The organism is Acinetobacter sp. EKM10A, assembly GCF_011075215.1.
Classification (GTDB): domain Bacteria; phylum Pseudomonadota; class Gammaproteobacteria; order Pseudomonadales; family Moraxellaceae; genus Acinetobacter; species Acinetobacter baumannii.
Genome location: NZ_JAALLK010000002.1, coordinates 173,015 through 340,084, shown reverse-complemented (window position 1 = coordinate 340,084; position 167,070 = coordinate 173,015). Strand labels below are relative to the sequence as shown.

Sequence of the window (167,070 nt, the reverse complement as noted above, 5' to 3'; positions counted from 1 at the left end):
GCCGACTATGTAAAAAAACGCCGATTTGCTATGAAATTATGGCAAATCGGCTATGTTACATAATCAGGCACACATTATGCGAACTTTCAGACGCTAAAAAGTGCATTTAAATACAGAGAGGAAAGAAGCAAATAACATCCCTGTAATGAAGAAAAACATCGCAATAAAAATAAAAACCTTAATAGGAAAAAATTGCATTTTAAACTTAAGTACATGTGCATCATGTTTTGTCATATTCTACCAGTCCATTAGGTAAAGAATTATCCGCAAAGGTGGTGACTTGCTCTAAAATATCAAACGCTTTATTAATACTTTCTTTATCAGTCAAGTAACCACATTTCACTAAAACATCAATTGCACCAGACAACTCATTTAGATTTTTTAAACAATCCAAAGGCAATAAAGAAGTATCTATCACTTGGCTTGCTTTTTCTTCTAAATATTCAAAAACTTGTTTTGTCATATATCCCCCGTCAAAGTGTCTAGACTACGCCTTGAGACACTCAAAATTTATACAAGATTTAATTGTTTACTCGATGTGTCTCAATTCCCCTGAAGACACTTTTCTATACCGCTACGTTACATCAAAGAGACGGTTTTTTGTAGTCAAAGGGAATGATTTCAAATCGTTATAAATCCCAATTAGGGTCTCTCTCTAAGCCACGCTGTATATAGTTTTCAGCATATTGAATCGATTGTTGACGTTGCGGAATCTGCTCAACAGAATCATTTCTCAAAGCTTCTGTATTCATAGGTTCATTACGTGGTTGAGCAAAATAATTAAAAGGTCGATCACCTGCATGTTTTAAGAGTCGTCTGCAATCTGATTGAGACACATCATGCAAAATTGTACCTTGCTGGGTATATGCTACATAACGTCCATTCTGCTTCATACAACCGCTAAACACAGGCTTTGACGTAATCTCATAACTGACTTGACTAGCATCAATATCATAAGGCTTATTAGGATTGTATTTAAGCACAATACTTTGCATGTCATTTTGCTCTTTTGCCAATAATTCAGCATTTCTTTTTGTCGGATCACGTAAGTCTGCACATTGCTCAATGGTTAAACCATACTGTTTAGAACACTGCTGATCTAATAAAAGATTCTGTTCGTCAGTCTTCTGATTAGCCGTTTGACCATTCGTTTTACTATCTTTTTTGGTATCTGACGCACTTTGTTTATCCTCAAATCTTTGTGGGTTAAAAGATTTAGTATTCATTAAACCAAACACAACAAAACCAGCTATTCCTAAAATAATTGATACATAGATAAATAACTGTTTTGGTAACTTAAATTTGATACTTGAATGGTCAGACGCAGAATGATAAAGCTTTTGATATTCGTCTTTAAAATGAAAGCGATAATGATCGAAATACTTCTTATGTTTAGCATTACGATTTGCAGCAGGTTCAGGACTAGATAACCACTTATCAAATACAAAAACATTTGTATAAGGCGGTTTAGAACTAGGACGCTTTATGAAGTACATCTTATCAATCAGCTTATGAATACCTTTCTCTATTCGCGCAGGGTCCTGAGTAATTAACCAAATATCCTTGTTGAAATGACCATGAATTGTAAGGTCCTTAATCATTTGATCTTGAGAGTATTGATTACCCTTGTACTCATATGCTTTACGCATATGTACTTCATCATAAATAATAATTGAACCATCCGGAGTATCACGCCAATCGTCTGGAGCAGGTTCAACTTCAGGTATCCTCAAACCATCAATATCGCAATAAATTTGTCTTGCCGGTTTACCTTGTTCTTCTAATTTTTTATTTTCTTCAAGCATATCTAATATGGTTTTCACCATAAATTGAGTTTTGCCATTACGTGGTTGACCACATACTAAATTAATCACTTTTTCGTACCCCAACTTGCATACTTGATAATGCAACACGTAAGGCAATAGCAGATAAAACCATACTGATAGCTTGATCAAATCCACTTAGACCAACAACATACAATACGTTGCCTAATGTGCCCCAATAACTTTGAATTGTGCTTACAGCTAAAGAAAATGCTCCTTGTGTTGCACCGTATGTAAATAAAGAAAGTCCAGCACCTTTAAGTAATTTTGAGACGGCACTAGATAAAATTGTTTCTGATACTTTAGAAAGAAGACTAGCTAAACTCATAGTTAATCCTCTCCCTTAACATTAATACCCGCAACGATAAAAGCTGAAGTAATAGCACCAACAGCCAACACAGCAGGCTTAAAGAAAGTAAGAGCATCACAAACAGGTTGATAAGGTAATTCGATAGTATAAGTCTGACCCATTAAAGTAAATTGAACAGAGTCTTTTGGACAAGCATCCGAACCTGTAAGGGTTACAGTACCTGCCGATACATCTTCATCAAATTCAACTTTTTCAGGGTCTTTCTGTTCAGGATCTTCTTTCATCCATTCATCTGTTTTTTTCCAGTCGTCATACCATTTACAGACCGTAAAAGCCCATTCACAAAATACTGGAAATTCGATAGAAATAGACTGTCCACCAGTCGGATTGCCATCCACATCTTTGATAGGCTCAGATTTACCATCAGCAGTACCACCATCTGTGCGCCAAGAACGGTCATTCATAAAGGGCTTATCTGATAATGGTGGTGTTTTATATCTAGGATCGCCAAAAGGTGCAGGCTGACCGTCTGGAGTCAATGGAGCATTTTTAATTTGATAGTCCATATCATTAGCTAATTCATCTCCAACACCATTACCTGCATGGCTATATGCATCAGCTACAGATTGGTCCATTAAACCCGTATTAACTTTACTATCAACTGTTGAATCAACTGGATCATGATAACCTTCGCCCATCATTGCAGCCCCTAACAACTCAGGGGTAAGCGGAATAATTTGATCTGGTGGTGGTGGTGAATTAGGGTTATAAATCGGGTTTAGTTGACGTTGATAACCCCAGTTAAAAATCTCATTTGCATCTGTTGGAGAGCGCTTAATAATACATTTTGCGTCTCTTTCACCTACCTCAGTAGCTCCCCAATTGTAAGGAGTAACAGAAACAAGTATCCAGCCATTGCCTTGTGCATTACGGGTACAAATATCTGTAGCTGCCTGACTATTCGTACCAAACTTTTTAGTAACCCCAAAAGAACTGCTCTGATAGTAATATTGCAATCTTGGGTCAGCAGGATCAGTTGGTTCTACTGGTTTTTTCTTTACGTAAGCACCATCTGTCATTACCCAACCAATTGCTTCAATTAATTGTGTTGCAGCATATACACCAACCATTTGTACGCCTGGATTCTTTGCATAGAAAGCCACACGTTTAAACATGGAGCTACCCACTTTTGAAGCTGTAGGCGATGCTTCTGCAATAGCAATTCTAGTAACTGTTCTTGTTTTCGCAGTTACTGGATCAGTTTCAGTAAATGATCTTGCAGATCGACCATAAACACGTCTTGCATAATCTTCACGGTTTTGCTGCAGCTTGATTTCACGTTGAAGCCACCAATCACCATCATCGGTGGCGTTAGCTTCAGTCATTAGAATTATTGGTGAAAGGATAATTGAGAGAGATAAGTAAAAGCGGATTGTTGTTGAAATTGTTCTTCTTAAAACATTTTTATACCAATATAAATCATCATTAATAGCCATATGTACGCCCCAATATCACCCATGCTTCACCCCGTAAACGCGACTGCGAGCCCTCGCGCGTTTACGGTGGCTCGCATGTAATACACTGGTTCTTAGAATGCAGAACGGATGTATTTAAATACTTTGATACCTAGCGGAATCAAAATTGCAGCAGCAGCTACAGTAGCACCCGCAACCTGAGCACCAGACAACTCCCCAGTAATTTCAGTTACATCAATTGCAGCATTCGATGCAGCAGTTACCCCCGCAGCCGTAGCAACTACAGCAGCTTGTTTAAAACGTTGAAGCATTACTTGTTTTTTAGTGTTCATGATTGAACTCCTTACTTTTCAAAAATTTGCACTCGTATAGTTTTTAAACTCCATACGACTGCCAGACATAACCAAAAAGCGCCCCCAATTGTTGTAGCTTCGGCGTAGCTTAATGGTGGTAAATAAAGGTCAGCTTGACCCCATTGAAGACATGACTGCACCCCATTAGCATCAGGTGACGATAATTGCTTACAGACCATGTCCATTTCTAAAATCCCCAATTAGAGCCACTGGCTTGCGCTTTTAAACCACGCCCCCAAAAGCCAGTGGTATCTGTTATTTACACTTGTAAAAATGGATGCAGTAATCAGAGTGTTTTGTAAACTTTTTACCGCACTTCTTGCATGTATAAACAAATTCTGTCATAGTTAAATTACACATAAGTTATTGATTTTTAACATATTATACATTATACGAAGCGGTAAAAATAACTATGTGTAATGTATAGCTTTATTTCGGTTTTCCGAAGATTTCAGGATGTGCAATGTTACTTGCACCATCCTCGTCTAAGACATCAATCATTAAATTACCTTTGGCAACTCAACTTGTTTAACGACATACTTCATAGATTTTCCTGAAGTAACCATTTCAAATGTGATATCAGCTTCTAACGGAAATTTATGTTGCTTAAGCAACACTAGATTTGTTCGGTCTTGCCAGTTAAAAACCTCACATGCATTACCAACCGCATTACCTTGCGATTGATCAAGTGGAACCTCACAGTACAAAGCTACATGGTCATAATGACGACCATCGTCAGTTTTAAAATCAACAGCCTTAGCACCTAAGATTTTCACTTTATTTTTAAATTGCATCATTGCTACATTCTCCGAGCAGTTATAAGCACATGATCTAACCGCTTCGGATAAGCGAATTGATCAGAGCAAGAAATAATATTGATTAACTCTTCAGGTTCAAAAACCTGTTTAAAAACATTGATATACTTACCATATTGGTGTTTAAGGTTCTTAATGGCAGTATCAAAGTTAATGCGTGCAACCTTTTGAATTGTTTCAATTCTTGCAGGTTGAATATCCTCAGATAAAAATGCGAAACATGGGTATGAGGCTATGAAATACTCACTTGGAGCCAGCAACATATCGAACGGTAAAACACGGTCAATTGATTTAAATTCAACTTCAGCACGTTGCCAATTATCATTCGGATCACCTTCAGCACGACCTTTCTCGTACAAACGAAGCATCTTGCCTGATTCACGTGCACCGACCATTAAAGTACGTCCTTTACCGTTTGGACGTTTCCAATTGCCTTTATGCTCGATATTCGGCATACGGTTACCACAGCTAAAACCGCCTAAACCGTCTTGCATATTGCCCCAATCAACATTGATCTTTTTACCTTCAAAGTCATCATGTGCAATATCAACACGAGTTAATTTAGCTCGTTTAGCAATAGTCACTAAGAAGTTGTAAAGTCTTAATTCCCAACCACTTTTAGCAAAGTTGCAACCACGACCATTAATCATAATTAAGATGGTATTACGTTGACCGCCAATGCAGACAAAGCCGAAATCTTCACCTAGTACATAGCTTTCTTTATAGAAATTCAGACCGCCATGACGGCATGCAGTCGTTGAGAATCCAAAGATGTGATGTAACTGGTGGTCCAATTCCTCTACAGCAGCCGTCCAACGGTGTGTATCGATGATGTATTCATCTTCATTCCAATACTTATCACCTAAAGTCTCAATTCCGATTGTGAAATTTACCCAGTCAATCACGGCAATTTCATTGTCAGCAGGCAGACGGCATTGAACTGGTTTAACACCTGAAGAAGTCATCACCATGTGAGCATATGGAATTGTATATAACGAATGCTCTTGATACGGGAGATCGGCATCTTGCAGTTGCGTATCGGATGTCTTTACCCCCATCTTATTAATGGGGGTTACAACCATCGCATTTTCCAATCCCCCCGATAAAGCTGTGGGGTTTGGTTGTTTTTTATACTCACCCATTAGCAAATCCCCATTGAACGGAAATTATCATTCTCAGCTTTCAACATGTCGTAGTACTCCGCTACTTTGGCAGACTTATAGCCCCACTCCACCATCGTCATTTCAATATGGAAAAGAACAAGCTCAGACTCGTAAGCCGGATTGCCCCCAATAATTAACTGCACTGCCCGATCAAAAATGATCTTGGCCACAATCTCAAAAGCTAGTTCCTTTTCCATAAAATCACAAATATAGAAATCACATTCCAGTAATAATACAGAAATCACATATGAATACAAGAACAAATCACAAATTCATTTACAATTTAAAAATCAACTGAGGAGCATGAATATGGCTAAAACTTTTAGATTTACAGATGAAGAAGAAAATGCATTGAATGAAACAGCATTAAAAGTAAACAGAGACCTTGTTAAAGCAGGTAAAAAGCCATTAAGAGATACAGAAATCTTCCATGAGATTATTAAACAAACTTTGCTCGAAGGCTTTGTAGAAGTAACTAGAGATGGAACATTAAAAGTAGAAACAAAAAAATAATTGATCAAAAAAAAGTTAAGCATCCCCTGCTCTAGCCTTCAGATCGCATAATGCCGACTATGTAAAAAAACGCCGATTTGCTATGAAATTATGGCAAATCGGCTATGTTACATAATCAGGCACACATTATACGAACAATTATATAGTTTAAACTAATCCCTAGTTATTTCTATCTTTCAGATCTAAAGCTCTCTTTACGTAGCTTTAAAGTTATTTGGCTAAACATCACTATCTGAGCATAAATATGACATTCATCTTTCTCTATTTAGCTTTACATAGCTAACATAATTTTATTGATCACTGTATAGCTTTTCTTAGAATCTTTGCTGCACTTAAATTTAGATGATCGTCTTTGGCTAAAGAATTAAAATTTAAATTAAATTTCAGATGAACCATGCTCCTTACTACTCAATTAAATTCAAACAACTTTATCATTACAGAAATTTTAAAATAATCATTCTGATACTCAACTTTCTGTATTCCTTTTAAATACTTTAAAGATTAAATCTTCTAATTTAGTTCGCCTTATTATTACCTTAAGTTTTTAAGTAAAATTAAATAAATACGAGAATTATTTACAACCTATTCAAAAGTGATTTTATTTTTCATATTTTAATTCGTATAAATAAAAAATCTGAGCTAAAACATTACTTTTAATTTCCGTGAATATATATTATTTCAATAAATATTATAATTAATTAAATTATTTTTTAGCTTGGTATTTTAGGTTAAATTTTTATAATTTTAATTAAAGCATTTATTATCAATAATTTAATTTTACAATAACTAAGATACATTAATATTTGTAAAGTGTGATTTAATTGTCGTTTTAATAAAATAGATGTAGAAATAAAACCTATTTAAACAAATTAAATAATTAGTGAGATACGGGTCACATATTATTTTATGTTTTTTAATTGAAATTGATTTATATATTGTTTTTAAATAAAAAATATTGTATCACTTATATTAACTATTTAATAAATAGGTACTTATAAAATGAAAAATAATATATTTAAAATTTTGGTTTTAGCGGTATTTTCTACTTCCCCACTATTTTGTTATGCAAATAACACAATAATGATCAAAGGAAATATTGTTGAAGACACATGCTCAACAAAAAGTAATGAGATAGAATGTAACGCAGTCAATAATTTGAATATTAAACTTGATAGTGAATATTTAAATAAAGATAGTCTCTATAAATTAGCTCAACATACAGAGAAGATGGACACTAGCATTGAAAGTCTAGGTTCTAATCGAAAGATTATACTTATCAATTATCATTAAGCTCATTTCATCACATTTGATCTTATTACTATAGAAGCTGGCAAAAGAGTGATTCATACAATTCAACATAATTTTTTATGAATTGGGTATTGGGTCACTCTTTTTCTGCAAAAATGTCTATTTGTATATTTTTTCTATATACATCTGCATAATTTATTCTATATAATTGTATTGTAAGAATTTAAACTTCTTCTTCACGTAAATTGTTTAATTCTTTTCCAGTTACATAGTAGCCTTATGTAATTTTCTTATCTCTACGATTCCTTTCTTCTAAACAATAAAAACTATTTATAAAACAGCTACATAAGCTGTGTTAACTAGCTATTAACTGCACCCTAAAAGTGTGACCAAATTAAAATTATGAAAAAATAATGTGACATAGTTTGCATTTTGTTTAAAAAGTGTTAGCATTGTTACATTACTTTTCAAGATGTCAAACACTGGAAAAGTAAGGAATTAAACTTTTATCCAGACTTTTGAGAAAACACTATGAAAAAACTTGCTTTGATCGCTGCTCTTTCGGTTGTAGGGATTGCGAATGCTCAAGCTGCTGATGGTACAATTACAATTAATGGTTTAGTTACAGACAAAACTTGTGACATCGTTACTCCTGCTGGTAAAGATTTCACAGTGACTCTTCCTACTGTTTCTAAACAAACTTTAGCTGTTGCTGGGGATGTTGCTGGCCGTACCCCTTTCCAAATCAACTTAGCTAACTGTTCACAAGGTAAAGTAGCTACTTACTTTGAACCAGGTGCAACTGTTGACTTCAATACTGGTCGTTTACTTAACCAAGACGCTACTGGTGCTAAAAACGTTAACGTTCAACTTTTAGGTAGCAACAATAACTTCATCCCAGTACTTGCTGCTGGTGCAAACGGTGCTCAAGCTAACTCTCAATGGGTTGACGTAGCTGAAGGTGCAAGTGCTGACCTTAACTACTATGCTGAATACTATGCAACTGGTGCTTCTACTGCTGGTAAAGTAACTACTTCTGTTCAATACACAATTATCTATCAATAATTAATTGATAGCGGGGTTTCTATGTCCGCATGGAAACCCTGTTTTGTGTAGCACTTTCCTGAATCTTTCTTGGTTGAGAACTCGAAAAATGAAATTGAACAGTTATAATTTTTTGTTAGGTTTGGCGTTTGCTTCATCTGTTGCTGCTCCTGCCGCTCAAGCAGAAATTGTAATTCATGGTACCCGTGTAATTTATCCGTCGGATGCTAGAGAAGTTACGCTACAAGTTAGCAATAACGGTTCAAAGCCAGCACTTGTCCAAGCTTGGATTGATGAAGGTGATCCAAAAAGTACTCCGGATCAATCAAAAGTTCCTTTTATGATTGCTCCTCCAATTTCTCGTGTTGAAGCGACAAAAAGTCAGACGCTTCGTATTACTGCCCTTCCAAATGCTTCTCAATTTAACCAGAAGCAAGAAACTGTTTTGTGGTTAAACGTTTTGGATATTCCACCAAGACCTACCTCAAAAAATGCAGATACGACACCTGATAACTTCTTACAACTTGCAATTCGTTCCCGGATCAAATTCTTCTATCGTCCGGCTTCAATTAAAGAAGATGCGAATTTAGCAGCAGATAAGCTTCAATGGGTTAAATCTGGTCAGAATTTAACGGTAAAAAATCCAACTCCTTTCCACATTACGATGACTTCTGTTTATCAAAAGGTTGGAGATAAAAAAGTTGATTTATTGCCTCAAGGGCTAATGGTTAAGCCTTTTTCTGAAGCTTCTATTCAGCTTAAGAATAGCAACCTTCAGGATATGAGTTTTATTAATGTCAACGACTATGGTGGTCGAGTCGAACACCAAATAAAACTTCAGTAATCAGATTATCTTTTTAATAAATTTAAGCACCTATTATGTGAGTAGGCGGACTTAGCTATGCCAAAAAAAAGGCAAGAATCTTATAAATTATTAAAACGCCATATTTGTTATTACTTGGCTTCTGGCGTTGTTACAATGACAATGCCTGTGTTCGTGCATGCTGAAGAAGCAGCTGCGAGTGCGCCTGTAGAAGCTGAATTTGATTCTGCTTTTTTAATTGGTGACGCTCAGAAAGTCGATATTTCTCGATTTAAGTACGGCAACCCTGTTTTACCAGGTGAATATAACGTTGACGTTTATGTAAATGGTCAATGGTTTGGTAAACGCCGCATGATTTTCAAGGCATTAGATCCAAATCAAAATGCCGTAACTTGTTTTACTGGAATGAACCTTCTTGAATACGGCGTAAAACAAGAAATTTTAACCAAGCATGCTCCCCTTCAAAAAGAAAATAATAGTTGTTATAAAATTGAAGAATGGGTAGAAAACGCATTTTATGAATTCGATACGTCTCGTTTACGTGTAGATATTTCAATTCCTCAAGTTGCATTACAAAAAAATGCTCAAGGCTATGTCGACCCAAGCGTATGGGATCGCGGGATTAATGCTGGCTTTTTGTCTTATAGTGGTAGTGCGTATAAAACTTTTAATCAGTCTGGTGACCGAAGCGAAACGACCAATGCTTTTATGGGGGTTACGGCTGGACTAAATTTAGCAGGTTGGCAATTACGTCATAATGGTCAGTGGCAATGGCAAGATACGCCTGCAGAAAATCAATCTAAATCAGACTATCAAGAAACAAGTACATACTTACAAAGAGCTTTCCCTAAATATCGTGGTGTTTTAACACTTGGGGATAGTTTTACCAACGGCGAAGTATTTGACTCATATGGTTATCGTGGTATCGATTTTTCAAGTGATGATCGAATGCTACCGAATAGTATGCTTGGTTATGCTCCACGTATCCGTGGTAATGCAAAAACCAATGCAAAAGTTGAAGTACGTCAACAGGGGCAATTGATTTACCAAACAACGGTTGCACCAGGTAATTTCGAAATTAATGACCTTTACCCTACCGGCTTTGGTGGTGAAATTGAAGTTTCTGTTATCGAAGCGAATGGTGAAATACAGAAATTTTCTGTGCCTTATGCCTCTGTTGTACAGATGTTACGCCCAGGCATGAACCGTTACTCATTAACTGTAGGTCAGTTCCGTGATCAAGACATTGATCTGGATCCTTGGATTATTCAGGGTAAATACCAACAAGGTATTAATAACTACTTAACTGGCTATACCGGAATTCAAGCATCTGAGAATTACGCTGCAATATTGCTTGGTGCTGCCGTTGCTACACCAATTGGAGCAATTGCATTCGACGTGACTCACTCTGAAGCTGAGTTTGAAAAACAGGCTTCACAATCAGGTCAAAGTTTCCGTTTAAGTTATAGTAAGTTAATTACGCCGACCAACACAAACTTAACACTTGCAGCTTACCGTTATTCAACCGAAAACTTCTATAAATTGCGCGATGCCCTGCTTATACGTGACCTGGAAGAAAAAGGTGTAAACACTTATGCTGCTGGTCGTCAACGTAGTGAGTTCCAGATTACTTTAAACCAAGGGTTACCTGAGGGTTGGGGTAACTTCTATGTGGTAGGTTCATGGGTAGATTACTGGAATCGTAGCGAGAGTACTAAACAGTATCAGATTGGTTATAGTAATAACTACCATGGTTTAACTTATGGTTTATCTGCAATTAACCGTAAGGTTGAGTACGGTTCAAATGATGCGTCGCATGATACTGAATATTTAATGACGCTTTCATTCCCAATTAACTTTAAGAAGAATTCAGTCAACGTCAACGTTACTGCTTCTGAAGACAGCCGTACTGTTGGTGCAAGTGGAATGGTGGGTGATCGCTTTAGTTACGGCGCTTCTGTCTCACATCAAGACTATGCGAACCCAACATTTAACGCAAATGGTCGTTACCGTACTAACTATGCAACTGTTGGAGGCTCTTATAGTATTGCTGACTCTTACCAGCAAGCAATGGTTAGCTTAAGTGGTAGTGTAGTTGCACATTCAGATGGTATTTTATTTGGACCTGAGCAAGGCCAAACCATGGTACTTGTGCATGCACCTGATGCTGCTGGAGCAAAAGTGAATAACACGGTTGGTCTAAGTGTAAATAAATCGGGTTATGCAGTAGTTCCTTATATTACGCCATACCGCCTTAATGACATTACTCTTGACCCACAAGAAATGTCGAGCGAAGTTGAACTTGAAGAAACAAGTCAACGTATTGCCCCATTTGCTGGTGCAATTGCTAAAGTAGATTTTGCAACTAAGACAGGTTATGCAGTTTACATTAATAGTAAAACTGCTGATGGCAACAGTTTACCATTTGGAGCTCAAGTCTTTAATCAAAAAGATGAAGCTGTAGGTATTGTTGCGCAAGGTAGTATGATTTACTTACGTACCCCACTTGCTCAAGATAGTCTATATGTAAAATGGGGCGACGAGAGCAATGAGCGTTGTTCGGTTGAGTACAACATTAGTAATCAGTTGCAAAATAAGCAACAAAGCATAGTTATGACTGAGGCTGTCTGCAAATGAAAAGAATATTATTAACAGGTTTTTTATTTACGGCTGGTCTTGGTGTGTATGGTGAAGCTAATGCTTACTGTACTTTAGGCAATGATAATTATGGAGCCTCATTTAGCACGGTTGATATTTCCATGGCTGTAGGTCGCGTTGTGGTCCGACCAAGTGACCCAGTTGGAAAAATTTTAAGAAAAGCAACTTTTCCAATTAACGCAAATGGTTCAACAGCAAGATGTACGTCTTATAGCGATACTATTACTGCTGCACTTACCCAAGGCTATGCATTAAGCCCACTAGGGAATAATATCTATTCGACGAATATTCCTGGAATTGGTATTCGTTTGTACCGTGAAGCGGAAAATGCAACTAACTTTTCTGGCTATTATCCGTATACCCGTAGTTTAACACCAGGTATGAAATATTTTCTTGCTTCGGGATACTTTGTTGTCGAAATTGTGAAAACTGCTGCACAGACTGGTTCGGGTACATTAGTGCCTGGTTTATATAGTCGATACTATGTAAGCGGTTATGCGAACCGACCTTTTTTAACCAGTACAGTTTATGGTAATGCAATTACTATCGCCTCTTCTTCATGTGAAATTCAAGGTAATATTAATAAAGTTGTACAATTGCCTACAGTTACAAAGGCTGGTTTTAAAGGCGTTGGCTCAACTCAAGGCGAACAAACCTTCGATATGAACATCTTATGTAATGGGGGTATCAATCCAACGGGTTACGAAGAGAAAAACCTTATTAGTTTAACTTACGACTTTACTCAAGACGGAACAAATAATCAGGTTTTAGCGAATACTGCTCCAACATCTGAAAAAGCAAACGGCGTAGGTGTACAGTTACTCTGGAATTATCAAAATAAAAATCAAGTCATCAAAAAAGGTGACAAATTAGCCTTAGGTACCTTGTCTTCTAACCAGACAATTCAATATAACGTACCGATGACTGCTCGCTACTATCAAACAGCAACAAATGTGACGGCTGGTAAAGTACGTGCAATGGCTACTGTAACTATTGAATATGATTAATCATATTCAATAGTTTTTAAACATAATAATTTCAAATATTTAAATATTAATAATAAATTTTAATTTAACACTACTTTCTAAGAAATTTGGTACTTAACTTAATAGGAAAATTTATGAAAAAAATAGGTATAGTTACTGTTGGTGCAGTGACATTATGTTGGGCTATGTATGAGGTATCTTATGATAATACCAATACAGTAACGCATAATGAGGCTAGCCAAAAAGTCACATTTAAAAACTTTTCATCAACTGCAAAGAATGAAAAATTAGCGCCTCAAATACTTTTGGCTCAAACGAATTCCCTTAATTCCTCCGCCCCAGTCTGCAAATATAATTTTGACGCGAATCAAGAAGATTATGATCTTTGGAATGATGAACACTCTGACTATTGGTCTATGAAAATATTCCCATTAATAAGTGGGCAAAAATTTAGTCTTAAAGTAGAGCCTAGGCCAGAAAGTAAGTATGGTACTCTAGAGTATGTGGCTAGAAGTAAAATTAGTCTTAATTCTACTAATGACATTGGAGATTTCACATTACCTCATACCGGTATTATTGCATTTGAAATGGAGCTTAAGATTCCAGCCTCAGCTCTTGGGAATTCATCACTTAGTAATTCTACTTATTACTCCTCTGCCATTGGTTTTAATGGCATAACAAATAATGGCTATACAGTTAGATCCAACTATTGGTTTGATATGGGCACTTATGATCCAGATTTTGGTGAGAATCCTGCTAGATTATACTATTCTGTAGCTTATCGACTTAGTGATAATAGCGGGCCTGACAATCCATATTATAAAGGTCAAAACATGACAAATAATTCAAATGGATACCAAAGATTAGGGATGTATATTAATCAGAATACTAAGCAGGTTGGCTTTATTGTAAATGGTGTTGATCAGGGGTATCAATCTACTTTACCCGCTCCACTTGAGAATATAAGCTTTTCTGTCTCAAGTGCTATATCAATAGATGCCGAACAATTATTTGGACAAGAATTATCTAATGAACTGATTACTGATCGTAATGCGCTACAGTTTAACTACCCTCAGGGTACAACCGATATCTGTGGTAATGCTATTTAAGATATAAAACTATAAAGCGTAAAAAAGGGCTGAATCACAGCCCTTTTTTTATTTATTTAGAAATGAATAACAGTACGAATTGACTTACCTTCATGCATTAAATCAAAAGCGGTATTAATGTCTTGTAGAGGCATGGTATGTGTTACAAAAGGTTCAAGTTGAATATCGCCTTTCATAGCATCTTCGACCATTTTAGGAAGTTGTGAACGGCCTTTTACTCCACCAAAAGCAGTGCCTAACCATTTACGGCCTGTAACTAACTGGAATGGACGAGTCGAAATTTCTTGCCCTGCACCAGCAACGCCAATAATAACGGATTGTCCCCAACCACGATGTGCACACTCTAGAGCCGAGCGCATAACATTGACGTTACCGATACATTCAAATGAATGATCTACGCCCCAGCCTGTCATTTCTACAATCACTTGCTGAATAGGTTGGTCATAATCTTTTGGATTTAAGAAATCGGTAGCACCAAACTGTTTAGCAAGTTCAAATTTATCTGGGTTGGTATCTACGACAATAATGCGCCCTGCTTTCGCTTGACGCGCACCTTGTACAACAGCTAAACCAATACCGCCTAAACCAAATACGGCAACCGAATCACCTTCTTGTACTTTAGCTGTGTTATGCACGGCGCCAATACCTGTAGTCACGCCACATCCAAGTAAACATACTTGTTCGTGATTCGCTTCAGGATTGATTTTAGCTAAAGAGACTTCCGCAACTACTGTATATTCACTAAAGGTTGAACAACCCATGTAATGATAAATCGGTTCGCCGTTATATGAAAAACGTGTAGTTCCATCCGGCATTACACCTTTACCTTGCGTCGCACGTACCGCAACACACAAGTTAGTTTTTCCGGATTTACAGAATAAGCATTCTTTACATTCAGCTGTATAAAGTGGAATCACGTGGTCGCCAGGTTGAACACTTGTTACGCCCTCGCCTACTTCAACTACAACACCTGCACCTTCATGACCTAAAATCGCTGGGAAAACACCTTCTGGGTCATCGCCAGATAATGTAAAAGCATCGGTATGGCATACCCCTGTATGGGTAATTTTTATTAAAACCTCACCAGCCTTGGGTGGTGCAACATCAACTTCAACAATTTCTAAAGGTTTTCCTGGGGCAAAGGCGACAGCTGCACGAGATTTCATCTTTGGGTTTCCTTTAAATCATTCGGTATTTATAGTCGAGCAAAATAGATTATATATTGATAATACAAGAGCTTAATTTTGCTTAAATTAAAATTGGCTTTCATGACAATCCATCACAGCATAGCCAGTCAGTTACGTCTAAGCAAGCCTGTACTAAAAAAAGAAGAAAACCTCTTACTTGAAGAGGCTTTCTATCAGATTACTTCTCTTATAAACAGCTTATGTTTACTTAGAGGTAAATATCTGGTGGATACGGTGTATTATCACTAATTGGTGAGTAAAGTGTATTTTCAACAAAGAAGCCATTTGGGGCTTGGGTCGTATCAATTGTAATTGAATCGAACATAACTTGCGGATAGGCCCAGATAAACTGCTTCATTAGGCCAAGAGATACGTTATTTTTCATATCGCCAAAAATCCTCTGCCAAATTGGCGTCCGATAAGGTTTGTTTTTATCGAATCCATAGATATAGGCAATAGATGCATCTGGCACAAATCCAGATAAATAAGCAACTTTATTTGCCGGATAACCTAAATCTTGAGTTGGTATCTGAGAAACAGCTTGATGAGCTAAATCTAATTTAGCTTCTAAAAGCCAGTCATAAGCTTCAGTCATGATGTAATCAAAATTTGGATATGAGTAGTGCTGGCTTGGATAGTTGATATAGGTTGCTAGGGTTTGTATTGGAGAACGAATGGATGGGAAAAATATTAAAGGACACACTTGAGCATTTGCATATTTAGCTTTAATGGCTGCTCGAATATTTTGACAGGTCTGTCCTAACTTATTTCTTAACCAAGTTTTAAACTCATCATACGGCGTACCTGTTTTATTCATAGCCTCATAGATTGTGCCTAGGTCTGGCGCATATAGTCCTGTATCGGCATTAAAGGCTAATTTTGTTGGATAGTCATACACACAAGGTAGATTCGTGTCCGTGTTATACCACCACCAAGGTTCACCAATTTGCATGTTAACATTACAGCCGCCAGCAACCATTGTATCTGCGAACTCAATAAAAACTTTGTGCAAATAAGCCAAAGCATTTTGATCACTTAAGCTAAAGAAATAACTCGGTGGTTGGTAACCTGTTTTACCTAAATTGCTATTCCAGTCACGCTGTGCCCAAAACTCATTTGCTCCAAGTGAATACATCTCAAAACTTACCCCAAAAATGGGTTGCATGTTTGCATTATGTAGAGCTTGGGCATATTTCTCATGCCATTTTCGGGTACATGCGTTGACGACTGCCTCACCTGTTACCAACGTATCTGGTATTTGCCATTTATTAATATCGCTTTTCCATGTCATTTCAGGATAATGCGACATTCCACAATAGTGGTTTACCAATCCCTGATATCCCAAAGCGACCATATTGTTGACTAGGCGCTGCGGGTTCAAGTCATAATGGTCATCATAGCTGGTACAGATCCCATAATTGTGCTGAGGTACAACAACACGACACAGATTTAACTTTGCATTTGTTCCAGTCACGACTGAATTGGTAATACGAATATAACCATCTTCCGGCTGGCTTAACGGCGTAGCTGACTGGCCGTTATAATGGCTAGTAAAGCCTGAAAATGAGATACGTTGAATATTGGTTACCGGAAAGCTATCTGTAGCAGAAAAACCAGCTTTAACTGTATCCCAGTTAATATGAATATGCGCCGTTCGCGACGAAGGATTATTTGCATAATTAAATAAGACGATATATGCAATTTTATCTACGCCATTGTCATGATAGTACACCGTTAAAGTTGGGGTTAAACTTGGATTATTAAGTACGGGCATAGAAGCCGATAATTCAATATCAAAATCCCAAACTACCCCTGCATAACTATATTTGGTTTCATATGCTAAAAGTTTATGATCTTTCGTGTCATAAGAATCCCAGCTAATCCCTACCAAGTCATTTGTCATACGTGATCTAAAAGATGCTTCAAATCCATTTCCATAATTTGTAATGGCAAAAGACATGGTTTGTGGGCCATCTATTCTCCAGTAAATAGGACTAAACCGATCAATAAGTGTATTTTGGGTAATTGGATGAGGTGATGTATTAGTATTATTTTGCACATTTTGTCGATTAGTTATCATGACGTCATTCTCTTAATGTATTAAGAAGTTTTATATTAAATAAGTATTCTTATTTTACTGTTCAGATAAGTAACAATGACGTTTAAATTATTTACAGTGAATAATTTTAAAAAGCTCAAAATAAACTTAAACAAAAAACTTAATATTATTCTAAAATATTTTTTCTACCGAGGAGACTATAAATGTCAAAATTTATACAGCCTATCAATTTTAAGGCTCTGTTTATATTTACTCCTCTTCTGTTTGTATCAATAGGTTGTAGTGAAACGCTATATTCCCAAACAATCCCATCAGTAAAGTCTTCTTCAGAAAATATCGACTATCCAGAGATCGATACAGCATTAGGAGAAAAGTTACAACCGAATGAAGAAGTAATAGCTCATCAAATAACTCAAGTTATTGAAAAGTCGATTCGTGAACAGTATACAGCGGGAAATGCTTTGCGTGATGCACACCCTAAGGCGCATGGATGTGTTCGTGCTGAATTTCATGTACTTAAAAATATACCAGCTCAACTTGCAAAAGGTATTTTTATTCCAGATAAAAACTATGAAGCATGGATTCGTTTTTCGAATGCTTCTAATGATGCTTCTAGAGCAGATATTGAAAAAGACGCACGTGGAATGGCAATAAAAATCTTAGGTGTATCAGGTCAGAAAATTTTAGAAAATGAAAAAGAGGCTACAACTCAAGACTTTATTATGATTAATCACCCCGTCTTTTTTGTAAATGACGGGCAAAGATACCTGTCTTTTATGAATGATGTAAATAGCCATAATATGGTCAGAAAACTTCACATTCCATTTGCTTTAGGTTTTAAAGGTACTATGAATGCTTTAGGTGCGCGTAATTCTAAAATTGCAAATCCACTATATGCACGGTATTGGTCTATGGTGCCCTATCAATTAGGATTAGGTGTTGACCGTCAAGCGGTTAAATACTCCGTAAGAAATTGCTCTACTGTGTCTGCAACTCTACCTGATCACCCTAGCCATAATTTTTTACGAGATGCTTTAAAAGATACATTGCAAAAGCAAGACGTGTGTATGGAATTTCTTATACAGCCAAGAACTTCGACTAAAATGTTGGTTGAAGATGCAATGACCGAGTGGAAAGAAAATGAAGCACCTTTTTACCAAGTTGCGACCATTCATATTCCAAAGCAAAACTTTGATACCCCTGAACAGAATCAATTTTGTGAAAATCTCTCTTTTACACCGTGGCATGCTTTACCTGAACATAAACCACTTGGGGCAATAAATAGAATGCGTAAAATTATTTATGAAAATATAAGCAGAGTTAGACACGATATTAACTTAGCTCCCCAACAAGAACCCAAAAACTAATTTAAGTATAAAAGAACTGCCAATAACCAAAGCAGTTCTTTATAGTTCAGTATTTGATGAGGATGGCCATAGATTTTCTAATGTCTATAAATCAATTTCTCAGCAATAGAGCTTAGGTTGGCTAAATTCTTTTTTATTGGATAATCTCCTTTACTCGTATCTATAGTGATCCGATCAATGAAGTCTGCTAACCATAAAATAAATTCTTCTTCATTTTTATAGCTAGGAATCAAACTGCTATCAAATTTGAGCAATACTTCATCTTGAAGGTTAAGCAGCGAACCACCGAAATCTAAAAAATTATATAAAAATTTTAATTCCGTTCCTGTAATGGCTTTTTTTATTTCTATAATTAAATTATTTAAGTTTTTTAGATAATTGTTTGAAGAATCTTGTTTAATATTTTTAGAAATTTTTTCTGCTAATAGTAAGTATTTTGGCATTTCTATCTCCTTGTCAATTTTTTTATAAAATATGAGTATAAAATTAAAGTTATAAATTTAAGTTTTCAGTTTTTATTGAAGTGTTATTTATTTTTTAAAATTAATAGAGTTTTATGTAAGTTGCAACTTTTTATTATTTTAAAGTGTGAACTACTTTGAATTATATTCTGAGTAAATTAATAGGTTTTATATGATTACTGAATTAAACTATGCTCTTCTTTAAAATAAATAAGCTCAACACTTTTAATTATTGAGCTTATCTTTAATTGGCTTAGTATGACTGAAGTATTTCACTTTAAAATTAAGTCATTTTATGGGAACTCTTCATTTTATGAATTTTCCCACACTTTCTGCATTCTCTGACTTCATCATGTGAAATATCAAAATCATATTCCCAGATGTGTATGCAGAAAAATTGTCTAATATTATGGAGCATAGACACCTCCTTAAAAAAACCAACAATTATGGAAGTTTTTTAGAGATTCAGAATACATCTAGACTCAATTGTCTAAAAGGGAAATTTTTCACCATATCTTTTTTGAAAGGTATGTGAAAAGCTTAAATTGAAGCAAAAAGAAAATATTTCAAAATATCTTATCTCCTTACTCAATGAAGATAAGTAAAAGTTAGCACTAATCTATGTATCTGTTTTTATAGGGAACAAGTGACTTCTGTTTACAATGAAAACTTATGTGAAGAGAACGAGATAAAAAAGAGATTAAGCCACAAAAAACCGCCCCAAAAGGCGGTTGCTGAATTTTAACAGCTATGAATAGAAGTACGGCAGAAACCCTTCTATATTTCTTATCACATTATTTTTCTTCGTTTATAATTTTCATAAAAGCTTCAGACTTAAAATAGTTAATGATCAGTTCACCTTCATCATCTAGATGTGTAGATTTTGCTGGTGTCTTAGCGTTATCAAATTCGCAATTAAACTTAAAATCGGGCGGAATAAATTTTGAGATAGGTGGAAGATGGGTTTCCCCACCTGTCGTCATTCGTTCTATAAATCCAGCTAACCATAAAATATATTCATCTTTATTTTTATGACTAGGCATGAGGCTAATATCAATTTTGACGGCACATTCATCTAGTGGCTTTGTTAAATATTCGTCAAAGTCAATAAAATTATATTTAAGCTTAAACTTTGTACCTTTAATTTCCTTACGAATCACACCTATTAAGTTATTTAAATGCTCGGTCGGAGTATCAGAGAAAAGATCATCTTCTTTAATTTTTTTATACACCTTTTCAGCAATCATTAAATATTGTGGCATTTCCTATCTCCTTCCTTCCTCTTTCTGGCTGGTTGCTTACTCAGCTTTTTAAGGAAGTATGATAGAAATCATGTGTTGTAATGTAGTTGTTGGTAACTTAATTGTAAGAAATGTAAAGTTATGAAATATGAGTATCTAATAAAACGCATCTTATACCGACAAAGAGAACTACGTCACTGTTTTACTTATAAAAAACGTAAACTATCGAAATAATTGTTTGCAATAAAATACAGCTCACATAATTAGGTTGATTAGTCATATATAACTATAGAAAATTTAAAAAATATTTTATAAGCCACTGTTTTTATTATATTTTAAATTTTAATCTTCTTAGATTATAACAAAATCATACAGTTATGGTGAATTTTGACATATAAATTGAATATAAGAATGCTCTTATAGCTCTAACTTGGATGCAAATTAAATGCTTACATGATCAATCAGCTATATGAGCAGTATAGTACTATGGCGTTAAGTGCTTGGGGCTTTACTGATTTACCTTCTTATACAGATAAATATGATCCTAATGAGAAAGATATAGTGATAAAGACAAATAATTGGTTGAATGATGAGGCAGCAGAGGAAAAAACTCAGCAAGGTCTTACTGCCTTTGTAGCTCTTGATGACGCATTTATGAGTATTGCATCACGAATTTATTTAATTAGAAATGCCAAGGAAACGATTGATCTACAATACTACATTTGGACCAATGATTTTGTGGGGAACCTTATTTTACATGAGCTGCTCAAGGCAGCGGATCGTGGCATCAAAGTTCGCTTATTAATTGATGATCAAAACGGTATAAAGCTCGATGGTATATTAAGAAGCCTTTTACAGCATACCAACTTTGAAATTAGATTATTTAATCCTTATAAATTTCGATACTTACGTATCTTTGATTATCTGTTCCGATTTAAAAAAGTAAATCATCGTATGCACAATAAACTTATTATTGCAGATGGATCGATTGCAGTAACAGGCGGTAGAAATATTAGTAGTGAATATTTTGAAGCAAGTAGTAAGTTTCAATTTACAGATATGGATATCTTATTTTACGGGCATGCAGTACGCCATGCCCAAGCTGTATTTGCTGATTTTTGGGAAAGTACCTTAAGTGTAAATGCAACTGACATTATCGGAACTTGTGCTGAGCACCATTTAAAAGCTTTAAGAGAGCACTATGAACAACTCCACCACGAAGACCATAGTCTCACTGAAGATAAGCTTTACGATGCGCAGAGTTATTTAAAAGAGCTTTTAGAGCATAACCCTATTCAATGGTCTAAGGCCCATTTTGTTGCTGACTCTCCGAAGAAAATACTGGGCACTGCAACTGAACATGAAATGCTTTATGGCCAAGTCATGTCTATTATGGGTAAACCTAAGCAACACTTAGAATTAGCTTCAGCTTATTTTGTACCTACCCAACAAGGCACTTATTACTTAAAGCAACTACGAGTTGAAGGCATAAAAGTCCGCGCTTTAACAAATTCTTTTGCTGCAAACGATGTTGCGATCGTACATGCCTTTTATAGCCAATACCGTGTAGAAATGCTTAAGAATGGTATTGAACTGTATGAGTTTAAACCTGTTCTGGAACGACGACGTAGAACGTGGTACGAAATCGTAACAGGCAGCGTTATACCAGCAAAAGGAAAAAATAAGTCGAGCTTGCATGCCAAGTTTTTTGATGTAGATGGCAAAGTCTTTATCGGATCATTTAACTTTGATCCCCGCTCTACCTACTTAAACACCGAAGTAGGTTTGGTGATTGAGTCCAGTCAATTACAAACTCAGATTTCTGTTATGTTAGATCAACATTTACCTCAAGTAGCTTATCAACTTAAGCTAAATAGCCAAGGCCAAATTACTTGGCTAGATTACCAAGCAAACGGACAAGTCATTGAATATGATAAAGACCCAGGAACCAGCCGTTTTCAGAGAACAATGATTAAAGCTGTCTCTTATTTGCCAATTGAGTGGATGATGTAATTTTCTTATTACAAGAAACCGATTTCCTTAAAGAATTTCTGATAGGCTTCTGCTTTTTTCTCGAGAGCTAATGGATATGCTCTAGAAGATGACGGTAATCGATATAGATTAATATCGCGGTCTGCAAAATAAGTTGATGTAGATGTCCCAATTAAAGGTTTTTCCGTGTTCTCAGGTAAAACTGAGATTAAGGTATCTGTGGCTTTATCGCCTGTAGTCATAATAGTGTGACATTGGGGAATCTGTTCCAATAAAACTGCTAAGTCTGTCGGAGTGACAATTTCAAGAAATTTGTCGGAAGCATTACCTTTGAGGCGTTTAATTTGATACGCCGTATCAAAAATAGCAATGCCTGTCTCAATCAGAAAACTGCGGATAGCTTCTTCATTAAAACTTTTTTGGTTCTCACTTAAAAAATAAGTTTTATCTTGAAAAAAAATTAAACCAAAAATTCTCCACATATCGTTTTGAAAGTTCGGATAGTAAAAGTCCATCTTCCATTTATTACGTGGCGGTGGAAAACTTCCCAACATTAATAAACGGGCATTTTCTGGTAAAAAAGGTTGCAGTGGATGGGTTTCTATCTCAATTATCATAAAAAATCAGTATTTACTTCAAAATTTATAAATAACTTAACGTATTTTAAGGTTAATCACGAGTCAAGAAGTGCAAATTATCTTAATTAAATGTATTGAGGCGAAACGTTTTGTTGTTTCGCCTCAATCATTTCTAATTTTATATTCATGCTAAAAACCAAAAATATTTAAGAATTTAAAACTTTAAAGACTTTCCCTGTTCTGGGATGAGCAAAGGTGTTATCTTGATCTAAATTGATAACTTTATCTGAAATCACAATCTTGGAAAGCGGTAACCAGTTTTGTTCGATTTCAGCCGAAGCTAAATTTTTCTCCAATGTATTTTCAAAAATTTGTTCTACTACAATTTCCATCCCACACATACTTTTCGCATTAACTTCTTTTAAAATATGGCGCTTTGACATTCTAATCTCCATTTTTTTATTCTTAACATAAAAAATAGTAAAGGGTGTTTTGCTACAATGTGTAAAATTTAACATTTGAAGTGTTTTTTTGTTTTAAACATATTTATTTAATAATTAAATGAATAGTGGAATATCTTTAAAAATAATTTTTATTATTAAATTAACTTATTAAAACTATCTTTATTTTAAGTAAAATTAATTTTATAAAAAATAATATTTAAAGGGCTCACGTATGAACCCTTGCATTTAACTTTAAACCTGGACAGCACTATCGAGTGAATTGTCATCTTTACTCTTATTATTATCCTTACTAATCAATGAGTCAGTATCACTAGCAGTAGAGAAGCTCTTACTGTTCTTTTGCTTTTTCTTGTACATACACATGCCAATCGCAATACCTGTTCCTAATACTAAAATTGACTTTAACATTTTGCACCTCTTTAATTGACGGAGAAACTTCTGAGAAATCAACTTAAATTAATAGCATATTCTTTGTTATTTAAGGGCTTTCATTTGAGCCGCTTTTGTAAGGTATTTAATTTTTATGTTAATTAAAAAGTATAATATTTTGAGAAAATAAATTTTGATACAAAGCAAAAAGCCTATTCTCAAAACAGAATAGGCTTTCTACTGTATTTCAGGATTAAGCAGTATTATTAATTGCTTTAAGCAATCTTATTTATCTTTAAATACTCTTCCAATGTATTTAATGTCGATCTTTTAGTCAAGATAGGAAAGCGATGATTTGCAACAAAATGAACTTTTTTGTGACACGATTAACATTTAATTGTTTAAGGCAATAAAAAACGCCCATTTCTACTTCTCAAAAAGAAATGAGCGCAAGTGAAAACCACTAAAGACCTGAAATACCAAATGTCTTTACATTTAGTACTATTGATTCTAATTAATTTACCAAATGGTTGACAATTAAACCAATTGTATTTTTTTTAGTCATTTCGGCCAATAAAAAATGTTAAGTAATTCGCTATTTTTAATATGTTTGTCTGTAAATTATTTACCTAGGGTGCGATTGAGCACGGTTAACCAATTCGAAAAACAAATTTTTTCTATAATCTCATTTGAGTAATGCCGCTTTTGCATTGCTTCAATCAGTAGGTGTAGTCCCCTTACATCTTCAATTTCATGACTAATCAGTGCTCCATCAAAGTCAGAACCAAAACCGACATGATTTTCTCCCATTTGATCTATTAAATATTCAAGATGTTCTAAAAGTACCTCAATGGATGTGTTTACATCACGCTGCCCGTCTTTACGCAAAAATGCGACATCAAAATTTAACCCGACTATGCCTTTAGAGTCCTTAATTGCTTTAAGTTGGTTATCTGTTAAGTTTCTGGCTTGTGGACATAAAGCATGAACATTTGAGTGAGTTGCGACAATTGGCTGCTGAAGAATGTTAGCTGTATCCCAAAAAGCTCGTTCATTCATATGGGAAACATCAATCACCATTTTTTTATCAGCACAGCGCTTTATAAATGCTTTACCTTCGTTTGTAAGCCCTGCTCCGGTATCAGGTGAATGCGGAAACTTGGCATTTAAACCATGACCAAAACGACTTGGTCTATTCCAAAGTGGACCGATGCTACGAAGCCCAGCATCATAAAATACATCGAGTAAATCTGGATTATGTTGTAATGCTTCAGCACCTTCCATATGCAATACAATGGCTAACTTTTGCTGTGTTAGGCAGTGCTGGATATCCTGAACAGTTGTGCAAATTTGAATGTCGTTAGAGTACTCGGCAAGTTGTTTTGCTAAATCGAGCTGTGCCAAACAAATGTGTTCAATTTGCTGTTGTGTGAAGTCAGATGCGTCTTGGTCAAAGAGTTTGTTGGGATGATGCTGCTTAACATAATGAAAAGGCGGCAAGAAAATAGCAAACATACCGCCAACAAAACCGGCTTGTTGGCAACGTTTTAAATCGAGATGTCCGGCTAAACCTTCTTGAATAAAAGCTTGAGCAGGATTGTTATGATCACTTAACCACAATCGGGTTAGTACATCATTATGGCCATCAAAAATAGGAAATGTGCCATGGTTCATATCGGTTTTCTCATAGCTAATCATCTACAATATTTTGAACCGGAATGTTTTGTTGAACCGTAAATTGCTTTGAATTTCGGCTATTACGGAATACCAATTTTTCCAGAGAGGAATCAATTTCGCTCTCGGCACGTGCCTGCTCAATGAATTGATGATACGGCGATTTACCACAAACAGGATCTGCGTTACTTGCGTCGCCTGTTAGCATATAAGCTTGACAACGACAGCCACCAAAGTCGCGGTCTTTATCTGGGCAACTACGGCATCCTTCTGGCATCCATGCATCACCACGGAAGTGGTTAAAACCGGTAGACTCATACCAGATTCTTGATAGGCTTTGTTCACGAACATTTGGGAAAGAAATCGGTAATTGTCTTGCTGCGTGACAAGGCAGAGCCATACCATCTGGAGCAACTGTAAAGAAAATTTTACCCCAGCCATTCATACAGGCTTTTGGTCTTTCTTCGTAATAATCAGGCACTACAAAAATAAGTTTGCAAGGATGATTTTGCGCTTTTAACTTTTCCCGATATTCATTGGTAATACGTTCAGCACGTATGAGTTGTTCTTGTGTCGGTAATAAACCCTGACGGTTTAAAAACGCCCAACCATAAAACTGACAAATTGCTAGCTCAACTGTATCCGCATTAAGTTCTAGGCAAAGCTCAATAATTTTATCGATCTGGTCAATGTTATGCCGATGAATTACAAAATTGAGGACCATCGGATAATCATATTTCTTAACAAGTCGGCACATTTCATACTTTTGTTCAAAAGCATGTTTCGACCCTGCTAAAGCATCATTAACGACCGGATCACTCGCTTGAAAGCTAATTTGAATATGGTCTAGGCCAGCTTGCTTTAAATGCGAAATACGCTGTTCGGTAAGTCCCATGCCTGAGGTAATCAGGTTGGTGTAGAAGCCAAGTTGGTGTGCATGCGCCACAAGCTGCTCCAGATCTTGACGCACCAAAGGTTCACCACCGGAAAAACCGAGTTGTACTGCCCCCATTTGACGCGCTTGATCAAAAACATCAAACCACTCTTGCGTGGTCAGTTCATTTTTATGCTGTGCGTAGTCTAAAGGGTTTGAGCAATATGGACATTGTAGCGGGCAACGATAAGTTAACTCCGCTAATAACCATAAAGGTAGACCAACACCTTCTGTCATACTAAATCAATCCAGTGTTGTTGTTGGGCAACTAACATGTAATCAATAACATCGTTGTCAATTTCGGCTATATCGCCAAATTGTTGCTTGAGCTGGGCAATAATTGCAGAAACATTATTTGTCCCATCAATATATTGTCCAATGGCCCCTGCACTTTCATTTAATTTGATCATGCCTTCAGGATATAAAAGGACAAAGCCATTTTGAGCAGGCTCAAATTGAAAGCGATAACCTTGGCGCCAGGTAGGCACAAGATTTACATCAAATTGTTCTTTATTCATTTAAATAGTCCTTTGTGCCATACCCGTTCTTGAGTCACGCTATGATACGGTGCTTCATTGTGTACATATGCCAGTGTTAAAGCATCTAAAATGCTCCATAAAATATCCAGTTTAAACTGTAATATTTCCAGCATTCTTTGTTGTTGTTCATGAGTAGTAAATGAATCAAGCGTGATTGTTAAACCATGTTCAACATCACGGCGTGCTTGACTTAAACGAGAACGGAAATATTCATATCCCTTGTCATCAATCCAAGGGTAATGCTGTGGCCATGACTCAAGACGAGACTGATGAATTTGAGGCGCAAATAGCTCAGTTAAAGAACTGCTTGCTGCCTCACGCCATGACGCACGGCGTGCAAAATTTACATAGGCATCTACGGCGAATCGTACACCCGGCAAAACCAATTCTTCAGAAATCACTTGCTCACGACTCAAGCCTACAGCTTCGGCTAACCGTAACCATGCTTCTCGTCCACCGCCATCAGGATATTCACCATCTTGGTCAATCATGCGCTGAATCCATTCCTGTCGCACACGTTGATCAGGACAATTTGCCATGATCGCGGCATCTTTGAGCGGAATATTGATCTGATAGTAGTAGCGGTTTGCAACCCAAGCCTGAATTTGTTGTTGAGTGGCTTTACCTTCATACATCATCACATGAAATGGATGATAGATATGATAATACTGACCTTTATCAATAATAGCCTGTTTAAATTGTTCGGTCGTTAAAGCTTCAGGTGTTTGAGTCATGTTTCACCTTAGAGTTCAATTTGCATGCCATCAAAGGCAACTTCTACACCATTTGCTTTTAGTTCAGCAAATTGAGTAGAGTCTTCATTTAAAATCGGATTGGTATTGTTAATATGAATTAGCACTTTCTTTGGTGTACTGAGTTGGTTTAAGTAAGATAACGAACCGCCTTCACCACTAATATATAAATGCCCCATTTCACGGCCTGTTTTTTTCCCTACACCGGTTTGCTGCATTTCATCATCTGTCCATAGTGTGCCATCAATCATGACGCAGTCAGAATCTTGCATAATCTGCATGATTTGATCATCAATCTTTCCCAAACCCGGCGCATAGAACAACTGTTTTTGCGTTTTATGATCTTTAATAATCAAGGCAATATTATCGCCCTCATGCGGGTCATGGCGATGTGGAGAATATGGGGGTGCCGCGCTTTGAATAATTAAGGGGAAAAATTCTAAATTTTCGAAACCATCAATTTTAAAAGCTTGTTTAGGATCAATTTGGTGATATTGAAGACCACCATTCCAGTGTTTCAGCATATTGAATACCGGAAAACCCGTGGTGAGATCTTGATAGACCATTTCAGTACACCACACATTCATTGGGCAGCCTTCACGTAAAGTTAACAGTCCAGTGGTATGGTCAAGTTGGCTATCCATTAAAATAACATTGGTAATACCAGTATCACGTAATTTTCGCGCTGGTTGAGCCGCTTTAAAATCAAATAATTGTTGACGGATATCTGGTGATGCGTTTAATAAAATCCAGTCTACGCCGTTTTCTGAAATTGCAATTGAAGATTGAGTACGCACTTTGGCATTAATCGTACCTGTACGAACACCATGACAATTAGGACAATTACAGTTCCACTGAGGGAAACCGCCTCCAGCTGCTGAACCTAAAATATAAATATGCATAAAATTAATATCTTATTAGAAAGACATAAGCCCTAGAACAAGACTAGGGCTTATGACAGATTTGAATAGAAATGATTAACGTGCTTCAAAGTACATTGTTACTTCAAAACCAATACGTAAATCAGTGAAAGCTGGTTTTGTCCATTGCATAAATTTTACTCCAGTCAGTATTAATCTCGTGAAATGAATCACTTGATTAAATCTCATAAGGCAATTAAAAATTTATTCTAATTAAAAATGCCACGTTTGTAGATAAGCTCGGAACAAGATATTGTTCGATAATTGTGTTTTTTGTCCAAATTTTAATAAATCCTGATCTTTCAAAAGCATTTGAAAAGTCATAACAGGTCAATGTTCTGTTATGACTTATGCCTTACCCAGCTAAGTTCATCAAGTGTTGCTGTGCAATATAAAGTTCTTCTTCCGGCTTAGGATGACATTGCACCCAAGTTCCATCAGCCTGTAATTCCCATGCTTGACGATTGTCTTTCAAATAGTTGTTTAGGCCATCTTCAATGACTTGTTTCTTTAATTTTTTATTTTCAATTGGGAAGCAGGTTTCAATACGAGAGAACAAATTACGTTCCATCCAGTCTGCACTTGCACAATAAACTTTTGTATCGCCATCATTATAAAAATAGTAAACCCGCGTATGCTCCAAATAACGACCAACGATTGAACGTACTCGAATATTCTCTGAAAGGCCTGCAACTTGTGGTCTCAGGCAGCAAATTGAACGAATAATTAAATCAATTTTTACACCAGCTTGTGATGCTTTATAAAGCGCGCTAATGAGCTGTGGTTCAGTAAGCGCATTCACTTTAATGATGATGTGTGCTTTTTTACCAGCAAGGCTATTTTTAATTTCCTGTTCAATAAGTTCTAACAGTTGAGAATGTAAGGTAAATGGCGCATGAAAAAGCTTTTTAAGCTTTGCCATTTTGCCCATACCGGTCAGTTCTTGGAAAATTTTATGGACGTCTTCACAAATTTCCGCATCATTGGTCAGCAAACCAAAATCGGTATAGATTTTGGCATTCACTGCATGATAGTTACCTGTACCTAAATGCACATATCTTTTGATTTTGTCTTGTTCACGGCGGACCACTAAAATCATTTTAGCGTGAGTTTTATAGCCAACAATGCCATACACCACGACTGCGCCAGCTTCTTGTAAAACGTTTGCGACTTCAATATTTGATTCTTCATCAAAACGTGCCCGCAACTCAATAACCGCGGTTACTTCTTTACCATTACGTGCAGCTTCTGCGAGTAGCTGTACGATTTCCGAGTTGGCACCACTACGATATAACGTTTGTTTAATTGCCAAGACATTTGGATCTTGTGCAGCTTCCCGAAGGAACTTGATAACAGGTGCAAAAGAATCAAATGGATGATGAAGTAGAACATCTCCTGCTTTTAACACATCAAAAATCGGTTTTTTAGTGTACAAAAGCTGAGGTAATACTTGTTGATATGGTTTATAGCGTAACTCTGGTAAATCAAAGTTTGAGATAAAACGGGCTAAATTAACGGGGCCATCGACGTAGTAAAGATGTTCTGCATCTAAATCGAATTGCTCTAATAAATAGTTAGCAATTTCTTCAGGACATTTTTTTGCTACTTCCAAACGAACTGCTTGGCCAAAACGGCGTGAAGATAATTCACCTTTTAAAGCAGCAGCTAAATCCTCTACATCTTCAGAAACGGTTAAATCGGCATTTCGAGTTACACGAAATTGATGACAGCCCGTCGCTTTCATACCCGGAAATAAATCCGAAATATGTTGATGGATAATGGCCGAGAGCAGAATGTAATGCTCTGCACCGCCAGAAATATGTTCTGGAATTTTAACAAGCCTTGGTAACGAACGCGGTGCCGGTACAATAGCTAAATCAATTTGACGTCCAAAAGCGTCTTTACCTTCTAAAGTTACAATGAAGTTTAGACTTTTATTCACTAACCGTGGAAATGGATGTGCCGGGTCTAGACTGATTGGCGTAACTACAGGTTGTACTTCTTTAAAAAAATACTCTTTAATCCATTCTTTATGCTTTTCTAATATATCGCCGTGCTGAATAAAATGAACGCCATAGCCTTGGAGTTGCGGTAACAAAGTATAGTTTAAGATTTTATATTGCTCTTCAACCGCCTCATGAGCATTTTTTGAAATTTGCTTTAATACTTCTACTAACGGTAAACCTTCTGGTCCGGTTGCCTGACTCATCAAGCTAATTTTCTGGATTAAACTTGCCACACGAATTTCAAAAAACTCATCTAGATTACGTGAAAAAATAATTAAAAAATTCAAACGTTCCAGTAATGGGTGTTCTATATCTTTGGCTTGAGCAAGCACCCGTTTATGAAACTCTAATAAAGAGAGTTCTCTATTAATATACGTTTCTAAATTGTGCTGGTTTGAGCTAGCTAAAGTGGGCAATGATGTCATTCTTGACTCTTATACTGGGTAAAAAAGTTAAAATGAATAAAAAAGGTTAATTTATTAATGTATAACCGATTTTATTCACCGGACATTTTGTAACTGCTTTATTGCAAATTCATGAATTTTTTATGAAAACCTTAAAATTAATATTTATTTTTTCCTTATTTACTTCCTTCTAGTCATCCATATCTACCATCATCTTAACATTAATTTTTTAAAGATCATTCTATTTCGATTCAGTTTCAATTTTCATCAAATATTCATACTCTATGCGTATTTTTTATGCATCTTAATTCATCAATTGATAAAAAAATGACGACTTTAAACATACTATTTAAGACAACATCTTTATGTCTGGCAATGGCCTTATTGGTAGGCTGTAATGATAACGATGACAATGATTCAAGCACACCAGCACCGCGAAGTAACCAAACTGTAAATATTTTAGCTTTCAATGACTTTCATGGAAATTTAGAACCACCTAAACGTTACGTTGAAGCAGCGAATCCAAATGATGCATCTCAAACTGTACGTATTCCTGTCGGTGGTGTGAGTTACTTTGCAGATGCAATTAAGAAACTTAAAGCTCAAAATCCCAATAATGCTGTTGTGTCAGCAGGTGACTTAATTAGTGCTTCCCCACTCACTTCTTCATTATTTCTAGATGAACCTACTATTGAAGTCATGAATGATATTCAAATTGACTTTAATGCAGTTGGAAATCATGAGTTTGACCGTGGTACAGATGAATTGCGTCGTTTACAAAATGGCGGTTGTCAACAATATACCAGCACTGCCCCATGCCAAATTAATAAAAACTTTAGCGGCGCAAAATTCAATTTCCTTGCAGCTAACGTGGCAATGAAAAATGATACAAGTAAAACGATTTTTCCTGCCTATAAAGTCAAAACTTATGGCGGGATTCCTGTAGCATTTATTGGTTTAACACTCAAAGCGACTCCAAGTATTGTTTCAGCGGCGGGTATTAAGGATGTTGAATTCCGTGATGAAGCGGATACGGTAAATGCGTTAATTCCTGAACTTCAAAAACAAGGTATTGAAGCCATTGTCGTCGTTGTCCATGAAGGTGCAGCGCCAAGTACGAAACTCAATCAAAAAACATGTGATGGCTTAAGTGGGCCAATTTTAGGTATTTTAGATCGGTTAAATCCGGCAGTTGATATTGTTGTTTCGGGGCATACACATCAGTCTTATATTTGTGATTATGCAACCAAGAATCCGACTAAACCGTTTTTACTAACCTCAGCTGGCCAATACGGCACGCTTATTACCGATATTAAGGTGGAGTTGGATGGTAAAACTGGCGATATCATTAAAAAAGATGCTAAACAAATTCCGGTTCAAAGTGAGGCCTATACTTCGGGTACAACCACTGTAAGTCTGACAGACCTCTATCAAAAATTTAGTAAGACACCAAGTATCGAAGCGATTTTAGATAAATACCGTCAAGCAGTAACCACAATTTCTGGACGTGTTGTTGGAACTTCTACTGCCGTTGTGAGCCGTACACAAGTCGAAAGTGGTGAAAGCCCACTAGGTGATATGATTGCCGATGCACAGCAAGCCGCTGCTCTTCAAGCAAGTAATCAAGGCTCGGATTTTACGTTAATGAACCCGGGTGGTGTACGTGCTGATCTACTAATTAACAGCAGTAACCAGATTACGTTTGGTGATATTTTTGCAGTTCAACCTTTCGGTAACTCGATTGTGACTTTGAGCTTAACCGGTAAACAGATTAGAGATGTGCTTGAACAGCAATGGTCTGGTGCAAATGCAAATTCGCCTAGAATTTTACAGCCGTCTAAAGAGTTGAGTTATCAATATGCGGCAAATACATCTGTTTCACCACGAGCAAGTAACATCATGGTTGCTGGTTCACCATTAGTTGACACTAAAGTATACCGTGTGACGGTAAATAGCTTCTTGGCAGATGGTGGTGACAACTTCACGGTATTAAAAGAAGGCCAAAACCGTGTCGGTGGTGGTCAAGATATCGATGCGCTTGAAAGCTATGTTGCACAAAACTCTAAAGATTCACCGTTAATTATTCCGGCTACGACTCGTATTAAAGTCATTAAATAACTCATTTAAGAATGCATAAAGGACAGTACGAAGCTGTCCTTTATTTTTATAACAGTTTAAAAGATTTTTATTCGGTATAAAGATTAAGTTCAACACTACTAATGTCGACTCCGGTGTTTGCAAAAATAATATCCGTAACCTCATGAAGTAATTCTTTAACTTTCTCATTTTCAAAGTTCAAGGCTTCAGAGGTTTTGAGCGAAATGAGGTTACAGCTCATCTTGTCTTTTCTAAGCTTATAAATACTTTTACTTTTTCCTAAAAACACCCTTTTGATGATTTTACGGTTTTCAAACTCAGATAAAATTCGATAAATGGTACCTAACGTAATTTTATGTTCATTTTTAATTTGCGCATAGATACTTACCGCGCTTAAGCCTTGTGGGTTCTGATTTAAAATCTCAAAAACTTGTACCCTCGATTTTTTTATCGGTAATCCATTTAATAATGATTTTGATATTGTCGTCATCTTACTGAACCTTAATGTCTAGAAATATAGGAATTTTTAAAATTATTTTGACTATATTTACCTGAAAATTATGGAAATGATTTGATCTATAAATTAGAACTTACTACCCTATAAATAAGCTCTGAGCTAATTATTAAGTTTTAAAATAACTCCCATATTATCCCTCTCTTTGCTTTCTACATGTACGCACTTTGCGACTAGATGCATTCTTGAACTGAACCATATGGCGACCCTCTTCATTAATGTCACTCTTCAACATTATTTTGTATAATGGTTAACATATGATAATTATTATCATTTGTGTTTAACGGTGTATCATATACACATAAGTTTTAATATTCAATATTAATTAATTATCAAATACATAATGATAACCATTATATTTTATTGATTAAATAATGATAAATTGCATCCATCTTCTATTATAAGTATTCATTTCGACCCATATAAAAAGCAGATCAATGACCTGCTCTTTATATCTTAAATACAGAAAGTTAAATAATTTTTATTCTAGTGGTAGTGCATCTTATTCTTGTATCCATGCTTGGATTACTTGTTGTGTTGTCATGACTTGAGCACATCGTGTACTGGCATATTTTAATGCCATATCGTGCTCTTCTCTGCTAAAGTCAGCCAGCGCATCACCACATAAAAATGGCTGTATGTTTAGCATAAATGCTTCCGCAGCACTCATTAGACAACCAATATGTGCATATACCCCACAGATAATCAGTTGATCGCGACCAGAGTCACGCATGAGTTGTTCGAGCGGAGAAAATTTAAAAACACTATATCTCCACTTAGTAAGTACCGTATCATTTTTTTGAGGTGAAATTTTCGGAAAAATCTGTGTGATGTTTGGCTCATCCTTTAAACCAGGCCCCCAAAAGTCGGTTAATAACTGCCGATATTCTGGTGATTGGTTGCCAGGTTGTGCTGTATAGACAACGGGAATATTAGACTGGCGAGCAGCATCAATTAATGCCTTGGTGTTTTGAATTAGTTCTGGAATAGGTTCTTGGGTTATATCATAGAAATCTAAAAAATATTGCTGCATATCATGAACCAATAAAACACCTCGACTGGTATGTAGTGGCCAATTTGTTTTGTTTGGAGTAAATTCGTGCGCTTGGGGCATGCTGTAACTTGCAATCTTTGGAATACTCATTGGTATTTTCCTTTTCTATCTTTAAAAATATTTGTTCTTTAATTTCAGTGTATTGTTGTGCTGAAGTAAGCTTTAAACCCCAAGTGTAGCTCCTCCATCTACCACTATTTCTTGCATCGTAATTTGGGCCGCTCGGTCCGAAAGTAAAAAGCTCACGGTATTGGCAATATCATCTGGTTGCGCGAGTTTCCGTAAGGGAATACCTGTTCGGTACTGGCTTAAATCACCATCAATTACTGCAGGTGGAGGTGCATTATCTGTCCAGAGTTGTTGCTGCATTTGAGTGAGAGTAGATCCAGGTGAAACGATATTCAGCCTGACTTGATAAGGGGCGATTTCAAGTGCCAGATTGCGACAAAAATGACTTAGTGCAGCCTTAGTGGTGGCGTACATACCAAGTTGCATACGTGGCATACGCGCACTATTTGAACTAATAGTGACAATGCTACCCTGCCTTTTTGCACAAAAATGTTTAGCAATTTGTTGACTAATCGCGATAGGCGCCATGACATTGACCGCAAAAAGTGTTTCCCAATCTTCCGTTTTTGCTTCAAGCATGGAGCGCATAATTAATACTCCTGCTGCATTTACTAACCCCGTAATTTCGTATTTTTCCAAAAGCTCTGAAATTAAAGTTTGTGTTTCTTGTTGATGAGTAATGTCTTGTGAGATGCCTTGCCATTGTGAAAATTGATCTGACGTCATTGTTTTACTGATATCCCATTGTTCAGGATTTTTTTGACAGTCAATACCAATAACATGATACCCCTGATCTAGTAGTTGCTTGGCGATAGCCGCTCCTATCCCTCTTGCAGCACCTGTGACTACGATGGTAGAGCGCATGTTAATACTCCAATTTATATTATAAAGAAATCTATAAATATAATTGCAAATAATTATCATTATTATCAAGAGCAAATGGATATAAAAGTTCAAATTATGATCTTATATAAATGAGTTACATCTTAAAATTACAAGCTAAAATATTGTTTTATAGGAAGTTTATAAAATTTAAAGGTCAAGAATATTTTGTTATTAATAATCATTTTCAATAAGACAGGTTTTGATTTATTCGACTAAAATCAGATTTATGGTTTATCAAAACTAGTAACTTTTTAGGGTTCGATCTCCCCCAGGCTCAGAATGAGTTCTCTATAACTCCGACTCTCGTAAGTTTAGAAATGCGTATAAAAAATGAAAAATTATAAAATCCACATTGTTTCGGTCAGTTGTTTAATCTCTTGAATATCATGACTTACATAAATCATCGGAATTTTAATTTCCTCTTTTACTTTCTGAAAAAAAGGAATAATTTCAGCTTTATGATTCGCATCTAATGCTGATAAAGGTTCATCAAGCAGTAACAGTTTAGGCGAATATAATAATGCTCGACCTAGTGCCACGCGCTGCTTTTCCCCACCTGAGAGTTTGATAGGCATACGTTGTAATAAATGCCCTAACTTTAATAACTCAATAATGTAATCTGCTTCAAATTGACGTTCTTGTTGGGAAAGATGCTGAAAACCAAATAATAAATTTTGCTTGACTGTTTTATGCGGAAAAAGCTGAGCATCTTGAAAAACCAATCCAACATGCCGCTTTTGTGTGCTCAAGTTAATGTTTTGATCTGAATCAAACCATGTTTGGCCCTGTATTTTAATGAGTCCACTATGCGGAGTGTTCAGTCCTGCAATCGCGTGTAAAATTGATGTTTTACCTGACCCAGATGCACCAAATAATCCAATAACAGCAGCATCTGACTGGAAACTAGGCTCAATATGAAATTGACCCATCTGTAGCTGAAAACGGCAATCAATCAACATAACCTTACCGTCCTAACCGCTTCTTTTGATAACGATGAAACCACTGTGCAAACCATAATGCCAGAAAAGCTACACTTAACGATAAAACAATAAGCCTTTGAATAGCAGCTTCTGTATCGGGTTGTTGCATTAAGCTATACATGGCTAGAGGCAAAGTCCGTGTTTCATTTGAAATATTACCCACAAAAGTAATGGTGGCCCCAAACTCTCCTAAACTGCGGCAAAAACACAAAATAGCGCCAATTAAAATGCCACTGCTGGCAAGAGGCAAAGTGACGTGAAAAAATGCCCCTAAAGATGAAGCTCCTAATGTCTTTGCTGCCATTTCTAAACGCTGATCGACCAGTTCAATCGCTAGACGAATAGATTGCACTAATAGTGGAAAACCCATCACTGCCGAAGCAAGAACGGCACCTTTCCAGTTAAATGCAAAATTAATTCCGAGTGGCGCCAAATATTGTCCAATAACGCCGCGGCTCCCAAAAACTTGTAAAAGCAAATAACCAGGAACTACTGGCGGTAGTACTAAAGGTAAAAATACCAATGTTTCAATGAATGACTTACCCCAAAACTCTTTACGTGCCAAAAACCATCCCACACAAATTGCAGGAATAATACTGACCACAAGACAACTTGCTGCAACCTTACAAGAAAGTTGCAGCACACTGAGTTCTTCTGGGGTTAAAGAAAACATCATGGCTTGACTGGAGCCAACACGCTAAAGCCATATTTTTTAAAGACAGCTTTGGCTTGGTTGCTTTGTAAAAATTGATAGAACTTTGCTGAGTTTGAGTTCTTTTTAATCATCCCTACAGGATAAATAATTGGTGAATGCGTATTTTCCGGAAATATGCCAGCTACCTTCACGTCTTTACTAATCGCAGCATCGGTTGCATAGACAATACCGACCTGACATTCACCACGCGCAACAAAGTTTAAAGCAGCTCGAACATCTTCTGTTTCAACTAACTTTGGCTCAATACGATTCCACCAACCTAAATTAGTAAAAGCTTGTTTAGCATATTTGCCTACAGGCACACTTTTGGTATCTCCTGTACAAATCTTGCCTGTAAACACTTTATTAGGATCTGTGGCTTTATCTAATTTGATGTTTAATGACTGCCCTTTTGGGGTAATTAACACCAAACGGTTACCTAATAAATTTATACGGTCATTTGCTGCAACTCGTTTTTTGTTTTGTAGATAATCCATCCACTGGGTATCTGCTGAAATAAAAATATCAGCTGGTGCTCCAGCTTCAATTTGTTTAGCTAAGGTTGATGAACCAGCATATGAAGTTTTAATTTCTACTTTATTCTGTTTTTCGTAAATTTTTTCTAAATCGTTAATTGCATTCGTTAAGCTCGCTGCTGCATAAACAGTAACTGATTCAGCCTTGGCTGAGATATTAAAGACCAATCCGATGCTGAGGACTGAACAGGCTAAAGCCAATTTTTTTATCTTTGTATCACTTACCATTATTTTTACCTTTTTGTCGTTTTTGCAGCGATATATACCCAAGAATATAGCGCTACATGAAGATTATGAAAAGCATAATTCATTAACTATAGATGTCTGGAATGCAGCAGTGCTTTTTCAGCACGTAATTTGAATTAAGCAAAAGCTATACCAAATTAAAAGATTTCATACCTAAACAATCTTTTATCTTAACCTTTTAAATAGCTACTCATAATTTGATAATCATGTTCTAAGGCTTGTCGAGCATTGATTTCCATTTGACGGTAATGCTGTAAGACTTTCTGGCCCAAAGCTGTGACAGCTGCCCCACCACCATGTGTTCCGCCTGTTTGCGTTTCCACTAAAGCTGTTTCAAAGCACTGATTCATGGTGTCGACCAACTGCCATGCACGGCGGTAGCTCATATTCATAGATTTTGCAGCTTGTGAGATTGAACCAGTTCTCGCAATTGCTTCAAGTAAGTCTGCCTTACCCGGACCAAATGCAATATTTTGCTCTAAAAGAATTCTAATTTGTAATTTTAAGTTTTGTTCTTTCATAGACTTAGTTCACAAAGTTTCATTTTTATGCTGCTTAACATTATAGAAAACTTTAATAGCTTAAAACACATACAAATTTAAATCTCTACTCTTTCTTCAAAAGAGTTCAATTAAAAAATCAAAACTGCACAAAGTGGATAAAGATCTGGAAAAAACGGATAGAGAGCAATGCTTAATCGCGGTTCAATCAGTTAAAAGCTGATTGATTGGAGGATTGAGTAAATGACCTCATCTAATTTAAAACAATGGAATGATTTTATAGATGGATGTATCGACTTCCGTCCTAACGATGGCGTGTTCCGTATTGCACGCGACATGTTTACCGAGCCAGAACTATTTGACTTGGAAATGGAATTTATTTTTGAAAAGGTTTGGATTTACGCATGTCACGAAAGTGAAATTCCAAACAATCATGATTTCCTAACCGTTCAAATTGGCCGCCAACCGATTATTGTAAGCCGTGATGGTAAAGGCGAACTACATGCCATGGTGAATGCTTGTGAACACCGCGGTGCGACCTTAACACGTGTTGCTAAAGGCAATCAATCTACATTTACCTGTCCGTTCCACGCATGGTGCTATAAGTCAGATGGCCGTTTGGTTAAAGTCAAAGCGCCTAGCGAATATTGTGAAGATTTTGATAAATCAAGCCGTGGTCTAAAACAAGGCCGTATTGCCAGCTATCGTGGATTTGTATTTGTAAGCCTTGATACTCAAGCAACAGATTCACTAGAAGACTTTTTGGGCGATGCAAAACTGTTCCTTGATTTAATGGTTAATCAGTCGCCAACAGGTGAACTCGAAGTATTACAAGGCAAGTCATCTTATACCTTTGCAGGTAACTGGAAGCTACAAAATGAAAATGGTCTAGATGGCTACCATGTCAGCACTGTTCACTATAACTATGTCTCTACAGTTCAACACCGCCAGCAAGTCAATGCATCAAAAGGTGCTGAACTCGACACACTTGACTATAGCAAGTTGGGTGCGGGTGACTCAGAAACTGACGATGGCTGGTTTAGTTTTAAGAATGGCCACAGTGTTTTATTCAGTGACATGCCAAATCCGACAGTTCGTCCGGGCTACAGCACAGTTATGCCATATATGGTTGAAAAATATGGCGAAAAATATGCTGAATGGGCAATGCATCGTTTAAGAAACTTAAACTTGTACCCTAGCCTATTTTTTATGGATCAAATTAGCTCTCAGCTTCGTATTGTTCGCCCTGTGGCATGGAATAAAACTGAAGTCATCAGCCAATGTATTGGCGTTAAAGGTGAATCTGCAGAAGCACGCCGTAACCGTATTCGCCAGTTTGAAGATTTCTTTAACGTGTCGGGTCTTGGTACACCAGACGATTTAGTCGAATTCCGTGAACAGCAAAAAGGTTTTCAAGCGCGTCTTGAACGTTGGAGCGATATTTCTCGTGGCTGTCAGTCTTGGGAATACGGTGCAACTAAAAACTCACAAGACTTAGGCATTCAACCCGTCATTACTGGCCGTGAATTTACCCATGAAGGACTCTATGTAAACCAGCATGGACACTGGCAACGTCTCATGCTCGACGGCTTAAATAAAAAAGCGCTGAAAATGCAGGATATTACTTTTGAAAACAATGCCGTAATGGATGAGGTGTAACCATGTCACAAGAACTACATTTTGCTGTATCTCAGTTTTTGTACAAAAAGGCAGAGCTTTGTGATGCTTATGACTGGGATGCCTACCTAGAGCTTTACGATGAAGATAGTGAATATCATATTCCACAGTGGATTGATGACCATAACTATGTTCAAGATCCAAATCAGGGCTTATCTTATATTTATTATGCGGACCGTACAGGCCTTGAAGACCGTGTATTCCGTATTCGTACCGGAAAAGCAGCCTCTGCAACGCCATTACCACGTACTTTGCATAGCATAAACAACATTCGAGTTAAAACACTGGAAGATGGTCTTATCGAAGCAAAAGTTGCATGGCAAACGCTTTATAACCGTCAAGGTTTAGAAGGCTGTTTTTACGGACATGCCACTTATCTTTTACGCCAAACAGCAGATGGTTTCCGCATTCGTCGTCAGCACAGCATTTTGCTGAATGACAAAATTGATTCCGTTTTAGACTTCTATCACGTTTAAGGGGAATGAAAATGGGACATTCAGTTGCACTTAATTTTGCCGATGGCAAAACCTTTTTCATTTCGGTGAATAACGACGAATTGTTGCTTGATGCAGCAGTTCGTCAAGGAATTAACCTGCCGTTAGACTGCCGCGAAGGTGTTTGTGGTACCTGTCAGGGACAGTGTGAAACCGGCATTTATGAACAAGAATATGTTGATGAAGATGCATTAAGTGAGCGTGATTTGGCTGAGCGTAAAATGTTAGCTTGTCAGACCCGTGTAAAATCCGATGCAGCTTTTTATTTCGATCATGATTCTGCTATCTGTAACGCTGGTGATACCTTAAAAATTGAAACCAAAGTGACTGCGGTTGAGCTGGTTTCAGAAACAACAGCAATTTTACATCTTGATGCGAGCAGTCATGCTGAACAACTTCAGTTTTTGCCAGGTCAATACGCTCGTTTGCAAATACCGGATACTGAAGATTGGCGCTCATATTCTTTTGCAAATAGACCAAATGCGACCAATCAATTGCAATTTCTCATTCGTCTCTTACCAGACGGTGTGATGAGTAATTACCTGCGTGATCGTTGTCAGGTTGGACAAAGCTTACTTATTGAAGCACCGCTTGGTAGTTTCTATTTACGTGAAGTAGAGCGACCACTGGTTTTTGTGGCAGGTGGAACTGGTTTATCTGCTTTTTTGGGAATGCTTGATAACTTGGTTGATCAGCCTAACTCGCCTGCAGTTCAGTTGTACTACGGCGTAAATAGTGAAACCGACTTGTGTGAACAACAGCGTTTACAGGCCTATGCAGAACAGCTACCCAACTTTAGCTATCACCCGATTGTGACTAAGGCAACGGAAACTTGGCAAGGTAAAGCCGGTTATATCCATGAGCACTTAAATAAAGATCAACTGGCCGAGCAAGCTTTTGATATGTATTTATGTGGCCCACCGCCAATGATTGAAGCCGTTAAAAATTGGTTAGATGAACAAGCTTTGCAAAACTACCGTATCTACAGCGAGAAATTTTTACAGAGCAATACCTCACGCTAAAAGTACAAATAGCTTCAGTACAAATAATTTAGAAACCACTCAAACCTGAAATCATTCAATATACTCTTATAAAGGGTATATTGAATTTTTGCATTTAAATTAAAAGTTTTTATATATCAATAATATAAAATAATTAATTCCGACAAAATAAATTGACCAGCTCACTCGGATTTGCTATAAATTTTGATAGATCTTAAGGAATAAGATCATGATGAGATTAACTTATAGCGCCTTTTATATCCCCCTATTCTATTTCTCGAATGTATTAAATTGATAGTCAAAATCCGACTTAAAAATTTGAGAAAATCACAATAACTAGCGGTTAGATTGGTCTATATCTTGCTTATATCTCATTGTAATTTGCGAGTAACTTAATTTTTTAAGTGCCGTATTTACTTGCTGTGCAGCGAAGTTTTAAAGCTTTCGCAATACAAGTAAATACAGGAGTGAGCCAAAAGGGATAAATATGAACCAAGCCAACTCCCCAGAACTCAGTGGGCGTCATTTTCAAAATGAGTCTATCTTTACCAATCATAATCTGGTGTTTGATCACCACGATTTAAGCGAAATCTGCCGAAATGTAGGCCAAATTTTTAAACCACATGATCTTAAAATCTCTCATCAGAAGCGAGATTTCAGTGCAACAATGCACCATGTTAAAACAGGCGCATTGTCTATTAGCCGCTTGGAATATGGCGCAGATGTCATTATTGAACCAGATCATCTGGATAACTTTTACCTAATTCAAATTCCAACTCAGGGCTATGCAGAAATCGAGTTTGGTTCACAAAAGTTTATTTCTTATTCTCAAGTTGCTTCTCTTATTTCTCCTCAACAATCTTTACGTATGCGCTGGCATGCGAACTCACCCCAGCTTATTCTAAAAGTGTCAAAGGATGATTTTACTTACCATTGCCGTCAACACATTGCGGATTCAGAGAATAACTTACTCGTTTTTGACCCTAAATTAGATTTTTCTACCCAAGGTGGAGCCTATTTTTTACAGCTCGTTAGAACATTGATGGATGCTTTAGCATGTGATCAGCACCCGCTCCATCATCCATTAGCCTTTAAACAATTTGAGTCAAATCTATTTAATGCATTGATTTATGGTCAGCCCAACAATGCATTACATAAGCTTGATCATTATAAAGAAAAAACGGTATCTCCTTATTTCGTGAAGCGTACAGAAGCCTATATTAAAGAACACTTGCATGAGCCGCTTAATGTCGAAATTCTGGCCGAGCATGCAGGCGTGAGCGTAAGAACCCTATTTACTGGTTTTAAAAATTATTTGGGGACAACCCCAATGTCTTATTTAAAAGAATTACGTTTTGAACAAGCCCATTTAGAGCTCATGCACAATGAACATCTATCTGTCACTGACGTTGCATTTAAATGGGGATTTACCCATTTAGGCCGTTTTTCACAAGAGTACAAACGCCGTTATGGTGAGTTACCTTCGTCTACTCGCCGATCTGGACAGAGTGAAGGCTCAGGCTTAATTACTTCAATTTTTTCTTAAATTAAAAAATAGATAAAAGCCTTTTATATTTGTTGATATAAAAGGCTTTTTTTTATGACTTAAAAATGATGGACATAACGAACTTGTAATCGCGTACCTTCTGGTCGGTTTTCAGTATCTTGCTCAAAATAAGCATTTGCAACCAAGTGATCATTTTTAGAAAAACTATACATCGCACCCGGACCAATTGCCCAAACTTGCTCACGTCGACCTTTGACTTTTTCACCATCCACTTCAGTGTCAGTGACTTGTTTTAACCAATAGCCATTTAGTCCCAAGCGGAACTGTTCGGTAATAGCATAGTCTGTTGCAAAGTTTGCATGGATTGCTTGCCCTGCCTGCATATCATTTGCTCCAGCAAAGGCATAGCTTGGGTCATCATTTTTAAAGTTATAGAGATAATGGATACGCGTTGAAGCTGTCCATTTTGGATTAAACCAATATGTGGCAGCCCAATAAGGGTCAAATGAAACGGCGTTATTACTTGGGTTAATATCTTTTTGTTGATTGTATTCGCCAGTAGGTAAATTCACTTGAAACTCAAAACGATGTACAAACTTCGGTCCTTGTGCACCTATAACTGGATCAAACTGAATAAAAGGTCCGATCATAATGTCCCCAAAGCCGCTTTGGGCTTTAATTGCAGCATTATTCAAGCCATCATCCATGTCCATTTTGCTGACAAAAGGAATTAAAAAATTCATGCCTAAACTGGCTTTATCTTTTACTCGAACATTTGATAAATAACTAATCTGTTCAACCAGTACTTGATAATTTAAATCTGTTTTAGGTAAACCCAGTTTTTGCCCATTGGCATCGACCAGTTTATTGCTATCGTAATTTTGAAAATAGGTTTGAGCATACCAGCCGGGCCCTGCAGGTAATCCACCATCGAGAAAGCTAGTCATGCCTAAATTTACGGTCGGTAAATCATAGGCATATGTAACCCACGGCAAACCTAATAATGTCCCTGCTAAAAAGCCATGTTTAATTAAAGTGCTTTTCATCTTCTTATTTCCTATAAAAAAATCACGACCGGATTGATCGTGATTGTGGTGAATTAATGTGCTAATTCTGGATGCTCAGCGGCAATCCGATACTTTCCTGCGTGAAATACCAATGGTTCACCTTGGCGTTGTTGGTATTGTTCAATTTGACCAATAAAAATCAGGTGATCTCCGCCTTCATACTGATTTACATTGCGGCAAACCAAGGTTGTGAGTGCATCCGTCAAAATTGGAACGCCTGCATTGCATTGCTGATGGGCAATGCCTGCAAATTTATCTTCCGCACCTCGAGCAAAATGTCCCGAAAGCTGATGATGCTCTTGTGCCAACATGTGAATAGCAAAATATTCAGCTTCTACAAAATCAGGCAAACTTGGCGCCGTTTTTGAAAGGCTCCATAAAATTAATGGCGGATCTAAAGACAGAGATGAAAATGAATTGGCTGTCATACCTATTTTCCGGCCATCTTTACCACGAGTTGTAATCACGGTAACGCCAGTTGCAAACTGACCAAGCAAGTTACGAATTTCTCTTGGGTTTTCGGCATTAATCGCTTGTAAAGCTAAAGTTTCAATTGTGTCCATTTTTAAATCTTCCTTTGATATTTTGACCTTAAGCGACTTTTGCTGTGTTTTTTGAAGCTAAGAATGCCTGAGCTTGATCTGCATCAAACCACCACGGAGCAAAGGCGCGCGGGTCATCAAAGTTATTGGCCATAATTGAAGCAATGCTCTGGTTTTGGCTTGCAGCTGCTAGGAGTTCAACGACATGAGGCTCTGGTGGTAATAACAAGCTATTGGTCCAAGCCACGACTTTTTCTGCATAAGCCCAATAGCGTTCAAAAGTTTGAACCATCCATTGTTCGCTAAAGCTTTGATTATCATTGGCTAAAATGGCATCAAAATAGATCTTGCTACACTTAGCCGCATTGTTTGAGCCTTGACCGGTAATTGGATCATTGACCACTAAGGCATCTGCCATGCCAAAAATCTTTTTGCCAGACGGTAAGGTTAAAACGGGCTTACGTACCGTCGGCGGGAAACGCCCTGCCAAATAACCGCCAGCATCAGTTAATTCAACATTTGCGCAGCGTTCATATTCCCAAGGCACAAATTTCTTGAGTAAATCCAGACTGCATTGCAGGTGTTGTTCAGGTGTTTTGACATCTTGCCAGCAGTCCATTGGTCCATTTGGAATACCTTCAAACACCATAATGTCGCAAGGCCCATTGATGGTTAGTGCCGGAAATGAAAAGTATTCCCCGACTTCAGTAATAATGTTAAAAGTCACACGTGAATAAGGTGAAATTGGCTTCATGTTTTTGACGTAGGTCAAAGCCAAAGCGCGCTGCGGTTTATCAAAAACACTACGTGCACCATCACGCTCAAATTGCTTAACAACCTCACCTTTACCAGCCGCGAGTAATACAAGCTCATAATCGTTTGCGAGTTGTTCCAACTCTTCTATACCCGCATCCTGAATCACCAATTGACCGCCACGGCGTTCGAACTCTTCCATCCAATATGGCATTTTGACGCGTTGATCGACCGATTGTGCGTAGCGCTCAAGACGAGCACTCCATTCAAATGCTTTAGCACCATTTTCAGGATTAACTAAAGCTAGCCCAATACCTTCTACTGCTGGACATTGTTCTTCCCAAAAATTTAGTCCCAAGTCACGTTCAGTTTGTAAAGCGGTATGAAACATACACTGGCTTGACATGACTTTACCTTGACGAATTTCATCGGCAGTTCGGTTGGTAATCATGGTTACGTCGTAACCTGTATCTAATAACCCTAAACCAAGCTGTAAACCAGACTGTCCTGCTCCAACAATTGCAATACGGCGCATAATATTCTCCATAATTTTCTAAATGTACTTTTAAAACGCTGTGCTATTCGGCTAAACGTGGAATAGCGGGCTGTGATCCTTCAGGACCCATTACTGAATATCCGCCATCGACCGCATAATCTGCTCCGGTGACAAAGCTCGCAGCAGGTGACAATAAAAACAAAACAACATTGGCGACTTCTTCTGGATGACCCAATCGGCCTAGCAAGTGATAATCCGCTGCCACGCTATCGGCTTTTTCACGGTTATTACCGCTGACTTCTGCAATGACACGAGACCATGTCCAACCCGGAGAAACCGAATTGACGCGAATACCATCGGCAGCAAAATCCATTGCCATGCTTTGTGTGAGTTGACGTATCGCGGCCTTAGAAACCGGATATAACCAGCGTCCTGTTTGTGCCACTTTGGCTGAAATGGAAGTAAAGTTAACAATTGAACCTTGTTGCTTTTTTAGGTCATTGTATAAAGCACGGCTCAGCTCAACGCTAGAGACCAAATTAAGATCGAGTGCTTGTAACCAGTCCTGACGTGAGGATTTAAAACCATCATCTAAGTAGGTACATGCCAGATTGACCAAGTAACTCACTTCACCTAAATGTTGGTGAATATCCGCCACAGCTTGTTGAATAGCCGCATCGCTGGTTAAATCGGTTTGAATAAACATCACGTCATGGTTAAAGCTTTCGGCAATCGCCTTACCTTTGGCATCAATATCTAAGATAGCGACATGAGCACCTGCACTGACTAGGGCTTGCACAACAGCTTTACCAATCAGTGTTGCACCGCCGCTCACCACAGCAACTTTTCCTTTTAAATCTATATTCATTGCAGATCCTCCTTAACTAACTGGCTTGCCTTCACTACTTGACCAAGATGGCATCAAAGTATTGGAAGGAAGATCTTCATCAAGAAGTTTTCGCGCTGTCTCGACACCTGCAACTGGTAAGCCTGTTGGGTCTAATAAACCAATTTGAACGAGCACCGATGCTTGGTCCCAGTAAATATGCTCATGGCACAGCTTTGAACCTCTGAACTGAATTACACCTAACATTGGAATTTCGACATATTTACCAGTCGGTTTTACACCCGGTAATAACCAGTCAATTTCAGCGTCGTGGGTAAAGCTCATAATGAACTCGTCTACCACTTGCGTTGAGCCAACCGTACGAGAGATTGAAGTGATCTTCATATCTTTTGGGTTTTGATGAACAAAGTGATACTGATAAAAACGAGCAAGCTGGCTTTGGCCTACCCCACCAGTTAACGTTGGAATATGGTTGACATAAGGTTCTGCGACCATTGTTGCCATAGTTGCGGGGACGTCACGCGTATCGAACTCATGACGGATATGCTCTTCCCAGAGTGCGACTAGGTCATATTTCGGTCCAATCGTTTCATGTAGAGCTGTTACTGTACGCTCGTGAGCAAAGCGTGCTGAAGGTTTGTGGTAATGGTTGCTTTTTGGTCGTGCAAAGGCATGATCAACGCCTTCGTAAACATAAGCTTGTACATTTGAATATTGATTAGCTGCATCGACAATCGCTTGTCTCGCATCTGGCGGTGTAAATTGGTCCAGTTCTGCAATATGTAAAACCAAACGCCCTTTTACGTTAGCTAACTCATCTAAGGCTTTTTCAATACCTACACCGTAATAACCTACGGCACATGCTACTTCAGAAAGTCGACAGCCTGCCAAGTAAGCTAGCTTTCCACCTAAACAATAGCCCACCACGCCGAGACCTGTAGAGGTATCACATTCTGGTCGTGTCTTTAAAAAAGCTAAGCTGTCTTGAATATCTTCAACACCGAGGTTTTCGTCATATTGCTGATAAAGTTCAAAAGCTTTTTGAAAATCTTCTGGTGTGTAACCCAGTTCAATATTAGGTGCTACACGCCAAAATAAATCAGGTACTAAAACGGTATAGCCTTCTTCTGCAAGAAAATCTGCCTTTTCCCGCATTGCTGCATTCACCCCAAAGATTTCCTGACAAAGCACCACTCCAGGTCCTTTTCCTGTTTCTGGCGTCGCTAGATATGCACTGAACTGCTTTCCAGATGCAGTTTTAATTTGAATGGTTTGACCAGCCATAGTGTCAACTCCTGACATTGTTATGGCTTTATCTTCTATCTGAAATTTTTTTTAGACTGTCCAAAAGCTGCAAGCATTATCCAATCTCTGCGCAATTATCAAAATCAATCAAACTGGATAAAAATTAAAAACAAAGAAACATCTATATTTCAAAAACTTAAATTAAAAAATTAAATTACTGCTTTTTATCTAATTTGGAAAATATGGATGAAGATTAGGACTTATTGGATAGTGAAGACTGGCTAAAAATAGTTCAATCAAAGATACAGGTTTTGTAACGAATACATTGAATTACTCAGGGAATTAAATAATTTTAAGAAGGAATACATATGAAAACGATAGATGCGAATACGATTATCAATCGCGAAAAACTGTCTCCCTTACAGTGGGTGGTTTTTATTCTAGGCTTTTTTGTCTTTTTCTGTGATGGTCTAGACACAGGAATTATTGGTTTTGTTGCTCCGGCATTACTAGATGACTGGGGAATTACCAAGCCTCAACTTGCACCAGTTTTAAGTGCAGCCTTAGTTGGTATGTCAATTGGTGCAATCATTTCGGGACCCTTAGCCGATAAATTTGGCCGTAAAGGTGTTATTGTTTTTACAAGCCTTTTGTTTTCTATATTTACCATTTTGTGTGGCTTTGCCAATTCAACTCAAGACTTAATGATTTATCGCTTTATTACAGGTGTAGGTCTAGGCGCGGCCATGCCAAACATCAGTACTATTGTCTCAGAATATATGCCTGTAAAACGTAAAGCATTTCTTACAGGTCTTGCTGGCTGTGGATTTATGCTGGGTATTTCTTGTGGTGGTGTGCTGTCAGCTTATCTATTAGAAAGCTATGGCTGGGCTAAGGTTATTATTATTGGCGGGAGTATTCCCCTAATTTTAGTGGTTGCTTTATTACTTAAATTACCTGAATCAACGCAATACTTAATTACACGTCATCAACAAGATAAAGCACAGCGTATCTTAGAAAACATTCAAGGTCATTCTTTTCAAGAGCCTGTAAAACTTGTTTTAACTCAAGCAGAAACTGCATCGGATGAAAATCCGGTTAAAGTAGTTTTAGGAAAATATCTTTGGGGTTCAAGCATGCTTTGGCTCTGCTGTTTTACTAGTCTTTTGGTGTTCTATCTTTTAACAAGCTGGATGCCAACGATTTTAAAAACAGCAGGTTTCAGTACCCAACAGTTTAGTTTAATTGCCGCGATTTTCCCTTTTGGTGGTGTAATTGGCGCAACCATTATGGGATGGTACATGGATAAACTGAACCCAACTACAGTCATTAAATATTCATATCTGATTGCTTTCGTCCTATTCATTGTTGCAGGTTTGGTGAGCTCAAATATTTTCTTATTGGGTCTTACTATTTTCTTAATTGGTGCTTTACTCGCTGGTGCGCAGTCTTCATTACTGCCACTTGCGGCTATGTTCTATCCAGCAGTATGCCGCGCGGTTGGAGTTTCATGGATGCATGGCATCGGTCGTATCGGTGCAATTTTAGGCGCTTTCTTTGGCTCACTCATTTTCACTTTCAACCTAAGCTTAAGCGGTATTTTCTTTATTCTAGCAATACCAACCTTCATCTCATTTATTGCACTTAGCCTAAAAGTAATTTATGAGAAATCTAAACACAAACAAGTGTTAAAATTCGAAGAAAGTCTATAAATATTAATCGATAAATAAAAAACTGATTTAGTTGCCTAAATCAGTTTTTTATTTGGAAAATTAAATATCAGAAAATTTTGCCTTTGGTCTCACTTGGGTTTTCTCCAAATTCTTCACGATATTCTTGAGAAAAACGGCTTAAATGGTTAAAGCCCCAGTCATACGCAAGCTTTGAAATAGAAACCTTTTTATCTGCTCCTGTAGTGCTCAAGATTTTGTAAATTTGTTGAAGACGATATTTTTTCAAATACGACATTGGGCTGGTGCCGTAGTATTGTTGAAATTCATCATACAATTTTGATTTTGAAACCCCAGCCAAACGCTGCAAGTCTTCTGCACAGATTTCTTCGTGAGCATGTTCAATAATAAAATTACGAACCTTTCGAATATAAGCTGGCTCATCTTGATGTGAGAGTGACTTTAAAGCTTTAGAGTAGTTGTTTTCTTGAGATAATAGTAAGGCTTTAATTACAAAATTTTCATAGTCTTCAGATAACATCTGCAAACCATAAAAATTGCTATATTGCGATTTTAGCTGTAAAAAATTCTGAATATTCTTCCACCACGCTCCAATCAGTTGCTCAGAGTCTAAGTGCATTTCAGGGTTAAAAATGATAGGCGTTTCTATAGGTTTATTCAGTAAATCTGCAAGGACAATCTGCATACTTCGCTCAGGAATAACCACCTGAAATTTTCTACAGTCTTTATCGATAATCAGATCTTGTTGATCATTATTTGAAACAATTAGGCCTCTGTTTTCATCAGATTGATAATGTGCACCACGAATGTTGAGAGCTTGTCGTCCCTGTATAGGTAAACTAATGCTATAAGCTTTTAAATTTGAGATGTTGATAGCGACGTTTGCACCATAACTGATTGTGCCGATTGCCATTTTTTTATTGGGCAAACGCATTCCGTCATAGTGGAAATCGAGATTATCTTTGTAAATTGTGTCTAGACGGTGTTCACCACAAATTGTGGACATCAGATTCTGCGCAAATTCAGCTTTGCGTGAATAATGATTGAGTTCCATCTGTTGGCTGAGTGATATCATATCCTTTTCACCTAGCTAAAACTTATTGCTAAAAAAGCAACTTGTATGCCAATTAATACCCTTTAATTGACGAGTTTTCCTGAAAATATCTAATCAGGAAATAGCGTAAATATTACTTTCTCATACTCTATTAAATTTTAAAAATGGAAATAAGTTAAATACCTTTAAAGTATAAATTTATACCCTAACGAACTTATTTTCTTAGTTTTTTATAACAACTTATAGTAGAGATAAAGCATTATTTTGAACAGTAGATAATCATAAATTTTTAACGAATAAAAAACCGCTTATATAGAATAAGCGGCTTTTATAAAACAATTAAATTATTGGGCCGTATAACCGCCATCCATCACGACAGCTTGGCCTGTTACCCCACCTGCTTTGCTACTCGCAAGGAAAATCGCATAGTCAGCAATTTCTTCAACAGAGAGTAAACGCTTTTGAGGAACCATTGCCAAGATAACATCTTCAAGTGCGCTGTCTAAACTTACATTACGGGTTTTAGCCAAGTCTGCAATTTGCCCACGAACCAATGGTGTATCTACATACCCCGGACATAAAGCATTTACCGTAATACCATCACGTGCACATTCTAATGCGGCAACTTTTGTTAGACCAATTACGCCATGTTTAGCGCTGTTATAACCTGCCTTTCCAGCGAAACCAATCAAGCCATTAATTGAAGCCATATTAATAATACGACCATATTTTTGAGCTTTCATGATTGGAAAAACATGTTTAATACCAATAAATGCCCCAGTTAACATGACTTGAACTAACTTTTGAAAAACAGCCGTTGGAAATTCTTCAATAGGCGCAACATGTTGGAAACCAGCATTATTAATTAAGATATCAACCGTACCAAAGTTCTTTTGAGTAAGCTCAATGGCTTGTTTATAAGCATCTTCATCAGTTACATCACATGGTGCAGATAATGCATCAAAACCTTGCTCTTTAAGTGAGTTCGCCGTTTCTTGGCACTTTTCAGCATTCATGTCAGAAATGACAACTTTGGCACCTTCTTGAGCAAATTTCTTAGCAATCTCTAGACCGATACCACTTGCAGAACCTGTAATAAAAGCGACCTTACCGTCTAAAAGTTTTGTCATTTATTTACTCCTTAATACTTATAACATGCTGATTTAAACAATACCCGTTACGGTAAAGACCGTAATCGCCACAAATACCGCTAATGTCTTAATTACTGTGACTGCAAAAATATCTTTATACGATTGTTTATGAGTTAAGCCTGTAACGGCGAGTAAAGTGATGACAGCACCATTATGCGGAAGCGTATCCATACCGCCTGACGCCATCGCAACTACACGGTGCATGACTTCTGGTGGAATACCCGCGGCTAAAATCGCGGCATTATAGTGTTCAGCCATCGCACTTAAAGCGATACTCATACCACCAGAAGCTGAACCGGTAATACCTGCTAATACGGTTGTGGTCACAGCCCCATTCACTAAAGGATTCGTAAAAGTACTGCTCATTGCATGACTAATCATGGCAAAGCCCGGTAATGACGCAATAATTGCACCGAAACCATACTCAGAGGCCGTATTCATTACTGCTAAAAGTGAGCCACCAATACTGGCATTAATGCCCTCTTTAAAATTCGTCACGACACGTTGGTAATCAAATAAAATTGCAGTAATAATTCCGACAATCAGCGCAAGACCAACTGCCCAGATCGCACCAGTTTTTGCAACGTCTACGGTGTAATCCGCTAATCCAACTGCGGCAAAATCAAAACCATTTGGATACCACTCTTTGATTGCTTTAGACAAATATTTGTTCATTACGGCAACAAGAATGAGAGGCACAAACGCTAAAAACTGACGAGCCGTACTTCCATTATTTTGCAAGTTCATATCGGCTTCAATTTCTTGAGATGGTGTATTGTCTACGCCAAAACCCGAGAAACCTTCGCCAGCTTTTGCAGCAGCTCGGCGACGCCATTCTAAGTAAGCCAAACCCATGCATAGAACAAAAATAGCACCAATAATTCCTAGAAATGGTGCGGCATAAATATTGGTGCCAAAGAATGTAGTTGGAATTACATTTTGAATTTGCGGTGTACCAGGCAAAGCATCCATAGTAAATGTAAATGCACCCAGCGCAATGGTTCCTGGAATTAAACGTTTTGGAATATTCGCTTGTCTAAAAAGCTGGTTTGCAAAGGGATAAATTGCAAATACAGCAACAAATAAACTTACACCGCTATAGGTTAAAATTGCACCTAGTAATACAACCGTTAAAATTGCTTTTTTTGCCCCAATCCATCTCACAATGGTTCGTGCAATAGACTCAGCAATTCCTGACATTTCAACAACTTTACCGAAAATTGCCCCGAGCAAAAACACAAGAAAGTAATCTTTAATAAAGTTCACCATTTTGGGCATAAATACACCCGAATAAAATGGTAAGACATTGGCTGGGTTAATGAGTAAAACAGCAAGTAAGGCACAAATTGGTGCCATGAGAATGACAGAAAAGCCCTTGTAAGCTGTATACATCAACAGCCCAAGCGAAAGTAGAATTACAAATAATTCCCACATATATTCTTTCTCCCTAAAGAATAGATATTAGGTTCAATAAAATTACCAAAAGATATTTAGGTTATCCCAAACCTATAATGATAAAAATCACAATATCTACGATTGGTAATAGATAAATGAGCTTAAAAATAAAATATCACTAAAATATTTAAAAACAATGTAATTTATTTAAATTTTAAAATATCAATAAAATACAGTTATTTATATAAATTTCTTGGTAAAACAAATTATTTAAAAGCCATTATTAATTTATAAAACTTATTAATTATTGAGTAAATTAAATTAATAATTTCATATTATTTAGTAAAGACAATTAAATAATATATTTTTTAAAATAATTTAGTAGATATTCATAATTTAATCTTAAGAAAATAGTGAGAAAGCTGTATCTTAAACATCAAATCGCTATCCTCCCTACATTAAAAACTAGTCTTTACTAATTTATTAATTTGAGTTTTTTGAGAGCTATTTATAGATTGAGCCAAAGGCTTTTTAAAGAGACTGGTTCTGAAATGACTTATCAGTAAGAATGAATGAAAAACAAACATAAACACATAAAAATTTAATGAATGGTCATATTTTTTTATGAATAAATTAGGGTCTAATTATAGCAAAGGCGTTAAAATATAAAACTTTAATTACTGCGACCAACCTACGAGTCCAATAAAGATGAAGAAAAAGATATTGTTTACAGGAAGTATATTGCTGACTTCTCTATCTGCCTCAGCTACACCATTAAAGTTACCTGATGACTGGACACAAAATACTCAGCCATTCCAAATTACTGAAAATATATACTATGTAGGTACTCACGGTCTTGGAACCTATTTATTGACCTCTGATCATCAAGCTTTATTGATAGATACAGGTCTTCCGGAAAATACAGAGCAAATAGAGCAGAATATTAAAAAATTGGGTTTTAAGTTATCAGATGTAAAAATTATGGTTACAAGCCATGCTCATTGGGACCATGTAGGTGCACTGGCCCGCATTAAACAAGACACTGGCGCCAAATTAATTGCTATGCAGCAGGATGTTCGAGCTTTAGAAATAGGAAAACCAATAGGTGAAAACACCTTCCAAAGTATTCCTTTTACTCCAGTTAAAGTTGATAAAGTCATTCACGATGGAGAAGTAGTTAAACTAGGGAAATTAAAACTAAAAGCTACTCTTACCCCAGGCCATACTCCGGGTTGTACAACTTGGTCAACTGAAGTTAAATCTAATGGTAAAAACCTAAATGTTGTTTTCCCTTGCAGTCTCTCTGTTGCTGGCAATGTTTTACAAAATAATCATCAATATCCAAATATTGTAGAAGATTATCGTCAGAGTTTTAAGCGTTTAAAAAATATGAAGGCAGACATTGTGCTTACTAGCCATCCAGAAGTTGCAGATGTTATGGGAAATAAAGCACGCAAAGATGCAGGTCAAGTTAATGCATTTATTCAACCAGAAAAACTTTCTGTTATTGTAAAAGATGCAGAAATGGCATTTGAAAAATCATTAGTTAGTAGTAAGCCGTAAATGTAAAATAGTACTATTTATATTTAATATAAATTTAAAAGCCCTGATTGTGCAGGGCTTTTTTAGAAACTTTAATATCATCACCTTCAACATTTTCTTTTTGGATCTATATCCAATCAAAAAATATATTTTTGGTTAAACTTGATATTGATCCGCTTTCAAATTGGGTTGATCTACAAGTAATTCAATAAAAGATGGGATTGAATTAGTGTTAAGTAAATACGGATTAAACTCATCAACATGATGATGAAAAAAGAAATCTTTTATTTTGGTATTTATAGGCGCAAATTTCATACTCCAATGTTTAAATAACCGCTGTTCGGACGGTTCCAAAAAGATGATTTCGCAGTTTTGATGTCTCGAATCTTTCAAAATTGATTTATAAAATAGCGTCTCAACTTGTTCTTTCTCCCCTTCTAAGTATTGTAAGAAGTATCCATTACCATAGTAAAGCACACCAGTAATGTCATTTTGAGAGTTGAATTTGACTGCTTCTGTGAGGATATCAATTAAATCTTGTTTTATTTGACTATGTTCACTATTGGTTTTACTTGCATACATAAAGCCTATTAAACTCATAGCGATAACTCGAAGATAAATGTCAACGTGCATTCTGACACTTAGATATAAGCCTTACAATGCAACCTACTTAAAACCTTGTATTTCAAGAGTAAAGATTATTATCATTTTGAAAATGACAAACTTTAACAAGCAGAAATGTTTTGTAAATGAATGCCAACCTAACCAATTAACCAGAAAATCTTATTTCAAGTACACTTAAAACCTGTTTTTTAATTTGTGGCGGTCTAATGGAGAACCATGAAATTATTCTTCAAGACGAACACCATAAACAGCTTAAGATTGTCAAAGTTCAAGATGTTCGTTTTGATACTCATACACTGAACCATAGCTACCAATGGTTATGGGTATTTGATCATAGCTCAGAGTTTTTTCCATTTGAGCTGTGGGATCAACTCGACAGTGCAACCGTCCATCAAAAAATAAAGCTGAATAATCAGGTCTTTAAGATTATTAAGATTTTGACAAAGAAAACCAAATTAAGATATTCGTGATCAAAACTTTCTTTAACTAATTTTAATTAATAGAGAAGCTCCCGAAAGTGAGCTTTTCAAAACTTTGTCTAGTGTAAAATTATTAATTTAGCGTACGTAACCATGGTGTAACCGTTAAACCAGTGAGAACTCCTTCTGGACTTAAAAAACGAGTAACTGATTGTACCCACAGGACACAGCTGCTTGATCTGACGATAAAGAAAATTTTATTTATAGGAATTTTCACCAAAAATATTCCGTAATAATAATTTTAAAGCAGTTAATGATTCTTAGTTCAATTAAGAAAAAACCCACTTAATAATGAGTGGGTTTAATCAAAACTTAATGAATATTAACTTTAATTAACTCATTGGCGTAGAGATTTTTAATCTCTTACTTCATTCGAGTTAGTCTTAAGTTAAAGTCAGATGGAAGTAAGATTCGATATTCGATCTCTGCCCCAGGTTTGACTTCTGTTTCTTGAGAAGTTGCAATATTAGGACACATCCCTGCACCAGTTTCTAATCTAAAAATATAATATTTAGGCTCAAGATAAATTGTAGCTATTTCATTTGAGCGAATTGAAAATACCTTTTCATTATTAACATAAATATCATGAGTACAGCCAGAACCCAAAAAACCTTTATCTCTTAAGAACGTAACTTTTGCTTGTTCAGGAGTGTGTTTCTTTAAATAGTTCTGATTATACACTCTCTCATTAGGTATTGGTTTCGCTGTATTTGAAACAACAGGACTTGTTGAACACCCAATTAAACTCAAAACTAATCCTAAAAAAATAATCTTTTTCATGATATTATCCACTTTAATAATGAGTTAAATTTAACAGTTAAGAATAATAAAAACCACCCGAAGGTGGTTTCATCAATTTACAAACTATTATGAATTCCTACACTTCTGTTTTTAAAACAGGCCTTGGTGGTAAAAACTCAGGTTTTATCAGTTGGTCTGTATCATGTAGCTCTAAACTCACGGGACCTAAGACATATGGAGCTAATTCGTAAAGCTGAAAATCAAATGTAATACCACCTGATTGATTGATGTAGAAATTTTCACTTACTTTAAAATCTTCTTTACTAATATAGGGTTCCATATCTTTTTCTTGACACCAATATTCATATTGTTTCCACAATTCGTCTTTAAGTGCATTCATTTTTCCAGTGACTACAATATCTTTTAATCCAATCCGTTTTTTACTTTTTAAGTCAAAAACATAATCTTCAAAAGTGGATATGCCATGTGCTCCACCAGAATATTCCGAGCTAACTTTTGAAAGTTGCACATATTGACCAAACTGTCCATTAAAGCGATAAACTACACTATCTGACCAATTATTAAGACCTTCAGCTTGGGTTTGATTTAATTGTTTTTGCTTTTCTGATGGAGGGGTAAGAGCATCTGCATAATCTTTACGGATTTCTTTATCAATTATTTGATCAATCCAATTAATATTACTTTTAAGCGCAATAGCTTCTTTAGAAGTACATACAATCCCCTCAACATCTGGATTAGGCCCACAAATTTTGGGCTGTTCAAACTTCACAACAAAATTGCGCACTATCATGGCAGGAATAACATTCTCTTCTTTTGGAGGCGGTTCTTTCACCTTTGTAGTTGGTGTTTTTTCTATTTTCTCTGTAGTTTTCTCTTCTGCTTTTTTGACGCAACCACTCAATATAAATGGTATCAATACTAAGCCAAGAACATTTTTATTCATCAATTTTACCTTTGCACAATTTCATTTATCTTTTAAATTAAGTTCTAAAGAATTTAAACTTCACAAATATTTTAATTGAAATAAGGGCGACTTTGCATGTAGATATATTTTTTGCACAATAGTATTTATTTTATTTTTATAATTCAATAGAATACCCAGATAAATATTTATAAGAAAATGAAAAACTATGTGGCTTAAATTTGTCTTGTATCCTCTTGGTATGTTTGTACTGTGGCAAACTATTTTCCTAATCGAACAGGTTTCCTTAGAAAGCTTAAATGCACCAAAATTACTTTTGACTATAATTACACTCATTATAAATTGGGGGATGCAAATTTTGATTGGATATAAAATTGCTCAATTAGCACCAAAACATAAATTGATAGTAAGTACGACCTATATTATCTTTTTCACGTTTATGATCACTATCTATTCTGTAACTATATTATTAGAGGGTTTGAAAGTTGCCCCTCAAAAAATTTGGCTAGGTTATTTGTTTTTCCATGTAATTGGCATGTTCATATATTTTGCAAATAATAGAGATGACTTTTGTTGGGACAACTTACTAAAGTAGTTCAATATTTTCACACTCATTGCCTGTACTTTATTAAGTAAGGTAATGATTATTCTTTTTCATATTTTTTGTCAAAAAACATCATATTAGGCAAATTTTCGTATAAATTACTCTTCTAGGTAAGTTGAGTAATTTAAAGGAAAGAAATGACGCTTAAACAACTAAAAGCTTTTTTGGCCCTTGCGCGTACACTCAACTATGCCAATGCTTCTTTAGAGCTACATCTAAGCCAATCTGCCTTAAGTCTTACCATCAAAAGTTTAGAAGAAGAATTAGGCGGTAAATTATTTAACCGTAATACACGCCGTGTTGAGCTTACCCAAGAAGGTAAATCCCTCATTCCCTATGCAAAAAAACTACTCGCCAACTGGGATGAAATGGAGAACGATGTTAAACAGCGCTTTAAACTCAATCGCGGAACATTAAGTATTGCCTCAATGCCCTTTGTGACCCATGCAATTTTGCCAGAGGTGATTCATCAATTTTTAGCAGTCCATCCCAATCTTAATTTTTCAATTCACGATATTCCAAATGAGACCATTATAGAAAAAGTACAAGACGGTATTTTTGAGCTTGGTATTTGTTTTGAACCTGATCTCACCGAAGGTTTAGAGTTTAAACCGTTGTTTGAAGAAGACTTCTTAGCTCTATTACCTAAGAGTCACCCACTCGCTCAATCATCTTCTATTACATGGCATGAGCTTTGTTCAAATCCATTTGTAACCTTGCAAAAACCCTCAATTGTTCGATATTTAGTTGAACAGAATTGTCTAAGAAATAATATAACGCTCGATTTAAAAGTCGAATGTCATCAAATTTCATCACTTTCAAGTTTCGTTGCTTATGGAATTGGGGTAAGTGCAATTCCAAGGCATTTTGCTAAACACATTGATAAAGAACATAACGTACTGATTGATTTAAAAGACGAAGCCATTCATAAAACAGTAGGAATTGTTTATAAAAAGAACTTTGAAATTTCAAATATTTCTGCTCAATTTATTGAGGCACTGGTTCAATATAAATTTTAAAAAATTAAAGATTGTCTTTTAGTATAAGTTAAGCTTATGGATAAGTTAAATTCTTTAATTTTTATAAGTTTCAATATGTTGTAGAGTAATTTTTAAATTTTTTAGCTTGTATGCGTCTTAAGTTTTGTACTTAATTTGATATTATTCATTGATTATACTTATTAATCATTTAAAAAAATTAACTTCTATAACACAAAATGTGATGCTAAAACTAGAAACACTAAGGGATATAGGAAAACAACAGAATGAATAAAGTTTATGCCAACGCAGAGGCAGCACTGAAAGATGTAATTGCAGACAATCAAACACTTGCTGTTGGTGGTTTTGGTTTGTGTGGAATTCCGGAAAAACTAATTGTTGCAGTTAAGCAAAGTGGTGTGACTGGTCTCACATGTATTTCGAATAACGCAGGTGTAGATGATTTCGGTTTAGGTATATTGCTTCAAACCAAACAGATCAAAAAAATGATCTCTTCTTATGTGGGTGAAAATAAAGAATTCGAGCGCCAATATTTAAATGGTGAATTAGAAGTTGAACTAACCCCACAAGGCACCTTAGCTGAAAAGTTACGTGCTGGAGGTGCTGGAATTCCAGCATTTTACACACAAACTGGTGTAGGTACACTCATTGCTGAAGGTAAAGAAGAACGTATTTTTAACGGCAAAAATTACATTTTAGAAGAATCTTTAACAGCCGATGTAGCTCTTGTTAAAGCATATAAGGCAGACAAGGCAGGTAATTTAGTATTTCGTAAAACTGCTCAGAATTTTAATCCCGAATGCGCAATGGCTGGAAAAATTACAATTGCAGAAGTTGAACAGGTGGTTGAAATTGGTGAATTGGATCCGGATGAAATCCATTTACCAGGTATATATGTGAACCGCATTGTATTAAACGCATCACCTGAAAAACGCATTGAGCATAAAACTTTAAGCACGGAGGCAGTATAAAATGGCTTGGTCACGTAATGAAATGGCACAACGTGCTGCAAAAGAACTTGAAGATGGTTTTTATGTCAATTTAGGTATTGGCTTACCTACCCTTGTTGCCAATTATATTCCTGAGAATATTAATGTTTGGCTTCAATCTGAAAATGGCTTATTAGGTATTGGTGAATTCCCGACTGAAGAAACTGTCGATGCCGATTTAATTAATGCCGGCAAACAAACGGTTACTGCTCGCCCTGGTGCAGCCTTTTTCTCAAGCTCAGAATCTTTTGCCATGATTCGTGGTGGCCATGTCAACATTGCAATTTTAGGTGCAATGGAAGTTTCTGAAAAAGGAGACTTAGCGAACTGGATGATTCCGGGTAAAAAAGTCAAAGGTATGGGCGGTGCAATGGACTTGGTTGTTGGTGTTCAAAAAGTTGTTGTTCTAATGGAACACTGCGCAAAAGACGGTACACCAAAAATCGTGAAAAACTGTAGTTTGCCTTTAACAGGTAAAGGTGTTGTTCACCGCGTGATTACAGACTTAGGCGTAATGGATATTACGCCACAAGGTGTAGAGCTCATTGAACTTGCTAAAGACGTAACGCTCGAACAAATTCAAGCTGCTACAGGTGTCGAGTTTTATAAAACCTTAGTCGCGTAAATTCTAAGGCTTAGTTAGCTGTACAAGACTCAAGTTAGTAAGTGAGCTTGAGTCTTAGCCCTATCAAGCACCGGATGTGCTGTCTATAAATAAGAATGAGAAGGATTTTTTCAGCTATGGAAAAACAGCAAGGAATTTTTGAAAGATTTGCTCTTCGGATTAGTGACTGGTCTGAAAAATGGTTTCCTGATTCATATATTTTTGCTCTGCTTGGCGTCATTATTGTCTCTGTTGCCGCCTTGGGTATTGGTGCTCCAATCCATGATGTAGCGACTTCATTTGGTAATGGCTTCTGGAGTCTTATTCCCTTTACCCTGCAAATGACTATGCTCATTATTGTAGGTTATGTCGTTTCTGTATCTAAGCCCGTAAAATTCCTGATCCAAAAAATGGCGCGTATTCCAAGTTCTGGACGTGGTGCTATTGTTTTGGTGGCAACCGTTAGTTTATTAATTTCACTAGTCAATTGGGCAATAAGTACGATTCTTACTGCACTTTTAGTGATTGCATTAGCAAAACGTAAAGAGCTGAATATGGATTATCGTGCTGCTGCGGCAGCCGCAATCATTGGTATGGGTGCAACTTGGGCTCTTGGAATTAGTTCATCAGCAGCACAGCTTCAGGCAAATAAAACCAGTTTACCTGAGTCAATTTATAACCTGACTGGTGTTATTCCATTTACAGAAACGATTTTCCTTTGGCAATCAATTGCAATGACCATTATTTTAGTGATTGTTTCAATCGCTATTGCATATTGGTCTGCCCCAAAAGGCAATAGCGTTAAAACCATTGATAGTTTTGATGTGCAATTTGAAGAAGAAAAAACAAATGAAGCAAAATCTACTCGTCCAGGTGACTGGTTAGAAAATTCGCCTATTTTAACGATTATTGTGGTGGTTTTAGGCTTAATCTGGATGTTTTTTGAATTTTCAAAAAGCAATCCCATCATTGCCATTTCAAGTCTCAACACCTACAACTTCGTGTTTTTAATGCTTGGGTTAGCTTTACATGGCACACCACGGAACTTTTTAAATGCTGTTGCAAAAGCAGTTCCGGCAGTATCGGGCATCTTAATTCAATTTCCACTGTACGGAAGTATCGCCTTTATTATGACCCAAGCTTTAAATAGCCAAGACTTATCGCTGTCACATTATATTGCCGAATTTTTCGTTTCAATCGCTTCAAAAGAAACCTTTGCAATTGTGATGGGAATTTACTCTGCGGTACTTGGATTTTTTGTACCTTCAGGTGGTGGAAAATGGATCATTGAAGCCCCATATGTAATGCAAGCAGCAAATGATTTAAAGGTTCATTTGGGTTGGTCTGTACAAATTTATAATGCAGCCGAAGCTTTACCAAACTTAATCAATCCATTCTTTATGCTTCCAATGTTAGGCATTTTAAAACTAAAAGCAAAAGATGTGATTGGTTTTACAGTGACGCAGCTCGTTGTGCATTTTCCTTTAGTTTTATTCTTGCTGTGGTTCTTTGGTAGAACGCTCAGCTATACCCCTCCAACTTTTTAATTTAGTGGCGCCTTTAGTTTAGGCTAAAGGCAAATTTAGCAAATACACCAATAAGAGATATTAAGATGAGTTCAATTGTTATAGTTTCAGGTAGCCGTACTGCAATGGGTGGTTTTCAGGGTAGTTTATCTTCTCTAACTGCTCCAGAACTTGGCGCTGCTGTCATCCGTGAATCGATCCAACGTGCAGGTGTTAAACCTGAACAAGTAGATGAAGTGATTTTCGGTTGTGTACTCAGTGCAGGTATTGGTCAAGGCCCTGCTCGTCAAGCCATGCGCAAAGCTGGCGTGCCTGATCATGTCGGAGCTGTGACCATTAATAAACTTTGCGGCTCTGCAATGAAAGCGGTGTTAATGGCATCAGATACATTAAAAGCAGGTAGTGCCAATATTATTGTGGCTGGCGGCATGGAATCTATGACGAATGCACCTTATATTTTGCCTAAAGCTCGCGGTGGTTATCGTATGGGACACGGCGAAATTAAGGATCATATGTTTTTAGATGGCCTCGAAGATGCAGAAACAGGTCGTTTAATGGGGTCTTTTGCTCAAGACATGGCAAATACCAAAGGCTTTACCCGTGAGCAAATGGATGACTTTGCAATTTCTTCACTTAAAAAAGCGCAAACTGCGATTATGGAAGGTTATTTCAAAGAAGAGATTGTTCCTGTTGAAGTAAAAACACGTAAAGGTGTTGAAGTTATTGATCAAGATGAGCAACCATTAAAAGCAAATCTTGAGAAAATTCCAACTTTACGCCCTGCTTTTAGCAAGGACGGTACAATTACAGCCGCTAACTCAAGCTCTATTTCTGATGGTGCTGCTGCGTTAGTACTTACCACTGAAGAATATGCTCAAAGCCATGGTTTAAATACTTTAGCAAAAATTGTGGCAACTTCTACTCACTCACAACATCCAAGCGAATTTACCATTGCTCCAATTAGTGCAATTCAAAAAGTACTTGAGCGTGCTGATTGGTCTGTTGATGAAGTAGATGCTTGGGAAATTAATGAAGCTTTTGCAATGGTGGCGATGGCACCAATTCATGAGCTAGGAATTGATGAAGCAAAAGTAAACGTCCATGGTGGTGCATGTGCATTAGGCCATCCAATTGGTGCTACAGGTTCAAGAATTATCCTTTCTCTTATTTATGCATTAAAACGCTTAGGTAAAAAGAAAGGTGTCGCTGCCCTATGTATTGGTGGTGGTGAAGCAACAGCCGTTGCGATTGAAATTTAATTTAAAATTAAAAGAAGATGTAAGGATTTTCTTACATCTTCTTTTTTATAATGAAAATTCTTAAGCGGTTTTAAATAGCTCATAACAGGTTTGACGGAACCATTTATGGCTACTCTTGTGGTGACAAGACATATGCCAATGTTGCTTAACATCATAAGTTGGAAAATCAAGCGGTGCCGGTAAAATCTGTAAGTTCTCTCTAACCAATAAAACCTGACTTAAATAATATGGCACAGTGGCAATAGCATCTGTTTCCTGAACGACCAATCCCACTCCTAAATAACTTGGTAAGCGAATTAAAATATTTCGATCCAGCCCTTTATTTTGTAGCTCATTTTTGATGTGATAATGCCCAATACCCGCATCAATATCGATGTGAGATTCACGCATATAATCCTCTAAAGTGAAATTATTTGGGTCTAAACGTGGATGGCTTTTTGAGCTAATTACGACATAGTGTTGCCGAAAAAACTTCTGCTGATAAAAACCTTCTTCTAATTGCGGTAAAAAACCTATGGCTAGATCAATTTCGCCGTTTGCCATTTGATAGCTAGTTTCTGGAGTAATAGGCCTAATATTTAAACGAATCAAAGGTGCTTTTTCTTTTAAATAATTGGTTAATTGCGGCAACAAAACCAAATGAGACACATCAGTCATCGCAATCGTAAACAACTGATCTGAGGTCAAGGGGTCAAAGTTCACATTAAAATTATTAATACTTTCAACCTTATCAATAACTTCGCTAATGAGTGGAAAAATTTGCTTTGCCAGTTCAGTCGGAATCATTTCATTACCGACTCGAATAAACAAAGGATCATTAAAATGTTGGCGGATTTTGTTTAGACCATTACTAACGCTCGGCTGTGTCAAACCAATGGCATCTGCAGCCATTGAAACACTTTTGAACCGATAAATATGATAAAAAATATTTAATAATCTACTGTCTAGATCAAACAAAATTGTCTCCGCTTGGACTCAATAATCCATTGAAATAAGTTCAAAGTAGGTATGAAAGAGATAAATACTCCTATACTCTACTTTTGACTTATTGAAATTTACTCTAAATTATCAAAGAATTTAGACAAGGGGCAATGCTTTATACTGCCTTTCATCGTAAAGACCAAAGCATAATCTACTTATTTGCTTAATTTATATATAAATATCGTGTACTTCATCACTTCAAATGAGTAGACGTTATAGGTCTTGCTGGCCTTTAAAACCATTCCATATTTTCTGTACCGACTTATTATCACTCAAATTATTTTTGAAGATATAAATATCTTGAGCAAGGCAATATTCTTGTTGGTCTAAAATGACTAATTTTCCGGCTGCAAGGTCTTCTTCAACATTAATTTTTGGAATCCAAGCAACCCCTAGACCTTGTAAAACCAGCTCTTTTAAATTGGTGGCATTATCTGTTTCATATAACGTTTTATATATAAGTTTACCTTCAATCAGTTGATCTACCAGTTTTCTTAAGTACGCGTGTTTACTATACGCTAGCAGAGCAAAGTTACTTTGTATTGTATGTTTCGGGCTATGGTCGGGTTCAGTTGCAGAAACCGGTACAATAACCGTTTCAGCAATTTTAATACCACTTAAAATATCATCTCCAACTTTTCTAATATTGCTTTTATCTGCATAGCAAATCATAAAGTCACAAGCACCTTCTTTTAACAAAGATAGGCCTTCTCCACTATTCGTTGCGACAATTTCAATTTTTAAATCACGAATAAGTGTAGGAAATTTCTTTAGAAAAGTAGTTAAAAATCCAGAGGCTAAAGAATGAACAACGCAGAAACGAATGGTCGATTCAGTTTCATTTTTAATATTTTTAATTAGTTTTGCGGTCTCCTCTACCTGTTTTTCAATATTTTTAGACATCACTAATAAAATTCGACCAATGTCTGTAAATTCGATGTTGTTTTTGTTGTTCCTAATAATGACTTCAGCACCAATCATTTCTTCAATTTGTTGAATTCTTCGAGTAAATGCAGACTGGCTAATAAATCTTTTCTCTGCTGCTTTTGAGATTGAACGTTCACGTTCTAATGTGAGGAGATCCTCTACCCAACGGACTTCTAAATTCATCTTATCTATTCCCTTTTAGATTTGTAATTTTATTAATTGATATTTTTGGGAAGTAGCATAAATAAATTTAGTGATGAGAAAGAATGATAAAACATAGGGAGTACCTGCAAAAATGCGAGAAGTGAAAGGACAAAGCCAATCTATAAAATTAAGTATTTAATAATTCTGACATAGAAAAGAAGATAAGAAAATAATAGGTTTTGTTTTCATGAGACAAGAGATGAACATAAGTACAGTTCAGCTAAAAAAATTATTTAAATCAACCAATAAAAACCCATCATAAAAATAAATAAGCGATCTTGAAAAGATAACTTTTAGAAATAAGCGCGAACTTATTTTTGTACATTTTATTCATAAAAAAAGTCCGCACCTTGGGGAAGAATGCGGACTGTAAACTGTTTCAATAACCGATCCTTATGTTATTGATTAAATTTTTCAGAATCTTAATTAAGATACTTTTCCACTATAAAAGTTAGTTAAAAAATCTATTTTCATACCCTTTTTACTTTGCCGAACCCAAAAAACATGAAAAATGATTTTTTACTCACTCAATGGGTTGGTAAGGTAATAATTGATTAGAAAATGATTACCTTACCTCATTTCAGGATTTAAGCAGTCATAATAATTGATTGTATTTAAATACAATATTTGAAAAGAGTATAAGATAAAAAGATAATCCCGACTATTATACTAAAGTATCTATTTGGGTGTACGCAAACGTATTGAGTCGCCTTTAAAAGCGGTGACGATTTTCGCAGACGGGTTGATCAAAATGACCTAATATTCACCAATCAAGTAGTATAACTTTCTTGAAATTTCAACCATCATATTAGAAGTATATTGACTGATTTCAAATATCTGTTTTTTCTGTGGATTGAAAACCATATTGTCTTTTTCATCACTAAAAAAAACATAAGTTGTGTATTTATCCATGTGATGAATATGCTCTTTCAAGCTGAGTTTCTCACCAGAGTTAGGGTCATATGCAATAAACTTCATTCTCATGCATTTGTCTCTTTACAGCGTGCTTACACCTTATAAAATTTCAGTCAAAAGATTATTTAACAGACAATAATCTTGAATGCCTAAATTATTGATACGATGCAGTAGGGATATTTTGTTTAGCTTTTTGAATAGATAACTCAGCATTCTTAATTGATTGCTCAGCTTCTTTAAGCATGTGCGAACTTTTAGTTTCAGCTTTTTCTTCATTACCCCAAAGGAGATAACAAGCAAAACTTCCCAATATTAATAAAGCAGCAGTTACTTTTAACATAAACTTAATAAATCAAAATTTTCTGTATTATAAGTATTTTTATGTGAAATGCATCACAATTTTATTAAAATTTATTAAACAAAACTCATTATTTGCTTATATAAATTAACTTTCACATGAAAAATCAAATATTTTTTGATTTTAATACACGGAAATGATTACTTAGTTTTCTGTATAAATTTTGATTTACTTACATTTTCACACCTTTGACCCATCTATAAAATTAAATAAATATTTGAATATATTGAACTTTATAACAAGTATTCATTCTATATACGCTCATATACTAACGATTATTTCTCGACTATCCTCTTTTTTGTTATGCAAAAAATGCATAATTGCTTTAATAAATGCATTAGAAGTGAAGCATTTCGAATTCTAAGATGAATCATCTTAACTAATTCGAAGTTTAATGATGAACGCTGATATTACTACCCGTATTGAGAAGGATCTTATTGGTCATCGAGAAATCAACAATGACCATTATTACGGAGTTCAAACATTACGTGCTTTAGAAAATTTCAACTTAACAAATAGCAAAGTTGGAAATTTCCCTAATTTAATTAAAGCATTAGCTATGGTTAAACTAGCTTGTGCTGAAGCAAACTATAATCTTAAAAACTTAGATCAAACTAAATTTGAAGCGATTGAATACAGCTGTAATCAGCTTATTCGTGGTAATTTCCATGACCAGTTCCCAATCGACATGATGCAAGGCGGTGCTGGCACTTCAACCAATATGAATGCAAATGAAGTATTGGCAAACGTTGCTTTAGAATATATGGGCCATTCTAAAGGTCAATATCAATACTTGCATCCAAATAACGACATTAATATGTCGCAGTCAACAAATGACGTATACCCTACTGCAATTCGTTTAGGTTTATTACTTAGCCTAGATGAGTTAAATCTTCCATTTAACAATTTGATTCTTAGCTTCTTGAATAAATCTCAAGAGTTTGCACACATTTTAAAAATGGGTCGTACTCAGTTACAAGATGCTGTACCAATGACATTAGGTCAAGAGTTTGGTGCTTTTGCGGTAACTCTACAAAAAGACCTTGAGCAAATTAATACGCTTATTCCAAATGTTTTAGCTTATATGAATCTTGGCGGTACAGCGATTGGTACGGGAATTACCACTGAATATAGTTACCGTGAACTCGCGATTCAAGCACTTGGAAAAATCTCTGGTAAGAAAATTAAGTCAGCTCCAGATTTGATTGAAGCCACTTCTGATATGGGTGACTTTGTTCTTTTATCTGGTTTATTAAAACGTACTGCAACTAAACTTTCAAAAATTGCCAATGACTTGCGTTTACTTTCAAGTGGTCCACGTACTGGCATTAATGAAATTAACTTAGAAGCACGTCAACCAGGTAGCTCGATTATGCCGGGTAAAGTAAACCCAGTTATTCCTGAAGCAATGAACCTTGCTTGCTTCCAGATTATTGCAAATGATTTGGCTGTAACGTTAGCTGCTGAAGCTGGTCAATTACAGTTAAATGCAATGGAACCACTTATTGCATTCAAACTGTTTGAATCGATGGACTTGCTTGGTAAAGCAATGGCAATGTTCCAAACTAAGTGTATTGATACGATTACGGCGAACCCTGAACACTGTAAAGCTTTGGTTGAAAATTCAATTGGTATTGTGACTGCACTTAACCCATACCTAGGTTATGAAACTACAACTCGTATTGCTAAAACTGCAAACGAAACTGGGCAAAGCGTATTGGCTTTAGTTCAAAATGAAGGTTTATTATCAGCACAAGTGCTTGATGATATCTTATCGATTAATAATATGGTTAAACCAAAAATGTCGGCTTAATTCCTGAAATAAAAAAGGAGCTTTTAAAGCTCCTTTTTTATTTGTTCCATAACTTTTAAAAGCTAAAAGTTGTAGAAAATTGAGCTGTGCGAGGATTACCTAAGAAGAGATAGTCATCACCCATAAATGCGCCTACATCACGCCAATATTTCTTATTAAACAAGTTATCAACATTGAATCTAAAAGTTGTGTCATGCCCAACAAAATTTGTTTTATAGGCAGCACCAATATTAAAGACGCTATAGCCACCTACTTTTGCAGTTCCCTCTTTGTTTGCATATTTACTGCTACTGTATTGCATACCACTCAGTAATCTTAACCCTTCAATTGAAGGTACTTTATAAGATAACTGTGCAGTTGCGCGTACCTTTGGTACATTTTGAGTTTGATGACCTTTGTAGCTGTCACTCTCAATATCAACAAGACGTGATTTGGTGTATGTAATGCCAGAGCTTACGTCAACTGTATCGGTTAAAGCGCCCGTTAAACCTAACTCAATACCTTGGTTGTGCTGTTCACCTTGCTCAACAAAATCAAAACTTCCATCTGTATTTACTTTGCTATATTGATTGTCTTGTTTTAAATCAAAAATAGCTGCTGTTACCAAGAAGTTTCGAATTTGTTGCTTAACACCAACTTCATATTGTTCAGAGTTTTTAGGAGATAGAACTTCTAGAGCATTATTAGCGAACCACGGAGCTTCACCACCATCTGATAATCCTTTGGCATATGAAGCATAAAGATTAGTCGTGGAAGTTGGACTATACATGAGTGCTAATTGTGGCAAGAATTTGTTTAAATCCGTATCACGGCTTTGCTGCCCATCTGAATTATAAGCTTGCTCATCAAGATGAATCAGTTTCCCACCGAGTAAGGTTGACCAGTGATCATTAAATTGAACTCGGTCAGATACAGTAAATGCAGTCTGATCACTCTGTAGAGCTTTGTAACGATCGCCTGGACTTTCCAATGACGGATTGTAGTCGACCGTATTTTCATAGATATTGCCTGTTCCTATAAATCCATTAAGTGGTGTATGGTGTTTTAGAGTTTTATAAGTATGTTGTAATTCGAAAGCGATTTGATGCTGTATATTGCCAGTATTGAATTGACCATTTAACCCAGCAGCAAACTGATTGGTTATACGTGCATCATCTGGACTGCGATAATCATAAATGTCATAGTTGCCATCTTTGTCGAATACTGCAAGTTCATTACCTGATGAGTAATAACTTCCATAAGGAAATACAATATAATCATCAATCACAACACGGCTTCGAGACGCACTTAAGCTACCATTCCATTGATCGTTAAATGCATATTGATATTTCAAACTCGCATTTAGACTGTTATTTACAACAGGCTTACTCCAAGACTGGTAACCCAATAAACGGTCTTGATCTACATTTGTTGGTACTTCTTGCCCATCAAGCAGTTGATAACCGGGTACTGAACGTTGACTTTGATGCTGGGCTTCAATATCGAACAATAATTTAGAACGCTCACTAATTTTCCAGTCTAAAGCAACTGAACCAAACTCACGCTTACCATTTGCGTGATCAACATTTGGATGGATGCTTTCATGGGCTAAATTGATTCGATAACCAAAACTATTATTAACAAAGCCGCCAACATCTGTTGCCAGCGTATAGCCACCTTCTGAATTTGCATCTACAGTAATGTTTTTAACATCGGCTGGTCTTTTGGTTACATAGTTAACCACACCACCCGGCGTCGACATTCCAGATTGAATTGCAGAAATGCCTTTTAAGATTTCAACTTGTTCTTTATTTTCTAAAGCCACGTTTTGTTCGCCACGTATAGTATGGCCATTAATGAGATAACTTGAGCCTAAATCAAGCGCAAAACCACGTGCTACAAAATTTGGATAGTAGCCAATTGCAGCATAGCCATCGCCTAAGGATGAATCATTTTTAATCACATCGGTCAGTGTTTTTGCGTGTTGATCTGCTATACGTTCAGATGTAATGGTGGTAATAGATGCAGGTACTTTCTTTACATCACCAGTTTGAAAACCAGATAAACTCACTTTTTTTGATGTGTATAGTGCATCACTATTTTGTGTAGCGTTCACAGTAATGGTTGGGAGCTGCGAAACCTCTGCTTCATTTGCATAGACGACAGATGTTATGAGTGCAATAGATGAAGCCAATGCTGTTTTAGAGCATGTCATGAAGTGAAGATTTAACGAACGTCTTTCCATTGAATAACTACCTGCCATACCGTGCATAATTTGAAGCGCTAGAAATAAGTGCTGAGCCGATTTTTAGCCACGCAAGAATACAGCTACATATATTGAGAAACAACATATTCTGTATTTTTTCGATTAAGTGAGTTTAGTTCGACTTTTTCAACTTATCATTCTATGAATTTCATTTATTTTCTTGGGAATTGATACTATAACTTTTTAAGTATTATCAAATATTCAAAATACACTTAAGCTCAAAATGTCACTTAAAAGGAGAAACAGAATAGAAAAATACTGGTATTAAATTAGCTTACTGATTTTAAAAACAATTAATTATTCAGTTAAATAAAAGGAAGTGTTCGATCATTGGTAAAAAACTCTTTAAATCGAACAAAAGGACGTAATCTTACTAGAATCGAATTTTAAAATTAGAAAAAATGAATGGTTAGGAATTCTAAGGACGTGCTCAGGGTTGAGTGATTTTTAAAAAGTTCATTCTATTTTCTGTTTAGCCCACCTAAAAAGTTCCTAGTTTTTGTCTACAAAGTGATGGAAGAAATATGACATATACTCAGGAAGAAAAACGTAGCAGGATACGTGGGATTGTAGGCGCAGCCTCTGGTAATTTAGTCGAATGGTTTGATTTTTATATTTATGCAGTATTTGCTGCTTACTTTACTCAAGCTTTAACCGCGCCAGATATGGATAGCACAACCAAGTCTATTTATGTTTGGGGGGTGTTTGCAGCAAGCTTCTTTATGCGTCCGATTGGAAGCTGGCTATTTGGTCGTATTGCAGATCGACATGGCCGAAAGAAGTCGATGATCATATCAATTTGTCTGATGGCTTTAAGCTCCTTTTTATTTGCAGCTTTGCCTACTTATGATCAAGTCGGTTTATTTGCCCCTTTTCTATTGCTCCTTGTTCGTTTACTTCAAGGCTTATCAGTGGGTGGTGAATATGGCGCCGTTGCCACTTATATGAGTGAATTAGGCTTAAAAGGTCAGCGTGGTTTTTACTCATCTTTCCAATATGTCACTCTCTCTGGTGGTCAATTGCTTGCAAGCTTACTGGGCGTTATTTTGTTGACGTTCTTAAGTGAACAACAATTACATGATGGCGGTTGGCGTATTCCATTTGTTATTGGTGGTATCGCAGCAATCTTATCTTTGCTTGCACGTAGTCGTTTAGAAGAAACGCTTTCTCATCAAGACAGCGAACGAAAAGAGTCTGGTAGCTTAAGAGAACTCTTTAAAAAGCACTGGAAAACCTTTTTATTGGTGGTTGGATACACTTCTGCTGGTTCATTAACGTTTTATGTAGAGACTGTTTATTCAAAAACCTATTTAACCAACTTAGGGATGGATGGAAAAACCGTTGGTTATATCATGACCTTCGCCCTATTTGTTTATATGTGTGCTCAACCTGTATTTGGTGCAATTTCGGACCGTATTGGACGACGCTCTTCAATGTTGGCATTTAGCTTATTGTCCGCCATTTTTATTTACCCCGTCATGGTGATCGGGATGCGTGCCTATATAGATTCTCCGATCATCATTACATTGCTACTCATCTTTATGATGATGTTACTCAGCTTCTATACTTCCATTAGTGGTTTGGTAAAAGCTGAAATGTTCCCACCTCATGTGCGAGCTTTAGGTGTAGGTTTCTCTTATGCAGTAGGCAATGCGCTGTTTGGTGGTTCTGCACCTTCAGTTGCCTTACAGTTTAAAGCTGCCGGAATTGAAAATACCTTCTTTATATATGTGATTGTCATGCTGATTATCTGTTTCTTATGTAGCCTTGCGCTTCCGAAAAAACCAGTTTATTTAGAACATGATCATTAATTAAATAAGATGCCTTCTGTCCCAAGCAGAAGGCATCTTTTAGCTCTTAGCAAATTCTTTTAAAAAAGCCCACGGAAAAATCCCTTTATCATGTCCATCGCTAAAGCAAATTTGGGCACCATAACCTTGATCAAACATAGCTATCACTTCAACATTTTGATGTTCTATTTTAATTTGTTTAATCCGCTTCGCTCGGCAAAAGCCACATGGGCAAATTTCCCTTAAACTTTGATGACTCAGACATACGCTTGAGCCATCGGTCCATATAAAGTGAACCTGCTTATTTATAGTGTCGACACGGATATCAGGTCTGGTTTGCATACTTCACCTCACCAATTTGATTTAATCCAATACGAATCGCTTTTCGTACTTCTGGATCGGAGTCATTTTGGTGTTGTTCCAATAGCTTCTGAGCTTCTGCTGTACCAATTTCACCGAGTGCTAAAGCGACTTCTTTACGCAAGTTACTAATTTCATGCTTAAAGTTATCAGTCAAATGAGCAACTGCCAGATGTGATTTAAGTAGTCCCAAACTCCGTACTGCTGCAATACGTACTTGCCAATACAAGTCTGATACAGCATGAATTAAAGGAGCTTCGAGCTGAACAATACGTAATTTTCCAATCGTAAGAGCAGCTTCCACTCTTAGTTGCCAACTTTCCGAAGTTAAAGAATGTTGAAGTGCTTGGATAACTTCAACCGATATGCTCTGACTATAAGCCAAACCACCTGTTGCAATACGGCGGACCTCATCATCTATATCTGTTTCGGCAATTTTTGCCAATATCGTAATTGCTTGGTCTTGTTGTAACCAACTTAATGCACTGACTGCCTCACGGCGTACAAATGCATCTTCGTGGTGTACCAAAGCAGATATCTCTTCAAATAATTGCTGTGGTCGTAAAGGTTTTAAAGCACGCAGAATTGCACCAAGAGCAAAAGTATCCGTATGCTTTAAATACGGTGCCAGTATCTGGGCCGATGCTGGATTTTTGACTTCACTTAAACTCTGGCTGGCAGCTTGTCTCACATTCAGATCAACATCAAATAACGCTTGCGCCAATACTTGCAAACTGGTTGGGTCTTCCCAGCTTTCTAAATTTTTTGCTGCCTCTTCACGAACTAAAGCTGAAGAGTCGTGTTGTAGTGCTGCATGCAACCACGGAAGTAAATCCGGATTTTCTTCATCACCAATATTCATTAAAGCGACAAAGCGGATCTTTTCATCTACATGATTGAGCTGCGCAAGAAATTCCTGATTATATTCATCGATATCATCTAAAGCTTGATAATAAAAACTCATTCGTATTCCTTAATTTGTGATTTCTTTCCAAGCCCTAATGGATTTAAACGGCTTAACTCTTCTTGTTGAGTGGCTTCTTTTAAAGTCTGGATGCAATGTTTTTTAATGGCTGTAAATTCACTACTTGTTACAAGCTCAACATCTCGTGGACGTTCAAACTTAAGCGGAATTTCTTCAATAATTCGCCCTGGTCGATGGCTCATAATCAACACTCGATCGGCTAAAAAAAGTGCCTCATCAATATCGTGGGTAATAAATAAAACCGACGTTTGAATTTCTTGCCAAATTTCGAGTAATAGCATTTGCATTTTTAAACGAGTTTGAGCATCTAACGCACCAAACGGCTCATCCATTAATAAAATGCGAGGTTGATTAATCAGTACTCTCGCAATTTCAACCCGTTGCTGCATGCCACCAGAAAGTTCAGCTGGAAATTTATGTTCAAAACCTTTAAGTCCGACCAGATCAATCATTTTCTGAGCTTGTTCAATACGCTTTTGTTTAGCGATGCCTTTCATTTTTAAACCAAAGGCTATATTTTCGAGCACGCTTTTCCACGGAAATAAGGTATGTTGCTGAAACACCAAACCTCTATCTGGATGCGGTTCAAATATCGATTCATCATCGACCGTTAAAGACCCAGAACTAATCGGTAAATGCCCTGCCAAAGCACCTAATAATGTAGATTTACCGCAACCAGATGGGCCAAGTAGACATATAAACTCGCCCGGTTGTATTTCGAAATTAACCCGATCTAATGCCTGAAAACGATTTTTAGCTTGCCCTAAATGTAGAGATAGATTTTGAATACGTACATGGCCTTGTGTAACTGACATTTTAAGACTTCCTCAATTGATACCATGGAGTAAATCGGTTTCCAATCACACGCACCAATGTACTGCTAAACATACCTAACGCTCCGATCAGTACCATGCCAACCACGATATTGCTATAGTTTTGCAAGGTGAAAGATTCCCATGTGAAGTATCCAATTCCATGTTGCCCCGAAATCATTTCGGCAGTCACTAAACAGAACCAGCAAGTACCCATTCCAATGGATAAACCAGTAATAATATTCGGTAATGCCCCCGGAATAATGACTTCATGAATAATGGCAAGATCAGAAGCACCTAAACTTTTTGCAGATGCAACGAGCCTTGGGTCAACTGCACCAACACCATGTACGGTGTTTAATAAAATTGGAAATAAAGCCCCAATAAACGTAATAAAAATCATAGACGCTTCTGAGGATGGAAAAATCAGAATTGCTAAAGGAATCCATGTAACTGCTGGTATTGGACGTAATACTTCTAATGGTGGCATTAGAAAGGCAGCCAGTTTTTGATAACGTCCTGCTAACAAACCAATACCTACACCAATTAAAGCTGCTAGCACAAAACCAACCACTACGCGAAAGATACTAGATTCAACGTGTTCAAATGCAGTGCTGAGTTGAAAGAAAGCCCATAGCGCATGAATGACATCTAAAGGTGTCGGGACATTGCTAAAGTTCACAAAGCCTAAATTTACTTTAAACTGAGCAAGTCCTTGCCAAATGACTATCCAAAAAGCTATAGATGTGAAAGCAATGACATAGCTTTTTAAACGCGCCGGATATGATCTCAACTGCTGAAAAAATTTAGTCAAAAATGTACTTTGGTTATTAGGTTTTGTCTGGGCTAAACTACTCATTTGTCACCTCCTGATCATTAGGTAAGACAACACATCAGCTCTTTGTTACAAGCTGAATAGCTTCAAAGTCATATACTTTTCCGCCCTGTTGTTTAGCCCATTTTTCAGCATCATCTTTTAATAAAAAGGCTTGAATTTGTCCTGCTTTGTCTGTGGCATACCATGCCAGATTGGCAAGTAACTTAATGTCGGACTGATGATCTTGGCTATAAACCACACGCACCGTTTTTCCATCGGCTTGTATTTTCTTTAAATCAGAAAAAGCATGCTCAGGCGTTTCGTAGCTACGAACTTTTTCTTCACCCTGTACCCAAATTTGAGTCACCCGATCAAATGTCTTGATGGGTTGTCCCGTTAAAGCGTCATTGGCAACTAAAGGTGATTTTGCATAGTCAGCCAATTGCTGGCTGTAATTAAGTCCAGATGCCTGAAATGCATCCTTAATATATTGATCATCGATAAATTTATTTACATCAAGCGTACCGTCGTTTTTGCCTAAAACTTTTAAGGTATCTATCGCAATTTGAGTCGCTTTTCGATATTCAGGTTTCCACGTTAAGTCGCGAGTTTGCAGACCTAAAGGGCCATGAAATAGATAAACAACTTCGGCAGGAATACCTGTTTTTTCAGCAATAAGTTCACTATATTTTTCTGGTTGTTCCCGAATCAAACGATTCGCTTCAATAGTTGCTTGTAAATAGGCTTTTATAACTTCTGGATGCTGCTGTGCATAATCCTTGCTGGCAAGCGAACCATGAAATGTTGGTGATTTTGCTTGTGAACCATCATAGATTTTTTTAGCAAAACCTTGGTAAGCAAATAACTCTCCAAATGGTACGAAGTCAGCATGTGCAGAAATTTTATGACTTTTTAATGCAGGTCCCGCCACTTCTGGCGCTTTAGCAATTACTTTAATATCTTTATCAAGTTGCCAGCCTTCTGCTTGAATCGCTCGCAGCAACAGTCCATGAGCAGTTGAGGCAAAAGGTACGGAAATGGTTTGTCCTTTTAGTTCTTTGAGTGAAGTTACTTTTGAGTCAATTGGAACAACAATCGCATTGCCGCTACCATTAATACTGCCTGACAAGGGCGCTAAAAATATGCTTTCTTTCCCAGCTTTTTTAAATGCTGCTAAATTATTAACCGCAGGAAAGTCAGCCATTGCTCCCAAATCTAGACGCCCAGCCACCATCTCACTGGTAAGTGGTGCACCAGAGGTAAAGTTTTTCCATTGAATGTCATATTTAACATGTTTGTATTTACCATCTTTAGGCAAATATTTGGGTAATAAATTCAATTCACGAATGAGCAGCCCACCTGTTGCACAGTTAATAGTGGTGTCTTGCGTGCCAATCGCTACACGAACAGTTTCTGTTTTACTGCCGCACCCCAAAGTGCCGAGTACAATGGCACCAATTAAGCTACTGAGTAATAGTTTTTTATTGATCAATTTATTTTGTCTCATGTTGCGTATTCCAAATTAATTATTTGAGTAGGTATGGGATATTTACTTTGACTGCATCTGTTGGGCAGTCCTTTTCACAAGGCATGCAATACCAACATTCATCAAATTGCATATAAGCTTTTTGAGTTGTTGGATCGATTGCTAATAAATCCATTGGACAAACATCTACACAGACAGTGCATCCTTTATCAGCAATACATTTATCTTCATCGATAATGACGGGTGCGACAGTACGGTGCTGTACTTCTTTAAAAATAAAAGCCATGATTTAAGTTCCTGATTTATTTAGTCTGCTAGAGCAACATCTTTTTGAATACGTAAACGGTCATACGACACAGCTTCATCTTGATTAATCGGAACCACATAAGGCTCGATTGGCTTTTTGAAACTGACCATATTGCCGTGTTCATCTTTTTTCAAATGCGCGTGACAGAACCAATCCGAGTTATTCTTTTGAGGGAAATCTGCTTTATAGTGGTACAGTCCCCAGCGGCTTTCTTCTCTAAACAGTGAAGCTCTTGCTGCCATTTCCGCGCAATCTCGAATAAAAGAAACTTCAGCGGCACGCATCAGCTCATGTGGGTTTCTTGCAGAAATTCGCTTAATATCTTGTTTGATTTCTTCAAAACGCTTGAGCCCAATTTCCATTTTTTGGCGAGTTTTAGGGGGCTGCAAATAGTCATTTACAAAACGGCGCAGCTTATATTCCACTTGTTCTGGAGGTAAACCTTCTGAGCAATCCACTGGCGCAAATATTCGAGCTTTTTCTGCTTCTATTTCGCTTTGGTTTAATTCACTATCTTCAACTACATTCACGTATTGGGCGGCATTTACACCTGCAAACCACCCGTAGGTAAATGCACCAAGCATATAGTTATGAGGTACAGCCGCCATATCGCCAGCGCTATATAATCCCTTAACCGAAGTCTCAGCTTTTTCATTGACCCATACGCCAGAAGCACTGTGTCCACTACAAAAACCAATTTCTGAAATATGCATTTCCACCATATCTTGACGGTAATTGGTTCCTCGGCCCTCATGAAAACGTCCACGGCTTGGGCGCTCATTGGTATGCAAGATTTCTTCGATGGTTTGAATGGTTTCTTCGGCCAGATGATCTACTTTTAAATAAACAGGACCATTACCACTTTCCAGTTCTTGGTAAAACTCCCACATCATTTGACCACTCCAGTAGTCACATTCAATGAAACGTTCACCTTTACTGTTAGCGGTATAACCTCCTAAAGGACCAGTCACATAGGCACAAGCCGGACCGTTATAGTCTTTAATCAATGGATTAATCTGGAAGCATTCTAAGTTAGCAAGCTCAGCACCTGCATGGTATGCCATTGCATAGCCGTCACCTGCATTGGTTGGGTTTTCATAAGTGCCCATTAAATAACCGGAAGCTGGTAAACCTAAACGCCCTGCGGCACCACAACATAAAATGGCAGCTTTCGTTTTAATGACATAGAAATCGCCACTACGACAATCAAAACCGAGTACACCATTGATTGCACCTTGCTCATTTTTTAAAAGCTTTGTGGTGACAATCCGATTATTAATTTTGACTTGAGCACGCTTTAATTGACGGTATAAAACTTTTTTAACGTCATGACCTTCAGGCATAGGTAAAACATATGCCCCCATGTGGTGTACTTTTTTTACTGCAAATTCGCCGGTCTCATCTTTTTCAAACTTAATACCCCATTGATCGAGTTGTTGAATGGTTTTGAAACTATGCTTCGCATATGCATATACAGTGGTTTGGTTAACTACCCCATCATTGGCAATCGTAATTTCTTTGGTGTACTGCTCAGGTGTTGCGTAGCCCGGAATGACAGCATTATTCAGTCCATCCATTCCCATTGAAATCGCCCCACTACGTTTTACATTCGCTTTTTCAATGAGCAAGACTTTTAAATTGGGGTTTTCTTGTTTGGCTTTAATCGCAGCCATTGGCCCTGCAGTTCCACCACCAATCACCACAATATCGAACTCAAGATATTTAGTTTCCATTGAATATTCCTTATTTTTATTTGAGTTATTAACGATGAATACGTAAACGGTACTGGAAGGTATCGCCCGAGAAATAAAGATATTCATAGTCAATCGGTTGGCCATTTGCGTCATGAGTCAAACGTTCGACCCGTAATACCGGAGTTCCGATTTCGACTTGCAACAAAGCCGCTAATTCTTCATCCGCTACCGTGGCATCAATGCTTAAATCCGCATGTCCCAAAGGAATATCGCACTCTTGTTCTAATGCCTTGAAAATATCGGTTGTACGTAAATCAATCGCTTTCTCTTTAAGCTTCAAACCAATATGTTCAGGCAAATAAGTCAACTCATACGACACTGGCTGACGGTTGAGTAAACGGACACGTTGAATTTCATACACATTGGCTTTAACAGGTAACTTCAATTTGGGCACAACGTGCATCGGGATCTGCTTAAGCTCGGCCGAGATGACACGGTTTAAAATTTCGTGACCAGCAGATGACATTGCTTCTGCAAAACCCTGCAAACTTGAGATGTTCTGGAACGTTTTTGGCTTGCTTACAAAGGTCCCTTTACCTGGCACCTTAAAAATATAGCCTTCCAACTGTAATTGGTTGAGCGCTTGGCGAACTGTAATTCGACTTACACCAAATTGTTCAGCAAACTCGTTTTCAGATGGAATTTGGCTCAGTACGGCATATTCACCATTTACAATTTTATTAAGGATGAGTTCCCTTAATTGATCGTAAAGAGGCTTATGATTTTTGGGATCTTGGGGTAGCTGGCTCACGGCTCACAACCTGTTATAACAACTTGAGCAAATAATGTTTAAAATGTTTCAGCTTTGGAAATAATTTAAAGCGATAACTTTAGTTAAAAAAATAATTTCTTTTAATATCAATAAATTAATAAATAGTTATCTATAAAAGTTGAATGGTTATCATAAAAAATACATTTGTGTTTGTTATGCTATAAAACATACTCCGTTATGCCATAAACGTAAAAATTAATATTATTTTTTAGGGGATAATATGCAACAAAAACAATTAAATACCCCTGATGATTCAGTGGAACAAGTCACCTTCTGGCAAGCCTTCTTATTTTGGCTCAAGCTTGGTTTTATTAGCTTTGGGGGGCCAGCTGGACAAATCGCTGTGATGCATCAGGAACTGGTTGAACAAAAGCGCTGGATATCAGAAAAAAGATTTTTACATGCACTGAACTACTGCATGTTGTTACCCGGACCTGAAGCGCAGCAGTTAGCAACCTACATTGGTTGGCTTATGCATAGAACTGTGGGAGGATTGGTTGCAGGTATTCTATTTGTATTGCCCTCTTTATTTATTTTAATTGGACTATCTTGGGTTTATATAAAATTTGGAGATGTGCCTGTTATTGCAGGTATCTTTTACGGGATAAAGCCTGCCGTCACTGCAATCGTCTTTCATGCAACTTACCGCATAGGCAGTCGTTCGCTTAAAAATAAGTTTTTATGGGTCGTCGCAATTGCAGCGTTTTTTTCCATTTTTGTCTTAAAGCTTCCTTTCCCGCTTATCGTTTTATCAGCAGGTATTGCTGGCTATTTAGCGAGTAAAAAGTACCCAGAACTATTTTCCTCCGCGGGTGGGCATAAAGCTAGTCAAAAAGATTATGGTCCGGCATATATTGATGATGATACCCCAACACCAGAGCACGCTAAATTCCATTGGTCACGGTTAGCCAGACTTATTTTTGTGGCAATCGCTTTATGGTTATTGCCAATTTTAGCTTTAGGCGCATATTTTGGATGGCATCATTCCTATACCCAAATGGCTTGGTTTTTCACTAAAGCTGCGCTGCTTACGTTTGGGGGCGCTTACGCGGTTTTACCTTATGTCTATCAGGGGGCTGTCAATCATTTTGGATGGCTTTCACCTACACAAATGATTGATGGATTGGCACTTGGTGAAACTACACCCGGTCCACTAATTATGGTCGTTGCCTTTGTTGGTTTTTTAGGAGGCGTTAATCATTCATTACTTGGCTCTGAGCATTTATTTTTTGCTGGAGCACTCGGTGCAGTTATTGTGACTTGGTTTACCTTTCTATTTTCATTTGTCTTTATTTTTGCGGGTGCACCGATTATTGAATCTACGCATAACGAAATTAAATTTACTGCACCCCTTACCGCCATTACTGCAGCTGTGGTCGGTGTCATTTTAAATTTAGCACTATTTTTTAGTTACCATGTGTTATGGCCACAGGGTTTTTCAGGCCGTTTTGATATTGTCGCGGCCCTCATTACTGTAGCTGCATTTATTGCTTTATTCCGATTTAACATTAACGTGCTGTATGTCATTTTTGCTTCGGCACTGGTTGGGCTCGCAGTCACTTTCTTTTAGTTATTTACTGATTGAATTGATTTTTCAAAATCATAATCTCAATAAGGCCGAACAGTTCCTTTACTGTTCGGCTATTTATATTTTTAACCCGCTAACTGGGCAATTTGCGCTGCTGCATTATCTAAGGCAGCTTGACGTGCTTCTGGGCCGAAAGCGATCCCTTCGGCGCGCACAAAAGTGATATCAGTCACCCCAATAAAATTGAAAAACGCCTTGATATAAGTTTCTTGATAGTCTAAAGCTTCGGCTGGTGAACCTTCTGAATACACACCACCACGCGAAGAAGCAATAATGACACGTTTCCCCTCTACTAAACCTTGAGGACCGTTTTCCGTGTAACGGAATGTTTTACCAGCAACAGATAGACGGTCAAGCCACGCTTTTAACTGTGATGGGAAGCTAAAGTTATACATAGGTGCGCCAATTACAACGATATCTGACGATAAGAACTCATCCAAATATTGGGTGTTTCTTGCAACACGTTGTTGCGCTGTTTCATTATTAGGTTCAACACCTTGCCATGCTAAAAACTCAGCATCAGACAAATGAGGAATTGGCTCTAAAGCAAAATCGTGATGAATAATTTCTGCATCTGGATAAGCTGTGCTGAGCTGACGAATAACAGATGAGGTGAGTTGGCGGCTAACAGACTGCTCACCTAAAATACTTGTGTCAATTTGAAGTAGTTTCATCGCTTATACCTACAGTATAAAATTGTTACTTGAGCTAATTATGTTACTACTATTATTCTTATGTACAAGAAGGCACATTTAGGGAACCAAGTAATATGACTGTAACCATACCTCATGATATCCAGAGTTCAGATTGCCAAAGAGTCAGTCAAGTGTTGGCTAGAGTTGGAGAGAAATGGAGTATACTCATTGTAATGACACTTGCATCACATCCTCATCGCTTTTCTGAAATAAAGAGACGTATCAATGGAATATCGCAGCGTATGCTTACATTATGTTTGCGTGGTTTAGAACGAGATGGGTTGGTTAAACGTACGGTTTATCCTGTAGTTCCACCTCATGTTGAATATGAATTAACTCCACTGGGCCATTCACTTACAGAACCTGTAATTGCTTTAGGCCAATGGGCTCAGCAGCATATTGCAGATATTGATGCGGCAAGAGCTGCATTTGACGCAGCTCAGGAGAAACCAATTACATTAGACACTTAACGTAACTGCGAAGGACTCATGCCATAAAATTGTTTAAAGCGATGACTTAAATGGCTTGCTGAACTAAACCCACATACTAGGGCAATATCTTGCAAAGAAAGCTGAGATGACTGAATTAGCCCCTTGGCCTTTGTTAAGCGTCTTTGCATGACATATTGGTGAGGCGCCATATTCATGGACTGTTTAAACATATGAGCAAAATGGTATTCGCTTAAATTCACAACATTCGCCAAATCAGACAAAGTGAGTGCCTGATCTAGATGATCTTCAATCCATTCCTGAATATATTTGAGTTTATGAGGTGCCAGCCCACCCTTGATAGTAGGCTGTTGCCATTGAACACTGCTATATTTCCGAATTAAGTGATTCAACAATAAACTTGCCGTTGTACTCATTTGCAAATGATTTGAAGAATCTTGCCAATCGCAATCTAATAAGAAAAATTGATATAACGCCCGAATCCGTTCATCGTCATTAAAGACAACTTCGTTTAGTTCAATTTGATTCGGCTCTTTGTCCCATATTTTTTCAGCAACATCACGCAAATGTTGGTCGGTGTAGTACAAGTGGACAAATTTAAGTCCACCACGTATGTCCCAAGTCGACTCCTGATGCTCGGGCAATAGGCAAAAACGTCCTGGTCCACCGCCATTTTTCCAGCCCGCAGGTGTTTTTTGATAGCTTTCATAACCATCTTGAATATAAAGACTTAAAGTGTGGTGATCGCTACAGACACTTACACGATCTTGCTGATTAGACCAAAATGCAAGTTGCATATTTTCATCAAGCACCACAGTTTCGTGAAGCTTGGCTTTAGACTGCTGCAGCTGTTCTAAAGTTTGATAAGCCATGCAAAATTAAAACGAATATGATTGAGCTTAAGTTAACCATATTCAGCAAAATTCAGCTAGTTTAGATCTATAAAAAACGCAAGATCTTGCATGTACAACACAAGAATATATACGTGAAAAATGAAGCATTCCTAGATACTTAAGCTTGGTAATCGAGGATGAAGTTATGAATATTTTACTCTATGTTGCGGTGGTGTTGATTTGGGGAACAACATGGATTGGAATTGCCGTTCAAAGCCATTATGCAACACCCGTTGTCGCAATTTTATGGCGTTTTGCTATTTCAGCCTTATTACTTTGGGTTGTTTTACTATTTTCAGGAAAATTACAGCGAATTGCTTTAAAAGATCACTTGTTCTGTATGCTGCAAGGACTTTGTGTTTTTGGCCTAAACTTTATTTGTTTTTATACTGCGGTTAAATATGTAAATAGCGGTTTAGAGTCTGTCATTTTTTCGATGGCGGTTTTCTTTAATGCCATTAATGCACTTATCTTTTTTAAGCAGAAACCTTCCCCAAACTTTGCGCCAGCTGCACTTTTGGGCCTAAGTGGTATTGTTTTACTATTTTGGCACGATCTGATTAATAGCCAGTTTAATGCGCAGTTATTAATGGGTATTGGGCTATGTGCAATAGGCACTTACGGTTTTTCTTTAGGGAATATGATTAGTGTTAGACACCAAAAACGTGGCCTAAATATCTTTTCAACAAACTGTTATGCCATGACTTATGGCGCATTGGTGATGTTAATTCTGGCTTTATTTACAGGACAAGATTTAATGCCGCCGATGAATTTCCCATTTTTAAGCTCGGTACTATACTTAGCTGTATTTGGCACGGTTATTGGGTTCTCTGCTTATTTTTCTCTGGTCGGACGAATTGGCGCAGCCAAAGCAGCCTATAGCACGTTGCTCTTTCCTTTAGTTGCTTTAACAGTTTCTACTTTCTTTGAAGGATATGAGTGGACTTTAAATGCTGTATTTGGAATTTTACTCATCTTACTTGGTAACTACTTAATGTTTAGTAAGTTTGAAACTGGAAAGAAGTTATTTAGCAATCAAAAAAATTGTGAGAAACAGGCATAAAAGCCTGCTTTTTTATAAATCATAATTAATTTTAGCAGCCCGTTTTTAGCATCAACTCAAAATCTTTTAAAGCCGCGGCTGCTGTGGCTAATGGCGCAGATGCCCCTCCACTGACAACAAATTCCCCCATTTCTTGCGTTAACACCCGAATACATTTATTAGAACCTTGCAGATGAGCAAACGGATGATTTGCTGGGACTAACCTTAATTCAACACCTGTTTGAATTTGCAGATTTTTAATATGGATAAAACCAACCAGACGAGGAATTACATTTTCTTTTTTCCAATCACGAATATGTTCAGTCGTAACATGACTAATTCCTTGTCTTGGAATATCCTGAATTTTTACCTCAGCTCCCAAAACAGTATTGGCTAGTATCGTAATTTTTGCAGCGGTATCCCATCCATCTACATCGAAAGAACTATTCGGTTCAGCAATACCTTTTGCTTGAGCTTTTTCAAGAGATTCTGCAAATGCGCATTCATGTTGCAACATATCATTTAAAATAAAATTTGTGGTACCTGTAAACACCCCTTCTATTTCTAAAATTTGGCAACCAGCCAAGTTATATTCAAACAAATCAACAGTCGGTAAAGCTGCAGCAGTGGCACCGCTAAAAAATAGTTTTTTATTGTGCTGATGTGCCAAGTTAATTAGTTTTTTACCTTCTACGACTAAAGCACCTTTAGATACCGCAATCGCATGCATGCTATGTGTTAAAGCATAATTTAAATAAAATAGGCCTTTCCCACCTGTCACATAATCACTTGGTCCAGTTTCAATAATGACATCTGCTTGAACCTTTTCTAAAAACTTTTGCTCTGTTAGGCCTGCTTGATATTGTGTTTTATCTAGCCACTTTGAAGCTTGTAAACCATCTTGGTTAATTAAACCTGATGATGAGTTGCAGATACCCACTAAACGGGCATCAATTTGATATTTTTGTTTATAGTAGGTCGATCGATTTAAAAGAAGCTCTGCAATTTGTTGCCCAATCCGTCCAAAACCACAAATTGCTACATTAATTCGCTTCATTTCACTTTCTCAAAAATTTAAATGGTTTAAATCAATTTTCCAAAGATAATTTTAATATCTCATCTTGGAAAAATTGCTATTTATAGAGAAGGTTAAAATACTATATCGCTCAGATATTTGTTAGATTAACAATCTTAATAACCATATAAATTGCGACAGCAAAAACCATTAAAGCAAAGACCTTTTGTACAATTGCAGACGGAATAAACCGAATAGCTCGGCGTCCTAATAACATACCGAATGTACATGCGAGCGCGAACGCACTAGTAATGGCGACTGGATAGTGAAAGCCCTCTGCAATATGCATCACAATACTCATTCCACTAATCAGGAAAATAATCATAAGTGAGGTTGCAACAATGCTATGCATATCCAAATTTGTGACTTTTCTAAGCGCGGGTACAATTACAAAGCCGCCTCCAACCCCTAACATACCAGTTAAAAGCCCAGCAATAATCCCGATGCTCGCAAGCACACCACCAGTTTTAAAATTCCAGATAAAGCGTCCCGTACTTGGGTTGACCTGACACGGCGGGTTATGAAAATCCGAAATTCGGTTACTAATAAGTCGATAGCCCACTGTAAACATGACCAAGCTAAACATTAACATGAGCCAAATAGGTGAAATTGTGTTAGCTATTAAAATACCGATATGTGCCATAGGGGCACCAATTAAGGCAATCCAGATTGCAGCACGATAACGAACTATCTTTTTAAATAAGCCTTCAATAGTTCCAATGAGTGTAGATAGCGCAACTGCTAATAACCCAATCGGTGCAGCTTGCGCCACGCTCCAGCCTTGACTGGTCATAAGCGCGGGTACAGCAAGAATGCCACCACCCGCACCGGTAAGACCAAGTAAAAAGCCAATCACAATGCCTTCAACGACAAGTAATAACATATTAAAAGCCTAAAATTGCATATACATCGTTTGCAGTAGACTGCTGGTTAATGAGTGAGTTGATCTCGTCTTCTTGCGAAGCTTTAGTCACTTCTCAGGACAAAGCGTTGCTTTGTTTATCCTCTTAACTCGAACATAGTTCTCGTCTTCTTGCGAAGCTTTAGTCGCTTCTCAGGGTAAAGCGTTGCTTTACTTATCCTCGCTCAGGTTTGACCATCCACTCACGGCCTTTAAGCATGCCTTGCCAGTAAATCGGCGGTAAAATCTGCTCTTTAAGCAGCCAAGCCAAACGAGAAGGTTTTTGCCCATCAATCACCCATTTTGGAAAACTTGGAAGTAATTTGCCGCCGTAGCCAAACTCAGCCAGAACGATTTTTCCACGCTCTACTGTGAGTGGACATGAGCCATAGCCGTTGTACTCGCAGAAGTTTTGCTCACCTTTGAGCTGGGCTATAACATTAACCGCAACGATCGGAGCTTGTGCCCGTGCCGCAGCAGCAGTTTTGGCATTAGGTGCATTCATCACATCGCCTAAAGCAAAAATATTGGCATGTTGTGTGTGTTGTAAGGTTTGAGGATTAACACTCACCCAGCCGGCTTCATCAGTAAGAGAACTTGCACGAATAAAGTCGGGCGCTTGTTGTGGTGGAACAACATGCAACATATCGAAATCTGTTTCGACCAATGCTGCATTTTCATCATTCACCACTTTGAACCATGCTTTCTTTGCAGGCCCGTCTACTTTGACAAGTTGATGGTTAAAATGAAGTTCAGTGCCATATTTTTCAACGTATTGCATTAGTGCAGGTACATATTCCTTCACACCAAATAAAACACCGCCGGTGTTATAAAAATGGATAGATATATTTTTGAGTTTGCCTTGCTTTAACCAGTAGTCCGCTGAAAGGTACATTGCTTTTTGAGGAGCACCGGCACATTTAATAGGCATAGGTGGCTGGGTAAAGATTGCCTTTCCACCGTTTAGCTGTTGCACCAGTTCCCATGTATACGGCGCTAAATCATAACGATAGTTAGACGTCACCCCATTTTTACCTAAGGTTTCAACTAAGCCTTCAATGCCATGCCAATTGAGTTTTAAACCAGGACAGACGACCAACGCTTTATATTGAATAGGTTGGCATCCTTCCAAAATAACCTGATTATGCTCAGGGTCAAATCCAGCAACGGCGGCTTTCATCCATTTTACTTTTGAAGGAATCACACTTGCCATTGAGCGTGCGGTTACTTGTGGTTTAAAAATACCGCCACCGACCATGGTCCAGCCCGGTTGATAATAATGGGTATCTGCCGGATCAATAATGACAATATCTAAATGAGGTTCGCGAGACAGTAAGCTCGATGCTACAGAAATTCCTGCTGCTCCAGCGCCCACAATCACAACGCTATAACAAGGAATTGTCGCTGGTTCATGATCACGTTTTAAAATACGTGGCACTAAGCCTTTTAAGTTAAAACCAAGTTTGTTACCCGACTCAACTAACAGTGCTACATCTTGTGGGGCAACTTCGGCCAAAGCCCATAAACTGATTGCACGCATACCAGAACGGCAATACGCTAAAACAGGTTTTTGGGCATTCTTATAAAGCTGTTTAAACTCGGCAACTTGTTGATCGGTAATTTTGCCACTGGTCACAGGCTGATAAATTACCTTTAGACCATATTGTTGAGCTGCTTCTTCAATTTCAATCACATTGGGTTGGTCTGCACCTTCTCCATCCGGGCGGTTACATATCAGAGTTTTTATTCCTTGGTCTGCAATTTTTACAATATCGTTGGCAGTAATCTGGCCAGCAACATAAAAATCTTGATTAACTCGTTTAAGTTCCATATTGCCACCTTATAATTGTGAAATTGAGCCGCAAGCCTGATTAGCAGGAAGTGCTTTATCGATTTGTTTTGGATATGGCAGATTTAAGTTATTCATTAATTTAATAAAATCTTCACGCGAACGATTCTGACCTAGACGTGAATTATTTAAGCGTTCATAACCAATTGTTGAAGACAGACGACCTTTATAATCGTGTCCCGGATACACAATAGTCTCGTCAGGTAGGCTGAAAAGTTGCTTATGAATACTGTCATAAAGTGTGCCTGCATTACCTTGTTGGAAGTCAGTTCGACCGCACCCATCAATTAATAATGCATCACCAGTGAAAACCATGTTTTCAACCAAGTAACTCGTACAAGCATTGGTATGACCTGGTGTGTAACGCGCTTCAATACTGAGGTTGCCAACTTTAAGCATGCAACCATCAGTAATTAAAATATCTCCGCAACTTACTTCTGAGTTTCGATGTAAAACCGATTTGCAATGGAAACGTTCGCGAAGTAAATCTGCAGCGGTAATATGGTCTGCATGAACATGAGTATCTAAGGTATAGATGAGTGTAAATTGATGCTGCTCTAATTCTTTTGCATAAATCTCTATATCTGATGCGACTGGGTCAATTAAAACAGCCTCTCGTGTTTCTTCACACCCAAGCATATATGTATAAGTCGAACTTGCCTGCTCAAAAAACTGCTTAAAGAACATGATTTATACCCTAATAATTTATTTCTTTCCTATATTTTGCAAATAAGATGCCAATTATTTAAAATTAAATAATAAATACAAAAATCAAATATTTAAAATAATAGGTAAAATTAACGTTAGAAAATAAACTCAGCTTGATGTTCCTTTGGAACTCAAGTATGTTTCAATGAAACGATTGTGAAACACATAAAATGGTAAAGTTAAATTTTAAGTCAGAACAAGATTTTTTTATTTTATTTGAGCAATTAAAAGCTTTATTCCCAAATGCGAGTCTGTTTTTAGCGGACACATCTACTCAAGCAATTCACTATAAATTTAATACAGACGATATTTCTGTAGAGAGCATGGCAGCGCTTACTCAAGATCATCACAATCAGTATCTTGAAATCAATACTCCTAAAATGAGAAAGCGATTCATCTATCAGGAAAATGATATTTACATCGCAGAGCATCGCATTATCGGGAAATTGCATATTCTACAGCCCGTTAGCATAGAGAATGATATTGCTAATCAAGTAGAGCTGACAGAACAATTACAAGAGTTAAGCAAGATCTTTAATAGCTGTTCACCAGAAATGACTCGTATGTTTTCAATTATTCAAAGAGTGGCAATTACTGAGTTTCCAGTGCTCGTACGCGGTGAATCTGGTAGCGGTAAAGAACTGGTGGCACAAGCAATTCATGATTATAGCCAACGTAAAAATAAGATTTTTGTAGCGATTAACTGTGCAGCTCTTAATGCCAATATTCTAGAAAGTGAACTATTTGGGCATGTGAAAGGTGCTTTTACGGGAGCAATTCGTGACCATAAAGGCGTGTTTGAACGTGCCGCAGGTGGAACACTGTTTCTAGATGAAATTGCCGAGATTCCTTTAGAGCTTCAGGCTAAATTATTACGAGTGTTAGAAACAGGCGAGTTTACTCCAGTCGGTGGTGAAAAACCGATTCAGGCCAATGTCCGCATTATTACAGCCACACATAAAGCTTTACGCGAAGAGGCTAAGGCTGGGCGTTTCCGCCATGATTTACTCTACCGTTTGCGTGTGATTCCAATTTTTATACCACCACTCAGAGAGAGAAAAGTCGATATTCCTCTTATTGTCGATCAGATTTTAAAAGAGAGCTCAACCCAACTCGACACAATGCCTCGACATGTCAATCAAAAAGCCATGCAAGTTTTATTGAATTATGACTGGCCAGGAAATGTTCGTGAGTTAAAAAACACCCTGCTTTATGCTTTAACCATGGCAAATGGTAAGGTTGAAATTGAAGTCGAAGACTTACCAAATGAACTCTTAAATGCAGATGATTACGTTAAATTACCCGAGACAAATGCAGAGCTTAGTCCAGAAAATGTACAAGCCGCTTTAGAAAAATATAACCATAACCTGAATATGGTCGCGAATATTTTTGGAATTAGCCGCACTACTCTTTGGCGATACAGACAAAAGCATAAGCTTTAGCTAGGTATTTAGCTCGTCTAAGGCGTATCATATTGCACTTGGTTAGGTTCGTTAGTTCAAAGGCTTTATATGATTGTTCGTGATAAAAGCAATGTATTTAAACTCTTATTTGCTTGGAAAGGAACAATTTTGCCGAAGGTTTTGCCTGCACTGAGTTTTGTGGTACTTATTTCAGCATGTGTGGTCTGGCTCTCTTATTATCATTGGATTCAAATTCCTACCGTACCCGCGATCGGATTTACCATATTTGGTGTGATTCTTTCGATTTGTACAGGTTTTAGAAATAACGCGTGTTATGACCGTTGGTGGGAAGGCCGCAAACTTTGGGGCGCACTAATTGCCAATGCCAGACATATTGTTAGAGACAGCCATGTTTTATCTAATGAACAACGTGAACATTTAATTCATCAGGTCTTAATTTTTAGTAATTTATTGCGTGATCGTTTACGTCAACAAACAGTCGAACCCACAAAATTTCTTGAACCTGCCTATTTAAATAACTCTTCACTTAATTATTTAAATGAGCATATTAATGCGCCGCAATTTGTACTCGAAAATATTCAAAAAGATTTAGTCAAAGCTCTAAAAGACGGCGAAATTAGTGACATTATCTATGGCACTCTGACACGCCATATTGTTGAGCTAGGTAATATTCAAGCGGGTTGTGACCGTATTGCTGGGACACCTTTACCCTACTCATATTCAGTACTTTTGCACCGCGCCGTTTACTGTTTCTGTTTCATTCTACCATTTAGCCTTGAAGCAGCTTTAGGTATTTGGACACCACTTATTGTCGGCTTAATCGCTTATATGTTTTTAGGACTAGATGCATTAAGCGCTCAAATTGAAGAACCTTTCGGTTTGCAAGAAAATGATTTACCGCTCGACTCTATTGTGCGTTTGATTGAACGTGAGTCTCTAAGTTCTTTAGGACAGCCATTACCCCCTATTATTGAAGCCCAAGACAACAATTTACTTTAATAAAAAAGAGCGAATCATCGCTCTTTTTTTATAGGCTTAAGTGTCTATTTATGGATGTACGATAATCTTAACGGCTGATTCATTGTTATGAATTAAGGTTTCAAAACCTTGTGAAATCAAATCATCAAGTTGAATGCGCTGCGTAATAAAAGGTTCCAGATTTATTTTACCTTCTTCAACCAGTTTAATAGTCTCCTGATGGTCATTTACATAGGCAATTGTGCCTCGTACATCAAGCTCTTTCATTACTACACTATGCACATTAATTGATGCTGGATGGCTCCAAATCGAAACTATAACGATCACGCCTGTTGGTTTCACTGCCGCAACCAAAGTATCTAATACCTTATTAACGCTACTACATTCAAACGCGACATCGATGCCATTACCATTAGTAATTTTCATGACCTCAGAAACAACATCAACTTCTGACGGGTCTAAAATATAATCTGCAACACCCGACTCTTTGGCTTTTTCTTTACGTTTGGCACTTAGTTCGGTAATGATGACCTTAAGACCTTTCGCTTTTAAAATTGCCGAAAGCAATAAACCAATTGGCCCCGCACCGCCAACCAGTGCAATATCACCAGCCTTTGCACCACTACGTACGAAAGCATGATGACCCACCGATAACGGTTCAATTAAGGCTGCCTGATCTAGCGGAATTTTATTGGAAATTGGATGCACCCAACGGCGTTTAACTGCAATTTTTTCCGATAAACCACCACCACGACCGCCTAAACCAATGAAGTTCATATTTTTAGAAAGATGATAATTATCACCCGGTCCAGTCGGCACATCATCGGCCACAATATAAGGCTCTACGACGACATGCTGACCAATTTCAATATCATCAACACCTTCACCGACGGCATAGACAACACCTGAAAACTCATGTCCCATAGTAATCGGTGCAGATTCACCTGAAATAGGATGCGGATGTCCACACGGTGGAATAAAAATTGGCCCTTCCATAAATTCGTGCAAATCTGTACCACAGATTCCACACCAAGCTACCTTAATGCCTACAGTGCCGGGAGTGACTTCTGGTTCAGGGATATCTTCAATACGAATATCGCCTCTGTCATAAAAACGCGCTGCTTTCATTATTATCTCCCTCAAATCAGGATATTGTTTTAGCGATAGACAATTCCGCCGTCCGTTAAAATGGATTGCCCCGTTATATAGTCCGAATCTTCACTTGCCAGAAAAGCAACTAATGCAGCTACATCATCTGGTGTTTGGGCTCTACCTAAAGCAATGCCTTCCACATATTTTTTATAAGTTTCACCAATTGCAGCACCGGTAATTTCAGCAAAACGTTTATCGATTTCAACCCACATGTCCGTTCCGACAATTCCGGGGCAATATCCATTTACCGTAATACCGTGACTGGCATATTCTTTTGCCGCAGCTTGGGTAAGTGCTCGTACCGCAAATTTGGTTGCCGAGTAAATACCGAGTAAAGCAAACCCATCGTGGCCTGCAATTGAGCAAGCATTAATGATTTTACCTTTATGTTGGCGTTGTTTAAATTTTGCAGCAGCAGCCTGTATTCCCCACAGCACTCCACCAATATTAATATCAACAATTTTTTGGAATTCATCAGGTGTGATATCCGCAATCGCTTGAACTTGTGCAATTCCAGCGTTATTAATCATGACATCAAACCCACCAAGGGCCTGCTCAGCATGATTTATAGCAGCATACACCTGCTCGCGGTCACTTACATCAGCAATAAAAGTGCTCGCATTTACACCTAAAGCCTGAATTTCCTGCTGCACATCGTTGAGTCGATCTTGTTTCATATCAACTAATGCAATATGTGCCCCTTCTTGCGCCAAGCGCAGGGCAATCCCACGGCCAATGCCTTGGGCTGCCCCAGTCACTAAAGCGACTTTATTTTTTAATCCCTTAACCATGTTCAACTCCTGTAAATGTAGAATTTCTACATATGAATCGCTCGTTGCATTGAAGCCAAAATAGATTCATGCATGGCTTCTGATAATGTTGGATGCGGGAAAATCACTTGAGCTAAACTTTCATCAGTTGCTTCTAGATATTTCGCAATGGCAAATCCTTGGATATGTTCGGTCACTTCATGACCCACCATATGTGCACCAAGCAGCTCGCCCGTTTCTGCATGTACCACCGTTTTAACGAAACCTGACGCATCTCCAATTACTAAAGCTTTACCATTTGCAGTTAAAGAAAACTTACCAATACGTATAGGTAGATTCTTAGCTTTTGCTGCATTTTCCGTTAAACCAATACTTGCCACTTGTGGATGTGTAAAAATACAACCGGGTATCTGGCTACGGTCGAGTGAATGGACGTTTGCCACACCAGCGATTTTCTCGACACATATCATGGCTTCATGGCTTGCTTTATGAGCGAGACAAGGCGCTCCAGCAACATCACCAATGGCATAAAGCCCTGCTACGTTGGTTTTACAATAGTCATCAATTGCCACAAAACCTTGTGGATTGAGTTCTACACCTAAACGTTCTAGTCCTAGCCCTGTGGTATTCGGCTGTACACCAATTGCCGAAAGCACGCGGTCAAAAACAAGCGTTTGAACATCATTTGCCGTTTCAACCACACAGTGGACTTGCTCATTTTCAATCTGAATACTTTGAACGACAGCATCGGTTAAGACTTTCATACCTTTTTGTTCAAATTGTTTTCTAACAAATTGAGCAACTTCTGCATCTTCGGTCGGTAAAATTTGTTTAGCCAAATCAATAAGGGTCACCTGACATCCCAAATCTTGATAAAGACTGGCAAACTCACTACCAATTGCACCTGAACCTACAACCAGTAAACTTTTCGGTAACTGCTCTGGAACAAGCGCTTCTTTATAGCTCCAGACATATGTTCCATCGACAGGAAGTTGAGGAACATGTCGGGCTTTAGCTCCAGTTGCCAAAATGATATGTGGTGCACTCAAAGCCTGACTATTACCTTGAGCATCGGTCACTTCAATTTTTTCTTTCGCTGTAAGTTGAGCGCGACCACTAAAAACAGTGACCTGATTCTTTTTCAACAAGTAATCGATGCCTTGTACTAATTGAGCTGACACTTGTCGGCTATGTTGCACAAGCTTTTGAATATCAAAATCGAGTTGCGATACCTGAAAACCAAACTGTCCGGCATGTTTAAACTGGGTTGCGAGCTCTGCCCCTGCAAGCAAAGCTTTGGTTGGAATACAGCCCCAATTTAGACAAATTCCGCCTAAATGTCGCTCTTCTACAATTGCGGTTTTTAACCCGAGCTGGGCTGCACGAATTGCAGCCACATACCCACCCGGTCCCGCGCCAATCACAATTAAATCAAATTGAGCTTCTGACATGCGGGTTCTCCTACACCAAAATTAAAGCAGGGTTTTCAACAAACTGCTTAAAGCTGGCCAAGAATTTCGCCCCAACTGCGCCATCAATAACTCGGTGATCGCATGACAACGTCGCTGTGACAATCTCACGAACCACTACATTGCCATTTTCGACAACAGCGCGAGATTCCGAAGCACCTAATGCCATAATTGCACCTTGCGGTGGGTTAATAATGGCATCGAACTGTTTAATGCCTAACATTCCTAAATTTGAAATGCTAAAGCTACCACCCTGAAACTCGTCAGGTTGTAACTTGCCAGTCTTAGCACGAGTTGCCAAATCACGCATGTCATCGGAAATTTGTGCCAACGATTTTTGATTTGCAGCTTTCACAATGGGTGTAATTAAACCGTTTGGAATCGCTACGGCCACGGAAATATCCGCTTGAGAGAACTGTAAAATTGATTGAGTAGCCTCATCAAATTGAACATTCACCTCAGGTACTTTAATCAGTGCGGCGGCAGCTGCCTTAATTAGCATGTCATTAATAGAAAGTTTCACTTGTGGAACAGTCTCATTAATCTGCTTACGTAATTTTTGCAAAGCCTCTACGTTGAGATCGACCACTAAGCGGAAATGCGGTGCGTTACGTTTTGCAGCCTGTAACCGTGAAGCAATCGCTTTACGCATCCCATTCATCGCCACCGTCGTAACGGTTGATTGTGGTTGAGCTGCACATTGCACAGGTTGTTCATTTAATGGCGTTGGGTTATTACGATAGTAAACTGCCTCAACATCTTCTTTACAGACACGGCCACGAGTACCTGAAACACGGCAGTCATTTAGGTTAATGCCCCATTGTTTTGCTAAACGGCGTGCTACAGGCGTCGCTAAAATTTGGCTATCATCAGCTGTAGATTTAACCACTTTAGTTTGAGTTTGCTGCTTAACATCAGGCCACTGACCACCAGCAGCCTGTACAGTCTTCTGGATGTCTTGAACACTAATACGTCCTTCACGACCAGAACCTGTGACTTTTGCCAAGTTTACATTGTGCTTTTCTGCAAGCTTCAAGGCATGCGGTGTTGCAAACAAATCATCAGATGTTTGATAACCTTGTAATGACTCGGGTACAGCATAGTCACCTTTAGCGACCTTTGCAGGAGCTGAAGCACTAGCTGCTACAGTCTGTGGCTGTTCTGCTTTCTCAGCAATAGGTGCAGATGTTTCCGCTTTACTTTGTTCCGAAGGTGCTTGAGCTGCTGAACCACCTAATGATGCGATAAACTTTTCAATTTCTGCATCAGAAACTTCACTATCAGCACATACGGCAATAAGACCACCAACAGGTAAAGTATCACCATCTTTCGCTAAAATTTTACGGAGCGTTCCAGCAAAAGGCGCTTCTAACACATTGACGATTTTTGTGGTTTCAATTTCACAAATTTCATCGCCCTTATTAAAGCTATCACCCTCTTTAATCAACCATTGGGCGATCGTGCCTTCTTCCATGGATAATCCCCATTTCGGGATCTCCAGCGTTTTAATTTCGCTCATCCTAAGCCTCCAATGTTTTTCGCACAGCTTGCTCAATACGCTCTACACTTGGAATCCATTCTTTTTCTAAAACTGGAGAGAATGGAACAGGCGTATGTGGTGGCGTTACGAGTTCAACAGGTGCTTTCAAATAGTGGAAACCTTTTTGCGCGATCAGTGCAGCAACATCATGACCAAAACCACAGCGTGCCGCTGATTCATCCACAATAACCACACGCCCAGTCGATGCAACAGACTCTAAAATTCCTTCTTCATCCAGAGGTGAAATTGTGCGAGGGTCGACCACTTCAACCGAAATGCCATCTTTTGCCAGTTTGTCTGCCACTTCATTAGCGCGATGTACCATCAAACCTAAAGCAATAATGGTCACGTCTGTCCCTTCACGGGTGTAATTTGCTACACCAAAAGGAATGGTATATGCATCATCTGGAACTTCGCCTTTAATGTCATAAAGCATTTTATGTTCACAGAACACTACAGGGTCATCATCACGAATAGCCTGAATTAATAGCCCTTTCACATCATATGGGCTAGATGGAACCACAACTTTTAAGCCCGGAACCGCGGCAAATACGTTATATGGTGACTGAGAATGCTGGGCTGCCGCAGAAAAACCTGCACCAATCATACCACGTACAACCATGGGTGCTTTTGCTTTTCCACCAAACATATAACGGAATTTAGCGGCTTGGTTATAGAGCATGTCATGACACACGCCGTAGAAATCCATAAACATTAAATCGGCAACAGGACGTAAACCTGTTGCAGCAGCACCAGCGGCCATACCAATAATTGCAGACTCGGTAATTGGTGTATCAATCACACGTTCCGAACCAAACTCTGTCCATAAACCTTTGGTTACGCCCAATACACCACCAAAACCTTCTAATTGGTTTTCTTCAGTGTTTTTACCGCCGTGCCCACCGCGGACATCTTCACCAACAACAAATACGGTTGGATCACGGCGCATTTCTGATTCAATGGCTTCTTTAATTGCATTACGAAAACTTTTATTTGGCATCTTTACTATTCCTTTAGTAAGAGACATAGACGTCAGTAAGGAGTTGTTCTGGTTTTGGGTATGCCGCAGCACGAGCTTTAGCAACGGCATCATCAACATTTGCCTTAGAAGATGCATCAATCTCGTCTAGTTTGGCTTCATCAATTTTGCCTTTGACTTTTTCGCGGAAAATTTTCAAAGGATCTTTATTTTCTTTGATGAACTCGACTTCTTCTTTAGAACGAATCAAGCCGGGGTCACCTTCGAAGTGGCCATAAAAGCGGTTTGTAATGGTTTCAATCACACTTGGGCCTTCACCACGGCGTGCACGTTCAATAGCAATTTGAGCGGCTTCATAGACAGCAAAGAAGTCTGTACCATCAACTTTAACTGCCGGTAAACCAAAGCCTGCTGCACGACCAGCAATGTCTTTGCTTCCTACAGCGTAATCATGACCAGTCCCCTCACCAAAACCGTTATTTTCAAAAACGAAAATCACAGGAAGTTTAAGAACAACAGCCATGTTCATCGCTTCAAAAGTAAGGCCTTGGTTTGAACCACCATCACCTGTAAAAGACAGTCCGACGCCACCAGTCTTTAAGGTTTTCGCTGTCAACGCTGCACCAATTGCTAAAGGAGGCCCACCACCCACAATCCCGTTGGCACCGAGCATACCTTTATCTAAATCGGCAATATGCATAGAACCGCCTTTTCCACGGCATAGTCCGTCATCTTTACCGAAAATTTCCAGCATCATGGCGTGAATATCACAGCCTTTTGCAATACAGTGTCCATGTCCACGGTGTGTTGAAGTGATATAGTCTTTGTCGGTTAAGTTTTCGCAAATCCCGACTGCTACAGCTTCTTCTCCGCTATATAAGTGAATAAAACCTGGAATATCACCATTGGTATTTTCTTCATGAAGTCGATCTTCAAATTCACGAATATCACGCATGCGTTTATATGCTGCGAGTAATTGCTCTTCCGTTAATTGCATATCCTTTTCCTTTATTATCTTGATTATTAAAAATTAACCAAGTTTCAGCGAGTGTTATATATTTCGCTATAAATAATAAAGCTCAATTTAATTTAATATGCTATTAGACTAAAAAGTTTTAAATAAGTTTTTTAGCTATTAATTTTTATATATCACAAGCTTACACTGCAAAAATAAAATTAAAAAATTTTAATTCATTTCATATACTTGTAAAACAAACCTTTAACCAACCTTTATTAATTTATAATATTTGCTGTGCACTATACGCATTAATAAATTCTTTATTTCTTATTTATAGAAATAAGGTTTTTTATTATAACCAGTCAAGTTGCAAATTAATTTAATATAAAATGGAATTTTATATATGGACTTAAAAAGGCAAATAGAGACAGGTATTAAGTTAAGAGGAATAGATAAAGTTTCTCGTATTCCTATTAAAATTTTACCTACCGAAGAACTACCTAAAAAACCTGAATGGATTCGAGCAAAAATAACTGATTTCGAAGAAATTCAACGTATCAAAAATTTATTACGCCAACAAAAGCTACATAGTGTTTGCGAAGAGGCCGCATGTCCAAATCTACCTGAATGTTTTGGTGGTGGTACGGCAACATTTATGATTATGGGAGATATTTGTACAAGACGTTGCCCTTTCTGCGATGTAGCACATGGTCGTCCAATGCCTTTAGATGAAAATGAACCTAAACATCTAGCTGAGACGGTCGCTAACCTAAACTTAAAATATGTAGTCATTACCTCTGTAGACCGTGATGATCTACACGATGGTGGCGCAGCACATTTTGTGAAGTGTATTGAAGAAATCAGAAACCGTTGTCCAGATACGCTAATTGAAATTTTAGTTCCGGACTTTCGTGGCCGTTTAGAAACAGCACTCTCTACATTAAGCTTATCACCACCCGATGTGTTTAATCATAATATTGAGACAGTACCGCGTTTATATAAAGCAATGCGCCCCGGTTCGGACTATGAGCATTCGTTAAATTTATTAAAACGTTTTAAAAAATACTGTCCTGATATCAAAACTAAATGCGGCCTAATGGTAGGGCTAGGAGAAATTGAAGCTGAGGTTATTGCTCTACTCAACGATTTAAAAGATCATGATGTAGATTTAGTGACTATTGGACAATATTTACAGCCCTCTAAATCACATGCCCCTATTCACCGGTTTGTGAATTTACAAGAATTTGAAAGATACACTCAGCATGGCCAGCGTTTAGGCTTTAAAAATATCTGGAGTGCGCCAATGGTCCGTTCTAGCTATTTTGCCGATCGGCAATATTTCGGTGAATCTGCACCAAAGCCATTTTCAAGAGAGGATGTTTTGTCATAGGGCGAGGCGAAATAACAAAACTTACCCAATAGGATAATAGTCAAACCGTTTAAAATTATTTAAGGTAAATGAAATAACGAGGAAATAGTCACAATAAGAAAGCTAAACCTGTTGAGCGGCCACGGATACGCCATTTCAACGATAAAGGAACTTCGATATGGATATGTCAAAACAATTATTATTGCCTTCTACAGACAACCTTCCGTCTTTCTTTAGACCGGAAACAATCTCTGAAACACCTTGTTTAGGGAAAAAGCCGTCACTCGATCTAGATGCGGCTCCTATATTTGATCTAGATCAGGAATGGCAACATTCCTTATTTGGTCGTTCAATCCAAGAGTGCCATAGAAATTTGATGCATATTGCTGAAGATGCGGATATGGCAATTGGGGTGACTGACCCTCACGGTACTTTACTCTGGACATGGAGTAGTACGCCTATGCGTTCATCTGCCGAACAAGTCCATTTTGTTGAAGGTGGACAATGGTCAACCCAAGCAGTTGGTCAAAATGCAATTGGTCTTGCACTAAATACACATTCTGCAAGCTGTGTTTATTCACATGAAAACCAGATGAACAGCGTTAGAGACTGGGTATGTTATGCAGCCCCGATCACTGACGCAAATACAGACCAGTTTTATGGCATTATGAACTTATCAACTAAATATCAAAAGCATAACTCACTTGGAATTTTAGCTGTTGAACGTTGCGCCGATATTGTAAAACAAGCCATTCAACTTCATCAAAAGAACATTTTATATATTAAGGCGCTAGGCACGCCTAAGGTTCAATACAATCAACATAGCTTAACACTCACGCAGCGCCAAATCGAAATTTTATGTATTCTTGCTTTATGCCCGGAAGGCATAAACCTAGAAGAGCTTCACTATGCCTTATATGGCGATCGACCAGTGAGTACCACTACACTAAAAGCTGAGCTCTCACAGCTTCGAAACCTGATTCCCGATGTTATCGAGTCACGACCATATAGACTTAACTGTGAAATTCAATGTGACTTTCTCATGGCTGAGCAAGCACTAAACTTAGGTTTTACTGCAACCACTTTAACACTGTATAGAGGTAGTTTTTTAGCCAAGTCAGAAAGTCCATTTTTGTGTGCTTGGAGAGATTGCTTTGATGCCCGCTTGAGTCATGTGATTTATCAAATTGATGATGTAGACCAACTATTACGTGTGGTTAGCCGTGTTCCCGACCGTGTTGATGCCGTTGAACGCTTACTTGAGCTGCTGCCTGAAGAAACACCTTATCGGGCAAAGCTCTTAAAATTGCTTGAATAAAATAAAAGGGAGAATATGTAGAATATTCTCCCTTTTTAAGATGAGATCAAGCAGAGGCTTGAAGCTGTACTCTATAGCAATCGTCTAAAGCTAATTCATAATACCGCAGCCCTTCTTCTGCCGCATGAAATGCTTTTTGCTGCCAATCAGGTCGTTCATTACATAAACGTTTAATCAGCTCCATGGCTTCATAAGGATGTAAATCATCATAATGAGCATGTGCACGTAACCAGGCTAAAGAACGCTTATCAATGGTAACTTCCGGATGATCCGTATAAGCGTGTATGCCTTTATAGACTTGAATAGACCAGTCACCTGTCGCCCATTCAATTGCTAAATTGGTCGCTGCCAGACATTCAGCCAAGTTGCCACGATGACTCATATTCCAAAGAAAATGATTCACCGCATTCATCGAAGCTGGTGGGCGAACACTATCGAGTTGTTCTACCGTTAATCCAAAACCTTTAGCCCAATCCCGATACCACTGTAAATGGCGCTCTTCGACCTTAATATTTTGAATTAACCAATCTCTTGTTTCAGTAACACCAGGTTCTGCAAAAGCAGTTGCTTTAGCTAACGCACCGGCCATATATGACGGGAAATGCGCTACTAATGGATAGAAATTAAGTAAAGCATAACGGAAACTTTCTAGGCTCAATCCCCCATTGGCCATTTCAGTAAAAAACGGATGTTTACTCACCCGCTCCTTAACTGGTAAAAGATCCTCCCAAAACCGCTGAGACCATCCATTATGCGGCGTAATTTCTAAACTCATTCCATATTGATTTAGAGCAGTCATTGCTAATTTTCCTATTTATATGACAGCAATCATCTGTACTTCACGGCTATAAGTCTATCCGAAAATGATAAAGATACAATCTTTAATCGACCATTTGTAATTTTTTCTCAAAGGTTACGAATCTTTAGATAATTGTGACGCTAATCATTGAAATGTCGTGATTTTTATCACAATTAGGGGGCGTAAAAATCATTACTTTTTTAAAAAATCTGTATTATTATTTTAAATAAACCACACATTATATAACCAATACTTTTAGATGGAACTTTAATAAAACAAGTCTCATTTTATGCCAACTTCCAATATAGAGAGCATTAATTATGAAGTTGCAAGGTTCCAATATATTGGGACAGGAACAAATAGATTTATTAACCACACGCGGATTAAATTTCGTATGGTTTCCAAAGCAACTTGAAACGATATATCGTTTTCAATATCAAAATGGTGCAGCCTATGAGTTTCGCTATAGAGCACCTATTATTTTAATATTATATTTATTTTTAAGCTTTGGTATATACCAAGTTTTACCAACCGAACAAGTTTTATCCTGGTTAAGCTATTATTCTTGGGTAGGCATAATTGTTTTAATCGCCTGGATTTTATCATTTATTAAAAAATTAAATCAGTGGTTTGATTATTATGTCGGAATTGGTTCTTCCGCTGCCGTTGCCATAACATTTATCTTAATTAACGTTTTAGAAAATGGCCAAGATAATGTACTTTTTCATGCTGCAATGATGTATGCCATTGTGATTATCTATGGTGCGGTAGGCATGCGTTTTTATACTGCCATTATTGCAGGATGGGTCGGCGGTCTTATTGGTATTTTGGTAAGTACCTATTTGAACGGAGACATAGACTGGACCTTCCTGAACCGTACATATACGTTTAGTAGTTTCTTAGGCATGACCCTTGCCTATGCTACGGATCGTCAGCACCGTGAAAACTATTTACAAAACTGTATGATTGAGCTCAATCGTATTGAACTTATGCAACAAGCTCAACAACTGTCACTGCTTTCTCAACAAGATGCTTTAACCGGACTTGCTAACCGACGTTATCTTGATGAAACACTTGATAATGAATGGCGACGCGCATTACGCCATGAGACTCCTCTTACTATTATGATGGTTGATATCGACTTCTTTAAACCATATAACGATAGCTTAGGCCATCTCAAGGGTGATCAGTGTTTAAAAGATATTGCGACTGCAATTTCCTCAATTGCTGCTCGTAGTGGCGATTTGGTTGCCCGTTATGGCGGTGAAGAATTCTTACTTCTGTTCCCAATGACAAATGCACAACAAGCCAAAATTCAGGCCGAAAGATTAATGAATGCAATTAAGAAAATTGCTATTGTTCATCCATGTAGTAGTGTTTCACCATACGTAACCATTAGTGTTGGCGTGGCGACCACAATTCCACGTTTAAATGATTCAATTTCTGCTTTTGTTAGTCGTGCTGATCATGCGCTCTATCAGGCAAAAACAAATGGCCGCAATCAATATCAAATTGCTTTGAATGAAGAGCAAATTGTAGATCTAACTTAATGATTTATTTTTAAGGTAATCATGTGATTTCAATAAAAATAGAAAAGCCACATAATTTTGTTTATGTGGCTTTTTAAATACGCTGATTAGAACTAACTATGGTTCGATTGGCGCAAATGGAGGAACAACATCCGCGTTTTGAGCACGGTGGCGTAAGAAATGATCCATTAGAACTATCGCTAACATTGCTTCTGCAATCGGAGTTGCTCGAACGCCCACACACGGGTCATGACGGCCTTTAGTTAACACATCAGTATCTTCACGATTTAAATTAATCGTTTTACCCGGAGTAGTAATACTTGCTGTTGGTTTTAGTGCAATCGCCACACGAATGGTCTGGCCACTTGAAATACCACCTAAAATACCACCAGCATGATTTGCTAGAAAACCATGACTAGTCAATTCGTCACGTGTTTCATGTCCAAACTGTCCTGCTACAGCAAAACCATCACCAATTTCAACACCTTTAACCGCATTGATACTCATCATTGCATGTGCAATATCAGCATCTAAACGATCAAAGACAGGCTCACCCCAACCTACAGGAACTTTTTCGGCTAAAATTTCTAACTTAGCACCACAACTTGTACCTTGTTCACGTAAAGACGTAACCAATGCTTCAAAACGAGGAACAGCATCTACATCGCCACAGAAAAATGGATTATTTGGAACTTCATTCCAATCTAGTTTTTCAGCAACTTCATTACCAATTTGAGTCACATGACCGCGGATCAGAACACCAAATTTTTCTGCTAAATATTTCTTCGCAATAGCACCAGCTGCAACACGCATAGCAGTTTCACGAGCACTTGAACGGCCACCACCACGATAGTCGCGGAAACCATACTTTTGCGTATAAGTGTAATCTGCGTGACCCGGTCTAAAAGTTTGTGCAATATTTCCATAATCTTTCGATTTTTGGTCTGTATTGCGAATGAGTAAACCAATTGGCGTACCAGTAGTTTTACCCTCAAACACACCAGAAATGATTTCAACCTGATCAGGCTCTTTACGCTGAGTCGCAAATTTCGAGGTTCCCGGCTTACGGCGATCCAGATCTTTTTGCAAATCTTCTTCGGTTAATGCAAGGCCTGGTGGCACTCCATCAACAATTGCCATTAAACCAACCCCATGCGATTCACCGCATGTAGTCACACGAAAGAGTTGTCCAATACTGTTCCCTGCCATATGTCCAACTCCTTAAACTTGTTCTTCAAATAATTTTCTATAACGACGACATTGTTCAGCAGTCAAAGCAAAAATACCTGAACCACCTTTTTGGAAAGTAAGCCAGTTGAAATCAACTGTATTAAAGTTTTGGCGCATTGCCCATTCAGAGTTACCGACTTCAATAACAATAAGACCATCTTCAGTTAAATAATCTGCCGCTTGAGCAAGCATTTTACGCACAAGGTCTAAACCATCTTGGCCTGCTGCCAATGCAAGCTCAGGTTCGTGTAAAAACTCTTCCGGTAAGTCAGCCATATCTTCGGCATCAACATACGGAGGGTTACTTACAATTAAATCGTACTGGTTTTCAGCTGGAATTTTTTCAAATAAATCCGACTCAAGTAATGCAACTTGGTATTGTTTATTGTGATGTTCAACGTTAATTGATGCTACTTCTAAAGCTTCTTTAGAGATGTCTGTTGCATCTACTTCTGCATCTGGATAAGCATAAGCTAAAGCTACCGCAATACAGCCAGAACCTGTACACATATCTAAAATACGTTGTGGAGTTTTAGGCTTGGTATTTTCTGGTAAGTTATTAAGCGCTTCACGCATTTGGCCATTTTCATCTAAACAATATGGCGCAAAACGTTGCTCAATTAACTCTGCAATTGGTGAGCGAGGAATAAGTACGCGCTCATCCACATAAAATGGCTTATTAAAGAAATAAGCTAAATTTAATAAATAAGAAGTCGGAATACGCTCATTAATACGGCGTTCCAACAAGCTTAAGAATTCTGCTTTTTCACTTGGTAAAAGCTTCGCATCTAAAATCTCTGAATCTGCTGACCATTCAAGAGATAAGGTTTGTAAAACTAATGCAGAGCTTTCTGCGAAATAATCTTCAGTACCTTGTCCTAAATGTGCATCATATTGACGTAATGCTGACACCCCAAAACGAATAAAATCTCGAATTGTTGATAAATTTTCAGCAGCTTCCTGTAAATGTTCAGGGCTAATCGTCGGTCGCTCCACTTAGGCGTCTCCAAAGGCAAATTTTGCAAAGTGACTATTCTACTGAGTGAGGTAGTGCAAAGCAACGCTTTGCCTTGTGAACCAGTGTTTTACATATCTATCACGAACAGTCACGGCTCAAAATCAAAATACTTTGTTTTAATTAAGAAATAATGAACTTTTAAGTAGAGTAAAATTTAGTCTATAAAATAAAAAAGCGGCCTTTCGAAATGAGCCGCTCTTTAAGTATATTTAGTTTAAAGCTTAAGTTTTTCTGCCACATAATCAGAATCTTTATCGCCACGACCCGACAGATTCACCACGATCATGGTTTCTTTCGGCAGTTTTGGCGCTTCACGTATTGCCCATGCGACAGCATGTGAGCTTTCAAGCGCAGGAACAATACCTTCAACTCGTGATAAGGTCATAAACGCGTCTAAACATTCTTGGTCAGTTGCAGTGCTATATTCCACACGGCCTAAATCTTTTAAGAAACTATGTTGTGGCCCAACACCAGGATAGTCCAAACCTGAAGCGATAGAATGCACAGGTAAAGGTTCACCAGCCTCATTTTCAAGAACATAACATGCCATACCATGAATTTGGCTTGGTTTACCTAATGTTAGGGTTGCCGAATGCATATTTGTATCTAGCCCATGCCCAGCAGGTTCAACTCCTACAAGTTTCACATCTGAATCGTTTAAAAACGCTGTAAACGCACCGATTGCATTTGAACCGCCACCGACACATGCGACAATATAATCCGGATTTTTTCCAAATCTTTGATGCGTCTGCTCTTTAATTTCCTTACCAATAATCGATTGAAAATCTCGAACCATTTTAGGAAATGGATGGGGTCCAACCACAGAACCAATCGCATAAATAAAATTTTTAGGATCTTTTAAATATTCTTCAAACGCGCTATCAACCGCATCTTTTAAGGTTGCTGTACCGCGAGTTACTGACACCAAATGAGCGCCCAAAATTTTCATTTTGACCACATTTGGATGTTCTTTTTCAATATCAACTTGACCCATGTGGATCTCACATGGAATACCAACTAAAGCACAAGCCGTTGCTAAAGCCACCCCATGCTGACCCGCACCCGTTTCGGCAATGATTTTCTTTTTGCCCATATACTTAGCAAGTAAAGCCTCACCTAAACAGTGATTAATTTTATGGGCACCGGTATGATTTAAGTCTTCACGTTTTAAATAAATTTGCGCGCCACCTAACTGTTCTGAAAGGCGTTTTGCATAAAATAAAGGACTTGGACGGCCGACATAATTTGCAAAGAGGTCTGCTAATTCATTTTGAAATTCTGGTGTATGGCGAATTTCTTCATAAGCAACATTAATTTCATCCATTGCTTCTTTTAAATGTGGAGGAATAAATTGCCCTCCATATTCACCAAAAAATCCTTGTTCATTCGGTAAAGCAATACCATTAATTTGATGTTGCATATCATCCCTCTTTTTAAATTATTAAAGTTATCAAGTTTATCGAGAAAGGTAACGCGTCAAATCTTCAATGCCTTTTAGGGTCATTGGATACATATGGTTTTCAAAAATCTCTTTAATCCAACCAATTGTTTGAGTGTAATGCCAATACCCTTCTGTTTCAGGGTTTAACCATGCTGTTTTATCAAAATGCTGGCGTAGGCGACGTAACCAAACTTCACCAGCTTCATCATTCATATATTCAACCGAGCCACCTACCGATTTCAGCTCATACGGTGCCATACTGGCATCACCTACGACAATTACACGATAGTCACGTCCATAGGTATGAAACAAGTCCCATGTGTTCATGCGAGTAGCTGTTCTTCGGTAGTTATCTTTCCAAACATAGTCATAAAGGCAATTATGGAAATAAAAGTATTCAAGCGTTTTAAATTCTGTTTTAGCTGCGCTGAATAACTTTTCACATTGGGCAATGTGTGCATCCATCGAACCACCTACATCAAACAACATGAGCACTTTGATTCGATTTCGACGCTCTGGCACCATTTGAACGTCAAGAATACCCTGCTTGGCCGTTTCTCGAATAGTTCCATCAACGTCTAACTCTTCAGCTGCGCCTTGGCGAGCAAATTTACGTAACCGTCGCAAAGCAATTTGCATTTGGCGGGTACCAAGAACTTGGTCATCATCTAGATTTTGGTATTTCCGCTGTTCCCAGACTTTAACCGCCGAGCGTTTACGACCTGGCCCACCAATTCTGACACCTTCCGGATGGTCACCAAAAGCGCCAAAGGGTGAAGTACCACCCGTGCCAACCATACGGTTACCACCTTGGTGTTTTTTATGCTGTTCACGTAAACGCTCTTCTAGCATTTTCATCAGTTCTTCTAAAGAACCAGCTTTTTGAAGTTCAGCTCTTTGCTCTGGTGTTAAATGCTTTTCTAGAAGTTCTAAGTCGAACCAGTCTTTTGGAAGTTTATGGACTTGCTTAAGTAACTCATCAATATCAAAGGTTTCTATGCCATCAAAGTAATCTTTCATGGCACGATCGAACTTATCAAAAAAACGTTCATCTTTAACTAAAATGGTTTTAGCAAGTTGATAGAAATCTTCTTGATCGGCAAAAACTAGCCCTTCGCTTACTGCACGATTTAAGTCAATCAGTTCACGAGTCGTGACTGGAACACCATATTTTCGTAAGGTGTAAAATAACCGCACAAACATGGGTTATTCCCTCCTTTAACGTCGCGACATGAAAGCCAAACGTTCAAGCAGTTGCACATCTTGTTCGTTTTTAATGAGTGCGCCATACAAAGGTGGAATAGCTTTTGATGTATCTCGATTACGTAGTACATCTTCAGGCATATCATCTGCCATAAGCAGACTCAACCAATCGATCAGTTCAGATGTAGATGGTGGTTTCTTCAAGTTAGGAATTTCACGGAGCTTGAAGAAAACTTGAAGCGCTTCATTTACCAAAGTTGCAGAGATATTCGGGAAATGTACCGAGATAATTTCGCGCATCGTTGCTTCATCTGGGAACTCAATGTAATGGAAGAAACAGCGACGCAAGAAAGCATCTGGTAATTCTTTTTCATTATTTGAAGTAATAATTACGATTGGACGTTGAGTAGCCGTAATTGTTTCGCCTGTTTCATAAACATAAAAAGACATTTTATCAAGTTCATGTAACAGGTCATTTGGAAATTCAATGTCTGCCTTATCAATTTCATCAATTAAAAGCACACAGCGCTCTTCACTGGTGAAAGCTTCCCACAATTTACCGGGCTTAATATAGTTCTTAATATCGTAAACACGATCATCACCAAGTTGGCTATCACGCAAACGAGACACAGCATCGTATTCATATAAGCCTTGCTGTGCCTTAGTCGTTGACTTGATGTGCCAAGTAATGAGTTTTAAACCAAGACTTTCTGCCACTTGCTCGGCAAGTAAAGTCTTACCTGTACCCGGCTCACCTTTAACCAATAAAGGCTTTTGCAAAGCACGAGCTGCTTTTACAGCAAGTTTAAGACTATCAGTCGCGATATATTGATCTGTACCGGTAAAATGTTGGGTATCAGCAGACATGTAGAGACCTTATTTTTCTATTTCAATGGTTAGATGGAACGCATGCTTTTGTTTGTTATATATTTTGACCAACAATAGCCAATAACCAAACCTAGACCGATTACAAACAGAATTAAGGATAAATTTGACCAGATTAAAGGACTGTCTTTAGTTAAAACACCAAATAGTAGTCCAAAAATAGCTGGCGCTACAGATGCATTAGGCCCTTCTGAAACAGTCGGTGTCACCAAAATAGCAAAAACAACTAACCAGCTTATTGCGCCCAAAGTGGTAGGTAAGCGGCGCATTAAACGCCACCAGCACCACAAGGCAATAATAGCGCCAACGCCATAAGCTGTTAAAGCAATAATCTCTTCAGGAATTGCATCGAGAGAAGAAAGTAATTGATTTAAAATTCCAGCTTGATCTTCACGCACCACGTAAGCCCTCTGGTTCAACTGCATTTGGGTTAATTAACCCTTCTGGCGGCATCTGAATAAAGAAGCCTTTTGTTTGTAAGGAGTCTAGAACATGTAAAACATTTACACGCGCTAATTTACGTGTTGGAGCCAATTCTAAATGCATGACAAACGTTGCACGGCCAAAGGCTTGTAAAACAGCTTCTGGAACTTTTTCAAACGGATCGGCTTGCTCCGTTTCATCAGGATAGTTTGGACGAGCAATATAAATGTACATTTCATCTTTTTTGCTCGATCTATAAATATCACAGTGCATTTCAAATCAACTCTTGAACTAAGGACAGCATACATGAAAAAAAACGACAGACACACGCAGGTTTGTTTACGCATCAGTCGTTTTTTCTTTTCTTGAGAAATATTAACCTACAACAATCATTAAGGTCGATAAATAACTTTTAATTTTCCAAAGTTTTAAATTTTCAACCTTCATTAACTCTTTAATTTTACATAAAAAATCTTTTTGTCGACTTTTATAAAATAAAAATTTTACATTTTAAAAACAATAAAATTTGAACTAAAGCAGATAGCCTTTGATTTAATCTATTGAATTTTATAAATTTACGGTTAAGTATAAAGTTAAATAAGGCCTAAATAAGATTCAACTTATGTATACAGGATAAGACATTATTTAACCGTTTTTGATTTTTAATATGATTCAATAATAGAAGATCTTAAAAGAATATATGGAGGTCTATGCTATGTCTCGTGGCGACAAATCATCTTATACAGCAAAACAAAAACGTCAGGCGAAACATATTGTTGAGAGTGAAGTAGATAGAGGTCATTCTCAAGAAGAAGCTGAACGTATTGCATGGTCTACCGTCAATAAACAAGATGGTGGCGGCAAGAAAAAATCACATTAAAACTACCACTGGATACTTCTTTAGTTGGCCTATGACTAAAGAAGTATCTTATCAACATGTTAAAGCAAGCATTAAAAGATTCTTGAGCCTTGCATATAATCATTACTTACCTGATTTAAAGTATTTAAGATTATATGGTCATCTTGAGTACTTAAGGCTTCATTTAAGCGATTCATGTAATTCACTAACATTTCTTTCGAAGCTTGAGCGAAATCGGTAGTTACCGCTTCATCTTCATATAAGATGACATAACTACGGGCAAACCCATAAATGAGATAAATTACAGCTTTTTCGTTTAGGTGTGATGAATGTTTGAGATGGTGTTCACAGGCACTTTTTAAATTCTTAAATGCATCTGTACCAGTAGATTGATTTTTGAAAGATGAAAGTATTGTTTGGAAGTTCATATCCATATTCCACTCAAAAAGTAAAGCTACAGAAGAAGGATAAACCTGTCAAACAATATGTTGATTATTATGAATTTAGATTGTAAAAAATTATAAAAAACGCCCAAAATTATGGGCGTTTTCATTGAACAAAAGCTTAGAAACTGACTTCAATATTGACTGTTGTACCTGTTTGCTCAATATTGGTTGAGACATTAAAACCTCGTGTTTTTAACTCTTCCTCTACCTGTGTGATATGTTCAGGATGCAAAGCATCTATTGGAAATTGAAAAACTGCCCGTCGCTTACCTTCTTTCGAGATTTCCTCGGTTCCAGATAAAATTTTTTCTAACAATAGTGCTTGATCTATTTTTACGTCTTTCGCATTTTTTCTTGCCTGTTCAGCATTAAAATTATTCGTCATATTTATATCTCTAATTATTAGTAGTTTTCATTTATAACATAAAAAAATTGATCTCAATATTAGCTTATTATTGATTTTAAAAACTTTTTTACACCTCCATATATAAAATTAGAGGCCTCCTCTCCCCGAGAAGGCCTCTATATTTCTGCACCGAAACAAACTTATAGTTATATATTGTTTATTTTGAAATTGTTTTTCTTGCTACCAAGAATATACAGACCTGTATATATACACAATTGAATTTTTCTCACTAATAAAGTTAATTTAATTCAGCATGACTTTCTATAATTAAGATTAAATTATCTTTTTATAATTTAATCTTTATAAAATCAGTAAAATATAAACTCAAACTAAACAAAAAGTTAATCTTATAAAGACTAACTTATTAAATGACTTTATTTTAAAGTTATATTAACGAACACCAACCGATCAGTTATTAATCAGATAAGTTATTTTGAATCTTAAAATTCAATTTAACTGAAAATTTTTTTTAATACGTAAACCTAAAATAAAAGGCTGGCTTTCTCTTCTTTAAATAACTGAATAAGCGGCTTAGTTAAAAGCTCATAGCGCCAACCCAATAAATAATCTGGAAGATCCTGTTCATCACCTTTAGTAAGCACATGCTGATGAATCGCATTTAACCATTTCTTACGTAGTAAAACTTCTTTAGGTATAGAGGTTTGTTCTATCGCTTTAGCAATCAATGCATCCATTTTATTCAGGGTTTCTTTGGATGTAATTTTAAAAGGTTTAGCAATTTTAGCTGGCCAGTGCCCTTCAACAGGTAAGTCTTTTAAAAGATCAAGAATAACCTTGCCGTATTCACGAACAACATTCGGACGAATATCTTTTACTTGAGATAATTGGAAACTATTGCGTGGATTTTTTTCGACTAAATCAATCATCGTCGAATTTCTAAGGATAAAACTACGTGGCTGGTTTGTTGCTCTAACCACCTCTTCACGCCACTCACTTAAATTTTGCAATTGCATTAATTGACGACGTGAATGACGATAATTGCCCACATCTGTATATAACAATGGGGTTGGTGTTTCACTAATAATTTCTTTGGTTAAACTACTACAATCCTCAAGAACATACTCATAAAGCCCTTTTTGTTTGAGCTGATCTTTAATATGGTTAGCCAATTGCATGAGGTATAAAACATCATTTGCCGCATAGCATAGCTGTTGCGGAGACAAAGGACGTGCCAACCAGTCTGATCGAGTCTGATCCTTTTCAATATCAATCTCTAAACAAAGCTTTAATGCACCTTGATAACTTACTTGTAAACCATGTCCCAAAAAGGATAATCCAACTTGAGTATCAAAAACATTTAATAGGTTTTGTTCATCGGCATAGTGATAGATTAAATCAATATCTTCACCACATGCATGAAAAATATTTTGTTGAGCAAGAAAGATTTTTTTCCAAAATTCGCTTAAATCTAAAGACACTCCATCCAGCAAATATACATTTCCGTTGACATTGACTTGACATACTCCAAGTTTAGGCCAAAGGGTATCAACCTTAATAAATTCTGTATCAAGTCCATAAGTTGAACATTGATCCATTTGTTGAAGAACATCAACCAATTCGGTTTGCTGTTGGATAAACTGAAACATGCTTTCTCAAGTAAATGCAAAGAGTGCTTTAAACTCTGGTATATATAACATAGGATTAGAAAAATGCTACTGAATCCTTGATGAATAATCTATTTTTGAACAATTTTCCAAAAAAGAGATAATTTTTTGATCATTATTTTAAATTTTTCAAATTTAATGTCCTTCTAAATGTTTATTTTTTACAAAAGATTTTTTTAATTTATATATTCACTGAGTCGTTTTTAAAAATATGTTTTTGTCTTTTAAAAAGATTTTTGATAATACGATATTATTCAAAAAATATTTGAAATAAGCACCGAGGTACTTATTTCATACGCATACGGTTATGAACAGCCTGACTTAAGGTATGACTATCCACATATTCAAGCTCGCCACCTTGTGGTACGCCTTGAGCAATACGTGTCATGTGAATAGGTAAATGCTTCGTCGCTTCAACCAAATAATGCGCTGTCGCCTGACCTTCCACAGTAGCATTAGTTGCCAAAATGACTTCTTCGATCGTACCTTGGCTTAAACGTTGGATTAGATAAGGAATACCTATTTCTTCTGGCCCGATTCCATCTAATGGAGAAAGATGCCCACCCAACACATGGTATTTGCCACGAAAACTACCACTTTGCTCGATTGCCATAACATCTGCCGGAGACTCAACTACACAAAGCAATTGATCATCTCTTTCTGTTGAAGCGCAAATATCACAAATTTCATGCTCTGTTAAAGAGTGGCAAACACTACATTCATGAATATAACTTGATGCTTCATGTAGAGCATGTGCTAAAGCAAATGCACCTTCACGATTTTTCATCAAAAGATGTAAAGCCATACGTTGGGCCGACTTCGGTCCAACGCTAGGCAAAATACGTAAAGCTTGAACGAGTTGTTCAAATCTATCACTAAACACTGATCTTCCTTAGAACATGCCTGCTAAACCAGGAGGTAAACCCATACCTGAGTTAGCTTTTTGCATTTTTTCTTCAGAAACTACTTCAGCTTGACGCACAGCATCATTCACCGCAGCTGCGATTAAGTCTTCAATCATATCTGGTTCGTCTTGAAGTAATTCTGGATTAATTTCGATACGTTTTACGATATAACGGCCAGTCATTGTTACTTTAACTAAACCACCACCCGCTTCAGCGTGTACTTCAGTTTGAGCAAGCTCTTCTTTAGCCTTTTTTATATTTGATTCCATATCTTTTTGCATGCGCTGCGCTTGCTGCATGAGCATATTGATATTCATAAACCTAACTCCGTATCTCTATCAAATATTTCAAGTATTATTGATAGTCATATAACACTTCGGAACTTAAACTCTTTGAACGCCCCTATCGATCAGTAAGATCATTGAGGTCAGTACGTTTAAATCAAAATTAATCCGCAATTCTGACACAATAAATTAATGTTTTCTATTGGTATCTATGAAACTCTTTTAGGTAACTCATCCATTTAAAGCTTTCTATACGAAACTTTTTACTGTGAAGACCAGTTCTAAAATTTAAGTTAAGCTACTGCGAGGCTTGGAGGGTGCTATTGTCGGGTTTATATTCATTTAAAGGAATTTTCTGAAAAGAGGCATTCGCTTTTTCTATTGTATGATCAGCTTCTTCAACTGATTTGTTTGCGTCATTAATCAATAGAACAGTTTCGTTAATTTGAGTCGGTTCATCCTTTTGGGCAAATACTTTGTATCCAACCAAACCAATTGCCCCTATAGCAACTAAAATAATTATAGGTTTAAGCATGGTTAAAAACTCACTTTGTTATTTTTATTAAATTTAGAACTTTTATACGTTGTGATTTTTAATTCATTTACAACAAAATGTAGCTTTTTTATTTCAATCGTTGTTTGTGAGTAACTTCCCTTAAAGTAAAGCCACACTAAAATGAGTGTGGCTTAATTCTTAGTTATATAAATTTTATTAGATCAAATCTAATCCACGTGAGATATCACCAATAATATCATTAATATCTTCTAAGCCAACCGAAACGCGGATTAAGCCTTCTTGAATACCAGCAGCTTGTTTTGCTTCAGCAGAAAGTTTGCCGTGTGTGGTTGTAGCAGGATGCGTAATTGTTGATTTCACATCACCTAAATTACCCGTGATAGAAATAAATTTGGTGTTATCAATAACCTTCCATGCACCTTCACGCTCACCTTTTACTACAAAAGAAACTATCCCGCCAAAGCCATTTTGCTGTTTTGCTGCAAGTTCATGACCTTCATGAGTTGGAAGCCCGCCATAATAGACCTTTTCTACTTTTTCATGGGTAGACAACCACTCGGCAAGTTTTTGAGCATTTTCACAGTGCGCTTTCATACGTAAACGTAAAGTTTCTAATCCTTTTAAGAAAATCCATGCATTAAACGGACTCATAGATGGCCCTAAAGTACGCACTACGCTAAAAACTTCTTCTAGGAGTTGATGGTTACCTACCACTGCACCACCTAACGCACGGCCTTGACCATCTAAATATTTAGTCGCAGAGTAGATCACGAGATCTGCACCCAACTTTAACGGTTGCTGTAAAACAGGTGTACAGAAACTATTGTCAACAGCAAGTAATGCGCCATTTGCATGTGCAATATCTGCAAGCGCTTGGATATCTGCGATTTCAGCTAATGGATTAGACGGTGACTCAACAAATAATAGTTTAGTTTCTGGACGTACTGCATTTTTCCATGCATCTAAATCGCGTAGATCCACAAATGTGATATCTACACCAAATTTGGCAATGTATTTTTCAAATAAAGCAACAATAGAACCGAAAACTGCTCTTGAGCAAATAACATGATCACCTGCTTTTAGATACGCCATAGCAATCGATAGAATTGCTCCCATACCTGAGCTTGTAGCCACGGCACGTTCAGCCCCATCTAAAGCTGCTAAACGTTTTTCGAACATCGATACAGTCGGATTAGTAAAACGTGAATAGATATTTCCTTGAACCTGACCAGAAAATTTTGCAGCTGCTTCAGCAGCGTTTTCATATACAAAAGATGAAGTCAAAAAAATTGGTTCACCATGCTCACCTTCAAAACTACGAGTGTGTCCGGTACGAATGGCTAAAGTATCAAGTTGGTATTCTAAATCATCAGACTGGTTCATTAAATGTTCGCCTTTACTGGTCATGTACTAAAAACTATCATCATTTTGAGTGCCTAAGGTATTTAAGGTCAAGGTAAACCTGAAAATTATCGCTTAGACTTCAATCAATCTTTAATATAGTTGGTAAAACAAGATGAAACGCTTAAAGTCCCTTGTCTCAGAACAAAGTCAAATCAAGCACCTCTCTACCCGACTATTTCGTCCTCAAACATTAGTATTGTCACAAAGCACTCCGTTTGAAGTGATTGGTGAATTCAATCAAACCCGTGTTCGTTATTATGCAGCTACAGAAAAGAGCTTTAGAGAACCATTAGTATTTGTGGCACCTTTAGCTATTAATATGGCGATTTATGATTTATATCCATATCGTTCTCTTATCAAATACTTCCAAAATGCAGGTTTTGACGTATACCTTGTCGATTGGGGGCGTTTAGGCTTTAAAGATAGACATCTTAACTTTTTATCGTTTATTGAAGATTTTATTCCTAAAGCTATAGAGCTTGTTCGCACACATTCAGGCAGTGATCAAATTTCTCTACACGGATGGAGTATGGCTGGCATATTCGTTACTTTATATACAGCGCATAATCATCCGAATTATGTCAAAAACCTTATAGTTTTAGGTAGCCCAATCGATAGCTATGCTTCTGGTTATATTGGAAAACTCTACCGAACCATAAACAACACTATTGCCCTCAATAAAAAGCTTCAGGAACGTATTTACTCAGGTTTACCGAAGCGTTTGATTCATACTCCGGGCATTTTAAACTCCTTAGGCTTCAAAATTCTTGACCCTAAAGGCTGGTTCGATGGCCATATTCAATTACTTAAGAACCTTAATGATCTTCAGTTCGTACAAGAACATGCCACATTAAGCAGTTTTTTAAACAATATGATTGATTATCCGGGAGGCATTAATCAGGACATGTTATTTAATGTTTGGCTACAAAATCCATTAAGACAAGGTTCTATTCAGTTAAAAGATAAAAAAATCGAATTAAAAAATATCGACTGTTCACTCTTAGTTGGAGCTGGTCGTAGTGATCAACTGGTCACGGCTGATGCAGCTCAGCCATTAAGCCTGTTAACCAGTAGCCAAGATGTTACATTTACTCTTATTCCAGGCGGTCATTTAGGTCTAATGTCAAGCCAAGCAAGTGCGCAGGAATTCTGGCCAAAGCTAGCAACATGGCTGAGTGAGCGTTCAACAAAAATCTAAATTTAGGCATAAAAAAGCCCTCTATATGAGGGCTTTTATCTAACGCTTTCTCTATGAACACAAACCCAAGCTTAGACTCATTAGAAGGATAGTTTTTTAAATACAAAGTACCCGACCTTACTTTCAAAACTTCCATCTTTTTGAATATTAAAATACTTTTTAACAACATCTGCTGCATTTTCTTGGAGATACCTAAGCGTTTTTATTTGATCTTCAGGTGTCTTCATGCGCTGTACCCAACTATCAAAATCTAGTTTGAGGGTTTGTTTCTCTAAAGTTGTTAATTCAAACCCAGCATCTTCAATAAAGTGAACCCAGTCTTTAATACTGTAATTTCGTATATGACTGGGGTCTCGAATCACTTCTATAGTCTGTAAAAATGTATCTAAAATAGGGAAACTTGAGCTAATAATATCAACAAAAATAACAGTGCCATTTGGCTTTAATACACGATTTATTTCTTTCATTGCTGTTGGGACATGTTGCCAATGATGGGCAGAATATCGACTAATGATTACATCAAATTGTTCATCAGTAAAAGGCATATCTTCAGCAATGCCTTGTTGTACAAAAATATTTTTTATTTTTCGAGCATTGGCAGCTTTTGAAACTGTATCGAGCATTTCATGAGATAAATCATAAGCAAAAACCAGATCTGCATGGCGAGCAACGTTATAAGCTACATGACCACCACCGCAACCTAAATCTAAAACAACGGCATTTGGATATTCATCAATTTCTTTAATGAATTTATCAAACTCGACCCCTTCAGAGTGAGCGGTGCTATTCAAATAACTTAAAGATTTATTTTGATACTGTTTTAAATTTATCTCATGTTGATTCAACATGGCTTATTCCTCTTCTTTGATGAGTTAACCATAAAAGAAAAAGTAGATAAAAAATAATGATTAGTTTTTCAATAATTAATAAAATAAAGTTATAGTTTGTATCTCTATCAATTCTTAATAAAAAAACCACCATAGGGTGGTTTTTTAATGTAAGGCCAAGTTCATATTTAAAAATTACTTTGCAGTAAATTTAATATTGAACTTTCTTACTTGTTTTCTAACTTCCGGATTAGAAGGTAAAACAAAGGGACTTGCACGCCATATCGCCTTTTCAATACTCGACTTAAACTTTTGGTCTTCTTTATCTAGAAAAATAATTTGCTCAATCTCACCAGTATCACTTAAAAAGACTTTAACGCTAGCACTCATTCCCACTGAAGAAGGCGGAACATTCCAAATTTTAAAGATCTTTTTTTGATATTGTTGCTTGTACTTTTCTGCTTCTACAATAATTTTGTCATCATCACTTTTTGCTGGTGATAATAACTTAGAATTAATTGTGCACCCACTTAATAACAATATAGAAGTTAAAATAATGACGTTTTTCATTTATAAAACCAATTTTTTCAACGATTAAAATTTAACATTTTATCTTTTTAAAAACCACCTAAATGGTGGTTTTATGCTAAATAGCTACTACTAAATATGTTCTTAGCAAATTCTAGATTTTAGCTAATTTACGAGGATTATTTAGTTTAACTATTTAATTATAATTTTCAGCATCGTTTTAAAAAGATATTTTATAACGTGAATTTATACTTGAGTGTTCAGGCATATCAGCAATATCCTGCTCAGTAAAAATTCCATGTTCAAGTACTTTAGTACCATTAAAGGCAGTATTGACCGGAGTAACAGGTGATTTAGTAATATAATTTTCATCTGCTTTTTGTGTTAACGATGCACACCCATCTAAACCAAATCCTGTAGCCAATACAAGTAACAATCTCTTCATCTGTCTCACCTGTTATTATAAAAATCAAACAATCTAACAAATTATCCACTGATTGTCACATTTTTAAAACGATTAGGACTAGCCAATTCTTTACAAAAACTCAATGAAATGTAAAGTAATTTGCATAAAGTGTTAAATTGTGTAAAATACCTAAATAATTTAATGATATGTTTTAACTTATGATCTTTTTACTTTTCTTATTTTTGTTATTTACCTTTGTACTCCTCTTAAATGCTCATTACAAACACTAGGTATTTGTATCTGTTCTTCTCATCTGCTAAATATTTTTGAAAAATTAATTATTTTCTTAAAAGCGTTTACTTACTTTCTTTAGTCTAGATTTTTATAAATACAAAAAAAGCCCGCTTTGTAAGCAGGCTTTACCCTTTTTGATTTTTTGCGCTGATCATTCAGGACTTTTTGCTGTTTGTGACAGCGCTCGGATATTACACTTATACTTAAAGATTAAAAAGACTAATCTTTTTTAAACTGATGCATTTACTCATCAATTTCAATCGGATCGCCGTCTTCAGGACGAATATGTCGTGTCCCATCATCAGCAGGATCGACACTAGAGCCATCCTTAGTAATCGAGTTATACATTTCGTCCTCTTTTTTATCGTCTATGAATTCTTCATCTTCAAAATCAAGAGGCTCGTCATCATCTTCAAAATTTAAAGGCTTTTCTTCATCTATCATGTGAACCATCCTTTTTTAAGCTATGTGATTTTATGCTCAAATAAATATCGGATATATTCAACAGTGAACACACATCATTTATGTAAAGAATACTTAAAAATTATTAAAATATATAAAAAGTTAAATAGTGTTATTCAAAATATTTTAAGAACTCTTCTAACTCAGGTAAATGTGCAAAGTTTTTATGAGCATCCCCTAACACAACCCAATCATGTTTTGACTCTATACAAAAATTAAGTTTTAAATCTGGTTTAAACGGTTGTTCAAGAAGCCCCAACGGTATCCACATATAGTTTGTACCATTAATTTTATTAGGGACAGGCGAGCCACATCTATTACAAAATGATGAAGTAAAACCAGTTTCTTTTTTATAGGTAGCCACATATTCCTTACCTATCAACCAGTTAAACTGATTTTCTTTTACTAAAGTAGCGGCATTCGCTCCAGTACCTGTTTGTTTTCGGCATAAGCTGCAATGGCAGTGATAAACCGTTTTGATTTCACAAGGTACAGAGAATTTTACTTTATGGCATAAACAAGAACCGATGTTACTCATATAACGTACTTATTTCATTACTATAAAATTTTAATCATGACTTTAAATATTGGTTAAGTATATATTTTAATTGTTTAATATAAAATATATCTAATCTTTTGATTTAAAAAAGATTATAAAAAAGATCTTGATATATAAAGCTTTTTTATATTATAAGGTGAAATGTGACTTTAAATAACACTTGAGTAATTAATAGTCATTGAAATATTGGGAATAAACCTTATATTGAGTACAGGTTCATACCTTTAACTGAGGAAAAGCTCATGAATAAATTAATGGTTGCGGTATTCGCTGGAATGGTGACCCTTGCCGGTTTCAGTGCTCAAGCTGCAACACCTGAGCAAGAATGTCAAAAATTGCAAGATGATTACAATTTGATTTATGCGTCAAAAGGCTTTTGTTTTAAAGACCAAGATGCTAAAGAAAAATATGGTAATGAAAACTGTCATACGACTAAGCCAAAATTCTCTGATAAAGAGCAGCAACGTCTAGACGCAATTAAAGAACGTCAAAAAGAATTGAAATGTAAATAGTATTTAAAGGAATAATACATGGCATATGATGATCAAAATATCTTCGCAAAAATTTTACGTGGTGAACTTCCAGCGATAAAACTCTATGAAGATGATCAAGTTCTAGCTTTTATGGATATTATGCCCCAAGCCGATGGTCATGCATTAGTTATTCCAAAAACTCCTGCAGTAACTTTACTTGATTTACCTCCTGAAGCGGCAGCTTATACCATTCAGATCGTGCAAAAAATTGCTAAGGCAATGGAAACTGCATTAAATTTGGATGGAATTGTGCTCATGCAGTTATCAGGAGCAGCTGCCGGACAAACTGTCCCTCATGTTCATTTTCATCTAATTCCGACAAATGTTCACCAACTTGGCAAACATGCGGCGCAATTAGGAGACCAAGATAAAATCAAAGCTTTGGCTGAGAAAATTAAAGCAGCACTTTGATTTTAAGAGATAAAAGCGGAGTTTAAACTCCGCTTTTTTTATTTAAAAAGTGTAATAAAATCAAAAGAAAATAAAGTATTTCCATTTTTTAATTGTCATAAAACTGTCATTTCTTCTTCACTCCATTGTCACAAAGTTTACAGATACTTCTTAGCAAGTTGGTGAGCTTCTGTAACTTTTTGTACATAAGCCAACTAAAAAATAAAAGTTAGCTAGGCATACGCCATTTAAAAATACCTTTTGGAGAAATCTCAATGAAGAAATTGCTTCTCGCTGCCGCAGTTGCAACTTTGAGCGTAAACGCGGTGCAAGCAGCGCCAACTTTGTACGGCAAACTAAACGTTTCCATTAACCAAGTTGACAACAAAAATTTCGATGGTAAAAGTGACGTTACCGAAGTTAACTCAAACTCTTCTCGTATTGGGGTAAAAGGCGAAGAGAAGTTGACTGATAAGCTATCTGCTGTTTATTTAGCTGAATGGGCAATTTCTACTGACGGTTCTGGTTCAGATACTGACCTTAGCGCCCGTAACCGTTTTATCGGTTTAAAAACTGAAGGCGTCGGTACGTTAAAAGTAGGTAAATATGACTCTTACTTCAAAACCTCTGCTGGTAGCAACCAAGACATCTTTAACGATGACACACGTTTAGATATTACAAATATTATGTACGGTGAAAACCGTTTAGATAACGTGGTTGGTTTTGAATTAGACCCTAAATTATTAGCTGGTTTAACATTCAATATCATGGCTCAAACTGGTGAAAGCACTTCTGATAGCAAAAAAGGCGAAACTGGTAAAGACAGCAAAAATGATAGCTTCGATTCAGTTTCGACTTCTCTAGGTTATGAAAATAAAGACTTAGGTTTAGCAATCGCTGCTGCAGGTGACTTCGGTATCAAAGGTAAATATGCTGCTTACGGTTTGAAAGATGTTTATACAGACGCTTACCGTGTAACTGGTTCTTATGACATTGCTAAATCTGGTTTTGTAGTAGGTGCTTTATGGCAACATGCTGAACCTACTGATGACTTGACTGCATATGGTCAAACATATAAATCAGATGGTTCAATCGATAAAGCTGGTAAAGCTTACCGTGGTTTAGAAGAAGAAGCATACGCGGTAACTGCTGCTTATAAAATTCCTAACACTAAACTTAAAGTAAAAGCAGAATATGCTTCTGCTGAAACACAAGTAAGTGGTCAGGCAGATCGTAAAATTGACTTGTATGGTTTAGGTCTTGATTATCAAATCAATAAACAAGCTCGCTTCTACGGTATCGTTGCTCAACAAAAACGTGACTGGTTGAATGACGACGACAAACAAACTGTTGTAGGTACTGGTATTGAATATAACTTCTAATCAGTTATGTTCGATTCAGATCTAAAATAAAAGGGCTTATGCCCTTTTATTTTATTGTGCTATCAAAAAAACCGATATAAAAATATCGGCTTTTAAAAAATTTATATCTTATTTTAAGAAACCACTTACAAGATTCATCACATTTTGAATATCTTGGTTAGCTTCTTGATGATCTGTACTCTCACCTTGAGGTGTTAAAGAATCAATGACTTGAGGTAAGACAGAAGCGATTGCACCATAAACTTGTTCTTTTGGTGCTTGAGCTTGCTGAGCAACTTGTTCAATGTCTGCTGGATTAAACAGGCTTTGTAATTGCTGGGTTGGAACCTCACTATTACTTTGGTTTGGATCAACCCAACTTTGAACTTGGCTACCTAAGCCAGCGCCTTTTAATTTCTCAAGAGCAGCTTGTAAGCCACCTTGTTGCTGAACCCAACCTAAGATTAAAGGTACCACTGCAATTAATAAACTTTGCACACCACCACCAGCTTGAGGTGTGTTATTATTACCAGTGACTTGTCCTAATACAGAACCCAATACTCCACCAAGACCACCTTGGGCACCAGATGAAGTATTACCGCCCATTTGTCCTAATACAGAACCTAAAATTCCACCTAAACCACCTTGACCCGACGCTTGCTGATTCCCACCTAAAGCTTGCTTAGCCAAAACTTCTACAATGTTGCTTAAATTTGTCATGAGTAACTCTTATGTATGGTTTATACATGAGCATACGCGTTTTTTTGTTAAGACAGCAAAAATCAAATTGTTAAATTTTGAAAGAGATTGCAAGGTCTTTTACCAACGGAATTTATTCCAATTTTCCGGGTTTGCCCAAAATTTTGAATTAAACCAATCTGGTACATGCTTATAGGTCAAAATATTAAATTGCCATAAAGCAAAATCACTATCATGTGAAGTCTTATCAATAAGTTGGGTAAAACCTAAAGAACGCAGAAGTTGTTCATCACTGCGTTTGCTAACGACAACAATTCGTTTTGCTAATAAATCTCTTAGCTTTACCAATAATTGTGATTTTTGCACATCACTAATGTCCTGCATTTCATCAGTATCAAACAATACAAAACCCAAATCATAACGCTGAGTAAAAGGCAGACTTAACAGCTCAGTTACGGTAAAATAGTGCCATTGAATTGCGTTATTCTGGTCAATTTTCTGGCCAATACAAAGTGCAGTATGAATAGGCTGTTCGTTTGATAAATCGTCTAGCATAGAAGTGATGACATTTTGTTCAGCCATAACTGCAACCCTTAATTGAAAGATGTGAGTTTAAACTTTATGGAACTACAAGGCATTTGCCATAAAATGCATGCAGGCCTAAAAGATGCTAGTGTAACTGATCAACAGACAACCAAGGCAAATGTTGAATACAAATTTGTATTAGACCGTTCAGAAATTGATCTTCCTTTTAATTTAGGACAAGAACTAGAAATCGAATGGACAGGTAATATTTATTGCACCTCTTGTGGTGCTAAAACACCAAAGTCTTATTCGCAAGGCCACTGCTTTAAATGCTTTAAAACGAAAGCGGAATGTGACCTTTGCATTATGAAACCTGAAACATGCCACTACCATTTGGGTACATGTCGTGAAGATGATTTTGCCCACAGCGTATGTTTCCAACCTCATATTGTGTATTTGGCAAATTCAAGTGCTTTAAAAGTAGGTATTACTCGCGTTAGCCATATGCCTGGTCGTTGGTTAGATCAAGGGGCAACTCAAGCCTTACCTATTTTAAAAGTTGGTTCACGTCGTTTATCCGGTCAGCTTGAAACCATGTTTGGTTCCTTAATTGCGGATAAGACAGATTGGCGTAAACTCCTCAAGGGTGAAGCTGAACCTTTAAATATGGTTGAACAACGTGATCAGTTAATTGAAGAGTTCGCCCCTAAAATTCAAACTATTCGTGAGGAGTTCAGTCAAAACCTTGAATTTAACGAAACGGTTGAACTACTAGAAAATGAATTGCCACGTGAGTTTGTATACCCAGTTGAACAATATCCTGAAAAAATTAAGTCTCTAAGCTTGGATAAAACACCAAAAATTCGCGGTGTATTACAAGGTGTTAAAGGCCAATATTTAATTTTTGATATTGGTGTTATTAATATCCGTAAATATACAGGTTACGAGCTGATTGTACGTGCATAAGTCGCTTTAAAAAAAGCCCCATAAAAATGGGGCTTTTTAATTAATATAACTAAGATAATCTATTTCTAAACAACCAAGCTGCTAAAGGTAAAGTTACTATCCCCAGCACAATCATTGGTAAAAAGTTCAATTTGACTTGTGCAAAACTTGCACCTTCCAAATAAACTCGTTGCACCAAGTTAATTCCAAACCTTAAAGGATTTGCATAAGTTGCTATTTGCAATGCTTCCGGCATGTTTTCTACTGGAGTTAATAAACCTGAAAGCAACATTAAAGGCATAATGAGTAAAAACGTAAACAACATAGCTTGTTGCATATTTAAAGATAATGCTGAAATTGACAAGCCCACACCGACTACAGCTACGTTAAAACTCAATAAACCAAAATAAAGCAGCCCAATAGAGCCATTCATAGGAATTTTAAACCAGAACAAAATAATCAATAAAATAATGGTTGATTGCATCAAGCCTACAAAAATTGGCGGCAAGGCCTTACCAATCATTATTTGTAATGGCGTATACGGTGTCACTAATAACTGATCAAATGTACCTTGCTCACGTTCACGCGCAACTGATAAAGCGGATAAAAGTAATGTTTGCATCATACTTAATGCTGCAATTAATGATGGCATTAGGCTCCAACGAGATTCCTGATTTGGGTTGTACCATGTTCTTGTTTCAAGGCTAACGGGCAAAGTTGAGTTAAATTTTTGCTGATTAAACTGACCAATAATTTTATTTAGATATGAACCAGCTACAACAGCCGTTGATGAGTTCCTGCCATCAACAATGACCTGTATAGGTGAACTTTGGTTATCATTTAATTTGTCTTCAAAGTCTGATGGAATCGTAATCACGACCAGTGCCTGACGGCTATCAATGACCTGTTTGATTTGTTCGGTATATTCAAGTGTTGCAACTCGCCTAAAAATACCAGAACCATCTAGTTTTGAGATTAGCTCATGTGAGACTTGCCCATTGCTCTGATCTAAAATTGCATAATCCACATGGTTAACATCGTAAGTTGCAGCATAACCAAACAAAAGCGCTTGCATCAGTGCGGGTACAAATAGAATGACTCTATTTGCAGGGTCACTAAAAATAGTTAAGAATTCTTTTTTAACTAAAAAACTTAAATGTTTTAGCCAAGCGATTAGTTGCTGCCACATATCTTTATCTCAACCGTTTTTTCAGTGAAACGTTCACAGCACATATCAAAACAATGATATATCCCAACAGAAAACCGCATTCTTTAAACCATAACTTCCAATCATCACCTCCCATAAATAAGGTTTTAATTAAAATCATAAAATGTGTAGCCGGTAGTAACTGACTAATAATTTGCACCACTAAAGGCAAATTGCGTGTATCAAAAACAAATCCGGAAAGCATCAGTGCGGGCATAAAACTTGCCAATAAGGCAATTTGACTTGCCTGAAACTGACTTTGGGCAAAGCCAGATATAGTTAGACCAAGTAATAACGAGACAATTAAATATAAAAATGAAGCAGACAAAATTGAGAATAATGAACCGCGCATAGGCACTTCAAAAATAAAATATGCAGCAACAAGACAGATCATGATATCAATCATGCCGACGACAACGTACGGAATGAGTTTTGCTAATACAATTTCAAATGGCCGTACAGGCGTAACAAATAAAGCTTCTAGAGTTCCCCGTTCCCTTTCACGGGCAATAAGTAAACCAGTTAAAAATGCACCGATTAAAGTTAAAATGAGTACCATTAAGCCAGGGACTAAAAACCAAGTACTGTTACCAGATTCGTTAAACCATATTCTTTGCTCAATATTAATAGCACTTGACGTTGCTAATATTTGACCACGGTCAACTTGTATAGACGGCGCTGTAGCTAAAGCACCTGCAACATAACCTTCTAAGGCTGTTGCTATGGTGGTGGATGTACCATTTAATAATAGTTGAACCTTTGCATTACCTTGCTGCGCCTGACTGGCAAAATCTGAAGGAAAATGCAAAATGGCATCAATTTCGCCATCTCGAATGGCCTGCTCTGCTTCAGGCAAATTATGAAACTCTTGACTTGTTAAATATCGTGAGCCATTTAAACCAGCTAAAGCCTGATTGATCTGCAGTGAAGACTGATCAACTACAACTCCGACTCGAGCCTGATTTAAGTCAAAAGAAAGTCCATAACCAAACAGTAGAATTAAAATAACAGGCAAAACGATTCCAATCCCGAGGCTGCTTTTATCACGAATGAGCTGCTTAGTTTCTTTACGAACTAATGCGATCAATCGATTCCAAAATCCAAAGCTCATTGTAGACCTCCTAACCAGCGTGCCTTAACGCGCGTGCTTGTTCCACAATTGCTATAAAAGCCTCATTCATATCAGCAATATGCTTATATTTACTTGCCAGGTTACGGACTTGTTGGGGTGAACCTAAGGCTAATAACTTTCCGGCATCCTGTATGGCAATGCGGTCGCAATACTCTGCTTCCTCCATAAAGTGCGTCGTAATAATGATGGTAATGCCCTGATTTGCCAGCTCACCAATGCTGTACCAAAAAGATCGCCGTGCAAGTGGGTCAATTCCACTCGTAGGTTCGTCTAAAAATAAAATTTCTGGTTCATGTAATAGTGCAGCAGCCATAGATAGGCGCTGTTTATACCCACCCGGTAAATCACCACTTTTACTATGCGGTTTTAAATCGTATTGCCCTAAGGCTTTATCAATTTGTTGATTTAGTTTTTTGCCTGATAATCCATAAGCTCCCCCAAAAAACTTCAAGTTTTCTAAGACAGTTAAATTACTATACAGTGCAAATTTTTGCGAGACGTAGCCTACTTTTGCTCTTGCCTCAGCACGAGCTGTCCGTAAGTTTTTACCAGCAACTTCTAGATACCCACTACTTGCCGGTAGTAACCCACATAACATCCGAAATGTTGTCGTTTTACCCGCGCCATTGGGCCCAAGTAATCCAAATATTTCACCACGTTGCACAGTAAATGAAGTATTGGCAACGGCAGTAAAATCTCCAAAAGTTCGGACTAAATCTTTAACTACAATGATAGGTTGCTCTGATTTTAAATTATTGTTTTGTTCTAATTGAAAAGCTTGCTCAGAAATAGGTATATGTTTTGGTTGCTTTTGAGCCTGCTGCAACAGCATCATAAACACATCTTCAAGTTCTGCTGGTCGCACATTGGCTCTTAGCCCTTCAGGTAAAGTATTAGCTGATAGCTCTTTTTGGCGACTAATAAAGTTCACTTGTTCACCCTTTGGAACAGCATCAATAATCTCTATATGGTTATCAAGTAACTGGGCTTGTAATGTCCGAGCCTTAATCTGCTCTGAAGGTTTAATATTCCATGTTTGCCCACATGCTATTTCTTTTAATTGTTCAGGTGAACCTTGTTTTAAAATTTTGCCCTCATGCATGATATAGACTTGAGCACATTTTTCTGCTTCATCCATATAAGCAGTACTTATAATTACGCTTAAGTTTTCTTCCTGAACAAGCTGTTCAATAATGATCCATAAATCCCGTCTTGATAGAGGATCCACCCCAACACTAGGCTCATCAAGTAACAGTAACTTTGGGGAACGAACTAAAGTACATGCTAGCCCTAGTTTTTGTTTCATCCCGCCAGAAAGTTGGCCTGCTAGACGTTGAGTGAATTGAGTAAGATCCGTTATGTCCAATAACCGCTTAAACCTTTGCGCCCGTACATCCTTTGGAACGCCATGTAAGTCGGCATATAAATCTAAATTTTCCTGTACGCTTAAATCTTCATAGAGTCCAAAGCGTTGTGGCATATAACTAATGCGGTCTTGTACAGCTTGCGGATTTTTACTCACGTCAATTCCAAGTACATTTAATGAACCCGAAGTGGCTTTATATAGTCCTGCAATTAATCTTAATAAAGTTGTTTTCCCCGAACCATCTGGACCTACCAAAGCAGTAAGCTCTCCTTTGTTAATTTGCATATTCAAATCAACAATTGCCGTAATTTCTGCTGTCTTTTTACTCTCAGCCTTAAAAGTCATGAACAAATTTTTAACTTGAACCACTGCTTTTTCATCAGTCATGAGCTTTCTCACCTGAAGCAAGTGGTACTTTTACAGTCACAGGTTGGCCCATTTTTAATTGATCATTCGGATCATTTACATAGACCCTAACCTCATAAACCAGCGTTGTTCTAATCTCTTCGGTCTGTACTGTTTTAGGGGTGAACTCAGCCACTGAAGATATATAGCCAATTTTTCCATTGATAGGTTGATTGGGATCAGAATCACGAATAACTTGGGCCGTCCCGCCCATCTTAATAAAACTTAAATCTTGTTCGTTTACATACACACGAATCCATTTGGGATCGGTCAAAGCCAATGTATAAACGGCCTTTTGCGCAGTTGTCATATCGCCAACTTCTTGTAGTCGAGCCCGTACTACAGCATTTACAGGAGACTTTAGTTCAGCTTGACTAAGGTTATAGTTGATTAGATCTAAATTAGCTTTGGTTGCGTCATATTGTGCTTTGGTCGCTTCACGATCTTCTTGTCGAGCACCTTTAATTAATAATTCTAAATTGGCTTGTCTTCCACGGACCGCTGCCTCAGCACTATGTTGATTACTTTTGGCATAGTCGAGTTCTTGTTGGCTAATTGCTCGACCATCCGTACTGCTTACCAAAATTTGTAAGCGTTGCAAGTTTTTATTGGTTTTATCAAGCTCAGCTTGGGCAGACGCAAGTTGAGCTTTTGCTTGGGTGATTTCTTCAGGGCGAGCTCCAACCTCTTGTTTAACAATTGCCTCTTGTTGAGCTTTAAGTTGTGCTTGAGCTTGCTTTGCCTGAATTTGTAATGCATTGGTATTAAGGGTCGCTAGTACTTGCCCTGCTTTAACTTTATCACCCTCTTGTACTAACAGTTTCTCTATACGGCCAGACTGTTCAAATGCAAGTGAAACTTGGCGAATATCAACATTTCCATATAATGTTAATACATTATCTTTTTGATTCTTATTGTTATATTTCCATGCCCAAAAGCCGACGATAACCACAGCTATAACAACCAAGACAATGGCAATTACTTTTTTATTCATCTTATTGGCCTTCTTATTAAATTCAAATTTTATTAGTTTAAATTCAATTTAAATTTAAATTACTCCAATCTTTGAATAAAAGATATACTTTTATGGTGAATCAAAGTTAGGGTTAAATATGTCCAGATCTAGACGAAGTGATGGTGACTTAACCAAGTCTAAAATTATTGAGGCAGCAGGACCTTTAATTGCCCAATATGGTTTTGCAAAGACAGCGAACAAAACAATCGCAAACGCTGCGAATGTCGATTTGGCTGCAATTAATTATCACTTTGATGGTCGAGATGGGCTGTATCAAGCTGTGTTAGTGGAAGCTCACGCTCACTATCTAGATGAAAAATATTTACTAGAACTTGTTGAAAGTACTCAGTCACCAGAAGAAAAGCTAAGCTTATTACTTGAGACCTTGCTGCATAAATTAACTGAAAAAGAAGTTTGGCATGGCAAAGTCTTTATTCGTGAACTCTTTTCACCTTCTGAGCATTTATTAAATTTTATTGAATTTGCAGGTATGAGAAAATTTTTTCTTATTCGTAAGCTCATTAGTCAAGTTGCTGGTTTAGATGAAAATGATCCGGCTGTTTTGCCTTGTATTTTAAGCGTAATGACACCTTGCATGATGCTCATTATTGCCGGACCAAATGCTCAAGCACCTGAGCCACTTAAAAATATTGCTCAGATGCCATTACATGATTTAGTTGAACATTTTAAAAAATTTTCATTGGCAGGATTAAAAGCAATTAGCCAATCAAATCTTAAAAATTAGCGATTCAAACATTGCAAAATGGCTTGTACCGGATCTTCTGTATTTCCAGAAATAAGTTGTTTATGCATAGTTAAATGTTGCATCACTTGAATTTGAGCTGTTTCAACATTCATCAGTTTTTCTATTTCAGCTGCTAAATTTTCTGGTGTGGCATCAGCCTGAATCAGCTCTTCAATGACTTTCTTACCCGCAATAATATTAGGCAAAGAATAGTAAGGAATTTTGACTAAAAGCTTAGCAATTATATAGGTCAACCAATGCAATTTATAGAAAGTGACCATTGGTCTATGCATGAGCATGGCTTCTAATGTCGCCGTTCCAGAAGCTAACGCGATAATATCACTTGCATTCATGACCATACGACCAATTTTAGATTCACTATCAGTATTTTCTAAAATATGAATGCAAGCCTTTAAATGAGGTGCTAATTGTTCAACACCCTGCTCAATCTGTTGCTTACGAGCATCATTAATTGCTGGAATTAAAAATTGAATGTCTGGATATTTGGTATGCAGAATATTAGCAGTACCCAGCAGCATAGGAAGGAGTCGTTCTACTTCACCCTTTCGGCTGCCTGGTAACAAAGCAATATACTTCTGATTTTCATTAAGGCCTAATTGCTGTTTAGCAATTTGAATTGGATTTTCAAGTGGCAATTGTTTAGCTAGCGGATGACCTACAAATGCTGCTGGCACTTCATATCGTTCATAGAAAACTTTTTCAAACGGAAATAAACAAAGTACTAAATCTATGCTCTGCTTAATGCCATGAACACGCCCTTGACGCCACGCCCAAACAGATGGACTGACATATTGAACTGTTTTTATTGGAAGATTCTTTTCCTTAATACTTTTCGAAAGTCTGAGGTTAAAGTCCGGTGCATCAATACCAATAAAAATATCAACTGGATGCTGAGTCCATTGGTTAATTAAACCATCTCGAACGGCAAATAATTTTTTTAAGTCTTTTAAAACCTCAACAATCCCCATCACAGACAGAGTTTCCATTGGGTAATAACTGTTAAAACCTTCAGCAATCATTTGGGGTCCACCGATTCCCTCAAATTCGGCATCGATTCCTTGCTCACGGAAGCTACGCATGAGTTTCACACCCAGTGTATCTCCAGAAACTTCCCCAACCACAATGCCTATTTTAAGTTTTCGATTTGCCAAGGCGAGTTACCCAAAAATTTGAAATAATGCATTCTAGCATAGAGGCTTATTAATCTTGAACTTGCTAAATACATGTGGCTAAAGCCAGCGAAAGCACACCACAATCTAAAATTACATTCATGCCCTATTTTTTAATCTAAATTAACAATGTTATTTGAATTGTAGCTTACATTTACAAACAATAAAATAAATGAGAATTATTTACATTATCTTTACTATTATGACCATCCCACATCGACCATTTAAACTTTCTGTAATCGCCTGCGCGATTTGTTATGTAAATCTCACTTATGCTCAAGACGCAGATATACAAGCTTTGCAGACGATTCAAGTTAAAGCGACAAGTACAGACCAATCTTCTGAACAAACCAAAGCATATAATGTTAAAAACTCGAGTAGCGCAACCAAGCTTAATATTGAGGCTAAAGAAACTCCTCAAACTATTAATGTCGTTACTCGTCAACAAATTGAAGACTTTGGCCTTACCAGCACCCGAGATGTTCTAAACAATACACCCGGAGTAACAGTAACCAATCAGGAAACCGAGCGAACTACTTATATGGCTCGTGGTTTTGAGATTTCAAATATATTGACTGACGGCGTAGGTTTTCCCCTCTCAGGTTATAACTATAACAATACCAACCCTGATACTTATTTTTATGATCGTGTAGAAGTAGTTAAAGGTGCTGACTCTTTAACAAATGCATTTGGTGACCCAAGTGCAACCATCAATAATATTCGAAAACGTCCAACACAAGAATTTCAAGCAAGCGGTGGTGCAAGTTACGGTTCATGGGATACGCAGCGCTATGAAGCTGACGTATCTGGCTCAATTCTACCAAGTGGAAAAGTACGTGGCCGTATTATGGGCTATGAACAAACTGGTGATTCTTACCTAGACCGATATTCTGCGGAAAAAAACGGCTTTGCTGGTATTTTTGAAGCCGATTTAACAGATAGCACTTTACTTACCGCAGGTTATAGCCAAGAACAAAATAAACCTAATGCAAATAACTGGGGTTCTCTGCCTTTATTAGATGCCAATGGTAAACAAATTTCATATGATCGCTCATATAACCCTAACCCTGACTGGGCGCACTGGGATAATGAGACACAAAATGCTTTTGTTGAATTAAAACAAAAACTTAATGACCAATGGAATGCTAAGCTGACTTACAACTATCTTGATACGAAGCATAATAGCCGTCTTCTCTATTACTATGGTTATCCAAAAGCTGACGGGTCCGGTGTTTCTCTAACGCCTTGGGGTGGACAAGAACATCAAGAAAAACATGCTGTAGATTTTAATCTCGAAGGGACCTATAAGCTATTTAACCGAGAACATGAAGCAACTCTAGGCTACAGCTATGTACGTAATCACCAACAAGATAAACAATCTACAGGAACGATTAACGATAGTAATGTTATAAAGTCAACTACTACCGATTGGGCAAGTTGGACACCGCAATCTATAACTTGGTCAGATTTCACAGAAGCGGCTAACTATAAACAAAATATTAACTCAATTTATGCCGCGACACGTTTACATCTTAATGAAGATTTAAAACTTTTACTTGGTGCAAACTATGTTCAAGCTGAGAGTAAAGGCGAAAGTTATAGCTCACCAATGTCATATAGTGAAAGTAAAGTTTCTCCATATGTCGGATTAACCTATAATTTTACACCTGAATATACGGGTTACATGAGTTATACCTCTATTTTCCGTCCACAAACTGGTATTGATAAAGATACCAATCAAGCTTTAAAACCTATTGAAGGTAAAAGCTATGAAATGGGTGTAAAAAGCTCATGGCTAGATGACCGTTTAACAGGCACACTTTCAGTATTTAAAACTGAACAAAATAATTACCCTTTACGTAACTCGGATGGAAACCCACTTAACCGAAAAGTACCAACGAGTGATCTAGAATCGCAAGGTGTAGAAGTCGGTCTATCAGGTCAAATTACTGATAACGTAAATCTTTCTTTCGGCTATGCTCAATTTAGTATTAAAGACACTAAAAATGGTGGCGAAGCAAGAACATACAATCCAAACCAGACACTTAACTTGCTAACTACCTATACTCCGCCAGTTTTACCTAAGCTTAAAGTTGGTGCAGGTTTACAGTGGCAAGATGGGATAAAGTTATATGACTCAAATGTAAACGGTACGATCAAACAAGATGCATATGCTTTAGTCAATTTAATGGCAAGCTATGAAGTCAATGATCATATTACGCTTCAAGCAAATGGTAATAATATTTTTGACAAGAAATATTTAAATAGTTTCCCAGATGGGCAGGCTTTTTATGGTGCCCCAGCCAACTATACAGTTGCTGTAAAGTTTAAATATTAATAGCGTAGCCAATCCCAATTTGGGGTTGGCTTTCTTTTTTATTTTTTTATGTGTCAGTAAATATGTCCAAAACTTTAAATCTTCCCATGTTATATCGCATAAAAGTTTTCTATCGATTCTTAGTTGTTTTCGGTATGGGTTATGCCTGTATGGTGTACTTAAGTCTTGGACTAACTGAAATTTTCCATTTGAACTTAGACAAACCAGAAGCTATCTATTTGGCGGCCTTTATTTCTATTTTGTTTTATGTATTTTTCGTGATTGTTGGTTTCTGCATCCAATCATTATTGCGACTGACCATTTTATCAATCGCACTATTTGCCCTTTTCTTTATTGTGACACGGACGGTAGGTTATGCATAAAGGTATACGTCAATCTATGGCATGGCTCCACTCGTGGACTGGTTTAATTTTTGGATGGCTCGTATTTGCTATTTTTTTAATGGGAAGTTTGTCTTATTACCGCCATGAAATTAATTTGTGGATGCAACCACCCCTTGCACAATTTGAAATAAAACAAGATGTGGCAATTAAAACGGCATATCAATACTTACAAGAACACGCTTCAGATGCTAAATCTTGGTATTTAACTGTTGCTACACCTGAAAGTCCGGTAAATACGATGTATTGGGAAAAACCAGATGGTAGTTATGGGAATGCAACCCTCGATGCAAACACTGGTCAAGAATTAAAACTTTCTGCGACTGAAGGCGGTGACTTTTTCTACCGTTTCCATTATCAACTTTTTGGTGTCCCGATATTAATTGGGCGGTTGGTCGTATCTTTAGCAGCTTTTATTATGTTGATTGCCTTAATCTCAGGCATTATTACTCATAAAAAAATCTTCACCGATTTTTTTACCTTGCGTACCTTTAAATCGCAGCGCTCATGGTTAGATTTTCATAATATTTCATCTGTTATTGCACTGCCCTTCTTTTTAACAGTTACTTTTACTGGCTTGGCTATTTTCTTCTATCTATATTTGCCTTGGGGAATGCAAAAACTCTATCCAGAGAATCCATATCAATATTTCAATGATATACGTACAAAAACAGTCACAGAAAGTACAACACCACATCCTGCACAGAATTTACCAGTTGAAAAGCTATTAGCTCAACTTAAACAGCGTTGGGGAAATCAAACTTTAGCAACTATGAGTGTTAAAAATCCAAATACGAATCAGGCTCAAATTACGTTTATTCAGCAAGAAGACCATTCTATTACCCGTAATCAAGCACAAATTACATTAGATGCTACAAATGCTAAAGTCTTGGGTGATACACGTAATCATAGTCCTATTGCCACACTTTATGCGGGAGTATATGGCCTCCATATGGCAACTTTTGCTCAGCCTCTACTTCGCTTAGGATTGTTTTTCTCTGGCATTTTAGGCTGTGTAATGATTGCCTCTGGCTTGTTGCTTTGGAGCCTTAAACGTCAACTTCAAAATAAAAATAGTAAGTTTCATTTCGGGCATTATTTAGTTGACCGTTTAAATGTTGCCACCTTTGTAGGTTTGCCTTGTGCAACTCTTGCTTATTTGTATGCGAATCGATTGTTTACTGTCACGGCTACCACTGTTAATTATGAAATTTATAGTTTCTTCTTCGTGTGGCTCATGAGCTTTATTATTGCGCTCATCACTAAAAAACAATATTTATGGCAAACTCAGCTAGGTATTTTTATTCTACTTTGTATTGCACTCCCTATCTTGAATATAAGTTATTTACTAAAAAATAATTATATTCAAAACTTTAGTGGTTATTGGGATTTTGCACGTATAGATATATTTTTCTGGTTATTTGCAGCTTTAGCCTTTTTTATATTTCTTAAAATTAAGCCTATTCAACATAAAGCTTCAAATAAAATTCAAAAAAAGCTGAGTAAGTTAAATATTGAGGTGAATTCATGATGTTCTTTGTGTTTATCCTGACTTTACTAGGCATGTATTTACTATTTATATCGACTGAAAAATATAGATCACCGAAGTCGGCAGGCCATTTTAAATTATTTGCTCAAAAATATTATTCATTGTTGAGGATATTGGCCTTTTTATTATTTGCGTTGAGCGGGTTTATTCTCATCAAAAAATATGGTTTTTCAATTGGTTTTGTCAGCTGGTGGATCTTTGCAACACCCTTAACCTTTTTGCTGATACTTTGGCTTAATCCGCTCAAGCCATCAAAAACTTCCTCTAAGTCATCAATTTGAATAAAATTTCCTCAAGCTAAGCATGATTTTGATTGCTTAGCTTTTTTTTGCATAAGTAAATCATTATTCATGACAACTGTTTATCTCTAAAAGGAATAAGATATCTGCGTTTCGTGATAAGTGGCGATAAAGATGTCTGGTGCTTTTGAATTTATCTTGGCAGGTATGTTAGTTGGCTTCTGTGTAGGTATTACAGGAGTTGGTGGTGGATCATTAATGACACCAATTTTAATTGGTCTTTTTAGGATTGAACCGCATATCGCAATTGGTACTGATCTACTTTACGCCGCGATCTCTAAGTTCTGTGGATCGATGGTTCACGCAAAAAAACTTAATATCGTCTGGCCGATTGTTTTATGGCTAGCAGTCGGTAGTATTCCTGCATCTTTTGGTACTGCGTGGGTACTTGAGCATTATTTAAGTCAGTCAACTCATTATAAAGCTGTATTAACCATGGTATTAGGCTTTATGTTGACCTTAACTGGTGTTTCCATCATTTTCCGTACTCGTATTGAAAAGTTCTTTAATAAATTCCGAAATAAAGAGAATACTCAAACTGAAAATGAGCTATTAGCTGTTCAAAATAAGCGTACCTATATTGTGATTATGGGTATTATTTTGGGTGTATTCGTAACACTATCATCAGTCGGCGCTGGTGCCTTTGGAATTATGGCACTTGTAATCATGTTCCCTAACTTACCAATGATTCGTATTATTGGTTCCGATGTCGTACATGCAGTATTACTAACCCTAGTCGCAGGTCTTGGGCATATGAGTGCCGGTAATGTCGACTTTGTGCTGCTTATGTGGTTATTAGTAGGTTCAATTCCGGCAATTATTATTGGAACCTTAATTAGCTCACGTATGCCGGAACGTTTAATCCGTAAAATTTTAGGTATTACGTTATTTGCTCTTGGTGTTAACTTTATGGTCCACCCAGTCAAAGCCAAACCAAAAGCAGCTGTGGTACAACAACAAGCATTAGTTGCTGAAAAAACAGGCAACTCGACCGAAAGATAGCAAAATCAATGGGATTTTTCCAAACTGAATTGCCATGAGATGTAGTATTTTCATAATTATTTCATGGTATATTCAGTACACAAAACAACCTTTAGTATGATCGAACCAGTGACAGCAATGACTACACATTCAAATTCCGTTTCCAAGCCAGATATCGACGACGTTAACATTAAAAGCATCCAAACTCTTGTAACACCAGCTGAGCTTAAATCAGAACTTCCGTTATCTGATGTTGCTTCACAAACTGTTCTAAAAGGCCGCGAAACTATTCGTAATATTTTAGATGGTTCAGATAAACGTTTATTTGTCGTTATTGGTCCTTGCTCTATTCATGATCCAAAAGCTGCTCACGAATATGCTGATCGCCTAAAAGCGCTAAGCGAAAAGGTTAAAGATACTTTATATCTGGTTATGCGTGTTTATTTTGAAAAACCACGTACCACAATTGGCTGGAAAGGCTTAATTAATGATCCGGATATGAATGACTCATTTAACATCGAAAAAGGTTTACGTATTGGCCGTAAACTTTTGCTTGAGTTAAATGAAAAAGGTCTACCTTGTGCAACTGAAGCACTTGACCCTAACTCTCCACAGTACTATCAAGACTTAATTTCTTGGTCTGCGATTGGTGCACGTACAACCGAAAGCCAAACTCACCGTGAAATGTCTTCTGGTCTATCATCACCAGTAGGTTTTAAAAATGGTACAGACGGCGGTTTAACTGTCGCAACCAATGCCATGCAGTCTGTTAAATATGGCCATAGTTTCTTAGGCTTAAATGAAGACGGTCAGGTTTCAATCATTAATACAAAAGGTAACCCTTACGCACATGTGGTATTGCGTGGCGGTAATGGTAAACCAAACTACGATGCTGGCTCTGTTGCAGAAGCAGAAAACGCTTTAGCGAAAGCAAAAGTGAGCAACAAAATTATGATTGATGCAAGCCACGCTAACTCGAATAAAGACCCGTACTTACAGCCGCTTGTTCTTAAAAACATTACTGAACAGATTTTAGACGGCAATAAGTCAATTGTAGGTATTATGGTTGAAAGCCATCTAAAAGGCGGCCGCCAAGATATTCCTGACAATCTTTGTGACCTTGAATATGGTAAATCAGTAACTGATGGTTGTATTGACTGGGAAACTACTGAAAAGACCTTGCTTGAAATGCATGAAGCTTTAAAAGAAGTTTTACCAAACCGCTAATTCATCTTTTTGAGATTGAAAATTAAGCCCTCATTTTTTGAGGGCTTTTTTATTTTATTGAGGTGGAATTCAACATCAAACTAAATAAAAATAACTTACGACAAAAGTAAACATCAGTACAGTTTCACCTATTTCAATCGCTGCACCGACGGTATCCCCTGTAATACCGCCAATCCTTTTTATAAACACATGTCTTAAATAAACAAGACTGATTAAAAAACCAATGATGGCAATAAGCCCTTGCCACTCCCAATACAAAGGTAATAACAGAACGAACCCAGTTATTATCCATGAAGCAGTTTTGGGTAAATAGTCTGTCAAAGAACGGCCTAAGCCTTTTTCGCGGACATATGGTGTAGTTAAAAACATAATAGATGGCACCACACGCCCAAGGATAGGAATGCATATTAAAAATAAAGATTGATGCTGTTCAATCAACACATAAATCAGTGAAAATTTGAGCAAACATATGATAACTAAGCTGAGGACTCCAATTGGACCACAACTTGGATCCTTCATGATTTGTAAAGTACGTAGTTTATCTCCAAAACCACCTACCCACGCATCGGCAGTATCTGCTAGCCCATCTAAATGCAATCCACCCGTTAGCCAGATCCATAAAGCGAGTACGATTACCGCAAGTAAAAGAGCGGGTAATTTAACAAAAATACAGGTAACAAGAAAAAGTATGCCCCCAATAATCAGACCAACTAGAGGATAAAACAGAATAGCTCGACCATTTTGTTGCGCCGTTGGTATTGTTTTTAGCTCAATAGGCAGAACAGTTAAAAATTGCAATGCTATCCAAAAAGGTGTCATATCCAAGTCTCTAACTGGTCTATATTTAAAAACAAATTGAATTATGAAGAAATAAAAATGGGAATAGCAATCCCTATTCCCATTAAAGACTTCAAAAACTGAAAATCTATTGCATTTGATAGCACTGTTTCAATTTGATGTAGTCGTAGTAAAAACTGGTTGGTGTATAACGTGCATAGTTACATGCAGATTTGAACAAAGTTTCTTTTTCGTTATAAAGCATTTTTACCAAAGTATTGCCTTGGCTATTTTGGTAAATATCCCACTGTACATTTGCCGCCATAGGTGAAACTACTTCACCACGCCATGCACTTGTCGAGTAATTATAAGTCTGGCGTAGTGGTAACGGCTGCATCATATTATGCAAATCTAAGCTAGTTGCTAAAGGAATAATAATTTCAGCATGGGCAAACCGTAAAACTGCTTTGTAAGGTTGAGCTTTATTCACTACGGCGTCAACTTGTTGGAACAGATCCTGTTTAAGTCCTTGAGCGATTTCACTGGTGACTTTATTTGATTCTGTAAAGCTTGGGCCTTTTTCGTAAAAATCATTGGCGTCATTAAATTCAGCATAAAATTTTGCGGCTTCCAAAGGCATATATTTATCAAAATCAATACCTTTTAACTCATCTTTCATACCACCAGAAATTGAATAGAGTTCATAAATATAAGCCGCTGCATCAACTGCGTTGGCAATTGTATTTTTCCCCTTACCTTTTTCTGTAATTTGCTCACCTTTCGGCGAAGTTACTGTAAAGGATCCGTTATTGCTAAAGCTATAACCCGTGGTACCAAGCTTTTTAATGAAGTCAGCTTTAAAAATCGGGCTGAGTACCATTTGGGCAGTTTTTTCAGCCTGAGTATTTTTAGATAACTCATCTAACTTTTGAGCTAAATCTTTATTATTTTCTTCAAAATCTTGATAAGCCTGACTTGCATCATAAATTTTTTGTTGGCTAACATTCAGTGGTTGAGCTAAGTCTTCGTCTGCATTCAAGCTATGAAAATAAAGTTTAAAACGATCAACGCCACCATCTTCAATACTTGGCACACTTTCACTCGATAAATTGGTATAAGACAATGGAACAATTTTATCTTTCAGTTGAGGTTGTTGTTTAATGAGTTCAGCAGTGAAAAATTTAGCACTATCTACCGCACGGTCTACTCCTGAACTTTGTACCAATATAGACGCCTGCGTATTTAAAAGAGTTGGTAAGCGCTGTAATAAGCGATCGGCAATACCGCGGTGTTCTAAAATACCAGTCATGGTTTCATTTCCATAACCGTACTGACGGATCCCTTCAACACCATAACCTAACAAAATATTCGCTTTCATCATTGCTTCTAAATCAGCACCTAATTGCTCACCTAGTGGCGTTAAGGCATTTTCAGCTTTCGCCTGTTTCCATAAATTATAAAGTGCTAAATCATATTTCAGACTTGATAAACCTCTCGAACCGTGACGTGCCACTAACTCTGTAAAAACTGGCTGGAACCCAGCCGGCGCTTGTTCATAGCTTTTTAAGTCTTGTTGAGGTTGGTAAGGCGTTTTCGTTTGATAATATTTTGATGGGTTTGTAGATGGTGCAGTTTGAGCTTCTTGATCATCATTGTTATTACAAGCCGCGAGTAATAATGATGCTGCAAGCACAGTTGTTTTAAATAAAATATTCATAAGCCAGATGTGTGATTAATAAGAAATGCCAATAGCTTAGATACTAGCAATGACAGTTCTATTACACAGGCTAAAATAACATTTTAAAAATAATAACTTACAAGTGTATAAAAATATAAAACTACTATCTTAACTTAAAAGTTACTTGACCATCTGTTTCAGAAAATTCGAGTAAATATAATTTTCCAAGCTCTGCCGGCATTTTAAGTAAGTCATCTAGAGGCTGTTGTCTGGCTAAACAAGCCAATAGCTTAATCACACCGCCATGAGTAACAACTAAAGCATGCTGTAAGTTTTGCTTTTGCATATGCTCCAGCAAATCTTGAAAGCCTTTAAGAACCCTTGTTTGAAACTGGTCTAATGTTTCTGCGCGAGGTGGACAATATTGACTTGGTTTTTGCCAAAAGTTTGCCAGTAATTCGGGTGAAGTTTCATAAATTTGCTGAGTTGAGATGCCTTCCCAATCACCAAAATACATTTCCTTTAAGTCATGATTTAGAAGTAAAGGGAGTCCAGTTGTTTTGGCCAGTTGCTCGGCAAAACAAGCACAACGTTTTAATGAAGAGCTTACAATGACATCCCATGTCTGGTCTGTAACTTGCTCAATGGTTGCCTGCATTTGCTGCCAACCTTTAGCAGTTAACTCATCATCTAAATGACCACGTAAGGTATGGCTATACTGGCTTTCTCCATGTCTAAGCAAATCAATCCTAAATTTAGCCAATTTTATTCCCGCTTACAGCCGCTTGAGCGAAGGTAGCCATTTGGTTATGTAAAGCGCAAGCCATTTTAACCAATGCTAAGGCAGTACCAGCACCACTACCTTCACCCAAACGCAAATTCATATTTAAAATCGGCTCAGCATTGAGTTCTTGTAAAATACGACGGTGTCCATATTCCGCCGATTGATGACCAAAAAGCATCCAGTCACGCACTTGAGGATTCATCCGCACAGCACATAAAGCCGCTACAGAACTAATAAAACCATCGACAATGATAGGTAAGCCCACCTGCGCACAGCGAATGTAAGCACCGACAATTGCCGCAATTTCCAAACCACTTACAGCACATAGTGTTTTGAAGACATCACCAATGACATGTTTATGATGAAGTTCAATTGCCTTTTCAATTACTTCAATTTTATGTCTTAACTGATCAGCACCAATTCCTGTACCTACTCCAGTCAATTGCTCGGCAGTATCATTTAATAAAAGGCATGCTAAAGCAGAGGCAGAACAGGTATTTCCAATCCCCATTTCACCCGCAATATAAATATCTGCTCCATTCGCTTTAGCAGTATCTACACTTTTTTTCCCTAACTCTAAGGCAGCACGGCACTCGTCAGCATTCATTGCAGCTTGTTTGGCAAAATTTGCTGTGCCGGCACGAATACAATGACGTTCAACACCTGCATATTCGTATGCTTCGCCTGCTGTACCGCAGTCAATCACTTGCAAATGAGCTTGATGATATTTGGCAATGACACTAATTGCCGCACCGCCAGTTGTGAAGTTTTGCAACATTTGACGAGTAACAGCTTGGGGATATGCAGAGATATTTTCTTCAACTACACCATGATCACCTGCAAAAATTGTGATCCATGGATGGCTAACTTGTGGATGTGCATTTGACTGTAAACTGGCAAGTGTAATTGCAATTTGCTCTAGATCGCCTAAGGCACCTGTAGGTTTGGTAAGTTGGAGTTGATGTTGCTCAGCTTGTTGTTTTGCATCTAAATTAGGTTGCTGTACAGATTCTAACCACCAGTTCATTTTTATTTCTCACCTTTTAAAATCATTGGAAAACCAGCCACACAAAACACAACTTTATCTGCAATTTGTCCTAAAGCCTGATGTAGTCTTCCTGCTTCATCGACAAAACGGCGGCTAATTTCACCAAGTGGCACAACGCCTAAACCCGTTTCATTACTTACTAAAATAATTTCTGACTCGAGTGTGGGTAAAACTCTTAACAGCTGCTCGCACTCAAATTGTTGAATATTTTGATCTTCTAAAAGTAACAAATTGGTTAGCCAAAGTGTTAAACAATCCACCAGAATAATTTGGTTAGGTCGATCAATTTCTTGCAGAGTTTTTGCTAAAAATAATGGTTCTTCAACCAAAGACCAGTGAGCAGGACGCTGATTTTGATGATGGACAATACGGCTTTGCATTTCTGGATCAAGCGCTTGTGCCGTAGCCACATAAGTGACAGCTAATTGCATAGATATGGCTGTTTGTTCAGCCAATCGGCTTTTGCCAGAACGGGCACCACCTAAAATCAATTGCAACATGAATCACCTAAAAACAAATGCTGATACGAATACAGCTGACCTTGTAAAATTTGAGCCTGATAATAGCCAAAGCTTAAATGCTCAACTTTAAGATCAAATTCAGCCTGTGTGTATTGTACAGGTAATTGAGAAATTTTTTGTAAAATCAAATTACTACTATAGTCTTTCTTATACAAACCCAATGTAATATGCGGACAGTAATCTAAAGCGGCTATTTCATTAGAAACTGTACCTAATTTTTGCCGTATGAGAGATAAGTTATTTTCGGTGTCTTGGACTTCTACAAATAAAGCACTACTAAAACTATCAACTGATCCAATTTTTAATTGAAATGGTGCAATATCTTCTTTTCTTAAAATTTCCCTTTGCTGCACAAAGTCACTAAAACAAAAGTCATCACCATGAACTTTATTTTCAGGGGTCAAGAATCCACATATAAACAGCGTGACATGATATTGACGGTGATTAGGTTCTACTAGAAATTCTGAAAAATGCGCACGCAATTGATCTAGATAATGAACTAATTTCTGATCATTAATTTCTAGATACCACAATGTGTAATTTTGACGCCCAAGGTGCCATTCGGGATAATCCCGTATAGGTGTTGGCACCATGAGTGTGGAGGGTTTTAACAGCACAGTTTTAATTCAAAATTATTCAAATTTTGTATTAAAACATGTTTGCCTTTCAATTGTTGAGGTTAATTCAATAAGCAAACTCAAACATATTGAGTTAATGTAGTTTTGGTATTGTTCGACTTAATGCCTAATGGTTGTTTACCTTGTTCAGAAAACAAATATTGGATAAGTTGAACCAATTCAGCTTCAAGCTGTCTTCTTTGAGTTGTACTCAAGTCTAGGTTCTGAATTTGTTGCTGCAGATGTTCAACAGCTTTAGTCTCTTCAATTTCTAAAAATTGAATCGCATAGGCATAACCTAAAGCAGCACCTTTTAATAAATTTTTATAAGGCAAATCATGACAAATATTCACAGCAATTGATGCCATGACACGTTCATTATGATTGAGTTTGCGTAGTGGATCTCTAGCTACGCGTTGACAAGGATCTTTAAATGCATATTCACATGAGTCTAGAAAACTTTGTGACATTCGATCCAGATCTTTTGCATAGTTAGGTAATACAATAGCAAGTCCCTGCTTCACTTCTGCAATTAAGTTCTCTCCAAATGCTTTAACTAAATGATCACCCATGGCAACACCAATAGATTCATAACCCATTAAAGATGCATACCAAGCAAGCATCGCATGTACACCATTCCATAAACGATTTTTAATGAGTTGAATGTCAGTAATTTGGTCAACCAATACCACCTGACGCAACTTTTCAAGTAAAGGACTGCCTTTCTCTACATAGATTGGCATATCAGTTTCACTATGGAACAAGATTAAATCCATGCTTTGTAAGATATGTCCCGGCTGGAAATTACGGCGCATGTTATCAACATAGATAGAAGCCTGATTTAGTTGATCTGGAGTTAGTTTATTACAGTCTTCAATTTCGATTTGGTCTTCTTGCTCCACATCTTCTAAATGCTGTTCAAGAAAATTATGCTTAATACGAAGTTGACGATATAAATTCTGATTAGAAAGTTTTGAAACCATACGGTTTACAACGGTGTCGCAAAAGTAATGCTCTTTTAAAATATGCTCGGTTACATCTTCATCGTTGGTTAACTCTAGTAGAGCTTCTTTAAGATGCTTCATAACCAAATATTTCGCACCAACCTTATTTAAAATAATTAGAAAGGTTAAAGGTTCTATACATGTTTCAAGTTGCGAATTAAAACGCGCATATAACCCTTTTGCAATTATCTTTGATTCAGGTTCGATCGCTTGCTCAGGCAAACATAATGCAATCAAACTTGAATGAGTATACATCTCTAACATTTGTTGTTCATTGTCAGAATCAACAATGGTCATATTCTCAATACGTTCATCATAAGAAAATTGCCCATAGCGAATACTATAGGTTCCAAACGCATTTACAGCTTCGCGGAAAAGACTATTTCGTGTTGACGCAATTATACGTTTTGGTTTCGTATAACCATCCCAATGCGACAAGATCTGCGCTATATAACCACCGCCAATTGCTCCAAAACCATGTATCCCAACCGTCAGTTGGTTCAGACTTTGCGGAAAAGGTTCCTGTATCTCTGGCATATCCATAACAGGAATAAACTGGTCAAGATCTGTTAAGAAGTCATACATCTGATCATAATAAAAATGCGCTTTATCTAACATTTCATCATTTGGTTCTTTAATATCTTTTAATAAAATTGTTAGGCCTTTCGATGTATGCGCTGAAGTTAAACCATTTTCCGAATCTTCAAACATAAGACACTGGTTAGCGTCTAAATGAAGTTGACTAGCCGCTTTTAAAAAGATTTCTGGATGTGGCTTCCCTTGTTCTACTTCATCCCCACAAGTAATGACATCAAAAAATTTATAAACATTTGCATTAATTAAATATTCTTCGGCAATTGCTCTACGGCTTGAAGTAGCCACAGCCATTCTTAAACCAGATTTTCTTAAACGCTCTAGAACTTGAACCAAACCTTTTTTAATAGGTACGCCGTGTTTTCGAATATGTTCTAGTTCCATCTCATCGGCACGTTTTCGAATTTCCCTATATGGAACATCTACTCCGTATAAACGTTGTGCAAGCTTTTCCGCTGTAGTCGCACTTAACCCCAAACATTGCATTAAATATTCGTGTGAAAACTCCTGCCCAATGAGTTCTTGAGATGCCTGTTGCAATGTTTGAAACCGTAATCGCTCAGTGTCAAACATTGTCCCATCCATATCGAAGATAGCTCCATGAACAGGTTTTCCATGAAAAATAAGCACGTTTTTACCTCTTTTTTGATCATGTTTTATTCAGGGTATACAAAAAATTGCTAAAAAAGGCAGGATGATAATAAATGAAACATTAGTGGTTATTTTTTAATCAAAAATATAAGCAATCTGTTACTGAGAAGAATTAAACACTCAAAAAGGTTGAACAATATAGATAATTCTGAAACTGAGTTTAAACACAAAAGTAGCAAGCCTTCCTCGCTTACTACTTTTGCTTCTTCTTTTTATGCGCTGATCATGGTTATTTTTCTTAGGTCCATTTACTGCTAAACAAACCTGCATTGTTTTTATTATGTCTTGCAGGTCTACCCATACCAGAAATTAACTCGCTTTTTGCTGTAATTTTTGTTGCGATGCCTGGTATAACTCAAAAAAACTGTCATAGAACTTTTCACGGAAACAGTAATACAACATTGCCGTTTTTTCCGGCATTGGAATTAAGCCCTGCTCTTCATAGCACATGTCTTCTACTACAGCCGCATAAGGCTTCACTGTATGATCTGGCTCTCCTACAATTCTATTTGTTGGGGAATTTTCAAAAATATAGAAATTCAATAAACGAATTGTTGGGCGCAAAAAGCCTTGACCAAAAGCAGATTTCTCCCCAAATAGTAAATGCCAACCTAAATCATTGTCTTCACCTTTATAATAACGAGCTAGGCGATCACGCTTCCCTTCATAAATTTCGGCATACCCCACGTCTTGACCATTGATTCCTACAATCATTAAACGTTGATGATCATCAGCTAGCATTTTTTCAAAATAAACTTTGAGTTCTATTTCGCTTTTATTTAATTGCCACTGAGGAATAACGTGTGGCTCATGCATCCAGCGGTGTAATAGTGGTATATCTTGAGGATACTGAACCTGACGTAATGAGTAGCTAACATCATTTTCAATATATTCAAAATAATCTGGGAGCTTTTGTGAAAGCGTAAGCATTATAACGGTCCTTGCTATGACATAACCTATAATTGATAATGATAATCATTTTTATTTAAGATGCAAGCTTATTTTTACTATTTTTTTTATTGCATAAATCATGGACAAAAAATTCAGCTTTCCCCCTACTAATATTTAAGGTACCCACTCAACAATCGAGAAAATAATTGCAACGACGATTACCATTAACCAAATAGGAATAAAATATTTTCTAAAAAAATAAAAAACAATAATTTGAAAAAAGAAAGCGGTTGTGATTATGGCAAAAAACCATGATAAGACTCCTACAGAGCTTCCTTCAAAGGAGCAATTCCAAAACAATGAACTAAGCAAAAATAATATGGTTGTTCCATATAAAATTCGTCTAGATGTACTTTTAAGCCAGCTATATTGAAGCTTTTTCTGAGCAAATTGGCTGAGCATGCATGCTTGCATCATGGCAGCAATAGCCCAAAATAATGATGCAAAGCTCATTTAGCCTCTCCTAACGTAATAAATTTGGTTTGGTAGAAGCGTAGTACTATTAAATAGAATAGCCCGAGCAGTATGAGCGCCAGATCAACACCGGCAAGAGACCAATGCACAGACTTTAGACTATTTAATAAAGAAGCTTCTGGTACCAGAACGACACTAATAACAGGAATAAGCAATAAAACAGCAGCCGTAATATATAGCATGATGATTATTCCCTTCCTTATTGAGCAGCTAAAGCTAATCAATAAGCTTAATAGCCATGCTATATAAAATGCTGAAACCTCGTATAGTTCCCTCGGCTCAAATGAAGCAGGTATAATCCGACCAACCATTAAATAAAAGGCTGAGGCAAAAGGCAGCCCTAAGAAAGTAAAAAAATTCAAATGCTGTACTAATCTATATTCAAATTTCTTTTGTTCTTTGATGCGCTTTTTTTGCCATAGTAATGCGCCTGCAACCAACATGACACATCCTATTATTCCTAAACAAGCCAAAATAAAACGCATCCAGATAGAAGCAAAGTAACCTAAATGAATCCCATAACTTGATGAACCTAATTGTGCTATTGCACTTAAATTTCGTGGCTGATTGAGTCGTTCAGCCGTATTTGTTGCAAAAATATATTGAGGAGTATTTAAGGTAATAATATTTTTATAGTTATAGTCAAATGTAATCATGCCATCGGCTGTATTAGGCTTTTGAACTTCAAATTTATCTAAAATAGCTCCAGATTCTGTTCGCTTAGGCATTTGTGCCATGAATTGATTAAAAGGTTGCATCGCTTCTGTTAAGGAAGGTTCTCGAGGTTTTGCCACCTCGGTAAACTGCATTTCATTATAGAATTTAGGTATACCAGCTTTACCATATTGTTCCGATAATCCCCACGGTAAAACTAGATAAAATAAAATCAACAGTCCAGTAAAGGCCATCACCAAATAAAAAGGAAAAGTGATAACTCCTGTTATGTGATGAAGATCTAATAAAGAACGCTGTCCTTTAAAAGCCCTAAAGGTAAAAAACTCTTTAATAATTTTCTTATGCGTAATCACACCTGTGATTAAACTAATTAATAGAATTAAGGCAACAACAGCTACAACTAAACTACCGAACTTACTTGGCAAAGGATAAAGCGTGTAATGTAGTTTGAAAAAGAAATCTCCGCCCAAAGTCTTCCGTACAGGCCCCAATAGCTCTCCGGTATTAGGGTTTTGTAGCTCTTGATGTTTCCCCTTTTTATCCTGCCATTGAAGTAGGTTCACAGGCATCCGCTCATTGGCTACTGTGACTCGCCACCTTTTAGCATTTGGTGCATGTTGGTTGAGATAGTTAAACGCAGTTTGCGCAGAATGTTGTGCAGAAGGGATTGTTTGAATATGGCTGATTGCTTCTGGCTGTGCCCAAACATTAATTTCCGTCCGAAAATAAGCAATAGAGCCCGTAAAAAAAATGAAAAAGATAACCCAAAGGACAATAATTCCAAACCAACTATGTAGTATTGCCTGAATTTGACGAAAATTCATTTAAGCCACTCCCCATTTAGCTAATAGCCAATAGCTCACTAGTAACGCTACGCCTAAGCTATTGATCATCCAAAACCATAGTTTTGATAAAATGGAACTCGTAAAGACAATATAAAAAATAAAAAAGATAAAACTGATAAATACCGAAAAATAAACATTCTCTGCTTTAGCAAAAGGTAACCATTTGGCCAAAACAAGGCTGAGCCATGAACTGTAGCAATAAGCGGCTAAACAGATAAAAAAGATCCTGCTATAGGTAAAATTAAAATTTTCTTGTTTTTTTAGATGACTCATTTAAATGGCCTTAAAAATTTAAATATGCCAGATTTGATTGAAAGAAATACCTGCTCTATACAGGCATCTCTTTCGTTAGTTGCATTAATAGTTAAAAGTATAACTTAAACCATAAGTACGGCCTTCTGCAGGGATTGCTAACAATGGATTAGCATTAGAGACGGCTGCTTGCTGAGCAAATACTGTTCGATACTGACGGTTCCACACATTATAGACGCCAAAATCTACACGACCTTTCCAAGCCGGGAAATGTGCTAATACATCCATAGTGGTATAACCTTTGATTTGCGCAGCACTATTTGCGTCATTCTCTACAGCTTTTCTGAAAGCTTCATCTTGAGTTGTTGCAAATGCGGCTAATTCACGGTCATCTTTATAAGCTTTATTTGTTCCTTTAATAGCTTGCATCTGAACACGAACACCATACCCTTCATTATTATCCCATTCAGCAAAAAGGGTTCCTTTCACTGGAGCAACCGTAAATGAGTTTAATTCATGCCATTTATTCGCCACGTCTTTATACTGACCACGGGTATATCCTAAAGTGCCACCGACCTTATAATTTTCCATAAATGGATAACTAATAGTTGCTTCCGCCCCGTATACTCTTTGATCTGTATCTACAACCTTTGCTGCACGATTGTTGAATTGGACAGTTTTATCCGAAGTATTGTAAAAACCAGTCAATCCCAGATTTAAGCCATCATCCTGATTCAAACGCCAACCTAGTTCATAACTATTTACTGTAATTGGCTGTAGATTTGCTGTTGAAACGGTATAAGTAGAAACGTCGCGCAACATACGTTGTACGTCAGGGAAACTGAAGCCCTGAGAGAAATTAGCATATAGCTGTTGTGCATCTGTAAGTTTATAAACTGCACCTAAATTAAATAACGGCTTATCATCATGTGTTGATCCTGCCGGAACCATTGTTGTCTCTCGGCTAGGAATATAAGCATCAGTATCCGCTTGAATATATTGATAACGAATACCTGCTTGCAAGTTCAATTTATCCGTAACTGCATAATCGCTTTGAACAAATGCTCCAATATTTTGAATTTCAGTGTTTGGTCCATAACCTTTACGTTGGCCTGTTGGCGTATACACTAAATAAGGATATTGAGTTGCCAAAATATCAACAAATTGCTTATCTTTTTCCCAATCATAATCAAGACCATAGGTTATTTTCATATCCCGATTGGCAATATTAAGATCGGTTTGCATAGTTGAACGTAATCCAGCTACTTCAATTTCTGATTGAGACTGGTTTACAGAAGTCACGGATTTATTTGATAGGCCATATGGGAAGAAACGTGATTTTTCATTTCTATAATATGCTTCAACATTTAGTATTTGGCCTAAAAAGTCTTGATTTTGATACTGTGAATTAACAGCATAACGCTCGGTAAATAATGGATTACTAAGCTTTAAACCTTTAATTGCCTTATAAGTTGGCGTTGTAGCATCATTACTCTTAGAGGTTGTCGGTAAATAAGAGTAATCAGGTCCGTAGTCAGTATCCTGCTTATCTTTATAGTACTGGGCACCAAAGCTCAATGTCTGAGTATCATTTAAATTGAAATTTAAACGCCCATTTACATCGATAGTATCAGTGTCCATCGTACTACCTTGCCACGGGCTTAAGGAAATTCTATCGCCATTTCCATCAAATTGAGACCCTCTACTTGTAAAATTAGCTCCTAAGAAACCATCCATATTGCCTTTATTAAATGAGACAGATTGTCCGGCTTCATAAGCTAAGCCGTCACCACGGAATGTATCCGAAGATGTAATGCCTACTTTTGTTTCAAAGCTAAGTGGTTTAGATGTATCTGCTCTTTTAGTAATAATATTAATAATACCGCCAGTAGCACCTGACCCATAAATACTAGTCGCACCCGAAATTACTTCAATGCGTTCAATCATACCAGGACTAATACTATTTAATTGACGAGAAACATCGCGAGAACCTGTTTGCGAAACACCGTCGATCATGACTAATACGTTTCGTCCACGCATTGTCTGGCCATAATTACTTGTTGTTCCACTACTTGATGCAAGAGATGGTACAAGTTGAGCAAGAATATCAGCAACTTTACGACCTGCCGTAGCTTGCTGGATAATTTGTTTCTGATCAATAGATTGAACTGTACCTGCAATCTCTGCAATATTTTTTGGTGTACGAGTCGCAGTTACTACAATCTTTTGCAATTGGGTTACTGGTTTTTGTGTTGCATTTTCACTTACCTCAGCCGTTTGAGTTACGGTTTCTGCATAAGCCTGCTGTGCAAAAATAGCCGATATGGCAAGACAACAAGGTGTCATCTTAAAAAGTACTTGTTTTGAACGTATGTGATTACGTGCTTTAACCCCAATCTTATTGTTTACATTCATTTTTTCCATTTCTCCCTAGCCCAAATGTTACTTAACGATTTTTCAAGAGGCACGACATCATACTAAATACGAACATTAATGAGAATGATTTTTATTAAAAATAATAGTCATCTATCTTATTTTTTAAAAAGAATTCATTTTTCTTATTTTGTTCATTTTGCTCAAGCATTTGAAATTCTTTTAAATATTGCTGTGCCACATCCATTTTTATTATAAATATTCCATCTGCATCCCCTACAATCAGATCTCCAGTTTGTACAATAGTATGATTAATATGAATCTTGGCATCTATTTCAACGAGACTTTCCCCTTCATTGCGAGTGGTTAAACAACTGGTTGTATGAGCAAATATAGGAAGTTTAAGTTTAAGTAAAGCCTGCCGATCTGTAATAGCACCTAAGACCACAACCCCAGCCAGACCACAGTGTATAGCGGCTACGCTCCTTTGCTCTCCCCAGCAAGCACGTTGTAGATCATATCTTGCATCAATAACGAGAACTTCATTTGGTTGACAACTCATCAAGACTTGTCTTAAACCACTCGCATTGATCGACTCAATCCGAACCGTACGTACAATCCCTACCACCTTATCTTCAGGTCTTAAGGGGAATACCTGTGGAATATATCCCTGATCAAGTACATGACCAATAGTAGAGGTTGCTATTTCTTTATATGCTGTAACAAGTGCTTTAGAAGTATCAATTTGATTCATTTTTAAATTTTCCGATTTCTTTTAAACGTAAGGGACAATTACGGCATAAGGTTTGTTCAGCCTCTTTGAGCTGAAAATAGAAACAGCATTTTTGTCTCATAAAAGTATTAAATTCTGGATGCCATCCATTCCATAAACGCATAAACGGATTTTCAGTTAAATAAAAACTTTCGGCAGTTTTTGACTTAAAGAATTGTTTTTGCCGTTCTAACCGAGACTGTATATCCGGATTTAGATTTTGCTTTGTAAAAGAATGATAAAACTGTACTACTCGAACAGCTACATTTTCCCAGAGTAATATATAAGGTACGCGACCTATTTTCGCTAACTGCTTAAATAACAGATTAAGTTGTTCTATCAAGTCATTAAACTCTTGCAAATGTATAATCTGAAAAGAATGAAAACTTGCTTGGTTTAACTGTAAAGCCCTATCCCAATGCCATTGTTCCAGCAAGTCTATAACTAATGCTGAACTATCCCATTTTACAAATGGCAAAACAGCTGCATGGCAATATAAAAAAGGTAAGATCCAACTTGTACACCAATATTTGATAAACAATGAGGTCGCACAAGTTAGATTTTTAGCATGAATACGTGTTGCAAAATCCTGTAACACCTGTCGACATACATCATCATTCAACAGACAATCTAAGGTTGTTGAACTTTCAGGTAGTATTTGAACATTTAATTTCAGACGCTGTTGCAATATAGGCAGAGTTGCGCACTTCTCTGCCTGTATTTTAAAAGACGTATTCATCGTCAGATATCACTAACAATTTAAGGCATACCAAAGGGGGTTTCGGGTTTTCCCAATTCCCGATGGCATACTACCAATCCGTGTATCTTGTTCTAGCAAAGGTCGAAGTAACTGCTTATATGGCCATTCAGGCACTTCAAATAGTAAATGTTGGAGCTGGGTCAAAATCTCTGGCTGGAAGTTTAGATTTTGAATAACTTGCTTTAACGCATGAGCAAGTACAGACCATAGATCCTTAACTTCAATTTGATAATGACTCGCTAAATTATCAACAATACACCCTAGATTAACCTGAATACCTAAAGTTTGAATATAAAATAACAGAGCCTCTACCGATTCATGATAAAGCGTATTTCTAAAATCATGTGGACTCAAATAATTAGGATCTTTTAATCCGTTTTGCTCTACCCAAGGTAAATAAATACGTAATGAATCATGATCACGGAACATCAATCCATCAAATTCGCCATTTTTCAACACAAGACATATGTTTTGCCCATGAATTTCACCCATAAGCCCTAAGCGGAATAATCGCAAATTTACATCAAAGAAACATGTACACAGTTTCTCAAACTCGATAAGTATCTGCTTGGAATTTATGTCCTTGTGTTGAAGCTGCAAAATATAATCAAAAATGGCAGGCTGATCCATAATTATATGTCCAAGACTTGCCATTGGTATAAGTTGATAAGGTTCTTGCAATAATTCAGCTGGAATATGACGGCGCTGAGCTGCCAAATGGGTAGGTTTCTCTACAAATAACCACTCATTGTCTGCTGTCCGGTCATTTTGCTTCTCGGGTAAATATGACCACCATTGTGTTTCTTCACAAAGCCATAATTTTTGTTTTAAGACAGCATCTTTTGCCTTGGCTTGCTGTAATAATTTCTGATTTTTTTCACCATTAATCATTTTCACAATAGGCAAAAATCTTAATGAACCAAGAGCTTTAATTCCTATCGGTAATTTTAGACTTTCTTCTAAAACATTTTTTGATAAGAGGCTACGCATAGACGCACTGGCATACATTCCTTTAGAGATAAAATTCAAAGGATGACAAACGCCGTCGGCAATATCATCCGCATAGAACTTGGGAAATAAATGCTCAAATTGCCAAGGATGAATTGGCATTGCAATGTGGGTTTCATTTAACCCACGTTGAAACATTTCCTGTTTTAATTGATATCGCTCAGCACGAGGAATAAAAATTTCGCTTGGCTGTTGTTTGAAAATATTTTCTACCCCTTCACCAAACATCATTTTATCTTTATGTACAGCCACCCAATGAATAGATAATTCTTGAGCGAATTCCGGACAATATTGCATATACTCTTGCTGACTGAGACCTTCTTTTAATTTGGCTAAAGGATGATATGGGCGGTCCCGATAACCTGCATATTGCTCTAAAATGCGGAATCTATGTGCCAAGCTTTGATTCAATAAATCATGTGCATTTACCCGATGCTGTTGTAATAAATGATATTGCTTTAAACATTTTTGCAGCTGCTCATAAAAGGCTTGAACTTTATCAGCACTACAATGATTAAAAAGACCTATCGCTTGAATAAACTCAAAAAGTTCTATTATCCCAATCACATTGATCTGAACATGATCATTTGTGCGTTCCAATAAAAAAACTTCTGTTTCATTAGCAAGCTTCCAGGCTTGAGTAATACCTTTTTGTACCGCAAACATGACCAAGTCTTGCCGACTCTCTTCGTGTAATAGCACAAAAGAAAATTGTTCAGACGTGTTTTTAAATACTTCTTGAAGATTTTTGCCATGTTGATTTAGCGCTGTTTGGGCAGTCGCAAAATCAAAAATAAACTGTTCAGGAATAATCGTTTCAACCAGTAGGCTATTGATAAAATCCTGTAAGATTCCTTGGTTCATTACTTGATAAACGGGCTGAAGTGCATTCATAGATAAATCTCACTTCACCTGCAATTTAAAAGGAGCTAACGGGTTATCGACAAATTTAATTTGTATACTACGATCGCCAAATAAACGCCGTTTAGTTAATGACTCAATGCGCAATTTTTCGGCAAAAACATCAAATAATTGGTAACGTGAAGCATGCTCTGGATGTTGCTGCTGGTAATTTTGGATGACTTCCGCAGCCCATTGCCAGAAATTTTTTTCTGGAAGATCAAAGTCTTGATTTAAAAATATTGCAATATCGGTTAAAGCGACAAAAAACAGACAGGCACAGCTAAAATCACGAATACCATTTAAATCATCTGTCAAAATAAATGACATACTGTTGGTTTTTGCATGCTCAGGCGGCAACTGATCGAGTTCAGGAGCCAATTCAGGGTGCGCTAAATGTGCTGGGCTATAGCGCACACCATCATGGAAGTCTTTTAAAAGAACTCGCGTTGGCCAACCTTGTTTATGTACAAGAATAATATTTTGGCCATGTGATTCAGTTGCAATTCCCTCCGCAAAAAGTAAATGAATCAAAGGAGTAATCACAACTTTCAAAAGTTGACGTGTCCATGATTCAACACCATATTGCTGTAACCATGGTGCAATTAATGCTTGCTCATCTTTTTGAACATGACTCACGCCATTTAACGGTATTGCGTCTTCACCTTCACGTAAATATTGATGCACACTTTCACGCCATAGACATCCAATTGTGCCGTAGGCCTGTTGAGCATGTGATTTTGGCAATTTAGTAAAATCCACGCTTAAGCCATACACTTCACTTAATACAGCAAAATCAAGCTCTTGGGCGGTTTTGCTCTGTTTAATTAAGCGTTGCAACCAGTCTGTAATAATTGGCCCATTCATTACGGTATGTTTAGCCAGAACACGTGAGCTTGATGTGTTAGTTAGACTCATCGACAGTTTGATATAAGGCTTTTCCGGATGCTGCAAATTAGTCATAGTGCGTAGAGATTGTTGGGCTAAATAGCGATCCTGACTTTGCCCTAAATAAACAATTTTGCCATTTAGAATTTCTTCAGCAAAAATAGAAATTAAATGGTTTTCCCATTGCCAAGGATGAACCGGAATCCAAATATATTCATTAGTTTTCAAATCACGATCTGAGAGATGTTGCAGGAATAGCTCTTGGTCTTGTGAATTCAATTGCTCCTTAAAAAATAAATCTGGCTCTATATCTTCTGAATGTTTTTTTGCAACAATGTCCTGATGCACAGCCAACCAGACCAAGGCAATTGGTTGGGCGAACTCTACCCCATAGCGTACATTGTCTTGTAAACTAAAACCTACACGTGACTTGTAACACGGATGATATGGATGACCATCCATTAAATATGATTCTAAAATATCATATGGATATTGAATTGCCGGCAAAGCATAGTGATCAAAACATGCTTGAGACTGTAAATCATGAATAAATGTTCGTTTTAATTCAAAAATAAAATCTTCAACTTTTGCTGCATCGGTTATGGTTCTAAGAATTTCATCAATAACTAAATTTAAAGTAGCAATCTGATAATGACCGTTTTCATCTTGACGAAATACATCCTGATTACGGGCGAGGCGTACCAGTTTGTAACTATATTGTCTTTGCCCTGCAGCGACATAACGAATGGCTTGGCCCTGACTATTTTGTACTTCTATAATAAAATTTTTTCCATCATATTCTGAATGAATAATATCTTCAAAAATTAAAGCTTGAAGTAATTGCTTAATAACACGTTGCTCAACATATTTTGCCTGATCCGAATTTGGACGCTGCCAAGCCTGTAAAGTATTTTGAATCACATGTGTATTTGATAAAACTGGATGTAATTGTCCCATTTTTATTAATCCTATTTCTTTAATTGGTCGATTCTGTACTGTTCAGGAAAACGCCATGCGAAAGGCAAAGTGCAAAGTATAAGAATTGCACAACACACAAAGATTTCCTGCATAGTGTGAAATGATGTAAATATTGCTTGAGTATTTAACGGCAATGATTGTTGTCTTAGCTGAAGATATAACGCGGCAATAACGACTGCCACTGCAGCAAAAATACGTCGGAATAAATTATTTAGAGCGGCCGCTTGAGTAACTAGATGCTGTTGCTGCTGGCGTAAGCTGTTCAAACCTGCCGTAGTCGATGGCATATAAGAAAGTCCCATTCCTAAGCCATGTAATATCATACAAAACACAATGAACCAGACATTTTGTACAGGTGCCCAAGCAAGCAAAAGAAAAGAAGCCACAGTAATCATTAGTCCAAGAGACATGATTTTTGCAGCACCGTAACGATCTAGATATTTTCCTGCAGGTTGACTACAAATACCGGTAACTACTGCACTGCTCATTAGCGCAAAACCAGTCCAAAGCGGGCTTAACTTTAGAAGGTGCTGTATCCATAGTGGAATGAGCAACATGCCAATAAATAAGCCTACTGTTTGTGCCACACAAATGACTAAGCTGTAGCGGAAACCCTTCGTAGCAAACAAAGCTGGCTCGATTAATGGCATAGACTTATTCTTTTGTACAAAAATAAATCTTATAAAAAGCAGCATACTTAGAACTAAAAGCGCACCATATAGAGGTTGAAGTAAGTCCTGAATTTGATGGATTTGGCTCAGTGTCCCAAGTAATAAAACTATGCTTGAACCGAGAAAAAAGAATCCTGCCCAGTCAAACTCTTGCTTATTGTCCCCTTGCTCTTTAGGTAGAAAAACATAGCCTAAAATTAATGCCAGACAAGTAACAGGTAAATTGATAAAAAATAAGGCCTTCCAATTAAGCCATACCAAAACCAGTGCTCCGAGCATAGGCCCAACTGCTAAGGTTAGCATGATCATGGCACCCCATAATCCTGTTGTACTTCCCCGTTGTTCACTGGGCGTAACTGAAAAAATTAGTCCAAGAGATAATGGAATCATTAATCCGCTACAAAAGCCTTGCAGAGCTCTAGCAATCAACACCGATTCAAACTGATTAAATAAACCACCTACTGTAGAAGCCAAAGCAAACCCCAATAAGGCAATTAAATAAATTGATCGCTTACCAAAACGCTGGCTTAGGAACCCAGCTAAAGGCAAACTGATACTCATTGCTAATAAAAAGGCAACAACGACCCAACTTGCCCATACCTCACCTACCTGAAAATAGGACATTAAATGAGGTATTGCAGGGTTGAAACTACTGTTATTTAAACTAACCGTACCTGTACCAAGCATAACCGTCAGAAGTACGTAGCGTTGTAAACTTTGCTCATGAGGTTGAGCCGCGGACACAGAAGAACGTTCCATACACATATCCTCTGTTCAGCTTATTCAATATGCTCAGATAATTTACTTCGTGCATACGCTCCCAAAGCAGAATGATGCATTGGCCCTGATTTATTTAAGGGTCTTGAAAACTCGGTTATTTTTGAGGCTGCAATATTGCGAATAGAAACTTCTTCTTGCGCTGATGCATTCACTCCAAATTGTTGGAACGACTGAGAATGATCAAGTTTGAATAACTCTTCACCAACCAATTGATTTGCAATTGTGGCTGCCCTATATGCTCCTAAGCCTAAATCAGGTGTACCTACGCCGTGGTGATAAACTTCCATATTTTGAATAAATATAGATCCCTCACCTTGATAATTGACTTTAAAGTTTGAAGCCACCTGCCAATGGTCGGCCTGATCTCGTATGATCAAAGATTGTAAATTTTGTAGAAACTTAGGGTTTGGATAACGATAACCCGTTGCTGCAATAACACAATCAGCCTCCAGAATATAATTCTTATTTTGCTGACGGTGTTCAAAACACAACTTTGTTTTCTGGTTTTCTAAAAGCTCTGCATATTGCAGTTGATGATGTCCAGCTAACGTAACATCTATAGGCATTCCACCGATACTACGATGATATAAACGCTCATAAATATCACGTATCGTTTTACTGCTAATACCTTTATATAAATTTGCTTGTTGCGCTGGTAACTCTGCCTTTAAACCTGATGGTAAATGGTAAAAATAATGCATGTAATCCGGACTAAAATGTTCTAAACCGAATGGTGTATTTTCCATGGGAAAGAAACCAGCAGAACGGGTTAACCAATAAAGATGAAAGTCTGGTGTAGTTCGACCATTCATATACTGACGATCAAATAGATCTAAAAAAATCTCTGCTGCTGACTGCCCAGAACCAATTAAAATTACATTTCCTGATAACTTCAGAGAGCTGTACTGTAAATATTCTGATGAATGCAGGCAGGTTCCTGATTTTGAATAAATCTGTTGTAAGCTTTCTGGCAAATGTGGAGTTGTACCCACTCCCAATACCAATTGTCGAGTACGATAATGTTGGTGGTGCCCATTACACACTACCTCCACATCAAATCCACCTATAATCGGTTTAATGTCCAGCACATGGCTACTAAACTCAATATGGTTAAGTTGTTCTACAACCCATTGACAATAATGATTATATTCCTGACGCGGTATATACAAATTTTCTCTAAAATAGAATTTATATAAACGTTGATGGTGTTTTAAATAATTTAAAAAACTAAAAGGGCTGGTTGGCTCAACCATACTAACTAAATCAGCCATAAAAGGAACTTGTAACATCGCATTGGGCAATTGCATACCAGCATGCCAGTCAAATTTCTCACGCTGATCAAAAAAGCGATATTGCAGCCCGCTTTTATCATGTAACAAACTAGCCAGACTTAAATTAAACGGCCCCAGTCCAATTCCAATAAAATCAAGCATAGCTCACATCCTTCTGTTCAACGTACAGTGGATTTGGTAGCTGCACATACACGGACTGATGTTCTAATGGAGCAATAAGCTCATCTAATTCATGTAAACGTGTAAGTAAATTGCCTTTATACGGTAAAGAATCGTTAAACAATAAACCCTGTAATAATGTACTATCTGGATATTGCTCTAATAATTGAAGTAAATTTTGTTGCAAATGGATTAACAGTTCATCTTCAGAGATATAGCCAGTTGCTCCAATTGCATTAATCAAACCAAATAAAGTGTTGCCAAAGAAATAATAACTAAAGCGTTCATCCACAAAATCTTTAGGACCAACCGCATGAGCTTTTTCTAGTAAATCTGGTAATGCTTCTACAATTTCAGTTGCAAACTCTTCAATATAATAAAAGCCTTGGTTGTCACGTAACCAGAGATTTTTCGGTAAACCATCTTCTAGCTCAAGTAATACATTTTGTTGATGCGATTCAAAAGCCATACCGTATTTATGATAAACATACATTAACGGAGCCAAGCCAATCTTCAAGAAATGATCAAACCAATCCAAAGCAATTTCTTTAAAATTCGTTTGTTGATTTTTCTGAGCAATTTGGTCAAATAAAGCATTAAAACGATTTAACTCTTTATTTGGATGGTCTTGGCATAAAGATGCAATACAAGTGACTTGTTGCTGTACTGCAAATGGTTGATCACGGAAAATACAAATTGTCTCGTTAATAATCTCGCCGTCTATTTGCAGAGCTATCCAGGCTGGATCATTAACTGCTTTCAATGTTGGACACTGTTTTAATATTTTTTTACCTAAATCACTATGCCATAAACGATAAGAAATTTCGCCACGGTGACACTCCTTTGCCAAATTCACTCGAATTGAATTAGTGATCATGACTGATAGTGAAGTTTTAACCATCCAAGGGGCGTTAAAACTTGCCAAGGTCCGAATTGATGTAGTCGGTGAAAATTGCCATCCACGTAAACCGATATCAATTAACTGTCCTGTTTGTTTTAATTGCTCAAACCAAGGTTTACCTTGTAAATAACGGGCTTGCCAAGGATGTAGTGGCAATAATTTAAATTCAACATGAGTCTTTAACAGGTTTAAATCGCTTTCGGACAAATACCAACGGATTGCGTCTTTAACTTGATCTGAAATTGGCTGCTCAGTTGCACAACCTTCAGCAATATAATTCTGATGAACAAGCCAATAATGTAACTGAGTTTTTCCAGCATGTTCAGGTGAAAACTTCAACCAATCTTCATGAACAAAACCATTCCGGCTTTTAGGCGCTGGGTGCATACTATGACCCAAAATTAATGCCTGTTCGCTTTCAATAAAATTCTGTCCAGCCTTTACTAAATCATCGAAATCATTGTGGCGTTGTTTTAAGAATTGTAGTAGCGCGTCCCGGCTTTGTATCCATTTCTCTAACAATGAAGCAGCATCTAATTTGAATCGAGATTCAATAACCAACTCTTCAAGTAAAAGACTAACAATGGTTCCTGCACTGAATTTTTGCCATTGACCATCAATACACATTTTCGGTAAAGCAGCGAGACGATGGCGTCCTACACGACTCACATAAGATAAAGGTACAGAACATTCTGCTTGTATAGAAGGAAGAGGAAGAGTTAACAGCGTCAAACCAGAGCTAAACGCTTGTTGAGTTGAACTTTGTTGGTCAAAAGAAAGTAAATATCCTTTGCCAGTCTCTTGCATATAAGCGTTGACGAAATTTTGTATCGCCAATCGGTTGGCAAGTTCTTGCATCTGACTACATCCTATTCAGAATCTTAAGCTTTTGTTTTAAAAAAATTTCTTTTTAACAATTTGTTAAAAACAACTGCTTAATCATATTTAGTTTATGATTTTTCTACTCAGCCAATGTAAGGCTAAGAATAATATTAATGATAATTATTATTATTTCATTATTCAACATGCTGAATAATTTTTATTTTTTAATAACTTTTTGAAATTAAATATGTTTATTCTAAGAGTGACTACTTAATGTAAATTTCTTCACTAAATTTAACAATAGTATTAAATGATAATATTCTCATTTACAATAGGTTTTCATTATAAAACCCGACTTGAGCCAGTCCACTCCTACTTAAATTAATAAGTAGTCCTCTTTTCATAAATTTAATCAAGTACGTCTACAAATTGCGCCGTTAATATTTGTGCTAAATCTTTAGGATTTACACCAATATCTAACCCTCTCTTACCGCCACTTACATAAATTTTGCTGAGCTCTTGTGCAGAGGCATCAATTACTGTCTTCAAACGTTTCTTTTGGCCTAAAGGACTAATTCCACCCACTAAGTATCCTGTTAAACGTTCGGCATCTTTAGGATTTGCCATCTGTAGTTTTTTACACCCCACTGCCGTAGCTACTTTTTTTAAATTGAGTTGATGGTTAACTGGTATAACCGCAACAAAATAATTTTTCTCATCGGTAACCAGAAGTGTTTTAAACACTTCATTTACATTAAGGTTTAATTTTTCCGCAGCTTCTAAGCCAAAACTTTTAGCATTTGCGTCATGTTCATACTCATGGATAGAAAATTCGATTTTGTTACTTTTTAACAGTCTACATGCAGGAGTCATAGGAGTTTAAATTTTAATGAAATGATATTGATTATATTTATTTTAAGAAAAGTTTAAAATTTGCTTAGGCTATTTACATCATTTACATGAAAAATCAAACCTACACCGAACAAAAAACAATCTAAACTTGATATTGAGTAGATGACTCCAATATATTTAGTTGAGATTTAAAGTCTGAACTGGCGAATTTATGAGTTACAAACACAATAATCTGATGGCAATGCGTCACCGTTTTTGGGATGAGTCTTCAGATCATGTATTAAATGAAAAGCAATTTTTACAGCAGACCTTAATCGAACAAGGCATTTTTAATAATGCGACTTTTGATGATGTTAAGTACTTTTTCTATACACTGCCTAGCATCGTTATTGTAAAGGCTCATGCGCTTGGTTTTATGCATGATTCCGTCAAGCAAATGGTTATTCAACATATTCAAGCTAATCGTATGCATTTAATGCAAAAGGCTGAATTGAAAATTCAGTTTAAAATGTAATTTTACGGTTAGCATCTGATACGACGTTTTATAGTGGTTTATTTTTCTGAGTGGTGGATATTTTAATTTTCTCTCTAACGCTTAGGCTATTTTTAGAAAATTAAAATCTAAAATGAGACTTTCAACTCACCATTCAGTCTGAGGGAACTATTTTAATACGTTCAAAACATGTAATATTCGTTACAATTTTAGATCACCAGCGTTTGGCTGCATGATGCGCATAGGATTCTATTTTCATGTCAAATCAGAACGATAAGCTTAAGAGTTTAAAAACTTCTTCCATGGATCGACGCTTATCAATCGCGAAAGCTTCTTTACTGGCAGGAACACGTTGGGCTACTGCAAGTGCCTCTTCCCTCTTTTCTAGTGAAGAAGAAAAAGAGAAGAAGCGTAAAAAGGCAATGAGCGAGCAAGCTAATTATCTTGTTTCTGAAATTGGCAAACTTAAAGGTTCTATTGTCAAGATTGGCCAAATGATGGCGCTTTATGGTGAACATTTTTTACCAGAAGAAATTACTCAAGCTTTAAATACCTTAAATAACCAAACTGTTGCTTTAGACTGGCCAGCAATTAAACCTCACTTACAAGAACAACTAGGTTCTAAGTTAAATGATCTAACAATTGATCATGAGCCTATCGGTACGGCCTCTCTGGCACAAGTTCATCGCGCAACACGTAAGTCAGACGGTTTAGAGTTAGTTTTAAAAATTCAATACCCTGGTGTTGCGAATGCAATTGACTCCGATATGAGCCTGTTTAAAAACATGCTTAAGCTTACACGTATGGTTCCTCAAACCCGTGAGTTTGATCAGTGGTTCGATGAAGTACGTGAAATGATGCATCGTGAAGTCAATTATCACGTAGAGGCAGCCACAACACGTCGCTTTGCTGAGCGTTTAAAAGATGATGAGCGCTATATCGTCCCTACAATTGTAGATGAATACTGTACCGATCAAGTCTTATGTATGACCTTTGAACGTGGCGTGCCTATCAATAGTCCAGTCATGCTTTCCCTTCCTCAAGAACGACGTAATCAGCTCGGTGAAGCTTCACTAGAGATTGCAGTTCGTGAGATTTTTGAATGGGGCGAAATGCAAACTGACCCTAACTTTGGTAACTACCTTGTTCGTTTAGGTAATGGCCAAGATATTCAGGATAAAATTGTACTATTAGACTTTGGTGCGATCCGTCAGTTCGATGAACATTTACTCTCAGTTGCGCGTAATCTTATACAAGCGGGTTATCAGCATGATAAACATGCGATGGTTCAAGCAATGACTGGATATGAGTTTTTCGATGCAATGCCTGAAAGTATTAAACCCGGCATGGCCGATGTCTTTTTACTTGCGACAGAAGCATTCAGTACCCCTGCAAATAATCCAGATATGCCAGCTGGGCTGATGGATGAACATGAACGTTATGACTGGAAAAAGAGCCAGTTACATAGTCGTGTTATGCAGCAAGCAAGTAAATCAATGGCGTCTCGATATTTCTCGGTTCCTCCAAAAGAATTTATGTTTATTAGCCGTAAGTTTATTGGCGCATATACATTTATGACTGTTATTGATGCCAAAACAAATGTACGACGTATGATTCGTAACTTTGCTTAATATTATTAAGACTAGAATGATTCCGTGTCATTCTAGTCAATCCAATCAAAATAGTTCTTTTTAAAAATTTATTTTATTTTTTAAAATCAGAAACATAAACCAAAACCTATTTTGCTTTTACCATTTATCTACTCATTTTTTGAATGTCAGCAACGACATAGTTTTTTCTTATACAGCGTGTCAGCATAAAACAATAACAATGTGTTAGGACACCATAATCATGACAAATATGATCAATAAAGCCCAAGGGTTGGGTTTATCGCTGATCACAAAACTAGCTGGAAGCGATGTACTTGATCAACTCAAACTACGTAAATTTCTTGAAAGGTCTCTTTACCAAGGTTCAAAAGCTGGTTTTAGAGCATTAAGTCAGACTCAGAAAGCATTTAAACCTAAGCAAATTCCCCAACAACGTCTGCCTCAACAGAAGAAAAACCTATTTGATTTAAGCCTAACTGAAGAACAACAAATGACTTCAGAGGCAATGTCTCAATTTGCTCAAGAAGTTTTATTGGGATTAGCTCATGATGCTGATCAGACAGCTCAATTTCCAGAAAGCCTTTGGCAATATGTAGAAGATTTAGGATTAAACTATTACGCTCTTCCAGAAGCACTAGGTGGTGTCGCCGCTGAACAAAATATTGTAAGTAACTTATTGATTGCTGAAAAACTAGCTGAAGGTGATTTTAGTCTTACAGCAGGGCTCTTAAGTACGTTTAGTGTTATTAATGCTATTACACGTTGGGGTTCTACTGAAGTTCAGTCAATGTATTTACCTTGCTTTGCAGAAGACTCAGACATTACCGCCACTTTCGCTGTACAAGAAGCTACTCCAGCATTTAACCCTTATGTCTTAAAAACAAAAGCTTCTCTTGAAAATGATCAATATTTTATAGAGGGTGAAAAAACATTAGTCATTTTAGGAGATTTGGCTGATGTGTTCTTGGTGAGTGCGGACTTTAATGGCAAGCCGGATGTATTTGTAGTACAAGCTGGCGATACCATTTCTATTAAAAGTACCCCTGCTATGGGTCTCAAAGCAACAGAGACAGCTACTTTAAAATTCAGCCATACACCCGCTCTACGACTAGGTGCAACAGATTTTGATTACACCGCCTTTTTAGATTTAGGCAACTTAATGTGGTGTGCAATGGCTGTAGGAACCTGTGAAGCAGTAAAAGCCTACTGTATTAAATATGCCAATGAGCGAACTGCTTTCGGAGAACCAATTTCACATCGTCAAAGTGTCGCGTTCATGATTGCAGACATGGCAATTGAAATTGATGCTATGCGTATGCTGATTTTAAATGCTGCAAGTCTTGCCGAAGCAGGTAAACCATTCCATCGTGAAGCATATTTAGCTCGTCTTCTTTGCGCAGAAAAATCCATGAAAATAGGAACAGATGGCGTACAAATTTTAGGTGGTCATGGGTTTACAAAAGAACACCCTGTTGAACGCTGGTATCGTGATTTACGTGCAACCGCAATTTTACATTCTGGCCTACATGCTTAAGATCAATCAGAGGATATTTTCATGAATTTACAAAATCCCAAAAAATTCAAAATGATGATTGATCAGGCACATGATGTTGCGATCAATGTTTTACGCCCTATTTCCCGTAAATACGAT

Annotated in this window: 163 protein-coding genes (1 of these 163 running past the window's edge); 50 read left to right on the top strand and 113 right to left on the bottom strand. The window is 37.2% G+C overall.

Features of this window, described 5'->3' with window-relative positions:
- Nucleotides 1–220 precede the first annotated feature (220 nt).
- From G9371_RS04485 to G9371_RS04445, 9 genes are all read right to left on the bottom strand, one after another.
- Nucleotides 221–463, bottom strand: coding sequence for a hypothetical protein (locus G9371_RS04485; protein WP_000166400.1), 243 nt, complete (start codon nt 461–463; stop codon nt 221–223).
- Between the two features lie 166 nt (nt 464–629).
- On the bottom strand, nt 630–1,874 hold the full coding sequence (locus G9371_RS04480) for a zonular occludens toxin domain-containing protein (RefSeq protein WP_029424033.1): 1,245 nt from the start codon (nt 1,872–1,874) through the stop codon (nt 630–632).
- Nucleotides 1,867–2,151, bottom strand: coding sequence for a DUF2523 domain-containing protein (locus tag G9371_RS04475; protein ID WP_000050492.1), 285 nt, complete (start codon nt 2,149–2,151; stop codon nt 1,867–1,869). The genes G9371_RS04480 and G9371_RS04475 overlap by 8 nt, the downstream gene beginning before the upstream one ends.
- Before the next feature lie 2 nt (nt 2,152–2,153).
- Nucleotides 2,154–3,629, bottom strand: a complete 1,476-nt coding sequence (locus G9371_RS04470; RefSeq protein WP_029424032.1) for a virulence factor TspB C-terminal domain-related protein — start codon at nt 3,627–3,629, stop codon at nt 2,154–2,156.
- 92 nt (nt 3,630–3,721) lie between these two features.
- On the bottom strand, nt 3,722–3,940 hold the full coding sequence (locus G9371_RS04465; RefSeq protein ID WP_001093107.1) for a major capsid protein: 219 nt from the start codon (nt 3,938–3,940) through the stop codon (nt 3,722–3,724).
- Nucleotides 3,941–3,951: 11 nt separating this feature from the next.
- Nucleotides 3,952–4,146, bottom strand: coding sequence for a hypothetical protein (locus G9371_RS04460; protein WP_000367699.1), 195 nt, complete (start codon nt 4,144–4,146; stop codon nt 3,952–3,954).
- Nucleotides 4,147–4,461: 315 nt separating this feature from the next.
- Nucleotides 4,462–4,758: a hypothetical protein gene (locus G9371_RS04455; protein WP_000983197.1), complete on the bottom strand. Its 297-nt coding sequence runs from the start codon at nt 4,756–4,758 to the stop codon at nt 4,462–4,464.
- A gap of 2 nt (nt 4,759–4,760) precedes the next feature.
- The gene (locus G9371_RS04450) at nt 4,761–5,918 is read right to left on the bottom strand and encodes a replication initiation factor domain-containing protein (protein ID WP_002062239.1); all 1,158 of its coding nucleotides are present in this window, start codon (nt 5,916–5,918) and stop codon (nt 4,761–4,763) included.
- Nucleotides 5,918–6,136, bottom strand: coding sequence for a hypothetical protein (locus G9371_RS04445; RefSeq protein WP_002062233.1), 219 nt, complete (start codon nt 6,134–6,136; stop codon nt 5,918–5,920). The genes G9371_RS04450 and G9371_RS04445 overlap by 1 nt, the downstream gene beginning before the upstream one ends.
- A gap of 112 nt (nt 6,137–6,248) precedes the next feature.
- On the opposite strand from G9371_RS04445, the gene G9371_RS04440 reads away from it, so the two are divergent.
- The 7 genes from G9371_RS04440 to G9371_RS04410 all read left to right on the top strand — a co-directional run bounded on the left by G9371_RS04440 (nt 6,249) and on the right by G9371_RS04410 (nt 14,320).
- Complete coding sequence (locus G9371_RS04440; RefSeq protein ID WP_002062240.1) at nt 6,249–6,452, top strand: hypothetical protein; 204 nt, start codon at nt 6,249–6,251, stop codon at nt 6,450–6,452.
- 999 nt (nt 6,453–7,451) lie between these two features.
- Complete coding sequence (locus G9371_RS04435) at nt 7,452–7,742, top strand: hypothetical protein (RefSeq protein ID WP_000794349.1); 291 nt, start codon at nt 7,452–7,454, stop codon at nt 7,740–7,742.
- A 489-nt stretch (nt 7,743–8,231) separates the two neighbouring features.
- The gene (locus G9371_RS04430; RefSeq protein WP_000731819.1) at nt 8,232–8,765 is read left to right on the top strand and encodes a fimbrial protein; all 534 of its coding nucleotides are present in this window, start codon (nt 8,232–8,234) and stop codon (nt 8,763–8,765) included.
- A gap of 88 nt (nt 8,766–8,853) precedes the next feature.
- Entirely contained in the window at nt 8,854–9,588 is a 735-nt protein-coding gene (locus G9371_RS04425) for a molecular chaperone (RefSeq protein WP_000774086.1), read from the top strand.
- 57 nt (nt 9,589–9,645) lie between these two features.
- The gene (locus tag G9371_RS04420) at nt 9,646–12,204 is read left to right on the top strand and encodes a fimbria/pilus outer membrane usher protein (protein ID WP_029423831.1); all 2,559 of its coding nucleotides are present in this window, start codon (nt 9,646–9,648) and stop codon (nt 12,202–12,204) included.
- Entirely contained in the window at nt 12,201–13,232 is a 1,032-nt protein-coding gene (locus tag G9371_RS04415) for a fimbrial protein (protein ID WP_000821745.1), read from the top strand. The genes G9371_RS04420 and G9371_RS04415 overlap by 4 nt, the downstream gene beginning before the upstream one ends.
- Nucleotides 13,233–13,345: 113 nt before the next feature.
- On the top strand, nt 13,346–14,320 hold the full coding sequence (locus G9371_RS04410) for a DUF4882 family protein (RefSeq protein WP_029423830.1): 975 nt from the start codon (nt 13,346–13,348) through the stop codon (nt 14,318–14,320).
- 56 nt (nt 14,321–14,376) lie between these two features.
- On the opposite strand, the gene G9371_RS04405 is transcribed toward G9371_RS04410, so the two are convergent.
- Both G9371_RS04405 and G9371_RS04400 read right to left on the bottom strand, forming a co-directional pair.
- A complete protein-coding gene (locus G9371_RS04405; RefSeq protein WP_000842122.1) occupies nt 14,377–15,486 on the bottom strand; it encodes an S-(hydroxymethyl)glutathione dehydrogenase/class III alcohol dehydrogenase in 1,110 nt (369 codons plus the stop codon).
- 229 nt (nt 15,487–15,715) lie between these two features.
- Nucleotides 15,716–17,587, bottom strand: a complete 1,872-nt coding sequence (locus G9371_RS04400) for a hypothetical protein (RefSeq protein ID WP_029423829.1) — start codon at nt 17,585–17,587, stop codon at nt 15,716–15,718.
- Nucleotides 17,588–17,769: 182 nt separating this feature from the next.
- Here G9371_RS04400 and G9371_RS04395 point away from each other — a divergent pair, with 182 nt between their 5' ends.
- On the top strand, nt 17,770–18,933 hold the full coding sequence (locus G9371_RS04395; RefSeq protein WP_000032780.1) for a catalase family protein: 1,164 nt from the start codon (nt 17,770–17,772) through the stop codon (nt 18,931–18,933).
- A gap of 77 nt (nt 18,934–19,010) precedes the next feature.
- On the opposite strand, the gene G9371_RS04390 is transcribed toward G9371_RS04395, so the two are convergent.
- On the bottom strand, nt 19,011–19,376 hold the full coding sequence (locus G9371_RS04390; protein ID WP_001127340.1) for a hypothetical protein: 366 nt from the start codon (nt 19,374–19,376) through the stop codon (nt 19,011–19,013).
- Nucleotides 19,377–20,188: 812 nt separating this feature from the next.
- Complete coding sequence (locus tag G9371_RS04385; protein WP_001136797.1) at nt 20,189–20,656, bottom strand: hypothetical protein; 468 nt, start codon at nt 20,654–20,656, stop codon at nt 20,189–20,191.
- 432 nt (nt 20,657–21,088) lie between these two features.
- Here G9371_RS04385 and G9371_RS04380 point away from each other — a divergent pair, with 432 nt between their 5' ends.
- On the top strand, nt 21,089–22,648 hold the full coding sequence (locus G9371_RS04380) for a phospholipase D family protein (protein ID WP_032009093.1): 1,560 nt from the start codon (nt 21,089–21,091) through the stop codon (nt 22,646–22,648).
- Between the two features lie 8 nt (nt 22,649–22,656).
- On the opposite strand, the gene G9371_RS04375 is transcribed toward G9371_RS04380, so the two are convergent.
- The 10 genes from G9371_RS04375 to ppk1 form a co-directional block, all read right to left on the bottom strand.
- Nucleotides 22,657–23,244, bottom strand: coding sequence for a uracil-DNA glycosylase family protein (locus G9371_RS04375; RefSeq protein ID WP_029423827.1), 588 nt, complete (start codon nt 23,242–23,244; stop codon nt 22,657–22,659).
- Between the two features lie 167 nt (nt 23,245–23,411).
- On the bottom strand, nt 23,412–23,648 hold the full coding sequence (locus G9371_RS04370) for a hypothetical protein (RefSeq protein ID WP_000044010.1): 237 nt from the start codon (nt 23,646–23,648) through the stop codon (nt 23,412–23,414).
- A 252-nt stretch (nt 23,649–23,900) separates the two neighbouring features.
- On the bottom strand, nt 23,901–24,077 hold the full coding sequence (locus G9371_RS04365; protein WP_032009088.1) for a hypothetical protein: 177 nt from the start codon (nt 24,075–24,077) through the stop codon (nt 23,901–23,903).
- A 582-nt stretch (nt 24,078–24,659) separates the two neighbouring features.
- On the bottom strand, nt 24,660–25,712 hold the full coding sequence (locus G9371_RS04360) for a dipeptidase (RefSeq protein WP_029423826.1): 1,053 nt from the start codon (nt 25,710–25,712) through the stop codon (nt 24,660–24,662).
- Nucleotides 25,713–25,728: 16 nt separating this feature from the next.
- Complete coding sequence (gene pqqE, locus G9371_RS04355) at nt 25,729–26,883, bottom strand: pyrroloquinoline quinone biosynthesis protein PqqE (protein WP_000134722.1); 1,155 nt, start codon at nt 26,881–26,883, stop codon at nt 25,729–25,731.
- Nucleotides 26,880–27,164 (bottom strand): pyrroloquinoline quinone biosynthesis peptide chaperone PqqD, encoded by a 285-nt coding sequence (pqqD, locus tag G9371_RS04350; RefSeq protein ID WP_165471255.1) that lies wholly within the window; start codon nt 27,162–27,164, stop codon nt 26,880–26,882. Before pqqD ends, pqqE begins: the two co-directional genes overlap by 4 nt.
- Complete coding sequence (gene pqqC / locus G9371_RS04345) at nt 27,161–27,919, bottom strand: pyrroloquinoline-quinone synthase PqqC (RefSeq protein ID WP_000195110.1); 759 nt, start codon at nt 27,917–27,919, stop codon at nt 27,161–27,163. The genes pqqD and pqqC overlap by 4 nt, the downstream gene beginning before the upstream one ends.
- A gap of 8 nt (nt 27,920–27,927) precedes the next feature.
- Nucleotides 27,928–28,839, bottom strand: coding sequence for a pyrroloquinoline quinone biosynthesis protein PqqB (pqqB, locus tag G9371_RS04340; protein ID WP_029423825.1), 912 nt, complete (start codon nt 28,837–28,839; stop codon nt 27,928–27,930).
- Between the two features lie 75 nt (nt 28,840–28,914).
- Nucleotides 28,915–28,989 (bottom strand): pyrroloquinoline quinone precursor peptide PqqA, encoded by a 75-nt coding sequence (gene pqqA, locus G9371_RS04335; protein ID WP_001982218.1) that lies wholly within the window; start codon nt 28,987–28,989, stop codon nt 28,915–28,917.
- Nucleotides 28,990–29,212: 223 nt separating this feature from the next.
- Complete coding sequence (gene ppk1, locus G9371_RS04330; RefSeq protein WP_000202698.1) at nt 29,213–31,288, bottom strand: polyphosphate kinase 1; 2,076 nt, start codon at nt 31,286–31,288, stop codon at nt 29,213–29,215.
- Nucleotides 31,289–31,594: 306 nt separating this feature from the next.
- Here ppk1 and G9371_RS04325 point away from each other — a divergent pair, with 306 nt between their 5' ends.
- Entirely contained in the window at nt 31,595–33,385 is a 1,791-nt protein-coding gene (locus G9371_RS04325; protein WP_032009086.1) for a bifunctional metallophosphatase/5'-nucleotidase, read from the top strand.
- Nucleotides 33,386–33,452: 67 nt separating this feature from the next.
- Here G9371_RS04325 and G9371_RS04320 read toward each other — a convergent pair whose 3' ends face one another.
- The 7 genes from G9371_RS04320 to G9371_RS04290 all read right to left on the bottom strand — a co-directional run bounded on the left by G9371_RS04320 (nt 33,453) and on the right by G9371_RS04290 (nt 38,863).
- Complete coding sequence (locus G9371_RS04320) at nt 33,453–33,854, bottom strand: transcriptional repressor (RefSeq protein ID WP_000207886.1); 402 nt, start codon at nt 33,852–33,854, stop codon at nt 33,453–33,455.
- Between the two features lie 526 nt (nt 33,855–34,380).
- Nucleotides 34,381–35,022 carry an isochorismatase family protein gene (locus tag G9371_RS04315; RefSeq protein ID WP_029423823.1) on the bottom strand — a complete coding sequence of 214 codons (642 nt, stop codon included), beginning with the start codon at nt 35,020–35,022 and terminating at the stop codon, nt 34,381–34,383.
- A 72-nt stretch (nt 35,023–35,094) separates the two neighbouring features.
- Nucleotides 35,095–35,865: an SDR family oxidoreductase gene (locus G9371_RS04310; RefSeq protein WP_029423822.1), complete on the bottom strand. Its 771-nt coding sequence runs from the start codon at nt 35,863–35,865 to the stop codon at nt 35,095–35,097.
- Nucleotides 35,866–36,224: 359 nt separating this feature from the next.
- Nucleotides 36,225–36,845, bottom strand: a complete 621-nt coding sequence (locus G9371_RS04305; RefSeq protein WP_029423821.1) for an ATP-binding cassette domain-containing protein — start codon at nt 36,843–36,845, stop codon at nt 36,225–36,227.
- Between the two features lie 4 nt (nt 36,846–36,849).
- Nucleotides 36,850–37,542 carry a molybdate ABC transporter permease subunit gene (modB, locus tag G9371_RS04300; RefSeq protein WP_000971590.1) on the bottom strand — a complete coding sequence of 231 codons (693 nt, stop codon included), beginning with the start codon at nt 37,540–37,542 and terminating at the stop codon, nt 36,850–36,852.
- Entirely contained in the window at nt 37,539–38,324 is a 786-nt protein-coding gene (gene modA, locus G9371_RS04295) for a molybdate ABC transporter substrate-binding protein (protein WP_000253130.1), read from the bottom strand. The genes modB and modA overlap by 4 nt, the downstream gene beginning before the upstream one ends.
- Nucleotides 38,325–38,512: 188 nt before the next feature.
- Nucleotides 38,513–38,863, bottom strand: coding sequence for a winged helix-turn-helix domain-containing protein (locus tag G9371_RS04290; protein WP_000664116.1), 351 nt, complete (start codon nt 38,861–38,863; stop codon nt 38,513–38,515).
- Between the two features lie 222 nt (nt 38,864–39,085).
- Between G9371_RS04290 and antA the strand changes: the two genes are divergently transcribed.
- The 4 genes from antA (at nt 39,086) to G9371_RS04270 (ending at nt 43,560) form a co-directional block, all read left to right on the top strand.
- A complete protein-coding gene (antA, locus tag G9371_RS04285) occupies nt 39,086–40,501 on the top strand; it encodes an anthranilate 1,2-dioxygenase large subunit (protein WP_000204400.1) in 1,416 nt (471 codons plus the stop codon).
- A gap of 2 nt (nt 40,502–40,503) precedes the next feature.
- Entirely contained in the window at nt 40,504–40,995 is a 492-nt protein-coding gene (gene antB / locus G9371_RS04280; protein ID WP_000076813.1) for an anthranilate 1,2-dioxygenase small subunit, read from the top strand.
- A 5-nt stretch (nt 40,996–41,000) separates the two neighbouring features.
- The gene (antC, locus tag G9371_RS04275; RefSeq protein ID WP_086221547.1) at nt 41,001–42,035 is read left to right on the top strand and encodes an anthranilate 1,2-dioxygenase electron transfer component AntC; all 1,035 of its coding nucleotides are present in this window, start codon (nt 41,001–41,003) and stop codon (nt 42,033–42,035) included.
- Between the two features lie 466 nt (nt 42,036–42,501).
- A complete protein-coding gene (locus G9371_RS04270) occupies nt 42,502–43,560 on the top strand; it encodes an AraC family transcriptional regulator (protein ID WP_029423819.1) in 1,059 nt (352 codons plus the stop codon).
- 59 nt (nt 43,561–43,619) lie between these two features.
- Here G9371_RS04270 and G9371_RS04265 read toward each other — a convergent pair whose 3' ends face one another.
- Genes G9371_RS04265 through G9371_RS04245 form a run of 5 tightly spaced genes read right to left on the bottom strand, consistent with a single transcriptional unit; the run spans nt 43,620 to nt 48,510 of the window.
- Nucleotides 43,620–44,567 carry a transporter gene (locus tag G9371_RS04265; protein ID WP_029423818.1) on the bottom strand — a complete coding sequence of 316 codons (948 nt, stop codon included), beginning with the start codon at nt 44,565–44,567 and terminating at the stop codon, nt 43,620–43,622.
- Nucleotides 44,568–44,620: 53 nt separating this feature from the next.
- Nucleotides 44,621–45,151, bottom strand: coding sequence for a flavin reductase family protein (locus tag G9371_RS04260; RefSeq protein WP_029423817.1), 531 nt, complete (start codon nt 45,149–45,151; stop codon nt 44,621–44,623).
- 28 nt (nt 45,152–45,179) lie between these two features.
- Nucleotides 45,180–46,418, bottom strand: coding sequence for a styrene monooxygenase/indole monooxygenase family protein (locus G9371_RS04255; RefSeq protein WP_029423816.1), 1,239 nt, complete (start codon nt 46,416–46,418; stop codon nt 45,180–45,182).
- Between the two features lie 43 nt (nt 46,419–46,461).
- Nucleotides 46,462–47,247: an SDR family oxidoreductase gene (locus tag G9371_RS04250; protein WP_029423815.1), complete on the bottom strand. Its 786-nt coding sequence runs from the start codon at nt 47,245–47,247 to the stop codon at nt 46,462–46,464.
- A 12-nt stretch (nt 47,248–47,259) separates the two neighbouring features.
- The gene (locus tag G9371_RS04245) at nt 47,260–48,510 is read right to left on the bottom strand and encodes a dienelactone hydrolase family protein (RefSeq protein WP_029423814.1); all 1,251 of its coding nucleotides are present in this window, start codon (nt 48,508–48,510) and stop codon (nt 47,260–47,262) included.
- 329 nt (nt 48,511–48,839) lie between these two features.
- Between G9371_RS04245 and G9371_RS04240 the strand changes: the two genes are divergently transcribed.
- Nucleotides 48,840–50,183 (top strand): MFS transporter, encoded by a 1,344-nt coding sequence (locus G9371_RS04240; RefSeq protein WP_039207553.1) that lies wholly within the window; start codon nt 48,840–48,842, stop codon nt 50,181–50,183.
- A gap of 67 nt (nt 50,184–50,250) precedes the next feature.
- Here the strand turns inward: G9371_RS04240 and G9371_RS04235 are convergent, their stop codons facing one another.
- The 3 genes from G9371_RS04235 to G9371_RS04225 form a co-directional block, all read right to left on the bottom strand.
- Nucleotides 50,251–51,237: an AraC family transcriptional regulator gene (locus tag G9371_RS04235; protein WP_004713138.1), complete on the bottom strand. Its 987-nt coding sequence runs from the start codon at nt 51,235–51,237 to the stop codon at nt 50,251–50,253.
- Nucleotides 51,238–51,560: 323 nt separating this feature from the next.
- The gene (locus G9371_RS04230; protein ID WP_029423812.1) at nt 51,561–52,346 is read right to left on the bottom strand and encodes a 3-hydroxybutyrate dehydrogenase; all 786 of its coding nucleotides are present in this window, start codon (nt 52,344–52,346) and stop codon (nt 51,561–51,563) included.
- 33 nt (nt 52,347–52,379) lie between these two features.
- Complete coding sequence (locus tag G9371_RS04225; RefSeq protein WP_029423811.1) at nt 52,380–53,801, bottom strand: GntP family permease; 1,422 nt, start codon at nt 53,799–53,801, stop codon at nt 52,380–52,382.
- A gap of 669 nt (nt 53,802–54,470) precedes the next feature.
- Between G9371_RS04225 and bla the strand changes: the two genes are divergently transcribed.
- On the top strand, nt 54,471–55,325 hold the full coding sequence (gene bla, locus G9371_RS04220) for a putative subclass B3 metallo-beta-lactamase (protein WP_077932480.1): 855 nt from the start codon (nt 54,471–54,473) through the stop codon (nt 55,323–55,325).
- Nucleotides 55,326–55,460: 135 nt separating this feature from the next.
- Here the strand turns inward: bla and G9371_RS04215 are convergent, their stop codons facing one another.
- Nucleotides 55,461–55,904, bottom strand: coding sequence for a BLUF domain-containing protein (locus G9371_RS04215; RefSeq protein ID WP_004708845.1), 444 nt, complete (start codon nt 55,902–55,904; stop codon nt 55,461–55,463).
- Between the two features lie 230 nt (nt 55,905–56,134).
- Between G9371_RS04215 and G9371_RS04210 the strand changes: the two genes are divergently transcribed.
- Complete coding sequence (locus tag G9371_RS04210; RefSeq protein WP_002049812.1) at nt 56,135–56,398, top strand: hypothetical protein; 264 nt, start codon at nt 56,135–56,137, stop codon at nt 56,396–56,398.
- Between the two features lie 372 nt (nt 56,399–56,770).
- Here the strand turns inward: G9371_RS04210 and G9371_RS04205 are convergent, their stop codons facing one another.
- Nucleotides 56,771–57,187, bottom strand: a complete 417-nt coding sequence (locus tag G9371_RS04205) for a hypothetical protein (protein WP_002050243.1) — start codon at nt 57,185–57,187, stop codon at nt 56,771–56,773.
- Nucleotides 57,188–57,284: 97 nt separating this feature from the next.
- On the bottom strand, nt 57,285–58,112 hold the full coding sequence (locus G9371_RS04200) for an RsiV family protein (RefSeq protein ID WP_029423809.1): 828 nt from the start codon (nt 58,110–58,112) through the stop codon (nt 57,285–57,287).
- Between the two features lie 187 nt (nt 58,113–58,299).
- Between G9371_RS04200 and G9371_RS19180 the strand changes: the two genes are divergently transcribed.
- The 6 genes from G9371_RS19180 (at nt 58,300) to G9371_RS04170 (ending at nt 64,071) form a co-directional block, all read left to right on the top strand.
- Nucleotides 58,300–58,686, top strand: a complete 387-nt coding sequence (locus tag G9371_RS19180) for a hypothetical protein (RefSeq protein WP_029423808.1) — start codon at nt 58,300–58,302, stop codon at nt 58,684–58,686.
- 146 nt (nt 58,687–58,832) lie between these two features.
- Complete coding sequence (locus G9371_RS04190; protein WP_000172956.1) at nt 58,833–59,714, top strand: LysR family transcriptional regulator; 882 nt, start codon at nt 58,833–58,835, stop codon at nt 59,712–59,714.
- A 245-nt stretch (nt 59,715–59,959) separates the two neighbouring features.
- Nucleotides 59,960–60,664 carry a CoA transferase subunit A gene (locus G9371_RS04185; protein WP_001045563.1) on the top strand — a complete coding sequence of 235 codons (705 nt, stop codon included), beginning with the start codon at nt 59,960–59,962 and terminating at the stop codon, nt 60,662–60,664.
- A gap of 1 nt (nt 60,665) precedes the next feature.
- Nucleotides 60,666–61,307: a 3-oxoacid CoA-transferase subunit B gene (locus tag G9371_RS04180; RefSeq protein ID WP_000312583.1), complete on the top strand. Its 642-nt coding sequence runs from the start codon at nt 60,666–60,668 to the stop codon at nt 61,305–61,307.
- A 116-nt stretch (nt 61,308–61,423) separates the two neighbouring features.
- Nucleotides 61,424–62,833 (top strand): short-chain fatty acid transporter, encoded by a 1,410-nt coding sequence (locus tag G9371_RS04175; protein WP_000414929.1) that lies wholly within the window; start codon nt 61,424–61,426, stop codon nt 62,831–62,833.
- 65 nt (nt 62,834–62,898) lie between these two features.
- The gene (locus G9371_RS04170) at nt 62,899–64,071 is read left to right on the top strand and encodes a thiolase family protein (RefSeq protein WP_029424313.1); all 1,173 of its coding nucleotides are present in this window, start codon (nt 62,899–62,901) and stop codon (nt 64,069–64,071) included.
- Nucleotides 64,072–64,131: 60 nt separating this feature from the next.
- Here G9371_RS04170 and G9371_RS04165 read toward each other — a convergent pair whose 3' ends face one another.
- The 4 genes from G9371_RS04165 to G9371_RS04150 all read right to left on the bottom strand — a co-directional run bounded on the left by G9371_RS04165 (nt 64,132) and on the right by G9371_RS04150 (nt 67,438).
- Nucleotides 64,132–65,028: a LysR family transcriptional regulator gene (locus G9371_RS04165; RefSeq protein ID WP_001983834.1), complete on the bottom strand. Its 897-nt coding sequence runs from the start codon at nt 65,026–65,028 to the stop codon at nt 64,132–64,134.
- Between the two features lie 237 nt (nt 65,029–65,265).
- Nucleotides 65,266–66,162 carry a LysR substrate-binding domain-containing protein gene (locus G9371_RS04160; RefSeq protein WP_001047845.1) on the bottom strand — a complete coding sequence of 299 codons (897 nt, stop codon included), beginning with the start codon at nt 66,160–66,162 and terminating at the stop codon, nt 65,266–65,268.
- A gap of 777 nt (nt 66,163–66,939) precedes the next feature.
- Nucleotides 66,940–67,161 carry a hypothetical protein gene (locus G9371_RS04155; RefSeq protein ID WP_000668585.1) on the bottom strand — a complete coding sequence of 74 codons (222 nt, stop codon included), beginning with the start codon at nt 67,159–67,161 and terminating at the stop codon, nt 66,940–66,942.
- A gap of 91 nt (nt 67,162–67,252) precedes the next feature.
- On the bottom strand, nt 67,253–67,438 hold the full coding sequence (locus G9371_RS04150; protein ID WP_000922092.1) for a hypothetical protein: 186 nt from the start codon (nt 67,436–67,438) through the stop codon (nt 67,253–67,255).
- A 412-nt stretch (nt 67,439–67,850) separates the two neighbouring features.
- Between G9371_RS04150 and G9371_RS04145 the strand changes: the two genes are divergently transcribed.
- Entirely contained in the window at nt 67,851–69,269 is a 1,419-nt protein-coding gene (locus G9371_RS04145; RefSeq protein ID WP_000980437.1) for an aspartate ammonia-lyase, read from the top strand.
- A gap of 55 nt (nt 69,270–69,324) precedes the next feature.
- On the opposite strand, the gene G9371_RS04140 is transcribed toward G9371_RS04145, so the two are convergent.
- Nucleotides 69,325–71,520, bottom strand: a complete 2,196-nt coding sequence (locus tag G9371_RS04140) for a TonB-dependent siderophore receptor (RefSeq protein ID WP_029424314.1) — start codon at nt 71,518–71,520, stop codon at nt 69,325–69,327.
- Nucleotides 71,521–72,038: 518 nt separating this feature from the next.
- On the opposite strand from G9371_RS04140, the gene G9371_RS04135 reads away from it, so the two are divergent.
- Entirely contained in the window at nt 72,039–73,325 is a 1,287-nt protein-coding gene (locus G9371_RS04135) for an MFS transporter (RefSeq protein WP_029424315.1), read from the top strand.
- Nucleotides 73,326–73,364: 39 nt separating this feature from the next.
- Here G9371_RS04135 and G9371_RS04130 read toward each other — a convergent pair whose 3' ends face one another.
- The 8 genes from G9371_RS04130 to G9371_RS04095 are packed head-to-tail and all read right to left on the bottom strand — an operon-like array spanning nt 73,365 to nt 80,576.
- Nucleotides 73,365–73,646 carry a gamma-butyrobetaine hydroxylase-like domain-containing protein gene (locus G9371_RS04130; RefSeq protein ID WP_017816466.1) on the bottom strand — a complete coding sequence of 94 codons (282 nt, stop codon included), beginning with the start codon at nt 73,644–73,646 and terminating at the stop codon, nt 73,365–73,367.
- Nucleotides 73,630–74,628: a HEAT repeat domain-containing protein gene (locus G9371_RS04125; RefSeq protein WP_032050256.1), complete on the bottom strand. Its 999-nt coding sequence runs from the start codon at nt 74,626–74,628 to the stop codon at nt 73,630–73,632. The genes G9371_RS04130 and G9371_RS04125 overlap by 17 nt, the downstream gene beginning before the upstream one ends.
- Nucleotides 74,625–75,464, bottom strand: coding sequence for an ABC transporter ATP-binding protein (locus G9371_RS04120; protein ID WP_000117516.1), 840 nt, complete (start codon nt 75,462–75,464; stop codon nt 74,625–74,627). The genes G9371_RS04125 and G9371_RS04120 overlap by 4 nt, the downstream gene beginning before the upstream one ends.
- Nucleotide 75,465: 1 nt before the next feature.
- Nucleotides 75,466–76,320 (bottom strand): ABC transporter permease, encoded by an 855-nt coding sequence (locus tag G9371_RS04115; protein WP_029424317.1) that lies wholly within the window; start codon nt 76,318–76,320, stop codon nt 75,466–75,468.
- A 34-nt stretch (nt 76,321–76,354) separates the two neighbouring features.
- Entirely contained in the window at nt 76,355–77,785 is a 1,431-nt protein-coding gene (locus G9371_RS04110; protein WP_029424318.1) for an ABC transporter substrate-binding protein, read from the bottom strand.
- 19 nt (nt 77,786–77,804) lie between these two features.
- Nucleotides 77,805–78,050, bottom strand: a complete 246-nt coding sequence (locus G9371_RS04105; RefSeq protein WP_000864074.1) for a ferredoxin family protein — start codon at nt 78,048–78,050, stop codon at nt 77,805–77,807.
- A 20-nt stretch (nt 78,051–78,070) separates the two neighbouring features.
- On the bottom strand, nt 78,071–79,804 hold the full coding sequence (locus G9371_RS04100; protein ID WP_029424319.1) for a fumarate reductase/succinate dehydrogenase flavoprotein subunit: 1,734 nt from the start codon (nt 79,802–79,804) through the stop codon (nt 78,071–78,073).
- A gap of 28 nt (nt 79,805–79,832) precedes the next feature.
- Nucleotides 79,833–80,576 (bottom strand): GntR family transcriptional regulator, encoded by a 744-nt coding sequence (locus G9371_RS04095; protein WP_000080816.1) that lies wholly within the window; start codon nt 80,574–80,576, stop codon nt 79,833–79,835.
- A 241-nt stretch (nt 80,577–80,817) separates the two neighbouring features.
- Between G9371_RS04095 and chrA the strand changes: the two genes are divergently transcribed.
- Complete coding sequence (gene chrA / locus G9371_RS04090) at nt 80,818–82,167, top strand: chromate efflux transporter (RefSeq protein ID WP_029424320.1); 1,350 nt, start codon at nt 80,818–80,820, stop codon at nt 82,165–82,167.
- Nucleotides 82,168–82,250: 83 nt separating this feature from the next.
- On the opposite strand, the gene G9371_RS04085 is transcribed toward chrA, so the two are convergent.
- On the bottom strand, nt 82,251–82,859 hold the full coding sequence (locus G9371_RS04085; RefSeq protein ID WP_000771649.1) for an FMN-dependent NADH-azoreductase: 609 nt from the start codon (nt 82,857–82,859) through the stop codon (nt 82,251–82,253).
- 95 nt (nt 82,860–82,954) lie between these two features.
- On the opposite strand from G9371_RS04085, the gene G9371_RS04080 reads away from it, so the two are divergent.
- The gene (locus G9371_RS04080) at nt 82,955–83,350 is read left to right on the top strand and encodes a winged helix-turn-helix transcriptional regulator (protein WP_001983845.1); all 396 of its coding nucleotides are present in this window, start codon (nt 82,955–82,957) and stop codon (nt 83,348–83,350) included.
- On the opposite strand, the gene G9371_RS04075 is transcribed toward G9371_RS04080, so the two are convergent.
- The gene (locus G9371_RS04075; protein WP_000331400.1) at nt 83,347–84,201 is read right to left on the bottom strand and encodes a helix-turn-helix domain-containing protein; all 855 of its coding nucleotides are present in this window, start codon (nt 84,199–84,201) and stop codon (nt 83,347–83,349) included. The genes G9371_RS04080 and G9371_RS04075 overlap by 4 nt on opposite strands.
- Before the next feature lie 166 nt (nt 84,202–84,367).
- Here G9371_RS04075 and G9371_RS04070 point away from each other — a divergent pair, with 166 nt between their 5' ends.
- Complete coding sequence (locus tag G9371_RS04070) at nt 84,368–85,285, top strand: DMT family transporter (protein ID WP_029424321.1); 918 nt, start codon at nt 84,368–84,370, stop codon at nt 85,283–85,285.
- 31 nt (nt 85,286–85,316) lie between these two features.
- Here the strand turns inward: G9371_RS04070 and G9371_RS04065 are convergent, their stop codons facing one another.
- The 4 genes from G9371_RS04065 to G9371_RS04050 form a co-directional block, all read right to left on the bottom strand.
- A complete protein-coding gene (locus tag G9371_RS04065) occupies nt 85,317–86,321 on the bottom strand; it encodes a homoserine dehydrogenase (protein ID WP_029424322.1) in 1,005 nt (334 codons plus the stop codon).
- A gap of 109 nt (nt 86,322–86,430) precedes the next feature.
- Complete coding sequence (locus G9371_RS04060) at nt 86,431–87,222, bottom strand: sulfite exporter TauE/SafE family protein (protein WP_029424323.1); 792 nt, start codon at nt 87,220–87,222, stop codon at nt 86,431–86,433.
- A gap of 193 nt (nt 87,223–87,415) precedes the next feature.
- The gene (locus tag G9371_RS04055) at nt 87,416–89,071 is read right to left on the bottom strand and encodes a TIGR01244 family sulfur transferase (protein WP_029424324.1); all 1,656 of its coding nucleotides are present in this window, start codon (nt 89,069–89,071) and stop codon (nt 87,416–87,418) included.
- Nucleotides 89,072–89,080: 9 nt separating this feature from the next.
- Nucleotides 89,081–89,776, bottom strand: a complete 696-nt coding sequence (locus tag G9371_RS04050; RefSeq protein WP_029424325.1) for an MBL fold metallo-hydrolase — start codon at nt 89,774–89,776, stop codon at nt 89,081–89,083.
- Nucleotides 89,777–89,967: 191 nt separating this feature from the next.
- On the opposite strand from G9371_RS04050, the gene G9371_RS04045 reads away from it, so the two are divergent.
- Both G9371_RS04045 and G9371_RS04040 read left to right on the top strand, forming a co-directional pair.
- A complete protein-coding gene (locus tag G9371_RS04045) occupies nt 89,968–91,239 on the top strand; it encodes a sigma-54 interaction domain-containing protein (RefSeq protein ID WP_029424326.1) in 1,272 nt (423 codons plus the stop codon).
- Nucleotides 91,240–91,308: 69 nt separating this feature from the next.
- The gene (locus G9371_RS04040) at nt 91,309–92,220 is read left to right on the top strand and encodes a bestrophin family protein (RefSeq protein ID WP_029424327.1); all 912 of its coding nucleotides are present in this window, start codon (nt 91,309–91,311) and stop codon (nt 92,218–92,220) included.
- A 48-nt stretch (nt 92,221–92,268) separates the two neighbouring features.
- On the opposite strand, the gene G9371_RS04035 is transcribed toward G9371_RS04040, so the two are convergent.
- From G9371_RS04035 to G9371_RS04010, 6 genes are read right to left on the bottom strand one after another with little or no spacing between them, the layout of a single operon-like run.
- The gene (locus G9371_RS04035; RefSeq protein ID WP_029424328.1) at nt 92,269–93,327 is read right to left on the bottom strand and encodes a 2,3-butanediol dehydrogenase; all 1,059 of its coding nucleotides are present in this window, start codon (nt 93,325–93,327) and stop codon (nt 92,269–92,271) included.
- A 29-nt stretch (nt 93,328–93,356) separates the two neighbouring features.
- Nucleotides 93,357–94,142, bottom strand: a complete 786-nt coding sequence (locus tag G9371_RS04030; RefSeq protein ID WP_000238435.1) for an acetoin reductase — start codon at nt 94,140–94,142, stop codon at nt 93,357–93,359.
- A gap of 26 nt (nt 94,143–94,168) precedes the next feature.
- The gene (gene lpdA / locus G9371_RS04025) at nt 94,169–95,572 is read right to left on the bottom strand and encodes a dihydrolipoyl dehydrogenase (protein ID WP_029424330.1); all 1,404 of its coding nucleotides are present in this window, start codon (nt 95,570–95,572) and stop codon (nt 94,169–94,171) included.
- Nucleotides 95,573–95,582: 10 nt separating this feature from the next.
- Complete coding sequence (locus G9371_RS04020) at nt 95,583–97,109, bottom strand: 2-oxo acid dehydrogenase subunit E2 (protein ID WP_001289738.1); 1,527 nt, start codon at nt 97,107–97,109, stop codon at nt 95,583–95,585.
- 1 nt (nt 97,110) lies between these two features.
- On the bottom strand, nt 97,111–98,130 hold the full coding sequence (locus tag G9371_RS04015; RefSeq protein ID WP_001133053.1) for an alpha-ketoacid dehydrogenase subunit beta: 1,020 nt from the start codon (nt 98,128–98,130) through the stop codon (nt 97,111–97,113).
- 13 nt (nt 98,131–98,143) lie between these two features.
- Nucleotides 98,144–99,106 (bottom strand): thiamine pyrophosphate-dependent dehydrogenase E1 component subunit alpha, encoded by a 963-nt coding sequence (locus G9371_RS04010; protein ID WP_005132017.1) that lies wholly within the window; start codon nt 99,104–99,106, stop codon nt 98,144–98,146.
- A 364-nt stretch (nt 99,107–99,470) separates the two neighbouring features.
- Here G9371_RS04010 and lipA point away from each other — a divergent pair, with 364 nt between their 5' ends.
- Together lipA and G9371_RS04000 are read left to right on the top strand one after the other, a co-directional pair.
- The gene (gene lipA / locus G9371_RS04005) at nt 99,471–100,457 is read left to right on the top strand and encodes a lipoyl synthase (protein ID WP_002057517.1); all 987 of its coding nucleotides are present in this window, start codon (nt 99,471–99,473) and stop codon (nt 100,455–100,457) included.
- 157 nt (nt 100,458–100,614) lie between these two features.
- Nucleotides 100,615–101,754, top strand: coding sequence for a helix-turn-helix domain-containing protein (locus tag G9371_RS04000; protein ID WP_029424331.1), 1,140 nt, complete (start codon nt 100,615–100,617; stop codon nt 101,752–101,754).
- Between the two features lie 46 nt (nt 101,755–101,800).
- Here G9371_RS04000 and G9371_RS03995 read toward each other — a convergent pair whose 3' ends face one another.
- Nucleotides 101,801–102,553 carry a TenA family transcriptional regulator gene (locus G9371_RS03995; RefSeq protein WP_000126111.1) on the bottom strand — a complete coding sequence of 251 codons (753 nt, stop codon included), beginning with the start codon at nt 102,551–102,553 and terminating at the stop codon, nt 101,801–101,803.
- A gap of 320 nt (nt 102,554–102,873) precedes the next feature.
- On the opposite strand from G9371_RS03995, the gene G9371_RS03990 reads away from it, so the two are divergent.
- On the top strand, nt 102,874–104,103 hold the full coding sequence (locus G9371_RS03990; protein ID WP_000775755.1) for a GGDEF domain-containing protein: 1,230 nt from the start codon (nt 102,874–102,876) through the stop codon (nt 104,101–104,103).
- 96 nt (nt 104,104–104,199) lie between these two features.
- Here the strand turns inward: G9371_RS03990 and aroC are convergent, their stop codons facing one another.
- From aroC to G9371_RS03955, 7 genes are all read right to left on the bottom strand, one after another.
- Nucleotides 104,200–105,291 carry a chorismate synthase gene (gene aroC, locus G9371_RS03985; RefSeq protein ID WP_000918444.1) on the bottom strand — a complete coding sequence of 364 codons (1,092 nt, stop codon included), beginning with the start codon at nt 105,289–105,291 and terminating at the stop codon, nt 104,200–104,202.
- Between the two features lie 12 nt (nt 105,292–105,303).
- Nucleotides 105,304–106,308, bottom strand: a complete 1,005-nt coding sequence (gene prmB, locus G9371_RS03980) for a 50S ribosomal protein L3 N(5)-glutamine methyltransferase (protein ID WP_000441019.1) — start codon at nt 106,306–106,308, stop codon at nt 105,304–105,306.
- A 236-nt stretch (nt 106,309–106,544) separates the two neighbouring features.
- Nucleotides 106,545–107,750, bottom strand: a complete 1,206-nt coding sequence (trpB, locus tag G9371_RS03975) for a tryptophan synthase subunit beta (RefSeq protein WP_001164648.1) — start codon at nt 107,748–107,750, stop codon at nt 106,545–106,547.
- Nucleotides 107,751–107,786: 36 nt separating this feature from the next.
- A complete protein-coding gene (locus G9371_RS03970; protein ID WP_000498050.1) occupies nt 107,787–108,974 on the bottom strand; it encodes a vWA domain-containing protein in 1,188 nt (395 codons plus the stop codon).
- Nucleotides 108,975–108,989: 15 nt separating this feature from the next.
- Complete coding sequence (locus tag G9371_RS03965; protein WP_001271636.1) at nt 108,990–109,841, bottom strand: AAA family ATPase; 852 nt, start codon at nt 109,839–109,841, stop codon at nt 108,990–108,992.
- A gap of 29 nt (nt 109,842–109,870) precedes the next feature.
- Nucleotides 109,871–110,257 carry a hypothetical protein gene (locus G9371_RS03960; RefSeq protein ID WP_001206390.1) on the bottom strand — a complete coding sequence of 129 codons (387 nt, stop codon included), beginning with the start codon at nt 110,255–110,257 and terminating at the stop codon, nt 109,871–109,873.
- A complete protein-coding gene (locus tag G9371_RS03955; RefSeq protein WP_000543500.1) occupies nt 110,250–110,555 on the bottom strand; it encodes a YcgL domain-containing protein in 306 nt (101 codons plus the stop codon). The genes G9371_RS03960 and G9371_RS03955 overlap by 8 nt, the downstream gene beginning before the upstream one ends.
- Before the next feature lie 442 nt (nt 110,556–110,997).
- Here G9371_RS03955 and G9371_RS03950 point away from each other — a divergent pair, with 442 nt between their 5' ends.
- Nucleotides 110,998–111,162, top strand: coding sequence for a hypothetical protein (locus tag G9371_RS03950; RefSeq protein ID WP_000086293.1), 165 nt, complete (start codon nt 110,998–111,000; stop codon nt 111,160–111,162).
- A 71-nt stretch (nt 111,163–111,233) separates the two neighbouring features.
- Here G9371_RS03950 and G9371_RS03945 read toward each other — a convergent pair whose 3' ends face one another.
- The 7 genes from G9371_RS03945 to G9371_RS03915 all read right to left on the bottom strand — a co-directional run bounded on the left by G9371_RS03945 (nt 111,234) and on the right by G9371_RS03915 (nt 116,707).
- Entirely contained in the window at nt 111,234–111,575 is a 342-nt protein-coding gene (locus G9371_RS03945; protein ID WP_000367440.1) for a hypothetical protein, read from the bottom strand.
- Nucleotides 111,576–111,705: 130 nt separating this feature from the next.
- The gene (locus G9371_RS03940; RefSeq protein ID WP_000183706.1) at nt 111,706–111,972 is read right to left on the bottom strand and encodes a hypothetical protein; all 267 of its coding nucleotides are present in this window, start codon (nt 111,970–111,972) and stop codon (nt 111,706–111,708) included.
- A 503-nt stretch (nt 111,973–112,475) separates the two neighbouring features.
- Complete coding sequence (locus G9371_RS03935; RefSeq protein ID WP_002133477.1) at nt 112,476–113,600, bottom strand: ribonuclease D; 1,125 nt, start codon at nt 113,598–113,600, stop codon at nt 112,476–112,478.
- A gap of 304 nt (nt 113,601–113,904) precedes the next feature.
- A complete protein-coding gene (gene recR, locus G9371_RS03930; RefSeq protein ID WP_000490551.1) occupies nt 113,905–114,501 on the bottom strand; it encodes a recombination mediator RecR in 597 nt (198 codons plus the stop codon).
- A 9-nt stretch (nt 114,502–114,510) separates the two neighbouring features.
- Entirely contained in the window at nt 114,511–114,840 is a 330-nt protein-coding gene (locus G9371_RS03925) for a YbaB/EbfC family nucleoid-associated protein (RefSeq protein WP_001024697.1), read from the bottom strand.
- A 265-nt stretch (nt 114,841–115,105) separates the two neighbouring features.
- Nucleotides 115,106–115,342, bottom strand: coding sequence for a hypothetical protein (locus G9371_RS03920; RefSeq protein WP_000917295.1), 237 nt, complete (start codon nt 115,340–115,342; stop codon nt 115,106–115,108).
- 177 nt (nt 115,343–115,519) lie between these two features.
- Entirely contained in the window at nt 115,520–116,707 is a 1,188-nt protein-coding gene (locus G9371_RS03915) for an O-succinylhomoserine sulfhydrylase (protein WP_001076389.1), read from the bottom strand.
- A 133-nt stretch (nt 116,708–116,840) separates the two neighbouring features.
- On the opposite strand from G9371_RS03915, the gene G9371_RS03910 reads away from it, so the two are divergent.
- Complete coding sequence (locus tag G9371_RS03910) at nt 116,841–117,926, top strand: alpha/beta fold hydrolase (protein WP_029424332.1); 1,086 nt, start codon at nt 116,841–116,843, stop codon at nt 117,924–117,926.
- 80 nt (nt 117,927–118,006) lie between these two features.
- Here G9371_RS03910 and G9371_RS03905 read toward each other — a convergent pair whose 3' ends face one another.
- From G9371_RS03905 to G9371_RS03885, 5 genes are all read right to left on the bottom strand, one after another.
- On the bottom strand, nt 118,007–118,774 hold the full coding sequence (locus G9371_RS03905) for a class I SAM-dependent methyltransferase (protein ID WP_029424333.1): 768 nt from the start codon (nt 118,772–118,774) through the stop codon (nt 118,007–118,009).
- Between the two features lie 174 nt (nt 118,775–118,948).
- Entirely contained in the window at nt 118,949–119,323 is a 375-nt protein-coding gene (locus G9371_RS03900; RefSeq protein WP_000800035.1) for a TonB C-terminal domain-containing protein, read from the bottom strand.
- A gap of 178 nt (nt 119,324–119,501) precedes the next feature.
- Nucleotides 119,502–119,726: a hypothetical protein gene (locus tag G9371_RS03895; protein WP_000826151.1), complete on the bottom strand. Its 225-nt coding sequence runs from the start codon at nt 119,724–119,726 to the stop codon at nt 119,502–119,504.
- A 498-nt stretch (nt 119,727–120,224) separates the two neighbouring features.
- Nucleotides 120,225–120,425 (bottom strand): hypothetical protein, encoded by a 201-nt coding sequence (locus G9371_RS03890; RefSeq protein ID WP_000564581.1) that lies wholly within the window; start codon nt 120,423–120,425, stop codon nt 120,225–120,227.
- A gap of 130 nt (nt 120,426–120,555) precedes the next feature.
- A complete protein-coding gene (locus G9371_RS03885; RefSeq protein WP_002068544.1) occupies nt 120,556–120,981 on the bottom strand; it encodes a GFA family protein in 426 nt (141 codons plus the stop codon).
- 263 nt (nt 120,982–121,244) lie between these two features.
- Between G9371_RS03885 and G9371_RS03880 the strand changes: the two genes are divergently transcribed.
- The 3 genes from G9371_RS03880 to G9371_RS03870 all read left to right on the top strand — a co-directional run bounded on the left by G9371_RS03880 (nt 121,245) and on the right by G9371_RS03870 (nt 123,307).
- The gene (locus G9371_RS03880) at nt 121,245–121,514 is read left to right on the top strand and encodes a YARHG domain-containing protein (RefSeq protein ID WP_001037927.1); all 270 of its coding nucleotides are present in this window, start codon (nt 121,245–121,247) and stop codon (nt 121,512–121,514) included.
- Nucleotides 121,515–121,532: 18 nt separating this feature from the next.
- Nucleotides 121,533–121,946, top strand: coding sequence for an HIT family protein (locus tag G9371_RS03875; RefSeq protein ID WP_000312749.1), 414 nt, complete (start codon nt 121,533–121,535; stop codon nt 121,944–121,946).
- A gap of 254 nt (nt 121,947–122,200) precedes the next feature.
- Entirely contained in the window at nt 122,201–123,307 is a 1,107-nt protein-coding gene (locus G9371_RS03870) for a porin (protein ID WP_000734917.1), read from the top strand.
- A 108-nt stretch (nt 123,308–123,415) separates the two neighbouring features.
- Here the strand turns inward: G9371_RS03870 and G9371_RS03865 are convergent, their stop codons facing one another.
- The gene (locus tag G9371_RS03865; RefSeq protein WP_000183448.1) at nt 123,416–124,006 is read right to left on the bottom strand and encodes a YidB family protein; all 591 of its coding nucleotides are present in this window, start codon (nt 124,004–124,006) and stop codon (nt 123,416–123,418) included.
- A 99-nt stretch (nt 124,007–124,105) separates the two neighbouring features.
- Nucleotides 124,106–124,567 carry a DUF6231 family protein gene (locus G9371_RS03860; protein WP_000840537.1) on the bottom strand — a complete coding sequence of 154 codons (462 nt, stop codon included), beginning with the start codon at nt 124,565–124,567 and terminating at the stop codon, nt 124,106–124,108.
- 39 nt (nt 124,568–124,606) lie between these two features.
- Between G9371_RS03860 and G9371_RS03855 the strand changes: the two genes are divergently transcribed.
- Entirely contained in the window at nt 124,607–125,476 is an 870-nt protein-coding gene (locus G9371_RS03855; RefSeq protein WP_029424334.1) for a DUF2797 domain-containing protein, read from the top strand.
- A gap of 49 nt (nt 125,477–125,525) precedes the next feature.
- Here the strand turns inward: G9371_RS03855 and G9371_RS03850 are convergent, their stop codons facing one another.
- Genes G9371_RS03850 through G9371_RS03835 form a run of 4 tightly spaced genes read right to left on the bottom strand, consistent with a single transcriptional unit; the run spans nt 125,526 to nt 130,559 of the window.
- On the bottom strand, nt 125,526–126,644 hold the full coding sequence (locus G9371_RS03850; RefSeq protein WP_029424335.1) for an ABC transporter permease: 1,119 nt from the start codon (nt 126,642–126,644) through the stop codon (nt 125,526–125,528).
- Between the two features lie 4 nt (nt 126,645–126,648).
- On the bottom strand, nt 126,649–127,773 hold the full coding sequence (locus G9371_RS03845; protein ID WP_029424336.1) for an ABC transporter permease: 1,125 nt from the start codon (nt 127,771–127,773) through the stop codon (nt 126,649–126,651).
- 10 nt (nt 127,774–127,783) lie between these two features.
- Nucleotides 127,784–129,547, bottom strand: coding sequence for an ATP-binding cassette domain-containing protein (locus G9371_RS03840; RefSeq protein ID WP_029424337.1), 1,764 nt, complete (start codon nt 129,545–129,547; stop codon nt 127,784–127,786).
- Nucleotides 129,540–130,559 (bottom strand): HlyD family efflux transporter periplasmic adaptor subunit, encoded by a 1,020-nt coding sequence (locus tag G9371_RS03835; protein WP_029424338.1) that lies wholly within the window; start codon nt 130,557–130,559, stop codon nt 129,540–129,542. Before G9371_RS03835 ends, G9371_RS03840 begins: the two co-directional genes overlap by 8 nt.
- A gap of 118 nt (nt 130,560–130,677) precedes the next feature.
- On the opposite strand from G9371_RS03835, the gene G9371_RS03830 reads away from it, so the two are divergent.
- Nucleotides 130,678–131,325, top strand: coding sequence for a CerR family C-terminal domain-containing protein (locus G9371_RS03830; protein ID WP_029424339.1), 648 nt, complete (start codon nt 130,678–130,680; stop codon nt 131,323–131,325).
- Here the strand turns inward: G9371_RS03830 and lpxB are convergent.
- Complete coding sequence (gene lpxB / locus G9371_RS03825; protein WP_029424340.1) at nt 131,322–132,497, bottom strand: lipid-A-disaccharide synthase; 1,176 nt, start codon at nt 132,495–132,497, stop codon at nt 131,322–131,324. The two genes, G9371_RS03830 and lpxB, sit on opposite strands and share 4 nt — an antisense overlap.
- A gap of 220 nt (nt 132,498–132,717) precedes the next feature.
- Between lpxB and G9371_RS03820 the strand changes: the two genes are divergently transcribed.
- From G9371_RS03820 to G9371_RS03795, 6 genes are all read left to right on the top strand, one after another.
- On the top strand, nt 132,718–134,853 hold the full coding sequence (locus tag G9371_RS03820; RefSeq protein WP_029424341.1) for a TonB-dependent siderophore receptor: 2,136 nt from the start codon (nt 132,718–132,720) through the stop codon (nt 134,851–134,853).
- Nucleotides 134,854–134,915: 62 nt separating this feature from the next.
- Nucleotides 134,916–135,215: a hypothetical protein gene (locus G9371_RS03815; protein WP_000047700.1), complete on the top strand. Its 300-nt coding sequence runs from the start codon at nt 134,916–134,918 to the stop codon at nt 135,213–135,215.
- Nucleotides 135,208–136,764 (top strand): PepSY-associated TM helix domain-containing protein, encoded by a 1,557-nt coding sequence (locus G9371_RS03810; protein ID WP_029424342.1) that lies wholly within the window; start codon nt 135,208–135,210, stop codon nt 136,762–136,764. Before G9371_RS03815 ends, G9371_RS03810 begins: the two co-directional genes overlap by 8 nt.
- Nucleotides 136,761–137,063, top strand: a complete 303-nt coding sequence (locus G9371_RS03805; protein ID WP_000971109.1) for a hypothetical protein — start codon at nt 136,761–136,763, stop codon at nt 137,061–137,063. The genes G9371_RS03810 and G9371_RS03805 overlap by 4 nt, the downstream gene beginning before the upstream one ends.
- A gap of 132 nt (nt 137,064–137,195) precedes the next feature.
- Nucleotides 137,196–138,083: a sulfite exporter TauE/SafE family protein gene (locus G9371_RS03800; protein WP_029424343.1), complete on the top strand. Its 888-nt coding sequence runs from the start codon at nt 137,196–137,198 to the stop codon at nt 138,081–138,083.
- A 96-nt stretch (nt 138,084–138,179) separates the two neighbouring features.
- Nucleotides 138,180–139,289: a 3-deoxy-7-phosphoheptulonate synthase gene (locus tag G9371_RS03795; protein ID WP_000572397.1), complete on the top strand. Its 1,110-nt coding sequence runs from the start codon at nt 138,180–138,182 to the stop codon at nt 139,287–139,289.
- A 75-nt stretch (nt 139,290–139,364) separates the two neighbouring features.
- Here the strand turns inward: G9371_RS03795 and G9371_RS03790 are convergent, their stop codons facing one another.
- The 20 genes from G9371_RS03790 to ybaK all read right to left on the bottom strand — a co-directional run bounded on the left by G9371_RS03790 (nt 139,365) and on the right by ybaK (nt 163,337).
- On the bottom strand, nt 139,365–140,108 hold the full coding sequence (locus G9371_RS03790; protein WP_029424344.1) for an adenosylcobinamide-GDP ribazoletransferase: 744 nt from the start codon (nt 140,106–140,108) through the stop codon (nt 139,365–139,367).
- 106 nt (nt 140,109–140,214) lie between these two features.
- Nucleotides 140,215–141,783 (bottom strand): histidine phosphatase family protein, encoded by a 1,569-nt coding sequence (locus tag G9371_RS03785; RefSeq protein ID WP_029424345.1) that lies wholly within the window; start codon nt 141,781–141,783, stop codon nt 140,215–140,217.
- Nucleotides 141,784–141,907: 124 nt separating this feature from the next.
- Nucleotides 141,908–142,507, bottom strand: coding sequence for a histidine phosphatase family protein (locus G9371_RS03780; RefSeq protein WP_029424346.1), 600 nt, complete (start codon nt 142,505–142,507; stop codon nt 141,908–141,910).
- Nucleotides 142,500–143,555, bottom strand: coding sequence for a nicotinate-nucleotide--dimethylbenzimidazole phosphoribosyltransferase (gene cobT, locus G9371_RS03775; RefSeq protein WP_029424347.1), 1,056 nt, complete (start codon nt 143,553–143,555; stop codon nt 142,500–142,502). Before cobT ends, G9371_RS03780 begins: the two co-directional genes overlap by 8 nt.
- Nucleotides 143,556–143,557: 2 nt before the next feature.
- On the bottom strand, nt 143,558–144,076 hold the full coding sequence (gene cobU / locus G9371_RS03770; RefSeq protein WP_000939712.1) for a bifunctional adenosylcobinamide kinase/adenosylcobinamide-phosphate guanylyltransferase: 519 nt from the start codon (nt 144,074–144,076) through the stop codon (nt 143,558–143,560).
- A complete protein-coding gene (locus tag G9371_RS03765) occupies nt 144,064–144,690 on the bottom strand; it encodes a 2'-5' RNA ligase family protein (protein WP_000249284.1) in 627 nt (208 codons plus the stop codon). Before G9371_RS03765 ends, cobU begins: the two co-directional genes overlap by 13 nt.
- A gap of 104 nt (nt 144,691–144,794) precedes the next feature.
- The gene (gene mtlD, locus G9371_RS03760; protein WP_032009290.1) at nt 144,795–146,942 is read right to left on the bottom strand and encodes a bifunctional mannitol-1-phosphate dehydrogenase/phosphatase; all 2,148 of its coding nucleotides are present in this window, start codon (nt 146,940–146,942) and stop codon (nt 144,795–144,797) included.
- Between the two features lie 330 nt (nt 146,943–147,272).
- Nucleotides 147,273–147,893 carry a GNAT family N-acetyltransferase gene (locus G9371_RS03755; RefSeq protein WP_029424349.1) on the bottom strand — a complete coding sequence of 207 codons (621 nt, stop codon included), beginning with the start codon at nt 147,891–147,893 and terminating at the stop codon, nt 147,273–147,275.
- Between the two features lie 135 nt (nt 147,894–148,028).
- On the bottom strand, nt 148,029–148,367 hold the full coding sequence (locus G9371_RS03750; RefSeq protein ID WP_000006582.1) for a hypothetical protein: 339 nt from the start codon (nt 148,365–148,367) through the stop codon (nt 148,029–148,031).
- Nucleotides 148,364–149,887, bottom strand: coding sequence for a PepSY-associated TM helix domain-containing protein (locus tag G9371_RS03745; protein ID WP_005135331.1), 1,524 nt, complete (start codon nt 149,885–149,887; stop codon nt 148,364–148,366). Before G9371_RS03745 ends, G9371_RS03750 begins: the two co-directional genes overlap by 4 nt.
- Nucleotides 149,888–150,181 carry a hypothetical protein gene (locus G9371_RS03740; protein ID WP_000018790.1) on the bottom strand — a complete coding sequence of 98 codons (294 nt, stop codon included), beginning with the start codon at nt 150,179–150,181 and terminating at the stop codon, nt 149,888–149,890.
- 84 nt (nt 150,182–150,265) lie between these two features.
- Nucleotides 150,266–152,584, bottom strand: coding sequence for a TonB-dependent receptor (locus tag G9371_RS03735; protein WP_029424350.1), 2,319 nt, complete (start codon nt 152,582–152,584; stop codon nt 150,266–150,268).
- Nucleotides 152,585–152,669: 85 nt separating this feature from the next.
- Entirely contained in the window at nt 152,670–153,287 is a 618-nt protein-coding gene (locus G9371_RS03730) for an RraA family protein (protein ID WP_001071705.1), read from the bottom strand.
- Nucleotides 153,274–154,044, bottom strand: a complete 771-nt coding sequence (locus tag G9371_RS03725; RefSeq protein WP_029424351.1) for a (2Fe-2S)-binding protein — start codon at nt 154,042–154,044, stop codon at nt 153,274–153,276. The genes G9371_RS03730 and G9371_RS03725 overlap by 14 nt, the downstream gene beginning before the upstream one ends.
- A 12-nt stretch (nt 154,045–154,056) precedes the next feature.
- Entirely contained in the window at nt 154,057–155,967 is a 1,911-nt protein-coding gene (locus G9371_RS03720) for an IucA/IucC family protein (RefSeq protein ID WP_165471254.1), read from the bottom strand.
- A 9-nt stretch (nt 155,968–155,976) separates the two neighbouring features.
- On the bottom strand, nt 155,977–157,818 hold the full coding sequence (locus G9371_RS03715; protein ID WP_029424353.1) for an IucA/IucC family protein: 1,842 nt from the start codon (nt 157,816–157,818) through the stop codon (nt 155,977–155,979).
- A gap of 11 nt (nt 157,819–157,829) precedes the next feature.
- A complete protein-coding gene (locus G9371_RS03710; RefSeq protein ID WP_029424354.1) occupies nt 157,830–159,269 on the bottom strand; it encodes a DHA2 family efflux MFS transporter permease subunit in 1,440 nt (479 codons plus the stop codon).
- A gap of 20 nt (nt 159,270–159,289) precedes the next feature.
- Nucleotides 159,290–160,723: a lysine N(6)-hydroxylase/L-ornithine N(5)-oxygenase family protein gene (locus tag G9371_RS03705; RefSeq protein WP_029424355.1), complete on the bottom strand. Its 1,434-nt coding sequence runs from the start codon at nt 160,721–160,723 to the stop codon at nt 159,290–159,292.
- On the bottom strand, nt 160,716–162,500 hold the full coding sequence (locus G9371_RS03700) for an IucA/IucC family protein (RefSeq protein ID WP_029424356.1): 1,785 nt from the start codon (nt 162,498–162,500) through the stop codon (nt 160,716–160,718). The genes G9371_RS03705 and G9371_RS03700 overlap by 8 nt, the downstream gene beginning before the upstream one ends.
- A gap of 372 nt (nt 162,501–162,872) precedes the next feature.
- A complete protein-coding gene (gene ybaK, locus G9371_RS03695; protein WP_000186520.1) occupies nt 162,873–163,337 on the bottom strand; it encodes a Cys-tRNA(Pro) deacylase in 465 nt (154 codons plus the stop codon).
- 190 nt (nt 163,338–163,527) lie between these two features.
- Here ybaK and G9371_RS03690 point away from each other — a divergent pair, with 190 nt between their 5' ends.
- The 4 genes from G9371_RS03690 to G9371_RS03675 form a co-directional block, all read left to right on the top strand.
- Nucleotides 163,528–163,830 (top strand): hypothetical protein, encoded by a 303-nt coding sequence (locus G9371_RS03690; RefSeq protein WP_000120631.1) that lies wholly within the window; start codon nt 163,528–163,530, stop codon nt 163,828–163,830.
- 236 nt (nt 163,831–164,066) lie between these two features.
- Complete coding sequence (locus tag G9371_RS03685) at nt 164,067–165,440, top strand: ABC1 kinase family protein (RefSeq protein ID WP_000070798.1); 1,374 nt, start codon at nt 164,067–164,069, stop codon at nt 165,438–165,440.
- A gap of 229 nt (nt 165,441–165,669) precedes the next feature.
- A complete protein-coding gene (locus tag G9371_RS03680) occupies nt 165,670–166,953 on the top strand; it encodes an acyl-CoA dehydrogenase family protein (protein WP_171068542.1) in 1,284 nt (427 codons plus the stop codon).
- 21 nt (nt 166,954–166,974) lie between these two features.
- Nucleotides 166,975–167,070: the 5' portion of an acyl-CoA dehydrogenase family protein gene (locus G9371_RS03675; RefSeq protein WP_029424358.1), read on the top strand. Its footprint extends 1,110 nt past the window's final position; only the first 96 of its 1,206 coding nucleotides appear in the window; it begins with the start codon at nt 166,975–166,977; the stop codon falls past the right edge of the window.

What these genes read in the sequence shown, in the direction of transcription:
- G9371_RS04485 (WP_000166400.1), bottom strand. Translation starts at nt 463, where the DNA reads ATGACAAAACAAGTTTTTGAATATTTAGAAGAAAAAGCAAGCCAAGTG.
- G9371_RS04475 (WP_000050492.1), bottom strand. Translation starts at nt 2,151, where the DNA reads ATGAGTTTAGCTAGTCTTCTTTCTAAAGTATCAGAAACAATTTTATCT.
- G9371_RS04470 (WP_029424032.1), bottom strand. Translation starts at nt 3,629, where the DNA reads ATGGCTATTAATGATGATTTATATTGGTATAAAAATGTTTTAAGAAGA.
- G9371_RS04465 (WP_001093107.1), bottom strand. Translation starts at nt 3,940, where the DNA reads ATGAACACTAAAAAACAAGTAATGCTTCAACGTTTTAAACAAGCTGCT.
- G9371_RS04460 (WP_000367699.1), bottom strand. Translation starts at nt 4,146, where the DNA reads ATGGACATGGTCTGTAAGCAATTATCGTCACCTGATGCTAATGGGGTG.
- G9371_RS04455 (WP_000983197.1), bottom strand. Translation starts at nt 4,758, where the DNA reads ATGATGCAATTTAAAAATAAAGTGAAAATCTTAGGTGCTAAGGCTGTT.
- G9371_RS04450 (WP_002062239.1), bottom strand. Translation starts at nt 5,918, where the DNA reads ATGGGTGAGTATAAAAAACAACCAAACCCCACAGCTTTATCGGGGGGA.
- G9371_RS04445 (WP_002062233.1), bottom strand. Translation starts at nt 6,136, where the DNA reads ATGGAAAAGGAACTAGCTTTTGAGATTGTGGCCAAGATCATTTTTGAT.
- G9371_RS04440 (WP_002062240.1), top strand. Translation starts at nt 6,249, where the DNA reads ATGGCTAAAACTTTTAGATTTACAGATGAAGAAGAAAATGCATTGAAT.
- G9371_RS04435 (WP_000794349.1), top strand. Translation starts at nt 7,452, where the DNA reads ATGAAAAATAATATATTTAAAATTTTGGTTTTAGCGGTATTTTCTACT.
- G9371_RS04430 (WP_000731819.1), top strand. Translation starts at nt 8,232, where the DNA reads ATGAAAAAACTTGCTTTGATCGCTGCTCTTTCGGTTGTAGGGATTGCG.
- G9371_RS04425 (WP_000774086.1), top strand. Translation starts at nt 8,854, where the DNA reads ATGAAATTGAACAGTTATAATTTTTTGTTAGGTTTGGCGTTTGCTTCA.
- G9371_RS04420 (WP_029423831.1), top strand. Translation starts at nt 9,646, where the DNA reads ATGCCAAAAAAAAGGCAAGAATCTTATAAATTATTAAAACGCCATATT.
- G9371_RS04415 (WP_000821745.1), top strand. Translation starts at nt 12,201, where the DNA reads ATGAAAAGAATATTATTAACAGGTTTTTTATTTACGGCTGGTCTTGGT.
- G9371_RS04410 (WP_029423830.1), top strand. Translation starts at nt 13,346, where the DNA reads ATGAAAAAAATAGGTATAGTTACTGTTGGTGCAGTGACATTATGTTGG.
- G9371_RS04405 (WP_000842122.1), bottom strand. Translation starts at nt 15,486, where the DNA reads ATGAAATCTCGTGCAGCTGTCGCCTTTGCCCCAGGAAAACCTTTAGAA.
- G9371_RS04400 (WP_029423829.1), bottom strand. Translation starts at nt 17,587, where the DNA reads ATGATAACTAATCGACAAAATGTGCAAAATAATACTAATACATCACCT.
- G9371_RS04395 (WP_000032780.1), top strand. Translation starts at nt 17,770, where the DNA reads ATGTCAAAATTTATACAGCCTATCAATTTTAAGGCTCTGTTTATATTT.
- G9371_RS04390 (WP_001127340.1), bottom strand. Translation starts at nt 19,376, where the DNA reads ATGCCAAAATACTTACTATTAGCAGAAAAAATTTCTAAAAATATTAAA.
- G9371_RS04385 (WP_001136797.1), bottom strand. Translation starts at nt 20,656, where the DNA reads ATGCCACAATATTTAATGATTGCTGAAAAGGTGTATAAAAAAATTAAA.
- G9371_RS04380 (WP_032009093.1), top strand. Translation starts at nt 21,089, where the DNA reads ATGATCAATCAGCTATATGAGCAGTATAGTACTATGGCGTTAAGTGCT.
- G9371_RS04375 (WP_029423827.1), bottom strand. Translation starts at nt 23,244, where the DNA reads ATGATAATTGAGATAGAAACCCATCCACTGCAACCTTTTTTACCAGAA.
- G9371_RS04370 (WP_000044010.1), bottom strand. Translation starts at nt 23,648, where the DNA reads ATGTCAAAGCGCCATATTTTAAAAGAAGTTAATGCGAAAAGTATGTGT.
- G9371_RS04365 (WP_032009088.1), bottom strand. Translation starts at nt 24,077, where the DNA reads ATGTTAAAGTCAATTTTAGTATTAGGAACAGGTATTGCGATTGGCATG.
- G9371_RS04360 (WP_029423826.1), bottom strand. Translation starts at nt 25,712, where the DNA reads ATGAACCATGGCACATTTCCTATTTTTGATGGCCATAATGATGTACTA.
- pqqE (WP_000134722.1), bottom strand. Translation starts at nt 26,883, where the DNA reads ATGACAGAAGGTGTTGGTCTACCTTTATGGTTATTAGCGGAGTTAACT.
- pqqD (WP_165471255.1), bottom strand. Translation starts at nt 27,164, where the DNA reads ATGAATAAAGAACAATTTGATGTAAATCTTGTGCCTACCTGGCGCCAA.
- pqqC (WP_000195110.1), bottom strand. Translation starts at nt 27,919, where the DNA reads ATGACTCAAACACCTGAAGCTTTAACGACCGAACAATTTAAACAGGCT.
- pqqB (WP_029423825.1), bottom strand. Translation starts at nt 28,839, where the DNA reads ATGCATATTTATATTTTAGGTTCAGCAGCTGGAGGCGGTTTCCCTCAG.
- ppk1 (WP_000202698.1), bottom strand. Translation starts at nt 31,288, where the DNA reads ATGACATCATTGCCCACTTTAGCTAGCTCAAACCAGCACAATTTAGAA.
- G9371_RS04325 (WP_032009086.1), top strand. Translation starts at nt 31,595, where the DNA reads ATGACGACTTTAAACATACTATTTAAGACAACATCTTTATGTCTGGCA.
- G9371_RS04320 (WP_000207886.1), bottom strand. Translation starts at nt 33,854, where the DNA reads ATGACGACAATATCAAAATCATTATTAAATGGATTACCGATAAAAAAA.
- G9371_RS04315 (WP_029423823.1), bottom strand. Translation starts at nt 35,022, where the DNA reads ATGAGTATTCCAAAGATTGCAAGTTACAGCATGCCCCAAGCGCACGAA.
- G9371_RS04310 (WP_029423822.1), bottom strand. Translation starts at nt 35,865, where the DNA reads ATGCGCTCTACCATCGTAGTCACAGGTGCTGCAAGAGGGATAGGAGCG.
- G9371_RS04305 (WP_029423821.1), bottom strand. Translation starts at nt 36,845, where the DNA reads ATGTTGATTGATTGCCGTTTTCAGCTACAGATGGGTCAATTTCATATT.
- modB (WP_000971590.1), bottom strand. Translation starts at nt 37,542, where the DNA reads ATGATGTTTTCTTTAACCCCAGAAGAACTCAGTGTGCTGCAACTTTCT.
- modA (WP_000253130.1), bottom strand. Translation starts at nt 38,324, where the DNA reads ATGGTAAGTGATACAAAGATAAAAAAATTGGCTTTAGCCTGTTCAGTC.
- G9371_RS04290 (WP_000664116.1), bottom strand. Translation starts at nt 38,863, where the DNA reads ATGAAAGAACAAAACTTAAAATTACAAATTAGAATTCTTTTAGAGCAA.
- antA (WP_000204400.1), top strand. Translation starts at nt 39,086, where the DNA reads ATGACCTCATCTAATTTAAAACAATGGAATGATTTTATAGATGGATGT.
- antB (WP_000076813.1), top strand. Translation starts at nt 40,504, where the DNA reads ATGTCACAAGAACTACATTTTGCTGTATCTCAGTTTTTGTACAAAAAG.
- antC (WP_086221547.1), top strand. Translation starts at nt 41,001, where the DNA reads ATGAAAATGGGACATTCAGTTGCACTTAATTTTGCCGATGGCAAAACC.
- G9371_RS04270 (WP_029423819.1), top strand. Translation starts at nt 42,502, where the DNA reads ATGAACCAAGCCAACTCCCCAGAACTCAGTGGGCGTCATTTTCAAAAT.
- G9371_RS04265 (WP_029423818.1), bottom strand. Translation starts at nt 44,567, where the DNA reads ATGAAAAGCACTTTAATTAAACATGGCTTTTTAGCAGGGACATTATTA.
- G9371_RS04260 (WP_029423817.1), bottom strand. Translation starts at nt 45,151, where the DNA reads ATGGACACAATTGAAACTTTAGCTTTACAAGCGATTAATGCCGAAAAC.
- G9371_RS04255 (WP_029423816.1), bottom strand. Translation starts at nt 46,418, where the DNA reads ATGCGCCGTATTGCAATTGTTGGAGCAGGACAGTCTGGTTTACAGCTT.
- G9371_RS04250 (WP_029423815.1), bottom strand. Translation starts at nt 47,247, where the DNA reads ATGAATATAGATTTAAAAGGAAAAGTTGCTGTGGTGAGCGGCGGTGCA.
- G9371_RS04245 (WP_029423814.1), bottom strand. Translation starts at nt 48,510, where the DNA reads ATGGCTGGTCAAACCATTCAAATTAAAACTGCATCTGGAAAGCAGTTC.
- G9371_RS04240 (WP_039207553.1), top strand. Translation starts at nt 48,840, where the DNA reads ATGAAAACGATAGATGCGAATACGATTATCAATCGCGAAAAACTGTCT.
- G9371_RS04235 (WP_004713138.1), bottom strand. Translation starts at nt 51,237, where the DNA reads ATGATATCACTCAGCCAACAGATGGAACTCAATCATTATTCACGCAAA.
- G9371_RS04230 (WP_029423812.1), bottom strand. Translation starts at nt 52,346, where the DNA reads ATGACAAAACTTTTAGACGGTAAGGTCGCTTTTATTACAGGTTCTGCA.
- G9371_RS04225 (WP_029423811.1), bottom strand. Translation starts at nt 53,801, where the DNA reads ATGTGGGAATTATTTGTAATTCTACTTTCGCTTGGGCTGTTGATGTAT.
- bla (WP_077932480.1), top strand. Translation starts at nt 54,471, where the DNA reads ATGAAGAAAAAGATATTGTTTACAGGAAGTATATTGCTGACTTCTCTA.
- G9371_RS04215 (WP_004708845.1), bottom strand. Translation starts at nt 55,904, where the DNA reads ATGAGTTTAATAGGCTTTATGTATGCAAGTAAAACCAATAGTGAACAT.
- G9371_RS04210 (WP_002049812.1), top strand. Translation starts at nt 56,135, where the DNA reads ATGGAGAACCATGAAATTATTCTTCAAGACGAACACCATAAACAGCTT.
- G9371_RS04205 (WP_002050243.1), bottom strand. Translation starts at nt 57,187, where the DNA reads ATGAAAAAGATTATTTTTTTAGGATTAGTTTTGAGTTTAATTGGGTGT.
- G9371_RS04200 (WP_029423809.1), bottom strand. Translation starts at nt 58,112, where the DNA reads ATGAATAAAAATGTTCTTGGCTTAGTATTGATACCATTTATATTGAGT.
- G9371_RS19180 (WP_029423808.1), top strand. Translation starts at nt 58,300, where the DNA reads ATGTGGCTTAAATTTGTCTTGTATCCTCTTGGTATGTTTGTACTGTGG.
- G9371_RS04190 (WP_000172956.1), top strand. Translation starts at nt 58,833, where the DNA reads ATGACGCTTAAACAACTAAAAGCTTTTTTGGCCCTTGCGCGTACACTC.
- G9371_RS04185 (WP_001045563.1), top strand. Translation starts at nt 59,960, where the DNA reads ATGAATAAAGTTTATGCCAACGCAGAGGCAGCACTGAAAGATGTAATT.
- G9371_RS04180 (WP_000312583.1), top strand. Translation starts at nt 60,666, where the DNA reads ATGGCTTGGTCACGTAATGAAATGGCACAACGTGCTGCAAAAGAACTT.
- G9371_RS04175 (WP_000414929.1), top strand. Translation starts at nt 61,424, where the DNA reads ATGGAAAAACAGCAAGGAATTTTTGAAAGATTTGCTCTTCGGATTAGT.
- G9371_RS04170 (WP_029424313.1), top strand. Translation starts at nt 62,899, where the DNA reads ATGAGTTCAATTGTTATAGTTTCAGGTAGCCGTACTGCAATGGGTGGT.
- G9371_RS04160 (WP_001047845.1), bottom strand. Translation starts at nt 66,162, where the DNA reads ATGAATTTAGAAGTCCGTTGGGTAGAGGATCTCCTCACATTAGAACGT.
- G9371_RS04155 (WP_000668585.1), bottom strand. Translation starts at nt 67,161, where the DNA reads ATGAAGTTTATTGCATATGACCCTAACTCTGGTGAGAAACTCAGCTTG.
- G9371_RS04150 (WP_000922092.1), bottom strand. Translation starts at nt 67,438, where the DNA reads ATGTTAAAAGTAACTGCTGCTTTATTAATATTGGGAAGTTTTGCTTGT.
- G9371_RS04145 (WP_000980437.1), top strand. Translation starts at nt 67,851, where the DNA reads ATGATGAACGCTGATATTACTACCCGTATTGAGAAGGATCTTATTGGT.
- G9371_RS04140 (WP_029424314.1), bottom strand. Translation starts at nt 71,520, where the DNA reads ATGCACGGTATGGCAGGTAGTTATTCAATGGAAAGACGTTCGTTAAAT.
- G9371_RS04135 (WP_029424315.1), top strand. Translation starts at nt 72,039, where the DNA reads ATGACATATACTCAGGAAGAAAAACGTAGCAGGATACGTGGGATTGTA.
- G9371_RS04130 (WP_017816466.1), bottom strand. Translation starts at nt 73,646, where the DNA reads ATGCAAACCAGACCTGATATCCGTGTCGACACTATAAATAAGCAGGTT.
- G9371_RS04125 (WP_032050256.1), bottom strand. Translation starts at nt 74,628, where the DNA reads ATGAGTTTTTATTATCAAGCTTTAGATGATATCGATGAATATAATCAG.
- G9371_RS04120 (WP_000117516.1), bottom strand. Translation starts at nt 75,464, where the DNA reads ATGTCAGTTACACAAGGCCATGTACGTATTCAAAATCTATCTCTACAT.
- G9371_RS04115 (WP_029424317.1), bottom strand. Translation starts at nt 76,320, where the DNA reads ATGAGTAGTTTAGCCCAGACAAAACCTAATAACCAAAGTACATTTTTG.
- G9371_RS04110 (WP_029424318.1), bottom strand. Translation starts at nt 77,785, where the DNA reads ATGAGACAAAATAAATTGATCAATAAAAAACTATTACTCAGTAGCTTA.
- G9371_RS04105 (WP_000864074.1), bottom strand. Translation starts at nt 78,050, where the DNA reads ATGGCTTTTATTTTTAAAGAAGTACAGCACCGTACTGTCGCACCCGTC.
- G9371_RS04100 (WP_029424319.1), bottom strand. Translation starts at nt 79,804, where the DNA reads ATGGAAACTAAATATCTTGAGTTCGATATTGTGGTGATTGGTGGTGGA.
- chrA (WP_029424320.1), top strand. Translation starts at nt 80,818, where the DNA reads ATGCAACAAAAACAATTAAATACCCCTGATGATTCAGTGGAACAAGTC.
- G9371_RS04085 (WP_000771649.1), bottom strand. Translation starts at nt 82,859, where the DNA reads ATGAAACTACTTCAAATTGACACAAGTATTTTAGGTGAGCAGTCTGTT.
- G9371_RS04080 (WP_001983845.1), top strand. Translation starts at nt 82,955, where the DNA reads ATGACTGTAACCATACCTCATGATATCCAGAGTTCAGATTGCCAAAGA.
- G9371_RS04075 (WP_000331400.1), bottom strand. Translation starts at nt 84,201, where the DNA reads ATGGCTTATCAAACTTTAGAACAGCTGCAGCAGTCTAAAGCCAAGCTT.
- G9371_RS04070 (WP_029424321.1), top strand. Translation starts at nt 84,368, where the DNA reads ATGAATATTTTACTCTATGTTGCGGTGGTGTTGATTTGGGGAACAACA.
- G9371_RS04065 (WP_029424322.1), bottom strand. Translation starts at nt 86,321, where the DNA reads ATGAAGCGAATTAATGTAGCAATTTGTGGTTTTGGACGGATTGGGCAA.
- G9371_RS04060 (WP_029424323.1), bottom strand. Translation starts at nt 87,222, where the DNA reads ATGTTATTACTTGTCGTTGAAGGCATTGTGATTGGCTTTTTACTTGGT.
- G9371_RS04055 (WP_029424324.1), bottom strand. Translation starts at nt 89,071, where the DNA reads ATGGAACTTAAACGAGTTAATCAAGATTTTTATGTTGCTGGCCAGATT.
- G9371_RS04050 (WP_029424325.1), bottom strand. Translation starts at nt 89,776, where the DNA reads ATGTTCTTTAAGCAGTTTTTTGAGCAGGCAAGTTCGACTTATACATAT.
- G9371_RS04045 (WP_029424326.1), top strand. Translation starts at nt 89,968, where the DNA reads ATGGTAAAGTTAAATTTTAAGTCAGAACAAGATTTTTTTATTTTATTT.
- G9371_RS04040 (WP_029424327.1), top strand. Translation starts at nt 91,309, where the DNA reads ATGATTGTTCGTGATAAAAGCAATGTATTTAAACTCTTATTTGCTTGG.
- G9371_RS04035 (WP_029424328.1), bottom strand. Translation starts at nt 93,327, where the DNA reads ATGAAAGCAGCGCGTTTTTATGACAGAGGCGATATTCGTATTGAAGAT.
- G9371_RS04030 (WP_000238435.1), bottom strand. Translation starts at nt 94,142, where the DNA reads ATGGTTAAGGGATTAAAAAATAAAGTCGCTTTAGTGACTGGGGCAGCC.
- lpdA (WP_029424330.1), bottom strand. Translation starts at nt 95,572, where the DNA reads ATGTCAGAAGCTCAATTTGATTTAATTGTGATTGGCGCGGGACCGGGT.
- G9371_RS04020 (WP_001289738.1), bottom strand. Translation starts at nt 97,109, where the DNA reads ATGAGCGAAATTAAAACGCTGGAGATCCCGAAATGGGGATTATCCATG.
- G9371_RS04015 (WP_001133053.1), bottom strand. Translation starts at nt 98,130, where the DNA reads ATGCCAAATAAAAGTTTTCGTAATGCAATTAAAGAAGCCATTGAATCA.
- G9371_RS04010 (WP_005132017.1), bottom strand. Translation starts at nt 99,106, where the DNA reads ATGCAATTAACGGAAGAGCAATTACTCGCAGCATATAAACGCATGCGT.
- lipA (WP_002057517.1), top strand. Translation starts at nt 99,471, where the DNA reads ATGGACTTAAAAAGGCAAATAGAGACAGGTATTAAGTTAAGAGGAATA.
- G9371_RS04000 (WP_029424331.1), top strand. Translation starts at nt 100,615, where the DNA reads ATGGATATGTCAAAACAATTATTATTGCCTTCTACAGACAACCTTCCG.
- G9371_RS03995 (WP_000126111.1), bottom strand. Translation starts at nt 102,553, where the DNA reads ATGACTGCTCTAAATCAATATGGAATGAGTTTAGAAATTACGCCGCAT.
- G9371_RS03990 (WP_000775755.1), top strand. Translation starts at nt 102,874, where the DNA reads ATGAAGTTGCAAGGTTCCAATATATTGGGACAGGAACAAATAGATTTA.
- aroC (WP_000918444.1), bottom strand. Translation starts at nt 105,291, where the DNA reads ATGGCAGGGAACAGTATTGGACAACTCTTTCGTGTGACTACATGCGGT.
- trpB (WP_001164648.1), bottom strand. Translation starts at nt 107,750, where the DNA reads ATGCAACATCAAATTAATGGTATTGCTTTACCGAATGAACAAGGATTT.
- G9371_RS03970 (WP_000498050.1), bottom strand. Translation starts at nt 108,974, where the DNA reads ATGTTTGTGCGGTTATTTTACACCTTACGAAAATATGGTGTTCCAGTC.
- G9371_RS03965 (WP_001271636.1), bottom strand. Translation starts at nt 109,841, where the DNA reads ATGTCTGCTGATACCCAACATTTTACCGGTACAGATCAATATATCGCG.
- G9371_RS03955 (WP_000543500.1), bottom strand. Translation starts at nt 110,555, where the DNA reads ATGCACTGTGATATTTATAGATCGAGCAAAAAAGATGAAATGTACATT.
- G9371_RS03950 (WP_000086293.1), top strand. Translation starts at nt 110,998, where the DNA reads ATGTCTCGTGGCGACAAATCATCTTATACAGCAAAACAAAAACGTCAG.
- G9371_RS03945 (WP_000367440.1), bottom strand. Translation starts at nt 111,575, where the DNA reads ATGGATATGAACTTCCAAACAATACTTTCATCTTTCAAAAATCAATCT.
- G9371_RS03940 (WP_000183706.1), bottom strand. Translation starts at nt 111,972, where the DNA reads ATGACGAATAATTTTAATGCTGAACAGGCAAGAAAAAATGCGAAAGAC.
- G9371_RS03935 (WP_002133477.1), bottom strand. Translation starts at nt 113,600, where the DNA reads ATGTTTCAGTTTATCCAACAGCAAACCGAATTGGTTGATGTTCTTCAA.
- G9371_RS03925 (WP_001024697.1), bottom strand. Translation starts at nt 114,840, where the DNA reads ATGAATATCAATATGCTCATGCAGCAAGCGCAGCGCATGCAAAAAGAT.
- G9371_RS03920 (WP_000917295.1), bottom strand. Translation starts at nt 115,342, where the DNA reads ATGCTTAAACCTATAATTATTTTAGTTGCTATAGGGGCAATTGGTTTG.
- G9371_RS03915 (WP_001076389.1), bottom strand. Translation starts at nt 116,707, where the DNA reads ATGAACCAGTCTGATGATTTAGAATACCAACTTGATACTTTAGCCATT.
- G9371_RS03910 (WP_029424332.1), top strand. Translation starts at nt 116,841, where the DNA reads ATGAAACGCTTAAAGTCCCTTGTCTCAGAACAAAGTCAAATCAAGCAC.
- G9371_RS03905 (WP_029424333.1), bottom strand. Translation starts at nt 118,774, where the DNA reads ATGTTGAATCAACATGAGATAAATTTAAAACAGTATCAAAATAAATCT.
- G9371_RS03900 (WP_000800035.1), bottom strand. Translation starts at nt 119,323, where the DNA reads ATGAAAAACGTCATTATTTTAACTTCTATATTGTTATTAAGTGGGTGC.
- G9371_RS03895 (WP_000826151.1), bottom strand. Translation starts at nt 119,726, where the DNA reads ATGAAGAGATTGTTACTTGTATTGGCTACAGGATTTGGTTTAGATGGG.
- G9371_RS03890 (WP_000564581.1), bottom strand. Translation starts at nt 120,425, where the DNA reads ATGATAGATGAAGAAAAGCCTTTAAATTTTGAAGATGATGACGAGCCT.
- G9371_RS03885 (WP_002068544.1), bottom strand. Translation starts at nt 120,981, where the DNA reads ATGAGTAACATCGGTTCTTGTTTATGCCATAAAGTAAAATTCTCTGTA.
- G9371_RS03880 (WP_001037927.1), top strand. Translation starts at nt 121,245, where the DNA reads ATGAATAAATTAATGGTTGCGGTATTCGCTGGAATGGTGACCCTTGCC.
- G9371_RS03875 (WP_000312749.1), top strand. Translation starts at nt 121,533, where the DNA reads ATGGCATATGATGATCAAAATATCTTCGCAAAAATTTTACGTGGTGAA.
- G9371_RS03870 (WP_000734917.1), top strand. Translation starts at nt 122,201, where the DNA reads ATGAAGAAATTGCTTCTCGCTGCCGCAGTTGCAACTTTGAGCGTAAAC.
- G9371_RS03865 (WP_000183448.1), bottom strand. Translation starts at nt 124,006, where the DNA reads ATGACAAATTTAAGCAACATTGTAGAAGTTTTGGCTAAGCAAGCTTTA.
- G9371_RS03860 (WP_000840537.1), bottom strand. Translation starts at nt 124,567, where the DNA reads ATGGCTGAACAAAATGTCATCACTTCTATGCTAGACGATTTATCAAAC.
- G9371_RS03855 (WP_029424334.1), top strand. Translation starts at nt 124,607, where the DNA reads ATGGAACTACAAGGCATTTGCCATAAAATGCATGCAGGCCTAAAAGAT.
- G9371_RS03850 (WP_029424335.1), bottom strand. Translation starts at nt 126,644, where the DNA reads ATGTGGCAGCAACTAATCGCTTGGCTAAAACATTTAAGTTTTTTAGTT.
- G9371_RS03845 (WP_029424336.1), bottom strand. Translation starts at nt 127,773, where the DNA reads ATGAGCTTTGGATTTTGGAATCGATTGATCGCATTAGTTCGTAAAGAA.
- G9371_RS03840 (WP_029424337.1), bottom strand. Translation starts at nt 129,547, where the DNA reads ATGACTGATGAAAAAGCAGTGGTTCAAGTTAAAAATTTGTTCATGACT.
- G9371_RS03835 (WP_029424338.1), bottom strand. Translation starts at nt 130,559, where the DNA reads ATGAATAAAAAAGTAATTGCCATTGTCTTGGTTGTTATAGCTGTGGTT.
- G9371_RS03830 (WP_029424339.1), top strand. Translation starts at nt 130,678, where the DNA reads ATGTCCAGATCTAGACGAAGTGATGGTGACTTAACCAAGTCTAAAATT.
- G9371_RS03820 (WP_029424341.1), top strand. Translation starts at nt 132,718, where the DNA reads ATGACCATCCCACATCGACCATTTAAACTTTCTGTAATCGCCTGCGCG.
- G9371_RS03815 (WP_000047700.1), top strand. Translation starts at nt 134,916, where the DNA reads ATGTCCAAAACTTTAAATCTTCCCATGTTATATCGCATAAAAGTTTTC.
- G9371_RS03810 (WP_029424342.1), top strand. Translation starts at nt 135,208, where the DNA reads ATGCATAAAGGTATACGTCAATCTATGGCATGGCTCCACTCGTGGACT.
- G9371_RS03805 (WP_000971109.1), top strand. Translation starts at nt 136,761, where the DNA reads ATGATGTTCTTTGTGTTTATCCTGACTTTACTAGGCATGTATTTACTA.
- G9371_RS03800 (WP_029424343.1), top strand. Translation starts at nt 137,196, where the DNA reads ATGTCTGGTGCTTTTGAATTTATCTTGGCAGGTATGTTAGTTGGCTTC.
- G9371_RS03795 (WP_000572397.1), top strand. Translation starts at nt 138,180, where the DNA reads ATGATCGAACCAGTGACAGCAATGACTACACATTCAAATTCCGTTTCC.
- G9371_RS03790 (WP_029424344.1), bottom strand. Translation starts at nt 140,108, where the DNA reads ATGACACCTTTTTGGATAGCATTGCAATTTTTAACTGTTCTGCCTATT.
- G9371_RS03785 (WP_029424345.1), bottom strand. Translation starts at nt 141,783, where the DNA reads ATGAATATTTTATTTAAAACAACTGTGCTTGCAGCATCATTATTACTC.
- cobT (WP_029424347.1), bottom strand. Translation starts at nt 143,555, where the DNA reads ATGAACTGGTGGTTAGAATCTGTACAGCAACCTAATTTAGATGCAAAA.
- cobU (WP_000939712.1), bottom strand. Translation starts at nt 144,076, where the DNA reads ATGTTGCAATTGATTTTAGGTGGTGCCCGTTCTGGCAAAAGCCGATTG.
- G9371_RS03765 (WP_000249284.1), bottom strand. Translation starts at nt 144,690, where the DNA reads ATGGTGCCAACACCTATACGGGATTATCCCGAATGGCACCTTGGGCGT.
- G9371_RS03755 (WP_029424349.1), bottom strand. Translation starts at nt 147,893, where the DNA reads ATGCTTACGCTTTCACAAAAGCTCCCAGATTATTTTGAATATATTGAA.
- G9371_RS03750 (WP_000006582.1), bottom strand. Translation starts at nt 148,367, where the DNA reads ATGAGCTTTGCATCATTATTTTGGGCTATTGCTGCCATGATGCAAGCA.
- G9371_RS03745 (WP_005135331.1), bottom strand. Translation starts at nt 149,887, where the DNA reads ATGAATTTTCGTCAAATTCAGGCAATACTACATAGTTGGTTTGGAATT.
- G9371_RS03740 (WP_000018790.1), bottom strand. Translation starts at nt 150,181, where the DNA reads ATGAGTCATCTAAAAAAACAAGAAAATTTTAATTTTACCTATAGCAGG.
- G9371_RS03735 (WP_029424350.1), bottom strand. Translation starts at nt 152,584, where the DNA reads ATGGAAAAAATGAATGTAAACAATAAGATTGGGGTTAAAGCACGTAAT.
- G9371_RS03730 (WP_001071705.1), bottom strand. Translation starts at nt 153,287, where the DNA reads ATGAATCAAATTGATACTTCTAAAGCACTTGTTACAGCATATAAAGAA.
- G9371_RS03725 (WP_029424351.1), bottom strand. Translation starts at nt 154,044, where the DNA reads ATGAATACGTCTTTTAAAATACAGGCAGAGAAGTGCGCAACTCTGCCT.
- G9371_RS03720 (WP_165471254.1), bottom strand. Translation starts at nt 155,967, where the DNA reads ATGAATGCACTTCAGCCCGTTTATCAAGTAATGAACCAAGGAATCTTA.
- G9371_RS03715 (WP_029424353.1), bottom strand. Translation starts at nt 157,818, where the DNA reads ATGGGACAATTACATCCAGTTTTATCAAATACACATGTGATTCAAAAT.
- G9371_RS03710 (WP_029424354.1), bottom strand. Translation starts at nt 159,269, where the DNA reads ATGGAACGTTCTTCTGTGTCCGCGGCTCAACCTCATGAGCAAAGTTTA.
- G9371_RS03705 (WP_029424355.1), bottom strand. Translation starts at nt 160,723, where the DNA reads ATGCTTGATTTTATTGGAATTGGACTGGGGCCGTTTAATTTAAGTCTG.
- G9371_RS03700 (WP_029424356.1), bottom strand. Translation starts at nt 162,500, where the DNA reads ATGCAAGAACTTGCCAACCGATTGGCGATACAAAATTTCGTCAACGCT.
- ybaK (WP_000186520.1), bottom strand. Translation starts at nt 163,337, where the DNA reads ATGACTCCTGCATGTAGACTGTTAAAAAGTAACAAAATCGAATTTTCT.
- G9371_RS03690 (WP_000120631.1), top strand. Translation starts at nt 163,528, where the DNA reads ATGAGTTACAAACACAATAATCTGATGGCAATGCGTCACCGTTTTTGG.
- G9371_RS03685 (WP_000070798.1), top strand. Translation starts at nt 164,067, where the DNA reads ATGTCAAATCAGAACGATAAGCTTAAGAGTTTAAAAACTTCTTCCATG.
- G9371_RS03680 (WP_171068542.1), top strand. Translation starts at nt 165,670, where the DNA reads ATGATCAATAAAGCCCAAGGGTTGGGTTTATCGCTGATCACAAAACTA.